The sequence below is a fragment of the Amycolatopsis sp. NPDC114505 genome, assembly GCF_055633615.1.
In genome coordinates, this window is sequence record NZ_JBVKDV010000001.1 from 2,789,023 (window position 1) to 3,008,057 (window position 219,035).

Here is a 219,035-nt window from a genome sequence, read left to right on the forward strand (position 1 = left end):
GTACATCGCCGATGTGCGCCGAGGCGGCAGGCCACAGCGCGATTGGAAGGTCGACGCCTCGTTCCTGCGCGGCGGAAGCCTGGACTTCCGGCTGTCCGAGACGCCGACAACGTGGGGGAGCTGATCGTCACCCGATCGGGCTGAATGCATTCAGCGACCCGGCCGTGGCAGGTACTGTCTCGACTTTCCTGCCACGGCACAAGGGAGTCCTGGAGAGGTGACAGAACCCGTTCATCAGACGATCTTCCTGGTCGACGTCAAGGGATACGGCGCGAAAGAACGGACGAACGACGACCGTCTCGTGCTGAAGAAAGGCCTGAACCAGGCGCTCGCCGCCGCGTTCTTGGATGCCGGCGTGCAGTGGAACGGCCTCAGGCGACAGGACAGCGGTGACGGCTGGTTCGTCCTCGTTCCCGTCGACGCCGGCAAACGGTTCCTGGTCGAACGGTTCCCGCGCGTCCTCGCGGCGGCGATTCGCGACCACAACGCGGCGAACCGGGAACAGGCGTGGATGCGAGTCCGGACGGTGCTGAGTGCCAGTGAAGTCGCCGCGAGCGAACACGGCGGCGTGACGTCACCGGCGATCATCACGGCCGCCCGTCTGCTCGACGCGCGTGCGCTGAAGAAAGCGCTCGCCGGTTCCCAAGGTGTCCTGGTCCTCGGCACTTCCGCTTGGTTCCACACCGAAGTCGTCCGGGCCAGTGCGGCCGCGGACGCCGACACCTACCGGCGGATCAAGGTCAAGGAGAAGGAAACCCGGGAGCACGCCTGGATCGCGCGGCCGGACCACCCGTATCCGCCGAAGCGGGCACGGGCCGCCGTGAACCCGCGCATTCCGTTGCTCGCCGGGATCGTGGCGGTCGCGCTCCTCGCTGTCGGCTACCTGGTGTTAACGCCCACTAACCCTCCCGCCGAGCCCGGCGAGTCGATCGTCGGCGCGCCCCGCACCGCGGACCCCTGCGCGGTGACCTTCCCCGACGCACTCGGCGGGTACGGCGTGGTCGAGCAGTCGGACGACTACGGCAACTTCAACCGCTGCGACGCCCTGGTGTACCCGTCCGGGGATCGCGCGAACTACATCGATGTCAGCGTCGAGTTCGCCGCCGGTGCCGCGGATCCCTTGCCGGTCCAGTGGGACGGCGGGTTCGGCCTCCAGCGGCCGGCCGCCGAACCGGGCCACTGCACCAGGATCCTGCTCCTGCCGGACGCCGGCACCCGGCTGGTCGTCGACGCCGACGGCGACCCCGCGGGGACGCACGACTTCTGCGGGATGGCCGAAGCGGCCGCCACCCGCGCCCGGATCGCTCTGGGCAACGGCCAGGTGCCGCGGCGCCAGCTTCCCGCGGGTTCCTTGGCGGGCAAGGACGCCTGCGCGTTGCTGGACACCGCGGCGACGACCGAGGCGCTCGGGACCGGGCCGGTGGAGCGGCTTCCCGGGTTCGCGAACTGGGCCTGCGACTGGAACTACACTGACCGGCCCGGGCTGGTGAAGGTGCTCTTCGACCGGACCGCCGCCGAGATCCGGCAACCGGGGACGCCGCTGCGGCTGGGAAAGTTCGGCGCCCGGGTGCAACCGCAGGAGCGCGGCGACACCAGCTGCACCGTGACCATCGCCTACCGGAACTACGTCGACACCAAGGGCCAGCGGACGGACGAGCTGGCGGTGGTCGACGTGGACAAGAGCGACGCGCGGCCGGAGGACCTGTGCGCCCCCGCGCGAACACTGGCGGCCGTGGTGGCGAAGCGGCTCTGAGTCACGGTTCCAGCGCGAGGTGCGGCAGCCGGCGGTCCAGCCACCGCGGCAGCCACCACGCGCGTTCGCCGAGCAGCCGCATGATCGCCGGGACGAGCAGGCAGCGGATCACCAGCGCGTCCAGCAGCACCGCGACCGCCAGGCCGAGGCCGAACTGCGCGAGCATCCGCGACGGGTCGAGCAGGAACGCGCCGAACACCAGCACCATGATCGCGCCGGCCGCGGTGATCACGCCGCCGGTCGACGCGAGGCCTTCGCGCACCGCGAGCCGCGCGTCGCCGGTGCGCCGCCACTCCTCGTGCATGCGCGACACCAGGAACACCTCGTAGTCCATCGACAGTCCGAACACGATCGCGAAGATCATCACCGGCACGAACGCCTCGATCGGGCCGGGCTGCGCGCCGAACCAGCCGTCGCCGAACACCAGCGTCATGACGCCCAGCGAGGCGCCGATGCTCAGCAGGTTCAGCAGCGCCGCCTTGAGCGGGATGAGGATCGACCGGAAGACGACCATCAGCAGCAACGCGGACAGCCCGACGACGACCAGCACGAACAGCGGCAGCCGGTCGGCGACGGCGTCGGCGAAGTCCGTCGCGGCCGCGACCGAGCCGCCGACCAGGTAGTGCCCGGGGAGTGCCGGCAGGACGTCGGTGCGCAGGCGCGTCACCAGCTCGGCGGTCGCCTCGTCCTGGGGTGACGTCGTCGGGAACACGAGGACAGTCCCGTTAACCGGCGTTAACGCACGCGCGACTCCGGGCGTCGAGGCCAGCTTCTGCTGTAGTGCGCCGGCGTCGCCGTCTTCGGTGACGATCGCGAGCGGCCCGGTGAAGCCCGGCCCGAAGCCCTCAGCCAGCAGGTCGTACGCCTGCCGCGTCGTCGATCCGGCCGGGTCGGTGCTCGCGTCGGCGAACCCGAGCCGCATGCCCGCGGCCGGAATGGACAGCCCGACGAGGAGGACCAGGCCGATCGCGAGCGGAGCCAGCGGACGCCGCTGGACGCCGTCGGCGAGCCGTCGCCACGCCTTGCCGTGCTCGCGGCGGACGGCGTGTTTCCGGATGCCGCGCTCGAGCCGCTTGCCGAACAGCGAGAGCAACGCGGGCAGGAGCGTCACCGACGCGAGCATCGTCATCAACACGGTGAGCGCGACGGCCAGCGCCACCCCGCGCAACCCGCCGAGCCCGAGTGCGAGCAGGCCGAGCAGCGCGATGATCACCGTCGTCCCGGCGAACAGCACCGAGCGCCCGGCGGTGTCGAGCGCCCGCCGAGCGGCCGCGTCTCGTTCGTAGCCGGCGAGGATCTCGCTTCGGTAGCGGGAGAAGATCAGCAGCGCGTAGTCGACGCCGACGCCGAACCCGACCAGCATCATCAGCGGCGCGGTGTAGCTCGCGATGTCGACGAAGTGCGAGACGACCGTGATCACGCCGAGCGTGCTGCCGACCGCGAACACCGCGGTGAGCACCGGCAGCCCGGCTGCGAGCAGCGAGCGGAACAGGAACACGAGGATGACCAGCGCGGCGAGCAGCCCGACGCCTTCCGCGGGTCCGCCGCCTCCCGAGATCCGCTCGATGGGATCGCCGGCGAGCGCGACGGTCACCGGTCCGGCTTGTTTCGCGGTGTCGGCGAACTTGACGATGTCGTCGTAGGGGAGGTCTGTCGACGCCGCGTCGAAGGTGACGGTCGCGTAGCCGATCCGGCCGTCGGGCGACAGCGTCTCGAACGGCCCGGTCACCGACCGCACGTGCGGCTGCAATCGGACATTTCGCAGAGTGTTTTCGACCGCGGCGCGCTGCGTCGCGAGCCCGTTGTCCTCCTTGAACACGATCTGCGCGCTCGCCCCGGACTGTGCGGTGTTCTTCAGGAGGTCGACGACTTGCTGGGACTCGGTACCGGGCAGCGAGTTGTCGTCGTGGAACGCGCTGCCGGTGAGGCGGGAGGTGAACGTGACGCCGATGAGGACCAGCGCCCAGAGTGCGACGGCGAGCCACCGGTGGCGCTGCGCCCAGCCGGCCACGCGGGCCAGCCTTCCCCCAGTGGGGCGAGTGATGGTGTCCATGGGGGACAAGGATTCGCCGCGAGGGCACTACTTCGCGTCGCGCAGCGGAGGACACTTGCCGTGCTCCCGGCGGTGTCCCTTACGGCGCATCCCGTACTCCCGGGGGAGTACGGCTATGGGGTGAGCCACCGCGGTGTCACCGCGCCGGACTCGTAGGCGAGGACGACGAGCTGCGCGCGGTCGCGCATGCCGGTCTTCGTCATGATGCGGCTGACGTGCGTCTTCGCCGTCGCCGGGCTGAGAGTGAGTTCGCGCGCGATCTCGTCGTTCGACAATCCGGCCGCGACCAGGGAAAGCACTTCGCGTTCGCGGTCGGTGAGCCGGTTCAGTGCCGGCCCCGGCGACGGGCGCGTGACGCGCGCGGCGAACTCCGAAATCAGCCGCCGGGTGATCGACGGCGCCAGCAACGCGTCACCGCGCGCGACCACGCGCACGGCGTGGATCAGCTCTTCGGGCTCGGTGTCTTTGACCAGGAACCCGCTCGCGCCCGCGCGCAGGGCGCCGTAGACGTCTTCGTCGAGGTCGAACGTTGTCAGAATGACGACCTTGCTGTGTACCGCGGGGTCTTCGAGCAGGTGCCGCGTCGCGGCGAGGCCGTCGAGCACCGGCATCCGGATGTCCATCAGCACGACGTCCGGGTGGTGGTCGTGCGCGGCCTGCAGCGCTTCGCGGCCGTCGGCGGCTTCGGCGACGACGTCGATGTCGTCTTCGCCGTCCAAAATGGACCGGAAGCCGGCGCGGACCAGCCGCTGGTCGTCGACGAGCAGGACCCGGATCATCGGCCCATCATCGCACCGGCAGCCGGGCGCGCACTCGATAACCGCCGCCCTCGCGCGGCGCCGCGGTCAGGTTGCCGCCGAGCGCCCGCGCGCGTTCGGCCATGCCGCGGATCCCGGTGCCCGGCGGGGCGTCGCCGCCGCGGCCGTCGTCGTCGACCTGCACGGACAACGCGTCGGCGCCGTACCCGAGCCGGACGACGACGCTCTTCGCGCCGGCGTGCTTCGCGACGTTCGTCAGTGCTTCCTGCACCACGCGGAACGCGGCGTGCTCGACGTCCGGCGGCAGGTCCCGGGCGACGCCGTCGATCTCGGTGCGCACGGTCAGCCCGGACGCGCCGACCGACTCGGCCAGTTCCGCCACCCGCGACAGGCCTGGCTCGGTCTGGCGGAGCATGCCGAGCGTCGCGCGCAACTCCTGGAGTGCGGTCTTGCTGGCGTCCTTGATGGTGCCGAGAGCGTCCTCGGCCTGCGCGGGGTCACGCCGGTGCAGCGCGGCGCCGGCCTGGACGTTGATCAGCGCGAGGTGGTGGCCGAGGGCGTCGTGCAGCTCCCGCGCGATGCGCAGGCGTTCCTCGGTGGCGCGCGCCCGGGCTTCGGCTTCCTTGGTGCGCTCGGCCTCGGCGCGGTAGTGCGCGACGGCGCCCCCGGCGACGAGCGCGACGAACCAGCCGGTCATCAGGAAGAACGCGAAGTTGTCGACGTGCCGGCCGGTCCGCGAGCTGACCTCCCCGGCGGCGACACCCGCCATCGCGGCGACGACGAGCAGGGCGGCCCCGCGGATCCGCCCGGCCGCGGCGGCGTTGTAGAGGGTGTAGGCGAAGGCCAGCAGCACGAGGCCGTCGGGATCGGTGAGCGGGTAGTAGAGGGCGCAGCAAACGAGCGTTAACCCGGCGACGCTCAGCGGGTACTTCCGCCGGAAGAAAATCGCGGCGCAGGCGAGAACGGTGAGGACCCAGCCGATCGCGGCGTGGTTCGCGGGCTTGGCGCCGTCGTTCAGGACGGCGAACAGCGACCCGACGAGCACCGCGACAGTGACCGCGAGCTCGGGGAGATAACGCCGCATACGCCCGAGTCTAAGCGGCGTAACAAACGCTCCCGGGCCAGCGACTACGGCGGCATTGGTTCGTGCTGCTAAGGAGTCTGGGTGAACAAGAAGCTGGGATGGATCCTGGCCGCCGGCCTGCTGGTCGCGGGCTGTGGCGTCGGTGCTCCGCAGGTCAAGGATGCGGGCAGCGTCGGGGTTCTGGACGCACCGTCGTCGACGTACTCGGCGCCCGTTCCGGTCACGACCGAGACGCCGACGCCGACGCCCACGTCCGAAGCGCCGGTGGTCACGACCGCGCCGACCCAGGCGCAGGCCGTCGCGCCGAAGACGGCCGCGGCCAAGCCCAAGGTCACCACGAAGGCCGCGCCGAAGCCGGCCACGTGCGGCGCCGACTACTACGTGAACTCCTCCGGCAACTGCGTCCACCGGCCCAGCGACAACCCGTCCGGAGCCACCGCGATCTGCAAGGACGGTTCGTACAGTTACAGCCAGCACCGCTCCGGCACGTGCTCCGGCCACGGAGGTGTGCGCACCTGGCTGTGACGAGAGCACCAATCGAGCGGAAAACGCCCGGCACGTAGGTACAGTGCATGAAGTTGCATGATGCGTACTAACTACACACCGGGGGTGTGCTGGTGTCCCGTCCCGGGCGGTCCGGCCGCGCGATCGTCGCGGTGCTCGCTTCGTGCGGGCTGGTCGCGTCGTTCATGCAGACACTGGTCGTGCCGCTCATCCCGGTGTTCCCGCGGCTGCTGAACGCCTCCGCGGCCGACGCGTCCTGGGTCGTCACCGTGACGCTGCTGGCCGCGTCCGTCATCACCCCGGTCAGCGGACGGCTCGGCGACCTCTACGGCAAGCGGCGGATGATCCTCGTCAGCCTCGCGCTGCTCATCGCCGGTTCGGTCGTCTCCGCGACGACGAGCGCGCTCGCGTTCCAGATCCTCGGCCGTGGGCTGCAGGGCTGCGCGATGGGCGTCATCCCGCTCGGCATCAGCATCATGCGCGATGAGCTTCCGCCCGAACGCGTCGGCGGCGCGATCTCACTGATGAGCGCGACGCTCGGCGTGGGCGGCGCGATCGGGCTCCCGGTCGCGGCGATCGTCGCCGAGAACGCCGACTGGCACGTGCTGTTCTGGATGGCGGCCGGCCTCGGGCTCTTCTTCGCGCTGCTGATCCTCAGGTTCGTGCCGGAGTCGCCGGTGCGCACCCCCGCGCCGTTCGACTACTTCGGCGCGTTCGGGCTGGCCGCCGGTCTGCTCTGCCTGCTGCTGCCGGTGGTCAAGGGCGCCACGTGGGGCTGGACGAGCGTGCCGACACTCGGGCTGGCCGCGGCGGCCGTCGTCATCCTGCTCACCTGGGGCGCCTACCAGCTGCGGCGGCGCGACCCGCTGGTCGATCTGCGGGTGTCGTCCCGCCGCCCGGTGCTGTTCACGAACCTGGCGTCGATCATGGTCGGGTTCTCGATGTACGCCATGGCGCTGTCGTTCCCGCAGCTGCTGCAGGCGTCGGCGTCGACCGGGTACGGGCTGGGCCAGACGATGGTGGAGTCCGGGCTGTCCCTGGCCCCGAACGGCCTGGTGATGATGCTGCTCTCGCCGGTTTCGGCGCGGCTCATCACCCGGTTCGGTCCGCGTCCGACGCTGATGAGCGGCGCGCTGGTGATCGCCGTCGGGTACCTGTTCGCGATCGTGCTGATGGACAACGCGGCCGAGCTGATCACGGCGTCGGTGATCATCGGCGCGGGCGTCGGGATCGCCTACGCGGCGATGCCGGCGTCGATCATGGGCTCGGTGCCGGTCACCGAAACGGCGTCCGCGAACGGCCTGAACTCCCTGATGCGCTCGGTCGGCACGGCGATTTCGAGCGCGGTGATGGCGGCGATGCTGGCCCAGCTGACGATCACGGTCGGCGGCCTGTCCGTGCCGTCGCTGTTCGGCTTCCGGGCGACGTTCGCCGTGGCGGCGCTCGCCGCGCTGGCGGGCGTGCTGCTGGCGGGACTGGTGCCGAAGACGCGCGTGGCGCCGGACCTCGTCGCCGTCTAGTTCTTGCGCGCCACCAGGGCCAGGCCGCCGCACTCGGCCGGGTTCGCCGGCACGTCGGCCGCGTCGTCCGGCCGCCACTGCGGGATGAAGACGACGCCCGGGTCGAGGATCTCGAACCCGTCCACGAGCGCGCGCAGCTCGTCGGCCGTGCGGGGCGTCACCGGGTTCGCGCTCTTCTGGTACATCGCGACGGCGCGGGCGGTCCCGTCGCTCTGCTGCTCCGGAGTCGCCGACGACATCGCGAGGTAGCTGCCGGGCGCGAGCGCGTCACGGTAGGCGGAGATGAGCCGGCCGGGGTCGCGCTCGTCCGGGATGAAGTGGACGAACAACGCCATCACGACCATCACCGGCTGGTCGAGGTCGAGCATCATCTCGGTGGTCTCGTGCTCGAGGACGTCGTCCGGGAACTCGGCGTCGGCGTGCACCATCACCGCGTTCTCGTTGTCCTCGAGCACGATCTCGCTGTGCGCGACGGCGACGGGCTCGTTGTCGACGTAGACGACGCGCGCGGTCGGGTCGATCGCGTGCGCGACCTCGTGGACGTGCCCGACGGTCGGCATGCCCGAGCCGATGTCGAGGAACTGCCGGATGCCCTGGTCCATCCCGAACCGGATGGCCCGGCGCAGCCACCGCCGGTTCAGCTGGGCGCGCTCCCGCGCGTTCGGCTGGGCGGCCAGCACCTGGTCGGCGAACATCCGGTCGACGGCGTAGTTGAGCCGGCCACCGAGGATGTAGTCGTACACGCGCGCGGCGTTCGGCTTGTCGAGGTCGATGCCGCGACGCGCGTACTCGTCTTCACTCATGGCCGCTCCAAGATCCGGTGTGACGGCGAGAATAGCCGACGTGAGACATCCTCAGTTCTTGCGCGCCACCAGGGCGAGCTGGCTCGCCAGCTCCGGGTGCTCGCCCACCTCGTCGGGGTCGTCCGGCCGCCACTCCGGCGTGAACACGATCCCGGGCGGCAGGATCTCGAAGCCGTCCAGCAGCGCGCGCAGCTCGTCCTTCGAGCGGGCCACCACGTTCGTACCGCTCTTCTGGTACATCTCCGCGGCGCGGCGGACCTCTTCGCCCTGGCCCTCGAACGTGCCCGACGACAGCGCGAAGTAGCTGCCCGGCGCGAGCGCGTCGCGGTAGGTGGCGATCAGGCCGGCCGGGTCGCGTTCGTCCGGGATGAAGTGCACGAACGCGGCCATGATCAGCATGACCGGCTGGTCGAAGTCCAGCAGCATCTCGGTCGTGTCGTGCTCGAGGACGTCCTCCGGGACCTCGGCGTCCGCCTGCACCATCTCGGCGTTTTCGTTGTCCTTCAGCACGATCTCGCTGTGCGCTACGGCGACGGGCTCGTTGTCCACGTAGACCACGCGCGACGCGGGGTCGATCGCCTGGACGACCTCGTGCACGTGCCCGACGGTCGGCATGCCCGAGCCGATGTCCAGGAACTGCCGGATGCCCTGCTCGGCGCCGAACCGGACGGCCCGGCGCAGCCAGCGCCGGTTCATCAGGGCCAGCTCCTTGGACTCCGGCCGCACCGCCAGGATCTTCTCGGCGAACATCCGGTCGATGGCGTAGTTGAGCTTGCCGCCGATCAGGTAGTCGTATACGCGCGCGGCGTTCGGCTTGTCGAAGTCGATCTCGCGCTTCGCGTGTTCGTCGGTCATCGCCGCGCCACGAGCGCCAGCCCGCCTGACTGTTCCGGCGGGTCTTCGAGCGGCGCGTCCGGCCGCCACTCGGGCGTGAACACGACGCCCGGCGGCAGGATCTCGAAGCCCTTCACCAACGCGCGCAGCTCGTCCGGCGACCGCAGCGTCAGGGGTGTGCCGCTCTTCTCGTAGAGCGAAACCGAGCGCTGGGACTCCTCGCCCTGCCCCTCCCACGTGCCCGACGACAACGCGAGGTAGCTGCCCGGCGCGAGGACGTCGCGGTAGGTCGCGATCAGGCCGGCCGGGTCGCGTTCGTCCGGGATGAAGTGCACGAACGCCGCCATGATCACCATCACCGGCTCGCTGAAGTCGAGCATCGCCTCGGTGGTCGGGTGCTCCAGCACGTCGTCCGGGTGCTCGGCGTTCGCCTGGACCATCGCCGCGTTGTCGTTGCCCTCGAGCACGATCTCGCTGTGCGCGACCGCGATCGGCTCGTTGTCGACGTACACGACCTGGGACGCGGGGTCGACCGCCTGGACGACCTCGTGCACGTGCCCGACCGTCGGCATCCCGGAGCCGATGTCGAGGAACTGCCGGATGCCCTGCTCCGCCGCGAAGCGCGCCGCCCGCCGCAGCCACGCGCGGTTGACCAGCGCCATGTGCCGCGCGTTCGGCAGCACGCTCAGGATCTGGTCGGCGAACATCCGGTCGACGGCATAGTTCAGCTTGCCGCCGATCATGTAGTCGTACACGCGCGCCGCGTTCGGTCTTTCGAGGTCGATTCCCCGCTTCGCGTGTTCGTCTTCGCTCATCCGCCGCTCCCGGGCTCAGGTGTGACGGCGAGAATAGCCGGGTCAGAGCAGCGGCGGCACCACCGCGTCGATGAGGTGCGGACCCGGCTCGGCGAAGGCTCGCTGCAGCTGCTCGGCGAGCTCTTCGGCGGTCGTCGCCCGCGTCGCCGGGACGCCCATACCTTCCGCGATCTTCACGAAGTCCATGTCCGGCCGCGACAGGTCGAGCAGGTCGTTCGCCTTCGGGCCGCCCGACGCCGCGCCGACGCGCTGTAGCTCCAGCCGCAGGATCGCGTACGCGCGGTTGTTGAGTAGCACCGTCGTGACGTTCAGGTTCTCCCGTGCCTGCGTCCACAGCGCCGAGATCGTGTAGAGCGCGCTGCCGTCCGACTGGAGGTTCAGGACGGGACGGTCCCGTCCCGCCACGGCCGCGCCGGTGGCCACCGGCATGCCGTAGCCGATCGCGCCGCCGGTGAGTGTCAGGACATCGTGTCGCGGCGCGCCGGCCGTCGCCGTCGGGAGCAGCAGGCCGGACGTGTTGGCCTCGTCGGCGATGATCGCGTTCTCCGGCAGCAGCGCACCGATGACGTCGACCCAGTTCTGCGGAGTCAGCGGCCCGGTCGGCAGCGCGGGCCGGGACGGCTGCTGCAGCACCGGCTCGGTGTCCGCGGCGACGACGTCCGCGACCTCGTTCAGCGCGCGCGTGACGTCTTGGCCGACGGACGCGAGTGTGTGCACCTTCGCGCCTTCGGGCACGAGGTCGCTCGGCTTGCCCGGGTAGGCGAAGAACGACACCGGCGCCTTCGTGCCCGCGACGACGAGGTGCTTGACCCCGTCGAGCTGGTAGGTGACCTGCTCGGCGAGGTACCCGAGCCGCTCGATCGTCGGCAGGCCCGCGCCGCGCTCGAGACGAGACGGGAACGTCTCGACGAAAACCTTCGCGCCGGTCGCGGCCGCGATCCGGCTCGCCGCGCGCAGCCCTTCCTCGCGACACGCACCGCCACCGATCAGCAGCGCCACCGACTCGCCGGTGCCGAACACCGCGGCGACGTCCTTGACTGTCGTCGCGTCGACGGCTTGCGGCACGCGCGGCGGGACCGGCGCGCACGTCTCGCCGCCGTCACCCCACGAAGCGTCGGCGGGCAGGATCAGCGTCGCGACGCGGCCGGGCGCGTCCTGCGCGGCCGCGACCGCGGCGGCGGCATCGGCTCCGACGTCCTTGGTGTGCTCCGAACGGCGCACCCAGCCTTCCAGCGAGCCCGCGAGGGCCTCGATGTCCGACTCCAGCGGCGCGTCGTACTGCTTGTGATAGGTCGCGTGGTCGCCGACGACGTTGACGATCGGCGTGTGCGCGCGCCGCGCGTTGTGCAGGTTCGCGAGGCCGTTGCCCAGGCCCGGGCCGAGGTGCAGCAGCGTCGCGGCGGGCTTGTCCGCGATGCGCGCGTATCCGTCCGCGGCACCGGTGACAACGCCTTCGAACAGCGCGAGCACACCCCGCATCTCGGGCACCGTGTCGAGTGCGGCGACGAAGTGCATCTCCGACGTGCCGGGGTTGGCGAAGCACACCTCGACACCGGCGTCGACCAGCGTGCGGATCAGGGACTGGGCGCCGTTCAGCTCGCTCATGCGGTTCCTTCGGGGAAGAGAACGCCGGGGTTGAGGATCCCGGCGGGGTCGAAGCTCTGCTTGATCCGGCGCATCAGCTCGATCTTCGCCGGGTCTTCGAGTGCCTGGTGGTAGCTCGCCTTGGTGCGGCCGAGGCCGTGCTCGCCGGAGATCGCGCCGCCGAGTTGCATCGCGAAGGCGAAGATGTCGGTGAGCAGCTGCTTCCGGTTGTCCGCGTCCTTGCAGAAGATCGCGAGGTGGACGTTGCCGTCGCCGGCGTGCCCGCAGCCGATCGCGCCGCCGCCCGCGGCCATCGCGAGTTCGCGCGCCTTCGAGATGAACTGCGGCATCGCGGTGCGCGGCACGACGACGTCGATCACGTCGTCGGCGCCGGCCGCCTTCGCGGTCCAGAACGCCTTCTCGCGGGCTTCGATCAGCTTGCGCGCGGCGGGGCCTTCGAGGACGTAGACGTCGGTGGCGCCGAGTTCGCCGAGCAGCTCGCCGACGGTCTCGATGTCCTCGTGCAGGCGTCCGTTCTCCCGGTTTTCCAGCGCCACCACGAGGTAGGCCTCGCTGGTGTCGCGGATCTTGTCCGGGACGCCGAGCTCGAGCTTCTCGTTGTAGACGATCGCGGCCATCGTCATGTTGTCGATGTACTCGAGGATGTGCGGCGCGAGGCCACTGGAGACGATCGCCGGCACGGCGGCCATGACCTGGCCGAAGTCGCCGAACGGGGCCAGCACGGTGGCGCCGTGGGTGAGCCGCGGGTGCAGCTTGACGGTGATCTCCGTGGCCAGCGCGAGGGTGCCCTCGGAGCCGATGATCAGCTGCGTGAGGTCGTAGCCGGTGGAGATCTTCGACGTCTTGCCGCCGGTCCGGAGGATCTCGCCGGTCGGCAGGACGGCCTGCAGGCCGAGGACGTTGTTGCGGGTGACGCCGTACTTGACGGCCCGCATCCCGCCGGCGTTGGTCCCGACGTTCCCGCCGACGCTCGCGCTCAGCTCACCGGGGTAGACGGTGTAGCTGAGCCCGGCTTCGGCGGTCTTCACGTCGAGTTCCGCGAGCGTGACGCCGGGCTGCACGACGGCGACGTGGTTCCCGGTGTCGACTTCCAGGACCTGGTTCATCCGCTCGAAGGAGATCAGGAGCCCGTCTTCGCGCGGTCGCGCAGCACCGGAAAGTCCGCTTCCGGAGCCTCGCGCGGTCACCGGCAGGTTGTGTTCTGTCGCGACCTTCAGCAGCTCCGCGACTTCGTCCGCGGTTGCCGGCTTCGCGACGTACGCCGGCTTCTGCGGCTCTGCGTTCAGCGCTTCGTCGTGTGCGTAGTCCTCGGAGATCGCTTCGCCGGTCAGCAGGTTCTTGTCCCCGACTATCTCGGCCAGCCGTGCCGCCACGTCGCCCATCGACAGCTTCTCCTCCGCGCCGTTGCTGTGGTTACCGCAGCGTAGTACGTACCGCCGGTACGCCGCCATGAAGGTTTTTCACATTTGCCCGGAGAAGGTCGGGCGGGCGCCTGAAGTGGCGCCCGCCCGGGGAACGGTCAGGTCAGCCGATCGGCCACGGCGGCCGGCAGTCCTGCCGCGGCAGCTCGATCGACGAGTTCGTGTACACGCCGTCGGCCAGGGTGTTGTCCATGATCGGGCGTTCGACGTAGCACCAGTGCTGGGCGAAGTAGCCGCCCGGCGCCTCGAGCGTGTCGAAGTGACAGATGCCGTCGGTCTGGATGCAGTAGCGGATGTACGGGATGCCGCCGAAGTCCGTTCGGCCCGGGCCGAACGAGACGTACCCGCCGAACGGCGACGGCGCGCCCGCGCCCGCCGGGATCACCGCGCTGATCCCGCGTCCCGGCGGCCCGACCGGCTGCATCGGGTCGGCGTAGAGCTTCGCGTTGAAGTGGCTCCTGTCGACGTTGACGATGCCGTCCGCGATGTCGTTCAGCAGGAAGTTCGCGACGATCGCGCCCTGCGAGTACCCGACGACGGTGAACTCGCCGCCCGGGTCTTCGTTGAACGAATCCTGGGCGACGCGCTTGGCCTCTTCACGGCCGATGGCGACGCTCTGGTCCATCGGCGTGGCGCCGCACGGGCCCGGGAGCCCGGACGCGCCGGCCGGGTAGTTCACGACCTTGCGGATCCCGCCGCGCAGCCACGCTTCCTGGTACTGGTCGGCGTTCCCGTTGCAGGTGCCGCCGATGAGGATGTAGTAGTGCGCGCCTTCGGCGTGCGCGGCCGGTGTGGTGACGAACCCGGTGACGAGCGCCGCCACCGCCGCGCCGATCAGCGAAAGCCGTTTCAGATTTTTCACTTCGCAGTCCCCTCCGTCAGTTGATCACTGCGAGGGGGACGTTAGGGAGGTCCGATGAAATCCGGATGAAACCGGTGATCAGCCGATTACAGAGGAGGATTTAGCTCAGACTAAATCTCTGGCGGGTGACTCCGCGCCGGATGAGGCTTCCGGCATGACATCGACGTACACCTTCGAAGACGGCGTTTCCGTGCGGCGGCTCGGTTTCGGCGCGATGCGGCTCACCGAGTGGGACCACGTCCGCGACGGCGCCGCCGCGGTCGCGCGCCGGGCGGCCGAGCTCGGCGTGACGTTCTTCGACACCGCCGACGCCTATGACCTGGGGTTGAACGAGGAACTGCTCGCCGACGCTCTGCATCCGTACGAGGGCCTGTTCATCGCGACGAAGTGCGGGCACGCGCGCCCGAGCCGGGGCGAGTGGGTGCCGCTCGGTCGGCCCGAATACCTCCGGCAGCAGGCGGAACTCTCGTTGCGACGCCTGCGCGTCGAGTGTCTCGACCTGCTGCAGCTGCACCGGCTCGACCCGCAGGTGCCACTCGCCGACCAGGTCGGCGCACTCGCGCGACTGCGGGACGAGGGCAAGATCGCGCGGATCGGGTTGTCCGAGGTCAGCGTCGCGCAGCTGGTCGAAGCGCGGGCCGTCGCGCCGATCGCGAGCGTCCAGAACCGCTACAACCTGACCGATCGCGCGTCCGAGGACGTCCTCGACTACTGCGAGCGGGAGGGGATCGCGTTCGTGCCCTGGCTGCCGATCGCACGCGGTGACCACGCGACGGCGGGTGGCGTGCTCGGAAAGGTCGCGGCCGGCCTCGGTGCGACACCCGCCCAGGTGTCCCTCGCCTGGTTGCTGCGCCGGTCGCCGGTGGTGATCCCGATTCCCGGCACGTCGTCGCTCGCGCACCTCGAAGAAAACTGCGGAGCGGCCGGAGTCGCAATTTCCGACGACGATTTCGCCGGCCTGAGCGAGCTGGCGTGAAAACGGCCCGGCCGCGGTTTCCCGCGGCCGGGCGTTCGCTTACCGCCTGGATCAGACGAGCCAGCCGAGAACGTGCGCGAGGTGCGCCAGCGCGCCGGTCAGGATGTCGTGGCAGTAGTGGGCGTGCTGAGCGAACATCTGCATGGAATGACTCCTTGTCGAACAACTCATGATTTCCCTGGAGAAGCTCCCTGTAGGGAGCGGAATCAGGTTTTCACCGCGCCGTCGAACTGTCAAAACGCCGTTTCCGGAAATCTGGGAGCTGCGGAATCTTCCCATCGTAAACACGTAATCCCTTCGTGTTCGACGCCGGGGTGCCCGCTTCGGCGGTCAACCACTGTGGGTAAGAACCGGAGTGAATCTCACTGTCGGTAATTCCGACCTTGATCCGGCATCCCGGGTACGCGCGTAGCTCGATCCGGTGATCACCCGCCACGAAAGGTGAGTGTCCGACGATCACTCTTTCGGGTAGCCCCGACGCGCGAAAAGGGACGCCGGGTGCGGCAGTCGCACCCGGCGTCCCGGTGGTGAGCAAGGGATTCAGGCTCGCGCGAACGAGAGCGTCTCGCCCTCGACACCCCGCAGCCAGAGGTCCTGCGCGGCCGCCGCCATGTCGGCGAGACCCTCCTCGATCGTGGCGAACACGTTGCCGGGCACCCAGCCCGCGTCACCGTTGATCAGCAGGTTGTTGCGCCCGTAGAAGATCGCGAGGTCGGTCGCGCCCTGGTCGCTGTGCGCCTCGCTCTCCTGGTCGTAGCCGTACGCGGGGTTGCCGATCTCCCAGGCTTCGAAGCCGAAGTACACGACGTCGCCGGGGATCGGCGTGATCGTCGGGTTCTCCCGCCCCGGCTTCGGCTCCGCGAAGGGCGGCACGAGCGTGTAGACCTCGTTGCGCGCGTACTTCGCGTGGTAGGCCGAACCGCTCTGCGGCAACGCGTCCCACACCGCTTTGCAGGTGCGCGGCGCCTCGTCGTCGAGCAGCCGGGCCCGGCAGGAGATCCCGCGCTTGTCGAGGGTGATCGTGATGTACCGCGCCATGCTCAGCTCCCCGTCACGGACGCGACGACGTCGCCCCAGATGCGCAGCGCGTCGTCGACCTGCTCGGCGTTGACGACCAGCGGCGGCACCATGCGGACGACGTTCATGTACGGCCCGCAGGTGAGCAGCAGCAGACCGTTCTTCGACGCCGTCTGCTGCGCGGCCGCCGCGGTGGCGGCGTCCGGCTCGCCGTCGGCGGTGGTGAACTCCGAGCCGACCAGCAGCCCGAGTCCGCGCACCTCACCGATCGCCGGCGTCTTGTCCGCGATCACCCGCGCGCCTTCGAGCAGCTGGCGCCCGCGTTCGGCGGCGTTCTCCACCAGGTTCTCCCGCTGGATGACCTCCAGGGTCGCGATCGCCGCGGCGCACGAGACGGCGTTGCCGCCGTACGTGCCACCCTGCGAACCCGGGAACGCCTTCGCCATCAGCTCCTGCGAAGCCGCGATGCCCGACAGCGGGAAGCCGCTGGCCAGGCCCTTCGCGATGAGCACGATGTCGGGGGAGACGTCGAAGTGGTCGTGCCCCCAGAACTTGCCGGTGCGGCCGAAGCCGGTCTGGATCTCGTCGAGGACGAGCAGGATGCCGTGCCGGTCCGCGCGCTCGCGCAGGCCCGCCATGAACTCCGTGTTCGCCGGGACGTAGCCGCCCTCGCCGAGCACGGGCTCGACGAAGATCGCGGCGGTCTCGTTCGGGGCGCTGACCGTCTGGAACAGGTAGTCCAGCTCGCGCAGCGCGAACTTCGTCGCGGTCTGCTCGTCCCAGCCGTAGTGGTAGGCGTAGGGGAACGGCGCGACGTGCACGCCCGCCATCAGCGGGCCGATGCCGGCGCTGAACCGCGTCCCGGACGTCGTCATGGTCGCCGCCGCGATGGTCCGGCCGTGGAAGCCGCCCTGCATGACGATGACGTTCGGGCGCTTCGTCGCCTGTCGCGCGAGCCGCAACGCCGCTTCGACGGCTTCGCTGCCCGAGTTCGCGTAGAAGAGCGAGTCGAGCCCGCTGGGCAGGACGGCGCCGAGGCGCTCGGTCAGCTCGAGCAGCGGCTTGTGCATCACGGTCGTGTACTGCCCGTGGACGAGCTTGCCGATCTGCTCCTGCGCCGCTCGCACGACGTGCGGGTGGCAGTGCCCGGTGCTCGTGACGCCGATGCCGGCGGTGAAGTCGAGGTGACGTTTGCCGTCGACGTCGTAGAGGTAGACCCCTTCACCGTGGTCGACCACGACGGGCGTTGCCTGCTTGAGCAGCGGAGATAGCTGGGCCATGGCAGCGTGCTCCTTGGTCGGTTGAGCGGGTTGTCGATTGTTGACAATATCCATAGCATGGCTCTCGGGACAACACGTGAGGAGCAGTCGGGATGAGCGCTAGCACCGAGTCCGGCGTCGTCGACGCGGTCGGCAAGGAACTGTTCATCGGCGGCAAGTGGGTCGCCGCCAAGTCGGGGAAGACGTTCCCGGTGGTGGACCCGGCCACCGGCAGGGAGCTGTGCCAGGTCGCCGACGCCTCGCCGACGGACGGCGTCACCGCGCTGGACGCCGCCGTCGCCGCGCAGGCGGACTTCGCGAAGGTGGCGCCCCGCGAACGCGGCGAGATCCTGCGCCGCGCGTACGAGCTGCTGATGAAGCGCCAGGAGGAGCTCGCCCTGCTCATGACCCTGGAGATGGGCAAGCCGCTCGCCGAGTCGAAGGGCGAGATCGCCTACGCCGCCGAGTTCTTCCGCTGGTTCGCCGAGGAGGCCGTCCGGATCGACGGCGGCTTCGCGACCGCGCCGAACGGCGTGGGCCGGTTCCTCATCACGAAGCAGCCGGTCGGGCCGACGATCCTGATCACGCCGTGGAACTTCCCGATGGCGATGGGCACCCGCAAGATCGGCCCGGCGGTCGCCGCCGGCTGCACGATGGTGATCAAGCCCGCCGCGCAGACGCCGCTGTCGATGCTCGCGCTGGCCGGCATACTCGCCGAGGCGGGGCTGCCCGAGGGTGTGCTCAACGTCCTCACGACCAGCGACTCCGGCGGCGTGATGGAGCCCCTGATCCGCGACGGCCGGGCCCGCAAGCTCTCCTTCACCGGCTCCACCGGCGTCGGCCGCAAGCTCCTGGAGCAGTGCGCGGACAAGGTGCTGCGGACGTCGATGGAGCTGGGCGGCAACGCGCCGTTCCTGGTCTTCGACGACGCTGACATGGACGCGGCGATCGACGGCGCGATGCAGGCGAAGATGCGCAACATCGGCGAGGCGTGCACCGCGGCCAACCGGTTCTACGTGCAGCGCGGCGTCGTCGACGAGTTCGCGCGGCGGCTGACCGAGCGGATGCGGGCGCTGCCGATGGGGCGCGGCACCGAGAAGGACGTCGTGGTCGGACCGCTGATCGACGACAAGGCCGTCGACAAGGTGACGGAGCTGGTCAAGGACGCCACCGACCGCGGCGCGAAGGTGCTGACCGGCGGCTCGGGCGTCGACGGGCCGGGCCACTTCTACCAGGCCACCGTGCTCACCGACGTCCCGCAGGAAGCCCGGCTGACGCACGAGGAGATCTTCGGGCCGGTCGCCCCGATCACGCCGTTCGACACCGAAGAAGAGGCGGTGGCGAAGGCGAACGACACCGAGTTCGGCCTAGTCTCCTACGTCTTCACCAGCGATCTCAAGCGGGCGTTGCGCGTCTCCGAAGCTTTGGAAGCCGGGATGATCGGCCTCAACCAGGGCATCGTGTCGAACCCGGCAGCGCCGTTCGGCGGGATCAAGCAGTCCGGGCTCGGCCGCGAGGGCGGCTCGGTCGGCATCGACGAGTTCCTCGAGACCAAGTACATCGCGGTGGCCCTGTGACGGCCTACCGCATCGCGAGCATCCCCGGCGACGGCATCGGTGTGGACGTCACGGTCGAGGCCCGCAAGGTCCTCGACCGTGCGTCCGCGATCTTCGGTTTCTCCTTGGAGTGGACGGAATTCGACTGGAGCTGCGAGCGGTACGCGCAGGCCGGAGCGATGATGCCGGACGACGGCGTCGAGCAGCTCTCGGCGTTCGACGGGATCCTGCTCGGCGCGGTCGGCTTCCCCGGCGTTCCGGACCACGTTTCGTTGTGGGGCTTGCTGATCCCGTTGCGGCGCGCGTTCCAGCAGTACGTCAACCTGCGCCCGGTGCGGCTGCTGCCGGGCACGACGTCCGTGCTGGCCGGGCGGAAGGCCGAGGAGCTGGAGCTGGTCATCGTCCGCGAGAACTCCGAAGGCGAGTACTCGGCGATCGGCGGCCGGCACAACGCCGGGCGGCCGGACGAGTTCGTGCTGCAGGAGTCGGTGTTCACGCGCGTCGGCGTCTCGCGGATCATCCGGTACGCCTTCGAGCTGGCGCGGACACGGTCTTCGCGCGTGTGCTCGGCGACGAAGTCCAACGGGCTCATCCACTCGATGCCCTTCTGGGACGAGATCTTCGCCGAGGTCGCGGCCGAATACCCGGACGTCCACAGTGAACAGATGCACGTGGATGCGCTGGCGGCGCGGATGGTCCAGGCGCCGGACCGGCTCGACGTCATCGTCGGGTCGAACCTCTTCGGCGACATCCTGAGCGACCTCGCGGCCGCGATCACCGGCGGACTGGGCATGGCACCGTCCGGCAACATCAACCCATCGGGTGAACATCCGTCGATGTTCGAGGCGGTCCACGGGAGTGCTCCGGACATCGCGGAGCAGGGGATCGCCAACCCCGTGGCGCAGATCCTGGCGGCCGCGATGCTGGTCGAACACCTGGGCGAAACCGTTGCCGCGCAAGCGATCCGTGCCGCGGTGGACCGGGTGCTCGACGAGGGCCGCGTGCGCACTCCGGACCTCGGCGGCACGGATACCACAGAACGGCTCGGCTCGGCCGTGGCCGAAGCACTGGGCTGAGTTTTTGTCGGTGCCCTCCGGCACGGTGGTCACAAGTCCACCGAGGGGGAGGAGTCACCCGATGTGCTTCGAATGTGAGAACCCGGACAGATCCGGTTACCTGGAACGGCTTCGCGCCGGCGTGGCCGAGCGGGGTTGGGTCGTGCAGGGAGTCGAGGACTGCGGGTCGTACCCGCCGTGGGCCTACACGATTGGCCTGAGCGGGTACGGCCTGCCGGAGCTGGTCGTGACCGGCCTGCCGATGCTGGAGGCCGCCGAGCTGCTGAACGACCTGGCCGCGCACTCTCTGCACGCGTCGCCACCGACACCGGGCGAGCGCGTCCCGTTGCGGCGCGGCCCGGTGGTGGAGGCGGTCCCGCTGGCGGAGCCGTCGGTGCACCTGATCTTCGCGGTGGCGTTGTACGGCCCGGAAATCCATGCGCTCCAACTGGTCCACGCGGACCCGCAGGGGCGCTTCCCGTGGTCCGCGGACTACCGCGACGGCCGCGGTGGCCAGCCGGTGCTGGGGGTGCGTGATGGCGCTTAGCTGCGGGTGCTCGCCGCCGGCCAACTGCTTCCCGATACCCGTGCGGGCCGTCCACGTACGCTTGCCGGTTCCCCCGGATCCCGAGCCTGTGGTCCGGGTGCGGCTGTCGCGTCGGCGGTTGCGTGCGCCGGTTTACCGGCCGCGCGCGTCTGCCTTCAGGTCCGTGCTGCCGGAGCTTCGCTCACGCGTTTCCCGGCACCGGCGGGACGTGTCCCTCGATGAGGCTCGTCCCCGGCGCGAGCCGCTGCACCGCGTCCTCCATGTGGGAGTCGAGCAGCGCCAGCGCCGTCTCTTCGTCGCCGTCGCGAAGGGCTTGGATGAGCTTCGTGTGCTCATCCACCCGTTCCTCGACTCGCTGGTAGGTGCTCTGCAGCGCGGTCAGGCACATCCGCGTCTCGATGAGGAGGGTCCGGGCCATCCGGACGAGCCGCTTGCTGCCGGATGCGTTGATGAGGGCCTCGTGGAACCTGAGGTCCGCGGTGGAGAGCGCGCTGGGGTCGTCTTCACTGGCGGCCGTGGCCATCTCGGTGACGGTCTGTTCGAGCAGGTCGGCGATCCGGTCGCGGTCCCCGCCCCGCACGGCGCGGATCATCGCCGCGCGTTCGATGGCCGATCGAGCTGCATAGATGTCGTAGACGTCGCCGGGCTCGAGGTCGATCACGAACAGCCCGCGGTGCCGTTCGCTGCGCAGGAGCCCTTCGGACACGAGATGCTGCATGGCCTCCCGGAGCGGCCCCCGTGACACCTGGAACCGGGAGGCCAGCTCGGTCTCGCCGAGCTGGGTCCCGGGCGGGAGGGCGCCGGTCATGATCGCGTCGCGTAGCTGACGCGCGATCACCGCGGCCGTCGACTCGCGGCTGACCGGTTCGATCTCGGGCAGCATGCCCGGTGGCAGGGCCATGTCAGGCGCTCCCGTCCGGCAGGTGCCGGAACAGCGCGCCGAGGGAGCGGACGAGCCGGTGCCGTCCGGTCAGGCGCAGGCCCTCCCAGACGGTCACCTGGTTGGCGGTCAGCACGGGCTTTTTCAGCGCGGCCTCGACGATGTTGATCTCCTGGAGCGTCCGCATCGCGGTGTCCGGCACCAGCACCGCGTCGGCGTCCGGGTGGTCGTTGCGCACGGCGAGTTCGATGACGGCTTCCGACGTCATCGCGCCGACCTCGGCGGCCGTGACGATGTCGGCACTGGCCATCGAGACGACCTCGATGCCGCCGGCCTTGAGGAAGTCCACGAACAGCCGGGCGATGTCGTCCGGGTAGCTGGCGGCGACGGCGACCCGCTTGACGTCCAGGGCGCGCGCGGCGTGCACGAACGCGAAGGAGGTGCTGGAGGCCGGGACCCCGGCGACGGCGGCGAGGCGGTCGGCTTGGTCCCGGGCGCCGTCCCAGCCGTAGACGAAGCTGCCGCTGGTGCACGCCCAGACGACCGCGTCCGGCTCGTGCTTCTTGAGCAGTGCGGCGCCGTCGGCGAGGCGGGTTTCGCTGCCGAGGTCCAGGAGCTCGGCGACCGCGTGCTTGTCGGTGCCGTAGATGTGCTCGACCGCGAGGCGGATGTCGCCCTCGTCGGCGGCCGCGCCGCCGAGCAGCTGCTCGGCCAGCGGGTAGTCGTCTTCGGCCGCGTGGTCGGGGTAGATGAAGCCGATGGTGGTCACGAAACCTCCGCAGGGACGCAAATTGTCGACAATCCTAGTGGATGGTCAAGGAAAGCCGTCACGACACGTCGCGAAGCCACCTTCCCGGTCCGACGATCGGCAGGTTCATCCGGCGTAGGCAGGCCCACATGGTCAGCTGGTTGGCGGTGAGCACCGGTTTGCCGAGGGCGGCTTCCAGGGGCTCGATCAGGTCATAGGTGGGGAGGTTGGTGCAGCTGACGAAGATAGCTTCGGCATCGCCGTGGTCGGCGGCGAGGATGCGTTCGGCGATGGTGCGGTAGCTGACCTTCCAGATGCCGCCGCCCAGCCCGAGGTGGTCGCTGGCGACGGTCTCGACGTTCAGCTCGCCGAGGAAGTCGTGCAGGGCGCCGGTGAGGTCGGCGTCGTACGGCGTCAGCACCGAGACGCGGTGCAGGTCGAGCTGGTGCAGCACCTCGGCCAGGGCACCCGAGGTGGTGACGGCGTCCGGCGCGCCGGCGTCGCAGATCGCCTTGGTCAGCGAGCGCTCGTAGTCGACGCCGTTGACGAAGCTGCCCGACGTGCAGAGGTAGGCGACGACCTCGGGCTCGACGTGCAGCACGTCGCGGGTCGCGCTGGCCAGGTGGTGGCTGTCGCTGACGAGGCGCGCCATCTCCATGCTGACCGGCACCGGCTCGTACGGCGTCCGGGCGAGGTGGAGGGACACCTCCATCGGTACCCAGCGCCAGAGCTCGCGCTCCAGCGCGAGGTCGAACGGCGCGATGACGCCGATGCCGCGTTGCGCCAGCGGGCCGTCGAACGCCAGGAAGTCGAAATCCAAGGCTCAGCCTCCGGAATACGTCTGAACTTGATGACACGTCCGGTGCTCCGGGGGTCGTTCCTCGGATTGTTGACAATCATACGAGCGACTTTTACCGTGTCAACGTGATCGGCTCGGAAACCCAGGAAACCCCGGTCCTGGCGGTGCTCTGCGGCGAGTCCCGCCCACCGGACATGCGTGCTGTCGAATCCGGGGCCGTCGTGCGTTACACGGACGCGGCGGGCCTGTCCGAAGCGCTGTCCGGAGCCGACGCGCTCTTCGTCTACGACTTCCTCTCCACGGCCGTGCCGGGCGCCTGGTACGCGGCCGATCGCCTGCGCTGGCTGCACATCGCCAGCGCGGGCGTCGACCCGGTGCTGTTCCCCGGGCTGGTGGAGAGTGACGTCGTCCTGACCAACTCCCGGGGTGTCTTCGACGACGCCATCGCGGAGTACGTGCTGGGCGTCGTCCTCGCCTTCGCGAAGGACTTCGCGCGGTCGCACGACCTGCAGCGCGAGGGGCGCTGGCTGCACCGGGAGAGTGAACGTATCGCCGGACGCGAGGTGGTGGTCGTCGGCACCGGGCCGATCGGCCGCGCCATCGCGCGGCTGCTGCGCGCGGCCGGGATGCGGGTGAGCGGCGCCGGCCGCCGGGAGCGCACGGGCGACCCGGACTTCGGCGTCGTGCACGAGTCTTCGCAGCTCGACGCGTTCTTGCCGCACGCCGACTACGTCGTCGCCGTCGCGCCGCTGACCGAGCACACCAAGGGCATGTTCGACGCGCGCGCGTTCGCCGCGATGAAGCCGTCGGCGCGGTTCGTCAACGTGGGCCGGGGCGAGCTGGTCGTCACCTCCGACCTGGTCGCCGCGCTTAAGAGCCGGACCATCGCCGGCGCCGCGCTCGACGTCTTCGACACCGAGCCGCTGCCGCCGGACAGCCCGCTGTGGACCATGCCGGACGTGCTCGTCTCGCCGCACATGTCCGGGGACTTCATCGGCTGGCGGAACACCCTCGTCGAGGTGTTCGCCGAGAACTTCCGCCGCTGGCGCGCTGGGGAGCCGCTGCGCAATGTCGTCGACAAGACGCTCGGCTACGTGCCGTCGGGGAACCAGGGAGCCGGATGAACGACAGGATGCTGACCGCCAGCGAGCTCGTCGCCGCCTACGCGACCGGTGAGCTTTCGCCGGTCGAGGCGACGCAGAACGCGCTGCAGGCCATCGAAGACCGCGACGGCGAGTGCAACGCGTACTGCCTCGTCGACGCCGACGGGGCGCTGGAACAGGCCAAGGCGTCGGAGGTCCGCTGGCGGGACGGCAACCCGATCGGGTGGCTCGACGGCGTGCCGTCCTCGATCAAGGACATGTTCCTGACGCAGGGCTGGCCGACCGTCCGGGGCTCGAAGAGCATCGACCCGGACCAGCCGTGGGACGTCGACAGCCCGGTCGCCGCGCGGATGCGCGAGGCCGGCCTGGTCGTGCTGGGCAAGACGACGACGCCCGAGATCGCGTGGAAGGGCGTCACCGACAGCCCGCTGCGGGGCATCACGCGCAACCCGGCCGACCCGTCGAAGACGGCAGGCGGGTCGAGCGGCGGCAGCGCCGCGGCGGTCGCGGCGGGGATGGGCGAGCTGTCCGTCGGCACCGACGGCGGCGGCTCGGTGCGGATCCCGGCGTCGTTCTGCGGGATCGTCGGGCTCAAACCGACCCACGGCCGGATCCCGCTGTACCCGGCGAGCCCGTTCGGCCCGCTCTCGCACGCCGGCCCGATGGCGCGGTCGGTCGACGACACCGCGCTGCTGCTGGACGTCCTGTCGATCCCCGACCATCGCGACCCGGCCGCGCTGGCGCCGCCGGTGGGGTCGTTCCGCGAGGCCGTGCGCCGGGACGTGCGCGGGCTGCGGGCCGCGTTCTCGCCGACGCTCGGGTATGTCGACGTCGACCCGGAGATCGCGGCAGTCGTCGCGGCGGCGGTGCGCGCGCTCGGCGACGCGGGGCTGCACATCGAGGAGACCGATCCGGGGTTCGCCGATCCCAAGCCGGCGTTCGACATCCTGTGGTCGTCGGGGGCGGCGAAGCTGCTCGACTCGTTCCCGCCCGGGTCCGAGGAGCGGACGGACCCGGGCCTGCGCAAAGTGTGGGAGCTCGGCCGGACGTGGTCGGCGAGCGACTACCTCGACGCGACCGCCGAGCGGGCCGCGCTGGGCATCCTCATGGGCGAGTTCCACACGCGCCACGACGTGCTGATCACCCCGACCGTCCCGATCGCCGCGTTCGAGGCCGGGCACGACGTGCCGCCGGGCAGCGGGCTGAGCGAGTGGCCGGAGTGGACGCCGTTCACGTACCCGTTCAACATGACCCAGCAGCCGGCGATCAGCGTGCCGGCCGGCTACACGTCGGAGGGGCTGCCGGTGGGGCTGCAGATCATCGGGCCGCGGCACTCGGACGACCTTGTGCTGGCGGTGGCGAAGCTCCTGGAGGAAGTGCGGCCCTGGGCGCCGGCCTGACCACACGTGAGGGTGAAACCCGGGCCGGGGCGGAGAAAGCTGTGCCACTGTCTGCCGGGTGAACGCTGAAGGCTGGCGGTACGAGCGCGCTATTCCGACCGTGGACGTCGCGGGAGAGCCGACCCGGGTGGTGGTGGGCCTGATCGAGCAGGGCGACCGTCTGACGGCGGCGCTCCGCGTGGACGACGGCAAAGCAGCCCTGGTCTCTTTGGAAACGGGTGGCGAGCTGTTGAAGGCGTTGCGGGAGACGCTGGAGAGCTGGTGGCGTCTCGACGGTCACCGCGACCTGACCCCGGAACCCCGAGCCGGCCGGTGAGACCATGCGCGGGGCGGTTTGCCGGCCGGCGTGATTCGGCTTGCGCCGATCAGTGGCTGTCCACTGTGTTGAGTCCGGGCGTCGACTGCTGCATCCTCATCCCGGTGTGCCCGAGCCGACCGGTGCGCGGCGGACCAGACCGCGAATCTGGGGGTTGAGCAGGACGATCGCCGTCGCGCCGACGACGAGGGCCGCGCCGCCGAGGAGTGTTGCCGAACGGCCGGCGTGCTCGGCCAGCGGACCGGCGGCGATCTGGCCGAGTGGCATCGCGACGAACGAGCCGAGCATGTCGTAGGAGTAGACGCGGGCGAGCTTCTCGGGCGGCACGTTCTCCTGCAGCGACACGTCCCAGGCGACGCCGAACTGCTCGATCGCGAAGCCCGAGAGGAACATCGCGAACAGCATCGGCAGTAAGTACGGCGTCTCGCCGAGCACGAGTATCGGCAGCGCGTCGACCGTCACGAGCGCAACTCCGAACAGCAGCATCCGCCGTGGCAGCCACCGCGCGGCGAAGACTCCGCCGAGCAGCGCGCCGGCGGTCTGCACCGCCAGCGCGAGGCCCCAGCCGGTGCGGCCGAACGTGTCGTCGGCAACCAGCGGGCCGATCACCCGCAGTGCGCCCGCGTTCACCGCGTTGACGATCATGAACTGCAGTACGACCAGCCACACCCACGACCGGGCCCGGAACTCCCGCCAGCCTTCCGCGAGCTCGCTGAGGGGGCGGCTGCCCGGGACGCGCACGCCGTGCGGCAGGCGGATCCGCCGGTAGGAAAGCGCGGCGGCGAGGAACAGGACGGCGTTCCCGGCGAGCGCCCAGCCCGAGCCGGCGAACGCGACGAGGACCCCGGCGAGCCCGGCGCCGGCGATGCGGCCGACGTTGGACAGCAGCCGGACCAGCGCGTTCGCCTGGGCGAGCAATGGCGCGGGCACGGTCAACGGCGTGAGCGACGCGGCCGCCGGCAGCGAGATGGCCGAGACGGCGCCGTTGACGAGACTGAGCCCGACCAGCAGCGGGACCGAGGCGAATCCACAAAGGACGCTCGCGGCGATGGCGGCCTGGGTGAGCGCGGCGGCGGTCTCGGTGCCCTGCAGGATCACCGACCGCGGCAGCCGGTCGGCCAGCATCCCGCCGAAGAGCACGAGCAGCACGTTGGCGATCGACCGCGCCCCGACGACGATCCCGAGATCCACAGCCGACCCGGTCAGATCGACGACGGCGAAGGCCAGCGCGAAGGGAGCGACGGCATTGGCGAAGTCGGCGAAGGTCCGCCCGGTGACGAGGGCGCGAAAGCGAGATTCGCGAAGCGGGGCGAGGAGCGGGGAAGTCATGGGAGCAGCTCCGGCGGGACGGTAGCGGAGGGCGAGTGGACGCGTTGGCGGCGATCGAGTCGCGAGCCGGGTTCCCGTGGTGGGGTGGGCGGATGGCTCATCCGCGGGGCGACATCGGGGCCGGGCTCATGGGGCGGGGCGACCTTGCGGCTGGCGACGCGGCGGCAGTGGTTCGGGTTCGCGCTGCCGGACACGCCGGCTTGAGCCGGCGCGGCCGGGCAAAGGGGCGAGTCGGCAGCCCTCATCGGACTTCATCCGGAGCCAGCTCGAACAGTGCCACACTCGCGCTGACCTGGACCGTTCCCGGGGTCCGTGGTGGCTGAGCCGCCGCGTGCAGCTCCTGGCTCAGCTCCGATGCCCGCTTGAGCAGTCGCGCCCAGACTGCTGGGTCCACCCACAGCTCCGCGTCCGTCAACGACGCTCGCTTACCCGGTGCCCGGGACCCCGCCCGTCGCAGAAGCTCGCCTGCGACCGCCTTGGTCAGCAGCTGCTCCTCGGCCGGGTTGCGGGTTGTCAAGCGGCGGCCCGACTCCGGGTCGTGGCGATACCGCTTCGCTCGGCCGCCGCGGATCGTCAGCTCCTCCGCGACATCCAGCAGGCCTGCCTCGTGCAGGCGGCGCAAGTGATAGCTGATGTTCGCCTGCGTTTCGCCCAGCTCGCGCGCCGCCTCGGCTGCGCTCATTGCCGTTCCCGTCAGGAGCGACAAGATCCGCATGCGGAGCGGGTGCGCCAGTACGCGCAGGTTGTCGTGGGGCATGGCGTCAGTCTGCCATGACCGTCAAAGAGTTATTTGGGGGTTGCCGGAGCGGCTCCGGAGGGCGTTGCACCCGCCCTCCGGAGCCGCCGGGGTCACGGCAGGGGCGCGCTCACGTGGTCGAGCGTCCAGTTGCCGACGCCCGGTGTTCCTTCGTTGCCGAAGTACGTGTGCAGGGTGGTGCCGAAGACGTGCTGGAACACGCACGCCGACCCGTTGCCGTAGACGGGCCCGGCCGGGAGCTCGAAGAACTGCGCCGTCGGGCTGGCCGCGGTCAGCACCCGCGTCTTCCAGACGTTCGTCTGCTCCAGCGTCTCCACCGCCAGGTAGTACAGCGAACCCACCTTCATCACCTGCGGCGACGCCACGACGTCGTGGGAGTACGCGATGAGCGTGCCGAGGTCCGTCGGGCTGGTCTGCAGCAGCGCGTCGAACGTCGCCGCGCTCTTGACGCGGATCTCCTTGCGGCCGTTGGCTTCGCGGAACCAGTACAGGTACACGGTCTGCGTGTCCGGGTCGCGGAACAGCGTCGGGTTGCCGTTGATCACGGTCATTTCCTTGACCAGCGGCACGAACGACGTGAACTGCGTGCCGTCGATCCCGTCGGTGCTCTTGCGCCCGGCGATGTAGTACTCGCCGCCGTCGGGGTTGCCGCCGCACCAGTACACGTTGTGCACCAGCCCGATCGTGTTGTCGGGGTTCAGCAGCGCGTTCCCCCAGCGCTCACCGGTGCCGGTGAACAGCGGCGTCGGTTCCTGCGTCCACGCCGTCGTGTTCAGGTCGTTCGTCCGCGCGATGCCCAGACCCGAGCAGTTGTGGTGCCCGTAGTAGCCGATGTAGCGGAAGCCCTGGTTGATCGACGGCGACTGCGTCGGGTTGACCTCCAGCACGCTGAACGTGTGCGGGTGGTCACCGGAACCGCTCCACGAGACGGGGCTGAGCACCGACTTCTGCGGCGTGCCCAGCGCGAAGTAGCCGAGGTCCGTCGACGGGGACTGCTGGGCGAAGGCGTAGAACAACAGCGTCTTGTTCTGGTAGCCGAACGACTGCATCTGCGCGTCGGTGAACTCGCCGGTCCGCACCGTGAGCCAGTCCTTGTCGGTGGGGTGCCACCAGCGGTACACCGCCACCGTTCCCGTGCGCTGCGTCGGGAACGCGTAGTACTGGAACGTCTTGTTCTGGTAACCCCAGGTGGCCATCTGCGCGTCGGACGCCATGCCGGCGGGCATGTCGATCCAGTCCTTGTCCGTCGGGTGCCACCAGCGGGAGACCTCGACCATTTCGCTGTTGCCGACCAGGCTGACGTAGAACTGCGGTCCGGTCGGCGTCTGGTACCCGTAACCCTGGAGCTGCGCGGCGGTGGGCTGGTTGCCGTGCGCCGGCACCGACAGCCAGTCCTTGTCCGTCGGGTGCCAGTACCTCCGGACCGCCGTCGGCGCACCGGATCCGGGCTGCAGCGTGAGGGCGGCTGCCGCGCCGTGGGCTACTTCAGTGCTCATGAACGTTCCTCCCCAGGTACTTCAGAGCGAAGTACTCATGACTGTTAGTCGCCTGAGCGCGTCGAAAGGTTTACCGCCGCGACGTAATCGTGACGGTGTGCGGAAAGGAGTCGGTTGATCACACAGAGAACTCCGTGCCGTCGGCCGGGAGCAGGGCGCCGGCGGACCGCACGGCGGCGTGTTCTTCCGACGCCGGGTCCAGCACCGGGTTGGTGTTGTTCAAGTGCGTGAACGCCCAGCGCCCGGGCCGACCGGCGATCCGGGCGAGGCTCGCGGTGATCGGCAGATGGCCCATCGCGAGCTGGTCCGGACCACCGACGCCCGCCATCTCGTCCGCCGCGTAGAACGTTCCGTCCAGCAGTACCAGCGAAGCATCCGCGACGAAGGCGTCGAACCCCGGGGGCCAGCTCTTCAAGCACGGCGCGTACACCAGCACGCCGCCGGTCGAGAGGTCCGAGATCCGGTACGCGACGACCCATGGGCCATTACCTGGGGACGAAACGTACTTCGGTTTCTTGTCGCTCACCGGCAGCACGTCGACCCGCAGTCCGGGAAGGTCCACGAGCGATGTCCAGCCGCCGTAGCCGTCGACGATCGCGCGAAACGGGGACAGCGCTTCCAGCACCACGTCCGGTGCGAACACCGGGAGCCCGCCGGCCTCACGCAGCATCAGCAGGCCCAGCGAGTGGTCGAGTTCGGCGTCGGTCAGCAGAACTCCGCGCAACGGGATTTCGCGTGGACCGGGCCCCGCGCGCAACGCCGGAGTCGCGAGGATCTGGGACCGGATGTCCGGCGAACAGTTGAGCAGGTACCAGCCGGCACCGTCGGCGCTGACCGCGACGCAGTCCTGGGTGCGCGGCGGCAACCCGGCCGCGCACAGGCGGCACGCGCAGTTCCACTGTGGACACCCGCCGCCCGCCGCGGTGCCGAGCAGGATCACCTTCACCGGCGCATGGCCAGGTCGGATTCCGGTGGCCGGGCCAGGACGAGGTCGACGACCTCGCGCCGGGGAGAGCGCGAGCACACCGGGTCGGTGGCCGCGGCGTCACCGGTGAGCAGGAACGCCTGGCAGCGGCAGCCGCCGAAGTCGACGGAACGGCGGTCGCACGTCCGGCACGGTTCGGCCATCCAGTCCTCGCCGCGGTAGGCGTTGAACGACGACGAGTCGTACCAGATCTCGGCCAGCGGCTTCTCCCGCACATTGTCCAGGGTGAGCGTCGAGATCGCGGACGCCGCCGGGCACGGCAGCACGGTCCCGTCCGGCGCCACGGTCAGCTGCCGCGCGCCCCAGCCGTACATGCACGGCTTCGGGTACGGCTCGTAGTAGTCGGCGACGACGTAGACGATCTCCATCGTGCCGCGCAGCCGCCGGATCGCCGCGCGCACCACGGGTTCCGCGTCGGCGAGCTGCGCGCGGGTCGGCATCAGCGCCTCGCGGTTGCGCAGCGCCCAGCCGTAGTACTGGGTGTTCGCCAGCTCCAGCCGGTCCGCGCCCATGCGCTCGGCCAGCTCGATGATCCCGGCCAGCTGGTCGTGGTTGCGCCGGTGCAGCACCACGTTCAAGGACAACGGCAGCCCGGACGCCTTCACCAGCGCGGCCGCGGCGAGCTTGTGGTCGAACGCCCGCGCGCCGGCCAGCAGATCGGAACGCTCCCGCGTCGCGCCCTGCGCCGACAGCTGGACGTGCGCGAGCCCACGGGAAACCAGGTCGTCGAGCCGGGCGGAAGTCAGGCCGAGGCCGGAGGTCACGAGGTTGACGTAGCACCCGAGCGAACTCGCGTGCGCCACCAGCGCGGACAAGTCCGGTCGGGCCAGCGGCTCACCGCCGGACATGTGCACCTGCAGCACGCCGAGTTCGCGGGCTTGCGAGAGTACCGAAATCCAGTCTGAAGTGGACAGTTCGGCGGACCGCGCTACGAGTTCGACCGGGTTCGAGCAGTAAGGACAGTGCAATGGACAGCGGTGGGTCAGCTCGGCCAGCAGGCCCAGCGGCGGGGTCACGTCCACGCGACGACCCTCCGTTCGCCCAACCGAGAGAGCACGTCGAGGACGTCCTGTTCCCGGACACCGGTGAAGCGCTTTCCCAAGACCGCGGTGATGTCGGTGACGGTCCGGGCGCCGTCGCAGAGTTCGAGCACCGCGGCCGCGGTGGCGTTCGGGACGAGGACGCCTTCGGGGAACAACAGGACGTGCGTCTCGCGGACGTGGTCGAAGGACAGCCGCACGCCGCGACGCAACTGGGGAACCGAGACCGGGGCGATCACTTCGCCGCCCGTTCGATCGCGTCGAGCATCGACCACAGGACGTCGCACTTGAACGACAGCGCGGCGATCGCGCGGTCCTGCTGCTCGCGCGTGACGCAGTGGCGGACCACGATGTCGAGCGTGTCCTTGCCCTCGCCGGCGACCTTGTCGATGCGGTTGGTGAAGTAGTCGAGGTCCGCGCGCGCGATCCACGGGTAGTGCGCGAGCATGTCCGCGACGCGCTGCTGCATCAGGTGCCCGGCGAACATCTCGGTGAGTCCCGAAGCGACGGCCTCCCACCACGGCTTCGTCCGCGCGAAGGTCACGTAGGCGTCGACGGCGAACCGGACGCCGGGAGCGACGTGCCGCTCGTCGAGCACCTCGTCGCGCTCCAGGCCGACGGCCGTGCAGAGCCGCTGCCAGCGTTCGATCCCGCCGGTGCCTGCGTGCGGGCCGTCGTGGTAGACGATCCGGTCGAGCCACTGGCGCCGGATCTCCGGCAGCGGGCAGTTGGCGATGATCGCCGCGTCCTTCTGCGGCAGCTGACACTGGTAGTACCAGCGGTTGGCCGCCCAGATCCGCAGCCCGTGCTCGTCGAGCTCGCCCGCGTGCAGCCTCCGGTGGAACGGGTGCGTGCCCCAGTACCGGCCCGAAAGACCGCGCAGGGCCTCGATGAATGCGCTTTCCGCGAGCGGCTCGACGGGCATCGGTCAGTCCGCCATGCGGGCCGCGTAGGCGGTCACCTCCATGGGAGTTTCGTACTCGACGAAGTCAGGGGTCGTCCACACCTCGACGGATTCGGTCATTTCCTGCTCCTCTCGCGGGGCTGATCGCCGTCACCGTAAGAGCGCGACGAGCGGGCTGGCCAGAGGAGTTCGGAAAGTTTCCTTCCGATGGCGCAGTGGGGTGCCGATCAGCGGTGCTACTTGACCGCGGCTTCCAGTTCCACCAACGCCGTGTCCAGGTGGGTCAGGATCCGCTGCAGGTGCGGCACGCTGCGGCGGCAGCCCGTGACGCCGAAGTCGAGGTTGTCGCCGTTGCTGGTCAGCGTGATGTTGACGGCCTGGCCGTCGAGCAGCACCGACGCCGGGTAGATGCCGTCGAGCTGCGCGCCGTTCCAGTACATCTGCTTGCGCGGCCCGGGCACGTTCGAGATCACCAGGTTGAACGGCGGCCGCGTGTTGTTGACGACGCCCGGGATCGGCGAGACGCCGAGCTGCGCGACGTTAACGGCTGATAACAGCAGCGTCTGCAACGGCGTCAGCTCCGAGAACAGCCGCTTGCCGTTGCGCATGGACTGGTGGATCGTGACGAGCCGCTTGCCCGCGTCCGGCAGGTCGGTGGCGAGGTTGCACAGCAGTGCGCCGATGTTGTTGCCCGCGGCCTCGCCCGGGTCGTTCTGGCGGCGCAGCGACACCGGGACCATCGCGACCAGCGGCGCGTCCGGGAGCGCGCGCTGCTCGATGAGGTAGTCGCGCAGCGCGCCCGAGCACATCGCGAGCACGACGTCGTTGCGCGACACCCCGGCGGCCGTCGCCACCTTCCGGACGCGGTCGAGCGACCACGACTGCGCCGCGAACCGGCGCGCGCCGCCGATCGGCACGTTGAACATCGTCCGCGGCGCCTGCCCCGGCAGGGTCACCGTGTGCTCGCCGAACGCCTCGCGCGCCACCTTGAGCGCGGCCGGCGCCAGACCGGCGAGCTGGTTGGCGGTCTTGCCCGCGGTCTGCAGGAACGAGCGCGGGCTCTTCGTGCGGCCTTCGCCCGGTTTGCGCCGGGTGCCCCACCACGGCGGGCAGTCGAGGTCCGCGGGGTCGTCCGACAGCGTGCCCTGCAGCTGGCGCAGCGCCGAGACGCCGTCCATCAGCGCGTGGTGGACCTTGGTGTAGACGGCGAAGCGGCCGTCGGCCAGGCCCTCGATGAGGTGCGTCTCCCAGAGCGGCCGGTGCCGGTCGAGCAGGGTGCTGTGCCAGCGGGACGTCAGCTCCAGCAGCTCGCGGATGCGGCCCGGCTGCGGCAGCGCGGAGTGCCGGAAGTGGTAGTCGAGCTCGAGGTCGTCTTCCGCTTTCCAGGCGACGTGCCCGAGCGTGTTGACCGGCCGGGCCGGGCGGCGGCGGAACACCGGCCGCATGTTGTCCGACTCCAGCAGCGAGCGGCGGACGTCGCGCAGGTAGTCCGGCCCGGCGCCGTCGGGTTTCTTGAACAGCTGCAGACCGCCCACGTGCATCGGATGCTCGCGCGTTTCGACCAGGAGGAACATCGAGTCGGTCACGGGCATCATCGCCATGGGACATCACCTTCCGCACTCGGCACGCCGACTCTACGCGCTCGGCTGCCGTGGGTGGATCACGTTCTACATTGGCGAGTATGACCGTCCGCGGCGCTCGGGAAACGTCCCTGCCACCGATGGCCGAGTGCGTCGTGATCGGCGGCGGTGTGATCGGTGTGAGCTGCGCGTTCCGCTTGGCGGAGGCCGGCGTCGACGTCCTGCTGATGGAGCGCGACGGGCTCGGCGAAGGCTCGACGGCGAAGGCCGCGGGCGGCATCCGGTCGTCGTTCACGAGCCGCGTGAACGTCGAGTTGGGACTGCGCGGGCTCGCCGCGTACAGCGCTTTCTCACGCGACTTCGGCGTCGAGATCGACTTCCGCCGCGACGGCTACCTCTACCTGCTCACCAACTCGGAAGACACAGTTGCAATCGGACATTGCGCGGAGCTGCAGCAGGCCTACGGCGTGCGGAGCCACCTCCTGGACCCGTCCGAAGTGCGCGACATCCTTCCGCTGCTCGAGCCGGACGGGATCGTCGCCGCGCTCTGGTCGCCGGACGACGCGAAGGCCACTCCGGACGCCGTCGTCCAGGGTTACGCGAAGGCGGCGCGCGCGTGCGGCGCGCAGCTCCGGACCGGCGTCGAGGTCACCGGGATCGAGCGTGACGGCGACGCGTTAACCGGCGTTAACACGACCGCGGGGTTCGTCCGGACCGGCGCGGTCGTGTGCGCGGCGGGTGCGTGGTCGGGGCGGATCGGCGAGCTGGCCGGCCTTGATCTCCCGGTGCGCCCGTTCCGGCGGCAGGTCGTGTTCACCGGGCCGGTGCCGGGACTGCCGGCCGCGGTGCCGCTGACCATCGAGATGTCGTCGGCGTTCTACTTCCACCGCGAGGGCCCTGGCCTGGCCATGTCGTTCTGCGAGGACGACGGCTTCCCGGGCTTCGACACCCACTACGAAGCGGGCGAGTGGCTGCCGCGGCTGGCCGAGCTGGCGGGCCGCCGGATCCCGGCCGTGCTCGACGCGGACATCCGCACGGCTTGGGGCGGGTTGTACGAAGTGACGCCCGACCGCAACCAGATCGTGGGGGAAAGCGTCCTGCTGTCGCGGTTCTTCTACGCGACCGGCTTCTCCGGGCACGGGTTCCAGATGGGACCGGCGACCGGCGAGCTGATCCGGGACCTCTACCTCGGCCGAGAACCGGCCGTGGACATCGCGGAGCTCGACGTCCGGCGCTTCGAACGCGCCGATACCGCACCGGTCGAGCACAACATCGTCTAGGGGTTGATTGCCAGATCGTTCAACGATCTGGCAGTATCCGGGCCGTGGCTGTGAGTGGTGCTCGGGAGTTGGTGGACGCCCTCGAAGGACTGGGGACGGAGATCGTTTTCGGCCTCCCGGGGGTGCACAACCTGCCGTTGTGGGAGGCGCTCGCCGAGACCCGCATCAAGCTCGTCGGGGTCCGTCACGAACAGACCGCCGGCTACGCGGCCGACGGCTACGCGCGCGCCACCGGCAAGCTCGGCGTCGCCCTCGTCACCACCGGGCCGGGCGCGGCGAACACTCTGGGCGCGGTCGGCGAAGCCATGGCCTCCGCGGCTCCGGTGCTGATCATCGCCACCGACATCCCGTCGACGTTGCGACGTCCCGGCGTCGTCCGCGGCGTGCTGCACGAGACGTCCGACCAGCAGGCGATGTTCGCGCCGGTGACCAAGGGGGTCTTCACCGTGCGGGCCGCCGACCAGATCGGCACCACCGTGCACCGCGCGGCGCGGCTCGCGCTGGAGGCGCAGAGCGGCCCGGTCTACCTCGGCGTGCCGACCGACTACCTGCGCGAGACGGTGCCGCACCGGCGTCCGCCCGCGCCGCACCGCAAGCCCGACGGCGACGTTCCCGACCTCGCCCGCGCGGAAGCGCTGCTGTCCGACGCGAAGAACCCGCTGATCTGGGCCGGCGGCGGCGCGCTGCGGTCCGGGGCCGGGGACGCCATCGGCGCGCTCGCCGAGAAGATCGCCGCGCCGGTCATCACGACGTTCGGCGCTCGCGGCCTGCTCCCGCTCGACCACCCGTGCCTCGCGCCGAACCCGGTGCACACGCCGGAGGTCGGCGAGCTGTGGGACGAGGCCGACGTCGTGCTCGCCATCGGCACCGACTTCGACGGCCTGATGACGCAGAACTGGCGGATGCCGAAGCCGCGCACGCTGGTCGCGATCAACGTCGACGCCGACGACGCCGCCAAGAACTACCCGCCGGACCTGACGCTGGTCGGCGACGCGCGCGCGATCGTCGAGCGGCTGCTGCCGAAGCAGCGGCCGGGGCTGGACGACATCACGTTGCGGCTGGCCGGCATCGGCCGCCGGGTGCGCCAGCGGATCCGGGACGAAGAGCCGCAGGCCTACGACTTCCTGTCCACTTTGGACGAGGTGCTGCCGACGGACGCGGTGCTGGTGTCCGACATGTGCGTCGCCGGCTACTGGGTCGGCGGCTTCCACCGGGTGCGGGCGCCGCGCAAGCTCGCCTACCCGATGGGCTGGGGCACCCTCGGCTACGGCTTCCCGGCGTCGCTCGGCGCCGCCGCGGCCGGGGTCGGGCGCGCCATCTGCATCACCGGCGACGGCGGGTTTCTCTACGGCTGCGGCGATCTGGCGACGCTCGCGCAGGAACAGCTGCCGGTCACGGTCGTCCTGGTCGACGACGGCGGCTACGGGATGCTGCGCTACGACCAGGACCGCGAGGGCCTGCCGCACCGCGGGGTCGACTGGGACAGCCCGGACTTCGTCGGCCTGGCCCGGTCCTTCGGCGTGCACGCCGACCGCGTGTCCGGGTTCGGGCGCGCGTTCCGGCGGCTGCTCGGCGAGTTCGTCGAGTCCGACGAGCCGAACGTCCTGGTCGTGAAGGCCAAGCTCAAGCCCCCGCTGAACACGTCCCCGCGGTGGTATCGCCCATGAGGATCGGCGTCGACATCGGTGGCACGTTCACCGACCTCTGCGCGGTGGACGGAACGGGGATCGCGGCCGTCGGCAAGGTGCTGACCACGCACGACGAGCCGGCGCGCGCGGTCGAGGAGGGCTTGGCCGCGCTGCTCGCGGAGTCGGGGATCGCCGCCGGTGACGTCGAGCAGGTCGTCCACGGGACGACGCTGGTGACGAACGCGCTGATCGAGCGCAAGGGCTCGCGCACGGCGCTGCTCGCGACCGCCGGCTTCCGGGACGTCCTGGAGATGCGCCGCGAGCACCGGTACGAGCTGTACGACCTGCACATCGAGCTGCCCCCGCCGCTCGTCCCGCGGCACCTGCGGTTCGACGTCCCGGAGCGGATCCTCGCCGACGGCTCCATCCACATCGGACTCGACGAGGAGTACGTCGCGCGGCTCGGCCGTGAGCTGGCGGCACGGGGTATCGAAGCGGTCGCCGTCTGCTTCCTCCACGCGTTCACGAACCCGGAGCACGAGCGGCGCGCGGGCGAGATCCTCGCCGAGGTGGCACCCTCGCTCCGGGTGGCGCTGTCCTCCGACGTCGTCCCCGAGATCCGCGAGTTCGAACGCGCGTCGACCACGGTCGCGAACGTCTACGTCCAGGACCTGACCGAGCGCTACCTGCGCGACCTCGAACACCGGCTGGGACGGCTCGGGATCGCCGGGGCGCCGCACATCATGCTGTCCAACGGCGGACTGGCCACTGTGGACACCGCGGCTCGCCACCCGATCCGGATCCTCGAGTCCGGCCCGGCCGGCGGGGCGCTGGCGGCGGCCGCGATCGGGCCGGCCGATCTGCTGGCCTTCGACATGGGCGGCACGACGGCGAAGCTGTGCCTGATCGCCGGCGGCGCGCCTTCGGTGACGCACCAGTTCGAAGTGGACCGCAAGTACCGGCTGCTGCCCGGGTCCGGGCTGCCGGTGCAGGTGCCGGTCACCGACATGATCGAGATCGGCGTCGGCGGCGGGTCGATCGCCCGGATCGACGCGCTCGGCCTGCTGACCGTCGGGCCCGACTCGGCCGGCTCCGAGCCCGGCCCGGTCTGCTACGGCCGCGGCGGCAGCGAGCCGACGGTGACCGACGCCGACCTCGTGCTCGGCTACCTCGACCCGGACTACTTCCTCGGCGGCGGCATGAAGCTCGACGCCGCGGCGGCGCGTGCGGCGATCGGCGGCATCGCCGGACCGCTCGGCGTGAGCGTCGAAGAGGCCGCGTGGGGCATCCACACCAGCGTCAACGAGGACATGGCGAACGCCGCCCGCGTGCACGCCGTCGAGCGCGGCCGGGATCCGGCGAAGCTGCCGATGTACACGTTCGGCGGGGCGGGCCCGGTGCACGGCGTCGGCGTCGCCCGCGCGCTCGGGGCGCCGTCGGTCGTCGCGCCGCCCGCCGCCGGGGTGCTCAGCGCGGCCGGGTTCCTCACCGCGCCGCTGGCGTTCGACTTCGTCCGATCGGCCCGCGCGGCCGTGCGCGAGCTGGCGTGGGAGCAGGTCGACGCGCTTTTCGCCGAGATGGAAGCCGAGGGTGCGGCGCTGCTCGCGAAGTCCGGTGCCGCCGAGGTGACGCACCGGCGGATCGCCGAGATGCGCTACGCCGGGCAGGGCTACGAGATCCGCGTCCCGGTCCGCGGCGGCCGCTGGCCGGACGCCCTGATCGACGAGTTCACCGCCACCTACCGCGCGCTGTACCGACGCACCGGGCCCGACGTCGGCGTCGAGGTGCTGAACTGGCGCGTCGTCTCCAGCGGGCCCGCGCCGGACGTCACACTCCGGCTGACTGCCCAGGTGACCAGCGGCGACGCGCGCAAGGGGACGCGGAAAGCCTACTTTCCGGCGGCCGGTGGATTTGTCGACACGGTCGTGTACGACCGCTACCGCCTCCAGCCCGGCGAGCGCGTCGAAGGACCGGCCATTGTGGAGGAACGCGAGTCCACTGTGGTCGTCCCGCCGGGCGCGCACTGCGTCGTCCGGGAGGACGCCGCGCTGAAGGTGACGGCGTGAGCGTCGACCCGATCCTCGTCGGGCTGTTCGGCAACCGGCTGCACTCGATCCTCGCCGAACAGCAGAACGCGCTGGTCAACACCGCCTTCTCCGCCGTCGTGCGCGAATCGCTCGACCTCGCCTGCGCGGTGTTCGACTCGCGTGGCGAGATGATCGGCCAGTCCGTCGGTGGCACGCCCGGGCACATCAACGCGATGGCCACCGGCATGCACCACTTCGTCGCGGCCTACCCGGCGGAGACCCTGGAACCCGGCGACGTGCTGCTCACCAACGACCCGTGGCAGACGGCCGGGCAGATCAACGACATCACCGTCGCGACGCCGGTGTTCCGGCGCGGCGAGGTGGTCGCGTGGTTCGCTTCCTGCTGCCACGCGCCGGACATCGGTGGCCGGCTCGTCTCCGCCGAGGCACACGAGGTCTTCGAAGAGGGCCTGCGCCTGCCGATCCTGAAGTTCCTGCGCGCGGGCGAGGTCAACGCCGATCTGGAACGGCTGATCCGGGCCAACGTCCGGACGCCGGAGGAGACCGTCGGCGACCTGTACGCGCAGGTCACCGGCAACGAGGTCGGCGCGGTCAGCCTGCTGAAGCTGCTGGACGAGTTCGGCATCGACACCCTCGACGACGTCGCCGCCGAGATCATGAACCGCTCCGAGAAGGCGTTGCGCGACGCGCTGCGGAAGCTGCCGGACGGGACCTACACCAACGAGATCGTCACCGACGGCTTCGACGACGAAGAGATCGTCCTGCGCGTGACGGCCACTGTGGACGGTGACGCGATCCACCTCGACTTCGCGGGGTCGTCGCCGCAGAGCCGTCGTGGCATCAACGTCGTGCTCAACTACACGCGGGCGTATGCGTCCTTCGCGGTCAAGGCGGCGATCTCGCCGGAGGTGCCGCACAACGCCGGGTCGTTCCGGCCGGTGCACGTCACCGCGCCCGAAGGGTCGGTGCTGAACTGCCTGCCGCCCGCCCCGGTCGCGTCGCGGCACCTGATCGGGCACTTCCTGCCGTCGCTGCTGATCGGTGCCCTGCCCGGCGCCGCGATCGCGCCGAGCGCGGACGCGCTGTGGATGACCATCTGGCGCGGGCCGGGGTTCATGCTCAACGTCTTCCAGACCGGCGGCATGGGCGCGCGCGTCAACAAGGACGGGCTGAACACCACCGGTTTCCCCAGCGGCCTGCGCTCGACGCCGACGGAAGTCATCGAGACGATGGCACCGCTCGTCCAGCGTTCGCGGGAGCTGCGCGTGGACTCCGGTGGTGCCGGGCGGTGGCGTGGCGGCCTCGGCCAGGTGACGACGATGGCCGCACGTGACCAGGACTCCTGGAGCGTAAACGGGAACGTCGACCGCGTGCGCGCGGCAGCGTCCGGTGTGGACGGTGGAACACCCGGCGCGGCCGGCCGGTTCGGGCTGCACCACGGGGACGACCTGCCCGCCAAAAGCCGGGTGACGCTGACGCGCGAGTCCGTTGTGGACGTCACGCTGCCCGGCGGCGGTGGCTACGGGCTTCCGTTCGAGCGGCCCGTTTCCAAGGTCCTCGACGACGTCGTCGAGGGATACGTCTCGCTCGCGGCGGCGCGCGCGGTGTACGGCGTCGAGGTGCGGTACCTCGGCGACCCGGCGGCGCTCGTCCGGCTGCCCGGGGACTACGCGGTGGACGAAGAGCAGACAGCACTACTGAGAGCGGGGAAGTGACATGGGTCGGTTGGCCGGCAAGGTGGCGGTCGTCTTCGGCGGCGCGCGGGGCATCGGCCTCGCCACGGTGAAGGAGTTCCTCGCCGAGGGCGCGACGGTGTTCGCGTCCGACATCCGCGAGCCCGCGGAACAGGTCGACGGCTACCGGCACTCCATTGTGGACGCCACCGACGAGGACGCCGTGGCGTCCTTTGTCGACGGTGTGCTCGCCGAAGCCGGGCGCATCGACGTGCTGGTCAACAACGTCGGCATCCACCTCGGCAAGCCCCTCGCCGACACGACGCTGGCCGAGTTCGACAACATCTTCGCGCTCAACGTCCGGGCGGCCTTCCTCGGCACCCGCGCCGTGCTGCCGCACATGATCGAGCGCAAGGCCGGCAGCATCATCACGACGTCGTCGAACGGCGGCGTGATGGGCCGCCCCGGCGACCCGGTGTACAACGCCACCAAGCACGCGCTGGTCGGGCTGACGAAGTCGATCGCCGTCGCCCACGCGCACCAGGGCATCCGCGCCAACACGGTGAACCCCGGCGCGATCGACACCGACATGCTGCGCAGCACGCTCAACTCGCCCGAGGAGTTCGAGACCAAGCAGCACCAGCTGGTCGCGAGCACGCCCGCGGCGCGCGTCGGCGAGGCGTGGGAAGTCGCGAAGGCCGTGGTGTTCCTGGCCAGCGACGAGTCGCGCTTCATCAACGGTGTCGTGCTGCCGATCGACGGCGCGAAGGCCGCGGGTGCGATGCCGGGCAACCGCTACAGCCTCGACTTCGAGCTCGGCGTCAGGTAGCGCCGTGTCCGTCGATCCCTCGGGGCTGGAGAGCGAGCGGCACCTGCTCGAGCGCAGCGGTACGGCCGAACGGGTCGCCGCGATCCTGCGGCAGTACATCACCGACGGCGTCTTCGCCCCCGGTGAACGGTTGTCCGAGCCGGTGATCAGCTCGGCGCTCGGCGTCTCGCGCAACACGTTGCGCGAGTCGTTCCAGCTGCTGGCCCACGAGCGGCTGGCGGTGCACGAGCTGAACCGCGGCGTGTTCGTGCGCGAACTGACCATAGAGGACATCGAGGACCTCTACGTCGTCCGCCGCGCCACGGAATGCGGTGCCCTGCGGCGGGCGGCCGAACTGTCCACTGTGGACCTGGTGCCGGTCGAACAGGCCCTGCGGGACGGTCGCGCGGCCGCGGCGGCCGAGGACTGGCCGGCGGTCGGCACCGCCAGCATCCACTTCCACCAGGCGCTGGCCGACCTGGCGGGCAGCGAGCGCATCTCCGCGACGATGCGTCAGGTGCTCGCCGAGACGCGGTTGTTCTTCGTCCTCAACGAGAACACGCGCGAGTTCTACGAGCCGTTCCTGGTCTGCCACGAGCAGATCCTGCGCGACCTGCGCGGCGGCCGGTTCGGCGTCGCGGAGGCAGCGTTGGAGCGCTACCTCCGCGACGCCGAAGCCCTGCTGCTGGCGCTCAGCAGGTGATCGTGGCGTCCGCCCAGTCGGCGTGGTCGGAGTCGTTGGTGTCCCCGCCGTCGGTGACGACGAGGTCGAGCACCCGCACCCCGCTCAGGTTCGCCGCGAGCTGCTGCGCGGGCAGTCCCGCCGTCATGACCCCGGTCGCGGCGAGCTCCTTGCCGTCGCCGAGGACCTGGAACGCGACGCTGCCCTTGGCCTTTTCGTCGTCGTGGCCGACGGACGCGCCGAACGCCGTGCAGCCGCCGCCGAGGTAGAACCGGACGCGCGACGGCGCGTGCACGCCCAGGCCGTCGTCGTAGGTCACGCCGCCGATGGTGATCTTGTGACCGTCACCGGCTTTGGACTCGCCGTTGCTCGTGCCGCGTTCGACCGGGCCGTAGCCGTTCTCGGCGGAAAGCCAGGTCGCCTTCGACAGCGGTGTCACGCCGGGCGCCGGCGGTACCACGATGGGCGCGCCGCCGTCGGCCGTTAACGAGCGTTTACCCCAGGCCGTCCAGTAGTTCGCCGTCGCGGTCAGGGTGACGCGGTCGCCGCTCGGAGCGTCCGGACGCACGGTCCAGGAGCGTTGCCATGTCTTGCCCGGGGCGACCGCCGGGACGAGCACGTCGGCGCGGCCGTCGAGCTTCCAGCCGGCCGGGGCGGTCAGCTTGACCTGCGCGGCGAGGAGCGGGGTGCTGCCGTCGTCGGTCAGCTTCAGCGTGGCCGTGAACGGCTGGGCGGCGTCGGCGAAGTCCGGCGCCTGGACTGTCAGCGTCGACAGCGGAGCAGCGTTCGGGAACTTCGCGGGCCAGACGCGGAACACCGCGGCGCCGTGACTCGGCACCGACGCCCGGAGCGCGCCGGTGGTCTCCGTTTCGGCGCCGGTCCACAGGTCGCGGACGCGGTAGTCGCGGGCCTTCGCGAGGCCGAGCTCGGCGGTGGTGGCGGACATCGGCGCCGCGGTCAGGCCGCGGTTGAAGAGCACGACCGCCGCCGAGCCGTCCGACATCGGCTTGGTCCAGACCTCGGTGTCGCCGTCGTCGCGGAGCTTGTACCCCTGCTTGCCCGCCCAGTCCTGGTCGAGCGCGACGATGTCCTTGTTCTCCAGGATCGACTTGGTGGTGTCGGACATCGAGCGCAGGTCGTTGCCGGCGAGCAGCGGCGCGTTCATCAGCGCCCACAACGCGAAGTGCGCCTGGTACTCGGTGGTCGTCATCTTGCCGTTGCCGACTTCGAGCATGTCCGGGTCGTTCCAGCCGCCCGGGCCGGAGTAGCCGGCCAGCGCGACCTGCTTGTCGAGGATCCCGGTCATGCTGCTCCAGCTGTCGCTGATGTCACCGGTCGTGCGCCACAGCTGCGCGCCGGCGTCCTTGCCCCACAGCCACGGCTGGTTCTGACCCCATTCGCAGAGCGCGTAGAGGATCGGCCGGCCGGTCTTCTTGATCGCTTCGCCCATCTTCGTGTAGCGCTCGATCGCCGGGCGGTTCTGGTTGTTGCAGTTGTCGTACTTGAGGTAGTCGACGCCCCAGTCCGCGAACGTCTGCGCGTCGACGTCCTCGTGGTCGAGGCCGCCGGGCATGGTCTTCTGGCAGGTCAGCGTGCCGGCGCTGGTGTAGATGCCGAGCTTGAGCCCGCGGTCGTGGACGTAGTCGGCCAGCGCCTTGATGCCGCCGGGGAAGCGCGCGTGGCTGGCTTCGAGCTTGCCGTCGGCGGTGCGGTTCTGTTCGGCCCAGCAGTCGTCGATGTTGACGTACTGGTAGCCGGCCGCCTTCAGGCCCGAGCTGACCATGGCGTCCGCCGTCTCGCGGATGAGCTCTTCGTTGATGTCGCAGTGGAACTTGTTCCAGCTGTTCCAGCCCATGGGTGGCCGTTGGCCGAGCTGCTGGGCGTCGGCCGGTTCGGCGGCTTGGGCGGGTGGGGGAGAAGCGATCGCGGCGGCCACGACGGCGGCCGCGAGCCCGACAAGAAGACGCATGATCCCTCCAGGAGTGCGCAACTCTGCACAAACTCACTCAACAACAAACACCATGAAGAGGTCGGATGTCTACGGCCGTTAGGAGGAACACCTTGCGGATTCCGCCCCGGTGGGAGAGAAAGGGCCGTGACTTCGCTGCCTGCTGACCACGCCGGATTCCGCCCGCTGGACGGGATCAAGGTCGTCGACCTGTCCCGCATCCTCGCCGGGCCGTACTGCACGCAGTACCTCGGCGAGATGGGTGCGGACGTGGTGAAGGTCGAGCCACCCGGCCACGGCGACGACACCCGCGGCTGGGGCCCGCCGTTCGTCGGCGAGAGCGGCGAAGCCGTGTACTACCTCGCGGCGAACCGGAACAAGCGCGGGATCGTGCTCGACCTCAAGAGTGACCGCGGTCGCGAAGCCCTCCGACGTCTGGTGGTCGACGCCGACGTGCTCGTCGAGAACTTCCGGCCGGGCACGCTCGAGAAGTGGGGGCTCGGGTACGCGGTCCTGTCGGATCTGAACCCGCGGCTGATCCACGTGTCGATCACCGGGTTCGGGCAGACCGGCCCGTACCGCGACCGCGCGGGCTACGACCTGGTCGCGCAGGCCCTCGGCGGCGTGATGTCGCTGACCGGCGAGCCCGGCGGCGCGCCGGCGAAGGTCGGGCTGCCGGTGGCGGACCTGAACGCCGGGACGTGGGCGATCATCGCGGTGCTGATGGCCTTGCAGGCCCGGCACGCGACCGGCCGCGGCCAGTACCTCGATGTGTCCCTTTTGGACAGTCAGCTGGCCTGGCACGTGTACGCCGCGGGTGCGCACTTCTACGACGCGCCCCGGCCACGGCGGATGGGCTCGGCGCACCCGAGCATCGTCCCGTACCAGGCGTACCACGTGTCGGACGGCTGGCTGATCATCGCGGTGGGCAGCGAAAAGCTGTGGCACGCGTTCTGCGGGGCGCTCGATCTGGACATCGCTTCGGACGCGCGGTTCTCGTCGAACGCCGCACGCGCGGCTCATCGCGACGAGCTGAACGCTCTCCTGGAGCCGGTGCTGCTGACGCGCACGGCGGCGGACTGGATGAAGTCCTTCGACGCGGCGGGCATCCCGGCGGCCCCGATCAACGAGATCGACGACGTCTACGCGGACCCGTGGACCGCCGCGCGCGACCAGGTGGTCCGGTTGCCGCACCCGACGGTGGGGACGTACCTGGGGACGGGCTTCCCGGTGAAGGCATCGGACACGCCGGCGCGGCCGACGTCGGCGCCGCCGACCTTGGGGCAGCACACCGCGGAGGTGCTGGCGGAGCTGGGCTACTCGGCGGAGGAGATCGCGGAGTTCCTGGGCTGAGGCTCAGCTTCCCGGCACCAGCGCCGGGTCGGCCGGAGCACGCGCCGCGGGCCCGGCGGCGTCGGCCTTACCCGTTGCGTCGCCGTTCCGGCCAGTCCCGCGTCGCGAAGTGTGCACGATGGAGTGTTCGCGCTCGCCGCTTCGCCCTGGTAGGGATGGGGGAGGACTGAGGAGGACCGATGTCAGCACAGCACGCCCTTTGGCACCCGTTCGCCGACATGGGTGCGGTCGACGGCGACCGGATGGTCATCACCCGCGGCGAGGGTTCCTACGTCTGGGACGACGCCGGCCGTCGGTACTTCGACGCCACCGCGTCGCTCTGGTACGCGAACTTCGGCCACGGGCGGCCCGAGATCACCGAGGCCGTCGGACAGCAGCTCCGGAAGCTCGACTCGTACAACCTGTTCGGCTACAACGCGAACGAGCCGGCGATCGAGCTGGCCGACCGCGTCGCCGCGCTGGCGCCGACGCCGGGGTCGAAGGTGTTCTTCGGGTCGGGCGGCGGGGACGTCATCGACACCGCCGTCAAGCTCGCGCGGGCGTACTTCGCGCAGACCGGGCGGCCGGAGAAAGCGCACGTCATCGGGCGGACGCAGGGCTACCACGGCACGCACGGCTTCGGCACGGCCGTCGGCGGCATCCCGGCCAACGCGGCCGGTGTCGGGCCGCAGCCGCCGGAGTTCTCGCACGTGCCGTTCGACAGCGCTTCGGCGCTGGAGGCCGAGATTTCCCGCGTCGGCGCGGCCAAGGTGGCGGCCTTCTTCTGCGAGCCGGTGATCGGCGCGGGTGGCGTGCTGCTCCCGCCGGAGGGCTACCTCGAGGAGGTCGCCGCGATCTGCCGCCGTCACGACGTGCTGTTCGTCGCGGACTGCGTGATCGCGGCCTGGGGGCGGCTCGGGACGTGGTTCGGCATCGACCGCTGGGCGGTGGAGCCGGACATGATCACGACGGCGAAGGGCATCACCGGCGGCACGATCCCGCTGGGTGCGCTGGTGGTGGCCCCGCGGGTGGCGGAGCCGTTCTTCACGGGAGCACCGGGCGCCCCGATCTTCCGCCACGGCGCGACGTACGCGGGTCACCCGGTGGCCTGCGCGGCGGGCCTGGCGACGCTCGACATCTACGAGCGCGACGGCCTGATCCCCCGCGGCCGCGAGCTGGAGAAACCCTTGGCCGACGCGGTGTCCGGGGTCGCCGGCCACCCGCTGGTCGCGGAAGTCCGGGCGGGACTGGGCTTCCTCGCGGCGGTCGAGCTGACGGCAGAGGTCATGGACGCCGACCCGGGCGCCCCGGTGAAGCTGCAGCGCGCGTGCCGGGACGAGGGCGTGATCGTGCGGAACCTCGGGCGCGGTGTCGCGGTGTCGCCGCCGCTGATCGCGGGGGAGACGGAGCTGGATCTGCTGGCTTCGGCACTGCCGAAGGCCCTGGACCGCTTGGCTGCCCAGGCTTGACGCGCGGTGAACGGCTCTTTCCTGTCCTCCGACCGCAGGAAAGAGCCGTTCACGCTCAAGAAATGCAGAACTCGTTGCCCTCCGGGTCCGCCATCGTGACCCAGCTGTGCGGGCCCTGACGCCCCCGGTGCAGGAACTTCGCCCCGCGGGACGTCAGCTTCTCCAGCGTCGCCTCGACGTTGTCCGCGCCGACCCACACGTCGATGTGGAGCCGGTTCTTCACCGTCTTCGGCTCCGGGACCTCCTGGAACAGGACCCGCCGGGGTGGACCGTCGGGTGGCGAGTCCGGATGGCGGATCGCCGCCCCGGCTCTCCACACCAGTGAGCCGTTGTACGTGCGGGTTTCCTCCTCCTTCGCGTACCCCTTCGCGATCATCTCGCGGATGAAGTCCGCGTCGGTCGGTTCCACGGGCCAGCCGAGCGTCTCGGCCCACCAGTCGGCGAGCACGTGCGGGTCGGCCGTATCCACCACTACCTGGAAGTCATGCGCCATACCGGCACGTTAACGACCGAGTCCGACATTTTCCGGAGCATCGAGTCCTCGGGCACGACCGTGAAGCGCCACTTGTCGACGCCGCCGCCCATGATCTCGGCGTAGCGGCGGGCGCCGTCGGCGTTGGCGAACCGCACCTGCTGGCCGTTCGTCAGGTGGGTGATCTTGACCGCCATGACAACCTCCGAAGTCTGTGGGCCGGCCCAGGAGCTTCCCCCTCCGAGGCCGGCGAGCACAGTAGAACACATGTTCGACCCGACGCGCCAGTACATCCCCCGGCCAGGGGAGAAAAAGGCAAAACAGCAGGTCAGAGTGTTCGGATCATCGCGACGCGTGGCCAGGCGTCCAGACCGCGGGCGGCCTCCGCGCGGCGGATCGCGCGCAGCCCGGCGCCGATTTCCGCGTCCGCCAGCACCCGGAATCGCAGCCGCTCGTAGTACGGCGCGTTCCACGGCACGGCCGCGAACGTCGTGAGCGTCAGCGCCGGCAACCCGCGCGCGACCGCCCACTCGGCGAGCGTCTCGATCAACGCGCTGCCGAGCCCCCGCCGCGCGTGCGAGGGCCGCACCGAGACCTGCTCGACGTGCGCGTGCCCGTCGACGACCTCGGCGATCAGGTACGCCACCGGCCGGTCGGCGTCGTCCACGCTCACCCAGGCGCGGCCGTCGGACTGGTACTCCGCCAGCTCGGCGGGCGAACCCGGGTCGTCGTCGGCGATCGCGGCCATGTCAAGGGCGCGGAACAGACTGCCCGCCTCGCGCTCGACGTCGATCAGCGCGGGCAGGTCGTCGGGGCGCGCGAGCCGGATCACGAAGGCATTCGTACGCGTCCGGCGGGGATTTTCACAGCGAATAAGACGAGATCGTGCGCTGGATTCGGGTCGCGTACCCCTGCAGGGCAGTGATCGCGGTGCGCCGGGCCCCGTCGGTGATCCGCGCGGCCGGACCGGCCAGGCTCAGCACGGTCGGCCGCCGCCCGTAGGCCTGCACCGGCACCGAGCACGCCCAGACACCTTCGTCGATTTCCCCGGAGCTGACCGAAAACCGGTTCTCCAGCGCGTGCTTGAGCTCGTCACGCACGAAGGTGCCGCGCTGCTCGATGATCGGCGCCAGCCGCCGGTCGCGCTCGATCTCCGGCAGGAGCGCGAGCAGCATCTTCCCGGACGCGCCGAGGCCGAGCGGCAGCGAATGCCCCGGCTCGAACGTGAACCGCATGGCGCGGTCGCACTCGACGCGGTCCGCGCACACGGCGGCGTCGCCGAACTGCTGGAAGAGCATCACGGTCTCGCCGAGCTCCCGCGCGGCCTCCTCCATCGACGGCTTGGCCAGCCGCACGAGGTCGTTCGCCAGCTGCGCGGCGCGCGCGAGCGGCATGACCTGGCTCGTGAGGTGGTAGTGCCCGGCCCGGCCCTCCTCGAGGAGCTGCAGCTCCTTGAGGAGCGCGACGTAGCGGTACGTCGTCGCGACCGGGGTGCCGATCGTCGCGGCGAGCTCGGCGACGCTGGCCTCCCAGCGGGACTCGGAAAAGGCGAGCAGCAGCTGGAGGACCTTCCGGGAACTGCTGGCACCGGGGGTTCGGCGCGGTTCGGTGGTGGCGGAACCGTCAACGGCACTGGCGGCACTGACGGCAGGCGTCATCATGACCTCTCGGTGAGACAAAAACGACCTTCGCTATCACACGGGGTGAATAAATTAGCACGTTGTGTTAAACGAAGGCCAGCATTCGACCGACGGTCCGCCACTCGGGAAAACCGCGAGTCAGAGCGTGAGGAACTCGCCCGGTTTCGTCACCACCGGTGACTCGACGTAGAGGCCGCGGTACTCGTCCTGGATCCCGGAGTTGTGCACCTGCAGCGCGAGCGGACCGGTGCGCCCGGCGGTCTTGTCGGTGAACCGCAGGACTTCGGTGCCCTTGCAGGTCGCGGCCGTCCCGGTGAGCGGGCAGCAGGCCATCCGGGCCACGCCGGTGGCCGCGTCGCCGATCAGCTCGCACTGGGCCCACTTCTTGATGTCGATCGTGGTGTGCGGCAGCTGCGTGAACAGTTTGCCGCCGCCGTCGTTGTGGCCCGGCCGGTAGTCCCAGTGGCCACCGTTCGGCGGCTGGAACTGGATGGCGCTCAGCGCGTCGCGGATCGGGTCGGTGGTGCCCCAGATCAGCACGGTCGGTTTGTGGTTGCCCTTGACCTGCCGGACATTGAATATCCACCGAAAAGTGCCGACCTGCGCTTTGTTGTAGTACAACCAGCCGCGCGCGGTGCCATTGCCGTGGACGACGCCGTTCTTCGCCGACCACAGGCCTGACTTGGACGATGTCCAAGCGCTCAAATCGGTGCCGTTGAACATCGGGACGAGGTTCGGGTCGCCGTACGGGTTGTCCGCCGCCTGCGCGGCCGGGGCGAACCCCGAGGCCACGACGATCCCCGCGGCGAGCACGCCAAGGAGCTTCTTCAACATCATGCCGTCCTCTCGACGAATGCGATGGGCATTGCGTTCGGACGGCGGATTTCACGCTACGAGTGGTGCGGGTGAGGCGTCAACCGCGATCCCGCTGATCGGTCAGGAACGGCGTCAGCAGCCCGGGAACCGCCTGGTCGGCGAGCGCGAGCCCGGCGGACTCGCCGACGTCGAGCACGCGGTAGCGGCCCTTGCCCGCGGCGACCGGCGCGATGATCGTGACCAGCCCGGCCCGGCGCTGGAAGTACGAGCGCTCGACGACGATGCCGGTCATCCCGTCGCAGCGGACCGCCGCGGTGCCGCGGTCCAGCGAACCCGAGCGCGTCACCAGGTAGCGGCCGGTCAAGGCGTGCCCGAGGCCGCGGTAGCGGTCCCAGCCGACGAGCGCGGCGAACGGCAGCAGCACGAGCGCGGCCTGCCACGGCCAGTCCGGCAGCGCGCCGAGCCACGCCAGGCCGTACAGCGCCGCGGCGAGCAGCAGTACGCCGACGACGGCGCGGGAGAGCCGCCGGTACAGCGCCCGGCGCGGGTGGCGCACCAGCGGCGTCGCGGCCGGGTCCTCACCGAGCACCTCCGCGACGACCTCGTGCGCTTTCGCGAGCGGCGCGGGCGGGAGCAGCAGCCCGCCGCTCTTGTCGGCGCCCTTGCCCTCGCGCAGGCCGCCGGCGATGGCGACGCAGCGGGCGCCGCCGGCCAGCCGCAGCGGCAGCGGCTCGCGGATTTCCACGCCCCGCAGGCGGTCCTCCTCGATCGACACCGAGCGCGTCGTGATCAGGCCGCGCCGGATGTGCAGCGTGCCGGCGGGTTCGCGGGTGAGGCGGAAGTTCCAGAACGACAGCACGTACCCGCCGATCGACAGCAGCGAGACGAGCACCAGCAGGCCGGCGGCGGCGAGCACCAGGCTGACCCACGCCGGAGTGTCGGCGAAGTGTCCGACGACCGTCTGGACCAGCGAGAACTGGACCGGGTCGAAGTGCAGTTCGTGCGCGAAGTGGTAAACGGTGCCGACGGCGGCGCCGACGACCGCCAGGCCGGACAGCGTGAACGGCGCGTACCGCAGCCACTTCTTGTCGACGGCGGCCACCAGCTGCTCCGGCTGGGCGGTGGCCTCCTCGGAGGGGGCCACCGCCTTACGATGTAAGAGCAGTGTCCGCAGTCGCTGAGCCTCCGCGATCGTGACGGCGTCGAGGACGAGCTCGTCCTTGCCCGGCCCCTTGCCGCCCGAGTGCCGCCCGGTGCCGATCCGCGCGGCCGCCAGCTTGAACAGCCGGTGCTTCGGCTCGGAGGTGACGTCGACCGTGCGGATCCGGTCGCGGGGGATGGCCCGCTGCTTGCGCAGCAGCAGCCCGGTGTGCCACTCGACCTGCGTCTCGGTGATCCGGTAGCGCGAGGTCAGCACGTGCGAGACGCCGGTGAACACGGCTATCGCGGTGAAGATCAGGCCGATCCACTGCCACGGTTCGCCCTGGCCGACGAGCAGCGCGCCCAGCAGCACCGGCAGCGACCGCACCAGGTCCAGCACCGGCCGGATGAGCAGCATGCGCCGGTCGAGGCGGTGCCACGGCGCCTCCGGCTTCCCCTCGGCGGGTGGGGTCACGGCCGCTTCGGCCGCGGGGGAGAGTGCGTCGGCGGGGGTCACGTCGCGTCGCCCCGGACCGCCTGGGTCTTCTTCGTGAGCTCGTCGGCCAGCTCCAGCGCGCGGTCGTGCGCCAGGCCCGCGATGCGCAACGGGCCGGCCGCGGACGCCGTCGTCACGGTGATCTTCGCCAGCCCGAAGAGCTGCTCGAAGGGGTCGCGCTCGATGTCGACGGTCTGGATCCGCGACACCGGCGCGATCCGCCACTCCTGCTTCAGCCAGCCGGCCTGCGTGTAGACGGCCTCGCCGGTGACTTCCCACCGGTGCACGCGGTAGCGCCACTGCGGCATCACGATGAGGTGCAGCGGGGCGAGCACGCACGAGATCACCAGCGTGACGTCGAGGAACGCCGGTGGGTCGTCGCTGGTCACGACGATGACGGTCTGCACCCCGATCAGCACGATCCAGAGGAGCGCGGCGGTCGCCGTCCAGTAGCCGATGGCCCGGCGGCTGACCTGGTGCGCGGGCGGGCGCAGCCGCAGTGCCGCCGTGTTCGTGCTGTGTTCGCTCACAGGTCAAGCGTGCCCGATCGGCGCCTTGCGTGCCCACGACATGTGTCACTGAAGTTTATTCTGGTTAGGCCGCCGCGCCCCGCTCACAGGCCGGCGGCCAGCTCGGATGTCATGCGGCGGCCGACGGCTGAATAATCTTCACCGATGGCGATTCGGTCCGTCCTCGATCGCGTGCCGTTACGATCGGCCACACCGTCGGAGGAATGGATTCGCCGTCGGGGTGTGTTGTGCTTGAAGGATTCACATACGTGTCGGCTAGCAGGAGGACCCGGTGGGACTCGATCCCGACGACCTGTACGAGGTGGACTCGGACGTCCCCGACCTGACCGGGGCGGTGCTGATGCACCACTTCGAAGGGTTCATGGACGCCGGTTCGGCGGGGCGTCTGCTGGCCGAGCACCTGCTCGGCGGAGAGCACCGGGTGGTCGCGCGCTTCGACGTCGACCGGCTCATCGACTACCGCTCGCGCCGCCCGACGATGACCTACGCCGTGGACCACTGGGAGGACTACGACGCGCCGGAGCTGGTCGTGCACCTGCTGCACGACGCCGACGGCACGCCGTTCCTGCTGCTGTCCGGCCCCGAGCCCGACCACGACTGGGAGCGGTTCTGCCGCGCGGTCCGGAACCTGGTCGAGCGCTGGGGCGTCCGGCTCACGGCCGGCTTCCACGGCATCCCGATGGGCGCGCCGCACACCCGCCCGCTCGGCGTCACCGCGCACGCGACCCGCAAGGACCTGGTCGGCGAGCACCAGCCGCTGCCGAACCGGCTGCAGGTGCCGGGCAGCCTGGCTGCCCTGCTGGAGTACCGGCTCGGCGAGTGGGGCCACGACGCCGTCGGGTTCGCCGCGCACGTGCCGCACTACCTGGCGCAGTCGACGTACCCGGCGTCGTCGCTCGTCGTGCTCGACGCGCTGGGCCGTTCGACCGGGCTGAGCCTGGCCGAGGGCGAGCTGCGCTCGGCGGCGGAGCTGGCCGACGCCGAGATCAACCGCCAGGTCGCGGAGTCCGACGAGGTCGCCGACGTCGTCCGCGCGCTGGAGCGGCAGTACGACACGTTCATCGAGGCGTCCGAGCGCGGCTCGCTGCTCGCGGAGTCGGTCGAGCACATGCCGACCGCTGAGGAGCTCGGGTCCCAGTTCGAGCGGTTCCTGGCCGAGCAGAACGGTGGCGACGGACCCGAGCGCTGATGACGCGCTACGACGAGATCGGCGTCGGCTATTCACTGGGGAGGCGCACCGACCCGCGGTGGCTGACGCCGGTGCTCGACGCGCTCGGTGACGCGGGTTCCGTGCTCGACGTCGGCTCCGGGACGGGGTCCTACGAGCCACCCGGGCGCCGGGTCACGGCGGTCGAGCCGGCGGCCGAGATGATCCGGCAACGGCCGCCCGGAGCGGCGCCGGCGGTGCGGGCGGTCGCGGAGGCGCTGCCGTTCGCCGACGGCGCGTTCGACGCGACGCTGGCCGTGTTGACCGTGCACCACTGGCCGGACTGGCGTCGCGGCATCGAGGAACTGCGCCGGGTCTCCCGCCGTCAGGTCGTCCTGGCCTACGACACCGCGCTGCACAACGACTTCTGGCTCGTGCGGGAGTACGTGCCGGAGGTCGCTTCGCTGGAGTCGTCCCGTCCGTCGGCGCCGGAGATCGCGGATTTCCTGGGCGCGGCTTCGGTCGTCGAGCTGCCGGTGCCGTGGGACTTCACGGACGGCGTGTTCCCGGCTCACTGGCGCCGTCCGGAGGCCTACCTGGACCCGGCGGTGCGGCGGTCGTGTTCGGCACTCGCGCAGACGTCGCCCGAGGCGGTGCTCCGGGGAATCGCCCGATTGCGCGCCGATCTCGAGTCCGGGCGCTGGCACGAGGAGCACGCCGAGCTGCTGGACCGGACGGAGTGGGACGCGGGGTTCCGGCTCATCGTGAGGTGAGCCGAGGGACCGCCCCGAGATCACGAAGCCGCAGGCGGCCCGTCGAGGATTTCGCGCAGCTCCAGCGTGCCGAACTCGGCCCACGGGTGCCGCGACGCGACGTCGAGGACCGTCGACCGGTCCGCGCCTTCGAGGATGTTGTAGCCGCCGACCTGCTCCTTGGTCTCGGCGAACGGGCCGTCGGTCAGCAGGACTTCGCCGTCCCGCACGCGGATCGTCTTCGCCTCGGCGGGCGGGTGCAGGCCCGTGCCGCCCTGCCGGACGCCACGCCGTTCGGCCTCGGCGGCCCAATCGTGGCAGCGCCGCGCCATCTCGGGGCCGGCCGCCGCGCCCGCGGACTCGTCACCGCACAACAGGAGCAGGTATCGCACGGCGTCAGCATGCCACGCAGGCTCAGCCGTGGCAGCCGCCTTCGTTCACCGGGCCGAACGACGGCAGGATCAGCCCGCACAGGTAGCCGTCGACCCACCGGCCGTTCCCGGTGAGGTTGACGGCCAGCCGGACCAGTGGCGCGAACCCCTTGATGCCGGCGGCGAGCGCGTCCTGGTTGCGCTGCAGCATCGACGTCAGCTGGTCGAGCTGGGTGAGCAGCGGGCCGAGCTGCGCGTCGTTGTCGCTGACCAGCCCGGACAGCTCGGTGGCGAGCTGCCGCGAGCCGTCGAGCAGGGAGCTGATCGCCTGCTCGCGGTCGCTGACCTCGGACAGCAGCAGGTTCCCGTCGGCCAGGAGCTGCCGCACGGCGGCGTCGCGGTCGACGAGCGTCTGCGAAACGACGCGCGTGTTGCCCAAGAGGGTGGCGAGCTGCTGGTCGCGCGAAGCGAGCGTGTCCGACAGCCGCGACAGCCCGCTGAGCGCGGCCCGGACGCTCTGCGGGGTGTTCGCGAGCGTCGCCGACAGGGTGTCGAAGCTCTTCGCGAGCTGGGTGGTGTCGATGCTGTCCACAGTGGACGAAAGCTTCCCGAACGCCGCGAGGACGTCGTAGGGAACGCTGGTGCGGGACCGCGGGATCGGCTGTCCCGGGTCGAGCGTCCCGTCGCCCCGCGGGTCGAGCGCGAGGAACTTCTGGCCCAGAACGGTTTTGAGCCGGATCGCCGCGCCCGTCGTGTCGCCGAGCCACGCGCCCTTGACCCGGAAGGAGACCAGCACGTGGTCGCCGCGCAGCTTGACGTCCGAGACGCGGCCGACCTCGACGCCGGCGATGCGGACGTCGTTGCCCACGAACAGGCCGGCCGCCTCGCTGAACTCCGCGGAGTAGGTCGTGCCGTCGCCGATGATGGGCAGCGAGCGCGCGTTGAGCGCGGCGAACACGCCCAGGGCCAGCACGGTCAGGCCGGCGAGCGCCGTCTTGACCGGGGCGTCGGCGGCCCGGCGTATTGACATGGCGTCAAGAGTGACGTACGCCACGCCGGGTCGCCAGCCGAGTCCCCCGATGAGACGAAGATCGTCGGTTCAGGCGGAGGTGAGCGCGGGGTACTCACGATATTCGACCGCGTTGGCGGCGCGATCGGTCATCCAGGTGAACACCCGGCCGAACAGCCGCGTGCTGATCATCTTGTAGGCGCGGTTGCGGCTGCGGATCTTCGCGACGGTGCGCGGGGCGAGGAAGTTGCCCGAGCCCTTGCCGTTCTTCTGCCCGACCGTGGCCGGCTTGCGGAGGCGCTCCTCGTATTTCGCGAACGCCGTCACGTGGTCGCCGCCGGCCGCCGCGAGCTCGCCGGCCAGCACCTGGGCGCCCATCATCGCGAGCCCGGTGCCGGACCCGCCGGGCCCGGCGCACCACGCGGCGTCGCCGAGCAGCACGACCCGGCCCTTCGACCAGCGGTCGAGGTGGATCTGGCTGATCGAGTCGACGTACAGGTCGTCCGCCCCCGGCAGTGACTGGAGCAGCTTCGGCGTCTCCCAGCCGGTGTCGGCGAAGAGCTGCGCGACCAGGGCGCGCTGCTCGTCGGGGGTGCGACGGCGGAACTCGACGCCGTCGGCCGCGAAGACCAGGTTGACGTGCAGCTTGTCCGGCAGCCGGTGGCTGCCCACGGTCAGGCCGCGGCCGGGCTCGTTGTACATCACGCTGGTGTGGTCGAGGCCGAGGTGGTTGGGCGCGGTGAACCCGGCGATGCCGAACCCGAGGTCACGCCGGAAGTCCGACTCGGGACCGAAGGCGGCGGCCCGCACCCCGGAGTGCACGCCGTCGGCCCCGACGACGAGGTCGAACCGGCGCGGCGCGCCGTGGCGGAAGGTGACGTCGACGCCGTCGCCGGTCTCGGTCAGGCTCGTGACTCTGTCGCCGAAGACGTACTCGGTGTACGCCTTGGTGTGGTCGTAGAGGATCCGCGCGAGGTCGCCGCGCAGGATCTCGACCTCCCCGCTCCAGGCGGCGCCGGGCACCGTCAGCTGGGGTTTCGCGTCGAGGCCGAGCACGGTCTGGTCGCCCATCGCGGTCTCGAACCGCCGGATGTCGTCGAGGACGCCCATGGCCTTCAGGAGCTTCACCTGCTCGCCGCGGAAGTCGACGGCCTGCCCGCCGGGCCGCAGGGCGGGCGCGGTCTCGACGACGGTCACGCGGTAGCCGTGGCGGCGCAGCCAGTAGGCCGCGGACGGGCCGGCGATGCTGGCCCCGGACACGAGCACGGTCTTGGCGGTCATCGGAGGTTCCTCTCGGGTCGGTGGTGATGACCCGAGAGTGCGGCCCGCCGCTGACGGTTCTCGCACGATCCGCTGACCGTTCGGCCGGTGGTGTCCGGTTCGAGTGGCTAGCATGACGCCCGTGGACCGCTCCGCCGCAGACCGGATCCCGCAGGACGGCGAAGATGCCGCCGTCGAGGCGCGCATTTTGAACGCCGCCGCGCACCTCATCGCCGACGAGGGGTTCGGGCGGCTGAAGATCGGGGCCGTCTGCGCCCGGTCGGGCTACGCGCGGGCCGTCATCTTCCAGCACTTCGGCGACAAGGACGGCCTCGGGAAGCGGCTGGTCGAGTACGCCGTCGAGGAGTTCACCAACTCCTACAGCGAGGCCGTCGCGGCCCGGACCGGCTCGGCCACCGCGACGCCGATGGACATGCTGCGCGCGCTGGTCGACATCATCTTCGAGCTGATCCGCACGATGCCGACGCTCAACCAGGCCTTCCTGGCCCTCTGGGGCGACGCGGCGGCGGAGTACTCGGCCCTGCGCGGCGCGCTGACCGAGGCCGACCGCCGGTTCCGGTTCGCCATCGCCCAGACCCTGGCCAGCGGCGTCGCGGACGGGACCATCGCCGGCGTCCGCGACGCGGATGCGTACGCGTCCGCGCTGCTGGCGCAGCTGCGCGGCATCTCGATGCAGGCGCTGATCGACCCCGACGGCATCGACCTGCGCGGCGTCCGCACCGAGCTGGAGCGCGGCATCGACCGCCTTTCGCCGGGCTTCCGCGGCAGTCTTTAGAGCGCGAAGACGATCCCCCGCAGCACGATCACCCCGATGAAGACCAGCGTGAAGGCGAGGTCGAGCGAGATCCCGCCGATCCGCACCGGCCGCACGACGCGCCGCACCGGCCCGATGACCGGCTCGGTGGCCGAGTAGGCCAGGCTCCGGGCCCGCCGCGTCCACGGCGGGCTGTCGGCCAGCACCCCGACCCAGTCCAGCACCATCCGCGCGATCAGCACGAGCAGGTACAGGCTCAGCGCGAAGCCGAGCAGTGTCCCTAGTGCACCCATGGTTCCTCCTTGTCCTCCTGACAACGCGCGGGAGGTGCGGGGAGTGCCGGTTCCGTCCGGTTCACAGGTTTTCGACAGGATCGCCCGCCCAGCGGCGGATGGCGAACCGGCCGCCGTCGCGCTCGACTTCGGCGGCGCCGGGACCGGCGAAGTGCGCGGGGATCACGAGCTCGCGGTGGTCCGCGGCCCGTTCGAGGACCCGGCGCCGGGTGACGGCGGCCTGCTGTTCGTCTTCGCAGAAACAGCTGCTGTGCCGGGGTTCGAGGATCTGCACGGGGCTGTGCAGCAGATCGCCGACGAACACGGCGCGGTCCCCGCCGGAGGCCAGCCGCACGACGGACGAGCCGGGCGTGTGGCCGGGCGCGGGTTCGAGGGTGAGGTTGCGGTCGATGCGGTGGTTTCCCTCCCACAGCACGGCTTTCCCGAGCACGGGGGCGATGCTGTCGGCGTAGACGAGCAGGCTGCCTTCGCGGCGCACCTGGTCGTGCTCGGTGCGTGGGGCGGGGCGTCGGTGGGCGTTGCGCGGGTCGAAGTACACCTGGTCGGCGCGGGGGATCAGGTAGGTGGCATTGGGGAAGGCCGGCACCCAATCACCGTTGCGCAGAAAGGTGTTCCAACCGACGTGGTCGTAGTGGATGTGGGTGTTGACGACGACGTCGACGTCTCCGGGCCGGACGCCGGCATCGGCGAGGCGGTCGAGGAAGTCCGTGGCCAGGTGGTCGAACAGCGGGATCTGCGGGCGGTCCCGGTCGTTGCCGACGCCGGTGTCGATCAGGATGACCCGGCCCTCGCTGCGCAGTACCCACGTCTGGACCGTGCCGCGGTAGCCGCCGGTGTCCGGGTTCCAGTGATCGGGCGCGAGCCAGTCGGCGTTGTCCTGCCAGAGCTCGGGCGGGCTGGGGACGATGGTCCGCGCGGGGGCGATCTCGCCCTGCCACTCGAGGACCTTCACGACTTCGACGTCACCGATGTGCATGTATCCACTGTCGGCCTGCCTTCTGAGCTTTTCAATGCTCTGGTTGCTCACTTTGATGCGCGAACGTCTTATAGTTGCGTTCGTGGACCTCCTGAGCGACGCGATCGCGGCGGTGCGGATCGGGCAGCCGACGTCGAACCGGCTGCGCGCCGGCGACGAGTGGTGCTACCGCTTCGCGCCGTACGAGGGCGCGGGCTTCCACGTGCTGCTGCGCGGCAGCGGCTGGCTGATCCCGCCGGCGGGCGAGCCGGTGCCCCTGGGCGCGGGCGACGTGGTCCTGGTCCCGCACGGCAGCGAGCACACGCTGTCATCGCGGCCGGACGCGTCGGGCGCGGTCCCGTTCGAGACGGCGGTCCCCGAGCCGGCCGGTCGAACGGAGTTCCTGTGCGGCAAGTACCGCCTGTCCCGGACGCGCCGCCATCCGGTGCTGGCGAGCCTGCCGGAGGTGGTGCACATCCCGGCCCAGGTCGGCGGTTCTCCGGAACTCCGGGCGGCGATCGACCTGCTCGGCGCGGAGGTGACGTCCCACCGTCCAGGCTCGGCGACGGTCCTGACGGGGCTGCTGGATCTGTTGCTGGTCTACCTGATCCGCGCGTGGCTGGCGGAAAACCCGGACGCGGGCTGGCCCCAGGCGTTGCACGACCGGTCGATAGCGGCGGCGCTGGAGGCTCTGCACGCGAATCCCTCGGCACCGTGGCGCATCGAGGATCTGGCGTCCCGGGTGGGCCTGTCCCGCGCGACGCTCGCCCGCCGGTTCACGGCGCTGACCGGCCAGCCACCGATGGCGTACTTGACGTGGTGGCGCTTGACGACGGCGGCGGGGCTGTTGCAGGACACGGATCTGCCGCTGCCGTCGATCGCGTCGAAGGTCGGCTATGGCTCGCCTTTCGCGTTCTCGCACGCGTTCAAGCGCCAGTTCGGCACCGCACCGGGAAGCTACCGGAGCGCGGTACGGAACTAGGGGTTCCGGACGACCTCGACATGGTGCAGTCTGGAGGACTGGTCCGGCTGACGCCACGGAGGGAAAACGATCTTCGCGTTGCTTCTATCGTGCGAAAACAAAGGTTCTAGTGAATACCTTGGAAGGTAGGAGCGACTTCGTAACCTGACATCGCTACCATGGTTGGTCTGTCCCACGGGGAGGCGGAGGGCTTGCCATGGCGGGTGAGACGCCGGACGGAGGTGTCCTGTGGCCACTCGTCGAAGCTTTGCGCCGGGTCTCGTGTCTGGTTGATCTCAACGGCAGGCAACTTGTGCTCCAGGGCCTTTCCGACAAACTGGGATACTCGTTGGCGGTTACCGAATACGCGCAGACCAACATGCACTTGTTCGCCATCGTTGAAGCTTGCCGGCAGCGGGCACGTGGGCTCAACGCCTTGCTGGACGTCCTGGAACAATTCGAGCCGGGGACCATCGCGATGGCCGCGGTCCGCCGGATCATCGTCGACATGACGACCCTGGAGACGTGGTCGCCCGAAGAACGTCGGCAACTGTTCAGCTTGCTGTCCGGGGTGACGGTTCCGAACGTCGCCGATATCTACGGTTTGGTCGGCGGCGACGGTGCACCGCAGTTGCCGCCCGAAGCCTCGCTGGAAGACGCGTTCCTTCTGCTGGACACGATGAACTCGGGCTCGGACGGTCTGCCCAAGAGCTTGATGTTCGTCGAGCGCGTCGCAGCTCGACTGCGGTTCGACCTCGCGGCAGAGGTCCGCGAATGGGTGAAGAACATGGCCGGCCGCATGAACCTGACAGCAGAGATGGAAGCGTTCGGTGACCGGATCAAGGGCGTAGCCCGACCGGCCGAATCGCCGGCACTTCGGTCCGAGGCGTACCTCGTTCTCCTGCTCCAGCCCGAGGGACCGACCGGCGACCAGTACCGCCTGTCCCACTGGCGCCAGCTCGACGTTTCCGAAGGTTGGTTCCCGGAACACGGGACGGACTACATCGGCGGTTTCGAAGAGATCAAGTATGAGGTGGCGGTGTTGGCCGAAAAGGTGGAGAGTGACTGGGCGCCTTACGACCCCGACATTCGCCTGGACTTTATCCTCAGCCGCGACCTGCTCCATTTGGACGTCGACCAATGGCAGTGGGAGGTGGAAACACTCGTGCCGGAGCCGCTCGGCTGTCATTTTCCGCTGGGGGTGCGCAGCCTGGAGCGGATGAAATTGCGGAAGTGGCATCGCGCCTGGTTTGTTCGCTGGAAGGAACTGAAGGCCCAAGCCGGCGACGGAGGTCCTATCGCGCTGGAGTCCGGGTTCTGGAGTGTTGACGACGAGACGCGGAACCTGCGTGAGCTGACCTCCCGGTTCGAGGCGCGGCCGGAACTCGTGGCATTCGTCCTGAGCGCACCTCCGCACGCTTTCACGGCGGAAAGCGACGAGATCGCGGTCGGCCTGCGCGCGGGTTTTCCCATCATGGTCTGGCATCGAGATGACTGCCGTTCGGAGGAGTTTTCCCACACTGTGAAAGAACTACTGCACGCCGAGGACTCGCACCACCTGCTGGAGCGTCTGAGGCTCATTCGGCTGTCCGCGTTCGCCGAAGGACCGGAAGGAACGCACGTCGGTAGCCGGCTCGCGTTGCTGTACGACGATCCGGAACGAATCGTCCTGCCACAGCGGCCGGGAGCCCCGGAGGCGGTGCCCAGCGCATGACGGATGCCGAGTCGGCGAACCACGCACGAGACTGGCGGGTCTACCGCGGAACGGGACTTCCCGATGAAGCCCCGGACTCGCTGCCGAGTCCGCCGCCCTGGCGGCGGTTCGACGGCGAGGGCACGGCCTCCCATCCGGTCGACGACGACGGCGACGGCAGCCGACGGATCGGCCGGTTGCGTTTGCAGCCACGGGTTGCCGACCCACGCGAGGTGGCCATGGTCAACGCGGCTATCTACCTGCGCCGCCCGCTGCTGGTCACCGGCCGTCCGGGAACGGGAAAATCGAGCTTGGCGTATCTGGTGGCGACCGAACTCGGTCTTGGTCCGGTGATGAAATGGCCGGTATCGAGCCGGACGCAACTCAAGGACGGACTCTATCTCTACGATGCCATCGGCCGCGTGCAAGCGGCGCGCGCACACCCCGAAGAACAGTCCGACATCGGCGACTACATCCGTCTCGGCCCGCTCGGAACTGCGTTGTTGCCATTCGAAAAACCGCGCGTACTGCTCATCGACGAGCTCGATAAAAGTGACATTGACCTACCGAACGACTTGCTCAACGTTTTCGAGGACGGCGAATACGAAATCGATGAGCTCGTTCGGATTGCCAAGCAGCAGCCGGAAGTTGTGGTTCTCACGAAAGACCGAGGCGGGTCGGCTGTCGTCAAAGACGGCCGGGTCCGGCCGCGCGCTTTTCCGATTGTCATCATCACGAGCAATGACGAACGAGAGTTTCCGCCCGCATTCCTGCGAAGGTGCCTGCGCCTGGAAATGCACCCACCGACTTCCGAACAGCTCGGGCAGATGGTGGCGGCGCAGTTCGGGGACACCGACGTTGTGGACATCCAGAGACTCATTCACCAGTTCCTCGAGCACAGTCGACGCGTCGGCGGCCTGGCCTCCGACCAGCTGTTGAACGCCGTTCACCTCGCCGCTGAACTCGCGACGTCCGGCGCTTACCAGCCGGGCGACGAATGGAGAGAACTCCGCGAGGCGATCTGGCACCCGTTGTCCTCGCTGGAGGGAGAATGACCACCGACGAATCGTCCTCCGACTCGCTGCATTCGTCTGTGAGTCGTGAGGATCTGACCTGGTGGGAAGCTCGCGACGCCCTCTGGCTTGCTAAACGGCTCGGTGCCAAGTGGTTATCCGGGCAGCCCCAAGAGGTGGTCGATTCGGAGCCGGTGCTTCCGAACGTTACACCGGAAAGCAAGTCTCCGGAACCGGATAGGCCTGGCCCGCAGGCTGAGAATACCGAGCCGAACCCGCCAAAGCCGGAACCGGAACTCGCTGGCGCTGACCAGTCGCCCTCGCTGGGGCGGCAGATCTTCGAAGCCGGTGAGCCCGGATTCCTCCGTGCCACCGGTGTCATCGCCGATGACGGTCAGGGTTCGGCGCCACTGCTCACGTCGATCGGCCCGGCGCTGGACGTCCGGAGAGTCTCCAGGGCTCTGCGTCCGCTCATGCGTGCTTCGCCATCGCCGTGGGCTACGGTCCTGGACGAGGAGGCCACGGCGATCCGGGCCGCCGACGATGGGCTGTGGCTGCCGGTGTGGCAGCCAGACCTGTGGCACAAGTTTGAGCTGTCGCTCGTGGTGGACACCGCTCCCTCGATGGAGATCTGGCAGAACACGATCACCGAATTCCGGAACCTGGCCCGCAGGCAGGGAGCGTTCCGCGATGTCCGGGTTCATCTGATGGACAGTTCGGAGCCGTCGCCCGGTGGTCCGGTGCTGCGTGCGGAAGGGCCCGGCGGAGCGCGATACCGCGCCCGGGACCTCGCCGACCCCACCGGACGTCGGCTCGTCTTGGTCTTGACGGACGCGATCGGCTCCACCTGGCACGACGGCGTCGCGCACGAGATGCTGGCCCGTTGGTCTGAGCAGATGCCGGTCGCAGTCGCCAACGTGCTTCCCCAACGGCTTTGGACGTGGGGCGGCCTTTCGCCGAGCCGGCTCCGCCTGTCCGCGACTGCGCCCGGGATGCCGAACCGGCGGCTGCGCGTGCGGCCCCGGGAACCGGTGCCCGGCGACGCTCCCGCGGCCGCCGAGGGTGCGGTCGCCGTGCCGGTGCTGAACCTCTCCGAGCCGTGGTTGGGTGACTGGGCCAAACTGGTCTCGACGGCGACCACGATCGAAACGACGGCGGTCCTCGCCCACCGTGATCACCGCAAGCGTCTGGCAGCCAGCCCGCCGGTCGAGCCCCCCGAGGAGTTGACGCCGCGTACCCGGGTGCTCCGCTTCAGAACTTACGCCTCCGCGCAGGCTTTCCAACTGGCCGGGCTCCTCGCAGCGGCGCCGTTGAACCTGCCGTTGATGCGGCTGGTGCAGAGCGTGCTGCTCCCCGGCTCCGGGCTGCCAGTGCTGGCCGAAGTGCTCCTCGGGGATTTGGTCCAGCGGATCTCCCGTACCAGCACGTTGTCGGATCCGTCGGAAGTGACGTTCGAATTCCGTGACGGAGTGCGCGCGGAGCTCCTTTCGGGTGAAAGGCGTGATACGACTGTCCGGGTTGCCCGTGTTCTGGGACAGTACGCGGGTTCCCGGATAGCGGCGTTGCGCAACTATCGTGACGCTGTAGACGATCCGGACACGACGTCACAGCTCGAAGCGTCGCCGCAGAATGTCCCGTACCTGCGTGTCCAAGAGGCAGTCTTCCGTGCTTTGTCCGGAAGATACGCCCCACGAGCGAAGAAACTGCGGGCGGAACTGATCCCTCGGAACGGTGAGCTGGTGGGTGGTCCCGGCAACGGATCCCCTACTGTGGGCAGTAACACCGTTTCTGTATCAATTCAGAGCGAGGATCCGAACTTGACCACGACCGACACCGTGGAATCCGCGGGTGCCACCACCCCTTCCGGAGGAGACGACGCCGTGACCAGTCCCGCACCGACCGCCCCGGGAGGGGCGCAGACGACTCGGAGCCGGCCGCAGATCTGGGGCACGATTCCGCTGCGCAACCCCGACTTCGTCGGCCGAACCGAACTCCTCGACCAGCTCCGGAAGCGGCTCGTCCAGGCCGGCGGTGCGACCGCGGTCCTTCCCGAGGCCTTGCACGGCATGGGCGGCGTGGGCAAATCGCAGACAGTGGTCGAATATATCTACCGGCATGCCAACGAATACGACGTTATCTGGTGGATTCCCGCCGAGCAGACCTCGCAGATCTCGAGCAGCCTCGTCGAGTTGGCCAAACGCCTTGGCCTGCAGGTACCGGGTACAGCGGATACGGCAGTTCCAGGCGTGCTCGAAGCGCTGCGTAAGGGCGAACCGTATTCACGCTGGCTTCTGGTGTTCGACAACGCCGACCGACCGGACGTCGTCAGTCCGTTCTTCCCGGCAGTTTCGAGCGAGAGCGGCCATATCGTCGTCACTTCACGAAATTCGCAGTGGTCGGGCGTCGCGCGCACGGTCGAGGTCGACCTCTTCACCCGGCAAGAAAGCAAAGAACTGCTTCGAAAAGCCGGCGGAGAAATCACCGATGGTGACGCTGACGTGCTCGCCGAAGCACTGGGTGACTTGCCCCTGGCCGTGGAACAGGCTGCGGCCTGGCGGGCGCAGACCGGGATGCCGGTGGCCGAATACCTGCAGCTGCTGGACCAGAACCTCGCCGAGCTGACGACGGAGTTCGAATCCGGTGACTATCAGCGTTCCGTGGCTGCCGCGTGGAACGTGCCGCTGGCGAAGCTCCGAGCCTCGCATCCGGCGGCGTTGCAGTTGCTCCAGGTCTGCGCCTTTTTCGGCCCGGAACCCATCTCGCGGAATCTATTCACCGCGGTGCGCAGCGCACCGGTGCCGACCGCACTCGCCGAGGCGCTCAGTCAGCCGATCAAGCTCAACCTGGCGATCCGAGAGATCAGCCGCTACAGCTTGGCCCGGTTGGATCACCGGAGCAACACTCTTCAGCTGCATCGACTGGTGCAGACGGTATTGAAGAGCCAGCTACGCGAGGCCGAGCGAAATGAACTGCGGCATGCGGTGCACGTGCTGCTCGTACACGGCGACCCGAACGACCCGGAGAACTCGGCCAACTGGAAGACCTATTCCGAGTTGCTCCCGCACGCCATGGTATCGCGGATGATGGAATGCCAGTCCGACGCGTGGGTGCGTCGGATGATGGTCAACCTCGTTCGCTACCTGGTCAGTTACGGCGACTACGAGGGTGCGCGAGAGACATCTCGCGAGGCGCTCGAAAAGTGGCAAGGCATGTTCGGCGACACCGATCCCGACACGTTGGCGATGGCTCGGCTCCAAGGGGTTTCTTTGTGGCGGCTCGGTCGCATGGAAGAGGCGCGGAAGCTGAACACGCGCACGTACGACCTTGTGAAGGAGACGATGGGGGAGGACAACGAACTCTTCCTCAGCGTCGCCAACACGGTGCGTCAGGACATGCGATCGTTGGGTCGATTCGACCGGGAACTGGAAATGGGCGAGGACATCTTCGAACGGTCCAAGCGCGTCCTCACCGAGGAAGATCCGGCAACGTTGGCGGCGGGTAACAACCTGGCCGGCACGTTGCGCCTCGTCGGTAAGTTCTTCGACGCGCGCGATCTGGACGAAGACGTCTGGCGACGCAAGAAGATCGTACTCGGCGAGGAACACGTGGACACGTTCCTGACCCTGAACGCGTTCGCAATGGACCTGCGTGAATGCGGTCAGTATGTCGAGGCGTGCGAACTTCAGGAACAGACATTGAACCGGCAACGTGAGGTGGTCGGCGCCGACCACCCGCGGACGATCGGCGCGATGCGAAACCTCGCGGTCGCCCGGCGTAAGGCAGGGGATCACGAAGGCGCGTACGAACTCTCGAAGGAGTGCGTGGAGCGTTACCGGCGTCGGCACGGTGACCGACACCTCGACACCATCACGTCGGAGACTTGTATGGCCGCCGACCTGCGGCACTTGGGCGACTTGGCCGGGGCGCTCGATCTCGGCCAGTCGAGTCACCGGTTGTTCGTCGAAACCCACGGTGCCGAGCACCCGTTCACGCTCGTGGCGGCCATCAACCTCGGTATCACAATGCGGTTGATCGGCAGTCTCGAGAAAGCCCACGAACTCGACAAGCAGACGGCCGCGTCACTACGGCAGGTCTTCGGGGACGACCATCCTTCTACGATGGTGTGCGTCACCAACCTGGCGAGCGACCTGGCGGCTTTGGGCCGGATCGAAGAAGCGCACGACCTCGACGTCGCCAACCTGGAGCGGTCTACTCGGGTGCTGGGGCAGGACCATCCCGCCACATTGGCGATCGCGGTGAACTTGTCGATCGATCTGCGAGCCATGCAGCGTGAGGACGAGGCCGCGATCCTGCACGAGAACACTCTGGAGCGGCTGCGAATCGCGCTCGGCGAAGACCACCCGGCTGTCGTCGCGGCTGTCAAGAACGAGCGGGCCAACTGCGACACCGACACCATGCAGCTCTGAGCCGGTGCCCGTCGTGTCCGCCGGTCAGTCGGCGGGCACGACGGTGGCCAGCCAGTCCACCAGCTGGATCGGTCGGTCGCACGGTTGGTCGCGACCAAGAAGCCGGTCACGGACCTCGAGCACCAGCTGGGGTGCGGTGAGCAGCGCGTTCCGTTGCCCGCTCGCGCCCATGGTGAGGCCAAGGCCGAGCCACGCTTGGTCGTCTCGAGGCGTTGTCAAGATCGTCGCGAGGTAGGCCGCTCTTGCGGAACGCAGGTCACCGTCCACGTAGGCCACGTCCGCCGCGGAGAGGACCCGGCGGCGCGCCCGCTGCCCCATGCAGCGCAGTCTGAGCAGGTCCATGCGCGGAGACGGGGGCAATGACCTCCGCCACGGCCTGACCTCGGAGGGAGCTGCAGGCGGTCGTGGTGGCTCGGCACCTGCCAGCCAGGCTTCAGCGGCGGCGGTCACCCAGCTCTCGTTCGCGTGGAGGTGGCGAAGGCGCCAGGTGGCTCGCTGCTCGCTTGCCACCCGAGTCACCGCTTCGTCGACCTCGGTTGGAATGCCGGCATCTTCGACCGAGGCCAGCCGATCGGACAGGGACTTCACGAACTGCCGGCCGAGATCGGTCAGGGCACCGGACGCGAGCAGCACGTCGGCCGTCTGCCTCACTTGCTGCCTTCGGTAGGCGTAGCTGAACTGGCCGTGCCGCACGTCGGCTTCGTCTCGGCCGAGCTGGACGTGCCAGAACTCCACGGCGGTCAAGAACGCGAAAATTCCGTGCAGAAGACCGCTCGCGGGTCGTGGATCGTCGCGCCACGGTGCGTACAGGAGACCTTCAAAGTCCGGGTCGACCAGATCGACGAGGTCAAGGAGCGCATTCATCTTGGAATGCTGGAGCTCGTGAACGAGTGCTTCAGCCAGGTCGATCGCGGAAGACTTCGAGGTCATCGCGATCGCGCCGAAGGCGATGGATGAAGACGCCCCGGTGAAGGAGCTTTCGGTTTCGAGAGGAACGAGCGTGACCATTCCTTCGGCCAGCTCGCCGGCGAATCCGGGGTAGTGCGAGATGAGGAGCTGCCATGCCTCGTCGAGCAGTTTGGTCCATTCGGCGTATTCCTGCCGGCTCAAGGGCTGTGGCGCGACCGGCGCCGAAAAGGTCCGGTACGGCCCTCGGTCGTCGATCTCGACTGAAAGCCGGGCACTGCGCCACTCGACAGAGTGGCGGTTGACCGGAACGAAACCGGGACTCGGCAGTGACGAGACGAACTCGACGGAAACGCTCCCGGCGAGCGCACGCAGGATGCCGGACCCGTCCGGAGCTGTCTCGAGGACCGCCTTTCCGACGGGGAACGCGGTCGGAAGCCTCAGTTGGCCGACGGTCGGAAGGGTGGTCACACCGTGTACGACCGGGACATCGATCGTGCACGGGATGCCGCACCGCAGGGCCGCTGCTCCGGTGAGCGAAGCGAGGTAGTTCAGATCCGTCCGTAGCGGTGTGCTGTCGACGGGTGCCCCCGACAGCTTCCGGAGTGACCGGGTGAGCCATACCCCCGCCGACGGGTGCAGTAGCAGCTCATCGACGATTTCGGAATTCCGACGTTCTGCGGTGACGAGGACGGGCCAAGCTTGTGTTGACGCAGCTCGCAGGCCTGCGGCCTCGAGCAGTTCGATCAGTGCTCTCAATTGGAGTTTCCGACGACTGAGCTGCCCGGCTCGAAGTTGCTCTACGTCGAGCTTTCCCGCCGGCCCAGCGGAAAGCTGGGTGAACGACGCCCACGGTAACTGGTGCCGTGGTAGCTCGACCGGCATCAGGTCCGTCTCCTTTTCGCCGGTCCACCAGAAGTGAATCGTGGAGCCCCCAGGCGCGGCTCACAGCTTGATCTGTGCCTGTCCTTGAACTTCGTCGACGTCGACGAGTTTCGAGCTGTCGAAGATTTTTCTGATCGCGGAGTCCAGTGACGGAGCGTGGATCGTGCGCAGTTCCCGGAGGGAAACCCCGGTGAGATCGAGCAATTCCGTGCGTACGTCCGAATCGGTTGACCTCACGCCGACCAGCCTCCCTATCGCGACCGAGTTGTTCCATTATGCCTGACGGACGAGGCGACGGAAACCATCGACCGTCGGGTTCAAGCGGCATCGAGAGCAAGAACGCTCGACGGGTTACTCCGACCGGCTGAACGAAGATATTGCCGGTGGTCGCGTCCAGGAGACCGGATTGCGACGCGGCGTCGAGGCAAGTCCAGGCCTGAGCTCAGCCATACGACAGGCCCCGCCGGGGGCCTGAGGGCTCGACCCCCAGAAAGCACGAAACCCGAGGCAAGGTCCGCGCAATCCGCGGACACACCTCGGGCACCTTGGGTGCCCTCGGCAGGATTCGAACCTGCGACACCTGCCTCCGGAGGGCAGTGCTCTATCCCCTGAGCTACGAGGGCCCATCGCTGGGCGACTCGGAAAGCTTAGCGCATCCCGGTGCCCCCTCGCGCGCAGGTGGTCTCATCTGTGAATCCGCTGGTCAGTGGTCAGAAAGTTGATCCACTAGCCGCTACGTCGCTAGCGTGGGAAGCCCACCTGAAGGAGCCGACATGGTCAAGCCGTTCCAGGTGTCTCTCGATGAGGCCGAGGTCGCCGATCTGCGGGAGCGGCTTCGGCGGACTCGGTGGCCTGAGGCCGAGACCGTCCAGGACTGGTCGCAGGGGGTTCCGCTCGCCTACGTCCGGGAGCTCTGCCGGGACTGGGGTGAGGAGTACGACTTCGGGTTCGCCGCCCGGCTCAATGCCTTCCCGCAGTTCCGGGCCGACGTCGACGGCGTCGGGTTGCACTTCGTGCACCTTCGGTCGCCGGAAGCCGATGCCTTGCCGCTTGTTCTCACCCATGGGTGGCCTGGGTCCGTTCTTGAGTTCCTCGATGTCTTCGGGCCGCTCGCCGATCCCGCCAAGCACGGTGGGGATCCCGCCGATGCCTTCCACGTCGTCGCTCCGTCGCTGCCCGGGTTCGGGTGGAGCGACAAGCCCGCGCTGAAGATCGCGCGGGTCGCCGAGCTCTTCGACCTGCTCATGCAGCAGCTCGGCTACGACCGCTACGGCGCCCAGGGTGGTGACTGGGGTGCCGCCGTCACCAACGCGCTCGCGCGGTCCGGGCGGGTTGCCGGGGTGCACGTCAACTTCGCGCCCGTGCGGATGGACCAGGACGATCCGACGCCCGGGGAGCGGCGGGCCCGCGCCGACCTCGAAGAGTTCCGGCGCTCCGGGGCCGGGTACTCCGCGCAGCAGGCCACCCGGCCGCAGACGCTCGGCTACGGCCTCACCGACTCTCCCGCCGGCCAGGCCGCCTGGATCGCCGAGAAGTTCTGGGCCTGGACCGACAACAAGGGGCACCCGGAGGACGCCGTCGACCGGCAGAAGATCCTCGACGACATCTCCGCCTACTGGTTCACCGCGACGGCGGCTTCGTCGGCGCGGATGTACTGGGAGAACAACGACCGGGACCTGTCCACTGTGGACGTGCCGGCCGGGGTTTCGGTGTTCCCCAAGGAGATCGTGCGGCCGTCGCGGCGGCAGGCCGAGCAGCGCTACACCGACCTGCGGTGGTTCGAGGAGCTGCCCGTCGGCGGGCACTTCGCCGCGCTGGAGCAGCCCGAGCTGTTCGTCGACCAGGTCCGCGGCTTCTTCCGGCTGGTGCGCTAGGCGAGCCAGCCGGTCGTCAGGCGCTGGACGGCCGAGCCGTCGCGGTCGGCGAACTTGAGCCCGGTGAACTCCTCGGCCTGCTTCGACGTCTGGATGCGGAACGCCGGCGCGTCGGCCGTCATCGCGCCCACGATCACCTCGGCGACCTCGTCGGCCGTCTGGGCGCCCTCGAACGACTTCGTGACGTTCGCGACGTACTTCTGCAGGGACTCCGCGTAGGGGCCGGCTTCGGCGAAGAGGTGCTCGCCGACGCCGATGTTGTTCACGAACTCCGTCGCGACCGCGCCCGGCTCGACGACGCACACCGTGACGCCCTGGGCCGCGGCGACCGGCGCGAGGGACTCCATCAGGCCTTCGACGGCGAACTTCGCCGCGCAGTAGGCCTCGTTGAACGGCTGGCCGACCGCGCCGCCGATGCTGGTCACCGTGATCACGCGGCCGCCGCTCGCGCGCAACGCCGGCAGCGCGGCCTTCGTCGCCTCGACGACGCCGAAGAAGTTGACCTCCATCGTGGCGCGCACCGCCGAAACCGGCTCCTGCTCGAGCGTGCCGACGTGCCCCGCGCCGGCGTTGTTGACCAGGACGTCGAGCCGGCCGTAGTCCGCGAGGACACCCTCGAACGCCGCGCGCACGGACGCGGGATCGGTGACGTCGAGGGGGCGGATGTCCAGGTCGACGCCGGCTTCGCGCAGGCGGTCGGCGCGGGCGGGGTCGCGCAGCGTCGCAACTGTCCGGAAGCCCGCGCGGGCCGCCCGGACCGCCGTGGCGAGGCCGATTCCGGTGGACGTGCCGGTGATCAGGGCGACGCGGTCGTTGCTCATCTCGAACCTCGATGTGATTCAGGTGAATGATGATTAATGCAGTGAACTAAAATGACTATAGTCATGGATGGTTCATGCAGTCAACTATCGGCTTACACTCTCCGGATGAGCGCTGACCCGATCACCGACGACGTCGTCGCCCTGCTCGCCCGGATCGTCGACCGGTTCGTCGGCTCCTACGAGTCCGCGGCGGCCGCCCAGGGGCTGACGACCGTGCAGGCCAAGGTGCTCGGCGCGCTCCGGGAGCCGATGCCGATGCACCGGATCGCCGAAAAGCTGAACTCGGAGCGCTCGAACGTGACCGGGATCATCGACCGGCTGGAGGCTCGCGGCCTGGTCGAGCGCCGGGCGGACAGCCGCGACCGGCGGATCAAGAACATCGTGGCCACGCCCGCGGGTGCCGTGCTCGCGCGCGACTTCCAGCGGTCACTGGGTTTCGCGGCCGAACCGCTCGCGGCGCTCGGCCCGGACGACCGCGTGAAGCTGCGCGACCTGCTGGAGCGGATGGTCGGCGCCGAAGCGTGACGAGTCCGCCTGGCGGGAAACCCCGCCTGGTGGATTGGTAGCCGCGTGCGCGCGGAGTAGCTTTCGGGTGGGTGAACTTAGGGTGCCCTCTGTTGCACATATGCGCATTCGACTATATGTTTGGCCCCGACGGTGAACCGCGAACGGAGGCGGAATGGGACACGGCCACGGGCACGGCCAGTCGGTCGCGCCGGCGAGCGCGTCGGGGCGGTACGTGCGGAGCCTGACCATCGCCCTGGGCATCGGCGCCGGCTTCATGGTGATCGAGTTCGTCGTCGGCTTCACGACCGGCTCGCTGGCCCTGATCTCCGACGCGGCGCACATGTTCACCGACGTCCTCGGGGTCGGGATGGCCCTCGCCGCGATCATCCTGGCGCGGCGCACCGGACCCACGGTCAGCCGCACCTTCGGCCTCTACCGCGCGGAAGTGCTGGCCGCGCTGGCCAACGCCGTCCTGCTGTTCGGGGTCGCGGGGTACGTGCTCGTCGAGGCGATCGGCCGGATCGCCGACCCGCCCGCCGTGCCCGGCCTGCCGGTGCTGCTGGCCGCGTCCGCCGGGCTCGTGGCCAACATCGTGTCGTTCTGCATGCTGCGCGCGGGCGCGAAGGAGAGCCTCAACGTCCGCGGCGCCTACCTCGAGGTGCTGGCCGACCTGATCGGCTCGGTCGGCGTGCTGCTCAGCGGCGCGCTGACGCTGCTGACGGGCTGGCGCTACGCCGACCCGATCATCGGTGTCGCGATCGGGCTGTTCGTGCTGCCCCGCACGTGGACGCTGGCCCGCCGTGCCCTGCGCATCCTGTTCCAGCACGCGCCCCAGGGCGTCGACGTCGGCGCGATCAGTGCGGAGCTGTCCGCGCTGCCGGGCGTCGCGGACGTGCACGACCTGCACGTGTGGACGTTGACTTCCGGCATGGAGGTGGCTTCGGCGCACTTGACGCTGGCGCCGCCCGCCCAGCAGTCGGATGTGCTGACGGAGGCGCAGAACCTGCTGTCGTCCCGGTATGCGATCGAGCACGCGACGCTGCAGGTGGAAGCGCCGCAGTGCGCGCGGCGGTGCCAGGAACTCAGCTGGTAGGTCAGGCCGGCAGCGGCTGGGCCCCCCGGCCCGAGAGCATCAGCTTGATCTGGTCCATCTCCGCGCCCTGCGACGCCAGGATGCTGTTCACCAGTGCCTTCAACGCCGGCAGGGACGAATGCGCCGACGCGTACTGGGCCATCGACGTTCCGCCCTGGTGGTGGCGGAGCATCAGCTGCAGGAAGTAGACGTCGAACTCGCGGCCCGACAGCGAGCGCAGCTTCTTCAGCTCGGTGTCCGTCGCCATGCCCGGCATCAGGGCGCCGCCCGCAGGGTTGACCGACGACGGGGCCATCGACATCCCGTCGTGGCCCGCCATCGGTTCCGTCATCCACTTCATCGGCGAGCCGATCGACTGCTCGGGCTGGTCCCACAGCATGAGCCAGCCCTTCATGCGGCCGACCTGCTCGAGCTGCGTGCGCTCGATGTCGAACGAAAGCTGCTTGATCTCCGGGTCGGTCGTGCGGTCGCGGGCGATGCCCGCCATCGTCACCGCCTGGAGGTGGTGCGTGGACATGTCCTGGGCGAAGCCGACCTCGACCGAGCCGGCGGCCGGAGTGGCCGCCGCCGGCTCGTCGACGGCGCGGGTGATGAACATCCCCGCCGTCGCGCCGATCAGCAGGACCGCGAGCAGCGTCCCGCCGATGATCACCCAGCGCGACCAGGTCGGCTGCTCGGTGACCTCTTCGGTGTCGAGGTCGGCTTCGGTGGTCACTTGGTCGGCGTCGGAGAAGTCGGAGCCGAGGCAGGGGCCGAAGCCGGGGCGGAAGCGGGCGCGCCCTGCTCACCCTGGGCGGCCGTGCTGCCCTTGTAGTCCATCGGCTTCGCGTCGGGACCCGGCTTCGACGGGTCGAACGGCGGCGGGTTGTCCGGGTCGAACTGACCCGGGACGGCGTCGCAGGACGCGCCGACCTCGGGGTAGACGCCGTTCGGGTTGCTCCGCAGCGCCGCGATGAACTCGTCGATGCGGGCGTCGTCGGCGCTGTCCAGCTTCAGCTGGTGGCCCCAGGACTGCAGCGAGATCGGCTTGTCGAGGCCGGGGTACGGCGACAGCATCGTGAACGGCTTGTCCTTGGCGCGGACGCTCAGCAGGTTCAGCGCGTCACCCGAGATCTGCTGCGGGTTGTAGGCGATCCAGACCGAGCCGTGCTCGAGCGCGTGCACCATGTTCTCGGTGCGGACGGCGGTCGGGTACACGATGCCGGTGCAGGTGGCCCACGTCTGGTCGTGCGGGCCGCCGAACGGCGGCGAGTGGTCGTAGGCGACGCGCTCGGTCGGGAGCACGTGCACGCTGCCGGTGTAGGTCGCGGTCACCACACCGGGGATGCGCTTCGAGGGGTCCGGGTCCTGCGCGGTCGGCGCGAACGAGGCGGCGGCCGCTTCACGGTCGGCCTGGTCGCGCTTCGGCGCCGACTTCACCATGTAGTAGGTGATCACGGCGGCGAGCAGGGCCACGATGGCCACGACGGCGATGATCGTGCCCCACGGCGTGCCCTTCTTGCTCACCACGGAACCGCGGGCGGCCTTCACCGCAGACCCCTTTTTCCGAGTTGTCCCGTTCGCCATGGCTCCCGCGTTCTCCCTCTGGTGACTGCGGACGGATTCCCGCCCGGGCCAGTGTAGAGACCGCCCGTCTGATCACCGTTAACACCTCACACACCTGGTGACCGTGACGTGGCCGAGACCGATGCGAGCGCCCCACCTGGGCACACCTAGAATTCGACGAGTGACTCCCGCCGCTCTCGCCGACCTGGTCCGCAGCTCCGCCGTGCAGGTGCTCGCCGCACGCGGCATCGACGACGCCGTGCTGCCGGAGCAGGTGACCATCGAACGCCCGCGCAACCCCGACCACGGCGACTACGCGACGAACCTGGCCCTGCAGGTGGCCAAGAAGGCCGGGCTGAAGCCGCGCGAGTTCGCCGAGGAGCTCGCCGAAGCGGTCTCGGCGGACGACGGCGTCGCCTCGGCCGAGGTGGCGGGCCCCGGCTTCCTCAACTTCCGGCTCGCCGCGGCCGCGCAGGGCGACATCGTGCGCCAGGTGCTCGACGCCGGCGCCGCGTTCGGCCGCGGGGACGCGCTGGCCGGCACGAAGATCAACCTCGAGTTCGTCTCGGCGAACCCGACCGGCCCGATCCACCTGGGCGGCACCCGCTGGGCCGCCGTCGGCGACGCGCTCGGCCGGGTGCTGGGCGCGCAGGGCGGCGAGGTCACCCGCGAGTACTACTTCAACGACGCCGGTGCGCAGATCGACCGGTTCGTCCGGTCCCTGATCGCCGCCGCGAAGGGCGAGCCCGCGCCGGAGGACGGCTACGCGGGCGGGTACATCAACGACATCGCCGCCGAGGTCATCAAGGCCGAGCCGAGCGCGCTGTCGCTGCCGGAAGAGCAGCGGCACGAGACGTTCCGCCGGATCGGCATCAACCTGATGTTCACCGAGATCAAGCAGAGCCTGCACGAGTTCGGCACCGACTTCGACGTCTTCTTCCACGAGAACTCGCTGCACGAGTCGGGCGCGGTCGGCGCGGCCGTCCAAGAGCTGAAGGACTCCGGGAACCTCTACTTCGAAGACGGCGCCTGGTGGCTGAAGTCGAAGGAGTACGGCGACGACAAGGACCGCGTCGTCATCAAGCAGGACGGCAACCCGGCCTACATCGCCGGTGACCTGGCCTACTTCAAGGACAAGCGCAACCGCGGCTTCGACCTCTGCATCTACATGCTCGGCGCGGACCACCACGGCTACATCGCCCGCCTCAAGGCCGCGGCCGCCGCGTTCGGCGACGACCCGGCGACGGTCGAGGTGCTGATCGGCCAGATGGTCAACCTGGTCAGCGACGGCAAGCCGGTGCGGATGTCCAAGCGCGCGGGCACCGTGATCACCATGGAGGACCTCGTCGAGGCCGTCGGCGTCGACCCGGCCCGCTACGAGCTGATCCGCTACTCCGTGGACTCCACTTTGGACGTCGACCTGGACCTGCTGCGCAAGCACTCCAACGACAACCCCGTCTACTACGTCCAGTACGCGCACGCGCGGCTGGCGTCCCTGCAGCGCAACGCGGCCGACCTCGGCCTCGCGAAGCAGTCCGGTTCGGACGTCGATTTCGGACTGCTCACGCTGCCCGCCGAGGGCGACCTGATCCGCACCATCGGCGAGTTCCCGGAAACCGTGCGCCGCGCCGCCGACATGCGGGAGCCGCACCGGATCGCGCGCTACCTCGAAGAACTCGCGGGCGCCTACCACAAGTTCTACACCGTGGGCCGCGTGCTGCCCATGGGTGACGAAGAGGCGACCCCTCTGACGTACGCCCGGCTCGCGCTGTGCGAGGCCGCCCGCCAGGTGCTGGCGAACGGCCTTGCCCTGCTCGGTGTCTCTGCTCCGGAACGGATGTAACCCATGGCTCACCCCGCGGGCCCCAGGCACGCCGACGTCTACACCCACGCCGACACCTCCGGGCTCCAGCCGTCGGGGGCCGAGGAGCTCGACAAGCTCCCGGCGAAGGTGTGGCCCCGCAACACCTTCCGCGCCGGCGACGGCGTCGTGCGGATCGCCGGGGTCGACGTCCGCGAGCTTGCCGAGAAGCACGGCACGCCCCTGTTCGTGGTCGACGAGGCCGACTTCAAGTCCCGCTGCGCCGACTACGCCGAGGCGTTCGACGACCCGTCGCTCGTGCACTACGCGTCCAAGGCGTTCCTGTCCATCGAGATCGCCCGCTGGGTGGCCGAGCAGGGGCTGAGCCTGGACGTCTGCAGCGGCGGCGAGCTCGCCGTGGCGCAGCGCGCGAACTTCCCGGTCGAGCGGATCACCTTCCACGGCAACAACAAGTCGCCCGCGGAGCTCGAAGCCGCGATCGTCGCGGGCGTCGGCACGATCGTGCTCGACTCGTACTTCGAGATCGCCCGGCTGGCCGACATCGCCGCGCGCCACGACGTCGTGCAGGCCGTGCTCATCCGGGTCACCGTCGGCGTCGAGGCGCACACCCACGAGTTCATCGCGACCGCCCACGAGGACCAGAAGTTCGGGTTCTCGCTGGCTTCCGGCGACGCCGCCGAGGCGGTGCGCCGGGTGCTCAACGCGCGCTCGCTCAAGCTCGTCGGCCTGCACAGCCACATCGGCTCGCAGATCTTCGACGCCGACGGCTTCGAGGTCGCCGCCCGCCGCGTCGTCGGCCTGCTCGCCGATCTCGCGAAGGAGCACGGCCCCGAGCTGCTCGACCAGCTGAGCCTGGTCGACCTCGGCGGCGGTTTCGGCATCGCCTACACCGAGAAGGACAACCCGCCGCCGCCGGCGCAGATGATCACGCAGATCCGCGAGATCGTCCGCAAGGAGTGCGCGTACGCGGGCCTGCCGGTGCCGCGCATCGCCGGCGAGCCCGGCCGCGCCATCGCCGGTCCCGGCACGGTCACGCTCTACGAGGTCGGCACCATCAAGGACGTCGCGCTCGGGGACGAGTCGTCGCGGCGCTACGTCAGCGTCGACGGCGGGATGAGCGACAACATCCGGACCGCGCTCTACGACGCGGTGTACGACGTCCGGCTCGTTTCCCGCTCCGCGAGCGAGAACGACCAGCCGGTCCCGGCCGTGCTGTCCCGGGTCGTGGGAAAACACTGTGAGTCCGGCGACATCGTCGTACGAGACTGCTGGTTGCCCGACACGCTGGCTCCCGGCGACCTGCTGGCCGTCGCGGCGACCGGTGCCTACTGCTACTCGATGGCGAGCACGTACAACCGGCAGCCGCGCCCGGCCGTGGTCGCCGTGCGCAACGGCGGCTCGCGGCTGCTGCTGCGGCGCGAGACGACCGACGACATGCTCCGCCTGGAGGTCTGAACACAGTGGCTGCCCCCGAAGAACGGCGTGCCGTCAAGGTCGCCCTGCTCGGCTGCGGGACCGTCGGCAGCGAGGTCGCCCGGCTGCTCTCCGAGCAGGCCGGTGAGCTGGCCGCGCGGGCCGGGGTGGCGGTGGAGCTGGCCGGCATCGCCGTCCGCCGCCCGGACAAGCACCCCGAGCTGCCGCCGGAGCTGCTGACCGCCGACGCCGAGAAGCTCGTGACCAGTGACGACGTCGACGTCGTGGTCGAACTGGTCGGCGGCATCGAGCCGGTGCGCGGCTGGCTGCTGGCCGCGCTGAAGGCCGGGAAGTCCGTCGTCACGGCGAACAAGGCCCTGCTGGCCGAGCACTCCGCCGACCTGTTCGAGGCGGCCGACGCCGCGGGCGCCGACCTCTACTTCGAGGCCGCGGTCGCCGGCGCCATCCCGTTGCTGCGCCCGCTGCGCGAATCCCTCGCGGGCGACCGCATCACGCGCGTGATGGGCATCGTCAACGGCACCACGAACTACATCCTGTCCGCGATGGACTCCACCGGCGCCGGCTACGCGGAGACGCTCGACGAGGCCAGCCGCCTCGGGTACGCCGAGGCCGACCCGACCGCCGACGTCGACGGCTACGACGCCGCGTCGAAGGCCGCGATCCTCGCGTCGCTGGCCTTCCACACCCGCGTGACCGCTTCGGACGTGCACCGCGAGGGCATCGCCGACGTCACCGCCGCCGACCTCGGCGCGGCCCGGATGCTCGGCCGCACGGTCAAGCTGCTGGCGATCTGCGAACGCGTGGCCGACGACGACGGCGTCGAGTCGGTCTCCGCCCGCGTGCACCCGGTGATGATCCCGCGCAGCCACCAGCTCGCGGGCGTCGGCGGCGCGTTCAACGCCGTCTACGTCGAGGCGGACGCCGCCGGCGAGCTGATGTTCTACGGCCAGGGCGCGGGTGGCGCGCCGACCGCGAGTGCGGTGCTCGGCGATCTCGTCGCGGTGGCCCGCAACCTGGTGGCCGGCGGCCGCGGCCCGCGCGAGTCCGCGCACGCGGCGCTGCCGGTGCGGCCGATGGGCCAGACGCCGACCCGGTACCACGTAAGCCTTTCCGTGGCCGACCGCGCCGGGGTGCTCGCCCAGGTGGCGCAGGCGTTCGCCGGCCACGGCGTGAGCATCGCGGCCGTGCGGCAGAGCGACGTCGGCGACCGCGCGAGCCTGGTCGTCGTGACCCACCAGGCCCCCGACGCGGCGCTTCAGTCCACTGTGGACGAAATCGCGAAGCTCGACGTCGTCCACGAGGTCGTCAGCGTTATGCGGGTGGAAGGCGAAGACCAGTGAGCAGTCAACCCTGGCCGGGAATCATCGAGGCGTACCGGGACCGCGTCCCGGTTCCGGACGGGGCGCAGGTCGTCACGCTCGGGGAGGGCAACACGCCGCTGCTGCCCGCGCGGCACCTGTCCGAGCTGACCGGCTGCGAGGTGCACCTCAAGGTCGAGGGCGCGAACCCGACCGGCTCGTTCAAGGACCGCGGGATGACCGTGGCCATCACGCACGCGCTCGCCAGCGGACTCAAGGCGGTGATCTGCGCGTCGACCGGCAACACGTCCGCCTCGGCCGCGGCCTACGCCGCCCGCGCCGGCCTCACCTGCGCCGTGCTGGTGCCCCAGGGCAAGATCGCGATGGGCAAGCTCGCCCAGGCCGTCCTGCACGGCGCGCGGATCCTGCAGGTCGACGGCAACTTCGACGACTGCCTCGAGCTGGCCCGCAAGACCGCGGCCGACTACCCGGTCACGCTCGTCAACTCGGTCAACCCGGTGCGCATCGCCGGCCAGAAGACCGCGGCGTTCGAAATCTGCGACGCGCTCGGCGAAGCGCCCGACATCCACTGCCTGCCGGTCGGTAACGCGGGGAACATCACCGCTTACTGGGCGGGGTATTCGGAGTACGCGGCCGACGATGTGGTGAAGAACACCCCGCGGATGTTCGGCTTCCAGGCGGCCGGCGCGGCCCCGCTGGTGCTGGGCGAGCCGGTGCGCGACCCGGACACGATCGCGACGGCGATCCGGATCGGCAGCCCGGCGTCGTGGACCGCCGCGGTGAAGGCGAAGGAAGCCTCGGACGGGCTCTTCGAGGCCGTGACGGACGAGAAGATCTTGGAGGCGTACCGGTTGCTGGCCGGGCGCGAAGGCGTGTTCGTCGAGCCGGCGTCGGCCACGAGCGTGGCCGGCCTGCTGGCCACGGCCGCCGACGGACGGCTGCCGCGCGGGTCGCGCGTCGTCTGCACGGTCACCGGCCACGGCCTGAAGGACCCGCAGACGGCCTTGGCGGGCAACGTCGAGGTCGAACCCCTCGCGGTGGACCCGTCGGCGGTCGCGGCGGCGCTGGACCTGCGGTGACCGCCGGGTTCAAGGTCACCGTCCCGGCTTCGACGGCGAACCTCGGGCCGGGTTTCGACGCCTTCGGCATGGCGCTGGGCCTGCACGACGTCGTCGAGGTGCGGGTCATCGACGCCGGGCTCAAGGTCGAGGTCATCGACGCCGGCGCGGGCGGGGTCGAGGACGTCCCCACCGACGAGACCCACCTCGTCGTGCGGGCCATCCGGCGGACCTGCGCGCACCTCGGCGTCGAGCCGCCGGGCCTGCACCTGCGCTGCTACAACGCGATCCCGCACGCGCGCGGGCTGGGTTCCTCGGCGGCCGCGGTGGTGTCCGGCGTCGCCGCCGGGTACGCCCTCGCCGGCCGGGAAATCGAGGAGTTCGAGGCGCTGCAGCTGGCCGCCGGCTTCGAAGGCCACGCCGACAACGCCGCCGCGAGCCTGGTCGGCGGTCTCGTCGTGGCCTGGTGCGAGGGCACCGAGTTCCACGCCGAACGGCTCGCGCCGCACGCGTCGATCCGGCCCGTCGTGGCGGTGCCGTCGGTGCGCTCGGCCACCGCGACCACGCGCGGCCTGCTGCCGGCGACGGTGCCGCACGCCGACGCCGCGCACAACGCCGGCCGCGCCGCGCTCGCCGTGCACGCGCTGACGGCGAAGCCGGAGCTGCTGCTCGCGGCCACCGAAGACCGTCTGCACCAGCACTACCGGGCCCCCGCGTACCCGGCGAGCGGCGAGCTGGTGGCGACGCTGCGTGCACGCGGAGTCGCCGCCGCCGTCTCCGGCGCGGGTCCCACGGTGCTCGCGCTGACCACGACGGGAATATTGCCGCCAGGGGTCGACGTTGAGGGCTTCGACGTCTTCGAGCTGCCCGTGGATCTCGCGGGCGTGCGGGTTGCGGCTCAGTAAAGGCTGGGTCACGTGGCCGCCGCCCCGTCCGCCACGCGGGGGGTGGTTGTTGCACCCGGCACCGGCGCGGTCTACCCTCGGGGGCGTTCGATCACCGTGCGTTTCCGCACCCGATGCCGGTCCCCGGATCGCATCCTTCGTTGATCCGCCGAATCCGCACCGCCTGGCAAGCGGGGTAACGCGGAGGAACGTAGGCGGGTTTCCGGTTTCGGCGGTGCCGAATTCCGTGTCCTCCGAATGGAGGACGCAAACCCCTGTGGTGGAGGCGCTCCAGCTGTGTTTCGCACGGCCGAAGAGCTCGTCTCCCGTATCGGGGGGCAGATACGCCGGTTCGCGATCAGAAGCGAGCGGCAGTCCGCTGATCCGCCTGGAGGCGTGGATCGGTCAGGAAGGACATGTGTGAGCAACACCGATCTTTTGAGCGACGTGGGTAGCAGCGCCGCGGAGTCGAACGGCACCACCCCCGCTCCCAAAAAAACGGTCGGCGGGTTGACCGGGAAGACCGTGGCGGAACTGCGTTCGCTGGCTGGGGAGCTCGGCGTCGGTGAGACGACGGGCATGCGCAAGGGCGATCTGATCGCCGCGATCCGTGAGCGTCAGGGCAAGTCGCGCAAGCGTCCGGCCGCCGAGACGCTGCCCCTCGAGGGCGTCGGCGAGCCGGTGAAGGCGCCGAAGCGCGAGCCCAAGGCCGAGGCGCCGTCGGCGCCGGTCGAGACCAAGCCGGAGCCGAAGGCCGAAGCCCCGGTCGCGAGTGCTCCGGTGGTGGAGGCCCCGCAGGCCGAGCGCCCGCAGCAGGACAAGCAGGACGGCCAGCAGGGCCAGGACGGCCAGCCCGACGAGGGTGGCCGAGGCCGGCGTCGCCGCGGCTCGAACCGCGCCGCCGGTGCGCCCGACGGCCAGGTCGGGGGCGACCGTCAGCAGAGCGGTGACCGTCAGGGCGGCGACCGCCAGCAGGGCGACCGTCAGCAGGGCGACCGCCAGCAGGGTGGCGGGAACAACCGCGACCAGCAGCGCCAGGGCGGCCGCAACGACAACCGTCAGGACGGCAACCGTCAGGACGGCAACCGCCAGGACGGGAACCGCCAGCGCAACCAGCAGGACGGCGGCAACCGCGGCCAGGACCGCGACAACCGCGCCCAGCAGCAGGACGACGACGAGGAAGGCGGCCGTCGCGGCCGTCGCTTCCGCGACCGTCGTCGCCGGGGCAGCGGGGGCGGCCAGCGCGAAGCCGGCGGCTCGCCGGACACCGAGATCCGCGAGGACGACGTCCTGCTGCCCGTCGCGGGCATCCTGGACGTGCTCGACAACTACGCGTTCGTGCGGACTTCCGGCTACCTCGCCGGCCCGAACGACGTGTACGTCTCGCTGTCGCTGGTCCGCAAGTACGGCCTGCGCCGCGGGGACGCCATCACCGGCAGCGTGCGCCAGCCGCGCGAGGGCGAGCAGCAGCGGCAGAAGTTCAACCCGCTGGTGCGCGTCGACTCGATCAACGGCCTGGACCCGGACGAAGCCAAGCGCCGCCCGGACTTCACCAAGCTGACCCCGCTGTACCCGAACGAGCGGCTGCGCCTCGAGACCGAGTCGCACAAGCTCACGACCCGCGTGATCGACCTGATCATGCCGGTCGGCAAGGGGCAGCGCGCCCTGATCGTGTCGCCGCCGAAGGCCGGTAAGACCACGATCATGCAGGACATCGCGAACGCGATCTCGACGAACAACCCCGAGTGCCACCTGATGGTCGTCCTCGTGGACGAGCGTCCGGAAGAGGTCACGGACATGCAGCGCTCGGTGAAGGGTGAGGTCATCGCCTCGACCTTCGACCGGCCGCCGGCGGACCACACCTCGGTCGCGGAGCTGTCGATCGAGCGGGCCAAGCGCCTGGTCGAGATGGGCCACGACGTCGTCGTGCTGCTCGACTCGATCACGCGTCTCGGCCGCGCGTACAACCTGGCGGCCCCGGCGTCCGGCCGGATCCTGTCCGGTGGTGTCGACTCGACCGCGCTCTACCCGCCGAAGCGGTTCCTCGGCGCGGCGCGCAACATCGAGAACGGCGGCTCGCTGACCATCTTCGCCACGGCGATGGTGGAGACCGGGTCGACGATGGACACGGTCATCTTCGAAGAGTTCAAGGGCACGGGCAACGCCGAGCTCAAGCTCGACCGCAAGATCGCCGAGCGCCGGGTGTTCCCGGCCGTCGACGTCAACCCGTCGGGTACCCGCAAGGACGAGCTGCTGCTCTCCCCGGACGAGCTCGCGGTGACCGTGAAGCTGAGCCGGGTGCTGCACGCGCTCGACTCGCAGCAGGCCATCGACCTGCTGATCTCGCGGCTGCGCAAGACGAAGACGAACGTCGAGTTCCTGATGCAGGTCTCGAAGACCGCCCTCGGTGGCGGCGAGGACGACTGAACGTGCTCATCGCCAGGCCTCCCCGCTCGCCGCGGGGAGGCCTCCGGCACGTCCGGAATACCAGGTCAGCGGGGTGCGTTCCAGTGATCGTCAGCCCGTCTGGCAGAATTACCCGCTGAAGTCCGGCACCGGTTCACCCCGCGAGAACGACTGGGGACCCGGAGCCAACGAGAGAGGACACCATGAAGAGCGGTATTCACCCCGAGTACGTGGTCACGAACGTGAACTGCGACTGCGGCAACAGCTTCACCACGCGCAGCACCAAGACCAGTGGCGACATCCACGTCGAGATCTGCTCGAACTGCCACCCGTTCTACACGGGCAAGCAGAAGATCATGGACACCGGTGGCCGGGTCGCGCGCTTCGAGGCTCGCTACGGCAAGCGGCAGAAGAAGGACGCCGACGCCAAGTAGCTTTTTTCACGGCGCCCACCCGCACGCGCGGGTGGGCGCCGTTGTTTTGGTGTGGGCAAACCGGGCTGAGAGGTGGCAGAGGTGGATTCGAGCTCGCTCAAGGGGCTGCTCGCCGAACACGCGGAGCTGGAGACCCAGCTGGCGGACCCGGCGGTGCACGCCGACCAGGCGCGCGCTCGCAAGCTCGGCCGCCGCTACGCCGAGCTGACGCCGGTGGTGCGGGCCGTCCACGAGCTGGACACCACCCGCGACGACCTCGCGGCCGCCCGGGAGATGGCCTCGGAGGACGCGGAGTTCGCCGCCGAGGCCGAAGTGCTGGCCGCGAAGATCCCCGAGCTGGAGTCGAAGCTCACCGAGCTGCTGCTGCCGCGCGACCCGTACGACGGCTCCGACGTCGTGATGGAGATCAAGTCCGGTGAGGGCGGCGAGGAGTCGGCCCTGTTCGCCGGCGACCTCCTGCGGATGTACCTGCGCTACGCCGAGCGTCACGGCTGGAAGGCCGAGGTCCTCGACTCCGTGGACTCGGACCTGGGCGGCTTCAAGGACGTCACGCTCTCGATCAAGACGAAGTCGGCCGTCGTCGACGGCGTCTGGTCCCGCCTGAAGTTCGAGGGCGGCGTGCACCGCGTCCAGCGCGTGCCGGCGACCGAGTCGCAGGGCCGGATCCACACGTCGGCGTCCGGGGTGCTGATCTACCCGGAGCCGGAGGAGGTCGAGGTCGAGATCGACCCGAACGACCTGCGCATCGACGTCTTCCGCTCGTCGGGTCCCGGCGGCCAGAGCGTCAACACGACCGACTCGGCGGTGCGGATCACCCACCTGCCGACCGGCATCGTCGTGTCCTGCCAGAACGAGAAGTCCCAGATCCAGAACCGCGCGCGGGCCCTGCAGGTGCTGCAGGCCCGGCTCCAGGCGGTGGCCGAGGAAGAGGCCGCGGCGAAGGCGTCCGACGCCCGCCGCTCGCAGGTCCGCACGGTCGACCGCTCGGAGCGGATCCGCACGTACAACTTCCCGGAGAACCGGATCTCGGACCACCGGGTCAACTACAAGGCGTACAACCTGGACCAGGTCCTCGACGGCGACCTCGACGGCGTCCTGGACGCGCTGGCGACGGCGGACCGCGAAGAGCGCCTGGCCGTTTCCGCCGGCTGAGCCTCAGGGGATCGCCGCCTCGATCCGGTCGAGCTGGGCGGCGACGATCTCTTCGAACGCCGCCCGGCGGTCCGCGCCGAGCGGCCGGACGTCGCGGGCGAAGTGGGCCAGCGCCGGGAAGCGCTCGGGGTCGGCGCCCAGCACCGCGACGCGGAACTGCTCCATGCCCTGCTCGTGTTCGGTGGGGGTGACGGTGCTGACCCCGGCCTCCGACGCGATCAACGCGGCGATGAGGATCGCGAGCCGGTGGTAGCGCGCCGGGATCTCCGCGTCAGGCAGCCCCGACGTGCGCAGCGCCTGCAGCACCTCTTCCATGACGAGCCGGGACCCGGCGCCGCCTGACGCGTAGCGCCCCCAGATCGCGGCGATCTGGGGCTGCTGCCCGAAAGCCTCGCGCAGGCGCAGAGCCGTGGCGGTGAGGCGCTGCTTCCAGTCGCCTTCGGGGCGGTAGCCCTCCATGGCGGCCACGAGGGTCCGGTCGGCGACCGCGCGCAGCAGCTCGGTCTTGTTGCGGAAGTGCCGGTAGAGGCTCGAGGAGTCGGTCCCGAGCGCCACGGCGAGCTTGCGCACGCTGAACGACTCGGCGTCGTCCGTCCGCAGCAGCTCCGCCGCCGTGTCCAGGATCTCCTCGGTCGACCAGCGCCTGCGGCCTGTCATCGCGTTCCTCTCGTCCGGTACCTGTCCCAACCTATTATGCACTTGCTGTTGCACGCACCGCGTGCATAATGAGGACAACGGCACTTCCGAGAAGGGAACCCCACTGTGCAGAACTCACTGGACCCCGCCGAGCTGACCGCCGCCCTCGAGAACGTCCACCGCGCCGGGATGCCGGGCCTGTTCGCCGAAGTGCGGGCCGGCGACCAGGTCTGGCGCGGTGCCGCCGGCGTCGCCGACGTCGGCACCGGCCGTCCCGTCACCGCCGGCCTGCGCCACCGCGTCGGCAGCATCACCAAGACCTTCACCGCCGCCGCGGTGCTCCAGCTGGTCGAGAGCGGGCAGATCGGGCTCGACACCCCGGTCGGCCACTACCTGCCGCGGCTGGTTCCCGGCGAGCGCGGCGACGCGATCACCGTCCGGATGCTGCTCGACCACACCAGCGGGCTGGCCGAATACCTGCCGTACGCCTATTCCTCGCTCAGCGCGTTCCCCGACCTGGCGAAGACCGGACCCGAGAGCTTCGACGACCACCGGTTCACGCGGTTCGACCCCGTCGAACTGATCCGGCTGGGGGTCACCGCACCCGCCGCCGGCGTCCCGGGCGGCACGCCGGGGCTGTACTCGAACACCAACTACCTGCTCCTCGGCGAGCTGCTGGAGCACGTCACCGGCACGGCGGCCGAAAAGCACATCACGCGGCACGTCATCGAGCGCGCCGGCCTCCAGGACACCGGGTTCCCCGAGGGCACGGACGTCGCCGGGCCGCACTCGCGGCTCTACGAGGCGTGGTTCGGCAAGATCGACCCGCCGCGCGACTACAGCGTCTTCGACATGTCCTGGGTGGGGCCGGCGGCCGCGCTGGTCTCGACCGTGGCGGACCTCAACCGCTTCTTCCGCCTGCTGCTCGCGGGCGAGATCGTCAGCCGGTCCTCGCTGGCGGAGATGCGGCGCACCGTCAAGGTCGTCTCGCAGGAGGGCAAGGTGATCGACTACGGCCTCGGCCTGCACCCGGCGGAGGTGCCCGGCCGGGAGACATTCTGGGGCCACGGCGGCACGGTCTGGGGTGGCGGCACCCTCGCGATGATCCGGGCCGACGGCGAGCGTCAGCTGTCCGTCGCGATGAACCTGCAGCGGTGGAACCGGCTCGACCCCGCGGGGGTGCCGCAGCCGCATCCCCTCGACCGGGCGCTCGCGGAGCTCCAGCAGGTGGCGATGTACGGATGACCGCCACGTCCCGGGTGGCCGCGGCACTGGGGGCCGGGCTCGTCCTGAGGTCAGGCCGAATCGGCGGGTGCGGCGCCGGGAACGGGGGAAACGGGCGCGTGCCGGAACACCACGTAGTGGTAGAGCAGGTAGTTCCAGAACAGCCCGACGACGATCGCCGCGCCCTTCGGCACCAGCAGGTTGACGCCCGGGAACAGGTGGCTGACCAGCGTGATGACGCCGAACTGGACCACCCAGAGCCCGAACGCCGTCACCCCGAAGAACAGCAGTGCCTGGCGGCGGATGTCGCCGTCCTTCGCGCGGAACGTGAAGTTCCGGTTGAGCGTGAACGACAGCAGCATGCCCGCCGTCGTGGAGATGAAGTTGGCGACGAACGTCGGCACGCCCAGCGTCGCCAGCAGCGCGTACCCCAGCACGTCGACGAGCGTGTTGCCGATCCCGACGATCCCGAAGCGCACCTGCGTGGCCGTGACGAACCTCATCGGGCGGCGCTCCGGTCTCCGGCACCGGTGCGCACCGACGCCACCGTGTACAGCGGCCGGTTCTGGACCTGCGAATACGTGCGGCCGATGTAGCTGCCGAGCACGCCGAGCATGATGATCTGGATGCCGCCGAGGAAGAACATCGCGATGGTGATGAACGCCCAGCCGGGCACCGCCGTCTCCGGCGCGAACAGCTTCACGCCGACGACGTAGAGCACGCCGAGGAAGCTCAGCAGCGAAATCAGGTACCCCATCCGCGTGATCATCCGCAGCGGCGTCGTCGAGAACCCGAGGATGCCGTCGGCGGCGAAGCGCAGCATCTTCGTCAGCGGGTAGCCGGTGACGCCGGCGTGGCGCTGGTCGCGGTCGAACAGCACCGCCGTCTGCCGGAACCCGACGTAGCTGACCAGGCCGCGCAGGAACCGGTCGCGCTCGCGGTACTTGCGCAGCTCGTCGACGACCTTGCGGTCGACCAGCCGGAAGTCGCCGGTGTTCTTCGGGATCTCGACCGCGGCCATCTTCTGCAGGAACCAGTAGAACGCGGTCGCGGTGAACCGCTTGAACGGCGAATCCCGGCGTGAGCGGCGTTGCGCGTAGACGACCTCGTAGCCCTCTTCCCACTTCTCCAGCAGCTCGAGGGCGACCCGCGGCGGGTCCTGCAGGTCGCTGTCCATGATGATCGTCGCGTCGGCGTCGACCAGGTCGAGCCCGGCGGTGACGGCCATCTGGTGGCCGAAGTTGCGGGAAAGCTCGACGACCGTGACCCGCGGGTCCCGCGCCCCCAGCTCCGTGAGCCGGTCCAGGGACGCGTCCCGGCTGCCGTCGTCGACGTAGATGAAGCTGAAGTCGTACCGCCCGGCCATGGGCGCGGTGACCTCGTCGACCGTGCGGTGCAGCAGGTCGATGTTCGCTTCCTCGTTGTAGATGGGGAAGATGAACGCGACCCGGCGGCGCGTGGTCGGCTCGGTCGGCACTGGCGCTCCCGTGGGTCGGCGTCTCGGGCATCCTAGAGATCGGCGACGCCCTCGGCGAACACGGCCATCCGCTGGTCGTAGTCCTCGGCCGGGCCGAAGTGGACGGCCACCGCGTCCGCCCCGGCCAGGATATACGCCCGGAATCGCGCGATGGCGGCCCCGAGATCGTCCCCGTTCCATTCCATTCTGGCGGTCAGCCGTGTTTCGCGGCCGTTTGTCATGCCCGTGAGCTTTTCGGCGCGCTCGCCGAATTCGGCGGGGGACAGCCCGGCGCTCATCCAGCCCGAGCCGATCCGCGCGACGCGGCGCAGCGCGACGGCGGAGTTGCCGCCGACGGTGATCGGCACCGGCCCGGCCGGCCGCGGCTCGAAGTACCCGCCGCCGGGCCCGCGGCCGGTGCGGAAGAGCTCGGCGAGCAGGTCGAGGGTGGCGTCGGTCCGCTTTCCGCGCCCGCCGAAGTCCGCCCCGACCTCGGCGAACTCGGGCTCGTTCCAGCCGGTGCCGATCCCGAGGTCGAACCGGTGCCCGGAGAGCCGGTCGAGCGTCGCGACCTGCTTGGCCAGCGCGAACGGCTCCCGCAGCGGCACGATCAGCACCGACGTCCCGAGCCGGATCCGGCTGGTGCGCGCGGCGATGTGGGCCAGCGTGACGAGCGGCTCGTAGACGCCGCCGAAGACGTCCCCGAAGGCGCCGGGCGGGATGAGGTGGTCGGGCAGCCAGGCGGCGTGGTAGCCGAGGTCCTCGGCTACCCGGGCGAGTTCGGCGGGACGGGCGGGGTCGAGGTCCGGCTGCTCGTTCGGCAGGACGACCTCGAGGAAATGTCCGGTCATGCCCGCGACGTTAGGTCTTCACATCGGTGTGAAGGTCAAGTCGGCAGGGGGACGTATGCGGATCGGCGAGCTCGCGGGTCGCACCGGCGTCAGCACGCGGTTGCTGCGCTACTACGAGGAGCAGGGCCTGCTGACGGCCTCGCGCGACGGCAACGGCTACCGGGCCTACGACGAAGACGCCGTCGTGCGGGTGCGCCAGATCCGGCGGCTGCTGGCCGCGGGGCTGACCACCGAGGTCATCTCGTCGGCGCTGCAGTGCGCTCGCGGCGAGGACGCGCACCTGGACCTGTGCCCGGAGCTGGCGGGCCTGTTGCACCGCGAACTGAGCGCGATGGACGACCGGATCGGGGCGCTGCAGCGGCGCCGTTCGGTCCTGGCGGGGTACCTGACCGGAGAGGGGACCTCGATACGCTGAGGGGCGTCGGACCGGCGCGTGTCCTGACAGGGGAGTTCCGCCTGGTGTGCCAGGCTTGACGAGGTGAAGGACGACGAGTGAATCGGCAGCCGCTGCGCCTGGCCATCATCGAGGCCACCCGGATCCTCGAGCGCGCGGGCGTCGCGTCGCCGCGGTTCGACGCCGAGGTGATCGCGGCGCACGTGCTGGGGGTCGAACGCGGCAGGCTGCCGATGGTGCCGCTGGTCGACCCGCCGGTCATCGAGGCCATCGGCCAGCTCGTCCAGCAGCGCGCGAAGCGGATCCCGCTGCAGTACCTGACCGGCTGGGCGGCGCTGGGGGACATCACGGTCGCGGTCGGCGCGGGAGTGTTCGTCCCGCGCCCGGAGACCGAGCTGCTGCTCGAGTGGGGCGTCAAGTTCCTGCAGGGGCGCGAGTTCCCGGTGGTGGTGGACCTGTGCACGGGCTCCGGCGCGCTGGCGCTGGCGGTGGCGAACGCGCGCCCGGACGCGGTGGTCTACGCGGTGGACGTCGACCCGCAGGCCCTGGCCTGGGCGCGCCACAACGCGGACGTCCACGCGGACGCGGGCAACACCCCGATCCGCCTGTATTCGGGCGACATCGGCGACCCGACGATGTTCGCCGAGCTCGACGGCCTGGTCGACCTGGTGCTGTGCAACCCGCCGTACGTCCCGGAGGGAACGCCGGTGCCTCCGGAGGTCGCGGAGCACGACCCGCCCCGCGCGGTGTTCGCGGAGGAAAGCGGCCTGGCGGTGATCCGCCACGCGATCGCGGCGGGGGCGCGGCTGCTGCGTCCGGGGGGCGGGCTGGCGATCGAGCACGACGACACGCACGGGTCGGCGGTGCCGGCGTTGGTCCGGGCCCGGCGGGTGCTGACCGGGGTCGAGGGGCATGCGGATCTGACGGGGCGGGCTCGGTTCGTCACCGCTCGCCGGCTGGGCTGAGAGGTCGTGAGTGAGAAACAGTGTTAGAACACTGTTTCTCACTCACGACCAGCCGCGGCAGACTCTAGAAGCCGAACGCCGTGCAGCTCGCCGTCGCGGTCTTCGACGGGTCGCTCACCGACGTCGCCGTGAGCTTCACCCTTGCCGCCAAATCACCGCCCGCTCCGCGCTTCGCGAGCGCCGGCACCTTCACGTGCCCGCCGAACTTCGCCGTCGCCAGCTCGTTCGGCAGCCGGACCTCCCACCCGCGGGCGTCCGTCGACACGCTCAACCGGTACGTGTCCGTGTCGTACGGTGCCTTCGCGCCCTTGGCCGACCCCGTGTTCAGCAGGCCGAAGTCACACGTCGCCAGGCCGCCGCGGGCGAAGGCCGGCAGGGCCGGGGTCAGCGCCGCGCCGCGGGCCTGGCTGCCCGAACCGTCCAGCGAGGCCACCGTCACCGTGTACGACAGGATGCCGCGGCGGTCGCGGGCCAGGTCGGTGATCAGGAACCGCAGCCGGTTGGCCTGGTCGGTGTACTCGTACGGGCTCGCCGCCTCCGTGCCCGCCTTGAACAGGGCGTCGTTGAGCTGCCGGTAGTCGCCGACGGTGATCTTCACCGGGGTCCCGTCCGGCTTCGTGTAGTCGGTGATGCCGATGTCCTGCGGGTTCGCGTCGATCACCCAGTCGAAGGGCGCGTTGTCCTGGTTCTTCGTCTTGGTGATCATGACGCCGGAGTCCGGCGCGAAGGAGTCCGCGCCCATCCGGTCGACGACCTCGACCGTGTAGTTGTCGTAGCCGCCACCGTCGCAGAACGGGTCCTTGGACCGGTCGCACTTCGGCGCCTTGTCCCCGCCGGTGAGCTTGATGTTCAGGCCGGTGAACGCGCCCGGCTGCGCCTCCGTCTCGCGCGCGGTCAGGCGAGCCGACACCGGACCGGACGTCGCCAGCGCGTTGCGGTCGAGCTGCAGCACGTCCGCCGGGTCGACGATGCCGAGCTTCAGCTTGTTGCGCAGCTGGTGCTGGGCGCCCATCGAACTGCCCTGCGTCGCCGGGATCTGCCAGCGCGTGTGCGGGCCGCCGGGCCCGTTGAACGTCCCGCGCGACAGCATGTCCCACGGCCCGCTGTAGCTGCGCGACGGAGGGACGCCGAACGGGTTGTTGTAGTTGTCGCCGATGCCCAGGATGTGGCTGAACTCGTGGGCGTAGGTCGACTGGCCCGAGCTTTCGGCCTGCACCGAGCTGCCGTTCTGCGCGTTCGGCCAGATGCTGGCGGCCGACGCCCACGACGTCCACGGCACGTACCGCGTCGCGGCGTAGTTGGGCAGGTCGTGGTTCGGCGGGCCGAACGCGTCCGGGACGTTCTCCTTCGCGCCGAACTTCATCTCGCCGAACTCCTGCCAGGTCGAGCTCTCGTCCTGGCCCGCGGAGAGGTAGAAGACGAAGTCGAACTGGTTCGCGGTGTCGCCCACGTCCGCGCGCCACGCGTCGCCGGCGTCCTTGCGGATGTCGCGGTCGCAGTTCGCGCCGGGCGGGCACGCGCTCGGCTGGAACTCCATGCCGTACTCGAAGGACTTGCCGGGCATCCGGTACGGCCCGAACGCGGTCAGCTGCACGGCGAACCGGCCGCCGGAGTCCTCCATCCAGTACTCGTTGATGGTGTGGCCGTTGTTGAGCGCCTCGGGCTTGTTGAGGAAGTCCTGGTAGTACTGCGCGACGCCGGCCCGCGGGATGTTCGCGGCGGCCGGTCCGGGGTTGCCGAAGATCGTCGAGTTCGCCGGCTTCGTGACGACGAAGTCCTGGTCCGGGTAGTCGGCGAGGACGACGGCGCCCTTGAAGGTGCGCTGCGTCGGCTTGAGCGAGGGATCGGCCCAGTTCGTGCCGGGCACCTTCTGGTAGTCGGCCCAGGTCATGTGGTCCTGGTTCTCCCAGTGCGCGGCGTCGATCGGGGCCGGCCAGCCACGGGTCAGCGGCTCGGCGGCGGCGGTGCCGGCGCCGAGCCCGGTGAGGACGGTGACCGCGGCGAGCAGGGCGAGCGCTTTCGGGGTTCTGGGGCGCATCTGCGGCTCCTTCACTGGGAACCCACGGAGGTGGTGGTTCCCAGTGATCGACCGTATTGAGCCACGCTGTCCCGGTTCTGCCTCGAGGCGAGGTTTACCCGCTTGCCCCACGACGAAAGTCTGGCCGGGTTGTCAGCCCGGTGTCGCCGGCCCGGGTGTGACGCGGCGAACGCCCGCTCCGGCGGCCGGACTACGCTTGGCGCCCATGAGCGTGGTCTACGACTGCAGCAAGCGGGAGTCCCGGGCCGACGGACTGACGGCGGCCGCGGGGGCGGTGCGGTCGAGCAGGCTGGTCGTCCTGCCGACCGACACGGTCTACGGCATCGGCGCCGACGCGTTCGACGCGGGCGCCGTCCAGGCGCTGCTGCGCGCGAAGAACCGCGGCCCGGACATGCCGGTCGGCGTGCTCGTCGGCTCGTGGTCCACTGTGGACGGCCTGGTGCTCGGCGTGCCCCCGCAGGCACGTGCGCTCATCGAAGCGTTCTGGCCGGGCGATCTGTCCATCGTGCTCCCGCACGCGCCGAGTCTGCAGTGGAACCTCGGCGACGCCCGCGGCACCGTGATGCTCCGGATGCCGCTGCACCCGGTGGCACTGGAGCTGCTGCGCGACGTCGGCCCGATGGCCGTGTCGAGCGCGAACGTCTCGGGCCGGCCGCCGGCCAGCACCGCGCAGGAGGCGCAGGAGCAGCTCGGCGACTCGGTCGCGGTGTACCTCGACGGCGGCTCGAGCGGCGAGGCCGTCGCGTCGAGCATCGTGGACCTCACCGGCACCGAACCGGTGGTGCTGCGCGAAGGCGCCGTGGGCAAGGACGCCATCGCGGAGGTGCTGGGTGTACCCGCGGAATCGTTGGCCTGAAGCCGGATCAAGCGGTTTTCCGCGGCACGATAGCGTGTCGCGGGTGACCCCGACCCCGCGAGCGTGACGCACCCGTGCCGCCCACATCCGGTCTTCTCCCCATCCGGGAATACATCCTCGTCGCGCTGACCGCGACGGCGGTGACCTACCTGCTCACCGGCCTCGTGCGCCGGCTCGCCATCCGCGTCGGCGCGATCGCCAACCCGCGTGCGCGCGACGTCCACGTCGCCCCGATCCCGCGGATGGGCGGAATCGGCATCTTCCTCGGCGTCGCCGGCGCGATGGGCCTGGCCCACCAGCTGCCCGCGCTGTCGCACGGCTTCGACGCGTCGTTCGACTCGGTCGGCGTGCTGCTCGCGGCCGGGGTCATCTCGCTGATCGGCGCGCTCGACGACCGCTTCGAGCTGGACGCGTGGACGAAGCTGGCCGGCCAGGTCATGTGCGCCGGGATCCTGGTCATCTTCGGCGTGCAGTGGGTGTCGTTCTGGGTGCCGTGGGGCGGGCAGGGCGACTCGTTCGGCTCGGTGCTGGTGCTCGACAAGAACCAGGGCGCGCTGCTCACCGTCGTGATGGTCGTGGTGATGGTCAACGCGATGAACTTCGTCGACGGCCTCGACGGGCTGGCCGGCGGCCTCGGGTTCATCGCGGCGACGGCGACGTGCGCGTTCTCGCTGGGTCTGCTCGACAGCTCCGGCGGCGACGTCGGCACGTACCCGCCGGCGCTGATCGCGGCGACGCTCGCGGGAGCGTGTCTGGGCTTCCTGCCGTACAACTTCCAGCCCGCGAAGATCTTCATGGGCGACTCGGGATCGATGATGATCGGCCTGATGCTCGCGGGCGCGACGACGTCGGCGTCCGGGCGCGTGCCGTACCCGCAGTTCAGCGGCAAGGACGCGATCGCGCTGTTGTCGCCGCTGGTGGTCGTGGCGGCGGTGCTGTTCGTGCCGCTGCTCGACCTGATCATGGCGGTCATCAGGCGCACGCGCCGCGGCGAGAGCCCGTTCGCGGCGGACAAGATGCACCTGCACCACCGGCTGCTGGAGATCGGCCACTCCCAGCGCCGCGCGGTCCTGCTCATCTACTTGTGGGCGGGGATCCTGGCGTTCGGCGCGGTGTCGGTGACACTGTTCGACGACGCGGCGGCGCTGTGGATCATCGGGGTGGGGCTGGTGTTCGCGGTGGTGGTCTCGATCGTCCCGCGCCTGCGTTCGCGCAACCAGCCCGGAACCTGACCAGGCGCGTTCTCTAGACTCGGTGTCCGAACCGAGCAGGGAGCCAGTCGTGAGCGAGACCGAACCGCAGGACCAGGAGAACCCGCACGCCAAGGTGGTGCTGCAGGCCGCCCGGGCGATGACGAAGGCTTCGCTGCTCGTCACCCCGCCCGCGGTGATCGTCTGCATCGTGCTCTTCAGCATCCTCAAGGGCATGCCCGGCTTCCTCGGCTCGCTCGTCGGCGGGGTGCTCGCCATGGTGGCGTCGCTGTCCACGCTGGGCCTGATGAAGTTCAGCGCCGGCCAGGACCCGATGTTCGTCATGGTGATCGCGCTCGGCGGGTACGTCGTGAAGGTCGTCCTGCTCTTCGGGGCGCTGACGCTGCTGAAGGGCGTCACGGCGCTGCACCCGCTTTCGCTCGGCATCACCATGATCGTCGCCATCCTGCTGGCCGCCGCGGCCGAGTTCGCCGCCTTCCGCAAGACCAAGATCCCGACGATCATCCCCTCCTGACGCCCGTCCGTATTGCCGTGGACTTCCGTTACTCACGGTGAACCGGGCTGCGGCCGCCCGAGTGTGACCGGGGCCACAGACGTGCGCTTTCGCGCGGCCTCCGAAATGGCCCCGGGACCCGCCGCCTGCACCGTTGCCGGAGGGGTCCCGTCCGGTCCCGGACCTGGGTCCCTGGCGGACCCGGGACTTAGGTCCTGGGCTGATCGGTTGGTATGGAGTACGCCTGTACGGCACTGATTGACCTGCTGGTATGGTCCGCGTCAAGGGTGGCGGCCTCGGCCGCACGCTCCCTAAGACGAACCGCGATCAGCAGTGTGGCGACCGTGTAGTTCCGCCTCTTCGCCGCTGGTCCGAAGTAGACCGCAGGGCAGTGTTCACGCGAGACAACCCCGTGTGCAGAACGTGAAGCCGTGTTCATCGCACAGTGGGGCAGCCGCCTCCGGCGTCCCGATACGTATCGGGTACGTTAAGTCCAGATCGTGACGATTCCCCCGGCGGAGTGAACGCCGGCCGGGAGAACCGGAAGGAGCCCAGTGGGCGCGCTGGTATTGGCCGAGGGTGCTGTGTTCGCACCGCCCGGCGCCGAAAGCTTCGAGTTGCCGGCGTTGTTCGGCGGAGTCACCAAGCCGATGCTGCTCGTCGTGCTCTCGGTGGTCATCATCGCGACGTACTTCCTGCTCGCGACCCGCAAGCTTCAGGTCGTGCCCGGCAAGGGGCAGTTCGTCGCCGAGTCCATCTACGACTTCAGCCGCAACAACATCGCGCGCGAACAGATCGGCTCGAAGGACTTCAAGCGGTACGTGCCGCTCGTTTTTTCGTTGTTCACTTTCGTACTGGTGAACAACCTCTACGGGATCATCCCGTTGCTCCAGTTCCCGACCATGGCGCGATTCGGTTTCCCGGTCGCTCTGGCGGTCCTCGTCGTCTACCCGGTGTACCACTACGCGGGCTTCAAGAAGCACGGCTTCGCCGGCTACTTCAAGAAGGAACTCGCGCCCCCGGGTGTGCCGAAGGCGGTGCTCCCGCTCTTCTCGCTGATCGAGTTCGCGGAGAAGTTCTTCCTGAACCCGCTCACGCTCGCCATCCGTGTCTTCGCCGCCATGTTCGCCGGTCACCTGATCCTGGCGGTGTTCACGCTCGGCGGCACGTTCCTGCTGACCGAGACGTCGAGCTGGGCGCTCAAGCCGGTTTCGCTCGTGGCCTGGATCTTCGCCATCGGGATGACCTTCCTCGAGGCCTTCATCCAGGTCCTGCAGGCCTACATCTTCGCCCTGCTTTCGGCGGGGTACATCGGCGCCGCGCTGGCGTCGGAGCACTGAGAACACAAGCCCCCGATCCACGCGAGCGCGTGGACCGAAGTGAAGGGAAACGCACGTGAGCAACATCGTTCTGGCCCAGGCCGCCGAGCAGGCCGCCAACATCAACCCCGGCCTCGCCGCCATCGGTTACGGCCTCGGCGCGATCGGCCCGGGCATCGGTGTGGGTCTGATCTTCGCCGCCGTCATCAACGGCACCGCGCGTCAGCCGGAGGCCCAGGGCAAGCTGCAGGGCATCGGCTTCTCGACCTTCGTGCTGACCGAGGTTCTGGCCCTGATCGGCATCGTCATCTACTTCATCGCCTCCGCCGCCTGAGTCAGCAGCTCATCGCTTAAGGAGACGCCGTGCTGAAGAGTGCAATGCTCCTCGCCGCAGAAGGCGAGACGCACAACCCGATCATCCCCGACATCTCGGAGCTGATCCTCGGCATCGTCGCCTTCCTGATCCTGCTGTTCATCCTCAAGAAGTACGTCGTCCCTCGCTTCGAGGCCGCGTACGACGAGCGTGCGCAGAAGATCGAGGGTGGCATCGAGAAGGCCGAAAAGGCCCAGGCCGAAGCCGAAGACGCGCTGGCCAAGTACCGGGCCCAGCTGCAGGAAGCCCGCAGCGAGGCCGCGAAGATCCGCGACGACGCCCGGCTCGAAGCCGAGCAGATCAAGGCGGAACTGCGGGCCGACGCCGAAGCCGAGTCCCAGCGGATCGTCGCCCAGGGGCAGGCTCAGCTGCAGGCCCAGAAGGCGCAGATCATCGCCGAGCTGCGGGCCGACATGGGCCGCAACGCCGTGGAGCTGGCCAGCCGCATCGTCGGTGAGTCGCTCGAAGACGAGGCGCGCCGTCGCGGCACCGTCGACCGGTTCCTCGCGGAGCTGGACACCGCCGGTGCCAACGGCGCCGGAATCTAGCGGGGAAGTAGACCGGAATGACGATGCTGCATGCTGCGAGCCGTGAAGCGCTCGGCCTCGCCGAGGAACGCCTCGGCGAGGTTCTGGCCGACGCGGGAGCCGACGCGGCCACGGTCGGCGACGAGCTGCTCTCGGTCGTCGACCTGCTGGACCGGGAGATCGGTCTCCGCCGGGCGGTGAGTGACGCTTCGGCGAAGCCGGAGACGCGCACCGCGCTGGTGCGCCGGCTGTTCGACGGCAAGCTGTCCGAACCGGCCTTGAAGGTGCTCGACGCCGTGGCGGGCAACCGCTGGTCCAGCCCTCGTCAGCTGGTCGACGGGCTCGAGTCGCTCGGTCACTCCGCGCTGCTCACCGCGGCCGAGAAGACCGGCAACATCGACGCCGTCGAGACCCAGCTGTTCCAGGTCTCGCGGGTCGTGGCCAACCACCCGGAGCTCGAGACGGCGCTCTCGGACCTGGCCGGCCCCGCGGAGGCCAAGCGGACGCTGGTGCGCGGGCTGTTCGCCGACAAGGTGGACGTGGTCACCGAGACCCTCGTCGAGCAGGTCGTCCGCCGGGCCAAGGGCCACGGCGTCGGCGCCGGGCTCGACCAGCTGGTCAAGCTGGCCGCGGAACGCCGCGAGCGCTCGGTCGCCTACGTGACCAGCGCGAGCGCCCTGACCGACGAGCAGGCCGCCCGGCTGGGCGCGAAGCTGAACGACATCTACGGGCGGGCGATCGCGCTGCACGTCGAGGTCGACCCCGACCTCGGTGGCGGGCTCGTGGTCCGCGTCGGGGACGAGGTCATCGACGGGAGCGCCGCGGGTCGGCTGGCGGCCCTGCGCAGGCGGCTGGCCCGGGCATAGCCCCAGGTCACACAAGACTTTGCATACTGGCAAGAACGAAGCGAGAGCGGGAAAGACATGGCCGAGCTGACGATCTCCTCGGATGAGATCCGTAGCGCGATCGAGAACTACGTCTCGAGTTACGCCCCGGACGTGAGCCGGGAAGAAGTTGGCATCGTGGCGGACGCCGGTGACGGCATCGCCCACGTCGAGGGCCTGCCCTCGGCCATGGCCAACGAGCTGCTCGAGTTCCCCGGCGGCGTCCTGGGCGTCGCGCTCAACCTGGACGCGCGTTCCATCGGTGTCGCGATCCTCGGCGACTTCGAAAGCATCGAGGAGGGCCAGCAGGTCAAGCGCACCGGCCAGGTCCTGTCGGTGCCGGTCGGCGACGGCTACCTCGGCCGTGTCGTGAACCCGCTGGGTGCCGCCATCGACGGTCTCGGCGACATCGAGACCACCGACCGCCGCCCGCTGGAGGTCAAGGCCGCTTCGGTGGTCGAGCGCCAGCCGGTGTCGGAGCCGCTGCAGACCGGCATCACCGCGATCGACGCGATGACCCCGATCGGCCGCGGCCAGCGCCAGCTGATCATCGGTGACCGCAAGACGGGCAAGACCGCCGTCGCCGTGGACACGATCATCAACCAGAAGGCCAACTGGGAGACCGGCGACCCGAAGAAGCAGGTTCGCTGCATCTACGTCGCCGTCGGCCAGAAGGGCTCGACGATCGCCGCGGTCAAGAAGTCCCTCGAGGACGCGGGCGCGATGGAGTACACCACCATCGTCGCCGCCCCCGCTTCGGACTCCGCCGGCTTCAAGTGGATCGCGCCGTACACCGGCTCGGCCATCGGCCAGCACTGGATGTACGAGGGCAAGCACGTCCTCATCGTGTTCGACGACCTGACCAAGCAGGCCGACGCGTACCGCGCGATCTCGCTGCTGCTGCGTCGCCCGCCGGGCCGCGAGGCCTTCCCCGGCGACGTCTTCTACTTGCACTCCCGTCTCCTCGAGCGGTGCGCCAAGCTCTCGGACGAGCTGGGCGCCGGCTCGCTGACCGGGCTGCCGATCATCGAGACGAAGGCCAACGACGTGTCGGCCTACATCCCGACGAACGTCATCTCGATCACCGACGGCCAGTGCTTCTTCCAGTCGGACCTGTTCAACGCCGGTCAGCGCCCGGCCATCGACGTGGGCATCTCGGTGTCCCGCGTGGGTGGTGCCGCGCAGGTCAAGGCGATGAAGAGCGTTTCGGGCTCGCTCCGGATCGACCTGTCGCAGTACCGCGAGCTGGAGGCGTTCGCCGCCTTCGCCTCGGACCTCGACGACGCGTCGAAGGCGCAGCTCGAGCGCGGTGCCCGCCTGTACGAGGTGCTCAAGCAGCCGCAGTACTCGCCGGTCCCGGTCGAGGAGCAGGTCTGCACGGTGTGGCTGGGCACGAACGGCCACTACGACTCGGTCCCGACCGAGGACGTGCGCCGCTTCAACCACGAGTTCCTCGACTCGGCCCGCCGCAAGCACGAGGACGTGCTGAGCGCGATCCGCGACTCCGGCAAGTTCGAGGACGAGACCGCCGACAAGCTGGTCGCCGCGGTCAACGAGTTCAAGAAGGAGTTCACCACGGCCGAGGGCAAGTCCCTCGTCGAGGCGGACGCCGACGCCATGGACGCCGACAAGGTCGGGCACGAGACCGTCAAGGTCAACAAGCCCGCCCCGAAGAAGTGAGCTGATAGCTCATGGCCGCACAACTCCGGGAACTCCGGTCGCGCATCAAGGCGACCAAGTCGATCGGCAAGATCACCAAGGCGATGGAGCTCATCGCCACCGCGCGCATCACCAAGGCGCGGGCGAAGGTCGCCGCCTCCCGGCCGTACGCCGACGAGATCACCAAGGTGCTCTCGGCGCTGGCCGGTGCGGCGGCCAACCTCGACCACCCCATGCTGGTCGAGCGCCCGAACCCGAAGCGGGCCGCTGTCCTGGTCGTGACCAGTGACAAGGGCCAGTGCGGTGGCTACAACTCCAACGTGCTGCGCGCGACCGAAGAGCTGCTTTCCCTGCTCCGCTCCGAGGGCAAGGAAGCGCGGATCTACGTCACCGGCAACAAGGGCCTGAACTACTACCGCTTCCGTGACCGCCCGGTGGTGGACGGCTGGACGGGCTTCTCCGACCAGCCGACCTACACCGCCGCGGTGGAGGCGGGCGAGGCCCTCGTCCGGTCGTTCATGGCCGGCGTCGACGACGAGCACGGCAACGCCGACGGCATCGAGGGTGTCGACGAGATCCACATCGTCTACACCGAGTTCGTGTCGATGCTGACGCAGCGCCCGACCGCCAAGCGCGTCGCGCCGCTCGAGGTCGAGTACTCCGAAGGAGAAGAGGAGAAGCCCGCCGGGCTGCTCCCCAGCTACGAGTTCGAGCCCAGTGCCGACAAGCTGCTGGACGCGCTCCTGCCGAAGTACATCAACACGCGGCTCTACGCGGCCATGCTCGAGTCCGCGGCGTCCGAACTGGCCGCCCGCCGGACGGCGATGAAGGCCGCGTCGGACAACGCGAACGACCTGGTGGGGAACCTGACGCGGGAGATGAACCAGGCCCGCCAGGCGCAGATCACCCAGGAGATCTCCGAAATCGTCGGTGGCGCGAACGCGCTCACCGCAGCAGGAAGTGATGATTGATGACCAGTACTGAAGCCCCGCGCGCCAAGGGGCGCATCGTGTCGGTGACCGGTCCGGTCGTCGACGTCGAGTTCCCGCGCGGTTCCGTGCCCGACCAGTTCAGCGCGCTCAAGGTCGAGATCGAGTTCGAGCAGCTCCGCAAGACCGTGACCCTCGAGGTCGCCAGCCACCTGGGTGACAACCTCGTCCGCACCATTTCGCTCCAGCCGCAGGACGGCCTGGTCCGGGGCGCCGAGGTCACCGACACCGGCAAGCCGATCACCGTGCCGGTGGGCGACAAGGTCAAGGGCCACGTCTACAACGCGCTCGGCGAGTGCCTCGACGAGCCCGGCTACGGCGACGACCTCGAGCGCTGGGGCATCCACCGCAACCCGCCGTCCTTCGACCAGCTCGAAGGCAAGACGGAGATGCTGGAGACCGGCCTGAAGGTCGTCGACCTGCTCACCCCGTACGTCCAGGGTGGCAAGATCGGCCTGTTCGGCGGTGCCGGCGTCGGCAAGACGGTGCTCATCAAGGAGATGATCACCCGTGTCGCCCGGAACTTCGGTGGTACGTCGGTGTTCGCCGGGGTCGGCGAGCGCACCCGTGAGGGCAACGACCTCTTCCTGGAGATGAGCGAAGACGGCGTCATCAACGACACCGCCCTCGTGTTCGGCCAGATGGACGAGCCGCCGGGCACGCGCATGCGCGTCGCCCTGTCCGCGCTGACCATGGCGGAGTACTTCCGCGATGTGCAGAACCAGGACGTGCTGCTGTTCATCGACAACATCTTCCGGTTCACCCAGGCCGGTTCCGAGGTGTCGACCCTGCTGGGCCGCATGCCTTCGGCCGTGGGTTACCAGCCGACGCTGGCCGACGAGATGGGCCAGCTGCAGGAGCGGATCACCTCGACCCGAGGCCGGTCGATCACCTCGATGCAGGCGATCTACGTCCCCGCGGACGACTACACCGACCCGGCCCCGGCCGCGACGTTCGCCCACCTGGACGCCACCACCGAGCTCTCGCGTGGTGTCTTCCAGAAGGGCATCTTCCCGGCGGTGGACCCGCTGGCGTCGACGTCGACGATCCTCGACCCGGCCATCGTCGGCGAGGACCACTACCGCGTGGCTTCCGAGGTCATCCGGATCCTGCAGAAGTACAAGGAACTGCAGGACATCATCGCGATCCTCGGTATGGACGAGCTCTCGGAAGAGGACAAGCTGACCGTTCAGCGCGCGCGCCGCATCGAGCGGTTCCTGTCGCAGAACATGCTGGTCGCCGAGGCGTTCACGCAGATCCCGGGCTCGACGGTGCCGCTTTCGGAGACCATCGAGTCGTTCGACCGCATCTCGAAGGGTGACTTCGACCACTACCCGGAGCAGGCGTTCCTGGGTATCGGTGGCCTCGAGGACCTCGAGAAGAAGTACAAGGAAATCACCAAGAAGTGATTCCGTGAGCACGGCGGGGGCAGTGTCCTATGTGGATGCGCGCCCCCGCCGTTCTCATACCGGGATACAGACCTATTACACTCGGGATCAACACCCCGAGCTAAGGAGTGCTACGTGGCTGAGATGTCCGTGGAGCTGGTGGCCGTCGAGCGCCGTCTCTGGTCGGGTACCGCCACTTTCGTGGTGGCCCAGACCACCGAGGGCGAGATCGGCATCATGGCCGGCCACGAACCCGTGCTCGGGCAGCTCGTCGAGGGTGGCGTGGTCAAGGTGACGACCACCGACGGCGAGACGGTCTGTGCCGCCGTGCACGGCGGATTCCTCTCCGTGACCGGTACCGGGGTGAGCATCCTGGCCGAGAGCGCCGAGCTTTCCGACGAAATCGACGTCAACGCGGCGAAGGCGGCACTGAGCGCCGACGACGAGACCGAGCGGACGAGGGCCACGGCCCAGCTCCGCGCGGCAGGTCAGTCGGCCTGAGCGGGAGACGGGCAGGAGCCGAGGCCGTGAAGATCACCGTGGTCGTAGTGGGGCTCCTGATCGTGCTCGCCGTGCTGGTCGCCTGGTACGGCCAGCGGTGGATCCGGATGCGCCGCGGCGGGGGCGTGAGCGTCGCGCTGCGGTGGCGTCCGGACGCCGCGCGGTCCAGCTGGCACCTGGGGCTGGGCCGCTACGAGGGCGACGAGTTCGTCTGGTACCGCGTGTGGAGCCTGCGGACCGGCCCGGACCGCGTCTTCCAGCGTGAAAGCATGCAGATCGCCGACCGGCGCGACCCGTCCGGGACCGAGGCCTACGCCGTTCCCGAAGGCTCGACCGTGCTGCGCTGCGAGTCGGAGACCCAGGAGGCGATCGAGATCGCCATGGGCCCGGGCGCGCTGACCGGCTTCCTCTCGTGGCTGGAGTCCGCCCCGCCCGGGCGACGTCTTCCCCGGGCTTCCTGACGCTGTCTTTGTCTCAAACTGGGACAGCCACGGCCGCCGTTTTGGCCTACGGTTGAGCGCATGATCTTCATCGTGGTCAAGTTCCCGGTCAAGCCGGAACACGCGGAAGCCTGGCCGGAAATCGTCGCCGACTACACCGCGAACACCCGTGGTGAAGCGGGCAACCGGTTCTTCGAGTGGTCCCGCAGCCTCGAGGACAAGAACACGTACGTGCTGGTCGAAGGCTTCGAGGGCCAGGACGCCGCCGTCGCGCACGTCGGCTCCGACCACTTCAAGTGGGCCGTCGCGAACCTGGGCGCCTACATCAGCGACAACCCGCAGATCATCAACGTCCAGGACGCCTCCGACTGGGGCCCGATGGCCGAGATCTCGCCCCACTAAACTGGGGTTCGTGACTCTCGTCGAGATCCCCGGCTCCAAGTCCGTCACCGCCCGCGGCCTGTTCCTGGCCGCCGCCGCGAACGGCACCACGACCCTCGGCCGTCCGCTGCACTCGGACGACACCGAGGGCTTCGCCGAGGGGCTCGTCAAGCTCGGGTACCGCGTCGACCGGCAGCCGGGCGCGTGGACGATCGAGGGCCGCCCGTCGGGCCCCGGCGTCGCCGCGGCGGACGTCTTCTGCCGCGACGGCGCCACGACGGCCCGGTTCCTGCCCGCGCTGGCCGCGGCCGGCACCGGGACGTTCCACTTCGACGCGTCCGACCAGATGCGCCGCCGCCCGCTCGGCCCGCTGACCGACGCGCTGCAGGAGCTCGGCGTCGACCTGACCTTCGAAGGCGAGCCGGGGCACCACCCGCTGACGATCCGCGCGAACGGCGTCAAGGGCGGTTCGCTGACCCTCGACGCGGGGCTGTCGTCCCAGTTCCTGACGGCGTTGCTGCTGCTCGGGCCGCTGACCGCCGAGGGGCTGCGGATCACGGTGACCGACCTGGTGTCGGTGCCGTACGTCGAGATCACCCTCGAAATGATGCGGCGGTTCGGCGTCGACGTCCGCCGCGAGGGCAAGACGTTCGTGGTGCCGCCGCAGCCGTACCAGGCGTGCGAGTACCCGGTCGAGCCGGACGCTTCGACGGCCAGCTACTTCCTCGCCGCGGCGGCCGTCACGGGCCGGACGGTGACCATCCCGGGGCTGGGGTCGTCGGCCCTGCAGGGTGACGTCCAGTTCGTGTCCGTGCTGGAGCAGATGGGCGCGCACGTCGAGCTGACCGAGGACTCGGTGACGGTCGCGGGCCCGTCGGACGGCCTGCGCGGCGTCACGGTGAACATGCGCGACATCTCCGACACCGTGCCGACGCTGGCGGCGATCGCGCCGTTCGCCTCGGGCCCGGTGCGCATCGAGGACGTCTACAACACGCGCATCAAGGAGTGCGACCGCCTGGACGCGTGCGAGGAGAACCTGCGCGCCATGGGCATCGCGGTGGAGACGGGCCGCGACTGGATCGAAATCCAGCCCGGGACGCCCACCGGCGCGCTGGTCAAGTGCCGCCGCGACCACAGGATCGCGATGGCATTCAGCATCGCCGGACTGCTGACCGAGGGCATCACGCTGGACGACCCGGACTGCGTCAAGAAGACGTTCCCCGGCTTCCACCAGGCGCTGCGCGCGCTGCGGGACAGCTGGGGGATCTAGGGCTGCCCGCCCGGGGCCCACAGCACGTCACCGTCCGGGTTCGCCAGCCGCGCCAGGATGAACAGCAGGTCCGACAGCCGGTTCAGGTACTTCACCGCGACCGGGTTCGTCGTCTCCGGCTCGGCCTCGTGCAGCGCCCACGCGCTTCGCTCCGCGCGGCGGGACACCGTCCGCGCCTGGTGCAGGAACGCCGCGCCGGGGGTCCCGCCCGGCAGGATGAACGACGTCAGCTTCGGCAGGCGCTCGTTGAACTCGTCGCACCAGCCTTCGAGCCGTTCGACGTACTTCTCCGTGATCCGCAACGGCGGGTACGGCGGGTCGTCGGAGATCGGCAGGCAGAGGTCCGCGCCGACGTCGAAGAGATCGTTCTGCACCGCACGCAGGACATCCGCGACCTCGTCGGTCAGCTGCCCGACCGAGATCGCCAGGCCCAGCACCGAGTTCGTCTCGTCCGTGTCGGCGTACGCGCCCAGGCGCGGGGACGTCTTGGGCACGCGGGACCCGTCGCCGAGCGCGGTCGTGCCGCTGTCGCCGACCTTCGTGTAGACGCGGTTGATGCGAACGACCATGAACCCACCATAGCGGCCCCCGCCCGGGCCGAATCCGGGCGAGAGGGCATGATTGGCGGCCATGAGCGAGCACTTCGACGTGCATGGCGGAGCCCGGCTGGTCGGCGAGGTCGACGTGGTCGGCGCCAAGAACAGCGTGCTGAAGCTGATGGCCGCGGCCCTGCTGGCCGAGGGCACCACGACCATCACGAACTGCCCGCAGATCCTCGACGTCCCGCTGATGGGCGACGTGCTGCGGAGCGTCGGCTGCGAGGTCGTCATCGAGGGCGACACCGCCACCATCACGACGCCGGCCGAGCTGTCGCACCGCGCGGACTCGGCCGCGATGGGCAAGCTGCGCGCGTCCGTCTGTGTGCTGGGCCCGCTGGTCGGGCGGCTGAAGCAGGCCGTCGTCGCGCTGCCGGGCGGCGACGCGATCGGCTCGCGCCCGCTGGACATGCACCAGAACGGCCTGCGCAAGCTGGGTGCGACGAGCACCATCGAGCACGGCTGCGTCGTCGCGAAGGCCGAGACGCTGGTCGGTGCGCAGATCTGGCTGGACTTCCCGAGCGTCGGCGCGACCGAGAACATCCTGATGGCGGCCGTGCTGGCCGAGGGCACCACGGTCATCGACAACTGCGCGCGCGAGCCCGAGATCGTCGACATCTGCACGATGCTCACGGAGATGGGCGCGAAGATCGAGGGCGCCGGCACGTCGACGCTGACCGTGCACGGCGTGGAGCAGCTGCACCCGACCGAGCACAGCGTGATCGGCGACCGGATCGTCGGCGCGACGTGGGCGTTCGCGGCGTCGATGACCCGCGGCGACATCACGGTCCGCGGCGTCAACCCGCACCACCTCGACCTGATCCTGAACAAGCTGCAGCTGGCCGGCGCGGACGTCGAGACGTTCGGCGACAAGGGTTTCCGCGTGGTCCAGCCGGAGCGCCCGAAGGCGGTCGACTGGGTGACGCTGCCGTACCCCGGCTTCGCGACCGACCTGCAGCCGTTCGCGGTGGCGCTCTCGGCGGTGTCCGAGGGCACGTCGATGATCACGGAGAACGTCTACGAGGCGCGCTTCCGCTTCATCGAGGAGATGGTCCGCCTGTCCGGCGACGCGCGCACGGACGGCCACCACGCGGTGGTCCGCGGCGTCAAGACGCTGTCGAGCGCGCCGGTCTGGGCGTCCGACATCCGCGCGGGCGCCGGCCTGGTGCTGGCCGGCCTGTGCGCGGACGGCGTCACAGAGGTCTGGGACGTCTTCCACATCGACCGCGGCTACCCGCACTTCGTCGAGAACCTGAACCGCCTGGGCGCGAACATCAAGCGCGTCAGCGGAGAGCCCGATAGGGCGTGACTCACGCGCCCTGCGCGCCGAGTGCGCGCAGGGCGAACTCCACCAGCCGCTCCACGTAGTCCTCTTCGGCCGGGGCCATCCGGACCACCAGGCGCCAGTAGATCGGCGCCGCCAGGACGTCGAGCGCCAGTTCCATGTCCAGGTCCGCCGGGAGCTCGCCGCGGGCGATCGCGCGGCGCAGCATCGCCTCGCCGACCTCGCGGCGGGGCCCGCCGATGGCCTCGCGCAGGCCGCGGCCGTGGTCCGGGTTGCGGGCGTCCTCCGCGACCAGGTCCGGCAGGATCCGCGAGAACAGCGGGTGCGTCAGCCAGTCGATCAGCGCCTGCATCGTCTCCCGCAGGTCGCCGCGCAGTGAGCCGGTGTCCGCCTCCGCGGCGCGGGTCACGCTGAAGTCCGTCACCACGGACGCGATCATGTGGTCTTTCGACACCCACCGCCGGTACAGCGCGCTCTTGCCGACGCCGGCGCGTTTCGCCACGGCTTCCATCGACAGCCGGCCGTAGCCCTGCTCGGCGAGTTCCCACATGACGGCGTCGGCGATCGCCTGTGTGACCTCGGGCTGGAGGACCGCGGCGCCGGTCGGGGTGCGTGCCATGGGCGCAGTGTAGCGGGTGGACGAGACGGTACCGTCCCGTCTACATTGACGTCAGGACGGTACCGTCTCGTCCAATCGATGACCGGAGGTTGCGATGCACTCACGAGACCTCGTCGAGCAGGGGATCGACCTGCTGCTGAAGCACGACATGACCGGGTTCGCCGGGCTGTGGGCCGAGGACGGCGTCCTGGAGTTCCCGTTCGCCGGCCCGGGCTATCCGAAGCGCGTCGAGGGCCGCGACGCGATCACCGAGTACCTGCGCGACTACCCGAACCTGCTGGACATCCGGGAGGTCGTCGCCAAGACCGTGCACGAAACGACCGACCCGGCCGTGGTCGTCGCCGAGTTCACGGTCGCCGGGGTCGTGGTGGCCTCGAGGAAGCCGTACGAGCTGTCCTACATCGCGGTGATCACCGTCGAGGACGGCCAGATCCGCCACTACCGCGACTACTGGAGCCCGCTCGCCGCGGCCGAGGTCCTCGGCGGCGTCGACGAGCTGACGGCGGCCTTCGGTGGCTGACGTCCTGGTCCTGGGCGGCACCGGCACCACCGGGCGCCGGGTCGTCGCGGGCCTGCGCGCTCGCGGTGTCACGGCTCGGGCCGCCACGCGCAAGCCGGGCGAGCCCGGGCAGGTCCGGTTCGACTGGGCCGACCGCTCGACCCACTCCGACGCTCTGCGCGGCGTCTCCGCGGTGTACCTGCTGCCGCCGATCGGGGAGGCTTCGCCGGCGAAGCTCGTGTCGCCGTTCCTGGACGACGCACTGGCCGCGGGCGTCCGGCGGGTCGTCCTGCTCAGCTCGTCGGCCGTCACGGCGGACACGCCCGGGCTCGGCGACCTGCAGCGGCTGGTGCGCGCGGCGCCGGAGTGGGCCGTGCTGCGGCCGTCCTGGTTCATGCAGAACTTCACCGGCGAGCACCTGGTCGCCCAGGGTGTGCGCGACGGCGAGATCGTCACCGCCACCGGGGACGCGCGGGTCGCGTTCGTCGACGCCGGCGACATCGCGGCGGTCGCCGTCCGCGCGCTGACCGATCCCGAACCGCACAACACCGAACACGTCCTCACCGGCCCGGCCGCGGTGAGCTACGCCGAAGCCGCGTCGATCGTCGCCGCGCACACCGGCCGTCCGGTGCGGCACCGCGCCGTGAGCACCGCCGAGTTCGCGGCTCTGCTCACCGCGGCCGGAATTCCGGCGGACTTCGCGCGGGTGCTCGCCGCCCTCGACGAGGACATCCGCCGGGGCACCGAGGACCGCGTCACCCCGGCCGTCGAAGAGGTCACCGGCCGGCCCGCCCGCCCGTTCGAAACCTTTGTGGAGGAGGAGATCCGATGAAGCAGATCATGTTCACCGAAGACCCGCAGTTCTGGTTCGAGACGCTGCGCCTGTTCGGGCACTCGTCCTACGGCGGCTCGGACTTCGGCGAGGTGCTCGCGGCCGCGTCGACCGTGACGGCCGGCGACTACGACAGCTGGCACGACGCCTACCGCGCACTGGCCGACCGGCTCTACGTCGAGGCCGCCGACGCCGGGCCGATCACCGCGCGGGACCTGCTGCTGCGGGCGTCGACGTACTACTTCTCGTCGGAGTTCTTCCTGCACGGCGACCCTGCGGACCCGCGGATCGCGGCGGCGTACGACCGCAGCGTCGAAAGCTTCCGGCGCGCGGGCGTCGCGGAGCCGGTCGAAATCCCTTACGACGGAACGGTTCTGCAGGGGTACCTCTACCGCGCGCCCGGCGACGGGCCGAAGCCGTTGCTGATCATGCACAACGGGTTCGACGGCAGCGCCGAGGAGTGTCACTACATGGGCGCGGCGGCCGGCGCCGAGCGCGGCTACCACGTGCTGACGTTCGACGGCCCGGGGCAGCCGAGCGCGATCCGGCGCGAGAAGCTCGTGTTCCGGCCGGACTGGGAGCACGTCGTCACGCCGGTGGTGGACTTCGCGCTGGGACTCGACGGCGTGGACGCCTCGCGCGTGGCGCTGCTCGGCATCAGCCTCGGCGGCATGCTCGCCCCGCGCGCGGCGGCCTTCGAGCCGCGGCTGGCGGCGGTCGTCGCGGTCGACGGCGTGTACGACGCGGGTGCGGCGGTGACCGGCCTGCTGCCCTGGGACCGCGCGGAGATCGTCCGCCGGGCGCAGGCTTCCGAGGACGCGGAGTTCGACGCGATCCTCGCCGCCGGCCGCGAGGCGAGCTCGACGCTGCGCTGGGCGTGCGACCACGGCCGGTACGTCCTGGGTGCGGCGACCGACCGCGAGTTCATCGCGAAGTACCTCGAGTACACGCTGGAGGACGGCGTCGCGGAGAAGATCACGTGCCCGACGCTGGTGTGCGAGGCGGCGGACGACCTGTTCTTCGCCGGGGAGAACGAAACCGAGCCGCGCCGGCTGTACGACCACCTGAACGCGCCGAAGACGCTGCTGACGTTCACGGCGGAGGAGGGCGCGGACGCGCACTGCCACGTCGGCGCCCAGCGGCTCGCGGCCGGCCGGATCTACGACTGGCTGGACCGCACGCTCTGACCGCGCGGCCGAACGGGTGAACCGAACCCCCGGTGCTCAACGGTGAGCGGTGCCGGCGCGTGGTCAGCGCGACCGACGACCGAGGGGGAACTTCATGAACCTGTTCAAAAGAACGACGACGGCGGGGCTGGCCGTGCTGGCCCTGGCCGCCGTCGCGGTGGCACCGGCGGCGGCCGCGAGCCCGGCACCTTGCACCTGGCAAGCCGAAAGAGTCGTGCTCCCGCCGTTCGGCCAGCCCGGTTTCGTCGACGTGGACGCGACGGACGGCGAGGGGAACTACGTGGGCCACTCCATCGACCGGAGCACGTCCCGCGTGGTGCTGTGGGAGCACGGCGTCCCGCGGAACCTCGACCTGCCCGCCGGCTTCGACTCGGCGATGCCCGCCGGGCTGAACCGGTCGGGGACCGTCCTCGTGAACGCGGATGCGTTCACCAGCCCGGCGACCTCGCAGATCTTCTTGTACCGCAACGGAACCTACGAGCCGATCCGGCCGCCCGACGGCTATCGGGACGTGCACGCGGACGCGATCAACGACCGCGGCGACGTCGTGGCCACCGCGCGCGTACCGGGTGGCAGCGTCGTGATCCTGTGGTCCGTCCTGGCCGCCGGCCCGCGGGTCATCGCCCCGCCGGAACTGCCTTACGCGTCCGCCGTGGACATCGACGAGGACGGCACCGTTCTCCTCAGCGGCGGCTCTTCGGCCTACCTCTGGCGCTCGGGCACCCTCACCCCGCAGCCGCCTTCGCCGCAGACCCCCGTGCTGGCCCGGGCGATCAGCGGCGGCAACGCCGTGGGCACCGTGCTCGACCCGGCCGGCCCGAAGGCCGTGCTGTGGTCGCAGAACACCCCGCACCCGCTCGACGGCGGTGGCACCGCGGAAAGCGTCAACCGCCACGGCACGATCGCCGGCCGGGTCGGCGGTTGGGACGGCCCGCCCGCGGTCTGGCAGGGCACGAGCCTGGTGACGAAGCTGCCGCTCCCGGCCGGGGCGGCGTCGGCGTCGGCCCACCTCGTCGGCGACGACGGGACGGTCTTCGGCCGCGACGACTACGGTCCCGTGCTCTGGCGCTGCGGTTCCTGACTCAGCCTTCGAGGGCCAAGGCGGCACCGAAGCCGACGAGAGCCGCGCCCGTCGCGCCGTCCATGGCGCGGCGGACGCGGCGCCGCTCCAGCCACCCGCGCACCCGGTGCACGAAGAACAGCAGCAGCACCTGCCACACCACGCCGAGCGCGGCGACCGTGTAGGCCAGCAGCAGCGAATCGGCGAAGGTCGACGCCGGGGTCAGGAACTGGGGCAGCACCGACAGGTACAGCACGATCACCTTGGGATTGGTGATGTTCGACAGGAAGCCCTCGCGGAACCGGCGCCACCGGGACGTGCGAGCGCGGCGGACGTCGTCCAGGTGCTCGTAGTTCCCGCGCCACGCACCGCGCAACGCCTGGATTCCCAGGAAGACCAGGTAGGCCGCGCCCAGCCACTTCACCGTCTCGAACAACGGCTGGTAGCGCGTGATCACCGCGCCGAGGCCAAACGCGACGGCCGTGCCCTGCAGGAAGTTCGCGACGCTGATGCCCGCGCACGCCCAGCCGCCGCCGCGCGCGCCGCCGGTCAGGGCGTTCTTCAGCACGACCATCGTGTCCGGGCCCGGCATCATCGCCAGGAACGCCATCATCCCGGCGAACCCCAGGTAGGTGTTCCACGTCATCAGGACTCCAGGGCGAGGGCGGCGCCGAACCCGAGCAGCGCGGTGCCGGTGACGCCGTCCAGCGTACGGCGCACCCGGCGGCGGCCCAGCCACGCGCGGACGCGGTGCACGAACACCAGCAGCACCAGCAGCCACAGCCCGCCGAGCACCGCGACGGTGTAGGCGAGCAGCAGCGAGTCCCCGATGCTCGAGCCGGCCGTCAGGAACTGCGGCAGCACGGACAGGTACAGCACCAGCACCTTCGGGTTCGTGATGTTGGAGAGGAACCCCTCGCGGAACCGCCGGAAGCCACCACCGCGGCGCCGCTGGACCTCCTCGACGACGGTGTAGTTCCCGCGGAACGCCCCGCGCAGCGCCTGGAAGCCGAGGAAGACGAGGTAGGCCGCGCCGACCCATTTGAGCGTGAGGAACACCGGCTGCGAACGCGCGACGAGAACGCCGAGCCCGAGCGCGGCGGCACTGCCCTGGACGGCGTTGCCGGCGAAGATGCCGAGCGAGGCGAGCAGCCCGCCGCGGAACCCGCCGGAGAGCGCGTTCTTCAGCATCACCATCGTGTCCGGCCCCGGCGCGAGCACGATCAGGACCACGATGAGCAGGTAACTTCCGTAGGCACTCCACGTCACGGCTGCCCACGCTAATTGACGGGACCGGCCCGGGTCTCGCGGATTTCGGTCACAGTGCACCGAGCGTGCCCGGTCGCGCACAGCGTGCTCGGGGTTCGGCGACCAGGGCTTCCGCAGAGTAGTGTTCGGCCATGTCAGCAGGGGAAATCGATCTTCTACCCGGTGAGCGCGTGCTCTGGGCGGGCGAGCCGGTCCAGCGCCCGTTCTACGTCGCCGCGGACGGGGTGATCGCCCCTGCCGGACTCATCCTCGCCGTCGCCGCGCTCTGGTTCCTGCTGGCGAAGCAGCCCAGCGGCGGCGCCATGGGCGGGACCGTCGTGGTGCTGGTGATCGGCCTGTACGGCGCCGTCGGGCGGTCGGCCGTCCGGTACCTCGCGCTCGGGCGCACGACCTACGCCGTGACCGACAGCCGGATCATCGCGCGCACGGGGCTGTTCCGGCAGAAGGAACGCGCCAGCGTGCTGGCCGGGCTGTCGGCGCCGGTCCTCAAGCCGGGGCCGTCCCGCACCGGCACCCTGTCCTTCGCCGAGCCGGGGACCGTGACGCTGATGGGCGTCGGCGAGCCCAAGCGCGTCCGCGACCTGCTCACCAAGGCCATCGACGAGGCCAAGGCCCGCCAGGCCCCGCCGGAGGCGGACGCTTCGGGCACTTCGGCCGCCTGAGGGCAACCGACACGGCCTTCCCGGGCGTCAGCCCCGCAAAGGGAGGTCGCCGTGGAAGAACCGATCATCGCCCTGCAGCCGGGTGAGCGGCTGCTGTGGTCGGGGCGGCCGCGACGGGTCGTCCCGGTCGGCTGGGAGTGGTTCCGCCTCGGCTTCGGCTCGATCCTGGTGTCGGTGTTCACCGCCGCCACCGGGGCGGGCGTGGTCGCCGTCCTCGGGTTCGCGGTCGTCTGGGGACCGGTGCTCGCCCGGCTGTGGACGACGCATCGCGCGGTGTACGCGGTGACCGACCAGCGGGTCGTCGTGGCCGACCGCATCTCGGGCCGCACCCGCAAGTGGATGGACTCGACCACCCCGGCGGTCACCTCGCTCCGCGGCGACGGCGTCGGCACGCTCACCTTCCACCCACTGTTCGAGACGGTGGACATCCTCGGCTTCGGCTTGCCGAAGAAGAACCAGCCGCGCCCGATCGCGCTGTTCGCCGTGCCGGACGCCGAGCGGGTCCGGGCGCTGATCGTGCGGGCTCTGGTCGCGGACTGAGTCACCCGGACGTGTCCCATCGCACTGCCACCGTAAGTTACCGCTCGGTACACTCGGCGAAACGTCCACCGCCGGAGGTGCCCAGTGCCGTACCCAACGGACCACGAGCGAGACCGACCGTGGGTGATGCGCACGTACGCGGGCCACTCCTCCGCGGCCGCGTCGAACGAGCTCTACCGGCGCAACCTCGCCAAGGGCCAGACCGGCCTCTCGGTCGCCTTCGACCTGCCGACCCAGACCGGCTACGACCCCGACCACCAGCTCAGCCGCGGTGAGGTCGGCAAGGTCGGCGTGCCCGTGTCGCACATCGGGGACATGCGGCGGCTCTTCGACGGCATCCCGCTCGCCGAGGCCAACACGTCGATGACGATCAACGCGCCCGCCATGTGGCTGCTCGCGCTGTACGTCTCCGTGGCGCGCGAGCAGGCCGAGGCCGAGGGCCGCGACGTCGACGAGGTCCTCGCGAAGCTCACCGGCACCACGCAGAACGACATCATCAAGGAGTACCTGTCCCGCGGGACCTACATCTTCCCGCCGGGGCCGAGCCTGCGGCTGATCACCGACATGATCGCGTGGACCGTGCACCACGTGCCCAAGTGGAACCCGATCAACATCTGCAGCTACCACCTGCAGGAAGCCGGCGCGACGCCGACGCAGGAGGTCGCCTACGCGCTGTGCACCGCGATCGCCGTGCTCGACGCCGTCCGCGACTCCGGGCAGGTCGAGGCGGCCGACATGGCCAAGGTCGTCGCGCGGATCTCGTTCTTCGTCAACGCCGGCGTCCGGTTTGTCGAGGAGATGTCCAAGATGCGCGCGTTCACCGCGCTCTGGGACGAGCTCACGCGGGACCGTTACGGCGTAACGGATCCGAAGGCCCGCCGGCTGCGCTACGGCGTCCAGGTCAACTCGCTGGGCCTCACCGAAGCCCAGCCGGAGAACAACGTCCAGCGGATCGTGCTCGAGATGCTCGCGGTGTCGCTTTCCCGCGGCGCTCGCGCCCGCGCGATCCAGCTGCCCGCCTGGAACGAGGCGCTCGGCCTGCCCCGGCCGTGGGACCAGCAGTGGGCGCTGCGGATGCAGCAGGTGCTCGCGTTCGAGACGGACCTGCTGGAGTACGAGGACATCTTCGACGGCTCGCACGTCATCCAGGCCAAGGTCGACGAGATCATGACCGGCGCGCGCGAGGAGATCGCCCGCGTGCAGGACCTCGGCGGCGCGGTCGCCGCGGTCGAGAGCGGCTACATGAAGTCGCAGCTGGTCGGCTCGCTCGCCGAGTACCGCCGCGGGATGGAGAACGGCGAGCGCGTCCTGGTCGGCGTCAACAAGTTCGAGACGACCGAGCCGTCGCCGCTGCAGGCCGAGGGCGCGAAGGCGATCGAGACGATCGATCCCGCCGTCGAGAAGGCCGCCGTCACCGCGATCGAGGAGTGGCGCACGCAGCGCGACGACGACGCCGTCGAGCGGTCCCTGGCCGCGTTGAAGGAACGGGCGCAGACCACGGAAAACCTCTTCGAGGCCACTGTGGACTGTGCGCGGGCCGGCGTCACCACCGGCGAGTGGTCCGGCGCGCTGCGCGAGGTGTTCGGCGAATACCGGGCGCCCACCGGGGTTTCCGCGGCCGCCGCGGGTGGCGGCGACCCGGGGATCGAGCGGGTGCGCTCGCGGGTCCGGGAAACGGAGGCGGAGCTCGGCGAGCGGCTGCGGATCCTGGTCGGCAAGCCGGGTCTCGACGGGCACTCCAACGGCGCCGAGCAGGTCGCCGTCCGGGCGCGCGACGTCGGCTTCGAGGTCGTCTACCAGGGCATCCGGCTGACGCCCGAGCAGATCGTCGCGGCCGCCGTGCAGGAAGGCGTGCACGTCGTCGGGTTGTCGGTGCTCTCCGGCTCGCACCTGGAGGTCGTCCCGCACGTCGTCGACGGCCTGCGCGCCGCGGGCGCCGGTGACGTCCCGGTGATCGTCGGCGGCATCATCCCGCCGGACGACGCCGCGCTGCTGACCGAGCGCGGCATCGCCCGCGTGTTCACGCCCAAGGACTACGAGCTGACCGAGATCATGGACGGCATCGTCTCGCTGGTCCGGGAGCGTCACGGCCTCAGCTGAGGTCAGCCAGGATCTCCTTCGTGGACTTCACGGTGGCGAACTGGTTCGCCAGGTTCGCCGCCGTGACGCGGTACAGCTCGTCGGCGGTCACCTCCGGGAGGTCGAACGTGAACGTCGCGTCGAGCGCGAAAGTCACGTCGTAGCCGAGGTTCCCGCCCATCCGCGCGGTGGTCTCGCAGCAGAAGTTCGTCTGGATCCCGGCGAGCACGAAACTCGTGATGCCGCGCTTGCGCAGCCACGCGTCGAGGTCGACGTCGCCGAGGAACGCCGAGTTGACCTTCTTGCCGAACACCAGGTCCGGCCGCGCGCCGTCGAGCTCGGGCTTGAAGTCGTTGCCGGGCTGGCCGGGCCGCAGTGACGACTGCGGCCCCGTCGAGTCGTGGTGCACCAGCACGACCGGCCGCCGCCGCTCCTGCCACGCGTCGAGCAGTGCCTTGATGTTCGCCTCCGCGCCGGGGTTGTTGCGCGGGCCCCAGACGGGCTCGTCGAACCCGCGCTGGACGTCGATCAGGATGAGTGCCGTTTCGGTCATGACGTCGAGTTTCGCGGGGTTCTCGCGCTCAGGGGAGTGGCAGAAGACGCGCGATGCGGTACTTTCCTGCCATGCGCACGATCGGTGTTCTCCTGCTGCCGGGCACCCGGATGTTCGACCTCGCGGTGATCGGCGAGGTCTGGGGCCAGGACCGGACCGACAGCGGGATCGGCCCGTTCACCCTGCGGTTGTGCAGCCAGGGCCGGGTCCGCACGGCCGTCTCGCCGTTCGGTGACGTCGCGGCGACGCACGGGCTCGCCGGTCTCGACGGCTGCGACCTCGTCCTGGCGCCGGGCCGCGACGATCCGCTCGCGCCGGTCTCGCCGGCCGCCGTCGCGGCGCTGCGGCGGGCCCACCGGGCGGGGACAACCGTCGCCGCGCTGTGCTCGGGCGCGTTCACCCTGGCCGCGGCCGGTCTGCTCGACGGCCGCCCGGCGACCACGCACTGGCGCGACTTCGACGCCCTGACCGTCGCCGCGCCGCGCGCCGACCTCCAGCGCGACGTGCTCTACACCGACGACGGCGGCATCCTGACGTCGGCGGGCGTCGTCGGCGGCCTCGACCTCTGCCTGCACCTGGTCCGCCGCGACCACGGCGCCGACATCGCTGCCGCACTCGCCCGCCGTCTGGTGATGCCCCCGGCGCGCGAGGGCGGGCAGCGGCAGTACGTCGACACCCCGGTGCCTTCCGCCACGAGGCCGGGCTTGTCGTCCACAATGGACTGGGCACTGGCGCGGCTCGGTTCCGGGATCGGTGTCGACGACCTGGTCGGGCACGCGCGGATGAGCGAACGGACATTCCACCGCGAGTTCGCCGCGGCGACCGGCGTCACTCCGGGGCGTTGGCTGCGCGTGCAACGCGTCCGCCTCGCGCAACAGCTCCTGGAGACGACGTCGCTGCCGGTCGAGCGCGTCGCCGAGCGGTCCGGGCTCGGTACGGCGGCGAACCTGCGACGCCGGATGCGTGCCGAGGTCGGCGTCGGCCCGGACAGCTATCGGCGCACCTTCCGGCGGGTTACCGTCGGGGCATGACCGAGTACGAACACATCCTGGTCAAGCGCGACGGCGACACCGTCACGATCACCATGAACCGCGCGGCGCGGCGCAACTCGCTGTCCGCGGACCACCTGGCCGAGCTGCTCGCCGCGTTCCACGAGGCGGGGACGTCCGACGCGACCGGCATCGTGCTGGCCGGCGCCGGGCCGGTGTTCTCCGCCGGGCACGACTTCGGCGACGTCGCCGCGCGCGACCTGATGGGCGTGCGCGAGCTGCTCACGCTGTGCACGGACCTGATGAAGACCATGCAGTCGGTGCCCCAGGTCGTCATCGCGCGGGTGCACGGCCTGGCGACGGCGGCGGGGTGCCAGCTCGTGGCGTCGTGCGACCTCGCGATCGCCGCCGAATCGGCGGGCTTCGCGCTACCGGGCGGCAAGGGTGGCTGGTTCTGCCACACCCCGGCGGTCCCGGTGGCGCGCTCGATCGGCCGCAAGCGCCTGATGGAGCTGGCGCTGACCGGCGACGTCATCGACGCGTCCACCGCGCTCGACTGGGGCCTGGTCAACCGCGTCGTCCCCGACGATCAGCTCGACGACGCCGTCGCCGAGCTGCTGGGGCGCGCGACGCGCGGCAGCCGGGCCAGCAAGACGATGGGCAAGGTCACGCTGTACGCCCAGCTCGACCGGCCCGAAGCCGACGCCTACGCGATCGCGCTGGAGGTCATGGCCTCGGCGTCGCAGCTGCCCGGCGCGCGCGAAGGCATGGCGGCGTTCCTGGAGAAGCGCAAGCCCTCCTGGCCCGACTGAGCCGTTCCGCTTCCGGCCGGCTTTCGTCGTGGCCGCGAGCCGTACCATACGGTATGGTATGGCCATGGCGGGCAAGCGGGACTGGCTGGACGCGGGCTTGACGCTGCTGGCGGAGCAGGGTGCGCCGGCGCTGACGATCGAGCGGCTGACCGAGCGGCTCGGCCTGTCGAAGGGCTCCTTCTACCACCACTTCAAGGGCATCACCGGCTACCGGACCGCCCTGCTGGAGCACTTCGAGGCCGAGCGCACGACCCGGTTCGTGGAGCAGGCCGAAGCCGCTTCGGGTGACCGCCTGGGCGCGTTGCTGAAGCTCGTTCTTTCGCCGGGACCCGGGCCGGAGCTGGAGATCGCCGTCCGGGCGTGGGCGTTGCAGGACGCTGAAGCGAGGGCGGTCCAGGAGCGCGTCGACCGGACCCGCGTGACCTATCTGACCGAGATCAGCGGCGACGCCGGCCTGGCGCAGGCGCTGTACCTGATCGTCGTCGGTGCCGGGCAGGTCGTGCCGCCGCTGTCCGGCCGTCAGCTCAAGAGTGCGTTGGAACTCGTTCTGGGGAGAAGGAAATGACCGAGCCGTTCGTCGAAGGCGCCGATTACGTGGAGTTCAAGGAGATCGAAAGCGAGAACAGCCTGCGCGAGTTCGTCGCGGGCGTGTTCGGCTGGTCGCCCGTCTGGGTGAAAGTCCTGTTCGGCGCCCGATACGTGCTCGCGAAGGCGCTGCGGCTGGACACCGCGGCCGTTCCGCGCACCGGCCGGCTCCGGCCCGAGGACGTCGGGTTCGCGCCCGGCGACCGGGTCGCGTTCTTCACCGTCCGGGCCGGCGACCCGGAGCGCTACCTCGTCGCGGGCGTGGACGACAGTCACCTGAGCGGGTACCTGACGGTCGAGGCGGTGCCCCGCGGCTACCGGCTCGGCACGCTCGTGCACTTCCACAACCGCGTCGGGCCGGCCTACTTCGCGCTGATCAAGCCGTTCCACCACCTGGTGATCCGCGGGATGCTCAAGGCCGGTGCCGCTCGAACAGCATGAGCTGCGCCCACGCGGCGATCGACTGCGCGTCGGTGATCTCACCGGCCAGGATCATCTTCTCGAGGTCCGCGCGCGCGAACCACGCGCTGCGCATGTCCTGCTCCTCGAGCTCGCGTTCGGGCTCGCCCTCGGTGATGTCCGTGGCGAGGAACACCCAGCCGCGCTGGCTGCTCATGCCGGCGGCGACGTCGAGCTTGCCGAGCGGCACCATCGAGCCGGCGCGCAGGCCCGTCTCTTCGCGCAGCTCGCGCACGGCGAGCTCGGCGGGCGGCACGTCGGCGAGGTCGGGCGCGGTGCCCTGCGGGAACTCCCAGCGCCGTTCGCCCAGCGGGTAGCGGAACTGCTCGACCAGCCGGAACCGGTCACCGTCCTGGGCGATGACGAGCGCGTAGTCCGGCTTGTCGATCACGCCGTAGAGGCCGGCCGAGCCGTCGGGACGGCGGATGTCGTCCTCCCGCACGGTCATCCAGTTGTTCCGATACACCTCGCGGGACGCGACACGCTGAATGGGGTCCACGCGCCCAGTATCACCGAGGCTGTCCTACCCTCCTCGGGTGCGTCTCGTGATCGCGCGGTGCCAGGTCGACTACGCCGGCCGGCTCACCGCCCACCTGCCGATGGCCACCCGCCTGTTGCTCGTGAAGTCCGACGGGTCGGTGTCCGTCCACTCCGACGACCGCGCGTACAAGCCGTTGAACTGGATGAGCCCGCCCTGCTGGCTGATCGAGGACGGCAAGATCTGGATCGTCGAGAACAAGCAGGGCGAGAAGCTGGTGATCTCGATCGAGGAGATCTTCCACGACTACAGCCAGGCACTGGGCGCGGAACCGGGCTTGCAGAAGGACGGCGTCGAGGCGCACCTGCAGGAGCTGCTGGCCGAGCACATCAAGACCCTCGGCGACGGCTACACCCTGGTCCGCCGCGAGTTCCCGACCCCGATCGGCCCGGTCGACATCATGGCCCGCGACGCGGACGGCAAGTCGGTGGCGGTGGAGATCAAGCGCCGCGGCGAGATCGACGGGGTGGAGCAGCTGACGCGGTACTTGGAGCTGCTGAACCGGGATCCGCTGCTGGCCCCGGTCCAGGGGGTGTTCGCGGCCCAGATCATCAAGCCGCAGGCCCGGACGCTGGCGGAGGACCGCGGGATCCGCTGCTTGACGCTGGACTACGACGAGCTGCGCGGCATCGAGTCCGACGCGTTCCGGCTGTTTTAGCCGTGGAGCCCGGGCGGTACGTGCACTACAAGGGCGGCGAGTACGAGGTGCTCGGGCTGGCGCGGCACAGCGAGACGGAAGAAGAGCTGGTCGTGTACCGGGCGCTGTATGGAGCGCGGGGGCTGTGGGTGCGGCCGGCGGCGATGTTCGGGGAGACGGTGGAGACCGCGGACGGTGTGGTGCCGCGGTTCCGGCGGGTGGACTGAGGTTCATCGCACGTCGAAGGCGATCGCGTAGGTGCTTCATCGGCACCTCCGTGATCGTGGGATGAAGATCGCGGGAAGCGCGCCCGGTGTTTCAGGTGCGGGTGACCTCGGGGCCTCCGTTCGGCCCACAGGGGCGGGCCCGGCGCCGATACCGAATCGATGCCGAATTGCGGTATCTGATTCCCGGCTGATTACTCCGCAAGGAAATCGTTAACCCGATAGGCCTCAGATAAGTGATCGCCTCCTTTCTGACCTGCCTTTATGCGCTGTTCGGGTGAGTTCGGGATCTTATTGCGCCGACTCGTGGGACACTCGATTTCGAGGGGTTCCGCCGGTGTGTCCGGTGTGCCGGAGGGTGGTGCGCTCGGCCGTCTTTCTTTGTCGTGCCAACGTTTCAATCGCCTTCGAGCTCGGTGTGCGCATGTCGTCCGGCCGGGGTGCGCGCTTTTCGCCTGCACGGAGGAGGAAGTCATGCGTTATCGCCCACTCGGTTCCGATCCGGCCGACCCGCGTCTGGGGCGGTTCATTCCGGACGACTGGCGGCACGTCGAACGGTATCCGCTCGCCGCGCTCTCCGCGGAAGATCGGCCCAGCCGGGCGCCCGTCGTGATCGGGGTCAACTGGTACTCCGCCTTCGACACCCCGGCGGAGGACAAGGCCTCCGGCGAGTTCTTCATCGCCAAGGCCGGCGTCAAGAAGCTGGGCCGGATCCGCGGCGGCCACTGCGTCTGCCTCGAGCCGGGCGGCACCCCGGACACCGACGCCAACTACGCGTTCTACGACCAGGGCAAGGAAGGCGCCTGCGTCGGCTTCGGCTGGTCGCGCTGCATGTCGATCTTCAACGGCAGCGAGTACACCGCCCGCTGGCTCTGGGACTCGGCCAAGAAGCGCGACGAGTGGGCCGAAACCAACCCCGGCGACGACAACGGCACGTCGGTCCGCGCCGCGGCCGAGGTGCTCAAGGAGGCCGGGCACGTCCTCTGGGACGACTCCTACGCCAACGACGACTGGCAGGCGCGCGAGAAGTACACGCCCGAGGCCAAGCAGGGCATCAAGGCCTTCCGCTGGGCCAAGTCGGTCGACGACGTGCACTCGGTGCTCGCCAACCCGCGGGCCGACGAGCTCGGCGCCGTGCCGCTGCTCAACTCGTGGGGGCCGGGCTACCCGCACCGCACCTACCTGCCCGACGAGGTGCTCGCCAAGCTGATCGAAGAAGACGGCGAGATCGCGGTCCCGACCGACCGGTGATCCACCACCGCTCCCGCGGCGTCTGACGGAGGGCGCGTTTCCCCAGCTCACAGCCGGGGGGACGCGCCCTCTGACCACTTTGGACACGTCAGCGTGCCGACCCTGAATCCATGCAGTACTGTCCGGATCCGACAGGGTAGTGGTGATTCCTGTCGATTGTTGTCCGGTTTGAACAAAGGTACTGCCGGGAGGTGGGTCGGGTGCTCGTCCTAGCCGATGCGAACCTGCGACTCGACGCGAGCGCGATCGACTACATCGAGTTGGCGTTCTACTTCGTGCTCGTGCTCGGCATCGGGTACCTGGCACGGCGTCAAGTGTCCAGCAGCCTCGACTTCTTCCTGTCGGGCCGCTCGCTGCCCGCCTGGGTCACCGGCCTGGCGTTCATCTCGGCGAACCTCGGCGCGGTCGAGGTCATGGGCATGTCGGCCAACGGCGCCCAGTACGGCCTGCCGACCGTCCACTACTTCTGGATCGGCGCGATCCCGGCGATGCTGTTCCTCGGCATCGTGATGATGCCGTTCTACTACGGCTCCAAGGTCCGCAGCGTCCCCGAGTTCATGCGCCGGCGCTTCGGCAAGCCGGCCCACCTCGTCAACGGTGTCAGCTTCGCCGCCGCTCAGATCCTGATCGCCGGCGCGAACCTGTTCCTGCTGGCCAGCGTGGTGAACCTGCTGCTCGGCTGGCCGCTGTGGGTGTCGATCATCATCGCCGCCGTGATCGTCCTCTCCTACACCGCGCTCGGCGGCCTCTCCGCCGCGATCTACAACGAGGTCCTGCAGTTCTTCGTGATCGTGATCGCGCTGGTCCCGCTGACGATCATCGGCCTGGTCAAGGTCGGTGGCTGGCAGGGCCTGGTCGACAAGGTCACCAACAGCCCCGGCGGCACCGCGCAGCTGCACTCGTGGCCCGGTGACAACCTCACGGGCTTCGGCAACAACATTCTGTCGATTCTCGGCATCGTGTTCGGTCTGGGCTTCGTGCTGTCGTTCGGGTACTGGACGACGAACTTCGTCGAGGTCCAGCGCGCGATGGCGTCGAAGAGCATGTCCGCCGCGCGGCGCACGCCGATCATCGGCGCGTTCCCGAAGATGTTCGTGCCGTTCATCGTGATCATCCCCGGCATGATCGCCGCGGTCACCGTGTCCGAGTACGTCAAGGACAAGCAGGTCCTGCTCGACGGTGGTACCGCGGAAAGCGGCGTCACCTTCAACAACGCGCTGCTCCTGCTGATGCGCGACCTGCTCCCGAACGGCATGCTCGGCATCGCGATCGCCGGCCTGCTGGCCTCGTTCATGGCCGGCATGGCCGCGAACCTCAGCTCGTTCAACACCGTCTTCACGTACGACATCTGGCAGACGTACATCAAGAAGGACAAGCCGGACGGCTACTACCTGCGTCTCGGCCGCATCGTGACGTCGGTCGGCACGATCCTCGCCATCGGCACCGCGTTCATCGCGTCGAACTCCGGCAACATCCTGAACTACCTGCAGGACCTGTTCTCCTTCTTCAACGCGCCGCTGTTCGCGACGTTCATCCTGGGCATGTTCTGGAAGCGGATGACGCCGCACGCCGGCTGGAGCGGCCTCGTGCTCGGTACCGCGTCCGCGATCACCGTCTGGGGCCTGTCGCAGGCCGGGGTGATCGGCCTGAGCGGCCAGGGCACCAGCTTCGTCGCCGCGGGGACCGCGTTCGTCGTCGACATCGTGGTGAGCGTCGTGGTGTCGCTGGCGACCAAGCCGAAGCCGGACGAAGAGCTGGTGGGGCTGGTCTACTCGCTGACGCCGAAGGAAACGCGCAAGCACGACGACACCGGCGAGAACGCGGGCTGGTACCGCAAGCCGGGCCTGCTCGCGGGCATCGTGCTCATCCTGACCATCGTCCTCAACGTCATCTTCTAGGAGGTTTGACGGTCATGGCTACCGAGTCCACTTCACAGCCCAAGAAGGCGGGCGCTTTCGACATCCGGCTGATCATCGCCCTGCTGATCGGCGTCTACGGCGTCATCCTCACGGTGATGGGCGCCTTCTTCACCTCCGACGCCGATCGGGAGAAGGCGGCCGGGGTGAACATCAACCTGTGGGCCGGGATCGGCATGCTGGTGGTCGCCGCCGCGTTCGTCATCTGGGCTCAGGTCCGGCCGCTGGTCGTGCCGGCGGAGACCGAGACCGGCGACACCACCCCCGCGGCGGGGGAATAGCCGGGTTGTCCGGACAGCGGCGCGCTGGTTTCGCTACCGTGCACCGCGTGCTCCCTGACGTTCGGCGCCGCCGTCTCCCGAAGCTGTTCCTGCTGGTCACCGTCCTCGCGCTGCCGCTGACCGCGTGCGGGCAGGACCTCGGCAAGTCCAACTTCGCGCGGACGACGGTGCCCGCGGCGGCCGGCACCGGCCAGGTCACCGACGGCCCGATCACCGACGCCGCCGTGGCGGCGAACGTCCTGCGCACGATCAAGCCGTGCCAGTTCCTGACCAAGGAGGCGCTCGGCGCGCTGGGCCTCGGCACGGTCGAGGAGGACCCGTCGCCGTCGTCGATCGCCTTCGACCGGTGCGGCAACAAGGTGAAGGATCCCGGCGGCAAGGAGATCCGGCTCGACTTCGAGATCGGCGGCACCCTGCTGCCGCACGCGGACAAGACGACCGGGCAGGTCGGCGGGCTCCCGCTGCGCGTGAACAAGACCGACGACACGAGCTGCACGGTCGCGACGATGACGGCGCTGAACCCGGACATGGCGCTGACGGTTTCGGTCACCTACCCCGGCGACCCGTGCCGGCCCGGCCAGACGCTGATGGACGCCATCGTGCAGAAGCTCCACAGCTCGCCGGAGAAGTACTCGACGCCCGCGGGCACCCTGCTGGCCGCCGACCCGTGCGCGATGGCCGACACCGCGGCGGTCGCGCCCAGCGTGCCGTCGGCGAAGTCCGCGCCTTCGGGCCTGCACTCCTGCCAGTGGCAGAGCAACGGCGCCAACCCGACCGTGACCGTCGAGTTCCTGCCGGGACTGCCGCCGATCCTCGGCGACGGTTACTCCAAGGTGGACCTGGGCAGCGGGGTCACGGCGTTCCAGAAGCAGGCGAGTGGGAGCACCTCGCGGTGCACGGTGGAGTGGCAGCACCGGCCCTGGCAGGGCGACGACGTCGAACTGGCCCAAGTGGACTACGAGAACTACAACGCCCAACCGGCCACCGACGACCCGTGCGGCAAGGCGGTCACCGTCGCGAAGAACGTCGTCACGAAGCTCCCCAAACCCTGACCTGGCGGCGGGCCGCGCGGAGAGGTAGGAAGGGAACCCCACCCGCCGATGTGCCGGAGGTTGCCGTGAAGAAGATCATCAACGATCCGGCGAACGTCGTCGCGGAGTCGCTGCGGGGCCTCGCGGCCGCGCACGCGGACATCCTGCGGGTCCAGGAGGATCCGGACGTCGTGGTCCGCGCCGACGCGCCGGTCGCCGGCAAGGTCGCCGTCATCTCCGGCGGCGGGTCCGGGCACGAGCCGCTGCACGGTGGGTTCGTCGGCCTCGGCATGCTCGCCGCCGCCGTGCCGGGCGCCGTGTTCACCTCGCCGACGCCGGACGCCGTGCAGGCCGCCGTCACCGCGACCACCGGTGACTCGGGCGCCCTGCTCATCGTGAAGAACTACACCGGTGACGTGCTGAACTTCGAGACGGCCGCCGAGCTGGCCGCCGCCGACGGCCTCGAGGTGCGCAGCGTCGTGATCGACGACGACGTCGCGGTCAAGGACTCGACCTACACCGCGGGCCGCCGCGGGGTCGGTGGCACGGTGCTGCTGGAGAAGATCACCGGCGCGGCCGCCGAGCGGGGCGACTCGCTCGACGCCGTGACCGCGCTGGCGCGGAAGGTGATCGGCCAGGTGCGGTCGATCGGCGTCGCGTTGACCGCGCCGACCGTGCCGCACGCCGGCACCCCGAGCTTCGACCTCGGCGACGGCGAGATCGAGTTCGGCATCGGCATCCACGGCGAGCCCGGCCGCGAACGGATCCCGCTCGAACCGGCCGACGCGCTGGTGGCGCGGCTGGTCCAGGCAGTGGTGGAGGACCTGCCGTTCGAGTCCGGCGACCGCGTGCTGCTGTTCACCAACTCGATGGGCGGCACCCCGCTGGTCGAGCTCTACCTGGCGCACGGCATCGCCGAGCGGCTGCTGGCCGAGCGTGGGATCGTGGTCGAACGCCGGCTGGTCGGCCCGTACATCACCAGCCTCGAGATGCAGGGGATGAGTCTGACGTTGCTCAAGCTGGACGACGAGCTGACCGAGCTCTGGGACGCGCCGGTCAACACCGCGGCGCTGCGGTGGGGGGTCTGATGACCTGCAAGGCCGACGGGGTCGCGGCGGCCGTGCGTGCCGCGGCGGCCGTCGTCGCCGAGCACCGCGCCGAGCTCATCGAACTCGACCGCGCGATCGGCGACGGTGACCACGGCGAGAACCTGAACCGCGGGTTCACCGCCGTCGTGGCGGCGCTCGACGCGGCTGCGCCGGAGACGCCGGGTGCGGTGCTGAAGCTCGTCGCGACGACGTTGATCTCCAAGGTCGGCGGGGCGGCGGGACCGTTGTACGGCACGGCTTTCCTGCGTGCCTCGGCCAAGCTCGGCACCGCCGCGGACCTCGACGTGCCGGCACTGCTGGACGCGCTGCGCGCCGGGCTCGAAGGCGTCCAGGCCCGCGGGAAGGCGGTCGGCGGCGACGCGACCATGGTCGACGCCCTGATCCCGGCGGTCGCGGCCGCGGAGAAGGCGGCCGAGGACGGCGGGGACGTCGCCGCGGTGCTGACCGCGGCGGCCGACGCGGCCGACCGCGGCGCGGAGTCCACAGTGGAGCTGGTGCCGCGCAAGGGGCGCGCGTCCTACCTGGGCGAGCGCGCGGTCGGGCACCTGGATCCCGGCGCTCGGTCTTCGGCGCTGCTGCTGCGCGCGTTCGCCGAGGCCGCCCGGTGAGCGTCGGTATCGTGCTCGTTTCGCACAGCGCGAAGCTCGCGGAAGGCTTGGCGGAACTGGCCGCCCAGATGGCCCCGGACGTCACCATCCTGCCGGCCGGAGGCCTCTCCGACGGCTCGATCGGCACGGACTACGACGAGGTCGTCGCGGCCACCCAGCGCGCCGACTCCGGCGACGGCGTCGTGCTGCTCTACGACCTCGGCAGCGCCCAGATGACCGCCGAGCTCGCCGTCGAATCGCTGGCCGACCCGTCGGCCGCGATCGTCGCGGACGGCCCGCTGGTCGAAGGCGCGATCGCGGCGGCGGTCGCGGCGCAGTCGGGCAAGGACCGCAAGGCGGTGGCGGAGGCCGCCGCGGCCGCCGGGATGCCCGAGGACCTCTCGCCGGCCGAACCCGCCCCCGCCGGCGATGGCGACGAGGTCGAGCTGGTGCTGCGGAACGAGGTCGGGCTGCACGCGCGGCCGGCCGCGGTGCTGGTGCGCGCGCTGAGCGCGTTCGACGCCGAGGTCACCGTCCGGCTCGGCGACCAGGAGGCCGACGGCCACAGCGTGCTCGGGCTGATGTCGCTCGGGGCCCGCCAGGGTGACCGGATCCGCGTGCGGGCGCGCGGACCGCAGGCGCGCGCCGCGCTGGACAAGGCGAAAGAGCTGGTGGACGGCAACTTCGGCGAGTGAACCCGGTTCGCCGACCGGGTGACTTGCGCGGTACTGACTCGATTCCGTCTGGGCTTCCGGCGGTTCCGTGTGGCAGAGTCAGGGGCCAATTACCAGCGAGTAACATCTCTGGAGGCCTCGATGGCGCGGGACATCTCGACGGTCGGAGTGGTCGGCCTGGGCACGATGGGGGCCGGGATCGCCGAAGTGCTCGCGCGCAGCGGGCTCGACGTCGTGACGGTCGAGCTCGACGAAACCGGCGTCGCCCGGGGCCGCGGGCACATCGAGCACTCGACCGAGCGCGCGCTCTCCGGCGGCAAGCTCGATCCGGCCGGCCGGGACGCCCTGCTGGGCCGGATCCGGTACAGCACCTCGCTCTCGGATCTGTCCGAAGTGGACCTCGTGGTCGAGGCGATCCCGGAGAGCCTGGAGCTGAAGGCCGACGTCTTCACCGAGCTGGACAAGATCACCCGGCCCGAGGTGGTCTTCGCGTCCAACACGTCGTCGCTGTCGATCACCGAGATCGGGGTGCACACCGCGCGCCCCGGCAAGGTCGTCGGCATGCACTTCTTCAACCCGGCGCCGGTGCAGAAGCTCGTCGAGATCGTGAAGACCGTGGTGACCGAGCCGGAGGTGGTCACCGACGTGGTGGCGTTCGCCGAGCGGCTCGGCAAGGTGCCGGTGGTGATCGGTGACCGGGCCGGGTTCATCGCGAACGCGCTGCTGTTCGGCTACCTCAACCACGCGGTGCGGATGTACGAGCAGCGCTATGCCACGCGCGAGGACCTCGACGCCGCGATGCGCTTCGGCTGCGGGTACCCGATGGGCCCGCTCGCGCTGCTCGACCTGATCGGGCTGGACACCGCGTACGAGATCCTCGACACGATGTACCACCAGTCCCGCAACCGGCTGCACGCGCCGGCGCCGCTGCTCAAGCAGATGATCACGGCGGGCCAGCTGGGCCGCAAGACCGGCAGGGGCTTCTACGCCTACGACGCGCCGGATTCGCCCACCGTGGTCTCGGACGCTTCGGTCAAGTCCACAGTGGAGGGTGTGCCGCCGCGGCCGGTGTCCCGGGTCGGCGTGATCGGCACCGGGACGATGGCGACCGGCATCGCGGAGGTGTTCGCCAAGCGCGGCCTCGACGTCGTGCTGCGCGCCCGGAGCCTGGAGAAGGCGCAGGCGTCGGTGGCTCGCGTCAAGAAGTCGCTCGACAAGGCCGTGGTCAAGGGCAAGCTGTCCGAAGAGGACGCTGCTTTGGCCTTGGCTCGGATCACCCCGGTGACCGACTTCGAGGCGCTGGCCGACGTCGACCTGGTCGTCGAGGCGGTGGCCGAGGAGCTGTCGGTGAAGCAGGCGGTGTTCGCGGCCCTGGACGAGGTCGTCCGCCCGGGCGCGGTGCTGGCGACGACGACGTCTTCGCTGCCGGTGATCGAGTGCGCGGCGGCGACGTCCCGGCCGTCCGACGTGATCGGCCTCCACTTCTTCAACCCGGCCCCGGTGATGAAGCTGGTGGAGGTGGTCTCGACGATCGCGACCGCCCCGGACGTGGTGGCCACGGCGAGCGCGGTCTGTTCGGCGGTGGGCAAGCACGCTGTCCACTGTGGAGACCGCGCGGGCTTCATCGTCAACGCCCTGCTGTTTCCGTACCTGAACGACGCGGTGAAGATGCTCGAGGCCCATTACGCGGGTGCCAACGACATCGACACGGCGATGAAGGTGGGCTGTGGCCTGCCGATGGGTCCGTTCGAGCTGCTGGACGTGGTCGGGCTCGACGTGTCGCTGGCCATCCAGCGGACGCTGTACAACGAGTTCCGCGAGGAGGGTTTCGCGCCGGCGCCGCTGCTGGAGCACCTCGTGACGGCCGGGCGGCTGGGCCGGAAGACCGGAAAGGGCTTCAAGGACTACTGATCAGCTGCCCAGGCTGAGGGCGACGTTCCCGTTCCGCGCGTCGTCGGGTTGCACCATGATCCGGCCTCGGTGGGACACCTCGACGAGGTAGAACTTCTCGCCCGCCGGAACGTTCGGCGCGGACAGCGTGAACACGCAGCTGCCGCCGCCGTTCGGCCGCCCGGTCCCGAGAGCGCCTTGGGAGAGCACGGTTCCCGCGGCGTTGTAGACGGTGACCGTGGTCCCGGTGGTGATGTCCGAGTAGCCGCCGGAACCGCCACAGGTGCTGTAGGCGTACCCGCCGCTGTTCAGCGTGAACGTGCCGCGGAGGTCGAACGCCTCCCCGGACGTGGGCGTGCCGGGGATCCCGGTGGGCGCACCGGAATCCGCCAGGTCCAGGCCCACCCACAGGGCGCCCACCAGTGCCGCGCCGCCGGCGGCCGCGAGCAGCAGATGCCAAGGGTTCGTTCCGGTGCGCACCGTGGGCGGAGCCTGCGGCGGCGCCCACGGGTCCGGCAGCACAGGTTCGAACGCACTGGTCATCGCGGCCTCCGTCGGCACGTCCGGGGATTGCTCCGTTTGCAGGAGGGAGGTCGGCCGGATGGCGACGGTCGTTACCGGGGTGCCCCGATCGTGATCGCGCGGCTCAGCGCTCGGTCACCTCGCCGAGGACCGGTTTCACGTCCAGGACCGGGGTGCCGTCGATCGCTTCGAGGCCCGTCACCGTGAGCGTGCCGTTCTCGGCCGCCATCACCGTCACCGTGTGGAGGCCGATCGGGTTCGGGCGGTCCGGGGAGCGTGTCGAGAACACTCCTTCGAGGGGACGGTCCGGGTCGCTGCGCGGGTGTACCGACTGGACCTCGCGGTCGGCTTCGTGCAGCCACGTCAGCAGCACGACGCGGTCGCCCGGGCGCAGGTCGGCCGCCGCCGGGTGGAACTCGGGGGCGAACACCACCCGGGCCGGTGGGGCGCCCTCGTCGGCCTGCCGCGGGGCCGTCGCGCGGTCCTGGAGGGACGACTCGATGTGCGCCACCGGGTGCACTTCGAAGGCTGTCACTTGTAGTAGCCGTCCACCGGTACGCGGGCCTCGTCGAACAGCGCCGGGCCCTCCAGCTCGTATCCCCACTTGACCGGCGGGCGCAGCGTGAGGAACTGCTCCGTCGACAGCGCGTAGACGACGCGGCCGAGCCCGGACCGCTCGATCGCTCCGGTGCACATCCCGCACGGCTGGGTGCTGGTGAACATCGTGGTCGCCGCCGCGGCTTCGGGGGTCAGGTTCTGCGCCGCCCAGCGGGCGAGCTTCAGCTCCGGGTGCGCCGTGATGTCGTTGTCGGACAACGACGTGTTGCGGTCTTCGGCCAGGACGTTGCCGTCGGCGTCGGCCAGCAGCGAGCCGAACGGCGGGTTGCCGTGCTCCTCGCGCGCTTGGCGGGCGAGCTCGATAGCGCGCCGCAACAGGGTTTCTTCGGTGTCCTTCACCGGTTCTCCTTCCAGGACGCGGCGATCGCCGCGAGGTCCCGCCACGCGACCTCCGGGTGGAGGGTCTCGGCGGGGTCCGAATCGAACGGGTCGAGCACGACGGTGTCCGCGCCCAGCGCCCGCAACTGCGCCAGGTCGTCGAGGATCTGGTCGAGGGTGCCTTCCCCGGCACGGCGGCCCGGGCCGGTCAGCTCTTCGCCGGTCACCCGCAGGAGGATCCTCGGCGCGAACGCCGGCATCGGCCGGTCGCCGGCCAGGGTTTTCAGGCGCTCCAAGCCTTCCCGGAACCCGGACATGGTCAGCCGCAGCGGGTGCCACGCGTCGCCGAGCTCCACCGCGCGGCGCAGCCCGGCGTCGCTGTGCCCGCCCAGCCAGAGCGGGATCGGGCCGGCGCGGTAGTCGTCCTGGTCGGCCCAGGCCGCGCGGATCGTCCGGAGGTACTCGCTGGTGAGCTTCCCGCGCTGCTCGAACGGCACGCCGAGCGCGTCGAACTCCTGCTTCGCCCAGCCGATGCCGGCGCCGAGCACGAGCCTGCCGCCGCTGAGCACGTCGAGGTTCGCCGCCATCCGGGCCACCAACAGGGGATGCCGGTACGGCACGACCAGCACGGTGGTGCCGAGCCGCACCCGCTCGGTGACGCCCGCGAGCCACGACAGCGTCGTGAACGGCTCGTAGAACGGCGCCGGGTACTGGCCGGCGACGTCCGGGGTGATCGCGACGTGGTCGGAAACCATCAGCAGGTCGTAGCCGAGGCCTTCGACGGTCCGCGCCCACGCGCGCAGTACGCCGGGGTCGGTGCCGGGGCCGAAGTTGGGGACGTTCACGCCGATCTTCACCACGAAAGGCTATCGAGGTCAAAGCCGTGATCGGAAGGGAATGATCACGGCGTTCGGCGGCTTCGGCCGTGGATCTCGCGGTACATTCGCCTCATGACCGAGAGTCTCGATCAGACGGACTGGGCCATCCTCGTCGAGCTGCAGCAGGACGCCCGGCTGCCGCTCACCGAACTGGGCCGCCGCGTGAACCTCAGCGCGTCGGCCACGACCGAACGGCTCCGGCGGCTCGAGTCGGCCGGCGTGATCACCGGCTACCGCGCCGACATCGACCTCGGCAAGGTCGGCTACGCGGTGCTCGCCGTCGTCCGGCTCAAGTACCCCGGCAGCCGGCACGAGGCACTGCACAAGCTGCTCGGCGAGCGCCTCGAGATCCTCGAATGCCTGCGCACCACCGGCGACGACTGCTACACGCTCAAGGTCGCCGCCGCCTCGATGGCCCACCTCGAGCGCACGATGGACGAGCTGGCCCAGTTCGGCAGCACCACCACGAGCATCGTCTACAGCCAGACACTGCCCTACCGCGGACCGCGGGAGCCCGCCCGTGATCTCGACGCCTGAGCGGATCCTCGTCTACGGCGTGACCGGCTCGGGCAAGTCGACGCTCGCGGCCCGCATCGCCGAGCGCACCGGCCTGCCCTACGTCTCGGCCGACGACCTCACCTGGCTGCCGGGCTGGGTCCAGGTGTCCGACGAGGAGCAGCGCCGCCGCATCGCCGAGGTGTGCGCGGGGGAGCGCTGGGTCCTCGACGCGGCGTACACCCGGTGGAAGGACGTCGTGCTGCCGCGCACCCAGCTCATCGTGGGCCTCGACTACCCGCGCTGGCTTTCGCTGGGCCGCCTGGTGCGCCGGACCGCCCTGCGCTCGGTGACCCGCGAGCGGATCTGCAACGGCAACGTCGAGTCGTTCCGCCAGATGTTCTCCGCGGACTCGATCATCCGCTGGCACTTCGCGTCGTTCGCGCGGAAGCGGGCGCGGATCCGGGAGTGGGCCGCCGAACCGCCGTGCCCCTCGGTCGTCCGGATGACGTCTCCGCGCGAGACCCGTCGCTGGCTCGAGTCGCTCTGACTCACGCGCCCGGCGGGAGCAGCGGGCCGCCGCTCCAGTGCTGGAAGACGAGGTTGGTGTGCACGCGGGCGACCTCGTCCCGGGCCGTCAGCTCGTCGAGCACCAGCCGCTGCAGCTCGGCGGCGGAGCTGGTCGCGACGTGCGCGAGGAAGTCGTCCGGCCCGGTCAGGTGGTAGACCGCGCGCACCTCGGGCAGGGACAGCAGGTGCTCGATGAACGGGTCCACCAGCGGCCGCCGGTGCGGGCGGACCTGGACGAACAGGAACGCCTCCAGCGGACGGCCCAGCTTCGCGGCGTCGACCGACGCGTGCTGCCCGGTGATCACGCCGGTGTCCCGCAGCCGGGCGACGCGGTCCAGGCACGTCGACGGCGCGATGCCGACCGCGGCCGCCAGGTCCTTGTTGGTGACCCGGGCATCGTTCTGGAGCAGGCGCAGAATTTCGAGATCAACCGGACTCAGTTCGACGGAATCGGCCATCCGCGAATGATATCCGAGACTGTTGCCCCGGATCCGGTGAAAGCTCGACCATGACGCTATGACCTCCTCGCTGCGCACGCGTGCCGTCCACGCCGGCCGTGACGACCTCACGGACCTCGGCGTGCACGCCGTCCCGCTCGACCTGTCGACGACCTACCCCTCCCGCGACAGTGCCGCCGAAGCCGCCCGGATCGACGAGTTCGCCGCCGGCGGCGAACTCGACGGCCCGCCGATCTACGGCCGGGTGGGCAACCCGACCGTCGAACGGTTCGAGCGGGCGCTCGCCGAGCTCGAAGGCTTCGAGCACGGCGTCGCGTTCGCCAGTGGCATGGCCGCCGTCTCGGCCTGCCTGCTTTCCGCGGTGGCGCAAGGGAAACGGCACGTCGTCGCCGTGCGCCCGCTGTACGGCTGCAGCGACCACCTGCTCGAGTCCGGGCTGCTCGGCACGGAGGTCACCTGGGCCGCGCCGGACGCCGTCGCCGCCGCGATCCGGCCGGACACCGGGCTGGTGTTCGTCGAGACGCCGGCGAACCCGACGCTCGCCGAGGCCGACATCGCCGCGCTGGCAGTCGCCTGCGGGGACGTGCCTCTATTGGTGGACAACACTTTCGCGACCCCGGTGCTCCAGCGCCCCGGCCGCCACGGCGCGCGGATCGTGCTGCACAGCGCGACGAAGTTCCTCGGCGGCCACGGCGACGTGATGGGCGGGGTCGTCGCGTGCGACGCTGAGGAAGCTGCCCGGCTGCGGCAGATCCGCTTCGCCACCGGCGGCGTGCTGCACCCGCTCGCCGGATACCTGTTGCTGCGCGGGCTTTCCACGCTGCCGCTGCGCGTCAACGCGGCGTCGGAGACCGCGGCGACGCTGGCCTCACGGCTCGGCGAGCACCCGGCCGTGACCGCCGTCCACTACCCGCGTCTCGGCGGGCCGCTGGTGGCGTTCGAGGTCGAGGGCGACCCGCACGCCCTGATCGGCGCGGTCCGGCTGATCACGCCGGCCGTCAGCCTCGGCAGCGTCGACACGCTGATCCAGCACCCGGGTTCGATCAGCCACCGGATCGTCGACGCGGGCGACCGGCACGACGCGGGGGTGTCCGACCAGCTGATCCGGCTGTCGGCCGGGCTCGAGGACGTCGAGGACCTGTGGGCCGACCTCGAGCAGGCGCTGAAGGCGCTCTAGCCGCAGCAGCCGCCGCCACAGCAGCCACCGCCGCCGCCCGCCGGGACCGTGGGTCCGCTCGCGGCCCCGGTGAGGGCGACCGTGGTGAGCAGCTTGACGGTGTCGGCGTGGCCCTCCGGGCAGGCCGCCGGCGCGCTCGATTCGCTCATCGGGCGCAGGAGCTCGAAGGTCTCGGTGCACTCGCGGCAGCGGTAGGCGTAGGTCGGCATGCCGCGATTATCGCCGGACGGCCGGGTGGATGGGAAGCTGGGCGCGTGCAGCCGCCTTCGCTCGCCGACGTTCCCCACCTCGGCCAGGTCGTCCCGTCCCTGCTCGCCGCGCTCGGGGTGCCCGGCTTCGCGAACACGCTGGCGTTGCCGGAGGCCCGCAGCGCCGGGGTCCTGCTGGTCGACGGGCTCGGCTGGGAGCTGCTGGCCGAGCACGCCGCGGACGCGCCGGTGCTGACCGAGCTGGCCCGGGAGTCGCTGCGCGTGGGCTTCCCGTCCACGACCGCCGCCGGGGTGGCGGCGATCGGCACCGGGCTCGCGTCCGGCGAGCACGGCATGGTCGGCTACACGTTCGAGATGCCCGGCACGGGCGTGCTCAACGCGTTGCGCTGGTGCAGCCACGAAGACGGCAGCGACCTGCGTGGCGCCCTCCCGCCCCGCGAGGTGCAGCCGCTGCCGACGACGTTCGAGCGGGCCGCGTCGGCCGGCGTCGACGCGGCCGTGGTGTCGGCCGCCAAGCTGCGCGACACGGCCCTGACCCTGGCCACGCAGAGCGGTGCGCGGTACGCCGGGGTGCACGCGCTGGGCGACCTCGCCGCGCGGACGCTGTCGGTGCTCGACGGGCGCGCGTTCTGCTACTCCTACCACGGTGACCTCGACCTCATGGGGCACGTCTACGGCCCGGGTTCGGCCGCGTGGCGGGCGCAGCTGCGGCAGGTCGACCGGCTCGTCGAGTCCCTTGTGGACGGTCTGCCGGCCGGGGCACTGCTCGCGGTGGTGGCCGACCACGGGATGGTCACCGTCGACGACAAGCTCGACCTCGAAGACGTCCCGGAGCTGCTTGCCGGGGTCCGGACGTTCGGGGGCGAGGTGCGGGCGCGGCACGTCTACACCGAGCCGGGCGCGGCCGCGGACGTCCTCGCGGCCTGGCGGTCGGTGCTGGGCGAGCGGGCCTGGGTGCGGTCGCGCGAGGAGGCCATCGCCGAGGGGTGGTTCGGGCACACGGTCAGCGACCGGGTGCTGCCGCGGATCGGCGACGTCGTCGCGGCGGCCCGGGGGCGGTTCGGGATGGTGCGAGGGCTCGCCGAGGCTGTGGAGACGTCGCTGATCGGGCAGCACGGGTCGCTCACCACGGCCGAGCAGCTGGTGCCGCTGGCGCTCGCCCAGGGGTGAGCGGGTCCGGCTTCCGGGAACTTTCCCCGGCGGTCCGCCGACCTGTCCACTGCGTACCCGAGTGACGGGAGTGGGCGGAATGGACGGGATCGGGGTCGTCGGGGCCGGTGGCGAGGGACGGGCCGTCGCGGCGCATCTCGCGTCGCTGGGATTGCCCGTGCACCTCTGCACGCGGGATCTCGCGGCCATGGCGGAGATCGCGCGCCGCCGGGAGATCGTCGCGAGCGGGGTGCTCGACGGGCGGTTCCCGCTGCGGGAGGTGACGGCGGATCCCGCGTCGCTGGCCGGGCGGGCCGTGGTGCTGGTCGCGACCGTGACCACCGCCTACCCGGAGGTCGCCGTCCGGCTCGCGCCGCACCTTCGGCCCGGGCAGGTGGTGGTGCTGTTCTCCGGCAAGCTGTGCGGGAGCGTCGAGTTCGCGCACGCGCTCGCCGCCGCCGGGGCACCGGAGGTCGACGTCGTGGAGACCGATGCCCTGTTCGCCGCGCGGCCGTCCGGGACCGGCGGGGTGACCGTGCTGGGCGTCAAGGGCTGGAACCTGATCTCCGGCTGCACGCCGGCCGCCGTCGGACGGCACGCCGGGCTCCTGCGCGAGTGGTTCCCGATGCTGGAGGTCGCGCGCAACCCCGTCGAACGCGGCCTGCACGACTTCGGCGCGGTCGCGCACGTGCCGATCGCGCTCGCCAACCTCGGCACCATCGACCGGGCGGAGGAACTGCTGTTCTACGTCGAAGGCGTCTCCCACCGCACTATCGCGCTGCTGGAGCGGACCGAGGCCGAGTTCGCCGCCGTCGCGCGGGCGTACGGCGCCCGGCTGCTGCCCATGACCGAGGTCCTCGACCGCTACTACGGCTGCCCGGCCACGACGCTGCTCGACGCGTTGCGGACGGTGGAGCCGTACCGGACGATCGCCGCGCCGACCAGCCTCGACCACCGGTTCCTCACCGAGGACATCCGCTCCACGCTCGTGCCGCTGCAGGCACTCGCGCGGTGCGCCGGGGTCGCCACGCCGATGGTCGACGCCGCCATCACGATCATGTCCGTGCTCGGGGGCGAGGACTTCCGGCTGACCGGGCGGACGCTGGCTCGGCTCGGCTGGGACGGGCTCGGCCACGACGGGATCCGGCGCCGGCTGCGGGCCGGTGGCCGGGTCGCGGCTTGAGCTCCGACGGGCATCATGCGTGACTGGAGGGGCATCACGCGTGATTGAGGGGGCATCACGCGTGATTGGAGGGGCATCACGCGTGATTGGGGAGGCATCACGCGTGATTGGAGGGTCGACTCGTGTGATTGGAGGGTCGACTCGCGTACCTGGGTGGACGACACGCGTACCTGGGTGGACGGGTCATGGGCGGGTGCGGGTGGCGGATACCGTTCGGGGGTGCCTCGACGCAACCGTCCCGGCCGCCGGGCGGACGGCGGGCCGCCCGAACGCGAGCTCGGTGCCGCGACCGGGTGGGCGCGGGCCGAGTCCGGTTCGGACGGCGACTGGCTCGTGCGGACCGTGCCCGGCTCGCAGGCCACCAAGGACTACCGGTGCCCCGGCTGCGACCACGAGATCCGGCCGGGCACTCCGCACCTCGTCGTCTGGCCCGCCGACGAGACCGGCTCCGTCGCCGACCGGCGGCACTGGCACCGCGCCTGCTGGGACGCGCGGGCGCGCCGGCGGCCGAACCGCCGCCGGTGACGCGATTCCTTCTGGAGTTGTCAAACATCACCCGGCTCAGCGCCGGTAGTGCCGCGAGAAGGCGCCGTCGTACATCTCCTCCGTGTACTCGGTGAAGCCGAGCCGCTCCGCCACCCGCAGCGACGGCTTGTTGTCGACGCTGACGCTCGCCAGCACCGGCACCGACGGCAGCTCGCGGGCACACCACTCCAAGACCGCCAGGCCGGCCTCGACGGCGTACCCCTTGCCCCACGCCGACGGCCGGAACCGGTAGCCGAGGTTGAGCACCTTCTCGCCGTGGAACTCCCGCAGCCGCACCCCGCACATGCCGAGGACCTCGCTGCCGCCGCGTTCGGTGACCGCGGGGTAGCCGAAGCCGTGCTCGGCCCAGTGCGCCAGCCACTCCGAGAACATCGCCGACGCGCGCGGGACGTCGGGCGGGTCCGGGTGGAAGCGGTTGGTGCGCGGATCGGTGTGGATGTCGACCATCGCCTGCCGGTCCGCCTCGTGGAGCGGACGCAGCAGCAGCCGGTCGGTTTCGATGTCGGTGAACACATCGGCGAAGCTAGCGCGGGGGTCCGACAAAATATCCGGCATGACCGAACTGCCGCTGGTCCTCCTCCACGCCTTTCCCCTGGACGCCCGTATGTGGAACGCGGTGCGCGAGCCCCTCGCTTCACACCTTCGGGTGATCACCCCGGACCAGCGCGGGCTGGGTCGCTCGCCGCTGCCGGAGACGGACCGCGAACCGAGCCTCGAGGACGCCGCGCGCGACGTCGTCGCCCTGCTGGACCGCCTGGAGCTGGACCGCGTCGTGCTCGGCGGCTGCTCGATGGGCGGCTACCTCGCGATGGCGGTGCTGCGGCTGGCGCCAGAACGGGTCGGCGGGCTCGTGCTCATCGACACCAAGGCCGCGCCCGACACGCCCGAGGCCGCGCAAAGCCGGCTGGACGTCGCCGAGCGCGTCGACCACGAGGGCATCCACGGCTGGCTCGCCGAGGCCAACTTGCCGAACCTGCTGGCCGCGTCGACGCGCGAGCGGCGGCCGGACATCGTCGAGAACGTCCGGGAGATCATCGAATCGCAGCCGCCGGCCGGGATCTCGTGGACGGCGCTCGCGCTGCGGACCCGGCCCGGCTCCCTCGAACTGCTCCGGGAAGCGAAGGTCCCGGCGCTGGTCGTCGTCGGCGAAGAAGACCCGATCACGCCGGTGGCGGCCGCGAGCGAGATGGTCGAGGCCATGGACGGCGCGACGCTCGTGGTGCTCCCGGAAGCCGGGCACCTGACCCCGCTGGAAGACCCGGCGGGCGTGGTCGAAGCGATCCTCTCCTGGTACCCGGCGACTCACGAAAAGTAGGCGGCGAGCGCCGACCGGGCGCCGTCGAGCCGGTGCGGGAACCGGATCGCGATCACGTACTGCCAGACGACCGAGTACAGCTCTCGTAGCCGCGTACACACGCGAAGCGCCTCTTCGTCCACTTCGCCCGGATACGCGGCCAGGTACTCGGGGCCACCCTGACGGGCGAGGATCCCGAGGTCCCAGGCCAGCGGTCCGAGCCAGGTGTCCTCGAAGTCCAGCCAGCACGGGCCCGCGGGGGTGGCGATCAGGTTGCCGGGGTGCGCGTCGCCGTGCAGCGGCTGCACGGCGACGTCCGGCAGCAGCGCGGCGAGGCGGTCCGTCTCGCCGCGCAACCGGGGGTCCAGGTCGTGCCGGTCGAGGATGCGCACCAGGTCGTCGAGCGGTCCTCGCCGGGGCAGTTCGCCCGGGTAGTCCCGCAGCGCGGAGTGCACCTCGGCGAGCGAACGCGCGACGACGTCCGGTGCGTACCGGTGGTCCGGATCGTGCGGGGTGTGGTGCCAGAGCGTGACCGGCAGCCCGTCGGCGAAATGCGGTCCGGCCGGGGGATCCGTGGCCGGTGAGACGACGAGCACACCACGTTCGGTGAGGAACCGGGAGAGGGCCAGGTCCCGCTCCTGCCACGCCGGACCGGGCCGCGCGAGGCGGGTGGTCCCCGGCACCCGCGCGACCAGCGGACCCAGCTTCACCAGCACGTTCGAGCGTTCGTGGAGCACCTCGGGCTCGTGCTCCGGCAGACCCAGCCGGGAGGTCACGGTCCGTGCCGCGCGCACCGCGGCGCGCGTGTATTCGTCGGCCACGGCCCGATCTTGCCAGCCGGTGCGCGCGACTGTCGGTGACGAGGGCTACGATCCCCCATGACCGCTGAACCGGGCGTTGCCCACCTCGGCGGCCGGACGATGACCACCACGAGGTTTGAGTGTTGGAGGCAGGAGTGACGGCCGTAGCCCCCAAGCCGATCGCGACGCGCCCGTACCCCGCGCGCGAGTCGGTCAAGGGTTCGTACCTGCTGCGGTTGTTCCGCACGACGGACCACAAGCAGATCGGGATCATGTACCTGGTCACGTCGTTCGCCTTCTTCATGGCGGGCGGCGCGATGGCCATGCTCATCCGTACCGAGCTGGCGCGACCCGGGCAGCAGTTCCTGTCGCAGGAGCAGTACAACCAGCTCTTCACCATGCACGGCACGGTGATGCTGCTGCTGTACGCGACCCCGATCCTCTTCGGTTTCGCGAACTTCGTGCTCCCGCTGCAGATCGGCTCGCCGGACGTCGCGTTCCCGCGGCTGAACGCGTTCTCGTACTGGCTGTACCTCTTCGGCGGCCTGATCGTGCTGTCGGGCTTCCTGACGCCGGGTGGCGCCGCCGACTTCGGCTGGTTCGCCTACACCCCGCTGTCGGACGCGATCCACTCGCCGGGCGTCGGCGCGGACCTGTGGATCTCCGGCCTGGTGGTCTCCGGTCTCGGCACCATCCTCGGCGCGGTCAACATGGTCACCACCGTGGTCTGCCTGCGCGCGCCCGGCATGACGATGTACCGGATGCCGATCTTCACCTGGAACATCCTGGTGACGTCGATCCTGATCCTGCTCGCCTTCCCGATCCTGACCGCGGCCCTGATGGGCCTGCTGGCGGACCGGCACCTGGGTGCGCACGTGTTCGACCCCGAAAACGGCGGGGTGATCCTCTGGCAGCACCTGTTCTGGTTCTTCGGCCATCCAGAGGTCTACATCGTCGCGCTACCGTTCTTCGGGATCGTGTCGGAGATCTTCCCGGTGTTCAGCCGCAAGCCCATGTTCGGCTACAAGAGCCTGGTCTGGGCGACGCTGGCCATCGCGGCGCTGTCGGTCGCGGTGTGGGCGCACCACATGTACGCCACCGGTGCGGTGCTGCTGCCGTTCTTCTCCTTCATGACCTTCCTGATCGCGGTCCCGACCGGCGTGAAGTTCTTCAACTGGATCGGCACGATGTGGAAGGGCCAGCTGTCCTTCGAGACGCCGATGATCTTCTCGATGGGCTTCATCGTCACGTTCCTCTTCGGCGGCCTGACCGGCATCATGCTGGCCGCGCCGGCGATCGACTTCCACGTGTCGGACAGCTACTTCGTCGTCGCGCACTTCCACTACGTGCTCTACGGCACGATCGTGTTCGCGACCTTCGCCGGTATCTACTTCTGGTTCCCGAAGATCACCGGCCGGATGATGGACGAGAAGCTCGGCAAGTGGCACTTCTGGACCACGTTCATCGGCTTCCACGGCACGTTCCTCGTCCAGCACTGGCTGGGTGCCGAGGGCATGCCGCGGCGGTACGCGGACTACCTGACCAGTGACGGCTTCACGACGCTGAACACGATCTCGACGATCGGTGCGTACATCCTCGGTGCCTCGACGCTGCCGTTCATCTGGAACGTCTTCAAGAGCTACCGGTACGGCGAGATCGTCACGGTGGACGACCCGTGGGGCTACGGCAACTCGCTCGAATGGGCGACGTCGTGCCCGCCGCCGCGGCACAACTTCACCGAGCTGCCCCGGATCCGCTCCGAGCGGCCCGCGTTCGAGCTGCACTACCCGCACATGATCGAGCGCATGCACAGCGAGGGCGAGATCGGCTTCTTCGGGAAGCAGAAGGTCAACAGCCACGCGGCGCCGTCGCAGGTGCTCACCGAAGCGCTGATCCCGGGAGACCACTCCCAGGACAACGCCAGCGAGCAGGGCGACGACAAGTAGGACCTGATCTAGTGAGCGCGTGCCCGGCTTTTGTGAAGCCGGGCACGCGCTCTACTTATGTCCGGGGCCGGACCGGCAGACTGACCGTGCAGCGTCGCCGAACGAGGGATGACCAGTGACCCAGACCCCCGTCCTGATCACGACCACGGGCCCCGACAAGCCGGGCGTCTCGTCCGTGCTGTTCGCCGTGCTGACCCGGCACGACGTCGACGTGCTCGACGTCGAGCAGGTCGTCATCCGCGGGCAGCTCGTGCTCGGGGTGCTCGCCGGCGTGTACCGCGATCCGGAGGGCCTGCAGGAGTCGGTCGAGCAGGCGATGGCGTCCGTCGGCATGACGGTGGAGGTCAAGATCGGCTCGGCGATCGGGGACGACCCGTTCGCGCTGGGCCGCCGCGACTCCACGCACGTGCTGGTCGTCCTGGGCCGCCCGGTCACCGCGCGGGGCTTCTCGGAGGTCGCGCGCCGGCTGGCGTCGCTGGGCGTCAACATCGACGGGATCCGCAGCGTCGCCGACTACCCGGTGACGGGCCTGGAGCTGTACGTCTCGGTCGACGGGGACACCCCCGAAGCCGACGCCGCGCTGCGTTCGGCGCTCGCCGACGCCGCGGTCGAGGTGGGCGTCGACATCGCGGTGGAACGGGCCGGGATCACGCGCCGGGCGAAGCGGCTGGTCGTCTTCGACGTCGACTCGACGCTCATCCAGGGCGAGGTCATCGAGATGCTGGGCGCGCACGCCGGGGTCGAGCCGGAGATCCGCGAGATCACCGAGGCCGCCATGCGCGGTGAGCTCAACTTCACGGAGTCGCTGGAACGCCGGGTCGCGCTGCTGGAGGGGCTGCCCGCGTCGGCGATCGACGAGGTCGCCGCGTCGATCGAGCTGACCCCGGGCGCCCGCACGACGATCCGCACGCTCAAGCGGATGGGGTTCAAGACCGGCGTGGTGTCCGGCGGGTTCACGCAGGTCATCGGGGGTCTGGTGGAGGAGCTGGGCCTCGACTTCGCGGCGGCGAACGAGCTCGAGATCGTCGACGGCAAGCTCACCGGGCGCGTCGTCGGGGAAGTCGTCGATCGCGCCGGCAAGGCGAAGGTGCTTCGCCGCTTCGCCGGCGAGTACGACATCCCGCTGGAGCAGTGCGTCGCTGTCGGGGACGGCGCCAACGACATCGACATGCTGTCGGCGGCGGGCATGGGCGTCGCGTTCAACGCCAAGCCCGCGCTGCGCGAGGTGGCCGACACCGCGCTGTCGCACCCGTACCTGGACGCCGTGCTGTTCGTGCTCGGCCTCACCCGCGGCGAGGTCGAAGCGGCCGACGCCGCCGACGGACTCGAGCTGATGCGTCCGTGAGCAGCGTTCTCGACCCCCTGGGCGCCCGCTACGCCTACTGGCTCGGGCTCCCGGCCGAAGACACTTCGGACACTTCCGACGAGCTCCCGGAGGAAGTCCGGGCGATGCCGGTGATCCTGCGCATCGAGCGGGCCGAGCCGCCGAGGCGCACGCCTTTGCTGGAGGCCGCCGCGGCCGCCGCACTGGCGGTCTGCCTCGACGAGCGTGCCGAGCCCGGCGGCGAGTGGGCCGAGCCGATGCACGCGTGGCTCGACAACCGGATCCGCAAGGTGGCGCGGCGGGCGCGAGGTGCGCACTGGGCGGCCGTCCAGGACCTGCCGGGCATCACGGTCGAGATCGACGGCGCCGAGGCGCGGGCCCTGGTGCCGGGCCTGGTCGCCGAGGCCCCGAAGGAGGTCTCGCGGCTGCAGATCTCGGGCAGCGAGCTGCCGCCCGACGAGCCGGGGCCGTTGCCCGCCGGCGTCCCGCTGCTGCTGCTCAACCCGCACGCGCCGATGACCGTCGGCAAGGCCGCCGCGCAGGTCGGGCACGCCACGATGATCCTCGCGGCGCTGCTGGACGACGACGCGCTGGCCGGCTGGGCCGCGCGGGGCTACCGGACCGCCGTGCGCACGGCGAGCGTCGCGCGGTGGAAGGAACTGCACCCCGGGGACGACCCCGAGGGCGCGTGGCGGCGCGATCGCGTCGTCGCCGTGCGGGACGCCGGGTTCACCGAGGTCGATCCGGGCACGATCACGGTTCTTGCCCAGTGGGAGCCGGAACAAGCGGTTTCCTGAGCGGGTTGGAGCGGGCATGGGACTCGAAGTACAGCGCGACGGCAAGCACTCGTTCGTCGGCCGCAACGACCGGGGCGCCGAGGTGCGGCTGGGCCGCACCGGCGCCGAAGGAGCGTTCGCGCCCGCGGAGCTGCTGCAGATCGCGGCCGCGGGCTGCAGCGCGGTGACCGCCGAGGAGCTGATCACGCGGCGGGTGGGCGAAGACGCGAAGTTCCGCGTGACCGTCAGCGCCGACCGGCGTGAGGGTGCTTCGGAGCTGGACGCCGTGCACGTCGCGTTCGATGTCGACGTGTCGACTTTGGCCGCGGATCAGCGGGAAGCGCTGGCCGGTGCCGTGGATCGCGCGATCGAGCGGCTCTGCACGGTGAGCCGGACGCTCAAGAAGGGGATCCCGGTGACGGAGGAGTTCCCCACCGCCTAGTTCTCGCTGGACTCCCAGACGACGTACGCCTGGTCGGCGTCGGTCGTCATGGCCTCGATGAACTTCTCGTTGTCGAAGCCCGGCAAGGACTGCAGGCGCTCGATCAGCGCGTCGGCCGCCGGGTCGCCGCTCGGCACCGCCGTGCCCTTGCCGTCGGTTCCCACCAGCATGAAGAACACGTCTTCGTTCCAGGGGCCGTCGGGAATCACCCGGACCATCACCGATGACAGAGCAGCCCACGTGACAGCTTCTTCGCTGCCGTCCGCGAGCCGCCGCCGCACACCGGTGTCGTCGACACTGACGGTCCGGGACTGTGCGCTGGACGAATCCTGGGTCAACCGGTGCTCCTTAGCTGCTTCGGTTGCTTCACCGTACCGGGCGGTGTTGTGGACCGCGTCACGCGGGCGCGGCAGCGTCCAGCCGGCGCAACGCGTCGCGGGCCACCTTCGGGTCCATCGTCGGCCAGAACGGCGGCAGCGAAGCACGGAGGAATCCGCCGTAGCGGGCGTTCGCGAGCCGCGAATCCAGCACCGCGACCACGCCGCGGTCGGTGACCGACCGGTGCAGCCGCCCGGTGCCCTGGGCCAGCAGCAGCGCCGCGTGCGTCGCCGCCACGGTGAGGAAGCCGTTGCCGCCGCGCGCTTCCACCGCGCGCTGCCGCGCCGAGGAGACCGGGTCGTCCGGGCGCGGGAACGGGATCCGGTCGACGACCACGAGCTGCAGCGACGGCCCGGGGACGTCCACGCCCTGCCACAAGCTCAGCGTGCCGAACAGGCACGTGCGGACGTCCTCGGAGAACTTCTGCACCAGCAGTGACGTCGAGTCCTCACCCTGGCAGAGGATCGGGAAGTCGAGCCGCTCGCGCATCTCCTCGGCCGCCTGCTTGGCCGCCCTCATCGAGGAGAACAGCCCCAGCGTGCGCCCGCCCGCGGCCTCGACCAGCTCGGCCAGTTCGTCCATTGTGGACGTCGCGAGGCCGTCGCGGCCCGGCGGCGGCAGGTGCTTGGCCAGGTAGAGGATGCCGTTCTTCTTGTGGTCGAACGGCGACCCGACGTCCAGGCCGATCCACTTGGGGCCGGAGTCGGTGTCGGACGGTGCTTCCTTGTCCGTCGCGGCTCCCGGCGCCTTCTCGACGCGAGGCGCGCCCGGCGGGAGCCCCCACTGGCGCGCCATGGTGTCGAACGTGCCGCCCAGGGTCAGCGTCGCCGAGGTGAGGATCGTGGTGTGCTGGTTGAAGACGCGCTCGCGCAGCAGCCCGGCGACGCCCAGCGGCGCCACCTTCAGCGCCGGCGGCCGCGGGTTCGACGAGAACTTGTCGCCGGAGAGCCAGACGACGTCGCGCTGGTGCGCCTGGTCGTCGTCGAACGCCTCCAGCAGCCGGACCGCGGTGTCGTGCACCTCGTCGAGCAGCGAGCGTGCCAGCTTGCGCGCGGTGGCCCCTTCGACGTCCTCCTTGCGGTCCGAGCCCAGTGAGGTGATGCACCGGTGCGCGGCGTCGCGGATCGCCGGGATGGCGCCCTTCAGCGGCTGCGGCAGCTGGTCCATCCGGCCCGCGGGCAGGTCGTCGACGATCAGCGCCAGCCCGTCGCCCGCCTCCAGGAGGCCGTCGGCGACGTCGGCGTCGATCAGCTTGCCGCAACGGCGCGCGGCCGACGCGCACATCGCGCTGGTCAGCTCGCCGGTGGCGACCGAGGTGACGCGGTCGACGAGGTCGTGCGCCTCGTCGATGATCACGACGTCGTGGTCGGGGAGGACCTGGTAGCCCTGCAGCGCGTCGATCGCCAGCAGCGCGTGGTTGGTGACGATGACGTCGGCGCGGCCGGCTTCGGCACGGGCCTTCTCGGCGAAGCAGTCCGTGCCGATCGGGCAGCGGGACGCGCCGAGACATTCCTTCGCCGTCACCGATACCTGGCGCCACGCCTGGTCGGTGACGCCGGGGACGAGCTCGTCGCGGTCGCCGGTTTCGGTGTCCGACGCCCACTCCCGCAGCCGCGTCACCTCCTTGCCCAGGCGTGACACCGCGAACGGGTCGAAGAGCTGGGCGTCCTCCGGCTCGTCTGGCGCGCCGGAATCCAGGCGGTGCAGGCACATGTAGTTGCGGCGGCCCTTGAGGATCGCGAAGGTCGGTTCGCGGCCCAGGGGCTTCTTCAGCGCCTTCGCCAGGCGCGGGAGGTCGCGGTCGACGAGCTGGCGCTGCAACGCGATCGTCGCCGTGGAAACCACGACGGTGGCTTCCTTTTCGACGGCGTGGCGGATCGCGGGAACGAGGTAGGCCAAGGACTTGCCGGTGCCGGTGCCGGCCTGCACGGCCAGGTGCTCGCCGGTGCGGATGGCGCGGCCGACGGCGTCCGCCATCTCGACCTGCCCTGGACGCTCGGCACCCCCGACGGACTCCACCGCGTGGGTGAGGAGTTCGAGGACGCCGGGGAAGTCAGTTCGAGCGGGCACAGCGACACATTAGCCGCCGCCTCCGACAAAGAGCGGCGCTCCGTCGCGAACGGGCCACTCGCGTCGCGGGACCTCCCGTGTGGAAGGTCCCGCGGCGAGCAGTCAGTCCTGATCGCGGCCGGAGACCAGCTTCCAGGTCAGCGGCAGCAGGCCGGCGGCCACGACGATCTTGATCGCGTCCCCGACCAGGAACGGCGTCACGCCCTTGGCGAACGCCGTCGACAGGTCGAACCCGGTCGACGCCATCAGCCACGGCACGCCGAACGCGTAGATCACGACGTTGCCGAGCACCATCGTGCCCGCGGTGCGCACCGGCGTCCGGTCGCCGCCGCGGCCGGCGAGCGCGCCCACCAGCGCGCCGGCGAAGACGAACCCGACGATGTAGCCGGCGCTCGCGCCGGAGAGGCCCGCGGTGCCGTGCTGGAACCACGGCACGCCCACGGCGCCGACCAGCAGGTACACCAGCATCGACGCGGCACCGCGCGACATGCCGAGCGACGCGCCGACGAGCAGCGCGGCGAACGTCTGGCCGGTCATCGGCACCGGGCTGCCCGGCACCGGGATGGTCAGCTGCGCGGCGGCGCCGGTGAGCACCGCACCGCCGGCGACCAGCGCGATGTCCCGGACGAGGGAACCGGGCACGAGGTCGGCCAGCACGGGCCGCTTGCCGGCTAAGGACAGCGAAGACACAGAACCTCCCTGGGTGAGCGGACGACCGAGGTTAACGCTCGTTACCCCGGGAAAAGACCTGGAAGTTGCGTTCCTCACCGGCCACCCGTCCGGGTGGACCCGATCAGGGAAGGCACCGAGCCTGCCGATGACGAAAGGGGTGACTACGAACTGTCACGGAACCGAGGAGGCCGGTAGATGCGAAACGCCAGGAAGAGGACATTCCGGTTGCTGGCGGTGACGACGCTGGCCACCCCGTTCCTGGTCGCCGCCGCGCCGGTCACGTCCACCGGATGGGCGTCTTCCAGCTCGGTCGACGTGACCGTCGACAACGAGCACGTCGTCACCGGTGAGCTGGCGAAATGCACCGTCGACGGCCCCTACAGCGCCCGGACGCAGGGGGGTGAGACCGGCGACGTCGCGGTGTTCGGCGTCGGCGAGACCGGCTGCGGGCGCTCGGGGGCGGTGTCGATCGCGCAGGCGTCCGGGCACCGGTTCGAAACCGCCGTGCTGAAGCGCTACGGCGGTCCGGCGCTCTCCGTGCGCACCTTCACGGCGAAGTGCGCGACGACGGAGACCGGCAGCCAGGGCGAGGTCTCGATCGGCACGGTCACCGGGATCACCGTGCCCGCGGAGATCCCGCCGAACGACCGGATCGTCATCCCCGGCGGGCCGGCCGGCACCGCGCTGGCGACGGTGATCCTCAACGAGACCGTGACGCCCCAGCCGCCGGACGGCAGCCTCGTGACGCACGCGGTGCACATCAAGCTGTTCCCGCAGGGCGGCCCGGCGAGCGGGGACATCTACCTGGGCACGGCCGCCTGCGACCCGTTCAGCGAGAAGTAGCGAAACGGCCTGCCGCCGCGACGAACTCGCCGGCCCGCGTCGCCAGGTCGGGAAGGCTCCCGGAGGGCGAGAGCGCGTCGCCCAGCAGCGGGGTCGCCGCCGCGATCGCGATCGCGCCCGCGCGCAGGTAGCCCTCGACGTCGGCCAGGTGGACGCCGCCGGTCGGGACCAGCGGGACGTCCGGCAGCGGGGCCCGGATCGCGCGCAGGTAGGCGACCCCGCCCACCGCCGCGACCGGGAACACCTTCACCGCGGCCGCGCCGAGGCGCCAGGCCTGGTCGATCTCCGTCGGCGTCAGCGCGCCGCAGACCACCGGGGTGTCCAGCTCGGCCGCGCGTTCCAGGACCGCCGGGTTCACCGTCGGCGTGATCAGGTACGCCGCGCCCGCGTCGACCGCGATGTCCACATCGGACGGTTCGCGGACGCTGCCCGCGCCGATCAGCGCGTCGTCGCCGAGCGCCAGGCGCAACGCGGTGATGGCCGCCGGTGCGCCGGGTGTCGTCAAGGTCGCTTCGAGCAGGCGGATGCCCGCCGCGTGCAGCACCATCGCCGCGTCGGCGAAGCGTGACGCGTCGGCCGCGCGCAGGATCGCGACCAGCCGGTGCTCGGCCAGGAGAGCTTGCAGGTCCTTCACCCGGCCGACCCGACGAACGCCGTGCCGGTGTGGGCGACCCCCGCCTTGGCGAAGTCCTCGATCGTCGCGTCGACCGTCGGCTGCGAGCCGCCGACGGTGAGGTCCAGCAGCACCCGTACGCCGAAGCCCGCCTTCGCCGCGTCGAGCGCCGTCGCGCGGACGCAGAAGTCGGTCGCGATGCCGACGACGTCGACATCGGTGACGTCGTGCTCGCGCAGCCACGTCTCCAGGGACTTCCCGTCACGGGCCGCGCCTTCGAAGCCGGAGTAGGCGGCGCTGTACTCGCCCTTGGAGAACACCTCGCCGATCGGGACGACGTCGAGCGCGGGGTGGAACGACGCGCCCGGCGTGCCGGCGACGCAGTGCACCGGCCAGCTGTCCTTGAAGTCCGGGGTGTCGCTGAAGTGCGCGCCCGGGTCGATGTGGTTGTCCCGGGTGGCCACGACGTGGCTGTACCCGCCTTCGGCGGCCTGCTTCGAGATGGCGGCGGCCGCGGCGGCCCCGCCCGGCAGGCCGAGCGAACCCCCTTCGCAGAAGTCGTTCTGCACGTCCACCACGATCAGCGCGGTTCCCATGGCCGGTCTCCGTTTCAGAGGAAGAGGGTGGGGATGGCGGGCTCGCCGTGCGAGAGCTTGAGGCCCTCCCACGGCAGGCTGACCAGGCCGCGGCGCAGCCGCTGCCTCGCGTCGTCGAGCGTAGGCAGGTCCGCCTCCGCGCGGCCACCGCGGATCAGCGGGATCTGCAGCGGTCGGTCGTCGGCACCCAGTTCGGGCGCGGTGCCCGGGCTCGCGGTCCAGACGACCTCCTCGACCGCCGTGCCGGTGCCGCGGTAGCGCCGCAGCGCGGACTTGCGCCCGCCGCGGGACTCCTTGTGCGCACTGCGCTTGGCGACCGGCTTGCCGTCCACCTCGACCAGCTTGTAGACCATCCCGGCGGTCGGCGCGCCGGACCCGGTGACCACCGAGGTGCCGACGCCGTACGCGTCCACGGGCTCCGCGCGCAGCGCCGCGATGGCGTGCTCGTCGAGGTCGCCGGAGACGACGATCCGGGTGTCCTTCGCCCCGAGCGAGTCCAGCTGCTCGCGGGCGCGGCGGGCGAGCGGGCCGACGTCGCCCGAGTCGATCCGGATCGCGCCCAGCTCCGGCCCGGCGACGCGGACCGCGGTCTCGATGCCGGCGGTGATGTCGTAGGTGTCGACGAGCAGCGTCGTGTCCGCACCCATCTTGTCGACCTGCGAGCGGAACGCCTCTTCCTCGCTGTCGTGCAGCAGCGTGAAGGCGTGCGCGACGGTGCCGCGGGTCGGGATTCCGTAGCGGCGCCCGGCTTCGAGGTTGGACGTCGTCGCGAAGCCGGCCAGGTAGGCGGCCCGCGCGGCCGCGACCGCGGCGTACTCGTGCGTGCGGCGCCCGCCCATCTCGATGATCGGGCGGCCGTGCGCGGCCCCGGACATCCGGGCCGCCGCGGAGGCGATCGCGCTGTCGTGGTTGAGGATCGACAGCACCAGTGTCTCGAGCAGCACGCACTCGGCGAACGAGCCGGAGACGGTGAGCAGCGGCGAGCCCGGGAAGTACAGCTCGCCCTCGGGGTAGCCGTCGACGTCACCCGAGAACTCGTAGTCCGCGAGCCAGGCCAGCGTCGCGTCGTCGACGACCGCGGTGGCCTCCAGCTGCGCCAGTTCGGCGTCGGTGAAGCGGAAGTCCGCGATCGCGTCGAGGACGCGGGCGGTGCCGGCGACGACGCCGTAGCGGCGCCCGTCCGGTAGCCGCCGGGCGAACACCTCGAACACGCAGGGTCGCGCGTGCGTCCCGTCGGCGAGCGCGCTGCCCAGCATGGTCAGCTCGTAGTGGTCGGTGAGCAGCGCCGTGCTGGCCGTCGGCGACTCCGGTGAACCCATGGGGTCAGCCTATTCACCCACATGGCCGGACCTGGCGCGGCGTACCCCGTCGCCCCCGTGACACCATGGGGTGCATGTCCATGCCTGTCGCAGCCGAGCAGACGCAGGTCGAGCCGGCCGGTGCCGAGGTGACCGAGTCGGACACACCCTGGCGGACCGTGGTGTGGAACGACCCGGTCAACCTGATGTCGTACGTCACGTACGTCTTCCAGAAGCTCTTCGGGTACGGGCGCGACCACGCCACCAAGCTCATGCTGGACGTGCACCACAAGGGCAAGGCGATCGTCTCGTCCGGCACCAAGGAGAAGGTGGAGACCGACGTGGCGAAGCTCCACGCGGCGGGCCTGTGGGCCACGATGGAGCAGACCTCGTGAACGGCTGGCGGCGCAAGGGCGCGGTGATCCACGCCGGCTTCGAGCAGCAGGAAGCCGCGGTGCTGCGCGGGCTGGTCAGCCAGCTCGAGGACATGCTCACCGCGCGCGCCGAGGAGGCGCCGCAGGACGAGCTCGCCGAGCTGACCGGCATCCGGATCGGGCCGACCGAGTCCCCGGACGACCCGGTGCTTTCGCGGCTGCTCCCGGACTTCCACAAGCTCGACCCGGACAACCCGACCCGCGAGGACCTCGACTCCGCCGCGGCGATGCGGTCACTGCACGAGCCGGAGCTGCTCGACATGAAGGTCGGCGTGGCCAAGATCGTGCTCGACACACTGCCCCGCGACGGCGGCCACGTCCGGCTGACCGAAGAGCAGGCAGACGCCTGGCTGGGCGCGCTCAACGACGTCCGGCTGGCGCTCGGCACCGCGCTCGACGTCACCGACGACATGCCCGACGAGCTGCCCGAGGACGACCCGCGGGCGCCGCACCTGGGCGTCTACCACTGGCTGACCTGGGTGCAGGAGACGCTGATCCAGGCGCTGACGGGATGATCACCGACGTGCCGGGTGTCCTGGTCGGGCACCACCAGCGGGTCGGCGACGGCTGGGCGACCGGCACGACGGTGGTCCTGGTGCCCGACGGCGCGGTCGGCGCGGTCGACCAGCGCGGCGGCGCACCCGGCACGCGGGAGACGAACCTGCTGGAGCCGGAGAACCTGGTGCAGCGCGTCAACGCGGTCTGCCTCTCGGGCGGGTCGGCGTACGGGCTGGCCGCGGCCGACGGCGTCATGCGGTGGCTCGCCGAGCGGAACCTGGGGTTCCCGGTGGGTGCCCGGCCACACGAGGTCGTGCCGATCGTGCCCGCCGCGGTGCTGTTCGACCTGCCGCGCAGCGAGTGGGGCAACCGGCCTGACGCATCCTTCGGCTACGCGGCCTGCGAAGCAGCTTCGGACTCCTTCGCGCAGGGGACGGTCGGAGCTGGCGCAGGGGCCGCCGTCGGGTCGTTGAAGGGCGGGATCGGGTCCGCGAGCGAGGTCGTCGGCGAGTTCACGGTCGGGGCGGTCGCGGCGGTCAACGCGGCGGGCGAGGCCGTGGACCTCTCGACGGGCCGGGCGTACGCGGCCGACCACGGCGACTTCGGCGTGACGTGGCCTTCCCGTCCCGCGGATCTGCCGTCGAAGCGGACCGACCTGAACACGACGATCGGCGTGGTCGCGGTGGACGCGGCGCTGTCGAAGGCCGAGGCGCGGCGGATCGCCGTCGCGGCCCAGGACGGCCTGGCGCGCGCGGTGCGTCCCGCGCACACGATGTTCGACGGCGACACGGTGTTCGCGCTGGCCACGGGCGCGCACGAGCTGCCGGACGCGAGCGGCCCGTTCGGCGCGGCGGCGCGCCCGGTGGCGTTGGACGCGCTGTGTTCGGCGGCGGCGCGGGTGTTCGCGCGGGCGATGGTGCACGGGCTCTTGGCAGCGACGACGGCCGGCGGGGTGCCGGCTTACCGGGACGTGTGGCCGGAAGCGTTCGCCTGAGTCAGAGGTCCGGGAGCGGGTCCGGCGGCAGGTCGTGGGCGCCTTCGAGGTTGGCCGCGCGGACCGCGCTCACGTACTCCTCGTCGATCTCCAGGTGCAGCCGGGCGAAGGACAGCACCGGACCGAGCGACGGGTGGACCTCGACCGGGCCGATCTCGGTGCGCCGCGACACCCGGTCGTAGACGGCTTTCGGCGTGTAGCGGCGGAAGCGACCGCCGTAGAGCACCGTGATGGCGCGGTCGGTGACCACGATGAAGAACGCCGCCCGCGTGCGGACGCCGTCGACGTAGAGCGAGACGCCGGGGATGAGGTACTGGATCACCTCGCCGTCTTCGAGGAACTCGCGGCAGCGTTCACGGGCGTTCGCGGGCATCGGCATGCCTCGATTGTCCTGGTGAGCGCAATATCTCATCATCTGGACAGCTTGTGTCCACCACCTAAGATGTGGATGTGCTCCGGATCCGCCGTGAACTCGTCGACGAGATCGTCGCCCATGCCCGCCGTGACCACCCCGACGAGGCCTGCGGCGTCATCGCCGGGCCCGAAGGGTCCGACTCGGCCGAGCGCTTCATCCCCATGCTGAACGCCGCGCGCTCGCCGACGTTCTACGAGTTCGACTCCGGTGACCTGCTGAAGCTCTACCGGGAGATGGCCGCCAACGACGAGGTGCCCGTGGTGATCTACCACTCGCACACCGCGACCGAGGCCTACCCGTCGCGGACCGACGCGAACATCGCGGCCGAGCCGGACGCGCACTACGTGCTCGTCTCCACCCGCGACCCCGAAGTGCACGAGTTCCGGTCGTACCGGATCGTGGACGCCGAGATCACCGAGGAGCCGGTCGAGATCGTCGACTGAGCCCCGTCGGAATAAACCGCCGCGCCACCGGCGTCTGCGTGTAAGAACCCACCGGAGGTAAGAACCCATGGCCGTGACCGTCTCCATCCCGACGATCCTGCGCACCCACACCGGCGGCGAGAAGTCCGTCGAGGCGAAGGGCGCGACCGTCCTCGAGGTCATCGACGACGTCGAGTCCCGCCACGCGGGCATCAAGGGCCGCCTGGTGAAGGAGGAGAAGCTGCACCGCTTCATCAACGTCTACGTCAACGACGAGGACGTGCGCTTCGCCGGCGGGCTCGAGGCCGAGGTCAAGGACGGCGACACCCTGACCATCCTCCCCGCCGTGGCCGGTGGCTGATCGATGGCTCGCTTCGAGTCCCTGCTCGACGCGCTCGGCGGCACCCCGCTGGTCGGGCTGCCCCGGCTCTCGCCCACGCACGACGTGCGCCTGTGGGCGAAGCTGGAGGACCGCAACCCGACCGGCTCGATCAAGGACCGCCCCGCGCTGGCCATGATCGAAGCCGCCGAGCGTGAAGGCAAGCTGCGCCGCGGCTCCACGATCCTGGAGCCGACGTCGGGCAACACCGGCATCTCGCTGGCCATGGCCGCCAAGCTCAAGGGCTACGGGCTGGTCTGCGTGATGCCGGAGAACACCTCGACCGAGCGCAAGCAGTTGCTTCAGGCCTACGGCGCGCGGATCGTGTTCTCGCCGGCCGCGGGCGGCTCGAACGAGGCCGTCCGGCGGGCGAAGGAGCTGGCGGAGGCGAACCCCGAGTGGGTGATGCTCTACCAGTACGGCAACCCGGCCAACGCCGACGCGCACTACCGCGGCACCGGTCCCGAGCTGCTGAAGGACCTGCCGACGCTGACGCACTTCGTCGGCGGCCTCGGCACGACCGGGACCCTGGTCGGCGTCGGCCGCTACCTGCACGAGGCGAAGCCGGACGTCCAGGTCATCGCGGCCGAGCCGCGCTACGGCGAGCTGGTGTACGGCCTGCGCAACCTCGACGAGGGGTTCGTCCCGGAGCTGTACGACGCTTCGGTGCTGAACGGCCGCTACTCCGTGGGCGCGTACGACGCGCTTCGCCGCACACGTGAGCTGCTCGAGAACGAAGGCATCTTCGCGGGCATCTCGACGGGCGCGGTGCTGCACGCGGCGCTGGCGGTGGCCGAGAAGGCCGCGGCCCGGGGTGAGCAGGCGGACGTCGCTTTCGTCGTCGCCGACGCGGGGTGGAAGTACCTGTCGACGGGTGCCTACGCGGGGTCGCTCGACGAGGCCGCCGCGCGGCTCGACGGGCAGCTCTGGGCCTGAGTCACTCGGCCTTCCACAGTTCGGGCAGAGCCAGGTCGACGCCGTCGGCCTCGGCCAGCCGCCCGAAGGTGGCCATGGTCGTCTCCAGGTCGTCGAACACCTTCGGCAGCAGCTTGAGCGGCTTGGACAGCGGGCGCCAGAAGGCGTCCCAGTGGATCGGGCGGACTTTGCGCGGTCCGAGCGCGCCGACGGTCTCGCGCCAATACTCCTCCCGCCATTCCTCCGTCTGCTTCCCGGCCGCTCCGGCACCGAGGTAGACGACGTCCGCGGAGTAGCCGGCCAGCGCGCCGGGCACGAAGTTCGCCGACGCGTGGACCTGGACGCTGCCCGCCGCGTGCGCGATGTGGAACGAGTAGCACCGGCCGGTCTTGAAGGCCTTCGCCTTGGCCGGCAGCCGGACGGGTTCGGTGATCTCGCCCGGCACCCGGTCGCCGTCGCTGTGCCGGGTGTCGACCGGCGTCACGGTGAACGCGCCGAACTCGACGAGCTTGCCCGGAACGAGCTCTTCGAACGGCTCGGCGGCCAGGCCGTAGCCCTCCTGGACCTTCCGGGTGGACGGCGAGCCGGCCAGCGTGGCGCCGGTCAGCTCGGCGACGACCGGCGCGTCGAGGACGTGGTCGACGTGCGAGTGCGCCACCAGGACGGCGTCGAGCTTCGTGACGCCGAGGCGGCGCAGGGCGTCGTCGATCCGGCCGCGGTCCGGCGCCACCCGCGTCGCCATCTTGACCAGGGACGGCCTCGAGAAGAAGCCGTCGACCAGGACGGCCGAGGTGCCGTCGGTGACCAGGACGTTCGACACCCCGGCGAAAGCCGTGCGCAGTTCGGGCATGCTGAACAGCATGAAGGTCATCGGGTTGCTCGGCGGGATGAGCTGGGAATCTTCCGCCCAGTACTACGGGCTCGTGAACGAACGGGTGAAAGACGCTCTCGGCGGCTTCCACTCCGCGCACACCGTGCTCTACTCCGTCGACTTCGCCGCGATCGAAGCCATGCAGGCCGAAGACCGCTGGGACGACGCCGGCGCCGAGCTGAACCGGGCGGCCCGTGCGCTCGAGGCCGCAGGTGCCGACTTCGTCGTGCTCTGCACCAACACCATGCACAAGGTCGCCGACCGGCTTACCGACGGCCTCGGCATCCCGCTCCTGCACCTTGGCGACGCCACCGCGGCGGCCGTCAAGGCGGCCGGGATCCGCCGGGTCGGGCTGCTCGGCACCGGCTTCACCATGGGACAGCCGTTCTACCGCGACCGGCTCGCCGCGCACGGCCTCGACGTGCTCGTGCCGGGCGCCGAAGACCGTGACCTCGTCCACCGCGTCATCTACGACGAGCTGGTGCTCGGGGTCGTCGAGGACACCTCGCGGCAGGCCTACCGCGAGGTGATCGCCCGGCTGGTCGACGCGGGTGCCGAGGGCGTGATCTACGGGTGCACGGAGATCGAGCTGCTGGTCGGTCCGGAGGACTCGCCCGTGCCGACCTTCCCCACGACGCGGCTGCACGCCGATGCCGCCGTCGACTTCGCGCTCGGCAAGGCCCCGCTGCCGCCTGCCCCGGTCACACGCTGACCACCGGCCCTCCCGTGTGGGCTTCGTGCTGCGCCACGACCTGCCGCCACAGCCGCTCGCGCTCCTCGGCCGTGAACAGGTCCGGCGTGATGCCGAAGACGTCCGCCGCGGCCGTCCACCAGTCCGCCGGGGACTCGACGAACTCCTTGGTGCCGTGGCGGTTCAGGGTCCGCGCCCGCAGGGTGTCTACCCCCGTCGCGTCGCGGCGTTGCAGCACGCAGACCCGGACGAACCCGGACTCAGGCGCCGTCGACAGCCACGCGTGCTTCTCGGCGAAGTCGGCCATCTCCGCCGCGCCCGGCGCGAAGTCGAAGCCCGCGAAGCTGCCCGACGGGTCGTGGTCGAACCGCCAGCCGCCCGGCGCCACCTCCGACGGCCGCAGCCGGTAGGTGTGCGGGCCCTGCGAGTAGGTGCCTTCCCGTAGGGGGAGCGGCTCGTGGATGCCGTCCCCCAGGCCCGCGTCGACCAGCCACGTCGTCTCCGGCTCGTCCGGCACGCCGGTGACGGTGAGCGCCAGGTGGTTGCGGTCGACGTTCGGCGCGTCGCCCGCACCGCCCTGCACCCCGCCGAGGTGGCGCGTGACCTGGTAACCGAGCTCGCCCAGCAGCTCGGAGAAGGCGCCGTTCAGGTGGTAGCAGTACCCGCCGCGGCCCCGCAGGATCCGCGCGAGCGACGCCGACGGCTCCAGCGGCGTCGGCCGCCCGAGCTGGACCTCCAGCGCCTCGTAGGGCACGCGCTCGACCTGCGCCGCGTGCAGCCGCCGCAGCGCGGCCATGCTCGGCGGCTCGGCGTCGAGGCCGAGCCGCTCCAGGTATCCGTGGACGTCGAAGTTCCCCATGCCCCAGACGCTAGCGGGAGGCACCGACAGAAAGCGCGGATCAGGGATTTCACCCGAGGTGGACCCGGCAGGATCGACGTAGCGTCGATCACGTGAGCACACTGCCTGTGAACCCGGCCCCGGACACCGACGCCGCCAAGCGCGTGCTGCCGCCGAAACCGAAGGCGGCCGCGCTCGTCGCGCTCTCGTTCACCCTGCTGCTCTACCTGGTCGAGCTGGTGGACGTGATCCTGCCCGGCGACCTGGACCAGGGCGGCATCCACTCGCGGATGCTGTCCGGTCTCGACGGCGTGCTGTTCGCGCCGCTGCTGCACGCCGGCTGGTCGCACCTGTTCGCCAACACCGTGCCGGTGCTGCTGTTCTCCTTCCTCGCGATGGCCGCCGGGATCGGCCGGTTCGCCCTGGTCACGGCCATCATCTGGGTGGTGTCCGGGCTCGGGGTGTGGCTGATCGGGCCGGCCAACACGGTCACCGTCGGCGCGTCCGGGCTGGCCTTCGGCTGGCTCGCCTACCTGCTGGTGCGCGGCATCTTCAACCGCGCGGCCGGGCAGATCCTGGTCGCCGTCGTCCTGCTCGGCGTGTGGAGCGGCATGCTCGCCGGCCTGCTGCCCGGGAACCCCGGTGTCTCCTGGCAGGGACACGTCTTCGGCGCGCTGGCCGGCGTCCTCGCGGCGTGGCTGACCGGCCGCACGGGCAAGTCGCGCAAAGCCGAGCCCGCGGCCCCGGGTAACCTCGAAGGGTGACGTCCTCGCCCGCTGATGCCCCGATCGGCGTGTTCGATTCCGGCGTCGGCGGGCTGACCGTCGCGAGGGCGCTGCTCGAGCAGCTGCCCGCCGAGCAGCTCCGCTACGTCGGCGACACGGCGCGAAACCCGTACGGCCCGCTCCCGATCGCCACCGCCCGCAGCTACGCGCTCGAGGCCCTCGACGAGATCGTCGAGAGTGGCGTGAAGGCCCTGGTCATCGCGTGCAACACGGCGTCCGCGGCCTGCCTGCGCGACGCCCGCGAGCGCTACGACGTGCCGGTCATCGAGGTCGTCCTGCCCGCCGCGCGCCGCGCCGTCGTGGCCACGCACACCGGCCGGGTCGGCGTGATCGGCACCGAGGGCACCGTGCGGTCGCGTGCCTACGAGGACGCGTTCGCCGCCGCGCCGGGCATCACGCTCACCAGCGTCGCCTGCCCGCGGTTCGTCGACTTCGTCGAGCGCGGCATCACCTCCGGGCGCCAGGTCCTCGGGCTCGCGCAGGGCTACCTCCAGCCGCTGCTCGACGCCGAGGTCGACACGCTCGTGCTCGGCTGCACGCACTACCCGCTCCTGCAGGGCGTGCTGCAGATCGTGATGGGCCAGGAGGTCACCCTGGTGTCGAGCGCGGAGGAGACGGCCAAGGACGTCGTCCGCGTGCTCACCGAACGGGACCTGCTGACGACCCGGGAGACGCCGCCACGGCACGAGTTCCTGGCCACCGGCTCGGCCGAGCCGTTCACGCGGCTCGCGGCGCGGTTCATGGGGTTCGCCCCGGGTGTCCTGGCTCCCACCACCGCGTGATCAGACGTCCGGACGCTTAGGGTGGCGAAGTGCGACTGACCATCCTCGGGTGCTCCGGCAGCATCCCCGGGCCGAACACCGCCGCGTCCGGTTACCTGGTCGAGGCGGAGGGCTTCCTGCTCGGCCTCGAACTCGGCAACGGCACGCTGGCGCAGCTGCAGGCCGTGGCCGACCCGTTCGACCTGGACGCGTTGGTGCTCACGCACCTGCATCCCGACCACTGCGCCGACGTCAGCGCGCTCACCGTCCTGCGGCGCTACCACCCGGCGCCGCCGTACCCCGCCCGCCCGCGCCTGCTGCCGCTCTACGCGCCGCACGACGCGCCCCTGCGGCTCGCGAACGCGTACGCGCCCAACGAGACCGAGCGGGCCACCACCGACCTCACCGACGTCTACGCCTTCCACCCGCTGCGGGCCGAGCCGTTCCGGATCGGGCCGTTCGAGGTCGTCGCGGTCGCGGTCGACCACCCGACCCCGGCGTACGGCCTGCGCATCTCCTACGGCGGCCGGATCCTCGCGTTCACCGGCGACACCGGGCCGTGCGCGGCGCTGAACGAGCTCGCCGACGGCGTCGACCTGCTGCTCGCCGAGGCGTCCTGGACGGATTCGGCCGAACGGCCGGCCGGGGTGCACCTGTCGGGGAAACAGGCGGGCGAGCTGGCGCGCGACGCCGCGGTCGGGCGGCTGCTGCTGACCCACATCGCGCCGTGGACGGACGCGGGCGCGGTTCTGGCCGAGGCGTCGGCGGAGTTCCCCGGGGCCGAGGTCGTCAAGCAGGGTGCCGTCTACGACGTCTGAGCCGCCGGTCCTAGAGTGCTCTCCGTGGCTCGAAAAGATGGCAGGAACGACGACCAGCTCCGTGACATCAAGATCACCCGGGGATTCCAGCAGTGGCCGGCGGGGTCGGTCCTGATCGAATTCGGCAACACGCGGGTGTTGTGCGCCGCGAGCGTCACCGAAGGCGTGCCGCGCTGGCGGGCCGGGTCCGGGCTCGGCTGGGTGACCGCCGAGTACGCGATGCTGCCGTCCGCGACCAACACGCGTGGTGACCGCGAGTCGGTCAAGGGGCGCATCGGCGGGCGCACGCACGAGATCTCGCGGCTGATCGGCCGTTCGCTGCGCGCCTGCATCGACCTGGCGGCGCTGGGCGAGAACACGATCGTCATCGACTGCGACGTCATCCAGGCCGACGGCGGCACCCGCACGGCCGCGGTGACCGGCGGTTACGTCGCGCTGGCGGACGCGATCACGTGGCTGGGCGCGGCGAACCGGCTCAACGACCCGCAGCCGCTGTCGTCGTCGGTGGCGGCGGTGAGCGTCGGCGTGGTCGACGGCCGCGTGCGCCTCGACCTGCCGTACGAGGAGGACTCGCGCGCCGAGGTCGACATGAACGTGGTGGCGACGGACGCGGGCACCCTGATCGAGGTCCAGGGCACCGGCGAGGGCGCGACCTTCGCCCGGTCCACTTTGGACAAGATGCTCGACCTGGCCCAGGCCGGCTGCGAAGAGCTGACCCGCCTGCAGAACGAAGCGCTGGCGCTGCCGTACCCGGGCGAGCTGCCGGAACCGCGTCCGGACAAGAAGAAGGGCTCGAAGTGACGAAGCTGCTTCTGGCCACGCGCAACGAGAAGAAGCTCGGCGAGCTGCGGCGGATCCTGGTCGCGGAAGGCATCTCCGGCCTGGAGGTCATCGGGCTCGCGGACGTGCCACCGTTCCCGGAGGCACCGGAGACCGCGCCGGACTTCGAGGGCAACGCGGTGGCGAAGGCCCGCGACGCGGTGGCGGCTTGCGGGCTGCCCGCGATCGCCGACGACTCGGGCATCGCGATCGACGCGTTGAACGGGATGCCGGGGGTGTTGTCGGCTCGGTGGGCTGGTGGTCACGGGGACGATGCCGCGAACCTCGAGCTGGTGCTGGCCCAGCTCGGGGATGTACCGGACGAGCGCCGCGGGGCGCAGTTCGTGTGCGCGGCGGCTTTGGTGTTGCTGTCGGGCGAGGAGACCGTCGTGCGCGGCGAGTGGCGCGGGACGATGGTGCGCTCGCGGCGGGGGGCGAATGGGTTCGGGTATGACCCGATCTTCCAGCCGGATGGGGAGTCCCGGACGTCGGCGGAGATGGAGCCGGCGGAGAAGGACGCGGTTTCGCATCGGGGGCGTGCCTTGCGGGCGCTGGTGCCGGCGTTGCGGGAGCTGGCGGAGGGCTAGCGTGGCTCGACGACGGCGTCCGGTCCGGTCTTCACGGTCACACCCGGACCCAGCTCACCGAGACCGGTACAGACGCTGTTCCGGATCTTGAGGACGAGTTCGTGCTCGGCCAGCGGCGAGACGTCCACCGGCTCCGGGAAGTCGGAGATGACGACTTCGCGGAGCGTGGGCACCGTCCGCAGTCGTTTCAGGTCGTGCAGGTGGCACGAATCCATGTGCAGCACGGATATCGCACGGTCGGCGATCGGCGTCAGGTCTCCGAGTTCGACGTTGTGCAGGTGGAACTCGACAGCGTTGGGGAACGTCCGCGTGATCATCTCCAGGGTGACGCCGGGTTCCGGTAGCGCCAGCCAGACCTCGGTCGGCGCCGGCACGCACACCCGGTCGGAGAACGTCCGAGGTGTGACGTTCCACATCCGGATCTTGTCCAGCTTTTCCAGGTCGGCGAGGGGGCCCAGGCCCGGAACATCCCGAAGTTCGTCGATGGAGAGCATCGACAGCCGGGTGAGGCCGCGAAGGAACTCCAGGTCCCGCCACGGGCGCCGCGGGTACGCGTACAACGTTTCCAGCGCCGCGATGCGTCGAAGTGCATCGAGGCCGGTGAAACCGAGCGCCGAATCCAGGATGACCGTGTTCAGTCCGGGGTGTTCGGCAAGGGGATCGAGGGGCACCACGACGTCGGGCCGGAAGTACGTCGCGAGCCACTTCAGGTGCGGCAGCCCCGTCACGAAACCGAGGTCCGTCTGCGGTTCGGAGCTGGGCAGGGAGATCGACAGCTCGGTCAGGTTGGCCAGCAGCCCGACGTAGGGCAGCAGCCGGGCGTTCCGCGCGACGGTGCGGCCGTAGTTGAGCGGTGACTCGGCCAGGACCTCGCAGGCGAAAACCTCCGGATCGAAGTACTGCCACGCGTGCATCAGCTGTTCCTGCACGGTGCTGCGAGGATCCCGCGCATAAGCCTGCAGCACCTTCAGCGCTTCGTTGCCTGCGGTCAGCGCCGCTGCGCGCACCGACGCGCCGGCCACAGCGTCGGAGAGTCCGTCGAGGGTGTCCGGAAGGTATCGCAGGACCCGAGGCCCGATCGACGCGAGTGACTGAGTCTCGCGGATGTTGCGGGGCGGGACCAGCTTGTCCTGGATCACCGACTCCACCCGGCGGATCACCTCGGGATCGGCGTTGCTCACCGTCTCGAGACAGGCTGCGGCCAGCAGACGCAAGTGGCGCGCGTGCCGGGGCTCGTGTTCGGCGCGGTCCAGAACGCCGCTCAGGATTTCGCCGACCTGGTGGCTTTTCGCATGCCCGCAGGCCATCACGATCGTCTCCCACCAGGTGTCCCGGTGTGCCCGATCGACGAGGACGTCCAGGTAGTCCTGCTCGGTCGCTTCGTTGGCGGCGAGGCACTCCTGGAAGGTCCGGTGCACGAAGTCCACCCGGTCGCGCACCGGTTCGCGGAGTACCCCGCTGCGTTCCAGCAGGTAGTCGAGCACCTCGCCGGCGGTCTGATCCACGTGCGGAAGCGACGGCAGCCGCCGGGCCAGGTGGTCGCGGGCCCGGCTTTTCGGCAGCTCGACCTTGGACGCCAGCGTGAGCCGCCAAGCCAGGTCTCCCAGGAGGACCTCCTTTTGCGCCTCGGTGAGGAGCACGTCGATCTGGCGCTCGGCGTCGCGTAGATGCAGCAGCATTGCCAGCGCCTTGCGGTACAGATCCATCCGATCCCGGGGGAGCTCGGACCGATGGGTGAGGTTGAGGGCGCACAACATGGCGCACAGCAGCGGGCTCGCGGCGAGCATGCGCAGGTGCGGGCGACTGTCGAGCTGGTTGAGCAGGCGGCGCTGCACGGTGCGGACGTCGACGTCCGAGCGGACCGTGCCACCGACCAGCGCCGCCTGGTGCCAGCGTTCGATCAGCGCCTCTATGTCTCCGGCGGTCATCGGCTCCAGCAGTACGCTGCTGAAGCCGTCGTTGGCGAGCCAGCGCCGGTCGGCCGCTGCCGTCCGGGCCGTGACTGCCAGCCAGACCTGTGGGAACGTCAGCGCGAGCTCTCGCAGCCAGGTCTTCACACCACGGCGGTGGGACGCTCCGACCTCGTCGACGCCGTCAACCAGCACCAGCGCCCGGCCGCTCGAGAGCACCCGGCTGGTCCAGCCCGGCGGCATCCGGCCGGCCAGTGTCGGCGCGGCGTGCTCGATGAAGCGGTCCGGCGGCGGCAGCGGGCCGGCCGCGAAGGACCGCAGGCGGATCGGGAAGGGAACACGGCCGTTCCAGCTCTCTAGTTCGCCGTTGAACTCGCGGCGTGCCGCCGTCACGGCGAGCCAGTCCAGCAGTGTGGTCTTGCCGGAGCCCGCTTCCCCGCGGATCAGGAGCCGGGTCTGGTTCCCCAGTGCGGCCTCGACCCGCATGTTCGCTGTGCCCTCGCGCTTCTGCCTGTCGCCGAACCACTTCTCGTCCGGCTGCTGTGGCAGCTGGGCCACTATGGTTTCCGGGCAGACACTCAAGCTCAGGTAGGCGATGGTGAGCGGGACGGCGGGCTGATCGTCCATCGTGAGACCGAGCAGCTCGAGCCGGTCCAGCTTGTGCGCGGTGAGATCGAGGTATTCCGCTTCGAACTCGGCGTCGCGGTCGACGCCCTCGGGTGAGGCAAGGCTCGTCTTCGGCACCCGGGCCAGCAGCTCTTCCAGCTGGTCGCTCTGCCTGCTCAGCCGGCCCAGTACCTCGGCCAGCGCCCGCGGCTGGAACGACGGCAGGTGCCGAACCACCTGGACGAGGTGACGGCACGCCTGATCCAGCGCCAGTTCGTACAGCGCCGCCGCCTTGGGAGCCAGGTGCCGCTCGGCCGCCAGGTCAGGGAGCCCGCTTCGGATCTTTCTGGCCAGTTGCTCGGGGTCCGCGTCCGTGACCAGGAAGACCTCGTCCGACAGATCGGTCTTGGTCAGCGCGTCCCCGACAGCCAGGAAGGCCGCGTCGATCTCGTTCTGGGGCAGCGTGGCGAACCGATCCGCCAGAACCTGCTCCAGTTGCTCGGCCACCTGGGTGCCGATGTTCTGGACGAGGTTCTCCAGCTTCTGCCGCTCAAGAGGGCCCTTCAGCTCCCCGGCGGCGAGATCGGCCAAGTCGTCCGAGCGTACTGACGTCGCTTTTCGGCGTCGCAGCCACGATTTCGCCGCGGATGTGGCGATCTGCCCGCCGAGCTTCAGTGCAGGCGCTTCCAAGCCCGTCACAGTGTCCTCCCACCCTCAGACCGCCGGATGTTTCCCGGCGAACGGAGCAGGGACAAGCCTGCAATCGGGTGGACCTACTTGTCACTCGGGCCGAGGATCGCGACCTCGCAGTCGTGCTCGATCTTGTCCGCGTTCGGGGGCTGGGAATCGCTCGAGTACGTCCACGGGGACTCGTCGTTGTCCGGGGTCTCCGCCACGTGCATGCCCTTGTCGTTCATGCACTGGACCCACCTGTGCATGTTGTCCTGGTACGCCGGGTTCTCGCGGTCCATTCCCCACGGCAGCAGTGGCAGCTTCGACCGGCACGCGTCGCCCGCGTCCTTGTGGTCCGCGCTCCACTTCTTTGCTCCCTCGATGGTGTTCGGTTGCGTGTCGACGTCCGCGTTGTGGTCCTTCATGCACGTGCGCCACGGCTCGATCAGGCGGTTGGACTCCTCCGCCGTCTCGTCGACGCGGTGGCGGGGGCGGCCGCCGTCCGCGTCTGTCGAGGGAGCCACAGAAGCCGAAGAAGACGACGCCGGCGTCGACAGTGAAGCCACCTGCGGGGGCGCCGGGGGCGGAGACGAACACGCGGCCAAGCCGAGCAGCAACACCGAACCAGCCAGAAGACGAAGAGCCATACCGGAAGCATGACCGGCGCTTTTCAGGAACTCGTCAGCACGCCGTGAGCGACTCATGCCAGCGCCTGCGTCGGCGGCATCCGCGCGGCCCGCAGCGACGGGTGCAGCCCCGCCAGCACCCCCACCACCAAGGCCCCGACGACTCCTCCCGCCACCGAAGCGACCGGAATCACCGGTGGCCAGCCTTGGTAAGTCGTGTAGCCCAAGGTCACGAGCACGCCCAGCACCGTCCCCGCACAGCCGCCGAGACCCGAAAGTGCCACGGCTTCGGTGAGGAACTGGTCGCGGATGTTTCCCCGCGTCGCACCCAGTGCACGCATCAAGCCGATCTCGCGACGGCGTTCCAGCACCGAGACGAACATCGTGTTGGCGACGCCGACCCCGCCGACCAGCAGCGCCACCCCCGCCAGCCCCAGGAACAGCGCGGAGAACGCCGTCTGCGTCGCCTGCTTCGCCGCCAGCGCGTCCGACGGCCGGGACACCTGGACCAAGCCCGGCAACGCGGGGTTCAGCGTCGCCGGCAGCACCGCGCGGACGTCGGCGATCGCGTCCTCGCGCGCCTTCACGTACACCACCGTCGGGTGCCCGTCGAAGCCCAGGAACCGTTTCGCCGACTCCCATCCCACGAGCACCGCGCGTTCGACGTCCGGCGCCAGCGGCATCGGCGCGAGCACCCCGGTGACCGTGTACCAGGTCGTCCCGATCAGCACGAGCGGCGGCGGCTGCCCCGGCACCACGCGCGAGATGCCGAGCCGGGACGCGGCGACGTAGCCCAGCGCCACCACCGGCAGGTCCGACGCCTCGAATCGTCCTGATTGGACAGTCCCGTTCAACGCCGGCAGCAGGTCGGGGGACGCGGCCAGCACCGCGAGTCCCGAGCCGTCCTGCGGGTCGATCCGGTCGGACCGCCGGACGACGGCGTGCGTGTTCGCGACGGCCGCCGCCGTGGTCACCGGCCCGATCCGCCGCACGCTCCCCACCGCCGACTCCGGCAGCACCACCGGCGGCGTCTGGTTCGGCTGCGGCTCGGCGCGCAGCATGTTCGTGCCCAGCGCGGTCAGCCGGTCGAGCAACGCCGCCTGACTCGACGCGGGGATGCCGGTGACCAGGATCAGCGTCGCGATGCCGAGCGAGATCCCCAACGCCGACAACACCGCCCGCAGCGGTCGCGTCTTGATGCCCAGCAGGCCCACGCCGAGCACGTCGGCGGGCGTCACGCCGAGTCCCCGACGATCCGGCCGTCCCGGAACTCGACGCGCCGGGGCAGCCCGGCGGCGATGTCCCGGTCGTGCGTGATGACGGCGATCGTCGTGCCCTCGGCGTGCAGCCCGGTCAGCAGGTCCAGCACGGCCCGGCCGTTCGCGGTGTCCAGCGCGCCGGTCGGCTCGTCGGCCAGCACCAGCGCCGGGTCGTTGACGACAGCACGCGCGATCGCGACGCGCTGGCGTTCGCCGCCGGAGAGCTCGTGGGGCCGGTGGGCGACGCGGTGCGCGAGCCCGACCCGGCCCAGCGCGTCCAGCGCGAGCGGACGGCGACGGCGGCGCGGCACCCCGGCGTACAGCAGGCCGGTGGCGACGTTGTCCACAGCGGACAGTCCGTCGGTGAGGTGGAACTGCTGGAACACGAACCCCAGCCGGCGCCCGCGCAGCGCGGACAGCTGCCGGTCGGACAACGTCGTGACGTCGTCGCCGCCGACCTCCACCGTGCCGGCCGTCGCGCGGTCGAGCGTCCCGGCGATGTGCAGCAACGTCGACTTCCCCGAGCCCGACGGCCCGGCGATCGCCAGCAGCTCGCCGTCGGACACGGTCAGCGTGACGTCGTCGAGCGCGACGACGTCGCCGGGATAGCGCTTGCTCACCCCGCGCAGGGCCAGCACCGGCGTCACGACGTCGTCACCACCTTCAGGCCTTCGGTGACGCCGTCGCCGCTGATCTCGACGAGGTCGCGCGCGAACATCCCGGTCTTGACCGCGCGAAGCGTCCCGTCCGGCAGCTGTACGGCGTACCCGCCTTCGCGCAGCGCCAGTAGCGCGCCGACCGGCACCGCGAGCACCCCGGCGTGCGTTTCGGTGGCGATCCGGACCTCGACCGCCGCCGAATCGAGGTCGGCGACGGACTTCGGGTCGTCGGGCGTGACCGTGACGTTCACCTTGGGCGGCCCCTGCGGCCCGCCTTCCGGCGTTCCCGTGACGTCCGTGCTCACCGACGTCACCTTGGCCGGGACCGTCGTCCCGTCCGGCCGGGCCACGGTCACCGGCGCGCCGGTCTTGATCGCCGCGACGTCCGAAGCGGACACCGGCGCGACCACCACCTTCGTCGTCGCGCTGACGGTGAGCAGGGGCCCCGCGACCGGGTCGCCGGGCTGCGCGGTCACCGAGTTGACCCGCACCGGGCCGGGCAGCACGAGGACCTGGCCGACGTCGAGGACTCCCGTTTCCTCAAGGCCGGCCTTCTTCTGCCACTTCTTCAGGGCGTCGGCGAACGTGAACGCCTTGGGGTGACCCACTTTGTAGCCGAGCGCGGCCAGGTTCGCGGCGACGACGGCGACGTCCGGGCCGGTGAGGTCCGGGTTGTCGAGCTTGCGGAACAGCGGGGTGTCGCCGAAGAACACCGGGACTCCGCGGCCGTCCACTGAGTACAGTGCCTTGCCGCGCTGGGCGACGTCACCGACGGCGGGCAGCTTCGTGACGGTGCCGGAACCTGTGCCCTTCACCGGCACCGGCGTCCCGAAGCCCAGGGTGCCGGTGAACGACTGCGTGTTCGCCAGGTCGGTCTTCCGGACGGCGACGGTGGTCACGGCGGGCGGCGGCGCGGCCGGGGCGGCGGTCCCGCGGCCGTGGTCCACGACGAAGTACGTCGTGGCGCCCAGCACGGCGACCACGGCGACGGCCGCCCACAAGCCACCCGATCGGGTTTTCATGGGCGTCACGCTCGCAGCGGAATGTCAGGGACCGGTCAGGAAAGCGTGGTCTTCCGGTAGCCGCGCTTATGCTCGGATCATGTGCGCCCACATCGTGCTGGCCGAGGACGACGCCAAGCAGGCGGAGCTCGTCCGGCGCTACCTCGAGCGGGAGCGCCACACCGTGGTCGTCGTCGGCGACGGCGCCGTCGCGCTGGACCTCGTCCGCCGGCACCCGCCCGACCTGCTGGTGCTCGACGTCATGCTGCCCGGGGTGGACGGGCTGGAGATCTGCCGGACGCTGCGCGCGGAGTCCGACCTGCCGGTGCTCATGCTCACCGCACGGTCCACAGAGGACGATCTGCTCGCCGGGCTCGACCTCGGCGCCGACGACTACGTCACCAAGCCGTTCAGCCCGCGCGAGCTGATGGCCCGGATCCGGACGCTGCTGCGGCGGGCCGCTCCCGCGCGTCCCGGCGGTACGGCGCGGGTGGGTGGCCTGACCGTCGACCCGCTGCGCCACGAGGTGACCGTCGACGGCAGGCCGATCGACTGCACGCCGGGCGAGTTCGGGCTCCTGGAACTGATGGCGACGCAGCCCGACCGCGTCTTCACGCGTGGCCAGCTGCTGGAGCACCTGCACGGCTTCGACCGGTTCATCACGCAGCGCGCGATCGACGTGCACGTGATGAACCTGCGCAAGAAGATCGAGGCCGACCCACGGCGCCCGGCGCGGCTGCTCACCGTCTACGGCGTCGGCTACAAGCTGACCGCGGGCGCCGATGCGCCGTAGCCTCCTCCTGCGGTTGTTCGTGCTGTCGGCGCTGGTCGCGGTGGCCTCGATCGCCGCGACGGCGTGGCTCGCCGCGCGCACGACGTCCGGGGCGATCCAGCAGGAGCAGGGCCAGGCCCTGGCCGACGACGGGAACATCTACCGGGGGCTGCTGAAGTACGCCGCGACCCATCCGGACTGGCACGACGTCGGTGACCAGCTACGCGGCACCGCGGCGATCTCCGGCCGTCGCATCGCGCTGACGCTGACCGACGGCACCCCGGTCGCCGATTCGGCCACCGACGGCAGGCCGCTGCCGCTGCGGCCCTCGATCGTCGTCGACCCGCTGTCGGTCGACTCCGGGCTCGGCCAGGACACCACCGCCGACCGGATCGACCCGGACGCGGTCGGCCCGTACGCGCTGGCCGAGGCCGACCGCGCGAACCTCGCCGCCGTCGCCCAGCGGGTGCTGCGGTGCGTGCAGGGCCGCTCGGGCGCCGGCACGATCGAGACGTCGCCGGGCGGGCATCCGCGGATCGAGGGCGCCGACCCGTTCGTGCTGTCCGCGTGCAGGGGCTCCGCGCTCAGCCTGCCGACGAAGACCGAACAGGCCGCGCTGGACCAGCTGTCCACGCTGGTCAACGCCTGCCTGAACCGCGGGCCGGAGTCGAAGCCGCGGGCGCAGGTGCAGGTGTTGCTCGACTTCACCTGGGTGCACAAGGGCGTCTCGGCCGAGGAGACCGAGCAGGCCGTGCGGTCGTGCCTGAACGCGGCCCGCCGGGAGCAGCTGACGCCGTACGTCGCGCCCGCCGCGTCGCTCTACCTCACGGCGTCGTCGGGTGAACCGCCCGCGGGGTTCACGCTCTCGCCGGAGAACCAGGTCCGGCTCTTCCAGGTCGCCGGCGGGATCCTGCTGCTGACGCTGCTGGTCACGGCGTTCGCCGGGCTCCGGCTGATCCGGCCGCTGCGCGCGCTCACCGGCGCGGCGCGGCGGATGGAAGGCGGCGAGACCGGCGCGCAGGTCAAGGTGCGCGGCCGCGACGAGATCGCCCGGCTCGGGACCGCGTTCAACGCCATGTCGGCGAACCGGGAACGCCTGGAGGAGACCCGCAAGGCGATGGTCAGCGACATCGCGCACGAGCTGCGCACGCCGCTGAGCAACATCCGCGGCTGGCTGGAAGCGACCCAGGACGGCCTCAGCCGGCTCGACGACGAGCTGGTCGACTCGCTGCTCGAAGAGGCCGTCCACCTGCAGCACATCGTCGACGACCTGCAGGACCTCGCACTCGCCGACGCGGGCGCGCTGCGGCTGCACCCGGAGCCGGTCGACGTGGCGGCGCTGCTGACCCAGGTCGTCGCGGGTTTCCGGCCGGCCGACGTCTCGCTCACGGCGTCGGCTTCTTCGCTGGAGCTGACCGCCGATCCGGTGCGGCTGCGGCAGGCGGTCGGGAACCTGGTGTCCAACGCGATCCGGCACACGCCGGCCGGCGGGTCGGTGGAGGTCCGCGGGCGCCGGGACGGCGACGACGTCGTGATCGAAGTCGCCGACACCGGCGCCGGGATCGCCGCCGAGGACCTGCCGCACGTGTTCGACCGGTTCTGGCGGGCCGACAAGGCCCGGACACGGGGGACGGGCGGCAGCGGCCTCGGGCTGGCGATCGTCCGGAAGCTCGCGGAGGCCCACGGCGGGACGGTGACCGCGGCTTCCGTGCCCGGTCAGGGCTCGACGTTCACGCTGCGGCTGCCCGTCGGTGCCGGTGGTCGTGAGTGAGAAACAGGGTTAGAACACTGTTTCTCACTCACGACCGGCCCGCACGACGTCAGCCGCGGGCCGCCGCTGGCGCCGTGGCCGGGCTGTTTCGCGGCACGCGGGTAGCCGAACTCCTGCGCGGGGAGGTTCCCCGGAAGGTCGAGGCCGAGTGGCTGGGCGGCCCGGGTGACGTCGGCGGCGCGGCGGCCGTGGGCGTCCGGGTTCAGCACCAGGAACGCCTGGTCGTGGCCGCTCTGCTGGTCGTCGGCGACCCACGTCGCGTCGGCGAGCGCGGTGACTTTCCTTGCCTGGGCCACGAGAACCTCCCTTTCGTGGCCCAGGCAGCGTCGCGAAAGGGTGTGGGGAACCGGTGAGCGAGCGGTCAGCGGGAGATCAGGAAGCCACGCACAGATCGCGGATCAGCTTCGCCACGTGACCGGTCGCGCGGACGTTGTAGAAGGCGTGGGCGATCTTGCCGTCGGCGTCGACGACGAACGTCGAGCGGATGACGCCCAGGTAGGTCTTGCCGTAGTTCTTCTTCTCGCCGTACGCGCCCCACGCCTCGATGACGCCCTTCTCGGGGTCGCCCAGCATCGGGAACGTCAGCTTCTCGGTCTCGACGAACTTCGCGAGCTTCGCCTGCTTGTCCGGCGAGATGCCGATCACCTGGTAGCCGGCGTCGTTCAGCTCGGCGAGGTTGTCGCGGAAGTCGCAGGCCTGCTTGGTGCAGCCCGGAGTGCTCGCCGCCGGGTAGAAGTACACGACGACGGACTTGCCGCGGAAGTCGCGCAGCGAGACGTCCTTGCCCTCGCTGTCGGGCAGGGTGAAGTCCGGGGCTTCGTCGCCGGGGGAAAGTCGCTCGGTCATATGCCGAGCGTAACGTCAGGCGGGTCCGCAGTAGGTGACCGCGGCGGCCTCGGTCGCGCTCGGGCGGATCTGCAGCCGCAGCTGCGTCGGCTCCTGCGGTACCGCGAAGGCCAGCGTGACGTGCACCGAGCGGCCGGGCAGGACGTCCTTGCCCGCGTCGGTGATGCCGGTGAACCCCTGGGTCGTGTCCACGACCTGCTTGACCGGCGTGCCCGCCGAGGTGGCGGCGACGGTGAGGCCCGAGAGCTTGTACGTCGTCGCGCCGTCGTTCGTCAGCTCGACGTCGAAGGCCGCGCCGCGCGGGCTGCTCGGGTACGCCGATGCGCTGGGCTTGAACGACTCCGGCGAGCCGACCGAGATGGTGACGCCGCTGGCGAACCGGTGGTCGGCGCCGAACTTGAGGTCGTTGCCCGCCTGCGCCGCGCTGGCGCCCGCCTGGCCGCCGCCCGCCCCGAGGGCCGCGGTGCCGTCCTTTGCCGACGGGACCCCGCACGCCACCGCCAGGGAAAGCAGTCCTGTGGTGAACATGATCTTGCATGTGCGCGCGAGCGCCATCGCAGGTACTCCAGTCGGCGGGTCGGGGGTGCCGTTCGGCAACGGGGCGTGCCGGGCGAACCCGCTCCACTCTGGCCGTGATCGCGCGTGGTTACGAGCGGACACGGGGGGTTGTCGCGCACCTGGTGCCGCGCCGTGGCCAATCCGTGACCGGAACGGCACGGGTGGTGACAATCACCGCCGACATGCCACTTAAACGGCGAGTGCGAACAGCAGGATGAAGATCGCCACGCCGGCCACCCAGGCGGCCATCAACCAGCCGAAATCCCGGATGGGGTCGACCGCGCGGCTCTCCTCGCCGGGCACGTAGACGCCACGCTCCTCGAACCAGTCGGCCCAGCGGGTGAACCAGCTCAACGGGTTGCGCGACGACATGCTTCACCTCCGGGCACCGGCCTACCCGTCACAGTACGGGTACGGCCGTGCTCGCCGGAAGGCGAGTGACCGCTCACCGCCCGTGACCTGACGTGCCACGGGCGGGTGAACGCCGACGTCTCTCGTGTAGATCTTCAGAGGGCTTCGTTGCGCTGCAGGATCGAGACCGCACGGACGGTCGCGTAACCGCTCCACTCGAGCTCCGCCGCGGGCGAATAGCTGGCGAAGTCGACCCGCCAGCCGCCGTCGTCGTGCTGCTCACCGGCGAGCCGCCGCAGCTCTCCGTCGATCACGTCGTCCTTGAACAACGCGCGGGCCGGGCGGTCCGGCAGCGGCGCGAAGTCCAGTGCGCGCAGGGTTTCCCCCGCCGAGCCGCCGGCCACCGGGACCAGGCCGTCGGGGGAGACGAACGGCGCCAGCCGGTCCAGCAGCGTCGCCGCTTCGGCGTGGAAGTCGTGGGCCGCGTCCACGAAACCCACCGCGAACGACAGCGCGATCGCGTGCGGCGCCTCGCTCAGCGCACGGATTTCGCGGAAGCAGTACTCCGTCGCCGCGGCGAGCCACGGGTGTTCGCGCACGGCCCGGTCGTGGCGGGCGACGCGCAGGGCGACACTCGCGGCGAACGCCGTGCTCTGCAACGCGGCCCGCGTCGGATCGGCCTGGACCCAGAAGGGCGCGCAGCCCGCCGGGTCCGCCACGGGCAGGGCGAACGGCAGGCCGCCGTCCGGGGTGGAGACCGAAGCGAGCCAGTCGCAGAGCCGGGCCGCGTGCGGGGAGGTCGCCGGCGCTACGTCCTCGAACACCTCGAAGGCGTGGAGGGCGCCGCCGGGCTGGCTCTCCGGCGCCCGCAGGTCGGGCTCGAGGCCCCAGCCGTAGCCCCCGTCGGGATTGCGGTAGCCGTCGACGGCGGCCAGCACGGCGTCAGCGCCGGTCTCGCCGCTGAGCAGCTCGAAGCGGCGTCGGTCCAGGAGCCGGGCGTGCGTCGCCATGAACGACGCCGCCGCGGAAAGGTTCACAGCCATGCGGTCAGCGTCGCACCGTCGTGGCCGCGGGTCTTGAACGGATCGGACCTCACGGCAGCCGCGGGCCGGCCGGGGCGACGGCCGCGCGCAGCCGGGCCGCGTCCTGGCCGGGCGGGGCGCCGAACAGGCGGCGGTACTCGCGGTTGAACTGCGACGGGCTGTCGTAGCCGACGAGGTGCCCGATGCCCGCGACGTCGCCCGCGTCGGCCAGCAGCAGCGAGCGGGCCTCCTGCAGGCGGATGCGCTTCTGGAACTGCAGCGGGCTCATCGCCGTGACCGCGCGGAAGTGCCGGTGGAACGCCGACGGGCTCATCCCGCTCAGCTTCGCGAGCTCGTCGACCCGCATCGGCTCGGCGTGGTTCTCGCGGATCCACCGGATCGCCCGGCCGACGTGCGCCAGCCCGCTGTCGGCCAGGCCGATCTGGCGGAGCAGGCCGCCGTGCGGGCCGGTCAGCAGCCGCCAGAGGATCTCCCGCTCGATCAGCGGGGCGAGCACGCGCGCGTCGGCGGGGTGGCCGACCAGCCGCACCAGCCGGACGACGGCGTCGAGCAGTTCGGGGCTCGCGTCCCCGGTCGCGATCGGCGACGACGGCGGGGTGCGCGCGAACCGGCCGGGCGGGGCTTCGAGCATCAGCGGGGCGATGGCCGCGGGCCGCAGGGCCAGTCCCACGCCCAGTGCCGGCGTCTCCGGCGTCGCGCCGACGAAGTGGCCGGTCACCGGCAGATCGGTGCTGACCAGCAGGTACTGCCCGGCGCGGTACTCGTGCACCTGCTCGCCGAGCAGCAGGCGCTTGCCGCCCTGGGCCATGACGACCAGGAGCGGCTCGGCCAGCGAGTGGTGCGGCTCGCTGGTGTCCACTTCGGACAGCAGCAGGCCCGGGATCGGCGTGCGCAGGTCGGCGCGCGCGTGGGTGGCGACGAGGTCGCGGAGCTCGGTCAGCACTCAACAAGGGAAGCACGTCGGTTTGACACTCGCAATCGAAGTCGAGCGGATCGTGCAAGAGCCGACGTCGATCGATCTACCGTCGAGCTGGGGTTTCGCGGTTTCCTAGTGGTGGTCAATCCGACACCAGAGGAGAGTTCCATGACACTCGACCACTACGTCACCCTCGGCCGGTCCGGGCTGCGCGTCAGCCCGTTCGCGCTCGGCGCGATGACCTTCGGCGAGGATCCCGGCGGCGCGGGCTGCAGCGTCGAAGAGTCCGAGAAGATCCTCGAGACCTACCTCGACCTCGGCGGGAACTTCGTCGACACGGCCAACTTCTACACGAACGGCCACTCGGAGAAGATCCTCGGCGACTTCTTCGCGGCGCGGCCGGGCCTGCGCTCGCACGTGGTGCTGGCGTCGAAGTTCTTCGGCAACATGCACCCGGGCGACCCCAACGGCGGCGGCGCGGGTCGCGCGTCGATCATCGCCCAGCTCGAGGAGACGCTGCGGCGGCTGCGGACCGATCACCTCGACCTGTACTGGCTGCACAACTGGGACCGCCACACGCCGATCGAGGAGACCCTGCGGACCCTCGACGACCTCGTGCGCGCGGGCAAGGTCCGCTACATCGGCTTCTCGAACACCCCGGCGTGGGTCACCGCGCAGGCCCAGACGACGGCGCTGCTGCGGGGCTGGACGCCGCTGGTCGCGCTGCAGGTGGAGTACTCGCTGCTGGCGCGGACGGTGGAGGGGGAGCTGGCACCGTTCGCGCTCGACCAGGGCATCGCGCTGACGCCGTGGAGCCCGCTGAAGAACGGGTTCCTGTCGGGCAAGTACCGGCGCGACGGCGCCGTCGACTCGGCGCGGGCGGCCTTCGTCGGCGGCCCGACGGAGGAGGAGTTCGCCGTGATCGACGTGGTGGCCGCGATCGCGTCGGACCTGGACACGACGTCCGCGGCGGTGTCCTTGGCGTGGTTGCGGGCCCGGCCGGGCACGGTGGTCCCGATCGTCGGCGCCCGGCGGCTGGAGCACCTGACCGGCAACCTCGCGGGCCTGGACGTGACGCTCTCGGCGTCGGACCTGGCGCGCCTGGACGAGGTTTCGGCGCCGACGCTCGACTACCCGGCCCCGATGCACGGCGCCCAGCGCGCGATGCTCCAGTTCGCGGGCACGACGGTCGACGGCGAACCGTCCACTGTGTACCCGCCGCTGCTGCAGAGCGACGTCCGCTACTGACTCTTGAGGCGGGCCAGGACTTCGTCGAGGCCTTGCCGCGTCGGGGCGTCCCGCATCGCGGCTCGGAACTGCTCGTTGATCCCGCCGGGCGTTTCGTGCTTGCGGGCCAGCTCTTCGAGGGTGCCGTCGTGGGCGGCGAGGGTGCGGCCGAGCTCGCCGTAGACGTGGGCGATGTAGCCGTCGGCGTCGGCGGGCGTGACGCCGTGCTCGGCCATCCAGCCCGCGATGGCGGCGAGCTGCCCGAGGTGGGCGGCGAAGGTGGCGGTCGCGGCGCTGAAGGTGTCGAGGGTCGCTTCGTCCGCGGGGACGACGACGTCACCGACGCTCTCGAAGAGCGCCCGCGCATCGACGTCGTCGGGGTACATCGCGGTGCGGCTGGCGCGGCGGCTCGCGGTCGGCAGCGGGATGGACCGGACGATCCGCGTGGCCGGCGCGACCCACTCCTCGAGCCGGTCCAGGGACACCCCGGCGACCGCGCTCACCACCACGTGCTCCGGCCGGAAGGTGATTTCCCCCAGCACTTCCCGGACGACCTGCGGCCGCACGGCGACGACGACGGTGGTCGCGTTGTCGAGCACTTCCTGGTTGCTGCCGCACACCCGCACGTTCGGGAACCGGGCGGCCAGGTCGTGCGCGATGGCGTGGTTGCGCGGGGAGAGGAACACCCGCGGTGCCCCGGTGCTCAGGCCTTCGACGATGGCGGCGGTGAGCTCGCCGGTGCCCACGAACCCGTACGACTGCATGGCGAACCCTAACCGCGGAACGTCCGCCGGTAGGTGTCCGGGGGCACGCCGACCGTGCGGTTGAAGTGCCTGCGCAACGTCGTCGCCGTGCCCATGCCGACGGCCGCCGCGATCGTGTCGACTCCCGAGTCCGTCTTCTCGAGCAGCTCCTGCGCCCGGCGGATCCGCTGGACCAGCAGCCACCGCAGCGGGGTCGTGCCCGTCGCGGCGTGGAAGTGACGGGTCAGGTGGCGGGTGCTGACCTTCGCCTGCTTGGCCAGGTCCTCCACCGTCAGCGGCTGGTCGAGCCGCGCGGTGATCCACGGGAGCAGCGCGGCGAGCGGGTGGTCGTCCCGGGCCGGGACCGGGGCCGACACGAACTGGGCCTGCCCGCCGGCGCGGTGCGGGGGCACGACCAGCCGGCGGGCGACCGCGTTGGCGGCCGACGGGCCGTGGTCGGCGCGGACGAGGTGCAGGCAGAGGTCCATCGCGGCGGCCTTTCCCGCCGACGTCAGCACGCTGCCGTTGTCGACGTACAGCACGTCCGGGTCCACCGTCACCCGCGGGAACCGGGCGGCGAGGACGTCGGTGTGCGCCCAGTGGGTGGTCGCGCGGAGGCCGTCCAGCAGGCCGGCCGCGGCCAGTACGAACGCGCCCGTGCAGAGCGACGCCACCCGCGCGCCGGCCGCGTGCGCCGCCCGCACCGCCTCGACGAGGTCGGCCGGCGGGTCCGCGTCGACGTCGGCCCAGCCGGGCACGATCACGGTGCCGGCGCGCGCGAGCCGGTCGAGCCCGCGGTCGGGTTCGAGGAGGAACCGCCCGACCCGCACCGGGCCCGAGCCGCAGACGGCGAAGTCGTACCGCGGATCCTCGCCGAACACTTCGGACGCGATCGTCAGCTCGAAGGGCAGCATCCCGTCGGTGGCGGCGAGCGCGACTGCGTGCATGTCCGAAAGTGTACGCATCCCGTCGTTCCGGACACTGTCGCCGGCGCGGAGCCGTCACGAAGATGGATTCATGACTTCGGTACTGGTGTACGGCGCCTACGGGCACACAGGTCGTTTCGTGGTGGCGGAGCTGCGCAGCCGCGGCTTCGAGCCGATTTTGTCCGGCCGTGACGCGGCTAAGTTGCCCGGCGGCCGGCCCGCTTCGGTCGACGACCCGGCCTCGCTCGACCGCGCGCTGGACGGCGTCGCGGCGGTGATCAACTGCGCGGGCCCGTTCGCGGCGACGGCCGTCCCCCTGATCGAGGCGGCGGCACGCGCCGGCGTCCCGTACGTCGACGTCGCGGCCGAGATCGAAGCCAACCTGGACACGTTCGCCCTGGAGGCGGACACGGTGGTGGTGCCGGCGATGGCGTTCTTCGGCGGCCTGGCCGACCTGCTGGCCACGGCGGCGATGGGCGACTGGCGGTCGGCGGACGCGATCCACGTGGCGTACGCGCTCAGCAGCTGGCGTCCGACGGCCGGGACGCTGAACGCGGGTCAGGTGTCCCGCGAACGCCGCGACGGCCGCCGCGTCCGCTACGCGAACGGCCGCCTGGAGCACCGCGACGACGCCCTGCCGACGCTGGACTGGACGTTCCCCGAGCCCCTGGGCCCGCAGCCCGTCTTCGGCGAGTTCTCGATGGCCGACATCGTCACGATCCCCCGTCACCTGACGGTTCCCAGCGTGACGAGCTACATGACGGTCAACGCGGCCAAGGACCTGTTCGCGGGCGGAGAGCGCGACTCGGCCGAGAGCTTCGTGGTCGACGTGGCGGTCCGCGCGAACGGCGAAGAGCGCCGGGCGACTGCTCGCGGCGAGGACATCTACGCGGTGAGCGCCCCACTGGCGGTGGAGGCGGTGGACCGCATCCTGAGTGGACGGACGAAGGTGAAGGGCGTCGCGGCGGCGGGGGAGATCTTCGACGCGAAGGACTTCCTGCGGGCACTGGCACCGCACGTCACGGTCGAACTGCCCTGAGCCAAGGAAACCCACAGCCGACGACCAAAGGTGACCGCAGCCGGGGGTCCGGGGGCGGAGCCCGCCGGGCGGGGTCTGGGGGTCGCACCCCCAGGAGATACGACGAAGCGAAGGAGCCCGGCGAAGGCGCGAAGCGCGGAGAAGGGGCTCATGAGCGGAGTGGGCCCGGAGAGACTCGAACTCTCACTGGCACGGACCTAAACCGTGTGCCTCTGCCAATTGGGCTACGGGCCCGCTGCAGGAGGAAGCGTAGCGTGCGGCGTGGCCCCTGCGGCGGCGGTGGGGCGGTCGACTAGGTTGGGGCCTGGAAGTCACTGCGGCGAGGAGGACACGTGGCCCGCGATCCCGAGACGATCGAGCGTGAGATCGAGCAGGCCAGGACTGCTCTGGCGGCGACGCTCGATCAGCTGACCGTCAAGGCCGACCCGAAGAAGCTCGCGGACGCGGCGAAGAATGGTGTGCGCGCGAAGCTGGACAACCCCAAGGTCAAGTACCCGCTGATCGGCGGGGGCATCCTGGTGCTCGTCCTGCTGGTGCGCAAGCTCCTCAAGTAAGCGCTCAGGCGCGGGCCTGCTCCGCCGTCTTCTCGGCGGCGGGGGCGGGCTCGGCCGCCGGCTTGCTTTCCTCGACGGCCTTCGGGAGCTGCTTGCTCGGCGGCAGCTGCGGCTTCTTCTCGGCAGCCGAAGCCGCCGGAGCCGCCGAAGCCGCGGCCGGCTCCTTCTCGGTGGTCTGCTGCTTCGGCACACTGCCGGGCGGCGGGACCTCGAGCGGCGCCTGCTTCGGGAGCGTCAGCCGGGCCGTCATGTAGGTCTGGGTGAATTCGAGCGCACTGCCGTTGAGCAGGTGCACGACCGTGTTCCGGCCGTCGCCGCCGAGCTCCTCGACCAGCTGGTCGGCCCGGTCGCGCGCGGCGATGATGCCGGGCGCGCGAGCGGTCAGCTCCTTGCCGCGGCCGCTGACCGTGATCGCCCAGTCGGCGTCCTCGCGGACGTACGCCGCCGTGATCGCTTCCACCATCTGCCTCACGCCCCTCTCGATGCCTTACACAACCGTGACGCGGTCGTCGCGATTCCATGACGCTGCTTTCGGATCACGTTGTCCGCGCCCCCTCTCGGTCGTGAAGGTCCAGCACACTTTCTACCGTGTCTTCAGTACCGTAGAGCAACTCTGTGTCACACGACACGACAGCGCTGAGTAACGACCGAATGGCCTAATGCACGCGCAGGTTACCGTGCACGGCTCCGCAGGCCGCTCCACAGCACGTCCATGGCGTATTCGGTGGCCATCTCGGGGCTCACCTCATCGTGTCGCTCGCACCAGATCGCGAGCCGTTCGCACGCCCCGACCACGAATTCCGCGGCCGCTTCGGCCCGCAGGTCGTCGCCGCTGTCGAAGTAGCCGCTCATCAGCGCGGCGATCAGGTCGGTCTGCTGGCGCCGGGTCTCCTCGACCTCGTCCGCGGCCGGCGTGCCGATCAGTGCCATCTCGTGGCGCAGCAGCGACCACGCCTGGCGCCGTTCCCGGATGAAGACGAAGAAGGCCAGCAGGCCGCGGCGCAGCGCGTCCTCGGCGGTGGTCGCGCCGACCGTCGCCTGCTCGGTGACCTCGCGCAGGATCGACCGCGACTCGCGGATGCAGGCCAGCAGGAGGCCTTCCTTCGAGTTGAAGTACTCGTAGAGCATCGGCTTCGAGACGCCCACCAGTTCGGCGATCTCGTCCATGGACGCCGCCGCGTAGCCGCGCGCCGAAAACACCTGCTCGGCGACCTCGACCATCTGCCGCATCCGCTCGGCCCGGGGCATGCGCTTGCGCTTCGCGGTGGTCACGAGGAACACTCTACCGGTAGTAACCTACTCTGAGTAAGATGGACGACGAGTAACAGGAATCGGGAGGCGCGATGGGCAACCGCACGGAGACCGGGGTCGTCATCGTCGGGACGGGGTTCTCCGGTCTCGGGATGGCGATCCAGCTGCGCAAGGAGGGGCGTGACGACTTCGTCATCCTCGAGAAGGCGCACGACGTCGGCGGCACCTGGCGCGACAACAGCTACCCCGGGTGCGCCTGCGACATCCCGTCGCACATGTACTCGTTCTCCTTCGAGCAGAACCCCGGCTGGTCGCGGGCCTACTCGCCGCAGCCTGAGATCTGGCGGTACATGCGCGAGGTCGCCGACAAGCACGACCTGCGGCGCTTCGTCCGCTTCGGCCAGGAGATGACCGGCGCCCGCTGGGACGCCGACGAGAACCGCTGGCACGTCGCCACGAGGGGCGGAGACGAGTTCGTGGCGGGCGCGCTGGTCGCGGGGGTCGGGGCGCTGCACCTGCCGCAGATCCCGGAGCTGCCCGGGATCGAGGACTTCGCGGGCCCGGCGTTCCACTCGGCGCGGTGGCGTCACGACGTCGACCTGAAGGGCAAGAAGGTCGCCGTGATCGGCACTGGCGCCAGTGCGGTCCAGTTCGTGCCGAAGATCGCGCCGGACGTCGAAGAGCTGACGCTGTTCCAGCGCACGCCGCCGTGGATCATGCCTAAGGCCGACCACGAGATGTCCGGGCGCACGCGCGCGCTGTTCAAGGCGTTCCCGCCGGCCCAGCGCGCCTACCGGAACGTCCTGTACTGGCTGCTCGAAGCGCGCGCGATCGGCTTCAACGGCCAGTCGTGGGTGATGAAGCTCGGCCAGCGCCTGGCCAAGCGCAACATCGACCGCGCGATCACCGACCCGGCACTGCGGCGCAAGGTGACGCCGGACTACACCATGGGCTGCAAGCGCGTGCTCATCTCCAACGACTACTACCCGGCGCTGGCCCGGGACAACGTCGACGTCGTCACCGACGGCGTCCGGGAGGTCCGCGAGCACAGCGTCGTCGACGCGGCGGGGGTCGAGCACGAGGCCGACGTCATCGTCTACGGCACCGGCTTCCACGTCACCGACGCCTTCGACGACCTGGAGATCGTCGGGCGCGACGGGCGCAACCTGGGCAAGGAGTGGGCGACCGAGGGGATGCGGACGCACCTCGGGATCACCGTCGCCGGCTTCCCGAACCTGTTCTTCCTGCTCGGCCCGAACACCGGCCTCGGCCACAACTCCGTCGTGTTCATGATCGAGGCGCAGATCTCCTACGTCGCCGAGGCGCTGCGGCTGGCCCGCGGCAGGGCCATCGAGCCGAAGCCCGAGGCGCAGGAGCGGTTCAACACCGCGATCCAGCGCAAGCTGGCGAAGGGGATTTGGACGCGCGGCGGCTGCAAGAGCTGGTACCTGGACGCGAAGGGCGTCAACCGGACGATCTGGCCGGGCTTCACCTGGCGGTACTGGCTGGACACGCGGAAGGTGCGTCGCGAGGACTTCCGGGTCGGCTGAGGGTCGTGAGTGAGAAACAGTGTTCTAACCCTGTTTCTCACTCACGACCGCGGGGGATCAGCGGGAGACGTAGCGGCGGAGGCGGCCGATCAGGTCCACGGTCGGCAGCTCGCACAGTTCGGCCATGCGCTCGAGCGCCGGCAGGTCGAGCGCGACCTCGGCGGCACCCTGCTCGCCGGCCTGCCGCAGCCGGTCTTCGGCCCAGCGGCGCAACGGCTGCAGGTCGACCGACGCGTCGGCGACGACCTTGCGCAGGTCGACGCGGACCCGGCCGGGCTCGTCGACGAAGACCCGGCGGTGCACCTTGGCCAGCAGGTCCTGGGGCAGCTCGTCCATCGCGACGCACAGTTCGACCAGGCGCACCACCGAGCACTGTCTGGTGCCCAGTTCGTAGGTGGCCAGCGTCTGCAGCGAGATCTCGCTCTGCAGGTGCTGGTTCAGCTCCTTGCGCGTCCATCCTCGGCTGCGCCTGAGCTTGCGGAGCTCGTCTCCGAGTATCCGCTGATAGTCCTCAGCGTCGATCAGCACATCAATGTCCCCTGCCGTGCTCTCCCGCGGCACCCTCACGGTGGTGACAACATTCCCGTGCAGGTGCACCCTCACGTTGTATGTAAGTGCGCGAGAGCCCGGCCCTTACGCGATTCCGGGCATGTCTTTGATACCGATTGCGCGAGTTAGGCCGATCGGGTTAACGGCAGGTGGCCGTGCGTGCAATTTGCAGTGTGCAGACGACTCAAGCGATCGCAGTGTCCCTGATGGACGGTCCGGGGACCGGCGTCGTCAGTTGACGCAGGGGACGCCTTCGGCGGTGATCGGCTTGTCCTCGGCCGCGGTCGGCGGCGGCGCGGCGGCCTGCGAAGGCGAGCCCGCGGCCGCGCCGGAACCGGCGCCCGAGTCGGCGCTCGTGCCCTGGTAGTCCGAGCCGAGGAACACCATCACGTGCCCCGCCTGGACGCTCTTGTCCTCTTGGATCGTCGGCGAGCCGCCGAGCGCGTCCGCGACGGCCTGGCCCTTGTCCTTGCCGCCCTTCGGCACCCAGATGACCGTGGTCTTGCGCGAGGTCGAGTTCGCCGTGTCGCCGGAGGCGAAGCCCTTGGCGTCGAGGGTCTTGGCGACGCTCGCGGCCAGCCCGGTCTTGCCGGAGGCGTTGCGGACGTCGACCGTGGTCGCCTTGTTCGCGGGGTCGGCCTGGTCCGCCGGCGGGGCCGTCTGGCCCGGCTGCGGCCCGGCGAGGCTCTGGACGAACTGCTTCACCTCGGCGGGGTCGACCTGGATGGCCGTGCCGTCTTCGGGGGTCTTGTACTCGATGTTCTTCACCGGGATGGTGCGGAACTCGAGCTGGCCGCCGGTCAGGCCCTTCATCTGCTGGGCGAACCCGAAGACGTCCCAGTTCTGGTTGAGCACGACCGACTTCTTGATGGCGTCGATCAGGTCGGACAGCTTGCCCGGGTTGGTCAGCGTGCCGGCCGAGAGCACCTTGCGGGCCATGCCGGCCATGAACACCTGCTGGCGGACGACCCGGTCGAGGTCGCCGTTGGGCAGGCCGTGGCGCTGCCGGACGAACTCGAGCGCCTCGACACCGGAGATCGTGTGCTGCCCCTTGGTGAAGTTCGCGCCGGAGTACTGGTCCTTGACGTTGTTGTTCAGGCAGACGTCGACGCCGCCGATGGCCTTCGTGATTTCGCTGAAGCCGAGCAGGTTGACAGCGGCGTAGTTGTCGATGGTCGACCCGGTGAGCTTCTCGATGGTCTCGATGAGCTCCTTCGCCCCGGCCTGGTTGGCCTGGACGTCGAGCTGCTTCGGGTCGGTGACGCCCTGCTTCTGCAGGTCCTTGCGGGCCTGCAGCATCGCGCGGGCGTACGCCGAGTTGATCTTGTGCTTGCCGTAGCCGGGGATGTCGACGTAGGAGTCGCGCGGCAGCGACATCGCGACGGCCTTGCTGCCGTCGTTCGGGATGTGCACGAAGATCAGCGAGTCGGTGTTGAGCTCGCCGTCGGAGTCGCCGGCACGGAGCTGGTCGAGCACCTCGCGCGAAAGCGGGTTGCCCTGGGCGTCGGTCCGGCTGTCGAGACCGACCAGCAGGATGTCGCGAGCGCCATCGGCGGGCTTGTCGCCACCGCCGCCGTCGCTGATCACGTTCGCGTAGTTCAGCCCGTTGACCAGGCCCTGCATGGCGGCCCACGCGTACCCGGTCAGGCCCATCACCAGCAGCGACACCACGGCCAGCGCGACCTTCGCGCCGCGGAAGGAGTTGCGGCGGGCCCGCGGGACCGGCCGCGGCTGGGGACGGCGAGGCGGCGGAGCCGTGCGACGCGCGTCCACCGGCTCGCGGCGGGGCGCCGGGCGGCGCGGTGGTGGGGTGCGCCGGCCTGGCTCGTCCGGCCGGGGACGGGCGGGGCGGCGGTCGCCTTGCCCGTTCCGAGGCGGGTGATCCACGCGGGCGACTCCTCACTGCTTCGATCGGTACTGCCAGGGGTTGGGACGCATGGTGCCTGCCCGTGGTTGCCGTAGCGTTACACATCCCCCTGTGAATGTGGCACGCACCACCCAGTTTCCCGCACGCCCGCCGGTTTCGCCTGGTCAGGACGTCGCATTTGCCGGTCTGCGAGCCGGCAGCAGGGTGCCCGCCGTCGCGAGCAGGGCGAACGCGGCCGTCGCCGCGTGGAGCGTGACGCCGAGGAGCTCGGACGTGCCGCCGCCGTCGGCGAACAGGAGCGAGGGCGCGCAGGCGAGCGCCGTGGTGAGCCAGGTGCCCGTCGCCGCGCCCGCGCCGAGCCGGATCGTGTGCAGCAGGAACACCCCGAGCAGCAGGTGCACCAGGCTCTGGATCGGGTCGAGCCGCAGGCCCAGCAGGTCGGCGTCGGCGGCCACCCCGCCGAAGCGGGTCAGCGCGAAGCCGAACACGCCGAGCGTCGCGTAGCCGATGCCGAACCCGGCCGCGGCCCTGGTCAGCAGCACCGCCCGGCGACCGGGGAGCTCGGCCGCGCGGGGCCGCCGGACGCCGTGGCCGTGCCGCTCGAACCACCAGAAGACCAGGGTCGCGGGCACCGCGAGCAGCCCGACCGCGACCAGCGTGCGCGGCCGGACCAGCCAGCTCAGCCCGTCGGCGATCCGGCCCGGGAGGTAGACGACGGCGACCAGCAGCAGCATCCCGGCGAGGAAGGCCAGGTAGAGGCTCATCGGCGCGCGCAGGACGAACCGGCTCGCGGCGGCGACGCGCGGGCGGTCGCCCAGCCGGGCGAGCGGGCCGGCCAGGAGCCCGAGCACGCCCAGCTGGACCAGGCCGAGCAGCAGCACGCCCCACGGCGGGGCCGAGAACGCCGCCGGGGCGCCCGGGCTGCCGAGCAGGACGGGTGGCCCGTCCCGCAGGACACTCGCCACGACCAGCCCGGCGAGACCGGTCGCGGCGGCCGCGGCGAGCAGCCGTCGCGACGGACGGACGCCGTCGGCGTGCGCGAAGGCGAGCTGCTGGGCGAGGAGCGCGAGGGCGAACGTCGCCGCGAAGCGGGGCAGCGGCGAGCCGGTCGCGTCGGCGGCGAGCTCGCCGCCGACGACCAGCGCGAGGAGCCCGGCCGCCGCGCTCACCGGGGCGCGGCGGTGCAGGGCCAGCAGCGGGGGCGCGCAGACGATCGTCAGCAGGTAGACCCCGAGCAGCCACAGCGGGTGCAGCGCGATCCGCATGACCGTCGCGGTCGTCCCGGCCGGGATGCCGAGGAGCTCGAGCGCGAGCGGCGTCAGGAGGGCGACGACGGCGAAGATCAGCGCCGGGCGCAGCAGCGGGCTGGCGCGTTCGGCCAGGTAGTGGCGGTAGCCGCCGCCGTCGGCCTGTTCGGAGCGCCAGCCGGCCGCGTTGGCGTGGCCGCCGGCGAAGAAGATCAGCGGGACGAGCTGGGCGAGCCAGGTCAGCGGCCAGACCGACACCTCGGGCGCCCCGGCCCACTGCGCGAGCGCCGTCACCGACTCGCCGACGAGCAGGAGGACGACCCCGGCGGTGCCGAGCAGCGCCCACCGGCTGACCGGCGCCGGGACGGCGGTGGTGCCGGTGGGAGCCGGGAGCCGCGGCTCGCGACGTGCGCGCAGCCAGCCGCGCAGCCGGACCACCAGCAGGCAGGCGATGACGAGCACGCCGGCGACCATGGGGCCGATCGGGTCGCCGACCGGCGGGCCCCAGCGCTGGTGCCAGGAGTTGACGACCAGGCCGGCCGAATAGAACGACGCGACGACCCGGCAGGTGCCCGCGGAGTTCATCGGGTTGAGGTCGCAGGCGTGGTGCATGTCGTGCGAGAGCTGGTTGTCGAGGGCTTCGCGGACCTCCGGGCCGAGCGGGTGGCCCTTGCGGTCGGCGTAGCGCAGCAGGTCGTAGCCGAGGTCGTGGGCCTTGCACGGCACGGCGTAGTCCCACTTGGTGTTGTCGTCGCCCCACGGCGTCGAGCAGCCGCCGTCGACGTGGACGGCGCGGACCGTGCCGTCGCGGGCCGGCATCGCGCCGGGGGTGACGCCGCTGAGCGCGGTGAAGTCCTTCGGCAGCAGCGCGAGGGCGTCGGGGTGCGGGCCCGGGTGGACCAGCGCCTCGATGGCGTTCTGCGCGGCGAGCACGTCGCCGGTGGGCGGGCCCTGGTCCGGCGGGGCCGGCGGGCGCGAGGAGATCAGGCCGAAGGCGAACACGACCAGCAGGACCAGCAGCAGCCAGCCGGACGTCGACCAGGGTCGGCGGACACGAGACGGCTCGGTCGGGGCTGGCATGGTCCCAGGGTGCCAGCCCCGACACGGCGGCGACACGGGGCTAACCCCCCAGTCCGGTTCTGCCCGATCGGGTGGCGCGGGGGACTGCCCCTTCTTACGTTTCGCGGCGGCGGTGCGCCCGTGACACTGGTCGCGGGGGTGCGGCGGACCAGGAGGCGTGCGGTGGGCTCGCGTTCGGTGCCTGTGGAGAACACGGTTTGCGCGTTGCACCGGCTGGCTCCGGGTGCCGCGCTGCGCCCGGTGTCCGCCGAGCTGGGGGTGCTGGCGGCCGCGTTGCGGGACTGCTCGCCCGAGGAACTGGCCGTCCGGTGTCCGGCGGCCGTCGTGCGGGTGGTGCTGGCCGCGCAGCTGCGGGCGCTCGGCCGGGCGATGACGGGCGTGTTCGGCCCGGAGGTCCGCGGCCCGGCGGCGGCCCGGCTGGTCCGGGCGGCGCGTTTCAGCGGGCGGTGCCGGGGAGCGCTGCTCGACCGGCTGAAGGCGGAGCCGGGACTGCGCGCGGCGGCGCTGGGCTGGGCGGAGGCGGCCGGCGGGCGGCTCCTCGCGGACGAGCTGCGCGGGATCCCGCCGGTCCCGGACGGTGCGGACGGCCGGTCCGCGGCGGAGCTGGTGGTGGCCGCGCTGCTGCCGCGGCCGGAGGACGGTGGCCGGGAGGTCCTGGTGCCGCGGCGCCTCGGCTCCGCCGGCTTCCTCGACGTCCGCTCGGTGCGTGCAGGCGAGCGCGGGTTCCGGGTCGACGTCCGGGCCGACCCGCCGGTCGAGCTGGTGCGCGACGGCGCGGGCCTCGCCCTGCGCGCGCTGTGGTGGAACGGCCTCGGCCGGGTGAGCGACGACCTCGGCCACGAGTACCTCATCCTCGCCAAGGACCCGGACGGCACCGGCGTGGTCCGGCACTGGTGCCACCCCCGCCCGGCGCCGGGCGCCCGCGTGCTGCGGCTGGAGTCGGCCGGCTACCGCGGCGAGCGCCTGCGGCTGGACCCGGCCGCGCCGGGGACGTCCGCCGAAGTGCTGGTGAAGCTCGAGCTCACGGTTCTCTTGGGGGCGTGACCGGCGCCGGTTCCGGGAGCCCGCCGCCCGGGGTGTCCGGCGCGAAACAGACCTGGTCGCGCCCGTTCTCCTTCGCCAGGTAGACCGCCGCGTCCGCCGACTGCAGCAGCCGCTCCAGCGTGTCGCCGTGGCGGGGGTGGCGGGCCACCCCGATCGAGGTGGTCCGGTCGGCGATCGTGGCCGGGTCGCCGCGTTTGTCGGTGGTCACGATGTGCAACTTGGCGATCGCGACCCGTATCCGCTCGGCCGCGTCCCAGGTCGACTCCTCATCGATGTCCGGGAGCAGAATGAGGAATTCCTCACCCCCGAAACGGCCGACCAAGTCACTCGGCCGCGTCACTTCGTCGAGGGTTTGCGCAACCGTCCGGAGCACGTCGTCACCCGCCGGATGTCCATAGGTGTCGTTAATCCACTTGAAGTGGTCGAGATCGACCATCAGCAGCGCCAGTTGATCACCCGATCGAGCGGTCCGTTCCAGTGCTCGCTCGGCCGACTCCGACCAGCCGCGCATGTTGAGAATCCCGGTTTTCGGGTCCGTCCGGACGTCGTTCTGCAGCTGGTCGAGTTCCGCGAGGCGATTGAAGACCACGGTGACCACGGCCATCACCGCCACCATCGGCGGCACGGCGGCGAGCAGGATCGCGGTCACCGCGCCGAGGCCGATGGTGATCGCTTCGAGGGTGTTGTCGGCGGGGCTGCCGAGCACGTTACGAACCGTGCGCCCGGCGGGGGAACCGAGCAGCAGGACCCCGCCCACGTACGCGATCTGGATGGCCTCGTAGATGGCCCCGGTGAGCACGATCGTGCCGAACTCGCGGAGGAAGCCGCTCCAGTCCGGCGGGCCCAGCAGGTGCGGTCCGAGCGAGGTGTAGGTGACGTGCGCGAGCGTGGCCGCGAGGCCGTGCGTGATCGACGAAAAAACGAAGTTGTGGGCCGGGCGGCGCGCGATGAACCAGTGCTGCGCCCGAATCACCGCGATGACGAAGAGAATCAGCGGAATCGGCAGGATCATCGCGGCGGAAAACGTCCACACGGCGGTGAGGTCGATCAGGACCGTTTTCGTCCGGTTCCGTCGTCGTTCTTCCTGTCGCTGGGTCAGCTGAATGTGCACGGTGGCACCCGCCGCCAGAATGGCGAAATTGATCCAGTCGTTTCCGGACGGAATCGGCGAGCGGGCGAAAGCGACGACGAGAATCGCGACCGCGACCGCTTCGGCGGCGAGCATGAACGCGATCTGCACCGGCCGGCGGCGCCACAGCGCCCAGTTGCGCGGCCGGTACGCGTGACCGGTCCGGGCGGTCGCGAGCGGACCACCGGTCGTGGTCGCCGACCCGTCCGTGGTCACGCCCTGTTCCGCCGCGCCATGGCCGAAGTCCTCGCCGGTGCCTGCCTGCCGCGTCGGCGCCGGCTCCTCCGGCGCGCCCGGCTCACCGTCCGGTCCTGGATGCAATTGGTCACCTCCTTTCCAGCCTAGCCGCCGTCTTGAGTAATCTCATCGGTACCTGGCAGAGTGTTCACACATTCCGCGGCCGGGTACCATCCCACAGCAACAGACCTGCCGAGGTCCCGGAGGAACTGCCGGGAACGCGGCGCAAAAGGTTCTGCGAGACTCTCCCCGCATGGAGGTGGCCCCCATGAGCAACCGCGACTTCTGAACCACCGTTGAATTGTCGCCCGCGACCCCCGCGAATGCGATTCATGATCTTGCGCACGGAGAGGTGGCATCCGATGGCCAACCGTGACTGGTGAACCGTCCCGGCCGGGAGATCCCGTTCCCCGCTCATGACGCCCGTGGCTCCGGTTCCGCTCCGCCGACCCGGCGCCAGGACAACGCGACCGGAACGGCCAGCAGCAGTCCCACCGCCCCCGCGAGCGCGATCGTCGCGTTCGCGGAACCGACCCATTGGGCCACCAGCCCGCCGATGCCGACGCCCACACCCTGGGCCACGCGCAGCCCGGTCCGGTAGAGCCCGCCGGCACTGCCCCGGATGTCGTTGGGCACCCACGTGATGAACGTGGCCGAGACCGTGATGACATACGCGCCCGTCGCGCCGGCCAGCGCGAGCAGGATCAGCGCGAACGCGAGGTTCGGCCGCAGCGCGAACGCCGCGAGCGCGGCCAGCGGCAGCGCGGCCAGCACCCCCAGCAGCCGTCGACGGTGCTCCGTCGAGACGAACCGCGAGAGCAGGAACGTCCCGACGACGAAGCCCAGCGGATCGGCGGCCAGCAGCCAGCCCACCGCCTGGTCGCCCGCGCCCAGCTGTGCGGCGAGCGGTGCGGCGAGGCCCTCCGGGATCACCGCGAGGCCGACGAGCCACGACAGGTAGAGCAGGACGCGGAGCCGTTCGTCGCCGAAAACCTGCCGGATGGCGCCGAACCACGGGGCGCCGCCGTCCCCCGCGGCCGCTCGCCGCCGCACCATCAGCCGCACGGCGACGGCGGCGACCAGGAACGTCGCCGCGTCGATCGCCAGCGCCCACGACGTGCCGATGCCGGTCACCAGCAGGCCGCCGGCGGCCAGGCCGGCCAGCATCGCCGTGTTGTTCGTGATCCCGCGCAGGTCCTGGCTCTGCAGGTAGACGTCGTCGTCGGTGAAGATCTCCCGGCCGAGCGCGTTCTGCGCCGCGTTGCCCGGCGCGTTCGCCAGCCGGGCGAAGACGAAGAGGACGAACAGCCAGCCCATCGGCATGCCGGGCACGGCCATCAGCCCGATCAGCACGGCCTGCGCGAGCGAGCCGGCCACCAGCACCGCGCGGCGCGGGAACCGGTCCGCGAGCTGGGACAACCCGAGCCCGCCGGCGAGCGCGGGCAGGAACGTCAGCGAGTAGACGACGGCCGAGAGCAGCGGCGACCCGGTCCGGTCGAAGATCAGGATGGCCAGCGCGACGATGGTCAGCTGGTCGCCGAGCATCGACTGCGTTTCGGCGAACCACAGCGCGCGGAACTCCCGGTTGGCCAGGACGGCCCGGAAGCGGGGTGTCGCGCGCGTCGTCACCTCGTAACCACCGTCCCCCGATCGAGTGAATATGGATCGCCCGCATTGTGCCTCGCCAGTGACGACCCCGTCCGGGGGAGTCACTGTCGACCGCCCGGAAGCACTCACAGTATGCCGTCGACTACACGCCGATGTCATCGGAACGCGCTTCGCCGCCCTCTTCGGAGCCGATCGGGTTACCCCCGCCGGCGAGGGATCGTGATTGGCAGTGACCGGCGCGCGGGTACCTCCGGACTGATCGAACCGGATTCGCTCGGCGCAGGGCGGCTGCCGCTCGTCGTCGTGACCGTCTCCCACTGGACCGAATGGGCCAAGACTGGAGGCAGAGCCGGCCGGGGTGGACGGACCGCGCCGCCGTCGGCGTGCCGCAGAGCGGGGAGATGACGATGGACGGGTTGATGCAGGGCAAGGCGGTCGTGGTGACCGGCGCCGGCCGGGGCCTGGGCGAGGCCTTCGCGGTGCACGTCGCGCGGGCCGGCGGGTCGGTGGTCGTCAACGACATCGACGTCGAGCTGGCCGAGCGCACGGCGGAGAACATCCGCGCGCACGGCGGCCGCGCCGTGGCCAGCGGGCACAGCGTGGCCGAGGCCGGGGAGGCGCAGGAGATCGTCGACCTGTGCGTCAAGGAGTTCGGCGGGATCGACGGGCTGGTCAACAACGCGGGCCTGAACTACGAGGCACTGCCCTGGGAGGACGACGCCGAGCAGGCGGCCGAGCTCGTCCAGGTCAACGTCATGGGCGTGGTGAACACGGGCCTGGCCGCGATCAAGGCGATGGTCGGCGCCGGCACCGGCGGCTCGATCGTCAACATCTCGTCGGGTGCGTCGCTCGGGCAGCGCAAGCTCGGCGTGTACGCGGCGAGCAAGGGCGCGGTCGCGTCCCTGACCTACTCCTGGGCGCTCGACCTCGAGGAGTCCGGGATCCGCGTCAACGCCGTCTGCCCGCTCGCGCACACGCGGATGGTGTGGAAGTCCGAACGCTCGCTGCGCGCGTGCCCGCCCGACCGCACGCCGTCGCGGATCGCGCCGGTCGTGCTGTTCCTGCTCGGCGAGGGCTCGCACGGCATCACCGGCCAGATGATTCGGTGCAACGGCCCGCAGCTGCACGTCATGGGCCAGCCGTTCCTCAAGCAGCCCATCCTCGAGCGCCCGGTGTGGGACACCGAGACGGTGCAGAAGGCGTTCGACGAGGTCTTCTCCGCCCACCTGGAGAACTACGGCCTGGAAAAGCGCGTCCCGCCGCGGCTGCGCAAGTGGACGGAGTCGACCTCGCCCCGGACGGCTTAGGCGCCGGCGGCCGGCTCCGGGTCGCGGGTCGCCGCGTAGAGGGCCTCGATGTCGGTCGAGTAGCGGTCGTTTATGACCCGGCGCTTGAGCTTGAGCGTCGGGGTCAGCTCGCCGGACTCGGGCGTCCACGCCTTCGGCAGCACGTGGTAGCGCTTGATCTGCTCGATCCGGGCGAGCCTGCTGTTCGCCGACTCGACCGCGCGTTCCAGCTCGGCGCGCACGGCCGGGTGGTCGGCGAGCTCGTCCGGCTTCGCCTCGACGCCGTTCGCCGCGGCCCAGCCGGGCGCGATCTCGTCGTCGAGCACGATCAGCGCGGTCACGTACGGCCGGTCGTCGCCGATCGCGACCGCCTGGCCGATCAGCGGGTGCTCCTTGAGCAGGCCCTCGACGCGGGTCGGCGCGATGTTCTTGCCGCTCGAGGTGATGATCAGTTCCTTCTTGCGGTCGGTGATCGTCACGAAGCCGTCTTCGTCGATCGTGCCGATGTCGCCGGTGGCGTACCAGCCGTCGGCGTCGGTGGCGTCCTTGATCGTCCCGTCCTCCTGCAGGTAGCCGAGGAAGACGATCGGCCCGCGCACCAGCAGCTCACCGTCTTCGGCGAGCGTCACCTCGACGCCGTCCAGCGGCTTGCCGACCGTGCCCGCGCGGAACGCCTCGCCGGAGTTCGACGTCGCCGCCCCGGTCGTCTCCGACAGGCCCCAGACCTCGCAGATCTCGAGGCCGAGCCCGGCCAGGAAGTAGATGATCTCCACCGGCAGGGCGGCCGCGCCGCTGGAGGCGACCAGCACCTTGTCCAGGCCCAGCAGCGAGCGGATCGGGGCGAGCGCGGCCTCGTCGGTCTGCTTGATCTTCTCGGCGAGCTCGGCCGGCACCGGCTGCCCGGCGCTGCGCAGCTTGTAGCCCTGCTGCAGCAGCTCGTTCGCCTGCAGCAACGCGGTCCGCCGGTCCTCCGGCACGCCGCCGAGCATGTTCTTCAGCCCGGCGACCATCTTCTCCCACACGCGCGGGACGCCGAAGAAGCTCTCCGGGTGCACCTGGCCGAGCGCGGCGACGACGCCGGACGGGTCGGCGAGCGTGTGCACGTGGCCGGCCCACACGATCGGCAGGTAGATCGACAGCTCCCGCTCGGCGATGTGCGCGAGCGGCAGGTACGCGATGTTCGTCGCGTGCATCGGCGGGTGGTGCAGCTCGGTCACCGCGTACGCCTGGTGGATCGCGTTGCGGTGCGACAGCACGACGCCCTTGGGGTCGCCGGTGGTGCCCGAGGTGTAGATCATGGACAGCGGGTCGTCCGGCTTGATCTCCGGCCAGGACCGCTCGAAGGCGTCGGGGTCGGCGGCGAGCGCTTCCCGGCCCTGGTCCCGCAATGAGGCGAAGGAGAGGAAGCGGTCGTCGCCGGCGGGGATCGCCTCCGCGTCCATGACGACGATGTGGCGCAGCGCCGGGAGGTCTTCGAGCACCGGCCGCCAGCGCGCCAGCTCGGACTCGCCGCCGAGCACCACGACCGGGGCCGCGCTGTGCCGCGCGACGAACCGGATCTGGTCCGGGCTGAGCGTGGCGTAGGCGGTGCACGGGATCGCGGACAGGTGCGTCGCGGCGAGGTCGGCGACGATGTGGTCCGGGCAGCCGGGCGCCATGATCAGCATGCGGTCGCCCTTGGCGAGCCCGAGCCCGGCGAGGCCGCGGGACACCTCGGCGATCGCGGTGCGGAACTCCAGCCAGCTGAGCGTCGGCTTGCCTTCGAGGTCGAGCGAGGTGATCGCCGGCAGGTCCGGGTAGTCGACCGCGTTGCGGTGCAGCAACCGCGGGATCGTCAGGCCTTCGGTCTGCTCGGCGACGGACGGGGTGGTCAACGCTGGCCTCCTCGGGTGCTGCGGATGGCCACACTGTATTGGCTCCCCGGCCGGGTGGATAGAGAATCGCGGCCACGTCAAACGCCCCCTTTACCCGGCCTTTCGCGGTCAGCTCCCCACGACTGTCCACAGTGCACACGGGCGTCGGCGCGCGAACCGCGCTTCAATGGAGGTGATACCGACTCCGGGGGGATGCGATGACGCGCACGGCTCGTGCACTGCTCGACGAGATCCAGAAGGAGCTCGCTCCGCGCGACGACGACAACCGGCTCGTCCCGCTGATCAAGGCGGGCCGCGCGCCGCGCGCGGTGTTCGCCGCGCTCGCCGCGGAGGAGAAGCGGATCACGACGAGCGACTGGCGGAGCTTCCACGCGCTCGCCGCCCGGGCCGACGAACCGAACGCGCGCACCTTCTTCGGTGGCCTCGCGCCGGGGGAGCAGCAGGCGAACGGGATGCTGGACGCGTTGCTCCGGGCCACTGGTCCGGACCACGGGAAGGAACGGCCGCGGGCCGGCTGTCAGGCCTACCCCGCGTACGTCGCCTGGCTCGCGCTGAACGGCGAATCGTCGGCGACCGCGGCCGGGATCTACGCGAACTTCGCCGCCTTCGGCCGGTACTGCGCGGACGTCGCCGCCGGCATGCGCGAGCACTACGGCTTCACCGACGACGAATGCGCGTTCTTCGACTTCTTCGCCGCGGATGTTCCGGAAATTGAGGAACAAGCACTCGCGGCGATCCAAGCCGGGCTCGACGCGCGCCGGCTCGACGAACGCGAAGCCCACCTCTACGCCCGGCTCTTCCAGAGCTACGAGCTGCAGTTCTGGAACACCCTCGCCGCCGAGTTCCGGGCCTGACGCCGCGGAACCGGTTCCAGGCCCCCGGCGGGTGCCACGGGGAGTGGTCGAACCACTTCGCATGCGGAATGGCGGGAATTCGGCCTCGCCGTCCGGGGAATCCGTGGCGAAGGTGTCGAATGCCATGCAATTCCGCTTTGCGGAGGCCGCGAACTCCGGACGAAGCGGTCGGACCCGGCTGTCGTGGCAGGCTCGTGACCTTTCTCACCGAACCATCCGGCTCTGTCGTACGTAGCGGATGCTGTCCGGGCGCTTGGGTCGATCGCACCACCGGAGAGCCTGCACCCATGGGGCCAAACGGAAGCAGGCCTGGGACGAACCTCACGACTTTCGGTGGTGGACTTTCCAAGCGCGGGCGGCAACTGTGGACGGGTCACCGTTTCAAGATCACGTTATCGCCACGGACTTGACGCGCCCTGAAGGGCTGCATACCGTCGTCGCGGGCGAAGCAGACCACGGTGATGTTGATCCGGCTGGTCGGAATCCGGGTGTTGACCGCCTCGGGCGACCCGAAACCATGTACTGCCGGAAGGAATACGGACCCAGGTGAAGCAGATTTCTCTTCGACGCAACCGGGGATCCTCGATTCGCAGGCGCGTGCTCACGATCGCGCTGATCCCCAGTGTGGCCTTGCTCCTCGTGGGTGTGGCCCTCGCCGGCTACCTCATCTACGACGCCGTCACGGGCCGTGACTACGTCAACCGGATCCGGGGCTCGGAGGCCCCGTCGATCCCGTTCTTCGGCGCGCTCCAGCAGGAGCGCCTGGCGACCCTGAGCCTCCTCGCGGGCCAGGGCAACCAGCGCGCGGTGCTCGCGGCCGTCCGTCCGAAGACGGACCAGAACGCCGCGAAGACGATCGAGTACCTGAAGGACAGCTTCGCGGGCTACGACGACACCCCGCCGAGCGTGCAGAAGAACATCGCCACGTTCTTCGCGCTCTTCCAGCAGCTCCCGCAGACGCGGCAGGCGGTCGACAGCGGCCAGATCCAGATCGGCCAGGCCTTCACCTTCTACAACAAGATCATCGACCAGTTCACCGACGGCCTGGCCGGGCTCGCGCAGAACGCGCGTGGCGCGCAGAACGCGTTCGACCGGCTGACCGCCATCCCGATGTTCAGCGCGGCCGAGTCGATGCAGCGCAGTGACGCGCTCGCCGCCGCCGGGCTCGCCGCGGGCGGGCTGAGCAGCGACGACTTCCGCAACTACGTCAGCCAGGTCGGTGCCTACCACGCGCAGCTCGACGCGTCGGCGCCGAAGATGATCCCCGAGGTCAAGGCGAAGTACGACCAGCTGCTGGCCAGCCAGCCGTGGCAGGTCGTCAACCAGGTCGAAACCGCTTTCCTGCGCGGTGACCTGACCAAGCTGCCGGTGTCGCAGGAGCAGTGGCGCACTAGCGCCAAGCTGGTCGGCGACGCCCTGTCCGGCATCTTCGTCCTGCAGAGCTCCAACGCCAGCCAGGCCGCGATCAACGACGCCGACTCGACGTTCACCGAGTCGCTGATCGCCGGTGTGATCGCGGTCCTGTTCGCGGTCTTCGTGGTGTTCGTCGCCGTCCGGCTGTCGAACCGGCTCATCGGCCGCCTGCACCGGCTGCGCGAGGACACCCTCGACGCCGCCGAGGTCCGGCTGCCCGAGCTGGTCGCCCGGGTCCAGGCGGGCGAGCCCGTCGACCTCGAAGAGGGCGGGCACTTCCTCGACCACGGCACCGACGAGATCGGCCAGGTCGCCGACGCGTTCAACAAGGCGCAGCAGACCGCCATCGCGGCCGCCATCGACGAGGCGAAGATCAAGGAGGGCACCAAGACGGTGTTCCTCAACATCGCCCACCGCAGCCAGGTCATCGTGCACCGCCAGCTCAAGGTGCTCGACCAGGCCGAGCGCAAGCAGGAGGACCCGGAGCAGCTGGACACCCTGTTCCAGCTCGACCACCTCTCGACCCGCGCCCGCCGCAACGCCGAGAACCTGATCATCCTCGGCGGCGGGCAGCCGGGCCGGCAGTGGCGCAACCCGGTCGGGCTGGCCGAGCTGGTCCGCGGCGCGTCCGCCGAGACCGAGGACTTCGCCCGGGTGAAGACGGCGGCGCTGCCGCAGATCGCCATCCGCGGCCCGGTCGTCGGCGACCTCGTGCACCTGCTGGCCGAGCTGATCGACAACGCGACGTCGTTCTCGCCGCCGCAGTCGCGGGTCGAGGTCCGCGGCAACGTGGTCGGCAAGGGCGTCGTGATCGAGGTCGAGGACCAGGGCCTCGGGCTCGAGCCGGACCAGACCGAAGAGATCAACACGATGCTGGCCGGCCCGCCGGACTTCGGCATCATGGCGCTGTCCGACGAACCGCGCCTCGGCCTGTTCGTGGTCGCGCGGCTGGCCGCCCGCCACGGCATCCAGGTGCACCTGCGGGAGTCGGCCTACGGCGGCACCCGGGCCATCGTCCTGGTGCGCACCGACCTGCTGGCCCCGCTCGCGGAGTCCGAGCCGGAGCAGCCGATCACCCCGCCGAAGCCGGAGCTCGTGCCGAACCCGGTCGAGCCGGAGCAGGTGAACGACGAGGTCGCGCCGCTGCGCCGGCCGGTCCGCCGCCCGGCCCGCCACCGGACCGAGCCGCCGATGCCGGTGTCGCAGCCCGACCCGGTCGCCCCGCCGATGCCGGTCACGCAGCCGTCCCCGGCGCAGCCGCCGTCCGCGCCGACGCCGGTGCCGGTCGGGTCTGTGTCCGAGCCGATCAGCCAGCCGACCCAGGCACAGCCGGCGGTCGCCCCGGTGCGGCCGCCCGCGCCGCCCACCCGGACGTCGCGCCCGGCCCGCCCGGCCGCGCAGCCGCCGGTGTGGCCGCCGTCCGAGCCGCGGCCCGCGATGCCGCAGGGCCGGCCGGAGCAACCGCGCCGCCCGGAGGCCCCTGGCCGCCCGCCGCTGCCCCAACGGCGACGTCAGCAGAGCCTCGTTCCGCAGTTGCGGGAAGATAAGCCCGCCACGCAGGAGCGGGAAGAGGTCAGGCTGGACTCGCCGGAGAGCGCCCGCAGCCGGCTGTCCGCCTTCCAGCAGGGCACCCGCCGCGGCCGTGACGAAGAACCAGCCGAGAACGACGACAGGTACGGAGAGCGCGAGTAATGGCCAACTCAGGCGTCAGTGAGCTCGACTGGCTGCTGGACGACCTCGTCAAGCGGGTCGCCGGGGCGGACCGCGCGGTGGTCCTGTCCTCGGACGGCCTGCTCATCGGGCGGTCGGGGAACCTCTCCGAAGAGGACGCCGAACACCTCTCGGCGGTCGCTTCGGCGTTCCAAAGCCTGGCGCGCGGGACCGGACGGCACTTCGGCGGCGGCAACGTCCGTCAGACGATGGTGGAGATGGACCACGCCTTCCTGTTCGTGACGGCGGCCGGCCGAGGCGCCTGCCTCGCCCTGCTGGCCCGCGAGGACGCGGACATGGGGCTGGTCGCGTACGAGATGAACCTGATGGTGAAGCGCGTCGGCCAGGTACTCACCTCGGCCCCGCGGACCGGTGCCGGCGTCCTGCCCACGTCGCCATGAGCGGACGGCACGAAGCCTGGTTCGACGACGAGGCCGGCCCGCTGGTCCGGTCCTACGCGGTCACGGGCGGCCGCACCCGGTCGGACACGCTCGGACTGGACCTCATCACGCTGGTGGTCGCGCTGCGCACCGCGCACGAAGCGGGCATGCTCGAACCGGAGTACGCGCGCATCATCGCCCTGTGCCAGCGGCCGGTCTCGGTGGCCGAGGTGGCCGCCCGCGTCGACCTGCCGCTGCCCGTGGTCAAGGTGATGCTCAGCGACCTCATCGAGCAGAACCTGGTGCTGTTCCGTACCGCGGCACCGGCTCAGGAATCCCCCAACCGACACGTATTGCAGGCGGTCCTTGATGGCATCCGGAAACTCTGATCCCCGGCGGAACCTGACCGCGACCGCGGTCAAGGTACTCATCGCCGGCGGCTTCGGGGTCGGCAAGACCACGATGGTCGGCTCGGTGAGCGAAGTGCCGCCGCTGCGTACCGAAGAGGTCATCACGACCGCGTCCGAGGGCGTCGACGACCTCTCGGGGATCGAGCAGAAGACCACCACGACGGTCGCGCTCGACTTCGGCCGCATCACGATCAACCCGGACCTGATCCTGTACCTGTTCGGCACGCCGGGGCAGGACCGGTTCTGGTTCATGTGGGACGAGCTGGCGGAGGGCGCGCTCGGCGCGGTCGTGCTGGCCGACACCCGCCGGCTGGACAGCTGCTTCGCGGCGGTCGACTTCTTCGAGCGCCGCAACCTGCCGTTCGTCGTCGGCGTGAACTGCTTCGACGGTGCGTACCGCTACGGCACCGAGGAGGTCCGGCAGGCGCTCGACGTCGGCATGGACGTCCCGCTGCTGCTGTGCGACGCCCGCGAGCGCGAGTCGACGAAGCAGGTGCTGACCAGCCTGATGGAACACGTGATGGCGCGGTCCGACCTGGCGGCCGCCCAGGGCGGCTACTAGATCGGACCGCGCGTCTTCTTCCGTCAGCGCTTGCGCAGGTTGTCGAGCGCGAACCGGCCCGGGCCGATCGCGGCGAACAGCAGGAAGATCCACGCGTAGACGGCGGCGGGCTCGCCCATGTTCTGCAGCGGCAGCAGGCCCATCGGGGCGTGCACGGTGAAGTAGGCGTAGGCCATCACACCGGAGAGCACGACCGCGGCGGGCCGGCTGGCGAGCCCGGCGAACAGCAGCACCGCGCCGACGAGCTCGATCACGCTGCCCCACCAGCCGGGGAACGAGCCGAACGGGACGCCGCCGCCCTGGCCGTCGATGCCACCGAAGTAGCCGAATCCCTGCAGGCCGTGGAAGCCGAACAGGAACGAGATCACGATCCGGCTCGCGCCGACGACGATGCCTTTGGCCGGGGCGGTCCTGGTGGCGGTGGTCTGGGTCTCGCGGGCGATCGTGGTGGTCATCGGGGTTCCTTCCCTGGGTTCTTCCTTGCCTTCTGCCTACGCGTCGAGTGGGTTCTCACCGGATCGACAACCCCGCGGAAAAATCTTCGAAGAGATTCGGGAGACTGTTTCGATGGCGGGCAAACGCAGTGCCGGGCTCCTGCTCCACCGCGGGCGGGGCGAGGACGTCGAAGTGCTGCTCGGGCACATGGGCGGGCCGTTCTGGGCGAAGAAGGACGCGGCGGCGTGGTCGCTGCCGAAGGGCGAGCTGGACCCGGACGAGCCGCCGGAGCACGCGGCGCGGCGCGAGTTCGAGGAGGAGCTGGGCCTGCCCGCGCCCACCGGTGAGTACGTCCCGCTGGGCGAGGTGAAGCAGTCGGGCGGCAAGGTCGTCACGGCGTGGGCGGTCGAAGGCGACCTCGACCCGGCGTCGGTGGTCCCGGGGACGTTCTCCATGGAGTGGCCGCCCCGTTCGGGCAAGCAGCAGGAGTTCCCCGAGATGGACCGGGTCGAATGGTTCTCGCTCGACGTCGCGCGCGAGAAGCTCGTGAAGGGCCAGCTGCCGTTCCTGGACCGGCTGCTCGAGCTAGTGGGTCAGTAGGGCCTCGAGCGGCTTGGCGGTGAACGACGGCAGCACGACGTCGGCCTGGCCGAAGTCGAGGCTCTCGGTGATGGCGTTCGGCACGGCGACACAGGTCAGCCCGGCGGCCTTGGCCGAGGTGACGCCGTGGGGCGTGTCCTCGAAGGCGATGGTGTCCGCTGCTTCGGTGCCGAGGGCGTCGAGCGCGGCGAGGTAGAGGTCCGGATCGGGCTTGGCCCGGTGGCGGTCCCCGGTGAGGACGGCGTCGAAGTAGCCGTCGATGCCGAGCCGTTCGAGGTGCGGGTTCACCCAAGCGCCGGACGAGCTGGAGGCGACGGCCAGCTTGAGGCCGTGCTCCTTCGCGCTCTCCAGGTAGCTTCGGACGCCTTCGCGCGGGCCGAGTTTCTCGAGGAGCTGGTAGACGCGGGCTTTCGTCTTGGGCCGCAGTGCGTCGGGGTCGATGCCAGGCACGTGCTCGGCGAGCAGGGCGAACATCGCGGGTGTGGTGTGCTGCGTGCCGATGACGGCGTACCAGGCTGCCATCGGCAGCTCGACCCCGTGCTCGCGGAACACCTCCTGCCACGACTGCAGGACGGCGGACTCGGTGTCGGCGAGGGTGCCGTCGAAGTCGAAGACCAGGGCGCGGGTGGGCACGCCTGCACCCTGCCCGGTCGGTGATCGTTCAGGCAAGGGAGTTGTGACGAGCCCGAAAGGCGGCCATGGCCTCTTCGCCGCGCAGGGCGAAGACGACTTCCTCGATCTCGCCGGCCTCGGCCTGGTGCACGGTGGTCAGCGCGATCTCGGCGGCCGACTCGAGGGGCCACCGGTAGATCCCGGTCGAGATCGCGGGGAAGGCGACGGTCTTGGCGCCGAGTTCCCGCGCGACCTCCAGCGAGTTCCGGTGGCAGTCGGCGAGGAGCCCCGAGCGGTCCTCGGTCGCCGACCACACGGGCCCGACGGTGTGCACGACCCAGCGCGCGGGCAGGTTCCCGGCGGTGGTGGCGACGGCCTGCCCGGTCCTGAGCCCTTTCCCGTAGTGCCCGGCCCGCAGCTTCTGGCACGCGGCGAGGATCTCGGGGCCACCCTTGCGGTGGATGGCCCCGTCGACCCCGCCGCCGCCGAGGAGCGAGGAGTTGGCGGCGTTGACGACGACGTCGACCTCGAGGGTGGTGATGTCGGCGTCGAGGATCCGGATGCGCATCAGCCGAGGTAGAAGTCCGTCAGGACCGGGGCGAGCGCCGCGGCCTTCACGATGTGCGTCTGGCCCGGCAGCGTCTTGTACTCCGCCGACGGCAGCACCTTCGCCAGCGACGCGACGCCGTTGCGCATCCAGTCCGGGCTCTTGCCGCCGTCCACGACCAGCGTCGGGACCTTCACCTCCGGCCACGCCGCCGGCAGCGGCGTCCCGGACTGGTGCTCGACGACCAGAGCCGTGTCGTACGGGAGCGTGTGGGCGATGCGCTTGAGCTTCGGCCAGAACGGCATGATCCGCATCATCGCCACCATCGTGCCGCTCAGGCCGACGCCTTCGGTCATGAACATCTTGACCGCCTGGCCGCGCTTGCCCGCGCTCAGCGCGGCGTCGAGGCGGGCCGCGTAGTCGGCCGGGACGCGGGGTCGGGTGCCGTCGACGACGAACGGCGGCTCGTACAGCGCCAGCTTCGTCACCGGGAGAGCGCGCGCCGCTTCGAGGGCCAGCGCGGCGCCCGACGAGATGCCGAACAGGAACGCCTCCCCGCCCGCCTCCTTGACGAGCGCGGCGATGTCCTCGACCTCGCGCTCGGCCGCGTAGGGCCCGGTGTCGGTGCTCTCGCCCCGGCCGCGGCGGTCGTAGGTGTACACGGTGAAGCGCGCGGCCAGCTCCTTCGCGATCCCGTCGTTGGGGGACGAGCCGCGGTAGCACATCGCGCCGTCGACGAGGACGAGCGCGGGGCCGGACCCGGCGCGGGTGTAGGCGATCTTCGTGCCGTCGGCGGAAACCGTCGTGCTCATCGGGACTCTCCTCGCGGCATCGGGTGGATCAGGTGGGCGGACGTGGTGGCGAGCCAGGTCCAGGCGATCGTCACGGCCGCCCAGAAGCCGAGGGTGACGACCGGGCTCGCCGAGCCGGACGCTACGCCCGCGAAGCCCGCGAGGAACAGCAACCCGCTGATCCGCGAGTACCACGCCCGCGCGGGCGTGAGGTGCGAGCCGATCGCGAAGCAGGCCGCGACCAGTGCGGCGAAGCCGACGCCACCGGCGACGAAGTGCAGCGTCCCGTGCCAGCTGATCGCCGACGGCGGACCGGCGGGCGTGCCGAGCGGGAAGCCGTCCTGCGGGTCGGCCCGGAAGACGCCCGCGCAGAGCAGGCTGACGCCGTAGACGGTCAGCAGCCGCGGGCCCCACCGCCCGGGCAGGACGCGTCGGATGCCGGCGGCGGCCGCGATCGTCAGCAGGCCGGTGACCAGGAAGTTCGTGATCTGGACAAAGCCGAGCGAGCCGTTCGACAGGACGCTGGCGGGGTGCCGCGTGAAGTCGAACCCGGCGCGGGTCAGGCCCTGGACGACACCGGTGAGCACGAAGACGGGCCCGGCGAGGATCCCGCAGGTCAGCAGCCCGCGGGCGGTCGAAGGGGCGAGGGACTGGGGGCGGATCGCGGTGGTGGTCATGGCGAACAGCGTGGCACCCGACGGTTGAAACTGTCAAGACAAAAAAAGTTGTCGGTGATGGACGAGCGTCCCGAAGTGGCCTTGGGGCGCTCTGAAATCAGGCCGCGCGCAGGGTGAGGAGTGTGATCTCGCTGGGCGCGAAGACCCGGAACGGCGGTCCCCAGAACCCGGTCCCGCGGCTGTTGTACAGCTGGGTCGGGCCGTGCCGGGTCAGGCCCGACAGCGTCGGCTGGTCGAACCGCACCAGCAGGTGGAACGGCCAGATCTGCCCGCCGTGCGTGTGCCCGGAGATCTGCAGGTCGACGTCGGCCTCGCGGGCCTGGCGCACCTGCTTCGGCTGGTGTGCCAGCAGCACCACCGGCACGTCGGCGGGGCGGCCGGCCAGCGCGGCGGGCAGGTCGGGGCCGTGGCCGGGCAGGCCGGACGCCGCTCCGGTCGGGTCGTCGATGCCGGCGAACAGGATGCGGTCGCCGTCGCGTTCCAGGAGCGTCGAGCGGTTGTGCAGCGTCTCCCAGCCGAGCCCTTCCATGTGGTCGATCCACGCCTGGGCCTCGCCGAAGTACTCGTGGTTGCCGGTGATGTAGAACCGGCCGAGCGCGGCCTGGACGCCGCCGAGCGGGTCGACCTGCTTGCGGCGCTTCGCCACCGCGCCGTCGGCGAGGTCGCCGGCGTGGCAGACGACGTCCGCCTCCAGCGCGTTGACCGCCGCGACGACCTGCTCCGACCACTTCGTCCGGTCGATCGGCCCGTAGTGGGTGTCGGTCAGCACGGCGACGCGCAGGCCGTCGAGGCCCGGGCCGAGCCGCGGGATGACGACGTCGGTCGCCTTCACCGGCGGCACCCGCATGGCGACGCGGTTGCCGTGCACGAGCAGGCCGGCCGCCACCACGAAGGTCACGCCCGCGACAATCCGCGAGCGCGTCGGGTCGTCGATGCCGAGCAGCGCGGCGCGCAGCACCAGGCTCAGCACGGACCAGCTGAACAGCACCCAGATCACGGCCAGCAGCGAGTCGCCGACGCGCGCGGCGGCGTCGCTCTGGTGCCGGGAGTGGCCGCGGAACATGGCGACCGGCATCGTGGCCAGGCCCAGCGCGAACACCGCGGTGCCGGCGATCGTGGCCGCCGTGCCCCAGTCCGGCGCGAGGACGAGCGTCCACCAGGGCACGGTGAACAGCAGGATCAGCGCCAGGATCGGCACGACGACGAATTGGCCTCTCATCGAACCAGGTTACAGCCCATCGGGCTGTTACCTCCGGAAGGCAGGGGTCGCGGTTCCGCTACCCTGGGGTCGGAGAGGAAAGGGGGACCACTGCCGTGAACACGGTGCTGGAGCTGGTGTTCCCCGTCGTGACCAGCCCGACCGCGCTGGTCGCCTTCGCCTCCCTCGCCGCCGCGAGCCTCCTGGTCGTGCTGCTCGTCGGCAGCACGCACCGCAGCGAGGTCGCCCTGTGGTCGGCGCCGGTGCGCAGCCGCGTCGCCGCCCTGCGCCGCCGGGCCCGGCGCGCCGAGTCGATCCGCCTGCGCGACCCCGGCCGGCCGGGCAGCAGCAGGCCACGAGCACCCGGTTCCCGCAGCACGGCTGCGTAGGAACCCCTTCAGCGCAGCCATTCCGCGTACCCCCACCCCTTCCACTCTTGCGGAGTGCTGCCCATGTTCGGCTTTCTCGACGTGCCCGTCGAAGGCGCGTACCACCTGATCCACGCGTTCACCGGCCCGCTGTCCACGGCGCTGGCCATCGTCGCGTTCACCCTCGGCGTGCGGCTCCTGCTGCACCCGCTCGCCCGGTCGGCGGCCCGCGGCGAGCGTGCCCGGGCCACCCTGCTGCCGGAGATCAAAGCGTTGCGGGCCAAGCACGGCGGCGACCGGGAGCGGCTGGCCGCGGAGATGACGAAGCTGCAGCAGGAGTCCGGGACGTCGCTGTTCGTCGGCTGCCTGCCGATGCTGCTGCAGCTGCCGTTCTTCACGGTCATGTACCGGCTCTTCACGACGCCCACGGTCGGCGGCGAACCCAACTCGCTGCTCGGCGCGACGCTGTTCGGGACGCCGCTGGGCGCGCACGGCCTGGCCGGCAGCCCGCTCGTGTTCGTGATCGCGGCCGGGCTGGCGGTCGTCGCGTGGTTCTCGGTCCGTCTGCAGAGCCGCGGTGGCACGGCCGACGTTCCGGGCGGGAAGTGGCTGCGGTTGCTGCCCTACGGCACGGTGCTCGCGACGCTGGTCGTGCCGCAGGCCGCCGGGATCTACCTGCTCACGACGACGGCGTGGACCGTGGCGGAACGGGCGCTGCTACGACGCGGCTCGTGAGCGCCGCCAGTCTTCGACGGCTTCCTCGACGTCCACCGGCGCGACCGTGAGCGGCGGGCCGGTGTGGTGGTTGAGGTAGGCCAGGCGGATCCGCTCGTTGAGGTCCTCGACGACCTCCCGCACCTGCCGTTCGGCCCGCTCGCCGGCGAGCCGTTCGGGCAGGTCCTGGACCTCGCGCTTGAGGGCGAGCGCCGGCGGCAGCAGCGCCTTGGTGTCGTGGCCGCCGTTGCGGACCTCCCGCAGCACCCAGTCGGTGGCGGCGTCGTTGCCGGTGGGCTTCGGCAGCGGCTTGCCGGCGCCGGGCAGCGCGTCGAAGTCGCCGCGGTCGCGGGCCTCGCCGATCTGCCGGTCGACCCACCAGCGGAAGGAGACCTTGGGCGGTTTGCGTCCGGTCATGCTTCCAGAATGCCAGGTCGGACGGCCGGTCCGGGTAGGATCGCCGGCGGAGGAGCGAGGGGAACGCATGACCGCCGAACGCACTGGCGCCGAAGAAGTCGACCGGACGCTCGCGTTGCTTTGGCGCGCCCGCGGCGCCGTCACCGAGCCGACCAGGGGCCGCCGCCCGACGCTGTCGATCGAGCGGATCGTCGCCGCCGCGATCGCGGTCGCGGACGCCGACGGGCTCACCGCCGCGTCGATGCACCGCGTCGCCAAGGAGCTCGGCGCGGGCACGATGACGCTCTACACGTACGTGCCCGGCAAGGCCGAGCTGGTCGACCTGATGGTCGACGACGTGCTGGTCGAGCGCAGGCTGCCCGGCCCGGGCGAGCCGCGCCCGGCGGACTGGCGCGAGCAGGTGGCGCTGTACGCGGAGCGGACGCGGGCGGCATACCGCACCCACCCGTGGCTGTGCGAGGTTTCGCGCGTCCGGCCGCCGCTCGGGCCGGGGCAGCTGGCCGGGCAGGAGTATCTGCTGTCCATCATGGACGCGCTGGGCCTGCCCCCGCGCCATGCGGTGGCGGCGGCCAACGGGATAGGCACGTACATCGACGCGAACGCGGCGCTCGGCGCGGAGAACACCCGCCTCGAGCGCAGCACCGGCCAGTCGACGGAGGCCTGGTGGCACCAGCGTTCGACGTTCTGGAAGAACTACTTCGTGGTCGACGCCCACCCGGCGATGAACCGCATCTGGCTGGGCGGCGGCTTCGACGAGAGCGCGAAGGCTCAAGGGGACAAAGCGTACGAGTTCGGCTTGGACCGCATGCTCGACGGCATCCAGGCCCTCGTGAGTGAGAACCAGGGTTAGAACACTGTTTCTCACTCACGACCGCTAGCGGCGGGTGCGCCACCTGGACCGCCGGCGTTCCTGCCGGGGCACTGACGGCTCGACCGGAGCCTCACGCAGGACGTCCCGGCACACCGGGTCGAACCGGCCGGGGGCCTCGATCATCGGGGCCGCCAGGACCACGTGGCCGCACACCGCTCGGAAGCGGCCGTCGTGGCGGCCCGCCGCGAACTCTTCCTCCGTGACGGCGTGGGTGTAGCCGTCGGTGTCGCAGCGGATGTGCACCAGGAACGGCTCCACCGGGCTCACCCCGTCGGGCTGGTCGTGGTGGTTTCGGTGGGCGTGCTCGGCGAGTCGGCCGCGGTGCTGGACGGCGCCGTGGTGCTCGTCGTCGCGGGCGGCGTCGTCTCCGGAGGCGTCGTCGTCGACGGCGGCGGGGTGGTCGACGGCGGAGTGGTCGTCGGGTCCGTCGTCGGGGTGGACGACGTCGGCGACTCGCTCGTCGGCGGCGTCGACGTGCCCGGCAGCGAGTCCGGCGGCGGCTCGGTCACCGGCGGTGCCGGCGGGGCGGGGATGCCGACCGGGCTGCCCGCGGCGGCGGAGTCCGGGGCGTTGGGGGTGCCGATCGGCACCTGGCTGTCGGGCAGCTGCGCGACGCCGCCGCGGTAGGCCGCGGCCCACGCCATCACAGTGTCCACATAGGACTGGGAGTTGTTGTACCGGCGGACCGCGATGCGCTGGCCCGCGTCGGTCGAGAGGTCGAGCCCGCCGGAGCACAGGTAGCGCCCGGTGGCCAGCGCCTCGTCGTAGATGTTGTTCGGGTTCGAGATGCCATCGCCGTTGCCGTCGGAGGCGTAGCCCTTCCACGTGGCCGGGATGAACTGCGTCGGGCCGACCGCGCGGTCCCAGACAGCGTCGCCGTCGTACTTGCCGCCGTCGGTGTCCGGGATCGCCGCGAACGCGCCGGCGCCGTTGAGCACCGGGCCGAGGATGGGCTCGAGGGTGTCGCCGTTGGCGTTGACGTACCCGCCGCGCGCGTGGTTCGACTCGATCCGGCCGATGGACGCGATCAGCGCCCAGTCGAGGTGGCAGTTCGGCTGTTCCTTGGCGAGGATGTCGGCGGCGTTCTTGTACGCCTTCAGCATGCTCCCCGGGATGCCGAGCGGCCCGGAGATGCCCGCCGAGCCCGCGTGCCCGCCGGGGACGACCAGCGGCGTGGGCAGCGGCGGCTGGGGCAGGCTGCCGTCCACGGCTATCGGCGGCATGACGATGTTCGGCGGCTGCAGCGGGGCCGCCTGGTCGGGCAGTGCCTCGCCGGCGCCGGCGATGACGACCGGTGCGGGCAGGCCCGTGGTCAGCGTGGGCAGCACGACGAGCGCGCCACCGGCGAGCGCGACGGCGGTGCGGCGGACCCCGCGCGAGCCCTTGCGACGTGGCCGGTGCTTCGGCATGCTGCGTCCCCGCTTCCCTCGATCTTCGCTGATCGCCTCACCGATCGGCCCCACCCACCGGTACTGACCGGTAGGAGCAAGCTATCCGATGGAAGCAAACTTTGGCGAATGGCACAGCGAAATCGGGGCCGCGAAGAGAAGTTCGTCCTGATGGCACAAAACCTTCGTAGGGAATCTGTCACATTCACCAGGACTTAACGGGTGGCTGAGGAGAGTTTGTCCACCAGGACACCGGGTACGGCGATCCCACGGTGCACCACGTCCGAAGAAAACCGCCGGACGAGCGAATCCGACGGCGTCGCGGTGAACGTGACGACATCGCGGTGCAGAGCGGGCTTCAGCCGCCGCAGCGCACCCGCGAACGTGCGCGTCAGCGCGGTCGTCGGGACCAGCGCCACGCCCAGCCCGGCCGCCGCGAGCTGCGCCGCCGTCGCCGCCTGCTTCGTCCGCATCACCGCCTCGAGCACGGTCGCGCGCTGTGCGAACTGCTCGTCCAGCCAGCCGCCGAGCCCGTTGTCCGGGTGGTAGTGCACCACCGGCACCCCGGCGAGGTCGGTCATCGGTACCGCCGCCCGGGTGGCGAGCGGGTGATCCTGGGCCAGCGCGACGACGATCTCCTCGCGCCCCACCACCTCCAGCGGCCCGGTCCAGCGGCTCGGCCGAGGCCCGACCGCGACGTCCGCTTCGCCCGCTTCCAGCGCCGCCACCAGCGCGTCCGCGCTCGTCGTTTCCGTGAGCGTGATCAGCACGCCGGGACGGTGCCGGTGCCAGTTCCGCAGCACGGGCGCGAGCAGCCCGGCGGTCATGCTCTCCGCGCACGCGATCCGCAGCGTGCCCTCGCCGCCGCCGGCCACCGCGCGGCCGGTCCGGACCACGCGCTCGGCCGCGGCCAGCGCCGCCCGCGCGTCGGCCAATACCGCGCGCCCGGTGGCCGTCGGCCGCACTCCGCGCGGCAGCCGTTCGAGCACCGGCGTGCCCAGTTCCCGTTCGAGCGCGCCGATCTGGTGCGACAGCGCGGGCTGCGAGAGGTGCAGCCGCGCGGCCGCCTCGGTGATCGACCCGGCGTCCAGCACCGCGACCAGGCACTCGAGCGCGCGCAGCGTAGGCATTCGCAGATTCTATCGCAGCCTTCGAAAACATTCGCGCCTCGAAGGGATTGTTCCGGCGGTGTTGCGCGCTGACTCCCGGTGTGCGAAACGAAAGGAGCACGAAAATGTCGTTCGAAGGAAAGCGGCTGGTCGTCGTCGGCGGTGGATCGGGGATCGCGCGCCGGATCGCGGCGGACGCGCTCGCGGCCGGCGCCGAAGTCACCTCGGCCGGGCGGAATCCGGAGCGGATCGACGTTCCCGGTATTCGCGCCGCATTCGCGGATCTCGGGGACGAATCGTCGCTGAAAGCGCTTGCCGAAACCGTGGGCGAACTCGACTACCTGGTCACCCTCGCCGGGGCGCCGGCGAACGGGCCGGTCGCGGAACTGGAGCGGGACGCGGTCACCCGGGCCTTCGACGCCAAGGTGATCGGGCCGTTGATGCTGGCCAAGCACTTCGCCCCGCGGTTCCGCGACGGCGGCGCGATCGTCTTGTTCTCCGGGGTCGCGGCGTGGCGGCCGGCACCCGAGCGCACGGTCATGGCCACGACGAACGGCGCGGTCACGTTCCTCGCGCAGGCGCTCGCGGTCGACCTCGCGCCGATCCGCGTCACCGCGATCTCCCCGGGCATCGTCGACTCCGGTGCGTGGGACCGCCTCGGCGCCGGCAAGGAGGACTTCCTCCGCCGGACCGCGGAAACGAACCCGGCGCGCCGGGTCGGGCACCCCGCGGACCTCGCGGCGGCGACCCTGCAGGTGCTGGCGAACCCGTTCATCACGGGCACGACGCTGCACGTGGACGGGGGCGGCAGGCTCGGTTGAAAACCGAGGGTGAGCGAGCCTTTACAGGATCACGCGCCATTCCTATGATCGGCCGACCGGACGCAGCGCCCGCGTCCGGTCGGCCCAAGGTGGAGGGTTTGATGGCACGCAGGGCTCCCCGCGGCGAGGCGGTCACGGTCGCCGAGCTGCTGGTCCGATCCGCGACGGGCGACCGTCAGCACGCGCCGCCGCGGCACCGGGAGAAACCGCCGGTGTTGCGCTCTCTGGCCCGGCTGCGGGTGTTGTCCGTGGTCGCCGGCGCGCTGGCGCTGACCGGCGGGGTCGCGACGGCGGTGTCGATGCCGGGCGGGCGGAGCGCGGGTGCGGCCTGGACGCCGGCCGGCTTGGAACCCGTGGCCGCGCCGCTGGTGCCGTTTCCCGGGGAGATCGTGGTTCCGCCCGCGAAGCCGGCTCCGGAATCCGTGGCGCCGTCGATCGATCCGAGTGGAATCGTTCCGGCGGCCGTGGTGAAGGAGACGAATTCCGGAACCACGCCCGCCCATCGCGGAAAGCTCGCGAAAGCGGTCAAGATCGTCGGGAAAGCGAAACCGAAGCAGGCGGCCCCGGTGCGCCACGCGATCCCGGACGTCCCGGCCTGGTCGCGCGGGCACCACCAGCAGCAGCACCGCCACGACTGCGGCGGTGGCCGCCACCGCCGATGACGCTACGAGCCGAGCGGGATCTGGTACTGCATGAACCCCTTGTCGACGGCGACCTGGTCGTAGAGGCGCCGCGCGGTGGTGTTCGACGTCTGCGTGTGCCAGTAGACGCGGACGCATCCCCGTTCGCGCGCCCAGTCCGCGACGGCTTCGATCAGGGCCCGCCCGACCCCACGTCCCCGGGCTTTGGTGTCGGTGAACAGGTCTTGCAGGTAGCAGACGTCGGCGGACGTCGTGCTGACGTGCGTGAAGAAGTGCACGATGCCGACGAGCTCGCCGTCGAGCCGCGCGCCGAGCGCGTGCATCCGCTCGCCGGTGGCGAACTCGCGCCACGCGCGGTCCATCAGTTCGGGCGCGAGTGTCCTGCCGTAGAACGTGTTGTAGCCGGCGAACAGGTTTTCCCAGGCCGGACGGTCTTCCGCGGTGAGGCCCCCAAGGGTGATCATGCGCCGAGGCTAACCCGCCGGCTGACCGGTTCGAGGACCACACCGGACACAACTGGCCAGTAAGGTGACGAACCCGAATCAGATTCATAGAATCAGCCCGCAGATCCCGGTAGGTCCGATTCAGCGGAGGTTCCCGATGGCGCGCACGGCCCACCGTGCCAGTCGCAAGCCCGTCACGGTGGGAGAGCTGATGCTCCGGCCGGACGTCCACGGCAGACGCCGGCCCGAGGACCTGGAGGTGCTCGAGCTCGCCTACCGGATGCGTCGCCGGGTCGGCCCCGAGCCGGTCGTCGCCCCGACGCCGCGTTCGCGCGCGCTGGCCGTGGTCACCGGCCTCTGGCGGCGCAAGCCGCGGTAGGTCCCACCCGCGCTCTTCCGCAGGCCACCCTCGCCGAGGGTGGCCTTTTTGCTGCGCCCGAGTGTCCCGGCGAAGCCGCATCAGGAGAACTCGGCCCCCCGTGCAAAGACCACCCCGAATGCAGCATACTGCTCGAAACGGCGGCCAACAGCGCAACGTCTTGCGCGATAGGCAACCGAGAGCTGAGCTAGGGAGTACCGCCGATGGCCCGGCACGAACGGTTGAGCAGCCTGCTGGACATGCTGGGGCAGCGGGAAAAGATCGACGTCGAGGACGTCGCCGCGGAGCTGGACGTCTCCGCCGCCACCATCCGGCGGGATCTCGACCACCTCGCCGAACAGCAGCTGCTCACGCGCACCCGCGGGGGTGCCGTCGCCAATGATCTCGCCTATGACCTTCCCCTGCGCTACAAGACCGCGCGGCACGTGCCCGAGAAGCAGCGGATCAGTGCCGCCGCCGCAGCTTTCGCCGAGAAAGGCATGGTCGTCGGCCTCAACGGGGGTACCACCACCGCGGGCGTCGCGCGTGCCCTCGCCATCCGGTCCGACCTGGGTGGACGGGGGGACGCGCACGGCATCACCGTCGTCACCAACGCCCTCAACATCGCGCACGAGCTGGCCGTGCGGCCGAACGTCAAGATCGTCGTCACCGGCGGGGTCGCGCGGCCGCAGTCGTTCGAACTGAGCGGGCCGCTGGCCACGCGCGTGCTCAGCGAGCTCACCATCGACCTGCTGTTCCTCGGTGTCGACGCCTTCGATCCCGACGCCGGCGCGTTCGCCCACCACGAGGGCGAGGCCAGCATCAACCGGCTGATGGTGGAACGCGCCGAGCGCGTGGTCGCCGTCGCCGACGGCTCCAAGCTGGGACGGCGTGCCTTCGCCCGGATCTGCGAGACGACGCAGGTGCACGCCCTGGTCACGGACACCGACGCCGACCCCGAAGCGGTGCGGGCCTTCGAAGCCGCCGGGGTCGAGGTCCAGGCCGTCTGACTCAGTGGGCCAGCGCGAGGGCCGCGGTCAGCGCGCGGTGGCCGGCCGCGCTCGGGTGGACGTCGCAGCCGCCGGCCGGCAGCTTGATCAGCAGCCCGGCCGCGCACGGGTCGCCGCCCGCGCGCAGGGAGGCCAGGAAGAACGCCGTGAAGCCGTCCGCGATCTTGCCGTGGTAGCGGCGGGTCACCTGCGTCAGCGCCGCGTTGATCGCCTTGACCTGCGCGACCTGCGTCGGGTCGCGGTAGTCGAGCGAGTAGTACGACACCAGCACGACGTCGCCGCCGTAGTGGGCGCGCACCGCGGAAAGGATCGTCGCGAGGTTGCGGCTCACCTGGGTCAACGCGGCCTGGAAAGTAGCGCCGGTGCAGTGGTCCGGCGTCGTGTCCCGGCACAGGAACAGGTCGTTCGCGCCGATGGTCAGCGTGACGAGCCGGGTGTCGCGGTGGGTCCGCAGGTACTGCACGGCGTAGTCGATCTGGGCTCCCACGTACGCGACGTGCAGCGGGTACGCCAGCCGGTAGCCGTTCTCGCAGCCGTTGCTCGGCGCGGTGACGACCAGCATGCTGCCCGTCGTCTCGCCGGGACAGGACGCGTTCGCGAGCTGGAGACCGCGCAGTGACGCGTACTTCTCCGCGTAGCCACTGAAGTTGGCCGCGTTCAGGTACGCCGCACCCGCGTTGGGCCGGTAGCCGAACGCGACGGAATCGCCGAGCGCGAGATACCCGCCGTGGCGGGACGACGCCTCCGCCGGTGCGGTGAGAAGGGAACTCGCCGCGACGATCGCCGCGGCCATGACGAAGAATCGGCGAAGCATCCTCGGCTCCCTTCCCCGCACCGTTGCGTGGCCGGAACGATTGTGCCTCGTCCCGGCCACGCGGCGGAAGCGTCAGGAGCGTCAGAAACCGATGACTGCCGGCTGCTTCGGCCCGGCGATCCGGGCTTCGGGGGTCCCGGGCTCGACGGCCGCGCAGTGCGTGCCGCGCGCCGGGAGCTTTCCGCTGATCAGGTAGTCGTCGGTCGCCTTGATCACGCATTGGCTGTTCTTGCCGTACGCGCCGTGGCCCCAGCCGTCGTAGGTGAGCAGCGTGCTGCCGCTCTGCCGGGCCGCGGCCTGCGACCACGCGTACGGCGTCGCCGGGTCGTACTTGCTGCTCAGCATCAGCAGCGGCGGCGCGCCGTGCACCTGCAGCGGGTGCTGCGGGTTGCTCGCCTTGTTCGGCCAGCCGATGCAGCCGGTGACCGCCGTCCAGCCCAGGGAGTTGACCTTGACGTCCGGGGCGAGGGCCGCGGCCGTCCGGCGGTAGGCCTCGAGCTCGGCGTAGTTGTGCACCGGCAGCTTCCAGTCGTCGCAGAACACGCTCTGGAACACGGTGTTGACCGGGATGTCGTCCTTCAGCCGCGCGGACGCGGCGGGCGGGGTGCCGTCCGCGAACGACTTGAGGACCGTCGCCAGCCTGTCCCAGCTCGGGCCGTAGAAGGAGCCCTGGAAGATCCCGGCGAGCGAAAGCGGCGTGATGACCTCTTCGCTCTGCGGATCCTTCAGCTCTCCGCGGGCGGCTTTGTCCTGGAGGTCGCGTGTCAGCTTCGAGACGTCCCGGCCGTGCAACGCGCAGCTCGGCGTCCGGCCGCACCACGCCACGAACTCGCCGAACTCCGCCTGCACCGACTGAGTTTCGCTGTTGAGGAACTGGAACGCCGTGAGCTGCGAGTGGTCCATGTTGCTGTCCAGCACGAGCGCGCGGACCTTGTCCGGGAACAGCTCGGCGTACTGCTGGCCCATCAGCGTGCCGTACGAAACCCCGTAGTACGTCAGCTTCTTCTCGCCGAGCGCGGCGCGGATGGCGTCCATGTCGCGCGCGACGCTCTCGGTGTCACCGAACTGCCCCAGCGGCCCGGAAAGCCGGTTGCAGCTTTCGCCGAGCTTCCGGTTGTACGCCGCGAGCTGCTCGAACTCGGCCTGGTTGCGCGGGACTTCCGGGTGGTCGGCGATGAGCTCGTCGAGCCCGCACTTGATCTGCGTGCTGCTGCCGACGCCGCGCGGGTCGAAGCCCACCGTGTCGAACCGTTTGGTGATCTCCGGCGAGAGCGTCCAGCCGTCCTTGACCCCGCCCGCGCCCGGCCCGCCGGGACCGCCCGGGTCCATCAGGACCGACCCGATGCGCGCCCCCGGATCCGTCGCTTTCCGCCGGGCGAGCGCGATGCTCGCCGTGCCGCGGTCCGGGTGCGCCCAGTCGATCGGCACGGTCACCGTGCCGCAGTCCACCCCGGGCGCGTCCGCGCACGGCTTCCAGTCGATCGACGGTGCGGCCGACGCCGGCGTCGCCGCCACCAAGCTCCCCATTACCGCCACTGCTGCCGCGGCCGTCACCAGCCGCTTCGATACCCCCGACATCGTCAGCCCTTCCCCTTACCGACAGTGGTTGATCGGCTCCAGGAAATCACCAAACCGGTGATCGCGCCAGGTTCCCTGGTGGACTACCCCGTGACGTCCACTGTGGACGAACGCTCGGCGTGGCGGAGCCGGCCGGCGGCCACGGTGCCGAGCGCGCAGATGACGCCCAGCACCCCGAACGCCCAGGCGAACCCCGTCGCCGGGCCGGCGGTGAGGCCGCGGGACAGCACGATCACGCACACCGCGCCGCCGGCCGCGCCGCCCACGCGCATCACGATGTTGACCAAAGCCGTCGCGTGGCCCAGTTCGGGCGCGCGGACCGACGCGTACGCCGCCGTCGACGCGGGCATGATCGACAGCCCCAGTCCCGCGCCGCGGACCACGAGCACCGCCTGGACCAGCCACATCGGCGCGTCCGGGCCGAGCCACGGCATCGGGACGGTGCTCGCCAGCACGACCAGTGACCCGGTGAGCGAGACGGTGCCGCCGCCGTAGCGGTCCGTCAGCCGCCCGGCCACGAGCACGAACACCGTGGTGGCCAGGCCCATCGGCGCGAGCAGGACGCCGGCCTCGGCCGGCCCGGCGCCGAGCCGGACCTGGAACCAGAGCGGCAGCAGCAGGACCGCGCCGAACATCCCGGCGCCGGCCAGCAGCACGGACGCCAGCGCCGAGCCCATGACCGGCCGCGCGGCCAGCCGCAGGTCCAGCACCGGATGCGGCACGCGCAGCGAGCGCCGGACGAACACCGCGAGCGCGAGGACGCCGACGGCGGCGAGCACGACGTCGAGTTCGGTCAGCGTGTAGACCAGCAGCGGCAGGCCGAGCGAGACCAGCAGCAGTCCCGGCCAGTCCACGGGCGGCGGCTGCCCGCGGTCGCCGCGCGGCACGTACCGCAGCGCGAGGCCGAACGCGAGCAGCCCGATCGGCAGGTTGAGCCAGAACAGCACCGGCCACGAGAAGTGCGCGAGCAGGAACCCGCCGACGCTCGGACCGACGACCGGGGCCAGCCCGACGACGAGCCCGAGCGTGCCCATGGTGCGGCCGAGCCGCTCCGGCCCGACGGCCAGCCCGATCACCGTCTGCCCGGCGGTGACCATGACACCGGCGGCCATGCCCTGCACCGCGCGCAGGGCGATGAGCGTGCCGGCGTCCGGCGCGAGGGCGCAGGCCACCGACGTCAGGAGGAAGGCTCCCAGCGCCCACAGCCAGAGCCGTCCGGCGCCGAGTTTCCGCACGAGCCACGGGGTCAGCGGGAGGGCGGCCGAGAGGCCGAGGAGGAACGCCGTCGCCACCCACTGGATCTCGACGAGGCCGACCCCCAGGCGCAGCCTCATCGACTCCAGTCCGACCGCGACGATCGAGCCGTCCATGTTGCCGAGGAAGCCGCCGAGCGCCATGACGCCGGAGGCGATCCAGACGGTGCGCGGAATGGGAGGAGCGGTCATGGCTCCGACGGTAAAAGCTGAAGCAAGGTCGAAGTCAACTGCGGCGAGTGTCGAAGACCTGCCGGAGCAACGTGACATCGTGGGTCAGGACGGCGAGTTCGTGGCGGCTGTCGCCGGCTTCGCGGGGCGCGAGCCGGCCCACGACGTGGTGCGCGGCGAAAGGACGACCGGCTCTTGCGCGCTCTCCGGTGGGAGATCGCACCTTCGATCAGAGCGTCCAGCATGTCGCCAGCGTAGATCAGCGTGTGGAGCTGCCCCGGACGATCAGCTGTGCCGTCAACGTCGTCGTGGCCGGCGCGCGGGAAGCGCCGCCGGCGATGCGGTCGAGCAGAAGACGCGCGGCCAGCCGGCCCATCGTGTGGGCGGGCTGGGCGAGGACCGTCAGCGCCGGGGAGATCAGCGTCGCCCACGGCGGGTCGTCGAACGACACGATCCCGACGTCGCGGCCGGACCGCAGGCCCAGCTCCGCCATCACCTGCAGCAAGCCGGCCGACATCGTGCTGCTGGACACCAGGAGTGCGTCCGGGGGATCGGCTCTCGTCAGCAGTCGCACAGCGGCTTCCCGGCCGCCCGCTTCACGGAATTCGCACCGGTGCACCAGGTTCGCCGAGTATTTCCGGCCCGCGGCGCGCAGTCCGTCGCGGTAACCGTCGAGCCGGTCGTCCGCCGTCGTGACGCCCGGTGGGCCCGCGATGCAGCCGATCCGCCGGTAGCCCTGGGAAACCAGGTGCCGCACGGCTTCCCGGGCCGCGGCGCGGGAGTCGAGGAGCACGGCGTCGCAGTCCGCCGAAGCGAGGCGCCGGTCGACCGTCACGATCGGCGTCCGGTGCGTGGTCAGCGGCCGGACGTCGCTGTCGACGGTGGTCGGCGACATGATCACGCCGGCGCGCCGCTCCTGGGCCGCGACCTCGACGTACCGGCGTTCCTTGGCGGTGTTCTCGTCGGAGTTGCACAGCATCACCGAGTATCCGGCGGCCTGCGCCGTGTCCTCGACCCCGCGCGCGATCGCCGTGAAGAACGGGTTTTCGACGTCGGAAATGATCAGTGCCAGCACCGCTGTCTCGCGGCGGCGCAGGCTGCGCGCCAGGCCGTTCGGCGTGTAGCCGAGCTCGGCCACGGCCATCGCGACGCGCTCGGCGAGTACGGGGTCCACAGTGGACTTTCCGTTGAGCGCTCTCGACACGGTCGCGGTCGAGACCCCGGCCAGCGCCGCCACGTCGGAGATCGTCGCCACCGCGTCCTCGTTCGGTCTTCGTTCGTTGACAGTGCTTCCGGCACACCATAGCGTGGTGGTAATCGATTTCCCGCGGGTTGGCCCGTGGAGGGGCGGATGACCGGACTGCTGCTCGGCGTGGACATCGGCACGGCCGGCTCGAAGGGCGTGCTGGTCGACCCCGACGGCGCCGTGCTCGCCCGGTCGGTCCGCGAGCACACCGTCTCGACACCGCGTCCGGGCTGGGTCGAGCACGACGCCGAAACGGTCTGGTGGGCGGACTTCACCGGGATCGTCGCCGACCTGCTGCGCGCGGCCGAGGGGCGGCCGCTCGCCGGGCTCGGGGTCAGCGGCATCGGGCCGTGCCTCCTCCCGGCCGACGCCGACGGCACGCCGTTGCGGCCCGCGATCCTCTACGGCGTCGACACCCGCGCGGGTGCGGAGATCGCCGAGCTGAACGACGAGCTCGGTGCGGACGAGATCCTGGCCCGCGGGGGTTCGCCGCTGACGAGCCAGGCGGTCGGGCCGAAGGTGCGCTGGCTGGCCCGGCACGAGCCGGACGTCCACGCGCGCACGAAGAAGCTGCTGATGGCGAGCTCGTTCCTGGTGCACCGGCTGACCGGCCGGTACGTCCTCGACCATCACTCGGCGAGCCAGTGCACGCCGATGTACGACCTGGCCGCCGGCGACTGGGCCGGGGACTGGGCCGACCGCGTCGCGCCGGGGCTGCCGCTGCCCGAACTGCTGTGGCCGACGGAGATCGCGGGGGAGGTCACCGCGGCCGCGGCTTCGCTGACGGGGCTGCCCGTCGGGCTGCCGGTGACGGCGGGGACGGTCGACGCCTGGGCCGAAGCCGCCAGTGTCGGCGTCCGCGAGCCGGGCGATGTCATGGTCATGTACGGGACGACGATGTTCCTCGTCCAGGTGCTGACCGAACCGCGCCCGCACGCGGGGCTGTGGGGCACGCGCGGGGTCGTCCCGGGCAGTTTCACACTGGCGGCGGGCATGGCGACGTCCGGCGCGGTGACCGACTGGCTGCGGAAACTCGTCGGGGCTTCCTTCGGCGACCTCGTGGCGGAGGCGGCTTCGGTGCCGGCGGGCAGCCGCGGGCTGCTCCTGCTGCCGTACTTCGCGGGGGAGCGGACGCCGCTGTTCGACCCGGACGCGCGGGGCGTGCTCGCCGGGCTGACGACGGCGCACGGCCGGGCCGAGATCTACCGCGCGGCGCTCGAGGGGACCGCTTACGGCGTGCGGCACAACCTGGAGGCGATGGCGGCCGCGGGTGGTGCGGCGGGGCGGCTGGTCGCGGTCGGGGGCGGGACCAGGGGCGGGCTGTGGACGCGCATCGTCTCGGACGTGACCGGGCTGCCGCAGCAGATCCCGGCGGAGACGATCGGCGCGTGCCTGGGTGACGCGCTGCTGGCCGCCGAGGCACTGGGGATGGACGCCGCCCGCGGGAACCCGATCGCCGCGACGGTGCAGCCGGACCCGGGGAACCACGCGCGGTACGAGGAGTTCTACCGGCACTACCGGGCGCTGTACGAGGCGACGTCGGAGACGGCGCACTTCCTGGCGGCCCAGCAGCGCGCGGCCACGGACTGACCGGGTCTATTTCGGACTGCTTCCGGCGGGACAGCGCTTTCCGTCCGTCGCGGTCGCCGGGGTCAGTCGTACCCGGGTGGCGGGCCCGTGCGGCCCCGGCGCGCGGCCGGCCGGCGGCCCGCGACCGCGTGCCGGTGGTGCTCCAGCGCCGCCACGGACTGCGTGACCTGCTCGAAGCTCGGCAGCGCGTGCACGTTGGCCACCAGCGTCATGTCCTTGCGCGGGATCTCCATGAAGCACACTTCGACGCCGGACTTCGCCGCGTGGGTGGCCACCGCGTCGCGCCAGGTGTCGAGATCGTGCTCGTCACCGAGCCATTCGTGCAGGTAGACGCACCACTTTCCGCGCAGCAGCTCACCCGCGATGGCTTCTTGCCCGACCAGGTACGGCTCGGTCACCCGATCGTCCATGACCGTTCCCGAGTACGCCAAGGCACTACTTCCCTTCTGCTCCCCGGTGGTGACCCCTACCACCGGAAAGCGCTATCCCGGAGACGGCCTCCCCACCGCGGCCGAGCAGCGCGCAACCCCGCGACCGATGCCGGTTCTCCGGGGACCGCGTCAACATACCGGCGGATTTGGCGCACAGCAACCATTTCCACGGTGTGCCAAGGTCCGCGGCGGTGAGCGTGCACCACTCGTGTGCGGATGCACGTGCCGATCATGGTGTGCCGCATTTGAATATTCACCGAAATGGCGAGGCGAATTCCGTGGATCGTCGTCGAAGCCGCGGAGGGGCTGCTCGGTGGGTGACCGGCCGGGTGCGCAGCGTCAGAAGCGACGGAGTCGTAGGTTCGGGATCGGAAGCTTCGGATTGCTATATGCATAGTGCAAATTGCAGAAACGGCACACGTGCGACGCAGTGCCCGGCTCGAAGCTCGTGCTGGCCGGCACCGGGACTGCTGCGCCGATCCCGCCCAGTGCGGCGCGACGACCGTCCTGGGCAAGATCGGGATAAGCCCGGCCTACCCGGCGACGCTGCCGTCGAACCCGGCGCCGCACGTGTTCGCGGCGAGCGTCGCCTGAAGGAGGTTCGGGGAGCCGCCGAAGTAGGCGCCGTCCGTGACGTACACCGTGTCGTCGCGGACCGCGACCGCCGTAGGGTTGGCCAGTCCGTCCGAAGTGGACAGAATTGTCCGCGCGCCGTCGCGGCCGACCGTGACCACTCGGTTCTCCTGGTTGATCGCGGCGATGACGGTGCCGCCGTGGAACGCGAAGTCGTCGACCGGCCCGAGACCCGTCGCGATGACTCGGCCGGGTCCGCCGGTCAGCGGGAACCGCACCAGCGTGCCGCGGTCCAGGTTGGACACCCAGACGGCGCCGTCGTGGACCTTGATCCCGTTGGCGCCGAAGCCGCTCACGGGGGCGAGCAGGTCGCCGGTGGCGAAGGCGGTGACCCGGCCGTGCGAGACCCGCCAGACCGTGGCGCCGAACGAGTCGGCGACGAAGAGGTCGCCGGTGCGCGGGTCGCGCGCGACGCCGTTCTGGAAGCCGGCCGGCGGCAGTGCGGCCACCTGGACCGGTGCGGTGCCGGGACGAACCCGGTAAAGGCCGGTCGCCGCGGTGCCGGTCGAGACCGCGACGTACAGGTCGCCGCCGGGGGCCCGGACGATGCCGCCGAGGAACAGTCTCTTGTGGACGACCGGGACGTCGCCGTCGTCCGGGACCGGGATGCGGGCGAGGACGCTCACTTGTCCGCCGGGGGTGACCCGGCCGATTTCGCCGGTGTAGGCGAAGGTGAGGTCCGCGGAGCCGTCGGGCTCCAGGGTGATGTTCTCCGGCTGCTGCCCGGCGGCGAGGTCGAGGGGAACGATCCTCGACGCCGCCAGTGCGGGTGCGGCCGGCAGGGCGAAGACGGCGGCCGCGGCCAGCACGACGCCGATCTGCTTGATGCGCAAAGGAACTCCGTCAGGGTG

Annotated in this window: 229 protein-coding genes and 2 tRNA genes (1 of these 231 running past the window's edge); 122 read left to right on the top strand and 109 right to left on the bottom strand. The window is 70.8% G+C overall.

Features of this window, described 5'->3' with window-relative positions; translation table 11 throughout:
• Positions 1–124, top strand: the end of a protein-coding gene (locus tag ACZ7OU_RS13870) for a GH92 family glycosyl hydrolase (RefSeq protein WP_470255264.1). Its footprint begins 2,213 nt before the window's first position; only the last 124 of its 2,337 coding nucleotides appear in the window; its start codon lies beyond the left edge, outside the window; it ends in the stop codon at positions 122–124.
• A 93-nt stretch (positions 125–217) separates the two neighbouring features.
• A complete protein-coding gene (locus ACZ7OU_RS13875; RefSeq protein ID WP_470255265.1) occupies positions 218–1,753 on the top strand; it encodes a hypothetical protein in 1,536 nt (511 codons plus the stop codon).
• A gap of 1 nt (position 1,754) precedes the next feature.
• Here ACZ7OU_RS13875 and ACZ7OU_RS13880 read toward each other — a convergent pair whose 3' ends face one another.
• The 3 genes from ACZ7OU_RS13880 to ACZ7OU_RS13890 form a co-directional block, all read right to left on the bottom strand.
• The gene (locus tag ACZ7OU_RS13880) at positions 1,755–3,806 is read right to left on the bottom strand and encodes an MMPL family transporter (protein ID WP_470255266.1); all 2,052 of its coding nucleotides are present in this window, start codon (positions 3,804–3,806) and stop codon (positions 1,755–1,757) included.
• A gap of 113 nt (positions 3,807–3,919) precedes the next feature.
• Positions 3,920–4,585 (bottom strand): response regulator, encoded by a 666-nt coding sequence (locus ACZ7OU_RS13885; protein ID WP_470255267.1) that lies wholly within the window; start codon positions 4,583–4,585, stop codon positions 3,920–3,922.
• A gap of 7 nt (positions 4,586–4,592) precedes the next feature.
• Positions 4,593–5,648, bottom strand: a complete 1,056-nt coding sequence (locus ACZ7OU_RS13890; RefSeq protein ID WP_470255268.1) for a sensor histidine kinase — start codon at positions 5,646–5,648, stop codon at positions 4,593–4,595.
• An 81-nt stretch (positions 5,649–5,729) separates the two neighbouring features.
• Between ACZ7OU_RS13890 and ACZ7OU_RS13895 the strand changes: the two genes are divergently transcribed.
• Positions 5,730–6,173 (top strand): DUF3761 domain-containing protein, encoded by a 444-nt coding sequence (locus tag ACZ7OU_RS13895; protein WP_470255269.1) that lies wholly within the window; start codon positions 5,730–5,732, stop codon positions 6,171–6,173.
• Between the two features lie 86 nt (positions 6,174–6,259).
• Positions 6,260–7,672: an MFS transporter gene (locus ACZ7OU_RS13900; protein WP_470241560.1), complete on the top strand. Its 1,413-nt coding sequence runs from the start codon at positions 6,260–6,262 to the stop codon at positions 7,670–7,672.
• Here ACZ7OU_RS13900 and ACZ7OU_RS13905 read toward each other — a convergent pair.
• From ACZ7OU_RS13905 to ACZ7OU_RS13930, 6 genes are all read right to left on the bottom strand, one after another.
• The gene (locus tag ACZ7OU_RS13905; protein WP_470255270.1) at positions 7,669–8,475 is read right to left on the bottom strand and encodes an SAM-dependent methyltransferase; all 807 of its coding nucleotides are present in this window, start codon (positions 8,473–8,475) and stop codon (positions 7,669–7,671) included. The genes ACZ7OU_RS13900 and ACZ7OU_RS13905 overlap by 4 nt on opposite strands.
• 51 nt (positions 8,476–8,526) lie before the next feature.
• Positions 8,527–9,330, bottom strand: a complete 804-nt coding sequence (locus ACZ7OU_RS13910) for an SAM-dependent methyltransferase (protein ID WP_470241558.1) — start codon at positions 9,328–9,330, stop codon at positions 8,527–8,529.
• On the bottom strand, positions 9,327–10,124 hold the full coding sequence (locus ACZ7OU_RS13915; RefSeq protein WP_470255271.1) for an SAM-dependent methyltransferase: 798 nt from the start codon (positions 10,122–10,124) through the stop codon (positions 9,327–9,329). Before ACZ7OU_RS13915 ends, ACZ7OU_RS13910 begins: the two co-directional genes overlap by 4 nt.
• Before the next feature lie 42 nt (positions 10,125–10,166).
• Entirely contained in the window at positions 10,167–11,729 is a 1,563-nt protein-coding gene (locus ACZ7OU_RS13920; RefSeq protein ID WP_470241556.1) for an acetolactate synthase large subunit, read from the bottom strand.
• A complete protein-coding gene (locus tag ACZ7OU_RS13925) occupies positions 11,726–13,111 on the bottom strand; it encodes an FAD-binding oxidoreductase (protein ID WP_470255928.1) in 1,386 nt (461 codons plus the stop codon). Before ACZ7OU_RS13925 ends, ACZ7OU_RS13920 begins: the two co-directional genes overlap by 4 nt.
• A 142-nt stretch (positions 13,112–13,253) precedes the next feature.
• Positions 13,254–14,012, bottom strand: a complete 759-nt coding sequence (locus ACZ7OU_RS13930; RefSeq protein ID WP_470255272.1) for a PE-PPE domain-containing protein — start codon at positions 14,010–14,012, stop codon at positions 13,254–13,256.
• A gap of 154 nt (positions 14,013–14,166) precedes the next feature.
• On the opposite strand from ACZ7OU_RS13930, the gene ACZ7OU_RS13935 reads away from it, so the two are divergent.
• Positions 14,167–14,988 (top strand): aldo/keto reductase, encoded by an 822-nt coding sequence (locus tag ACZ7OU_RS13935; protein WP_470255273.1) that lies wholly within the window; start codon positions 14,167–14,169, stop codon positions 14,986–14,988.
• 540 nt (positions 14,989–15,528) lie between these two features.
• Here ACZ7OU_RS13935 and ACZ7OU_RS13940 read toward each other — a convergent pair.
• Positions 15,529–16,026 (bottom strand): DUF3830 family protein, encoded by a 498-nt coding sequence (locus tag ACZ7OU_RS13940; protein WP_470255274.1) that lies wholly within the window; start codon positions 16,024–16,026, stop codon positions 15,529–15,531.
• A gap of 2 nt (positions 16,027–16,028) precedes the next feature.
• Complete coding sequence (locus tag ACZ7OU_RS13945; protein ID WP_470255275.1) at positions 16,029–17,285, bottom strand: aspartate aminotransferase family protein; 1,257 nt, start codon at positions 17,283–17,285, stop codon at positions 16,029–16,031.
• Between the two features lie 92 nt (positions 17,286–17,377).
• On the opposite strand from ACZ7OU_RS13945, the gene ACZ7OU_RS13950 reads away from it, so the two are divergent.
• From ACZ7OU_RS13950 to ACZ7OU_RS13960, 3 genes are all read left to right on the top strand, one after another.
• Positions 17,378–18,841, top strand: coding sequence for an NAD-dependent succinate-semialdehyde dehydrogenase (locus ACZ7OU_RS13950; RefSeq protein WP_470255276.1), 1,464 nt, complete (start codon positions 17,378–17,380; stop codon positions 18,839–18,841).
• Positions 18,838–19,896 (top strand): tartrate dehydrogenase, encoded by a 1,059-nt coding sequence (locus tag ACZ7OU_RS13955; RefSeq protein WP_470255277.1) that lies wholly within the window; start codon positions 18,838–18,840, stop codon positions 19,894–19,896. The genes ACZ7OU_RS13950 and ACZ7OU_RS13955 overlap by 4 nt, the downstream gene beginning before the upstream one ends.
• A 61-nt stretch (positions 19,897–19,957) precedes the next feature.
• Positions 19,958–20,422 carry a DUF4262 domain-containing protein gene (locus ACZ7OU_RS13960; RefSeq protein ID WP_470241549.1) on the top strand — a complete coding sequence of 155 codons (465 nt, stop codon included), beginning with the start codon at positions 19,958–19,960 and terminating at the stop codon, positions 20,420–20,422.
• A gap of 181 nt (positions 20,423–20,603) precedes the next feature.
• Here ACZ7OU_RS13960 and ACZ7OU_RS13965 read toward each other — a convergent pair whose 3' ends face one another.
• From ACZ7OU_RS13965 to ACZ7OU_RS13975, 3 genes are read right to left on the bottom strand one after another with little or no spacing between them, the layout of a single operon-like run.
• The gene (locus tag ACZ7OU_RS13965) at positions 20,604–21,323 is read right to left on the bottom strand and encodes a GntR family transcriptional regulator (protein ID WP_470241548.1); all 720 of its coding nucleotides are present in this window, start codon (positions 21,321–21,323) and stop codon (positions 20,604–20,606) included.
• 1 nt (position 21,324) lies between these two features.
• The gene (locus ACZ7OU_RS13970) at positions 21,325–22,071 is read right to left on the bottom strand and encodes a maleate cis-trans isomerase family protein (protein WP_470241547.1); all 747 of its coding nucleotides are present in this window, start codon (positions 22,069–22,071) and stop codon (positions 21,325–21,327) included.
• Positions 22,072–22,129: 58 nt separating this feature from the next.
• The gene (locus tag ACZ7OU_RS13975; protein ID WP_470255278.1) at positions 22,130–22,870 is read right to left on the bottom strand and encodes a maleate cis-trans isomerase family protein; all 741 of its coding nucleotides are present in this window, start codon (positions 22,868–22,870) and stop codon (positions 22,130–22,132) included.
• Between the two features lie 173 nt (positions 22,871–23,043).
• On the opposite strand from ACZ7OU_RS13975, the gene ACZ7OU_RS13980 reads away from it, so the two are divergent.
• The 3 genes from ACZ7OU_RS13980 to ACZ7OU_RS13990 are packed head-to-tail and all read left to right on the top strand — an operon-like array spanning position 23,044 to position 25,668.
• A complete protein-coding gene (locus tag ACZ7OU_RS13980; protein WP_470255929.1) occupies positions 23,044–23,973 on the top strand; it encodes a D-2-hydroxyacid dehydrogenase in 930 nt (309 codons plus the stop codon).
• A complete protein-coding gene (locus ACZ7OU_RS13985; protein ID WP_470255279.1) occupies positions 23,970–25,352 on the top strand; it encodes an amidase in 1,383 nt (460 codons plus the stop codon). Before ACZ7OU_RS13980 ends, ACZ7OU_RS13985 begins: the two co-directional genes overlap by 4 nt.
• A gap of 58 nt (positions 25,353–25,410) precedes the next feature.
• Positions 25,411–25,668, top strand: coding sequence for a hypothetical protein (locus ACZ7OU_RS13990; protein WP_470255280.1), 258 nt, complete (start codon positions 25,411–25,413; stop codon positions 25,666–25,668).
• 96 nt (positions 25,669–25,764) lie between these two features.
• On the opposite strand, the gene ACZ7OU_RS13995 is transcribed toward ACZ7OU_RS13990, so the two are convergent.
• From ACZ7OU_RS13995 to ACZ7OU_RS14035, 9 genes are all read right to left on the bottom strand, one after another.
• Entirely contained in the window at positions 25,765–26,997 is a 1,233-nt protein-coding gene (locus ACZ7OU_RS13995) for an MFS transporter (protein ID WP_470255281.1), read from the bottom strand.
• Between the two features lie 241 nt (positions 26,998–27,238).
• The gene (locus ACZ7OU_RS14000; RefSeq protein WP_470255282.1) at positions 27,239–27,754 is read right to left on the bottom strand and encodes an ArsR/SmtB family transcription factor; all 516 of its coding nucleotides are present in this window, start codon (positions 27,752–27,754) and stop codon (positions 27,239–27,241) included.
• Positions 27,755–27,846: 92 nt separating this feature from the next.
• Positions 27,847–29,250, bottom strand: coding sequence for a hypothetical protein (locus ACZ7OU_RS14005; RefSeq protein WP_470255283.1), 1,404 nt, complete (start codon positions 29,248–29,250; stop codon positions 27,847–27,849).
• A gap of 118 nt (positions 29,251–29,368) precedes the next feature.
• The gene (gene pqqB, locus ACZ7OU_RS14010; RefSeq protein WP_470255284.1) at positions 29,369–30,196 is read right to left on the bottom strand and encodes a pyrroloquinoline quinone biosynthesis protein PqqB; all 828 of its coding nucleotides are present in this window, start codon (positions 30,194–30,196) and stop codon (positions 29,369–29,371) included.
• Positions 30,193–31,257: a pyrroloquinoline quinone biosynthesis protein PqqE gene (gene pqqE / locus ACZ7OU_RS14015; RefSeq protein WP_470255285.1), complete on the bottom strand. Its 1,065-nt coding sequence runs from the start codon at positions 31,255–31,257 to the stop codon at positions 30,193–30,195. Before pqqE ends, pqqB begins: the two co-directional genes overlap by 4 nt.
• Positions 31,248–31,514 carry a pyrroloquinoline quinone biosynthesis peptide chaperone PqqD gene (gene pqqD / locus ACZ7OU_RS14020; RefSeq protein WP_470241538.1) on the bottom strand — a complete coding sequence of 89 codons (267 nt, stop codon included), beginning with the start codon at positions 31,512–31,514 and terminating at the stop codon, positions 31,248–31,250. Before pqqD ends, pqqE begins: the two co-directional genes overlap by 10 nt.
• Complete coding sequence (gene pqqC / locus ACZ7OU_RS14025; protein WP_470255286.1) at positions 31,511–32,200, bottom strand: pyrroloquinoline-quinone synthase PqqC; 690 nt, start codon at positions 32,198–32,200, stop codon at positions 31,511–31,513. The genes pqqD and pqqC overlap by 4 nt, the downstream gene beginning before the upstream one ends.
• A gap of 3 nt (positions 32,201–32,203) precedes the next feature.
• Positions 32,204–32,299 (bottom strand): pyrroloquinoline quinone precursor peptide PqqA, encoded by a 96-nt coding sequence (pqqA, locus tag ACZ7OU_RS14030; RefSeq protein ID WP_086670354.1) that lies wholly within the window; start codon positions 32,297–32,299, stop codon positions 32,204–32,206.
• Positions 32,300–32,415: 116 nt separating this feature from the next.
• Positions 32,416–33,780, bottom strand: coding sequence for a WS/DGAT/MGAT family O-acyltransferase (locus tag ACZ7OU_RS14035; RefSeq protein ID WP_470241536.1), 1,365 nt, complete (start codon positions 33,778–33,780; stop codon positions 32,416–32,418).
• A gap of 80 nt (positions 33,781–33,860) precedes the next feature.
• Between ACZ7OU_RS14035 and ACZ7OU_RS14040 the strand changes: the two genes are divergently transcribed.
• Genes ACZ7OU_RS14040 through ACZ7OU_RS14065 form a run of 6 tightly spaced genes read left to right on the top strand, consistent with a single transcriptional unit; the run spans position 33,861 to position 41,899 of the window.
• The gene (locus ACZ7OU_RS14040) at positions 33,861–35,039 is read left to right on the top strand and encodes an NAD(P)/FAD-dependent oxidoreductase (protein ID WP_470255287.1); all 1,179 of its coding nucleotides are present in this window, start codon (positions 33,861–33,863) and stop codon (positions 35,037–35,039) included.
• A gap of 44 nt (positions 35,040–35,083) precedes the next feature.
• Complete coding sequence (locus tag ACZ7OU_RS14045; protein WP_470255288.1) at positions 35,084–36,706, top strand: thiamine pyrophosphate-binding protein; 1,623 nt, start codon at positions 35,084–35,086, stop codon at positions 36,704–36,706.
• Entirely contained in the window at positions 36,703–38,733 is a 2,031-nt protein-coding gene (locus ACZ7OU_RS14050; protein ID WP_470255289.1) for a hydantoinase/oxoprolinase family protein, read from the top strand. The genes ACZ7OU_RS14045 and ACZ7OU_RS14050 overlap by 4 nt, the downstream gene beginning before the upstream one ends.
• A complete protein-coding gene (locus tag ACZ7OU_RS14055) occupies positions 38,730–40,430 on the top strand; it encodes a hydantoinase B/oxoprolinase family protein (protein ID WP_470255290.1) in 1,701 nt (566 codons plus the stop codon). Before ACZ7OU_RS14050 ends, ACZ7OU_RS14055 begins: the two co-directional genes overlap by 4 nt.
• A gap of 1 nt (position 40,431) precedes the next feature.
• Positions 40,432–41,217 carry an SDR family NAD(P)-dependent oxidoreductase gene (locus ACZ7OU_RS14060; protein ID WP_470255291.1) on the top strand — a complete coding sequence of 262 codons (786 nt, stop codon included), beginning with the start codon at positions 40,432–40,434 and terminating at the stop codon, positions 41,215–41,217.
• A 4-nt stretch (positions 41,218–41,221) separates the two neighbouring features.
• Positions 41,222–41,899: a GntR family transcriptional regulator gene (locus tag ACZ7OU_RS14065; protein WP_470255292.1), complete on the top strand. Its 678-nt coding sequence runs from the start codon at positions 41,222–41,224 to the stop codon at positions 41,897–41,899.
• Here ACZ7OU_RS14065 and ACZ7OU_RS14070 read toward each other — a convergent pair.
• Positions 41,889–43,847, bottom strand: coding sequence for an NPCBM/NEW2 domain-containing protein (locus ACZ7OU_RS14070; protein ID WP_470255293.1), 1,959 nt, complete (start codon positions 43,845–43,847; stop codon positions 41,889–41,891). The genes ACZ7OU_RS14065 and ACZ7OU_RS14070 overlap by 11 nt on opposite strands.
• Before the next feature lie 126 nt (positions 43,848–43,973).
• Between ACZ7OU_RS14070 and ACZ7OU_RS14075 the strand changes: the two genes are divergently transcribed.
• The gene (locus ACZ7OU_RS14075; protein ID WP_470255294.1) at positions 43,974–45,179 is read left to right on the top strand and encodes a CaiB/BaiF CoA transferase family protein; all 1,206 of its coding nucleotides are present in this window, start codon (positions 43,974–43,976) and stop codon (positions 45,177–45,179) included.
• A 179-nt stretch (positions 45,180–45,358) separates the two neighbouring features.
• Positions 45,359–46,627: an aminotransferase family protein gene (locus tag ACZ7OU_RS14080; RefSeq protein ID WP_470255295.1), complete on the top strand. Its 1,269-nt coding sequence runs from the start codon at positions 45,359–45,361 to the stop codon at positions 46,625–46,627.
• 55 nt (positions 46,628–46,682) lie between these two features.
• On the opposite strand, the gene ACZ7OU_RS14085 is transcribed toward ACZ7OU_RS14080, so the two are convergent.
• From ACZ7OU_RS14085 to ACZ7OU_RS14115, 7 genes are all read right to left on the bottom strand, one after another.
• Positions 46,683–47,120 carry a VOC family protein gene (locus ACZ7OU_RS14085; RefSeq protein WP_470255296.1) on the bottom strand — a complete coding sequence of 146 codons (438 nt, stop codon included), beginning with the start codon at positions 47,118–47,120 and terminating at the stop codon, positions 46,683–46,685.
• Positions 47,099–47,296: a hypothetical protein gene (locus ACZ7OU_RS14090; RefSeq protein ID WP_364363167.1), complete on the bottom strand. Its 198-nt coding sequence runs from the start codon at positions 47,294–47,296 to the stop codon at positions 47,099–47,101. Before ACZ7OU_RS14090 ends, ACZ7OU_RS14085 begins: the two co-directional genes overlap by 22 nt.
• Positions 47,297–47,427: 131 nt before the next feature.
• The gene (locus ACZ7OU_RS14095) at positions 47,428–47,931 is read right to left on the bottom strand and encodes a GNAT family N-acetyltransferase (protein WP_470255297.1); all 504 of its coding nucleotides are present in this window, start codon (positions 47,929–47,931) and stop codon (positions 47,428–47,430) included.
• A 31-nt stretch (positions 47,932–47,962) separates the two neighbouring features.
• Entirely contained in the window at positions 47,963–48,757 is a 795-nt protein-coding gene (locus ACZ7OU_RS14100; protein WP_470255930.1) for an IclR family transcriptional regulator, read from the bottom strand.
• Positions 48,758–48,877: 120 nt separating this feature from the next.
• The gene (locus ACZ7OU_RS14105; RefSeq protein ID WP_470255298.1) at positions 48,878–49,573 is read right to left on the bottom strand and encodes a 3-keto-alpha-glucoside-1,2-lyase-like domain-containing protein; all 696 of its coding nucleotides are present in this window, start codon (positions 49,571–49,573) and stop codon (positions 48,878–48,880) included.
• A gap of 79 nt (positions 49,574–49,652) precedes the next feature.
• The gene (locus tag ACZ7OU_RS14110; RefSeq protein WP_470255931.1) at positions 49,653–51,113 is read right to left on the bottom strand and encodes a PH domain-containing protein; all 1,461 of its coding nucleotides are present in this window, start codon (positions 51,111–51,113) and stop codon (positions 49,653–49,655) included.
• A gap of 95 nt (positions 51,114–51,208) precedes the next feature.
• The gene (locus ACZ7OU_RS14115; RefSeq protein ID WP_470255299.1) at positions 51,209–51,721 is read right to left on the bottom strand and encodes a PH domain-containing protein; all 513 of its coding nucleotides are present in this window, start codon (positions 51,719–51,721) and stop codon (positions 51,209–51,211) included.
• A gap of 271 nt (positions 51,722–51,992) precedes the next feature.
• Here ACZ7OU_RS14115 and ACZ7OU_RS14120 point away from each other — a divergent pair, with 271 nt between their 5' ends.
• A complete protein-coding gene (locus ACZ7OU_RS14120) occupies positions 51,993–52,910 on the top strand; it encodes a proteasome assembly chaperone family protein (RefSeq protein WP_470255300.1) in 918 nt (305 codons plus the stop codon).
• A complete protein-coding gene (locus ACZ7OU_RS14125) occupies positions 52,910–53,641 on the top strand; it encodes a class I SAM-dependent methyltransferase (RefSeq protein WP_470255301.1) in 732 nt (243 codons plus the stop codon). The genes ACZ7OU_RS14120 and ACZ7OU_RS14125 overlap by 1 nt, the downstream gene beginning before the upstream one ends.
• Before the next feature lie 20 nt (positions 53,642–53,661).
• Here the strand turns inward: ACZ7OU_RS14125 and ACZ7OU_RS14130 are convergent, their stop codons facing one another.
• The 3 genes from ACZ7OU_RS14130 to ACZ7OU_RS14140 all read right to left on the bottom strand — a co-directional run bounded on the left by ACZ7OU_RS14130 (position 53,662) and on the right by ACZ7OU_RS14140 (position 56,281).
• The gene (locus ACZ7OU_RS14130) at positions 53,662–54,012 is read right to left on the bottom strand and encodes a YciI family protein (protein ID WP_470241520.1); all 351 of its coding nucleotides are present in this window, start codon (positions 54,010–54,012) and stop codon (positions 53,662–53,664) included.
• A 22-nt stretch (positions 54,013–54,034) separates the two neighbouring features.
• On the bottom strand, positions 54,035–55,021 hold the full coding sequence (locus ACZ7OU_RS14135; protein WP_470255302.1) for an MCE family protein: 987 nt from the start codon (positions 55,019–55,021) through the stop codon (positions 54,035–54,037).
• Between the two features lie 69 nt (positions 55,022–55,090).
• Positions 55,091–56,281 (bottom strand): FAD-dependent monooxygenase, encoded by a 1,191-nt coding sequence (locus ACZ7OU_RS14140; RefSeq protein ID WP_470255303.1) that lies wholly within the window; start codon positions 56,279–56,281, stop codon positions 55,091–55,093.
• A gap of 112 nt (positions 56,282–56,393) precedes the next feature.
• On the opposite strand from ACZ7OU_RS14140, the gene ACZ7OU_RS14145 reads away from it, so the two are divergent.
• Entirely contained in the window at positions 56,394–57,056 is a 663-nt protein-coding gene (locus ACZ7OU_RS14145; protein WP_470241517.1) for a TetR/AcrR family transcriptional regulator, read from the top strand.
• On the opposite strand, the gene ACZ7OU_RS14150 is transcribed toward ACZ7OU_RS14145, so the two are convergent.
• Both ACZ7OU_RS14150 and ACZ7OU_RS14155 read right to left on the bottom strand, forming a co-directional pair.
• Positions 57,053–57,328 carry a YggT family protein gene (locus ACZ7OU_RS14150; RefSeq protein WP_470241516.1) on the bottom strand — a complete coding sequence of 92 codons (276 nt, stop codon included), beginning with the start codon at positions 57,326–57,328 and terminating at the stop codon, positions 57,053–57,055. The genes ACZ7OU_RS14145 and ACZ7OU_RS14150 overlap by 4 nt on opposite strands.
• A 61-nt stretch (positions 57,329–57,389) precedes the next feature.
• Complete coding sequence (locus ACZ7OU_RS14155) at positions 57,390–58,304, bottom strand: MBL fold metallo-hydrolase (protein WP_470255304.1); 915 nt, start codon at positions 58,302–58,304, stop codon at positions 57,390–57,392.
• An 82-nt stretch (positions 58,305–58,386) separates the two neighbouring features.
• Here ACZ7OU_RS14155 and ACZ7OU_RS14160 point away from each other — a divergent pair, with 82 nt between their 5' ends.
• From ACZ7OU_RS14160 to fxsT, 4 genes are all read left to right on the top strand, one after another.
• Entirely contained in the window at positions 58,387–59,265 is an 879-nt protein-coding gene (locus ACZ7OU_RS14160; RefSeq protein WP_470255305.1) for an AraC family transcriptional regulator, read from the top strand.
• A 196-nt stretch (positions 59,266–59,461) separates the two neighbouring features.
• A complete protein-coding gene (locus tag ACZ7OU_RS14165) occupies positions 59,462–60,958 on the top strand; it encodes a VMAP-C domain-containing protein (protein ID WP_470255306.1) in 1,497 nt (498 codons plus the stop codon).
• Complete coding sequence (locus ACZ7OU_RS14170) at positions 60,955–61,992, top strand: AAA family ATPase (protein WP_470255307.1); 1,038 nt, start codon at positions 60,955–60,957, stop codon at positions 61,990–61,992. The genes ACZ7OU_RS14165 and ACZ7OU_RS14170 overlap by 4 nt, the downstream gene beginning before the upstream one ends.
• The gene (gene fxsT / locus ACZ7OU_RS14175; protein WP_470255308.1) at positions 61,989–66,377 is read left to right on the top strand and encodes an FxSxx-COOH system tetratricopeptide repeat protein; all 4,389 of its coding nucleotides are present in this window, start codon (positions 61,989–61,991) and stop codon (positions 66,375–66,377) included. The genes ACZ7OU_RS14170 and fxsT overlap by 4 nt, the downstream gene beginning before the upstream one ends.
• A gap of 24 nt (positions 66,378–66,401) precedes the next feature.
• Here fxsT and ACZ7OU_RS14180 read toward each other — a convergent pair whose 3' ends face one another.
• From ACZ7OU_RS14180 to ACZ7OU_RS14190, 3 genes are all read right to left on the bottom strand, one after another.
• A complete protein-coding gene (locus tag ACZ7OU_RS14180; RefSeq protein ID WP_470255309.1) occupies positions 66,402–68,168 on the bottom strand; it encodes an HEXXH motif domain-containing protein in 1,767 nt (588 codons plus the stop codon).
• Positions 68,169–68,228: 60 nt separating this feature from the next.
• Positions 68,229–68,405 carry a hypothetical protein gene (locus ACZ7OU_RS14185; RefSeq protein WP_470255310.1) on the bottom strand — a complete coding sequence of 59 codons (177 nt, stop codon included), beginning with the start codon at positions 68,403–68,405 and terminating at the stop codon, positions 68,229–68,231.
• A gap of 313 nt (positions 68,406–68,718) precedes the next feature.
• A tRNA-Arg gene (locus tag ACZ7OU_RS14190) sits at positions 68,719–68,791 on the bottom strand.
• A gap of 150 nt (positions 68,792–68,941) precedes the next feature.
• On the opposite strand from ACZ7OU_RS14190, the gene ACZ7OU_RS14195 reads away from it, so the two are divergent.
• Entirely contained in the window at positions 68,942–70,042 is a 1,101-nt protein-coding gene (locus ACZ7OU_RS14195; RefSeq protein WP_470255311.1) for an epoxide hydrolase family protein, read from the top strand.
• Here ACZ7OU_RS14195 and ACZ7OU_RS14200 read toward each other — a convergent pair.
• On the bottom strand, positions 70,039–70,863 hold the full coding sequence (locus ACZ7OU_RS14200) for an SDR family oxidoreductase (protein WP_470241511.1): 825 nt from the start codon (positions 70,861–70,863) through the stop codon (positions 70,039–70,041). The two genes, ACZ7OU_RS14195 and ACZ7OU_RS14200, sit on opposite strands and share 4 nt — an antisense overlap.
• Before the next feature lie 105 nt (positions 70,864–70,968).
• On the opposite strand from ACZ7OU_RS14200, the gene ACZ7OU_RS14205 reads away from it, so the two are divergent.
• Positions 70,969–71,388 (top strand): MarR family winged helix-turn-helix transcriptional regulator, encoded by a 420-nt coding sequence (locus tag ACZ7OU_RS14205; protein WP_470241510.1) that lies wholly within the window; start codon positions 70,969–70,971, stop codon positions 71,386–71,388.
• Between the two features lie 154 nt (positions 71,389–71,542).
• Entirely contained in the window at positions 71,543–72,463 is a 921-nt protein-coding gene (locus ACZ7OU_RS14210) for a cation diffusion facilitator family transporter (RefSeq protein ID WP_470255312.1), read from the top strand.
• Between the two features lies 1 nt (position 72,464).
• On the opposite strand, the gene ACZ7OU_RS14215 is transcribed toward ACZ7OU_RS14210, so the two are convergent.
• Both ACZ7OU_RS14215 and ACZ7OU_RS14220 read right to left on the bottom strand, forming a co-directional pair.
• The gene (locus tag ACZ7OU_RS14215) at positions 72,465–73,178 is read right to left on the bottom strand and encodes a DUF305 domain-containing protein (RefSeq protein ID WP_470255313.1); all 714 of its coding nucleotides are present in this window, start codon (positions 73,176–73,178) and stop codon (positions 72,465–72,467) included.
• Positions 73,175–73,993: a DUF3105 domain-containing protein gene (locus tag ACZ7OU_RS14220; RefSeq protein WP_470255314.1), complete on the bottom strand. Its 819-nt coding sequence runs from the start codon at positions 73,991–73,993 to the stop codon at positions 73,175–73,177. Before ACZ7OU_RS14220 ends, ACZ7OU_RS14215 begins: the two co-directional genes overlap by 4 nt.
• 196 nt (positions 73,994–74,189) lie before the next feature.
• Here ACZ7OU_RS14220 and argS point away from each other — a divergent pair, with 196 nt between their 5' ends.
• From argS to prfA, 8 genes are all read left to right on the top strand, one after another.
• Entirely contained in the window at positions 74,190–75,851 is a 1,662-nt protein-coding gene (argS, locus tag ACZ7OU_RS14225) for an arginine--tRNA ligase (protein WP_470241506.1), read from the top strand.
• 3 nt (positions 75,852–75,854) lie between these two features.
• Positions 75,855–77,285, top strand: coding sequence for a diaminopimelate decarboxylase (lysA, locus tag ACZ7OU_RS14230; RefSeq protein WP_470241505.1), 1,431 nt, complete (start codon positions 75,855–75,857; stop codon positions 77,283–77,285).
• A gap of 5 nt (positions 77,286–77,290) precedes the next feature.
• Positions 77,291–78,604, top strand: coding sequence for a homoserine dehydrogenase (locus ACZ7OU_RS14235; RefSeq protein ID WP_470241504.1), 1,314 nt, complete (start codon positions 77,291–77,293; stop codon positions 78,602–78,604).
• Complete coding sequence (gene thrC, locus ACZ7OU_RS14240; protein ID WP_470255315.1) at positions 78,601–79,662, top strand: threonine synthase; 1,062 nt, start codon at positions 78,601–78,603, stop codon at positions 79,660–79,662. Before ACZ7OU_RS14235 ends, thrC begins: the two co-directional genes overlap by 4 nt.
• Positions 79,659–80,546 (top strand): homoserine kinase, encoded by an 888-nt coding sequence (gene thrB / locus ACZ7OU_RS14245; RefSeq protein ID WP_470241502.1) that lies wholly within the window; start codon positions 79,659–79,661, stop codon positions 80,544–80,546. The genes thrC and thrB overlap by 4 nt, the downstream gene beginning before the upstream one ends.
• Positions 80,547–80,945: 399 nt before the next feature.
• Positions 80,946–82,952 (top strand): transcription termination factor Rho, encoded by a 2,007-nt coding sequence (gene rho, locus ACZ7OU_RS14250; protein ID WP_470255316.1) that lies wholly within the window; start codon positions 80,946–80,948, stop codon positions 82,950–82,952.
• 182 nt (positions 82,953–83,134) lie between these two features.
• A complete protein-coding gene (gene rpmE, locus ACZ7OU_RS14255) occupies positions 83,135–83,365 on the top strand; it encodes a 50S ribosomal protein L31 (RefSeq protein WP_284744227.1) in 231 nt (76 codons plus the stop codon).
• Positions 83,366–83,446: 81 nt separating this feature from the next.
• On the top strand, positions 83,447–84,517 hold the full coding sequence (gene prfA, locus ACZ7OU_RS14260; protein WP_470241500.1) for a peptide chain release factor 1: 1,071 nt from the start codon (positions 83,447–83,449) through the stop codon (positions 84,515–84,517).
• Between the two features lie 3 nt (positions 84,518–84,520).
• Here prfA and ACZ7OU_RS14265 read toward each other — a convergent pair whose 3' ends face one another.
• Positions 84,521–85,174 (bottom strand): TetR/AcrR family transcriptional regulator, encoded by a 654-nt coding sequence (locus ACZ7OU_RS14265; protein ID WP_470241499.1) that lies wholly within the window; start codon positions 85,172–85,174, stop codon positions 84,521–84,523.
• 105 nt (positions 85,175–85,279) lie between these two features.
• Between ACZ7OU_RS14265 and ACZ7OU_RS14270 the strand changes: the two genes are divergently transcribed.
• Positions 85,280–86,398, top strand: coding sequence for a serine hydrolase domain-containing protein (locus ACZ7OU_RS14270; RefSeq protein WP_470255317.1), 1,119 nt, complete (start codon positions 85,280–85,282; stop codon positions 86,396–86,398).
• Positions 86,399–86,448: 50 nt separating this feature from the next.
• On the opposite strand, the gene ACZ7OU_RS14275 is transcribed toward ACZ7OU_RS14270, so the two are convergent.
• From ACZ7OU_RS14275 to ACZ7OU_RS14285, 3 genes are read right to left on the bottom strand one after another with little or no spacing between them, the layout of a single operon-like run.
• Positions 86,449–86,880 carry a GtrA family protein gene (locus ACZ7OU_RS14275; protein WP_470241497.1) on the bottom strand — a complete coding sequence of 144 codons (432 nt, stop codon included), beginning with the start codon at positions 86,878–86,880 and terminating at the stop codon, positions 86,449–86,451.
• Positions 86,877–87,854, bottom strand: a complete 978-nt coding sequence (locus tag ACZ7OU_RS14280; protein ID WP_470241496.1) for a glycosyltransferase family 2 protein — start codon at positions 87,852–87,854, stop codon at positions 86,877–86,879. Before ACZ7OU_RS14280 ends, ACZ7OU_RS14275 begins: the two co-directional genes overlap by 4 nt.
• 32 nt (positions 87,855–87,886) lie before the next feature.
• Positions 87,887–88,684: a TIGR03619 family F420-dependent LLM class oxidoreductase gene (locus ACZ7OU_RS14285; RefSeq protein WP_470255318.1), complete on the bottom strand. Its 798-nt coding sequence runs from the start codon at positions 88,682–88,684 to the stop codon at positions 87,887–87,889.
• Positions 88,685–88,739: 55 nt separating this feature from the next.
• Here ACZ7OU_RS14285 and ACZ7OU_RS14290 point away from each other — a divergent pair, with 55 nt between their 5' ends.
• Positions 88,740–89,099 (top strand): MerR family transcriptional regulator, encoded by a 360-nt coding sequence (locus ACZ7OU_RS14290; RefSeq protein WP_470255319.1) that lies wholly within the window; start codon positions 88,740–88,742, stop codon positions 89,097–89,099.
• A gap of 77 nt (positions 89,100–89,176) precedes the next feature.
• Positions 89,177–90,043: a peptide chain release factor N(5)-glutamine methyltransferase gene (prmC, locus tag ACZ7OU_RS14295; RefSeq protein ID WP_470241493.1), complete on the top strand. Its 867-nt coding sequence runs from the start codon at positions 89,177–89,179 to the stop codon at positions 90,041–90,043.
• Positions 90,044–90,107: 64 nt separating this feature from the next.
• Here the strand turns inward: prmC and ACZ7OU_RS14300 are convergent, their stop codons facing one another.
• A complete protein-coding gene (locus ACZ7OU_RS14300) occupies positions 90,108–92,081 on the bottom strand; it encodes a M6 family metalloprotease domain-containing protein (protein WP_470255320.1) in 1,974 nt (657 codons plus the stop codon).
• Between the two features lie 205 nt (positions 92,082–92,286).
• On the opposite strand from ACZ7OU_RS14300, the gene ACZ7OU_RS14305 reads away from it, so the two are divergent.
• From ACZ7OU_RS14305 to aroA, 14 genes are all read left to right on the top strand, one after another.
• Positions 92,287–92,937, top strand: coding sequence for an L-threonylcarbamoyladenylate synthase (locus ACZ7OU_RS14305; protein ID WP_470241491.1), 651 nt, complete (start codon positions 92,287–92,289; stop codon positions 92,935–92,937).
• A gap of 74 nt (positions 92,938–93,011) precedes the next feature.
• Positions 93,012–94,169 carry a glycosyltransferase family 4 protein gene (locus tag ACZ7OU_RS14310; protein WP_470241490.1) on the top strand — a complete coding sequence of 386 codons (1,158 nt, stop codon included), beginning with the start codon at positions 93,012–93,014 and terminating at the stop codon, positions 94,167–94,169.
• Positions 94,170–94,218: 49 nt separating this feature from the next.
• Entirely contained in the window at positions 94,219–94,662 is a 444-nt protein-coding gene (locus ACZ7OU_RS14315) for a hypothetical protein (protein WP_470241489.1), read from the top strand.
• Between the two features lie 533 nt (positions 94,663–95,195).
• Entirely contained in the window at positions 95,196–95,981 is a 786-nt protein-coding gene (atpB, locus tag ACZ7OU_RS14320) for a F0F1 ATP synthase subunit A (RefSeq protein WP_155541269.1), read from the top strand.
• A gap of 55 nt (positions 95,982–96,036) precedes the next feature.
• Positions 96,037–96,294 carry an ATP synthase subunit c family protein gene (locus ACZ7OU_RS14325; RefSeq protein WP_033261340.1) on the top strand — a complete coding sequence of 86 codons (258 nt, stop codon included), beginning with the start codon at positions 96,037–96,039 and terminating at the stop codon, positions 96,292–96,294.
• A 44-nt stretch (positions 96,295–96,338) separates the two neighbouring features.
• Positions 96,339–96,881 (top strand): F0F1 ATP synthase subunit B, encoded by a 543-nt coding sequence (locus ACZ7OU_RS14330; protein WP_470242401.1) that lies wholly within the window; start codon positions 96,339–96,341, stop codon positions 96,879–96,881.
• Positions 96,882–96,898: 17 nt separating this feature from the next.
• Positions 96,899–97,726, top strand: a complete 828-nt coding sequence (locus ACZ7OU_RS14335; protein WP_470241488.1) for a F0F1 ATP synthase subunit delta — start codon at positions 96,899–96,901, stop codon at positions 97,724–97,726.
• Positions 97,727–97,783: 57 nt separating this feature from the next.
• A complete protein-coding gene (gene atpA, locus ACZ7OU_RS14340) occupies positions 97,784–99,424 on the top strand; it encodes a F0F1 ATP synthase subunit alpha (protein ID WP_470241487.1) in 1,641 nt (546 codons plus the stop codon).
• An 11-nt stretch (positions 99,425–99,435) separates the two neighbouring features.
• On the top strand, positions 99,436–100,374 hold the full coding sequence (locus tag ACZ7OU_RS14345) for a F0F1 ATP synthase subunit gamma (RefSeq protein ID WP_470241486.1): 939 nt from the start codon (positions 99,436–99,438) through the stop codon (positions 100,372–100,374).
• Positions 100,374–101,801 (top strand): F0F1 ATP synthase subunit beta, encoded by a 1,428-nt coding sequence (gene atpD / locus ACZ7OU_RS14350; protein WP_284744206.1) that lies wholly within the window; start codon positions 100,374–100,376, stop codon positions 101,799–101,801. Before ACZ7OU_RS14345 ends, atpD begins: the two co-directional genes overlap by 1 nt.
• Positions 101,802–101,915: 114 nt before the next feature.
• Positions 101,916–102,281, top strand: coding sequence for a F0F1 ATP synthase subunit epsilon (locus ACZ7OU_RS14355; RefSeq protein ID WP_364625972.1), 366 nt, complete (start codon positions 101,916–101,918; stop codon positions 102,279–102,281).
• Between the two features lie 26 nt (positions 102,282–102,307).
• Entirely contained in the window at positions 102,308–102,742 is a 435-nt protein-coding gene (locus ACZ7OU_RS14360; RefSeq protein WP_285476232.1) for a DUF2550 domain-containing protein, read from the top strand.
• Between the two features lie 60 nt (positions 102,743–102,802).
• Positions 102,803–103,123, top strand: coding sequence for a putative quinol monooxygenase (locus tag ACZ7OU_RS14365; RefSeq protein ID WP_470255321.1), 321 nt, complete (start codon positions 102,803–102,805; stop codon positions 103,121–103,123).
• A gap of 10 nt (positions 103,124–103,133) precedes the next feature.
• Entirely contained in the window at positions 103,134–104,372 is a 1,239-nt protein-coding gene (gene aroA / locus ACZ7OU_RS14370) for a 3-phosphoshikimate 1-carboxyvinyltransferase (RefSeq protein ID WP_470255322.1), read from the top strand.
• Here the strand turns inward: aroA and ACZ7OU_RS14375 are convergent.
• Positions 104,369–104,941 (bottom strand): cob(I)yrinic acid a,c-diamide adenosyltransferase, encoded by a 573-nt coding sequence (locus ACZ7OU_RS14375; RefSeq protein ID WP_470241483.1) that lies wholly within the window; start codon positions 104,939–104,941, stop codon positions 104,369–104,371. The genes aroA and ACZ7OU_RS14375 overlap by 4 nt on opposite strands.
• Positions 104,942–105,002: 61 nt before the next feature.
• Here ACZ7OU_RS14375 and murA point away from each other — a divergent pair, with 61 nt between their 5' ends.
• Complete coding sequence (murA, locus tag ACZ7OU_RS14380; protein ID WP_470241482.1) at positions 105,003–106,277, top strand: UDP-N-acetylglucosamine 1-carboxyvinyltransferase; 1,275 nt, start codon at positions 105,003–105,005, stop codon at positions 106,275–106,277.
• Between the two features lies 1 nt (position 106,278).
• Here the strand turns inward: murA and ACZ7OU_RS14385 are convergent, their stop codons facing one another.
• Complete coding sequence (locus ACZ7OU_RS14385) at positions 106,279–106,872, bottom strand: TetR/AcrR family transcriptional regulator (protein WP_470255323.1); 594 nt, start codon at positions 106,870–106,872, stop codon at positions 106,279–106,281.
• 94 nt (positions 106,873–106,966) lie between these two features.
• Between ACZ7OU_RS14385 and ACZ7OU_RS14390 the strand changes: the two genes are divergently transcribed.
• The 4 genes from ACZ7OU_RS14390 to ACZ7OU_RS14405 all read left to right on the top strand — a co-directional run bounded on the left by ACZ7OU_RS14390 (position 106,967) and on the right by ACZ7OU_RS14405 (position 110,471).
• Entirely contained in the window at positions 106,967–107,392 is a 426-nt protein-coding gene (locus ACZ7OU_RS14390; protein WP_470255324.1) for a nuclear transport factor 2 family protein, read from the top strand.
• Positions 107,385–108,203, top strand: a complete 819-nt coding sequence (locus ACZ7OU_RS14395; protein ID WP_470255325.1) for an NmrA family NAD(P)-binding protein — start codon at positions 107,385–107,387, stop codon at positions 108,201–108,203. The genes ACZ7OU_RS14390 and ACZ7OU_RS14395 overlap by 8 nt, the downstream gene beginning before the upstream one ends.
• On the top strand, positions 108,200–109,390 hold the full coding sequence (locus ACZ7OU_RS14400; protein WP_470255326.1) for an alpha/beta hydrolase family protein: 1,191 nt from the start codon (positions 108,200–108,202) through the stop codon (positions 109,388–109,390). Before ACZ7OU_RS14395 ends, ACZ7OU_RS14400 begins: the two co-directional genes overlap by 4 nt.
• A 94-nt stretch (positions 109,391–109,484) precedes the next feature.
• The gene (locus tag ACZ7OU_RS14405) at positions 109,485–110,471 is read left to right on the top strand and encodes a hypothetical protein (RefSeq protein WP_470255327.1); all 987 of its coding nucleotides are present in this window, start codon (positions 109,485–109,487) and stop codon (positions 110,469–110,471) included.
• A gap of 1 nt (position 110,472) precedes the next feature.
• Here the strand turns inward: ACZ7OU_RS14405 and ACZ7OU_RS14410 are convergent, their stop codons facing one another.
• Complete coding sequence (locus ACZ7OU_RS14410) at positions 110,473–111,096, bottom strand: LysE family translocator (protein ID WP_470241476.1); 624 nt, start codon at positions 111,094–111,096, stop codon at positions 110,473–110,475.
• Positions 111,096–111,719 carry a LysE family translocator gene (locus ACZ7OU_RS14415; RefSeq protein WP_470241475.1) on the bottom strand — a complete coding sequence of 208 codons (624 nt, stop codon included), beginning with the start codon at positions 111,717–111,719 and terminating at the stop codon, positions 111,096–111,098. The genes ACZ7OU_RS14410 and ACZ7OU_RS14415 overlap by 1 nt, the downstream gene beginning before the upstream one ends.
• A 131-nt stretch (positions 111,720–111,850) precedes the next feature.
• On the opposite strand from ACZ7OU_RS14415, the gene ACZ7OU_RS14420 reads away from it, so the two are divergent.
• From ACZ7OU_RS14420 to ACZ7OU_RS14430, 3 genes are all read left to right on the top strand, one after another.
• Positions 111,851–112,381: a YdbT family protein gene (locus tag ACZ7OU_RS14420; protein WP_470241474.1), complete on the top strand. Its 531-nt coding sequence runs from the start codon at positions 111,851–111,853 to the stop codon at positions 112,379–112,381.
• A gap of 51 nt (positions 112,382–112,432) precedes the next feature.
• Positions 112,433–112,921 (top strand): hypothetical protein, encoded by a 489-nt coding sequence (locus ACZ7OU_RS14425; protein WP_470255328.1) that lies wholly within the window; start codon positions 112,433–112,435, stop codon positions 112,919–112,921.
• Positions 112,922–113,005: 84 nt separating this feature from the next.
• Positions 113,006–115,021: a protein meaA gene (locus ACZ7OU_RS14430; protein WP_470255329.1), complete on the top strand. Its 2,016-nt coding sequence runs from the start codon at positions 113,006–113,008 to the stop codon at positions 115,019–115,021.
• On the opposite strand, the gene ACZ7OU_RS14435 is transcribed toward ACZ7OU_RS14430, so the two are convergent.
• Positions 115,014–115,553 (bottom strand): cysteine hydrolase family protein, encoded by a 540-nt coding sequence (locus ACZ7OU_RS14435; RefSeq protein ID WP_470241471.1) that lies wholly within the window; start codon positions 115,551–115,553, stop codon positions 115,014–115,016. The genes ACZ7OU_RS14430 and ACZ7OU_RS14435 overlap by 8 nt on opposite strands.
• 71 nt (positions 115,554–115,624) lie before the next feature.
• On the opposite strand from ACZ7OU_RS14435, the gene ACZ7OU_RS14440 reads away from it, so the two are divergent.
• From ACZ7OU_RS14440 to ACZ7OU_RS14455, 4 genes are all read left to right on the top strand, one after another.
• The gene (locus ACZ7OU_RS14440; RefSeq protein ID WP_470255330.1) at positions 115,625–116,584 is read left to right on the top strand and encodes a GlxA family transcriptional regulator; all 960 of its coding nucleotides are present in this window, start codon (positions 115,625–115,627) and stop codon (positions 116,582–116,584) included.
• Positions 116,581–117,354: an enoyl-CoA hydratase-related protein gene (locus ACZ7OU_RS14445; protein ID WP_470255331.1), complete on the top strand. Its 774-nt coding sequence runs from the start codon at positions 116,581–116,583 to the stop codon at positions 117,352–117,354. The genes ACZ7OU_RS14440 and ACZ7OU_RS14445 overlap by 4 nt, the downstream gene beginning before the upstream one ends.
• A gap of 64 nt (positions 117,355–117,418) precedes the next feature.
• Positions 117,419–117,919 (top strand): TetR/AcrR family transcriptional regulator, encoded by a 501-nt coding sequence (locus ACZ7OU_RS14450; protein WP_470255332.1) that lies wholly within the window; start codon positions 117,419–117,421, stop codon positions 117,917–117,919.
• On the top strand, positions 117,916–118,380 hold the full coding sequence (locus ACZ7OU_RS14455) for a DUF2867 domain-containing protein (RefSeq protein WP_470241468.1): 465 nt from the start codon (positions 117,916–117,918) through the stop codon (positions 118,378–118,380). Before ACZ7OU_RS14450 ends, ACZ7OU_RS14455 begins: the two co-directional genes overlap by 4 nt.
• Here ACZ7OU_RS14455 and ACZ7OU_RS14460 read toward each other — a convergent pair.
• Positions 118,352–118,897 (bottom strand): NUDIX domain-containing protein, encoded by a 546-nt coding sequence (locus tag ACZ7OU_RS14460; RefSeq protein ID WP_470241467.1) that lies wholly within the window; start codon positions 118,895–118,897, stop codon positions 118,352–118,354. The two genes, ACZ7OU_RS14455 and ACZ7OU_RS14460, sit on opposite strands and share 29 nt — an antisense overlap.
• A gap of 37 nt (positions 118,898–118,934) precedes the next feature.
• Between ACZ7OU_RS14460 and nucS the strand changes: the two genes are divergently transcribed.
• The 10 genes from nucS to ACZ7OU_RS14510 all read left to right on the top strand — a co-directional run bounded on the left by nucS (position 118,935) and on the right by ACZ7OU_RS14510 (position 128,557).
• Positions 118,935–119,594 (top strand): endonuclease NucS, encoded by a 660-nt coding sequence (nucS, locus tag ACZ7OU_RS14465; protein WP_470241466.1) that lies wholly within the window; start codon positions 118,935–118,937, stop codon positions 119,592–119,594.
• Between the two features lie 2 nt (positions 119,595–119,596).
• Entirely contained in the window at positions 119,597–119,800 is a 204-nt protein-coding gene (locus tag ACZ7OU_RS14470; RefSeq protein WP_470241465.1) for a DUF1653 domain-containing protein, read from the top strand.
• 471 nt (positions 119,801–120,271) lie between these two features.
• Positions 120,272–121,048: a hypothetical protein gene (locus ACZ7OU_RS14475; RefSeq protein ID WP_470255333.1), complete on the top strand. Its 777-nt coding sequence runs from the start codon at positions 120,272–120,274 to the stop codon at positions 121,046–121,048.
• A 200-nt stretch (positions 121,049–121,248) separates the two neighbouring features.
• Positions 121,249–122,946, top strand: coding sequence for a sodium:solute symporter family protein (locus ACZ7OU_RS14480; RefSeq protein ID WP_470241463.1), 1,698 nt, complete (start codon positions 121,249–121,251; stop codon positions 122,944–122,946).
• A 14-nt stretch (positions 122,947–122,960) separates the two neighbouring features.
• The gene (locus ACZ7OU_RS14485) at positions 122,961–123,245 is read left to right on the top strand and encodes a hypothetical protein (protein ID WP_470241462.1); all 285 of its coding nucleotides are present in this window, start codon (positions 122,961–122,963) and stop codon (positions 123,243–123,245) included.
• A 47-nt stretch (positions 123,246–123,292) separates the two neighbouring features.
• Entirely contained in the window at positions 123,293–124,297 is a 1,005-nt protein-coding gene (locus tag ACZ7OU_RS14490) for a DUF3558 domain-containing protein (protein WP_470255334.1), read from the top strand.
• Between the two features lie 65 nt (positions 124,298–124,362).
• A complete protein-coding gene (gene dhaK, locus ACZ7OU_RS14495) occupies positions 124,363–125,364 on the top strand; it encodes a dihydroxyacetone kinase subunit DhaK (protein ID WP_470255335.1) in 1,002 nt (333 codons plus the stop codon).
• A complete protein-coding gene (dhaL, locus tag ACZ7OU_RS14500; RefSeq protein WP_470255336.1) occupies positions 125,364–125,993 on the top strand; it encodes a dihydroxyacetone kinase subunit DhaL in 630 nt (209 codons plus the stop codon). Before dhaK ends, dhaL begins: the two co-directional genes overlap by 1 nt.
• Complete coding sequence (gene dhaM, locus ACZ7OU_RS14505) at positions 125,990–126,667, top strand: dihydroxyacetone kinase phosphoryl donor subunit DhaM (protein WP_470255337.1); 678 nt, start codon at positions 125,990–125,992, stop codon at positions 126,665–126,667. The genes dhaL and dhaM overlap by 4 nt, the downstream gene beginning before the upstream one ends.
• Before the next feature lie 120 nt (positions 126,668–126,787).
• The gene (locus tag ACZ7OU_RS14510) at positions 126,788–128,557 is read left to right on the top strand and encodes a 3-hydroxyacyl-CoA dehydrogenase family protein (protein ID WP_470255338.1); all 1,770 of its coding nucleotides are present in this window, start codon (positions 126,788–126,790) and stop codon (positions 128,555–128,557) included.
• On the opposite strand, the gene ACZ7OU_RS14515 is transcribed toward ACZ7OU_RS14510, so the two are convergent.
• The 4 genes from ACZ7OU_RS14515 to ACZ7OU_RS14530 form a co-directional block, all read right to left on the bottom strand.
• Complete coding sequence (locus ACZ7OU_RS14515) at positions 128,558–129,079, bottom strand: hypothetical protein (RefSeq protein ID WP_470241456.1); 522 nt, start codon at positions 129,077–129,079, stop codon at positions 128,558–128,560. It abuts the gene before it with no gap.
• A gap of 103 nt (positions 129,080–129,182) precedes the next feature.
• Entirely contained in the window at positions 129,183–129,593 is a 411-nt protein-coding gene (tsaA, locus tag ACZ7OU_RS14520; protein ID WP_470255339.1) for a tRNA (N6-threonylcarbamoyladenosine(37)-N6)-methyltransferase TrmO, read from the bottom strand.
• The gene (locus tag ACZ7OU_RS14525) at positions 129,590–130,015 is read right to left on the bottom strand and encodes a nucleoside deaminase (RefSeq protein ID WP_470255340.1); all 426 of its coding nucleotides are present in this window, start codon (positions 130,013–130,015) and stop codon (positions 129,590–129,592) included. Before ACZ7OU_RS14525 ends, tsaA begins: the two co-directional genes overlap by 4 nt.
• The gene (locus ACZ7OU_RS14530) at positions 130,012–130,851 is read right to left on the bottom strand and encodes an LLM class flavin-dependent oxidoreductase (RefSeq protein WP_470255341.1); all 840 of its coding nucleotides are present in this window, start codon (positions 130,849–130,851) and stop codon (positions 130,012–130,014) included. Before ACZ7OU_RS14530 ends, ACZ7OU_RS14525 begins: the two co-directional genes overlap by 4 nt.
• 93 nt (positions 130,852–130,944) lie before the next feature.
• Here ACZ7OU_RS14530 and ACZ7OU_RS14535 point away from each other — a divergent pair, with 93 nt between their 5' ends.
• Positions 130,945–131,409: an Lrp/AsnC family transcriptional regulator gene (locus ACZ7OU_RS14535; protein ID WP_470255342.1), complete on the top strand. Its 465-nt coding sequence runs from the start codon at positions 130,945–130,947 to the stop codon at positions 131,407–131,409.
• Entirely contained in the window at positions 131,393–131,917 is a 525-nt protein-coding gene (locus ACZ7OU_RS14540; protein ID WP_470255343.1) for a P-loop NTPase family protein, read from the top strand. Before ACZ7OU_RS14535 ends, ACZ7OU_RS14540 begins: the two co-directional genes overlap by 17 nt.
• A 1-nt stretch (position 131,918) precedes the next feature.
• Here the strand turns inward: ACZ7OU_RS14540 and ACZ7OU_RS14545 are convergent, their stop codons facing one another.
• Entirely contained in the window at positions 131,919–132,395 is a 477-nt protein-coding gene (locus tag ACZ7OU_RS14545; RefSeq protein ID WP_470241450.1) for an Lrp/AsnC family transcriptional regulator, read from the bottom strand.
• Between the two features lie 58 nt (positions 132,396–132,453).
• Between ACZ7OU_RS14545 and ACZ7OU_RS14550 the strand changes: the two genes are divergently transcribed.
• On the top strand, positions 132,454–133,572 hold the full coding sequence (locus ACZ7OU_RS14550) for a trans-sulfuration enzyme family protein (RefSeq protein ID WP_470255344.1): 1,119 nt from the start codon (positions 132,454–132,456) through the stop codon (positions 133,570–133,572).
• On the opposite strand, the gene ACZ7OU_RS14555 is transcribed toward ACZ7OU_RS14550, so the two are convergent.
• Positions 133,569–133,781: an FmdB family zinc ribbon protein gene (locus ACZ7OU_RS14555; RefSeq protein WP_470255345.1), complete on the bottom strand. Its 213-nt coding sequence runs from the start codon at positions 133,779–133,781 to the stop codon at positions 133,569–133,571. The genes ACZ7OU_RS14550 and ACZ7OU_RS14555 overlap by 4 nt on opposite strands.
• Before the next feature lie 45 nt (positions 133,782–133,826).
• On the opposite strand from ACZ7OU_RS14555, the gene ACZ7OU_RS14560 reads away from it, so the two are divergent.
• From ACZ7OU_RS14560 to ACZ7OU_RS14570, 3 genes are all read left to right on the top strand, one after another.
• Entirely contained in the window at positions 133,827–134,951 is a 1,125-nt protein-coding gene (locus tag ACZ7OU_RS14560; protein WP_470255346.1) for an alkaline phosphatase family protein, read from the top strand.
• 79 nt (positions 134,952–135,030) lie between these two features.
• Positions 135,031–136,113, top strand: a complete 1,083-nt coding sequence (locus tag ACZ7OU_RS14565; protein WP_470255347.1) for an NAD/NADP octopine/nopaline dehydrogenase family protein — start codon at positions 135,031–135,033, stop codon at positions 136,111–136,113.
• 219 nt (positions 136,114–136,332) lie between these two features.
• Positions 136,333–136,638, top strand: coding sequence for a hypothetical protein (locus ACZ7OU_RS14570; RefSeq protein WP_155541314.1), 306 nt, complete (start codon positions 136,333–136,335; stop codon positions 136,636–136,638).
• Between the two features lie 36 nt (positions 136,639–136,674).
• Here the strand turns inward: ACZ7OU_RS14570 and ACZ7OU_RS14575 are convergent, their stop codons facing one another.
• The gene (locus ACZ7OU_RS14575; RefSeq protein WP_470255348.1) at positions 136,675–137,214 is read right to left on the bottom strand and encodes a GNAT family N-acetyltransferase; all 540 of its coding nucleotides are present in this window, start codon (positions 137,212–137,214) and stop codon (positions 136,675–136,677) included.
• Between ACZ7OU_RS14575 and ACZ7OU_RS14580 the strand changes: the two genes are divergently transcribed.
• A complete protein-coding gene (locus tag ACZ7OU_RS14580) occupies positions 137,213–137,974 on the top strand; it encodes an alpha/beta fold hydrolase (protein WP_470255349.1) in 762 nt (253 codons plus the stop codon). The two genes, ACZ7OU_RS14575 and ACZ7OU_RS14580, sit on opposite strands and share 2 nt — an antisense overlap.
• On the opposite strand, the gene ACZ7OU_RS14585 is transcribed toward ACZ7OU_RS14580, so the two are convergent.
• Entirely contained in the window at positions 137,962–138,774 is an 813-nt protein-coding gene (locus ACZ7OU_RS14585) for a phosphotransferase (RefSeq protein ID WP_470255350.1), read from the bottom strand. The genes ACZ7OU_RS14580 and ACZ7OU_RS14585 overlap by 13 nt on opposite strands.
• A gap of 134 nt (positions 138,775–138,908) precedes the next feature.
• Here ACZ7OU_RS14585 and ctaD point away from each other — a divergent pair, with 134 nt between their 5' ends.
• From ctaD to ACZ7OU_RS14605, 4 genes are all read left to right on the top strand, one after another.
• On the top strand, positions 138,909–140,699 hold the full coding sequence (gene ctaD, locus ACZ7OU_RS14590; RefSeq protein WP_470241442.1) for an aa3-type cytochrome oxidase subunit I: 1,791 nt from the start codon (positions 138,909–138,911) through the stop codon (positions 140,697–140,699).
• Between the two features lie 115 nt (positions 140,700–140,814).
• A complete protein-coding gene (serB, locus tag ACZ7OU_RS14595) occupies positions 140,815–142,044 on the top strand; it encodes a phosphoserine phosphatase SerB (RefSeq protein WP_470255351.1) in 1,230 nt (409 codons plus the stop codon).
• Positions 142,041–142,820 carry a peptidyl-tRNA hydrolase gene (locus ACZ7OU_RS14600; RefSeq protein ID WP_470255352.1) on the top strand — a complete coding sequence of 260 codons (780 nt, stop codon included), beginning with the start codon at positions 142,041–142,043 and terminating at the stop codon, positions 142,818–142,820. Before serB ends, ACZ7OU_RS14600 begins: the two co-directional genes overlap by 4 nt.
• A gap of 16 nt (positions 142,821–142,836) precedes the next feature.
• Positions 142,837–143,241 (top strand): OsmC family protein, encoded by a 405-nt coding sequence (locus ACZ7OU_RS14605; protein WP_470255353.1) that lies wholly within the window; start codon positions 142,837–142,839, stop codon positions 143,239–143,241.
• Here ACZ7OU_RS14605 and ACZ7OU_RS14610 read toward each other — a convergent pair.
• From ACZ7OU_RS14610 to ACZ7OU_RS14620, 3 genes are all read right to left on the bottom strand, one after another.
• On the bottom strand, positions 143,238–143,579 hold the full coding sequence (locus ACZ7OU_RS14610) for a hypothetical protein (RefSeq protein WP_364626108.1): 342 nt from the start codon (positions 143,577–143,579) through the stop codon (positions 143,238–143,240). The genes ACZ7OU_RS14605 and ACZ7OU_RS14610 overlap by 4 nt on opposite strands.
• Before the next feature lie 58 nt (positions 143,580–143,637).
• Positions 143,638–145,689 carry an ATP-dependent DNA helicase gene (locus tag ACZ7OU_RS14615; protein WP_470241439.1) on the bottom strand — a complete coding sequence of 684 codons (2,052 nt, stop codon included), beginning with the start codon at positions 145,687–145,689 and terminating at the stop codon, positions 143,638–143,640.
• Positions 145,690–145,791: 102 nt separating this feature from the next.
• Entirely contained in the window at positions 145,792–146,379 is a 588-nt protein-coding gene (locus ACZ7OU_RS14620; protein WP_470255354.1) for a biotin transporter BioY, read from the bottom strand.
• A gap of 207 nt (positions 146,380–146,586) precedes the next feature.
• On the opposite strand from ACZ7OU_RS14620, the gene ACZ7OU_RS14625 reads away from it, so the two are divergent.
• On the top strand, positions 146,587–147,204 hold the full coding sequence (locus ACZ7OU_RS14625) for a choice-of-anchor P family protein (RefSeq protein WP_470255932.1): 618 nt from the start codon (positions 146,587–146,589) through the stop codon (positions 147,202–147,204).
• On the opposite strand, the gene ACZ7OU_RS14630 is transcribed toward ACZ7OU_RS14625, so the two are convergent.
• From ACZ7OU_RS14630 to ACZ7OU_RS14640, 3 genes are read right to left on the bottom strand one after another with little or no spacing between them, the layout of a single operon-like run.
• Entirely contained in the window at positions 147,191–147,838 is a 648-nt protein-coding gene (locus tag ACZ7OU_RS14630; protein WP_470241437.1) for a bifunctional 4-hydroxy-2-oxoglutarate aldolase/2-dehydro-3-deoxy-phosphogluconate aldolase, read from the bottom strand. The two genes, ACZ7OU_RS14625 and ACZ7OU_RS14630, sit on opposite strands and share 14 nt — an antisense overlap.
• Positions 147,835–148,413 (bottom strand): isochorismatase family protein, encoded by a 579-nt coding sequence (locus ACZ7OU_RS14635; protein WP_470255355.1) that lies wholly within the window; start codon positions 148,411–148,413, stop codon positions 147,835–147,837. Before ACZ7OU_RS14635 ends, ACZ7OU_RS14630 begins: the two co-directional genes overlap by 4 nt.
• A 14-nt stretch (positions 148,414–148,427) precedes the next feature.
• Positions 148,428–149,732, bottom strand: a complete 1,305-nt coding sequence (locus ACZ7OU_RS14640; RefSeq protein ID WP_470255356.1) for a nicotinate phosphoribosyltransferase — start codon at positions 149,730–149,732, stop codon at positions 148,428–148,430.
• Between the two features lie 74 nt (positions 149,733–149,806).
• Here ACZ7OU_RS14640 and clpS point away from each other — a divergent pair, with 74 nt between their 5' ends.
• Genes clpS through ACZ7OU_RS14655 form a run of 3 tightly spaced genes read left to right on the top strand, consistent with a single transcriptional unit; the run spans position 149,807 to position 151,637 of the window.
• Entirely contained in the window at positions 149,807–150,106 is a 300-nt protein-coding gene (clpS, locus tag ACZ7OU_RS14645) for an ATP-dependent Clp protease adapter ClpS (protein ID WP_470241434.1), read from the top strand.
• Entirely contained in the window at positions 150,103–150,660 is a 558-nt protein-coding gene (locus ACZ7OU_RS14650; RefSeq protein WP_155541329.1) for a DUF2017 domain-containing protein, read from the top strand. The genes clpS and ACZ7OU_RS14650 overlap by 4 nt, the downstream gene beginning before the upstream one ends.
• Entirely contained in the window at positions 150,657–151,637 is a 981-nt protein-coding gene (locus ACZ7OU_RS14655; protein ID WP_470255357.1) for a P1 family peptidase, read from the top strand. Before ACZ7OU_RS14650 ends, ACZ7OU_RS14655 begins: the two co-directional genes overlap by 4 nt.
• A gap of 1 nt (position 151,638) precedes the next feature.
• On the opposite strand, the gene ACZ7OU_RS14660 is transcribed toward ACZ7OU_RS14655, so the two are convergent.
• Positions 151,639–152,016: a hypothetical protein gene (locus tag ACZ7OU_RS14660; RefSeq protein ID WP_470241432.1), complete on the bottom strand. Its 378-nt coding sequence runs from the start codon at positions 152,014–152,016 to the stop codon at positions 151,639–151,641.
• Positions 152,017–152,087: 71 nt separating this feature from the next.
• Between ACZ7OU_RS14660 and ACZ7OU_RS14665 the strand changes: the two genes are divergently transcribed.
• The 3 genes from ACZ7OU_RS14665 (at position 152,088) to ACZ7OU_RS14675 (ending at position 153,789) form a co-directional block, all read left to right on the top strand.
• Positions 152,088–152,495 carry a M67 family metallopeptidase gene (locus ACZ7OU_RS14665; protein WP_284749739.1) on the top strand — a complete coding sequence of 136 codons (408 nt, stop codon included), beginning with the start codon at positions 152,088–152,090 and terminating at the stop codon, positions 152,493–152,495.
• A 67-nt stretch (positions 152,496–152,562) separates the two neighbouring features.
• Complete coding sequence (locus ACZ7OU_RS14670; protein WP_086679767.1) at positions 152,563–152,835, top strand: MoaD/ThiS family protein; 273 nt, start codon at positions 152,563–152,565, stop codon at positions 152,833–152,835.
• Positions 152,836–152,838: 3 nt separating this feature from the next.
• On the top strand, positions 152,839–153,789 hold the full coding sequence (locus ACZ7OU_RS14675; protein WP_155541332.1) for a PLP-dependent cysteine synthase family protein: 951 nt from the start codon (positions 152,839–152,841) through the stop codon (positions 153,787–153,789).
• 1 nt (position 153,790) lies between these two features.
• On the opposite strand, the gene ACZ7OU_RS14680 is transcribed toward ACZ7OU_RS14675, so the two are convergent.
• Complete coding sequence (locus ACZ7OU_RS14680; RefSeq protein ID WP_470255358.1) at positions 153,791–154,618, bottom strand: MBL fold metallo-hydrolase; 828 nt, start codon at positions 154,616–154,618, stop codon at positions 153,791–153,793.
• Between the two features lie 10 nt (positions 154,619–154,628).
• Here ACZ7OU_RS14680 and ACZ7OU_RS14685 point away from each other — a divergent pair, with 10 nt between their 5' ends.
• Entirely contained in the window at positions 154,629–155,351 is a 723-nt protein-coding gene (locus tag ACZ7OU_RS14685; RefSeq protein WP_470255933.1) for an aspartate/glutamate racemase family protein, read from the top strand.
• Here the strand turns inward: ACZ7OU_RS14685 and ACZ7OU_RS14690 are convergent.
• Entirely contained in the window at positions 155,341–156,189 is an 849-nt protein-coding gene (locus ACZ7OU_RS14690) for an arylamine N-acetyltransferase family protein (protein WP_470255359.1), read from the bottom strand. The genes ACZ7OU_RS14685 and ACZ7OU_RS14690 overlap by 11 nt on opposite strands.
• Before the next feature lie 92 nt (positions 156,190–156,281).
• On the opposite strand from ACZ7OU_RS14690, the gene ACZ7OU_RS14695 reads away from it, so the two are divergent.
• Genes ACZ7OU_RS14695 through rdgB form a run of 5 tightly spaced genes read left to right on the top strand, consistent with a single transcriptional unit; the run spans position 156,282 to position 159,938 of the window.
• Positions 156,282–156,932 carry a rhomboid family intramembrane serine protease gene (locus tag ACZ7OU_RS14695; protein ID WP_470255360.1) on the top strand — a complete coding sequence of 217 codons (651 nt, stop codon included), beginning with the start codon at positions 156,282–156,284 and terminating at the stop codon, positions 156,930–156,932.
• A complete protein-coding gene (murI, locus tag ACZ7OU_RS14700) occupies positions 156,929–157,735 on the top strand; it encodes a glutamate racemase (protein WP_470241428.1) in 807 nt (268 codons plus the stop codon). The genes ACZ7OU_RS14695 and murI overlap by 4 nt, the downstream gene beginning before the upstream one ends.
• Positions 157,736–157,764: 29 nt before the next feature.
• Positions 157,765–158,532, top strand: coding sequence for an MBL fold metallo-hydrolase (locus ACZ7OU_RS14705; RefSeq protein ID WP_470241427.1), 768 nt, complete (start codon positions 157,765–157,767; stop codon positions 158,530–158,532).
• Between the two features lie 24 nt (positions 158,533–158,556).
• Positions 158,557–159,333 carry a ribonuclease PH gene (gene rph, locus ACZ7OU_RS14710; RefSeq protein ID WP_155541338.1) on the top strand — a complete coding sequence of 259 codons (777 nt, stop codon included), beginning with the start codon at positions 158,557–158,559 and terminating at the stop codon, positions 159,331–159,333.
• On the top strand, positions 159,330–159,938 hold the full coding sequence (rdgB, locus tag ACZ7OU_RS14715) for an RdgB/HAM1 family non-canonical purine NTP pyrophosphatase (RefSeq protein ID WP_470241426.1): 609 nt from the start codon (positions 159,330–159,332) through the stop codon (positions 159,936–159,938). The genes rph and rdgB overlap by 4 nt, the downstream gene beginning before the upstream one ends.
• On the opposite strand, the gene ACZ7OU_RS14720 is transcribed toward rdgB, so the two are convergent.
• The 5 genes from ACZ7OU_RS14720 to ACZ7OU_RS14740 all read right to left on the bottom strand — a co-directional run bounded on the left by ACZ7OU_RS14720 (position 159,935) and on the right by ACZ7OU_RS14740 (position 166,692).
• Positions 159,935–163,153, bottom strand: coding sequence for an NACHT domain-containing protein (locus ACZ7OU_RS14720; RefSeq protein ID WP_470255361.1), 3,219 nt, complete (start codon positions 163,151–163,153; stop codon positions 159,935–159,937). The genes rdgB and ACZ7OU_RS14720 overlap by 4 nt on opposite strands.
• A gap of 74 nt (positions 163,154–163,227) precedes the next feature.
• Positions 163,228–163,773, bottom strand: coding sequence for a hypothetical protein (locus ACZ7OU_RS14725; protein WP_470255362.1), 546 nt, complete (start codon positions 163,771–163,773; stop codon positions 163,228–163,230).
• A gap of 53 nt (positions 163,774–163,826) precedes the next feature.
• Positions 163,827–164,990, bottom strand: a complete 1,164-nt coding sequence (locus ACZ7OU_RS14730) for an ABC transporter permease (protein WP_470255363.1) — start codon at positions 164,988–164,990, stop codon at positions 163,827–163,829.
• Positions 164,987–165,658: an ABC transporter ATP-binding protein gene (locus tag ACZ7OU_RS14735; protein WP_470255364.1), complete on the bottom strand. Its 672-nt coding sequence runs from the start codon at positions 165,656–165,658 to the stop codon at positions 164,987–164,989. Before ACZ7OU_RS14735 ends, ACZ7OU_RS14730 begins: the two co-directional genes overlap by 4 nt.
• Complete coding sequence (locus tag ACZ7OU_RS14740; protein WP_470255365.1) at positions 165,655–166,692, bottom strand: efflux RND transporter periplasmic adaptor subunit; 1,038 nt, start codon at positions 166,690–166,692, stop codon at positions 165,655–165,657. Before ACZ7OU_RS14740 ends, ACZ7OU_RS14735 begins: the two co-directional genes overlap by 4 nt.
• 79 nt (positions 166,693–166,771) lie before the next feature.
• On the opposite strand from ACZ7OU_RS14740, the gene ACZ7OU_RS14745 reads away from it, so the two are divergent.
• Positions 166,772–167,464 (top strand): response regulator transcription factor, encoded by a 693-nt coding sequence (locus ACZ7OU_RS14745; RefSeq protein ID WP_470255366.1) that lies wholly within the window; start codon positions 166,772–166,774, stop codon positions 167,462–167,464.
• Entirely contained in the window at positions 167,454–169,214 is a 1,761-nt protein-coding gene (locus tag ACZ7OU_RS14750) for a sensor histidine kinase (protein WP_470255367.1), read from the top strand. The genes ACZ7OU_RS14745 and ACZ7OU_RS14750 overlap by 11 nt, the downstream gene beginning before the upstream one ends.
• Here ACZ7OU_RS14750 and ACZ7OU_RS14755 read toward each other — a convergent pair.
• From ACZ7OU_RS14755 to ACZ7OU_RS14780, 6 genes are all read right to left on the bottom strand, one after another.
• A complete protein-coding gene (locus ACZ7OU_RS14755; RefSeq protein WP_470255368.1) occupies positions 169,160–169,510 on the bottom strand; it encodes a hypothetical protein in 351 nt (116 codons plus the stop codon). The two genes, ACZ7OU_RS14750 and ACZ7OU_RS14755, sit on opposite strands and share 55 nt — an antisense overlap.
• 76 nt (positions 169,511–169,586) lie before the next feature.
• On the bottom strand, positions 169,587–170,060 hold the full coding sequence (gene bcp / locus ACZ7OU_RS14760) for a thioredoxin-dependent thiol peroxidase (RefSeq protein ID WP_470255369.1): 474 nt from the start codon (positions 170,058–170,060) through the stop codon (positions 169,587–169,589).
• Between the two features lie 15 nt (positions 170,061–170,075).
• Complete coding sequence (locus ACZ7OU_RS14765; RefSeq protein ID WP_470241417.1) at positions 170,076–170,615, bottom strand: hypothetical protein; 540 nt, start codon at positions 170,613–170,615, stop codon at positions 170,076–170,078.
• A 192-nt stretch (positions 170,616–170,807) separates the two neighbouring features.
• Positions 170,808–170,990 (bottom strand): hypothetical protein, encoded by a 183-nt coding sequence (locus tag ACZ7OU_RS14770; RefSeq protein WP_470241416.1) that lies wholly within the window; start codon positions 170,988–170,990, stop codon positions 170,808–170,810.
• 134 nt (positions 170,991–171,124) lie between these two features.
• A complete protein-coding gene (locus ACZ7OU_RS14775) occupies positions 171,125–172,012 on the bottom strand; it encodes a hypothetical protein (protein WP_470255370.1) in 888 nt (295 codons plus the stop codon).
• Between the two features lie 49 nt (positions 172,013–172,061).
• Positions 172,062–172,955, bottom strand: a complete 894-nt coding sequence (locus ACZ7OU_RS14780) for an AraC family transcriptional regulator (protein ID WP_470255371.1) — start codon at positions 172,953–172,955, stop codon at positions 172,062–172,064.
• A gap of 141 nt (positions 172,956–173,096) precedes the next feature.
• Here ACZ7OU_RS14780 and ACZ7OU_RS14785 point away from each other — a divergent pair, with 141 nt between their 5' ends.
• Positions 173,097–174,176 (top strand): aldo/keto reductase, encoded by a 1,080-nt coding sequence (locus ACZ7OU_RS14785; protein WP_470255372.1) that lies wholly within the window; start codon positions 173,097–173,099, stop codon positions 174,174–174,176.
• Here ACZ7OU_RS14785 and ACZ7OU_RS14790 read toward each other — a convergent pair.
• On the bottom strand, positions 174,170–174,919 hold the full coding sequence (locus ACZ7OU_RS14790) for an NAD(P)-binding domain-containing protein (protein WP_470255373.1): 750 nt from the start codon (positions 174,917–174,919) through the stop codon (positions 174,170–174,172). The genes ACZ7OU_RS14785 and ACZ7OU_RS14790 overlap by 7 nt on opposite strands.
• Positions 174,920–174,927: 8 nt before the next feature.
• Positions 174,928–175,845 carry a helix-turn-helix domain-containing protein gene (locus tag ACZ7OU_RS14795; RefSeq protein ID WP_470255374.1) on the bottom strand — a complete coding sequence of 306 codons (918 nt, stop codon included), beginning with the start codon at positions 175,843–175,845 and terminating at the stop codon, positions 174,928–174,930.
• Between the two features lie 70 nt (positions 175,846–175,915).
• On the opposite strand from ACZ7OU_RS14795, the gene ACZ7OU_RS14800 reads away from it, so the two are divergent.
• Positions 175,916–176,863 (top strand): NAD(P)H-binding protein, encoded by a 948-nt coding sequence (locus ACZ7OU_RS14800; RefSeq protein ID WP_470255375.1) that lies wholly within the window; start codon positions 175,916–175,918, stop codon positions 176,861–176,863.
• Between the two features lie 160 nt (positions 176,864–177,023).
• On the opposite strand, the gene ACZ7OU_RS14805 is transcribed toward ACZ7OU_RS14800, so the two are convergent.
• A tRNA-Leu gene (locus ACZ7OU_RS14805) sits at positions 177,024–177,097 on the bottom strand.
• Positions 177,098–177,195: 98 nt separating this feature from the next.
• Here ACZ7OU_RS14805 and ACZ7OU_RS14810 point away from each other — a divergent pair.
• Entirely contained in the window at positions 177,196–177,417 is a 222-nt protein-coding gene (locus ACZ7OU_RS14810; protein ID WP_470241409.1) for a DUF3618 domain-containing protein, read from the top strand.
• A 4-nt stretch (positions 177,418–177,421) separates the two neighbouring features.
• Here the strand turns inward: ACZ7OU_RS14810 and ACZ7OU_RS14815 are convergent, their stop codons facing one another.
• Together ACZ7OU_RS14815 and ACZ7OU_RS14820 are read right to left on the bottom strand one after the other, a co-directional pair.
• Entirely contained in the window at positions 177,422–177,880 is a 459-nt protein-coding gene (locus ACZ7OU_RS14815; protein WP_470255934.1) for a hypothetical protein, read from the bottom strand.
• Between the two features lie 209 nt (positions 177,881–178,089).
• Positions 178,090–178,647 (bottom strand): TetR/AcrR family transcriptional regulator, encoded by a 558-nt coding sequence (locus ACZ7OU_RS14820; RefSeq protein WP_470242397.1) that lies wholly within the window; start codon positions 178,645–178,647, stop codon positions 178,090–178,092.
• A gap of 113 nt (positions 178,648–178,760) precedes the next feature.
• On the opposite strand from ACZ7OU_RS14820, the gene ACZ7OU_RS14825 reads away from it, so the two are divergent.
• Entirely contained in the window at positions 178,761–180,218 is a 1,458-nt protein-coding gene (locus tag ACZ7OU_RS14825) for a flavin-containing monooxygenase (protein WP_470255376.1), read from the top strand.
• Positions 180,219–180,275: 57 nt separating this feature from the next.
• Here the strand turns inward: ACZ7OU_RS14825 and ACZ7OU_RS14830 are convergent, their stop codons facing one another.
• From ACZ7OU_RS14830 to ACZ7OU_RS14840, 3 genes are all read right to left on the bottom strand, one after another.
• Positions 180,276–180,746, bottom strand: a complete 471-nt coding sequence (locus tag ACZ7OU_RS14830) for a helix-turn-helix domain-containing protein (RefSeq protein ID WP_470255377.1) — start codon at positions 180,744–180,746, stop codon at positions 180,276–180,278.
• A 252-nt stretch (positions 180,747–180,998) separates the two neighbouring features.
• Positions 180,999–182,654: an LCP family protein gene (locus ACZ7OU_RS14835; protein ID WP_470255378.1), complete on the bottom strand. Its 1,656-nt coding sequence runs from the start codon at positions 182,652–182,654 to the stop codon at positions 180,999–181,001.
• 144 nt (positions 182,655–182,798) lie between these two features.
• Entirely contained in the window at positions 182,799–184,961 is a 2,163-nt protein-coding gene (locus ACZ7OU_RS14840) for a phospholipase A2 (RefSeq protein WP_470255379.1), read from the bottom strand.
• Positions 184,962–185,123: 162 nt separating this feature from the next.
• Between ACZ7OU_RS14840 and ACZ7OU_RS14845 the strand changes: the two genes are divergently transcribed.
• On the top strand, positions 185,124–186,005 hold the full coding sequence (locus tag ACZ7OU_RS14845; RefSeq protein WP_470255380.1) for a hypothetical protein: 882 nt from the start codon (positions 185,124–185,126) through the stop codon (positions 186,003–186,005).
• Here ACZ7OU_RS14845 and ACZ7OU_RS14850 read toward each other — a convergent pair.
• Both ACZ7OU_RS14850 and ACZ7OU_RS14855 read right to left on the bottom strand, forming a co-directional pair.
• Positions 185,983–187,455: a sensor domain-containing diguanylate cyclase gene (locus ACZ7OU_RS14850; RefSeq protein WP_470241403.1), complete on the bottom strand. Its 1,473-nt coding sequence runs from the start codon at positions 187,453–187,455 to the stop codon at positions 185,983–185,985. The two genes, ACZ7OU_RS14845 and ACZ7OU_RS14850, sit on opposite strands and share 23 nt — an antisense overlap.
• Positions 187,456–187,785: 330 nt before the next feature.
• Positions 187,786–189,000, bottom strand: a complete 1,215-nt coding sequence (locus ACZ7OU_RS14855) for an MFS transporter (RefSeq protein ID WP_470255381.1) — start codon at positions 188,998–189,000, stop codon at positions 187,786–187,788.
• A gap of 386 nt (positions 189,001–189,386) precedes the next feature.
• On the opposite strand from ACZ7OU_RS14855, the gene ACZ7OU_RS14860 reads away from it, so the two are divergent.
• Entirely contained in the window at positions 189,387–190,286 is a 900-nt protein-coding gene (locus tag ACZ7OU_RS14860) for an SDR family NAD(P)-dependent oxidoreductase (RefSeq protein WP_470241401.1), read from the top strand.
• Here the strand turns inward: ACZ7OU_RS14860 and ACZ7OU_RS14865 are convergent.
• A complete protein-coding gene (locus ACZ7OU_RS14865) occupies positions 190,283–192,139 on the bottom strand; it encodes an AMP-dependent synthetase/ligase (RefSeq protein WP_470255382.1) in 1,857 nt (618 codons plus the stop codon). The genes ACZ7OU_RS14860 and ACZ7OU_RS14865 overlap by 4 nt on opposite strands.
• Positions 192,140–192,336: 197 nt before the next feature.
• Here ACZ7OU_RS14865 and ACZ7OU_RS14870 point away from each other — a divergent pair, with 197 nt between their 5' ends.
• From ACZ7OU_RS14870 to ACZ7OU_RS14890, 5 genes are all read left to right on the top strand, one after another.
• Entirely contained in the window at positions 192,337–192,993 is a 657-nt protein-coding gene (locus ACZ7OU_RS14870; RefSeq protein WP_470255383.1) for a transcriptional regulator, read from the top strand.
• Between the two features lie 597 nt (positions 192,994–193,590).
• Positions 193,591–196,098 carry a sensor histidine kinase gene (locus ACZ7OU_RS14875; protein ID WP_470241398.1) on the top strand — a complete coding sequence of 836 codons (2,508 nt, stop codon included), beginning with the start codon at positions 193,591–193,593 and terminating at the stop codon, positions 196,096–196,098.
• Entirely contained in the window at positions 196,098–196,517 is a 420-nt protein-coding gene (locus ACZ7OU_RS14880; RefSeq protein ID WP_284745731.1) for a roadblock/LC7 domain-containing protein, read from the top strand. Before ACZ7OU_RS14875 ends, ACZ7OU_RS14880 begins: the two co-directional genes overlap by 1 nt.
• A complete protein-coding gene (locus tag ACZ7OU_RS14885) occupies positions 196,514–196,885 on the top strand; it encodes a DUF742 domain-containing protein (RefSeq protein WP_155541361.1) in 372 nt (123 codons plus the stop codon). Before ACZ7OU_RS14880 ends, ACZ7OU_RS14885 begins: the two co-directional genes overlap by 4 nt.
• Positions 196,866–197,468: a GTP-binding protein gene (locus ACZ7OU_RS14890; RefSeq protein WP_086674902.1), complete on the top strand. Its 603-nt coding sequence runs from the start codon at positions 196,866–196,868 to the stop codon at positions 197,466–197,468. Before ACZ7OU_RS14885 ends, ACZ7OU_RS14890 begins: the two co-directional genes overlap by 20 nt.
• A 23-nt stretch (positions 197,469–197,491) precedes the next feature.
• Here ACZ7OU_RS14890 and ACZ7OU_RS14895 read toward each other — a convergent pair whose 3' ends face one another.
• Complete coding sequence (locus ACZ7OU_RS14895; RefSeq protein WP_470255384.1) at positions 197,492–197,923, bottom strand: DoxX family protein; 432 nt, start codon at positions 197,921–197,923, stop codon at positions 197,492–197,494.
• A 112-nt stretch (positions 197,924–198,035) separates the two neighbouring features.
• On the opposite strand from ACZ7OU_RS14895, the gene ACZ7OU_RS14900 reads away from it, so the two are divergent.
• Positions 198,036–198,503 carry an NUDIX hydrolase gene (locus ACZ7OU_RS14900; RefSeq protein WP_470255385.1) on the top strand — a complete coding sequence of 156 codons (468 nt, stop codon included), beginning with the start codon at positions 198,036–198,038 and terminating at the stop codon, positions 198,501–198,503.
• Here the strand turns inward: ACZ7OU_RS14900 and ACZ7OU_RS14905 are convergent.
• The 5 genes from ACZ7OU_RS14905 to ACZ7OU_RS14925 all read right to left on the bottom strand — a co-directional run bounded on the left by ACZ7OU_RS14905 (position 198,489) and on the right by ACZ7OU_RS14925 (position 202,349).
• The gene (locus tag ACZ7OU_RS14905; protein WP_470255386.1) at positions 198,489–199,136 is read right to left on the bottom strand and encodes an HAD family hydrolase; all 648 of its coding nucleotides are present in this window, start codon (positions 199,134–199,136) and stop codon (positions 198,489–198,491) included. The two genes, ACZ7OU_RS14900 and ACZ7OU_RS14905, sit on opposite strands and share 15 nt — an antisense overlap.
• 28 nt (positions 199,137–199,164) lie before the next feature.
• Positions 199,165–199,683, bottom strand: coding sequence for an O-acetyl-ADP-ribose deacetylase (locus ACZ7OU_RS14910; protein WP_470255387.1), 519 nt, complete (start codon positions 199,681–199,683; stop codon positions 199,165–199,167).
• Positions 199,683–200,474 carry an alpha/beta fold hydrolase gene (locus ACZ7OU_RS14915; RefSeq protein WP_470255388.1) on the bottom strand — a complete coding sequence of 264 codons (792 nt, stop codon included), beginning with the start codon at positions 200,472–200,474 and terminating at the stop codon, positions 199,683–199,685. The genes ACZ7OU_RS14910 and ACZ7OU_RS14915 overlap by 1 nt, the downstream gene beginning before the upstream one ends.
• Entirely contained in the window at positions 200,471–201,130 is a 660-nt protein-coding gene (locus tag ACZ7OU_RS14920) for a DUF998 domain-containing protein (protein WP_470255389.1), read from the bottom strand. Before ACZ7OU_RS14920 ends, ACZ7OU_RS14915 begins: the two co-directional genes overlap by 4 nt.
• Before the next feature lie 97 nt (positions 201,131–201,227).
• A complete protein-coding gene (locus ACZ7OU_RS14925) occupies positions 201,228–202,349 on the bottom strand; it encodes a metallophosphoesterase (RefSeq protein WP_470255390.1) in 1,122 nt (373 codons plus the stop codon).
• A 95-nt stretch (positions 202,350–202,444) separates the two neighbouring features.
• Between ACZ7OU_RS14925 and ACZ7OU_RS14930 the strand changes: the two genes are divergently transcribed.
• Positions 202,445–202,717, top strand: a complete 273-nt coding sequence (locus tag ACZ7OU_RS14930; RefSeq protein ID WP_470255391.1) for a DUF6412 domain-containing protein — start codon at positions 202,445–202,447, stop codon at positions 202,715–202,717.
• A 63-nt stretch (positions 202,718–202,780) separates the two neighbouring features.
• Positions 202,781–203,431 carry a YidC/Oxa1 family membrane protein insertase gene (locus tag ACZ7OU_RS14935; protein ID WP_470255935.1) on the top strand — a complete coding sequence of 217 codons (651 nt, stop codon included), beginning with the start codon at positions 202,781–202,783 and terminating at the stop codon, positions 203,429–203,431.
• On the opposite strand, the gene ACZ7OU_RS14940 is transcribed toward ACZ7OU_RS14935, so the two are convergent.
• Entirely contained in the window at positions 203,414–203,827 is a 414-nt protein-coding gene (locus ACZ7OU_RS14940; protein ID WP_470255392.1) for a DnaJ family domain-containing protein, read from the bottom strand. The genes ACZ7OU_RS14935 and ACZ7OU_RS14940 overlap by 18 nt on opposite strands.
• 67 nt (positions 203,828–203,894) lie before the next feature.
• Here ACZ7OU_RS14940 and ACZ7OU_RS14945 point away from each other — a divergent pair, with 67 nt between their 5' ends.
• Positions 203,895–204,677, top strand: coding sequence for a TetR/AcrR family transcriptional regulator (locus ACZ7OU_RS14945; RefSeq protein ID WP_470255393.1), 783 nt, complete (start codon positions 203,895–203,897; stop codon positions 204,675–204,677).
• A 24-nt stretch (positions 204,678–204,701) separates the two neighbouring features.
• On the opposite strand, the gene ACZ7OU_RS14950 is transcribed toward ACZ7OU_RS14945, so the two are convergent.
• The 3 genes from ACZ7OU_RS14950 to ACZ7OU_RS14960 form a co-directional block, all read right to left on the bottom strand.
• On the bottom strand, positions 204,702–204,956 hold the full coding sequence (locus ACZ7OU_RS14950; protein ID WP_470241387.1) for a hypothetical protein: 255 nt from the start codon (positions 204,954–204,956) through the stop codon (positions 204,702–204,704).
• A gap of 5 nt (positions 204,957–204,961) precedes the next feature.
• Complete coding sequence (locus ACZ7OU_RS14955) at positions 204,962–206,107, bottom strand: lytic transglycosylase domain-containing protein (protein ID WP_470255394.1); 1,146 nt, start codon at positions 206,105–206,107, stop codon at positions 204,962–204,964.
• A 194-nt stretch (positions 206,108–206,301) separates the two neighbouring features.
• Positions 206,302–207,216, bottom strand: a complete 915-nt coding sequence (locus ACZ7OU_RS14960) for a LysR family transcriptional regulator (RefSeq protein ID WP_470255395.1) — start codon at positions 207,214–207,216, stop codon at positions 206,302–206,304.
• A gap of 104 nt (positions 207,217–207,320) precedes the next feature.
• Between ACZ7OU_RS14960 and ACZ7OU_RS14965 the strand changes: the two genes are divergently transcribed.
• Positions 207,321–208,016 carry an SDR family oxidoreductase gene (locus ACZ7OU_RS14965; RefSeq protein WP_470255396.1) on the top strand — a complete coding sequence of 232 codons (696 nt, stop codon included), beginning with the start codon at positions 207,321–207,323 and terminating at the stop codon, positions 208,014–208,016.
• A gap of 101 nt (positions 208,017–208,117) precedes the next feature.
• Complete coding sequence (locus ACZ7OU_RS14970; RefSeq protein WP_470255397.1) at positions 208,118–208,678, top strand: hypothetical protein; 561 nt, start codon at positions 208,118–208,120, stop codon at positions 208,676–208,678.
• Between the two features lie 2 nt (positions 208,679–208,680).
• Here ACZ7OU_RS14970 and ACZ7OU_RS14975 read toward each other — a convergent pair whose 3' ends face one another.
• Positions 208,681–209,121: a GNAT family N-acetyltransferase gene (locus tag ACZ7OU_RS14975; RefSeq protein WP_470255398.1), complete on the bottom strand. Its 441-nt coding sequence runs from the start codon at positions 209,119–209,121 to the stop codon at positions 208,681–208,683.
• A 136-nt stretch (positions 209,122–209,257) separates the two neighbouring features.
• On the opposite strand from ACZ7OU_RS14975, the gene ACZ7OU_RS14980 reads away from it, so the two are divergent.
• Both ACZ7OU_RS14980 and ACZ7OU_RS14985 read left to right on the top strand, forming a co-directional pair.
• Entirely contained in the window at positions 209,258–209,479 is a 222-nt protein-coding gene (locus ACZ7OU_RS14980; protein ID WP_470255399.1) for a hypothetical protein, read from the top strand.
• Positions 209,480–209,682: 203 nt separating this feature from the next.
• Positions 209,683–210,468 carry a DeoR/GlpR family DNA-binding transcription regulator gene (locus ACZ7OU_RS14985; protein ID WP_470241380.1) on the top strand — a complete coding sequence of 262 codons (786 nt, stop codon included), beginning with the start codon at positions 209,683–209,685 and terminating at the stop codon, positions 210,466–210,468.
• Position 210,469: 1 nt separating this feature from the next.
• Here the strand turns inward: ACZ7OU_RS14985 and ACZ7OU_RS14990 are convergent, their stop codons facing one another.
• From ACZ7OU_RS14990 to ACZ7OU_RS15005, 4 genes are all read right to left on the bottom strand, one after another.
• Positions 210,470–211,282: an SGNH/GDSL hydrolase family protein gene (locus tag ACZ7OU_RS14990; RefSeq protein ID WP_470255400.1), complete on the bottom strand. Its 813-nt coding sequence runs from the start codon at positions 211,280–211,282 to the stop codon at positions 210,470–210,472.
• 81 nt (positions 211,283–211,363) lie between these two features.
• Positions 211,364–212,809, bottom strand: coding sequence for an alpha/beta hydrolase (locus tag ACZ7OU_RS14995; RefSeq protein WP_470255401.1), 1,446 nt, complete (start codon positions 212,807–212,809; stop codon positions 211,364–211,366).
• A gap of 134 nt (positions 212,810–212,943) precedes the next feature.
• On the bottom strand, positions 212,944–214,305 hold the full coding sequence (locus tag ACZ7OU_RS15000; RefSeq protein ID WP_470255402.1) for an MDR family MFS transporter: 1,362 nt from the start codon (positions 214,303–214,305) through the stop codon (positions 212,944–212,946).
• Positions 214,306–214,543: 238 nt separating this feature from the next.
• A complete protein-coding gene (locus ACZ7OU_RS15005; RefSeq protein WP_470255403.1) occupies positions 214,544–215,539 on the bottom strand; it encodes a LacI family DNA-binding transcriptional regulator in 996 nt (331 codons plus the stop codon).
• A gap of 96 nt (positions 215,540–215,635) precedes the next feature.
• On the opposite strand from ACZ7OU_RS15005, the gene ACZ7OU_RS15010 reads away from it, so the two are divergent.
• Complete coding sequence (locus tag ACZ7OU_RS15010; protein WP_470255404.1) at positions 215,636–217,120, top strand: FGGY-family carbohydrate kinase; 1,485 nt, start codon at positions 215,636–215,638, stop codon at positions 217,118–217,120.
• 62 nt (positions 217,121–217,182) lie between these two features.
• Here the strand turns inward: ACZ7OU_RS15010 and ACZ7OU_RS15015 are convergent, their stop codons facing one another.
• Complete coding sequence (locus ACZ7OU_RS15015; RefSeq protein ID WP_470255405.1) at positions 217,183–217,530, bottom strand: hypothetical protein; 348 nt, start codon at positions 217,528–217,530, stop codon at positions 217,183–217,185.
• Positions 217,531–218,084: 554 nt separating this feature from the next.
• A complete protein-coding gene (locus ACZ7OU_RS15020) occupies positions 218,085–219,017 on the bottom strand; it encodes an NHL repeat-containing protein (RefSeq protein WP_470255406.1) in 933 nt (310 codons plus the stop codon).
• Between the last annotated feature and the right edge of the window lie 18 nt (positions 219,018–219,035).

What these genes read in the sequence shown, in the direction of transcription:
- ACZ7OU_RS13880 (WP_470255266.1), bottom strand. Translation starts at nt 3,806, where the DNA reads ATGGACACCATCACTCGCCCCACTGGGGGAAGGCTGGCCCGCGTGGCC.
- ACZ7OU_RS13885 (WP_470255267.1), bottom strand. Translation starts at nt 4,585, where the DNA reads ATGATCCGGGTCCTGCTCGTCGACGACCAGCGGCTGGTCCGCGCCGGC.
- ACZ7OU_RS13890 (WP_470255268.1), bottom strand. Translation starts at nt 5,648, where the DNA reads ATGCGGCGTTATCTCCCCGAGCTCGCGGTCACTGTCGCGGTGCTCGTC.
- ACZ7OU_RS13905 (WP_470255270.1), bottom strand. Translation starts at nt 8,475, where the DNA reads ATGAGTGAAGACGAGTACGCGCGTCGCGGCATCGACCTCGACAAGCCG.
- ACZ7OU_RS13910 (WP_470241558.1), bottom strand. Translation starts at nt 9,330, where the DNA reads ATGACCGACGAACACGCGAAGCGCGAGATCGACTTCGACAAGCCGAAC.
- ACZ7OU_RS13915 (WP_470255271.1), bottom strand. Translation starts at nt 10,124, where the DNA reads ATGAGCGAAGACGAACACGCGAAGCGGGGAATCGACCTCGAAAGACCG.
- ACZ7OU_RS13920 (WP_470241556.1), bottom strand. Translation starts at nt 11,729, where the DNA reads ATGAGCGAGCTGAACGGCGCCCAGTCCCTGATCCGCACGCTGGTCGAC.
- ACZ7OU_RS13925 (WP_470255928.1), bottom strand. Translation starts at nt 13,111, where the DNA reads ATGGGCGACGTGGCGGCACGGCTGGCCGAGATAGTCGGGGACAAGAAC.
- ACZ7OU_RS13935 (WP_470255273.1), top strand. Translation starts at nt 14,167, where the DNA reads ATGACATCGACGTACACCTTCGAAGACGGCGTTTCCGTGCGGCGGCTC.
- ACZ7OU_RS13940 (WP_470255274.1), bottom strand. Translation starts at nt 16,026, where the DNA reads ATGGCGCGGTACATCACGATCACCCTCGACAAGCGCGGGATCTCCTGC.
- ACZ7OU_RS13945 (WP_470255275.1), bottom strand. Translation starts at nt 17,285, where the DNA reads ATGGCCCAGCTATCTCCGCTGCTCAAGCAGGCAACGCCCGTCGTGGTC.
- ACZ7OU_RS13950 (WP_470255276.1), top strand. Translation starts at nt 17,378, where the DNA reads ATGAGCGCTAGCACCGAGTCCGGCGTCGTCGACGCGGTCGGCAAGGAA.
- ACZ7OU_RS13960 (WP_470241549.1), top strand. Translation starts at nt 19,958, where the DNA reads ATGTGCTTCGAATGTGAGAACCCGGACAGATCCGGTTACCTGGAACGG.
- ACZ7OU_RS13965 (WP_470241548.1), bottom strand. Translation starts at nt 21,323, where the DNA reads ATGGCCCTGCCACCGGGCATGCTGCCCGAGATCGAACCGGTCAGCCGC.
- ACZ7OU_RS13980 (WP_470255929.1), top strand. Translation starts at nt 23,044, where the DNA reads ATGCGTGCTGTCGAATCCGGGGCCGTCGTGCGTTACACGGACGCGGCG.
- ACZ7OU_RS13985 (WP_470255279.1), top strand. Translation starts at nt 23,970, where the DNA reads ATGAACGACAGGATGCTGACCGCCAGCGAGCTCGTCGCCGCCTACGCG.
- ACZ7OU_RS13995 (WP_470255281.1), bottom strand. Translation starts at nt 26,997, where the DNA reads ATGACTTCCCCGCTCCTCGCCCCGCTTCGCGAATCTCGCTTTCGCGCC.
- ACZ7OU_RS14000 (WP_470255282.1), bottom strand. Translation starts at nt 27,754, where the DNA reads ATGCCCCACGACAACCTGCGCGTACTGGCGCACCCGCTCCGCATGCGG.
- ACZ7OU_RS14005 (WP_470255283.1), bottom strand. Translation starts at nt 29,250, where the DNA reads ATGAGCACTGAAGTAGCCCACGGCGCGGCAGCCGCCCTCACGCTGCAG.
- pqqC (WP_470255286.1), bottom strand. Translation starts at nt 32,200, where the DNA reads ATGCCCGTCGAGCCGCTCGCGGAAAGCGCATTCATCGAGGCCCTGCGC.
- pqqA (WP_086670354.1), bottom strand. Translation starts at nt 32,299, where the DNA reads ATGACCGAATCCGTCGAGGTGTGGACGACCCCTGACTTCGTCGAGTAC.
- ACZ7OU_RS14035 (WP_470241536.1), bottom strand. Translation starts at nt 33,780, where the DNA reads ATGGCGATGATGCCCGTGACCGACTCGATGTTCCTCCTGGTCGAAACG.
- ACZ7OU_RS14040 (WP_470255287.1), top strand. Translation starts at nt 33,861, where the DNA reads ATGACCGTCCGCGGCGCTCGGGAAACGTCCCTGCCACCGATGGCCGAG.
- ACZ7OU_RS14050 (WP_470255289.1), top strand. Translation starts at nt 36,703, where the DNA reads ATGAGGATCGGCGTCGACATCGGTGGCACGTTCACCGACCTCTGCGCG.
- ACZ7OU_RS14060 (WP_470255291.1), top strand. Translation starts at nt 40,432, where the DNA reads ATGGGTCGGTTGGCCGGCAAGGTGGCGGTCGTCTTCGGCGGCGCGCGG.
- ACZ7OU_RS14070 (WP_470255293.1), bottom strand. Translation starts at nt 43,847, where the DNA reads ATGCGTCTTCTTGTCGGGCTCGCGGCCGCCGTCGTGGCCGCCGCGATC.
- ACZ7OU_RS14080 (WP_470255295.1), top strand. Translation starts at nt 45,359, where the DNA reads ATGTCAGCACAGCACGCCCTTTGGCACCCGTTCGCCGACATGGGTGCG.
- ACZ7OU_RS14085 (WP_470255296.1), bottom strand. Translation starts at nt 47,120, where the DNA reads ATGGCGCATGACTTCCAGGTAGTGGTGGATACGGCCGACCCGCACGTG.
- ACZ7OU_RS14090 (WP_364363167.1), bottom strand. Translation starts at nt 47,296, where the DNA reads ATGGCGGTCAAGATCACCCACCTGACGAACGGCCAGCAGGTGCGGTTC.
- ACZ7OU_RS14100 (WP_470255930.1), bottom strand. Translation starts at nt 48,757, where the DNA reads ATGACGCCTGCCGTCAGTGCCGCCAGTGCCGTTGACGGTTCCGCCACC.
- ACZ7OU_RS14105 (WP_470255298.1), bottom strand. Translation starts at nt 49,573, where the DNA reads ATGTTGAAGAAGCTCCTTGGCGTGCTCGCCGCGGGGATCGTCGTGGCC.
- ACZ7OU_RS14110 (WP_470255931.1), bottom strand. Translation starts at nt 51,113, where the DNA reads ATGCTGCTCATCCGGCCGGTGCTGGACCTGGTGCGGTCGCTGCCGGTG.
- ACZ7OU_RS14125 (WP_470255301.1), top strand. Translation starts at nt 52,910, where the DNA reads ATGACGCGCTACGACGAGATCGGCGTCGGCTATTCACTGGGGAGGCGC.
- ACZ7OU_RS14135 (WP_470255302.1), bottom strand. Translation starts at nt 55,021, where the DNA reads ATGTCAATACGCCGGGCCGCCGACGCCCCGGTCAAGACGGCGCTCGCC.
- ACZ7OU_RS14140 (WP_470255303.1), bottom strand. Translation starts at nt 56,281, where the DNA reads ATGACCGCCAAGACCGTGCTCGTGTCCGGGGCCAGCATCGCCGGCCCG.
- ACZ7OU_RS14145 (WP_470241517.1), top strand. Translation starts at nt 56,394, where the DNA reads ATGACGCCCGTGGACCGCTCCGCCGCAGACCGGATCCCGCAGGACGGC.
- ACZ7OU_RS14150 (WP_470241516.1), bottom strand. Translation starts at nt 57,328, where the DNA reads ATGGGTGCACTAGGGACACTGCTCGGCTTCGCGCTGAGCCTGTACCTG.
- ACZ7OU_RS14155 (WP_470255304.1), bottom strand. Translation starts at nt 58,304, where the DNA reads ATGCACATCGGTGACGTCGAAGTCGTGAAGGTCCTCGAGTGGCAGGGC.
- ACZ7OU_RS14165 (WP_470255306.1), top strand. Translation starts at nt 59,462, where the DNA reads ATGGCGGGTGAGACGCCGGACGGAGGTGTCCTGTGGCCACTCGTCGAA.
- ACZ7OU_RS14170 (WP_470255307.1), top strand. Translation starts at nt 60,955, where the DNA reads ATGACGGATGCCGAGTCGGCGAACCACGCACGAGACTGGCGGGTCTAC.
- fxsT (WP_470255308.1), top strand. Translation starts at nt 61,989, where the DNA reads ATGACCACCGACGAATCGTCCTCCGACTCGCTGCATTCGTCTGTGAGT.
- ACZ7OU_RS14180 (WP_470255309.1), bottom strand. Translation starts at nt 68,168, where the DNA reads ATGCCGGTCGAGCTACCACGGCACCAGTTACCGTGGGCGTCGTTCACC.
- ACZ7OU_RS14195 (WP_470255311.1), top strand. Translation starts at nt 68,942, where the DNA reads ATGGTCAAGCCGTTCCAGGTGTCTCTCGATGAGGCCGAGGTCGCCGAT.
- ACZ7OU_RS14200 (WP_470241511.1), bottom strand. Translation starts at nt 70,863, where the DNA reads ATGAGCAACGACCGCGTCGCCCTGATCACCGGCACGTCCACCGGAATC.
- ACZ7OU_RS14205 (WP_470241510.1), top strand. Translation starts at nt 70,969, where the DNA reads ATGAGCGCTGACCCGATCACCGACGACGTCGTCGCCCTGCTCGCCCGG.
- ACZ7OU_RS14210 (WP_470255312.1), top strand. Translation starts at nt 71,543, where the DNA reads ATGGGACACGGCCACGGGCACGGCCAGTCGGTCGCGCCGGCGAGCGCG.
- lysA (WP_470241505.1), top strand. Translation starts at nt 75,855, where the DNA reads ATGGCTCACCCCGCGGGCCCCAGGCACGCCGACGTCTACACCCACGCC.
- rpmE (WP_284744227.1), top strand. Translation starts at nt 83,135, where the DNA reads ATGAAGAGCGGTATTCACCCCGAGTACGTGGTCACGAACGTGAACTGC.
- ACZ7OU_RS14265 (WP_470241499.1), bottom strand. Translation starts at nt 85,174, where the DNA reads ATGACAGGCCGCAGGCGCTGGTCGACCGAGGAGATCCTGGACACGGCG.
- ACZ7OU_RS14275 (WP_470241497.1), bottom strand. Translation starts at nt 86,880, where the DNA reads ATGAGGTTCGTCACGGCCACGCAGGTGCGCTTCGGGATCGTCGGGATC.
- ACZ7OU_RS14285 (WP_470255318.1), bottom strand. Translation starts at nt 88,684, where the DNA reads ATGACCGGACATTTCCTCGAGGTCGTCCTGCCGAACGAGCAGCCGGAC.
- ACZ7OU_RS14290 (WP_470255319.1), top strand. Translation starts at nt 88,740, where the DNA reads ATGCGGATCGGCGAGCTCGCGGGTCGCACCGGCGTCAGCACGCGGTTG.
- ACZ7OU_RS14300 (WP_470255320.1), bottom strand. Translation starts at nt 92,081, where the DNA reads ATGCGCCCCAGAACCCCGAAAGCGCTCGCCCTGCTCGCCGCGGTCACC.
- ACZ7OU_RS14305 (WP_470241491.1), top strand. Translation starts at nt 92,287, where the DNA reads ATGAGCGTGGTCTACGACTGCAGCAAGCGGGAGTCCCGGGCCGACGGA.
- ACZ7OU_RS14330 (WP_470242401.1), top strand. Translation starts at nt 96,339, where the DNA reads ATGCTCCTCGCCGCAGAAGGCGAGACGCACAACCCGATCATCCCCGAC.
- ACZ7OU_RS14335 (WP_470241488.1), top strand. Translation starts at nt 96,899, where the DNA reads ATGACGATGCTGCATGCTGCGAGCCGTGAAGCGCTCGGCCTCGCCGAG.
- atpA (WP_470241487.1), top strand. Translation starts at nt 97,784, where the DNA reads ATGGCCGAGCTGACGATCTCCTCGGATGAGATCCGTAGCGCGATCGAG.
- ACZ7OU_RS14345 (WP_470241486.1), top strand. Translation starts at nt 99,436, where the DNA reads ATGGCCGCACAACTCCGGGAACTCCGGTCGCGCATCAAGGCGACCAAG.
- atpD (WP_284744206.1), top strand. Translation starts at nt 100,374, where the DNA reads ATGACCAGTACTGAAGCCCCGCGCGCCAAGGGGCGCATCGTGTCGGTG.
- ACZ7OU_RS14365 (WP_470255321.1), top strand. Translation starts at nt 102,803, where the DNA reads ATGATCTTCATCGTGGTCAAGTTCCCGGTCAAGCCGGAACACGCGGAA.
- ACZ7OU_RS14375 (WP_470241483.1), bottom strand. Translation starts at nt 104,941, where the DNA reads ATGGTCGTTCGCATCAACCGCGTCTACACGAAGGTCGGCGACAGCGGC.
- murA (WP_470241482.1), top strand. Translation starts at nt 105,003, where the DNA reads ATGAGCGAGCACTTCGACGTGCATGGCGGAGCCCGGCTGGTCGGCGAG.
- ACZ7OU_RS14385 (WP_470255323.1), bottom strand. Translation starts at nt 106,872, where the DNA reads ATGGCACGCACCCCGACCGGCGCCGCGGTCCTCCAGCCCGAGGTCACA.
- ACZ7OU_RS14390 (WP_470255324.1), top strand. Translation starts at nt 106,967, where the DNA reads ATGCACTCACGAGACCTCGTCGAGCAGGGGATCGACCTGCTGCTGAAG.
- ACZ7OU_RS14400 (WP_470255326.1), top strand. Translation starts at nt 108,200, where the DNA reads ATGAAGCAGATCATGTTCACCGAAGACCCGCAGTTCTGGTTCGAGACG.
- ACZ7OU_RS14405 (WP_470255327.1), top strand. Translation starts at nt 109,485, where the DNA reads ATGAACCTGTTCAAAAGAACGACGACGGCGGGGCTGGCCGTGCTGGCC.
- ACZ7OU_RS14410 (WP_470241476.1), bottom strand. Translation starts at nt 111,096, where the DNA reads ATGACGTGGAACACCTACCTGGGGTTCGCCGGGATGATGGCGTTCCTG.
- ACZ7OU_RS14420 (WP_470241474.1), top strand. Translation starts at nt 111,851, where the DNA reads ATGTCAGCAGGGGAAATCGATCTTCTACCCGGTGAGCGCGTGCTCTGG.
- ACZ7OU_RS14435 (WP_470241471.1), bottom strand. Translation starts at nt 115,553, where the DNA reads ATGACCGAAACGGCACTCATCCTGATCGACGTCCAGCGCGGGTTCGAC.
- ACZ7OU_RS14440 (WP_470255330.1), top strand. Translation starts at nt 115,625, where the DNA reads ATGCGCACGATCGGTGTTCTCCTGCTGCCGGGCACCCGGATGTTCGAC.
- ACZ7OU_RS14445 (WP_470255331.1), top strand. Translation starts at nt 116,581, where the DNA reads ATGACCGAGTACGAACACATCCTGGTCAAGCGCGACGGCGACACCGTC.
- ACZ7OU_RS14450 (WP_470255332.1), top strand. Translation starts at nt 117,419, where the DNA reads ATGGCGGGCAAGCGGGACTGGCTGGACGCGGGCTTGACGCTGCTGGCG.
- ACZ7OU_RS14455 (WP_470241468.1), top strand. Translation starts at nt 117,916, where the DNA reads ATGACCGAGCCGTTCGTCGAAGGCGCCGATTACGTGGAGTTCAAGGAG.
- ACZ7OU_RS14475 (WP_470255333.1), top strand. Translation starts at nt 120,272, where the DNA reads ATGCGTTATCGCCCACTCGGTTCCGATCCGGCCGACCCGCGTCTGGGG.
- ACZ7OU_RS14485 (WP_470241462.1), top strand. Translation starts at nt 122,961, where the DNA reads ATGGCTACCGAGTCCACTTCACAGCCCAAGAAGGCGGGCGCTTTCGAC.
- dhaL (WP_470255336.1), top strand. Translation starts at nt 125,364, where the DNA reads ATGACCTGCAAGGCCGACGGGGTCGCGGCGGCCGTGCGTGCCGCGGCG.
- ACZ7OU_RS14510 (WP_470255338.1), top strand. Translation starts at nt 126,788, where the DNA reads ATGGCGCGGGACATCTCGACGGTCGGAGTGGTCGGCCTGGGCACGATG.
- ACZ7OU_RS14515 (WP_470241456.1), bottom strand. Translation starts at nt 129,079, where the DNA reads ATGACCAGTGCGTTCGAACCTGTGCTGCCGGACCCGTGGGCGCCGCCG.
- ACZ7OU_RS14535 (WP_470255342.1), top strand. Translation starts at nt 130,945, where the DNA reads ATGACCGAGAGTCTCGATCAGACGGACTGGGCCATCCTCGTCGAGCTG.
- ACZ7OU_RS14545 (WP_470241450.1), bottom strand. Translation starts at nt 132,395, where the DNA reads ATGGCCGATTCCGTCGAACTGAGTCCGGTTGATCTCGAAATTCTGCGC.
- ACZ7OU_RS14550 (WP_470255344.1), top strand. Translation starts at nt 132,454, where the DNA reads ATGACCTCCTCGCTGCGCACGCGTGCCGTCCACGCCGGCCGTGACGAC.
- ACZ7OU_RS14555 (WP_470255345.1), bottom strand. Translation starts at nt 133,781, where the DNA reads ATGCCGACCTACGCCTACCGCTGCCGCGAGTGCACCGAGACCTTCGAG.
- ACZ7OU_RS14565 (WP_470255347.1), top strand. Translation starts at nt 135,031, where the DNA reads ATGGACGGGATCGGGGTCGTCGGGGCCGGTGGCGAGGGACGGGCCGTC.
- ACZ7OU_RS14580 (WP_470255349.1), top strand. Translation starts at nt 137,213, where the DNA reads ATGACCGAACTGCCGCTGGTCCTCCTCCACGCCTTTCCCCTGGACGCC.
- ACZ7OU_RS14575 (WP_470255348.1), bottom strand. Translation starts at nt 137,214, where the DNA reads ATGCCGGATATTTTGTCGGACCCCCGCGCTAGCTTCGCCGATGTGTTC.
- ACZ7OU_RS14605 (WP_470255353.1), top strand. Translation starts at nt 142,837, where the DNA reads ATGGGACTCGAAGTACAGCGCGACGGCAAGCACTCGTTCGTCGGCCGC.
- ACZ7OU_RS14635 (WP_470255355.1), bottom strand. Translation starts at nt 148,413, where the DNA reads ATGGGAACCGCGCTGATCGTGGTGGACGTGCAGAACGACTTCTGCGAA.
- ACZ7OU_RS14640 (WP_470255356.1), bottom strand. Translation starts at nt 149,732, where the DNA reads ATGGGTTCACCGGAGTCGCCGACGGCCAGCACGGCGCTGCTCACCGAC.
- clpS (WP_470241434.1), top strand. Translation starts at nt 149,807, where the DNA reads ATGTCCATGCCTGTCGCAGCCGAGCAGACGCAGGTCGAGCCGGCCGGT.
- ACZ7OU_RS14655 (WP_470255357.1), top strand. Translation starts at nt 150,657, where the DNA reads ATGATCACCGACGTGCCGGGTGTCCTGGTCGGGCACCACCAGCGGGTC.
- ACZ7OU_RS14660 (WP_470241432.1), bottom strand. Translation starts at nt 152,016, where the DNA reads ATGCCGATGCCCGCGAACGCCCGTGAACGCTGCCGCGAGTTCCTCGAA.
- ACZ7OU_RS14670 (WP_086679767.1), top strand. Translation starts at nt 152,563, where the DNA reads ATGGCCGTGACCGTCTCCATCCCGACGATCCTGCGCACCCACACCGGC.
- ACZ7OU_RS14675 (WP_155541332.1), top strand. Translation starts at nt 152,839, where the DNA reads ATGGCTCGCTTCGAGTCCCTGCTCGACGCGCTCGGCGGCACCCCGCTG.
- ACZ7OU_RS14680 (WP_470255358.1), bottom strand. Translation starts at nt 154,618, where the DNA reads ATGCCCGAACTGCGCACGGCTTTCGCCGGGGTGTCGAACGTCCTGGTC.
- ACZ7OU_RS14685 (WP_470255933.1), top strand. Translation starts at nt 154,629, where the DNA reads ATGAAGGTCATCGGGTTGCTCGGCGGGATGAGCTGGGAATCTTCCGCC.
- ACZ7OU_RS14690 (WP_470255359.1), bottom strand. Translation starts at nt 156,189, where the DNA reads ATGGGGAACTTCGACGTCCACGGATACCTGGAGCGGCTCGGCCTCGAC.
- ACZ7OU_RS14725 (WP_470255362.1), bottom strand. Translation starts at nt 163,773, where the DNA reads ATGGCTCTTCGTCTTCTGGCTGGTTCGGTGTTGCTGCTCGGCTTGGCC.
- ACZ7OU_RS14740 (WP_470255365.1), bottom strand. Translation starts at nt 166,692, where the DNA reads ATGAAAACCCGATCGGGTGGCTTGTGGGCGGCCGTCGCCGTGGTCGCC.
- ACZ7OU_RS14745 (WP_470255366.1), top strand. Translation starts at nt 166,772, where the DNA reads ATGTGCGCCCACATCGTGCTGGCCGAGGACGACGCCAAGCAGGCGGAG.
- ACZ7OU_RS14750 (WP_470255367.1), top strand. Translation starts at nt 167,454, where the DNA reads ATGCGCCGTAGCCTCCTCCTGCGGTTGTTCGTGCTGTCGGCGCTGGTC.
- bcp (WP_470255369.1), bottom strand. Translation starts at nt 170,060, where the DNA reads ATGACCGAGCGACTTTCCCCCGGCGACGAAGCCCCGGACTTCACCCTG.
- ACZ7OU_RS14765 (WP_470241417.1), bottom strand. Translation starts at nt 170,615, where the DNA reads ATGGCGCTCGCGCGCACATGCAAGATCATGTTCACCACAGGACTGCTT.
- ACZ7OU_RS14770 (WP_470241416.1), bottom strand. Translation starts at nt 170,990, where the DNA reads ATGTCGTCGCGCAACCCGTTGAGCTGGTTCACCCGCTGGGCCGACTGG.
- ACZ7OU_RS14775 (WP_470255370.1), bottom strand. Translation starts at nt 172,012, where the DNA reads ATGGCTGTGAACCTTTCCGCGGCGGCGTCGTTCATGGCGACGCACGCC.
- ACZ7OU_RS14785 (WP_470255372.1), top strand. Translation starts at nt 173,097, where the DNA reads ATGACACTCGACCACTACGTCACCCTCGGCCGGTCCGGGCTGCGCGTC.
- ACZ7OU_RS14790 (WP_470255373.1), bottom strand. Translation starts at nt 174,919, where the DNA reads ATGCAGTCGTACGGGTTCGTGGGCACCGGCGAGCTCACCGCCGCCATC.
- ACZ7OU_RS14795 (WP_470255374.1), bottom strand. Translation starts at nt 175,845, where the DNA reads ATGCACGCAGTCGCGCTCGCCGCCACCGACGGGATGCTGCCCTTCGAG.
- ACZ7OU_RS14800 (WP_470255375.1), top strand. Translation starts at nt 175,916, where the DNA reads ATGACTTCGGTACTGGTGTACGGCGCCTACGGGCACACAGGTCGTTTC.
- ACZ7OU_RS14815 (WP_470255934.1), bottom strand. Translation starts at nt 177,880, where the DNA reads ATGGTGGAAGCGATCACGGCGGCGTACGTCCGCGAGGACGCCGACTGG.
- ACZ7OU_RS14820 (WP_470242397.1), bottom strand. Translation starts at nt 178,647, where the DNA reads ATGCGGCAGATGGTCGAGGTCGCCGAGCAGGTGTTTTCGGCGCGCGGC.
- ACZ7OU_RS14825 (WP_470255376.1), top strand. Translation starts at nt 178,761, where the DNA reads ATGGGCAACCGCACGGAGACCGGGGTCGTCATCGTCGGGACGGGGTTC.
- ACZ7OU_RS14840 (WP_470255379.1), bottom strand. Translation starts at nt 184,961, where the DNA reads ATGCCAGCCCCGACCGAGCCGTCTCGTGTCCGCCGACCCTGGTCGACG.
- ACZ7OU_RS14860 (WP_470241401.1), top strand. Translation starts at nt 189,387, where the DNA reads ATGGACGGGTTGATGCAGGGCAAGGCGGTCGTGGTGACCGGCGCCGGC.
- ACZ7OU_RS14870 (WP_470255383.1), top strand. Translation starts at nt 192,337, where the DNA reads ATGACGCGCACGGCTCGTGCACTGCTCGACGAGATCCAGAAGGAGCTC.
- ACZ7OU_RS14880 (WP_284745731.1), top strand. Translation starts at nt 196,098, where the DNA reads ATGGCCAACTCAGGCGTCAGTGAGCTCGACTGGCTGCTGGACGACCTC.
- ACZ7OU_RS14885 (WP_155541361.1), top strand. Translation starts at nt 196,514, where the DNA reads ATGAGCGGACGGCACGAAGCCTGGTTCGACGACGAGGCCGGCCCGCTG.
- ACZ7OU_RS14890 (WP_086674902.1), top strand. Translation starts at nt 196,866, where the DNA reads ATGGCATCCGGAAACTCTGATCCCCGGCGGAACCTGACCGCGACCGCG.
- ACZ7OU_RS14895 (WP_470255384.1), bottom strand. Translation starts at nt 197,923, where the DNA reads ATGACCACCACGATCGCCCGCGAGACCCAGACCACCGCCACCAGGACC.
- ACZ7OU_RS14900 (WP_470255385.1), top strand. Translation starts at nt 198,036, where the DNA reads ATGGCGGGCAAACGCAGTGCCGGGCTCCTGCTCCACCGCGGGCGGGGC.
- ACZ7OU_RS14910 (WP_470255387.1), bottom strand. Translation starts at nt 199,683, where the DNA reads ATGCGCATCCGGATCCTCGACGCCGACATCACCACCCTCGAGGTCGAC.
- ACZ7OU_RS14915 (WP_470255388.1), bottom strand. Translation starts at nt 200,474, where the DNA reads ATGAGCACGACGGTTTCCGCCGACGGCACGAAGATCGCCTACACCCGC.
- ACZ7OU_RS14920 (WP_470255389.1), bottom strand. Translation starts at nt 201,130, where the DNA reads ATGACCACCACCGCGATCCGCCCCCAGTCCCTCGCCCCTTCGACCGCC.
- ACZ7OU_RS14925 (WP_470255390.1), bottom strand. Translation starts at nt 202,349, where the DNA reads ATGAGAGGCCAATTCGTCGTCGTGCCGATCCTGGCGCTGATCCTGCTG.
- ACZ7OU_RS14935 (WP_470255935.1), top strand. Translation starts at nt 202,781, where the DNA reads ATGTTCGGCTTTCTCGACGTGCCCGTCGAAGGCGCGTACCACCTGATC.
- ACZ7OU_RS14940 (WP_470255392.1), bottom strand. Translation starts at nt 203,827, where the DNA reads ATGACCGGACGCAAACCGCCCAAGGTCTCCTTCCGCTGGTGGGTCGAC.
- ACZ7OU_RS14945 (WP_470255393.1), top strand. Translation starts at nt 203,895, where the DNA reads ATGACCGCCGAACGCACTGGCGCCGAAGAAGTCGACCGGACGCTCGCG.
- ACZ7OU_RS14955 (WP_470255394.1), bottom strand. Translation starts at nt 206,107, where the DNA reads ATGCCGAAGCACCGGCCACGTCGCAAGGGCTCGCGCGGGGTCCGCCGC.
- ACZ7OU_RS14960 (WP_470255395.1), bottom strand. Translation starts at nt 207,216, where the DNA reads ATGCCTACGCTGCGCGCGCTCGAGTGCCTGGTCGCGGTGCTGGACGCC.
- ACZ7OU_RS14965 (WP_470255396.1), top strand. Translation starts at nt 207,321, where the DNA reads ATGTCGTTCGAAGGAAAGCGGCTGGTCGTCGTCGGCGGTGGATCGGGG.
- ACZ7OU_RS14970 (WP_470255397.1), top strand. Translation starts at nt 208,118, where the DNA reads ATGGCACGCAGGGCTCCCCGCGGCGAGGCGGTCACGGTCGCCGAGCTG.
- ACZ7OU_RS14975 (WP_470255398.1), bottom strand. Translation starts at nt 209,121, where the DNA reads ATGATCACCCTTGGGGGCCTCACCGCGGAAGACCGTCCGGCCTGGGAA.
- ACZ7OU_RS14980 (WP_470255399.1), top strand. Translation starts at nt 209,258, where the DNA reads ATGGCGCGCACGGCCCACCGTGCCAGTCGCAAGCCCGTCACGGTGGGA.
- ACZ7OU_RS14985 (WP_470241380.1), top strand. Translation starts at nt 209,683, where the DNA reads ATGGCCCGGCACGAACGGTTGAGCAGCCTGCTGGACATGCTGGGGCAG.
- ACZ7OU_RS14990 (WP_470255400.1), bottom strand. Translation starts at nt 211,282, where the DNA reads ATGCTTCGCCGATTCTTCGTCATGGCCGCGGCGATCGTCGCGGCGAGT.
- ACZ7OU_RS14995 (WP_470255401.1), bottom strand. Translation starts at nt 212,809, where the DNA reads ATGGGGAGCTTGGTGGCGGCGACGCCGGCGTCGGCCGCACCGTCGATC.
- ACZ7OU_RS15000 (WP_470255402.1), bottom strand. Translation starts at nt 214,305, where the DNA reads ATGACCGCTCCTCCCATTCCGCGCACCGTCTGGATCGCCTCCGGCGTC.
- ACZ7OU_RS15010 (WP_470255404.1), top strand. Translation starts at nt 215,636, where the DNA reads ATGACCGGACTGCTGCTCGGCGTGGACATCGGCACGGCCGGCTCGAAG.
- ACZ7OU_RS15015 (WP_470255405.1), bottom strand. Translation starts at nt 217,530, where the DNA reads ATGGACGATCGGGTGACCGAGCCGTACCTGGTCGGGCAAGAAGCCATC.